The sequence below is a fragment of the Paraburkholderia sp. GW821-FHT02A12 genome (assembly GCF_059422005.1).
Genome location: NZ_JBWKWA010000002.1, coordinates 1,603,665 through 1,834,350, shown reverse-complemented (window position 1 = coordinate 1,834,350; position 230,686 = coordinate 1,603,665). Strand labels below are relative to the sequence as shown.

186 protein-coding genes, 1 tRNA gene, 20 pseudogenes and 1 riboswitch (1 of these 208 running past the window's edge) are annotated in these 230,686 nt (G+C 59.5%); of the genes and pseudogenes, 111 read left to right on the top strand and 96 right to left on the bottom strand.

What is annotated here, in order from left to right; all coding sequences use genetic code 11:
- Window positions 1-131: 131 nt before the first annotated feature.
- Together AC07WT_RS29660 and AC07WT_RS29655 are read left to right on the top strand one after the other, a co-directional pair.
- The gene (locus AC07WT_RS29660; protein WP_494949703.1) at window positions 132-1,196 is read left to right on the top strand and encodes a sigma-54 interaction domain-containing protein; all 1,065 of its coding nucleotides are present in this window, start codon (window positions 132-134) and stop codon (window positions 1,194-1,196) included.
- Between the two features lie 245 nt (window positions 1,197-1,441).
- Window positions 1,442-2,647 carry an MFS transporter gene (locus AC07WT_RS29655; protein ID WP_494949702.1) on the top strand — a complete coding sequence of 402 codons (1,206 nt, stop codon included), beginning with the start codon at window positions 1,442-1,444 and terminating at the stop codon, window positions 2,645-2,647.
- A gap of 117 nt (window positions 2,648-2,764) precedes the next feature.
- On the opposite strand, the gene AC07WT_RS29650 is transcribed toward AC07WT_RS29655, so the two are convergent.
- Entirely contained in the window at window positions 2,765-3,721 is a 957-nt protein-coding gene (locus AC07WT_RS29650) for a nucleotidyl transferase AbiEii/AbiGii toxin family protein (RefSeq protein ID WP_494949701.1), read from the bottom strand.
- Complete coding sequence (locus AC07WT_RS29645; RefSeq protein ID WP_494949700.1) at window positions 3,684-4,109, bottom strand: DUF6088 family protein; 426 nt, start codon at window positions 4,107-4,109, stop codon at window positions 3,684-3,686. Before AC07WT_RS29645 ends, AC07WT_RS29650 begins: the two co-directional genes overlap by 38 nt.
- A gap of 489 nt (window positions 4,110-4,598) precedes the next feature.
- Here AC07WT_RS29645 and AC07WT_RS29640 point away from each other — a divergent pair, with 489 nt between their 5' ends.
- Complete coding sequence (locus AC07WT_RS29640) at window positions 4,599-4,877, top strand: hypothetical protein (protein WP_494949699.1); 279 nt, start codon at window positions 4,599-4,601, stop codon at window positions 4,875-4,877.
- Window positions 4,878-5,090: 213 nt separating this feature from the next.
- Here the strand turns inward: AC07WT_RS29640 and AC07WT_RS29635 are convergent, their stop codons facing one another.
- Window positions 5,091-5,510, bottom strand: coding sequence for an ACT domain-containing protein (locus AC07WT_RS29635; protein ID WP_494951074.1), 420 nt, complete (start codon window positions 5,508-5,510; stop codon window positions 5,091-5,093).
- 188 nt (window positions 5,511-5,698) lie between these two features.
- Between AC07WT_RS29635 and AC07WT_RS29630 the strand changes: the two genes are divergently transcribed.
- From AC07WT_RS29630 to AC07WT_RS29580, 11 genes are all read left to right on the top strand, one after another.
- Window positions 5,699-5,923 carry a helix-turn-helix domain-containing protein gene (locus tag AC07WT_RS29630; protein WP_494949698.1) on the top strand — a complete coding sequence of 75 codons (225 nt, stop codon included), beginning with the start codon at window positions 5,699-5,701 and terminating at the stop codon, window positions 5,921-5,923.
- A 417-nt stretch (window positions 5,924-6,340) separates the two neighbouring features.
- Complete coding sequence (locus AC07WT_RS29625; RefSeq protein WP_494949697.1) at window positions 6,341-7,024, top strand: DUF3577 domain-containing protein; 684 nt, start codon at window positions 6,341-6,343, stop codon at window positions 7,022-7,024.
- A 496-nt stretch (window positions 7,025-7,520) separates the two neighbouring features.
- A complete protein-coding gene (locus AC07WT_RS29620) occupies window positions 7,521-7,940 on the top strand; it encodes an antirestriction protein (RefSeq protein ID WP_494949696.1) in 420 nt (139 codons plus the stop codon).
- A gap of 75 nt (window positions 7,941-8,015) precedes the next feature.
- Window positions 8,016-8,603, top strand: a complete 588-nt coding sequence (locus AC07WT_RS29615) for a hypothetical protein (protein WP_494949695.1) — start codon at window positions 8,016-8,018, stop codon at window positions 8,601-8,603.
- Window positions 8,604-8,725: 122 nt separating this feature from the next.
- On the top strand, window positions 8,726-9,262 hold the full coding sequence (locus tag AC07WT_RS29610) for a DUF6927 domain-containing protein (protein ID WP_494949694.1): 537 nt from the start codon (window positions 8,726-8,728) through the stop codon (window positions 9,260-9,262).
- Window positions 9,263-9,529: 267 nt separating this feature from the next.
- A complete protein-coding gene (locus AC07WT_RS29605; RefSeq protein ID WP_494949693.1) occupies window positions 9,530-10,090 on the top strand; it encodes a DUF3275 family protein in 561 nt (186 codons plus the stop codon).
- A gap of 18 nt (window positions 10,091-10,108) precedes the next feature.
- Window positions 10,109-11,263: a DUF6094 domain-containing protein gene (locus AC07WT_RS29600; RefSeq protein WP_494949692.1), complete on the top strand. Its 1,155-nt coding sequence runs from the start codon at window positions 10,109-10,111 to the stop codon at window positions 11,261-11,263.
- Between the two features lie 76 nt (window positions 11,264-11,339).
- Complete coding sequence (locus AC07WT_RS29595; RefSeq protein ID WP_494949691.1) at window positions 11,340-11,795, top strand: hypothetical protein; 456 nt, start codon at window positions 11,340-11,342, stop codon at window positions 11,793-11,795.
- A gap of 274 nt (window positions 11,796-12,069) precedes the next feature.
- Window positions 12,070-12,681: a hypothetical protein gene (locus AC07WT_RS29590; RefSeq protein WP_494949690.1), complete on the top strand. Its 612-nt coding sequence runs from the start codon at window positions 12,070-12,072 to the stop codon at window positions 12,679-12,681.
- A 123-nt stretch (window positions 12,682-12,804) separates the two neighbouring features.
- On the top strand, window positions 12,805-15,114 hold the full coding sequence (locus AC07WT_RS29585) for an SNF2-related protein (RefSeq protein ID WP_494949689.1): 2,310 nt from the start codon (window positions 12,805-12,807) through the stop codon (window positions 15,112-15,114).
- Between the two features lie 136 nt (window positions 15,115-15,250).
- The gene (locus AC07WT_RS29580) at window positions 15,251-15,604 is read left to right on the top strand and encodes a DUF3085 domain-containing protein (RefSeq protein ID WP_494949688.1); all 354 of its coding nucleotides are present in this window, start codon (window positions 15,251-15,253) and stop codon (window positions 15,602-15,604) included.
- 263 nt (window positions 15,605-15,867) lie between these two features.
- On the opposite strand, the gene AC07WT_RS29575 is transcribed toward AC07WT_RS29580, so the two are convergent.
- A complete protein-coding gene (locus tag AC07WT_RS29575) occupies window positions 15,868-17,124 on the bottom strand; it encodes a hypothetical protein (protein ID WP_494949687.1) in 1,257 nt (418 codons plus the stop codon).
- 179 nt (window positions 17,125-17,303) lie between these two features.
- On the opposite strand from AC07WT_RS29575, the gene AC07WT_RS29570 reads away from it, so the two are divergent.
- Window positions 17,304-18,587, top strand: coding sequence for a carbon-nitrogen hydrolase family protein (locus tag AC07WT_RS29570; RefSeq protein WP_494949686.1), 1,284 nt, complete (start codon window positions 17,304-17,306; stop codon window positions 18,585-18,587).
- Between the two features lie 9 nt (window positions 18,588-18,596).
- On the opposite strand, the gene AC07WT_RS29565 is transcribed toward AC07WT_RS29570, so the two are convergent.
- Window positions 18,597-18,881, bottom strand: a complete 285-nt coding sequence (locus AC07WT_RS29565; protein ID WP_494949685.1) for an HU family DNA-binding protein — start codon at window positions 18,879-18,881, stop codon at window positions 18,597-18,599.
- A 268-nt stretch (window positions 18,882-19,149) separates the two neighbouring features.
- Here AC07WT_RS29565 and AC07WT_RS29560 point away from each other — a divergent pair, with 268 nt between their 5' ends.
- The 16 genes from AC07WT_RS29560 (at window position 19,150) to AC07WT_RS29485 (ending at window position 34,990) form a co-directional block, all read left to right on the top strand.
- Window positions 19,150-19,341 carry a hypothetical protein gene (locus tag AC07WT_RS29560; RefSeq protein ID WP_494951073.1) on the top strand — a complete coding sequence of 64 codons (192 nt, stop codon included), beginning with the start codon at window positions 19,150-19,152 and terminating at the stop codon, window positions 19,339-19,341.
- Window positions 19,342-19,493: 152 nt separating this feature from the next.
- Window positions 19,494-19,916, top strand: a complete 423-nt coding sequence (locus AC07WT_RS29555; protein ID WP_494949684.1) for a hypothetical protein — start codon at window positions 19,494-19,496, stop codon at window positions 19,914-19,916.
- A 1,319-nt stretch (window positions 19,917-21,235) separates the two neighbouring features.
- A complete protein-coding gene (locus AC07WT_RS29550) occupies window positions 21,236-21,631 on the top strand; it encodes a Fur family transcriptional regulator (protein ID WP_494949683.1) in 396 nt (131 codons plus the stop codon).
- A gap of 37 nt (window positions 21,632-21,668) precedes the next feature.
- Window positions 21,669-22,880, top strand: a complete 1,212-nt coding sequence (gene zigA, locus AC07WT_RS29545; RefSeq protein WP_494949682.1) for a zinc metallochaperone GTPase ZigA — start codon at window positions 21,669-21,671, stop codon at window positions 22,878-22,880.
- 60 nt (window positions 22,881-22,940) lie between these two features.
- Window positions 22,941-23,855: a GTP cyclohydrolase FolE2 gene (folE2, locus tag AC07WT_RS29540; RefSeq protein ID WP_494949681.1), complete on the top strand. Its 915-nt coding sequence runs from the start codon at window positions 22,941-22,943 to the stop codon at window positions 23,853-23,855.
- Entirely contained in the window at window positions 23,852-25,018 is a 1,167-nt protein-coding gene (locus tag AC07WT_RS29535) for a CobW family GTP-binding protein (RefSeq protein WP_494949680.1), read from the top strand. The genes folE2 and AC07WT_RS29535 overlap by 4 nt, the downstream gene beginning before the upstream one ends.
- Complete coding sequence (gene cysS / locus AC07WT_RS29530) at window positions 25,015-26,424, top strand: cysteine--tRNA ligase (protein ID WP_494949679.1); 1,410 nt, start codon at window positions 25,015-25,017, stop codon at window positions 26,422-26,424. The genes AC07WT_RS29535 and cysS overlap by 4 nt, the downstream gene beginning before the upstream one ends.
- Window positions 26,421-26,675, top strand: coding sequence for a membrane protein insertion efficiency factor YidD (gene yidD / locus AC07WT_RS29525; RefSeq protein WP_494949678.1), 255 nt, complete (start codon window positions 26,421-26,423; stop codon window positions 26,673-26,675). Before cysS ends, yidD begins: the two co-directional genes overlap by 4 nt.
- A complete protein-coding gene (locus tag AC07WT_RS29520) occupies window positions 26,669-27,241 on the top strand; it encodes a 6-pyruvoyl trahydropterin synthase family protein (protein WP_494949677.1) in 573 nt (190 codons plus the stop codon). Before yidD ends, AC07WT_RS29520 begins: the two co-directional genes overlap by 7 nt.
- A gap of 9 nt (window positions 27,242-27,250) precedes the next feature.
- Window positions 27,251-27,811 carry a gamma carbonic anhydrase family protein gene (locus AC07WT_RS29515; protein ID WP_494949676.1) on the top strand — a complete coding sequence of 187 codons (561 nt, stop codon included), beginning with the start codon at window positions 27,251-27,253 and terminating at the stop codon, window positions 27,809-27,811.
- A gap of 3 nt (window positions 27,812-27,814) precedes the next feature.
- Entirely contained in the window at window positions 27,815-29,845 is a 2,031-nt protein-coding gene (thrS, locus tag AC07WT_RS29510; RefSeq protein ID WP_494949675.1) for a threonine--tRNA ligase, read from the top strand.
- On the top strand, window positions 29,845-31,242 hold the full coding sequence (locus AC07WT_RS29505) for a dihydroorotase (RefSeq protein ID WP_494949674.1): 1,398 nt from the start codon (window positions 29,845-29,847) through the stop codon (window positions 31,240-31,242). Before thrS ends, AC07WT_RS29505 begins: the two co-directional genes overlap by 1 nt.
- On the top strand, window positions 31,235-31,672 hold the full coding sequence (gene fur, locus AC07WT_RS29500) for a ferric iron uptake transcriptional regulator (protein ID WP_494949673.1): 438 nt from the start codon (window positions 31,235-31,237) through the stop codon (window positions 31,670-31,672). Before AC07WT_RS29505 ends, fur begins: the two co-directional genes overlap by 8 nt.
- A 27-nt stretch (window positions 31,673-31,699) precedes the next feature.
- Complete coding sequence (gene hisI / locus AC07WT_RS29495; RefSeq protein WP_494949672.1) at window positions 31,700-32,218, top strand: phosphoribosyl-AMP cyclohydrolase; 519 nt, start codon at window positions 31,700-31,702, stop codon at window positions 32,216-32,218.
- A gap of 43 nt (window positions 32,219-32,261) precedes the next feature.
- Window positions 32,262-33,086, top strand: coding sequence for a LysR family transcriptional regulator (locus AC07WT_RS29490; RefSeq protein ID WP_494951072.1), 825 nt, complete (start codon window positions 32,262-32,264; stop codon window positions 33,084-33,086).
- Between the two features lie 686 nt (window positions 33,087-33,772).
- Window positions 33,773-34,990, top strand: coding sequence for an ISL3 family transposase (locus AC07WT_RS29485; RefSeq protein WP_494949671.1), 1,218 nt, complete (start codon window positions 33,773-33,775; stop codon window positions 34,988-34,990).
- On the opposite strand, the gene AC07WT_RS29480 is transcribed toward AC07WT_RS29485, so the two are convergent.
- From AC07WT_RS29480 to AC07WT_RS29430, 11 genes are all read right to left on the bottom strand, one after another.
- Window positions 34,976-35,464, bottom strand: a complete 489-nt coding sequence (locus AC07WT_RS29480) for a hypothetical protein (protein ID WP_494949670.1) — start codon at window positions 35,462-35,464, stop codon at window positions 34,976-34,978. The genes AC07WT_RS29485 and AC07WT_RS29480 overlap by 15 nt on opposite strands.
- A gap of 260 nt (window positions 35,465-35,724) precedes the next feature.
- A complete protein-coding gene (locus AC07WT_RS29475) occupies window positions 35,725-36,174 on the bottom strand; it encodes a hypothetical protein (protein WP_494949669.1) in 450 nt (149 codons plus the stop codon).
- Window positions 36,171-36,782 carry a single-stranded DNA-binding protein gene (locus AC07WT_RS29470; protein ID WP_494949668.1) on the bottom strand — a complete coding sequence of 204 codons (612 nt, stop codon included), beginning with the start codon at window positions 36,780-36,782 and terminating at the stop codon, window positions 36,171-36,173. Before AC07WT_RS29470 ends, AC07WT_RS29475 begins: the two co-directional genes overlap by 4 nt.
- 123 nt (window positions 36,783-36,905) lie before the next feature.
- Window positions 36,906-37,304, bottom strand: coding sequence for a hypothetical protein (locus AC07WT_RS29465; RefSeq protein ID WP_494949667.1), 399 nt, complete (start codon window positions 37,302-37,304; stop codon window positions 36,906-36,908).
- A 106-nt stretch (window positions 37,305-37,410) separates the two neighbouring features.
- Window positions 37,411-38,505: a PFL_4669 family integrating conjugative element protein gene (locus AC07WT_RS29460; protein WP_494949666.1), complete on the bottom strand. Its 1,095-nt coding sequence runs from the start codon at window positions 38,503-38,505 to the stop codon at window positions 37,411-37,413.
- 158 nt (window positions 38,506-38,663) lie between these two features.
- A complete protein-coding gene (locus tag AC07WT_RS29455; RefSeq protein WP_494949665.1) occupies window positions 38,664-40,349 on the bottom strand; it encodes a hypothetical protein in 1,686 nt (561 codons plus the stop codon).
- Window positions 40,346-40,864, bottom strand: a complete 519-nt coding sequence (locus AC07WT_RS29450) for a hypothetical protein (RefSeq protein WP_494949664.1) — start codon at window positions 40,862-40,864, stop codon at window positions 40,346-40,348. The genes AC07WT_RS29455 and AC07WT_RS29450 overlap by 4 nt, the downstream gene beginning before the upstream one ends.
- On the bottom strand, window positions 40,845-41,318 hold the full coding sequence (locus tag AC07WT_RS29445; RefSeq protein WP_494949663.1) for a hypothetical protein: 474 nt from the start codon (window positions 41,316-41,318) through the stop codon (window positions 40,845-40,847). Before AC07WT_RS29445 ends, AC07WT_RS29450 begins: the two co-directional genes overlap by 20 nt.
- A 227-nt stretch (window positions 41,319-41,545) precedes the next feature.
- Window positions 41,546-43,348: a chromosome partitioning protein ParB gene (locus AC07WT_RS29440; protein WP_494949662.1), complete on the bottom strand. Its 1,803-nt coding sequence runs from the start codon at window positions 43,346-43,348 to the stop codon at window positions 41,546-41,548.
- Window positions 43,345-44,247: a ParA family protein gene (locus tag AC07WT_RS29435; RefSeq protein WP_494949661.1), complete on the bottom strand. Its 903-nt coding sequence runs from the start codon at window positions 44,245-44,247 to the stop codon at window positions 43,345-43,347. The genes AC07WT_RS29440 and AC07WT_RS29435 overlap by 4 nt, the downstream gene beginning before the upstream one ends.
- 91 nt (window positions 44,248-44,338) lie before the next feature.
- Complete coding sequence (locus AC07WT_RS29430; protein WP_494949660.1) at window positions 44,339-44,563, bottom strand: helix-turn-helix domain-containing protein; 225 nt, start codon at window positions 44,561-44,563, stop codon at window positions 44,339-44,341.
- Window positions 44,564-44,696: 133 nt separating this feature from the next.
- On the opposite strand from AC07WT_RS29430, the gene AC07WT_RS29425 reads away from it, so the two are divergent.
- Window positions 44,697-45,134 (top strand): helix-turn-helix domain-containing protein, encoded by a 438-nt coding sequence (locus AC07WT_RS29425; protein ID WP_494949659.1) that lies wholly within the window; start codon window positions 44,697-44,699, stop codon window positions 45,132-45,134.
- Window positions 45,135-45,247: 113 nt separating this feature from the next.
- Here AC07WT_RS29425 and AC07WT_RS29420 read toward each other — a convergent pair whose 3' ends face one another.
- Window positions 45,248-45,526 carry a hypothetical protein gene (locus AC07WT_RS29420; RefSeq protein ID WP_494949658.1) on the bottom strand — a complete coding sequence of 93 codons (279 nt, stop codon included), beginning with the start codon at window positions 45,524-45,526 and terminating at the stop codon, window positions 45,248-45,250.
- 592 nt (window positions 45,527-46,118) lie between these two features.
- Between AC07WT_RS29420 and AC07WT_RS29415 the strand changes: the two genes are divergently transcribed.
- The gene (locus AC07WT_RS29415; protein WP_494949657.1) at window positions 46,119-47,072 is read left to right on the top strand and encodes a fatty acid desaturase family protein; all 954 of its coding nucleotides are present in this window, start codon (window positions 46,119-46,121) and stop codon (window positions 47,070-47,072) included.
- Window positions 47,059-48,324, top strand: a complete 1,266-nt coding sequence (locus tag AC07WT_RS29410) for a sodium:solute symporter (RefSeq protein WP_494949656.1) — start codon at window positions 47,059-47,061, stop codon at window positions 48,322-48,324. Before AC07WT_RS29415 ends, AC07WT_RS29410 begins: the two co-directional genes overlap by 14 nt.
- A gap of 547 nt (window positions 48,325-48,871) precedes the next feature.
- On the opposite strand, the gene AC07WT_RS29405 is transcribed toward AC07WT_RS29410, so the two are convergent.
- The 9 genes and pseudogenes from AC07WT_RS29405 to AC07WT_RS29365 form a co-directional block, all read right to left on the bottom strand.
- Entirely contained in the window at window positions 48,872-50,794 is a 1,923-nt protein-coding gene (locus AC07WT_RS29405) for a putative bifunctional diguanylate cyclase/phosphodiesterase (protein ID WP_494949655.1), read from the bottom strand.
- 514 nt (window positions 50,795-51,308) lie between these two features.
- The gene (locus tag AC07WT_RS29400) at window positions 51,309-51,662 is read right to left on the bottom strand and encodes a hypothetical protein (protein WP_494949654.1); all 354 of its coding nucleotides are present in this window, start codon (window positions 51,660-51,662) and stop codon (window positions 51,309-51,311) included.
- Between the two features lie 246 nt (window positions 51,663-51,908).
- On the bottom strand, window positions 51,909-53,201 hold the full coding sequence (locus tag AC07WT_RS29395) for an EAL domain-containing protein (protein WP_494949653.1): 1,293 nt from the start codon (window positions 53,199-53,201) through the stop codon (window positions 51,909-51,911).
- Between the two features lie 1,111 nt (window positions 53,202-54,312).
- A complete protein-coding gene (locus AC07WT_RS29390; protein WP_494949652.1) occupies window positions 54,313-55,218 on the bottom strand; it encodes an HTH-type transcriptional regulator ArgP in 906 nt (301 codons plus the stop codon).
- A gap of 275 nt (window positions 55,219-55,493) precedes the next feature.
- On the bottom strand, window positions 55,494-55,730 hold the full coding sequence (locus AC07WT_RS29385) for an EAL domain-containing protein (RefSeq protein ID WP_494949651.1): 237 nt from the start codon (window positions 55,728-55,730) through the stop codon (window positions 55,494-55,496).
- A gap of 37 nt (window positions 55,731-55,767) precedes the next feature.
- Window positions 55,768-56,118, bottom strand: a pseudogene (locus tag AC07WT_RS29380) (EAL domain-containing protein); the annotation flags it as partial.
- A gap of 530 nt (window positions 56,119-56,648) precedes the next feature.
- On the bottom strand, window positions 56,649-56,882 hold the full coding sequence (locus tag AC07WT_RS29375) for a hypothetical protein (RefSeq protein ID WP_494949650.1): 234 nt from the start codon (window positions 56,880-56,882) through the stop codon (window positions 56,649-56,651).
- Between the two features lie 199 nt (window positions 56,883-57,081).
- Window positions 57,082-57,848: pseudogene (locus AC07WT_RS29370) on the bottom strand (HAMP domain-containing protein); the annotation flags it as partial.
- Window positions 57,805-58,032 carry a hypothetical protein gene (locus tag AC07WT_RS29365; RefSeq protein ID WP_494949649.1) on the bottom strand — a complete coding sequence of 76 codons (228 nt, stop codon included), beginning with the start codon at window positions 58,030-58,032 and terminating at the stop codon, window positions 57,805-57,807. The gene AC07WT_RS29365 and the pseudogene AC07WT_RS29370, both read right to left, overlap by 44 nt.
- A 690-nt stretch (window positions 58,033-58,722) precedes the next feature.
- Between AC07WT_RS29365 and AC07WT_RS29360 the strand changes: the two genes are divergently transcribed.
- Window positions 58,723-58,890: a hypothetical protein gene (locus AC07WT_RS29360; protein WP_494949648.1), complete on the top strand. Its 168-nt coding sequence runs from the start codon at window positions 58,723-58,725 to the stop codon at window positions 58,888-58,890.
- 204 nt (window positions 58,891-59,094) lie between these two features.
- On the opposite strand, the gene AC07WT_RS29355 is transcribed toward AC07WT_RS29360, so the two are convergent.
- The 3 genes from AC07WT_RS29355 to AC07WT_RS29345 are packed head-to-tail and all read right to left on the bottom strand — an operon-like array spanning window position 59,095 to window position 60,586.
- Window positions 59,095-59,463, bottom strand: a complete 369-nt coding sequence (locus AC07WT_RS29355; RefSeq protein ID WP_494951071.1) for a response regulator transcription factor — start codon at window positions 59,461-59,463, stop codon at window positions 59,095-59,097.
- A gap of 21 nt (window positions 59,464-59,484) precedes the next feature.
- Window positions 59,485-59,805: a response regulator gene (locus AC07WT_RS29350; protein ID WP_494949647.1), complete on the bottom strand. Its 321-nt coding sequence runs from the start codon at window positions 59,803-59,805 to the stop codon at window positions 59,485-59,487.
- Between the two features lies 1 nt (window position 59,806).
- Window positions 59,807-60,586, bottom strand: a complete 780-nt coding sequence (locus AC07WT_RS29345; RefSeq protein WP_494949646.1) for a sensor histidine kinase — start codon at window positions 60,584-60,586, stop codon at window positions 59,807-59,809.
- Between the two features lie 532 nt (window positions 60,587-61,118).
- On the opposite strand from AC07WT_RS29345, the gene AC07WT_RS29340 reads away from it, so the two are divergent.
- The 13 genes from AC07WT_RS29340 to AC07WT_RS29280 all read left to right on the top strand — a co-directional run bounded on the left by AC07WT_RS29340 (window position 61,119) and on the right by AC07WT_RS29280 (window position 79,108).
- Window positions 61,119-62,456 (top strand): EAL domain-containing protein, encoded by a 1,338-nt coding sequence (locus AC07WT_RS29340; RefSeq protein ID WP_494949645.1) that lies wholly within the window; start codon window positions 61,119-61,121, stop codon window positions 62,454-62,456.
- A gap of 6 nt (window positions 62,457-62,462) precedes the next feature.
- Complete coding sequence (locus AC07WT_RS29335; RefSeq protein WP_494949644.1) at window positions 62,463-63,848, top strand: undecaprenyl-phosphate glucose phosphotransferase; 1,386 nt, start codon at window positions 62,463-62,465, stop codon at window positions 63,846-63,848.
- Between the two features lie 76 nt (window positions 63,849-63,924).
- The gene (locus tag AC07WT_RS29330; protein ID WP_494949643.1) at window positions 63,925-65,091 is read left to right on the top strand and encodes a polysaccharide biosynthesis/export family protein; all 1,167 of its coding nucleotides are present in this window, start codon (window positions 63,925-63,927) and stop codon (window positions 65,089-65,091) included.
- Window positions 65,092-65,252: 161 nt separating this feature from the next.
- Window positions 65,253-66,797 carry a hypothetical protein gene (locus AC07WT_RS29325; protein ID WP_494949642.1) on the top strand — a complete coding sequence of 515 codons (1,545 nt, stop codon included), beginning with the start codon at window positions 65,253-65,255 and terminating at the stop codon, window positions 66,795-66,797.
- 67 nt (window positions 66,798-66,864) lie between these two features.
- Entirely contained in the window at window positions 66,865-69,141 is a 2,277-nt protein-coding gene (locus AC07WT_RS29320) for a polysaccharide biosynthesis tyrosine autokinase (protein WP_494949641.1), read from the top strand.
- Window positions 69,138-71,351, top strand: coding sequence for a glycosyltransferase (locus tag AC07WT_RS29315; RefSeq protein ID WP_494949640.1), 2,214 nt, complete (start codon window positions 69,138-69,140; stop codon window positions 71,349-71,351). The genes AC07WT_RS29320 and AC07WT_RS29315 overlap by 4 nt, the downstream gene beginning before the upstream one ends.
- 46 nt (window positions 71,352-71,397) lie before the next feature.
- Entirely contained in the window at window positions 71,398-72,438 is a 1,041-nt protein-coding gene (locus AC07WT_RS29310; protein WP_494949639.1) for an EpsG family protein, read from the top strand.
- Window positions 72,407-73,615, top strand: a complete 1,209-nt coding sequence (locus tag AC07WT_RS29305; RefSeq protein WP_494949638.1) for a glycosyltransferase — start codon at window positions 72,407-72,409, stop codon at window positions 73,613-73,615. The genes AC07WT_RS29310 and AC07WT_RS29305 overlap by 32 nt, the downstream gene beginning before the upstream one ends.
- An 84-nt stretch (window positions 73,616-73,699) precedes the next feature.
- Complete coding sequence (locus tag AC07WT_RS29300) at window positions 73,700-74,791, top strand: polysaccharide pyruvyl transferase family protein (protein WP_494949637.1); 1,092 nt, start codon at window positions 73,700-73,702, stop codon at window positions 74,789-74,791.
- Between the two features lie 54 nt (window positions 74,792-74,845).
- Complete coding sequence (gene galU / locus AC07WT_RS29295) at window positions 74,846-75,721, top strand: UTP--glucose-1-phosphate uridylyltransferase GalU (protein ID WP_494949636.1); 876 nt, start codon at window positions 74,846-74,848, stop codon at window positions 75,719-75,721.
- A 922-nt stretch (window positions 75,722-76,643) separates the two neighbouring features.
- Window positions 76,644-77,102 (top strand): hypothetical protein, encoded by a 459-nt coding sequence (locus AC07WT_RS29290; RefSeq protein WP_494949635.1) that lies wholly within the window; start codon window positions 76,644-76,646, stop codon window positions 77,100-77,102.
- Window positions 77,103-77,210: 108 nt separating this feature from the next.
- On the top strand, window positions 77,211-77,792 hold the full coding sequence (rfbC, locus tag AC07WT_RS29285) for a dTDP-4-dehydrorhamnose 3,5-epimerase (protein ID WP_494949634.1): 582 nt from the start codon (window positions 77,211-77,213) through the stop codon (window positions 77,790-77,792).
- A 101-nt stretch (window positions 77,793-77,893) separates the two neighbouring features.
- Entirely contained in the window at window positions 77,894-79,108 is a 1,215-nt protein-coding gene (locus AC07WT_RS29280) for a hypothetical protein (protein WP_494951070.1), read from the top strand.
- 275 nt (window positions 79,109-79,383) lie between these two features.
- Here the strand turns inward: AC07WT_RS29280 and AC07WT_RS29275 are convergent, their stop codons facing one another.
- Window positions 79,384-80,196: an H-NS family nucleoid-associated regulatory protein gene (locus tag AC07WT_RS29275; RefSeq protein ID WP_494949633.1), complete on the bottom strand. Its 813-nt coding sequence runs from the start codon at window positions 80,194-80,196 to the stop codon at window positions 79,384-79,386.
- Window positions 80,197-81,181: 985 nt separating this feature from the next.
- On the opposite strand from AC07WT_RS29275, the gene AC07WT_RS29270 reads away from it, so the two are divergent.
- Both AC07WT_RS29270 and AC07WT_RS29265 read left to right on the top strand, forming a co-directional pair.
- Window positions 81,182-81,313 carry a hypothetical protein gene (locus tag AC07WT_RS29270; protein ID WP_494949632.1) on the top strand — a complete coding sequence of 44 codons (132 nt, stop codon included), beginning with the start codon at window positions 81,182-81,184 and terminating at the stop codon, window positions 81,311-81,313.
- A gap of 113 nt (window positions 81,314-81,426) precedes the next feature.
- Window positions 81,427-81,753, top strand: coding sequence for a hypothetical protein (locus tag AC07WT_RS29265; RefSeq protein WP_494949631.1), 327 nt, complete (start codon window positions 81,427-81,429; stop codon window positions 81,751-81,753).
- Between the two features lie 47 nt (window positions 81,754-81,800).
- On the opposite strand, the gene AC07WT_RS29260 is transcribed toward AC07WT_RS29265, so the two are convergent.
- Window positions 81,801-81,878, bottom strand: a tRNA-Ile gene (locus AC07WT_RS29260).
- A 362-nt stretch (window positions 81,879-82,240) separates the two neighbouring features.
- Window positions 82,241-82,450: a hypothetical protein gene (locus tag AC07WT_RS29255; RefSeq protein WP_494949630.1), complete on the bottom strand. Its 210-nt coding sequence runs from the start codon at window positions 82,448-82,450 to the stop codon at window positions 82,241-82,243.
- Window positions 82,451-83,392: 942 nt separating this feature from the next.
- Between AC07WT_RS29255 and AC07WT_RS29250 the strand changes: the two genes are divergently transcribed.
- From AC07WT_RS29250 to AC07WT_RS29230, 5 genes and pseudogenes are all read left to right on the top strand, one after another.
- Window positions 83,393-83,836: an EAL domain-containing protein gene (locus AC07WT_RS29250; protein WP_494949629.1), complete on the top strand. Its 444-nt coding sequence runs from the start codon at window positions 83,393-83,395 to the stop codon at window positions 83,834-83,836.
- Window positions 83,733-84,247, top strand: a pseudogene (locus AC07WT_RS29245) (EAL domain-containing protein); the annotation flags it as partial. The gene AC07WT_RS29250 and the pseudogene AC07WT_RS29245, both read left to right, overlap by 104 nt.
- 22 nt (window positions 84,248-84,269) lie before the next feature.
- Window positions 84,270-84,587, top strand: coding sequence for a hypothetical protein (locus AC07WT_RS29240; protein WP_494949628.1), 318 nt, complete (start codon window positions 84,270-84,272; stop codon window positions 84,585-84,587).
- Between the two features lie 458 nt (window positions 84,588-85,045).
- Complete coding sequence (ald, locus tag AC07WT_RS29235; RefSeq protein WP_494951069.1) at window positions 85,046-86,164, top strand: alanine dehydrogenase; 1,119 nt, start codon at window positions 85,046-85,048, stop codon at window positions 86,162-86,164.
- A gap of 99 nt (window positions 86,165-86,263) precedes the next feature.
- Complete coding sequence (locus tag AC07WT_RS29230) at window positions 86,264-87,769, top strand: EAL domain-containing protein (RefSeq protein ID WP_494949627.1); 1,506 nt, start codon at window positions 86,264-86,266, stop codon at window positions 87,767-87,769.
- 207 nt (window positions 87,770-87,976) lie between these two features.
- On the opposite strand, the pseudogene AC07WT_RS29225 reads toward AC07WT_RS29230, so the two are convergent.
- Both AC07WT_RS29225 and AC07WT_RS29220 read right to left on the bottom strand, forming a co-directional pair.
- A pseudogene (locus tag AC07WT_RS29225) lies at window positions 87,977-88,060 on the bottom strand (HU family DNA-binding protein); the annotation flags it as partial.
- Window positions 88,061-88,093: 33 nt separating this feature from the next.
- A pseudogene (locus AC07WT_RS29220) lies at window positions 88,094-89,322 on the bottom strand (ISL3 family transposase).
- Between the two features lie 202 nt (window positions 89,323-89,524).
- On the opposite strand from AC07WT_RS29220, the gene AC07WT_RS29215 reads away from it, so the two are divergent.
- The 9 genes from AC07WT_RS29215 to AC07WT_RS29175 all read left to right on the top strand — a co-directional run bounded on the left by AC07WT_RS29215 (window position 89,525) and on the right by AC07WT_RS29175 (window position 99,070).
- Window positions 89,525-90,088, top strand: a complete 564-nt coding sequence (locus tag AC07WT_RS29215) for a recombinase family protein (protein ID WP_494949626.1) — start codon at window positions 89,525-89,527, stop codon at window positions 90,086-90,088.
- A 702-nt stretch (window positions 90,089-90,790) separates the two neighbouring features.
- The gene (locus tag AC07WT_RS29210; protein WP_494949625.1) at window positions 90,791-91,147 is read left to right on the top strand and encodes a Rid family hydrolase; all 357 of its coding nucleotides are present in this window, start codon (window positions 90,791-90,793) and stop codon (window positions 91,145-91,147) included.
- A 195-nt stretch (window positions 91,148-91,342) separates the two neighbouring features.
- Entirely contained in the window at window positions 91,343-92,215 is an 873-nt protein-coding gene (locus AC07WT_RS29205; RefSeq protein ID WP_494949624.1) for a phosphonopyruvate hydrolase, read from the top strand.
- A 49-nt stretch (window positions 92,216-92,264) separates the two neighbouring features.
- The gene (locus tag AC07WT_RS29200; RefSeq protein WP_494949623.1) at window positions 92,265-92,528 is read left to right on the top strand and encodes a hypothetical protein; all 264 of its coding nucleotides are present in this window, start codon (window positions 92,265-92,267) and stop codon (window positions 92,526-92,528) included.
- Window positions 92,529-93,562: 1,034 nt separating this feature from the next.
- Window positions 93,563-94,735, top strand: coding sequence for an ABC transporter ATP-binding protein (locus AC07WT_RS29195; RefSeq protein WP_494949622.1), 1,173 nt, complete (start codon window positions 93,563-93,565; stop codon window positions 94,733-94,735).
- Complete coding sequence (locus tag AC07WT_RS29190) at window positions 94,732-95,688, top strand: carbohydrate ABC transporter permease (RefSeq protein ID WP_494949621.1); 957 nt, start codon at window positions 94,732-94,734, stop codon at window positions 95,686-95,688. The genes AC07WT_RS29195 and AC07WT_RS29190 overlap by 4 nt, the downstream gene beginning before the upstream one ends.
- Window positions 95,685-96,521 carry a carbohydrate ABC transporter permease gene (locus AC07WT_RS29185; protein WP_494949620.1) on the top strand — a complete coding sequence of 279 codons (837 nt, stop codon included), beginning with the start codon at window positions 95,685-95,687 and terminating at the stop codon, window positions 96,519-96,521. The genes AC07WT_RS29190 and AC07WT_RS29185 overlap by 4 nt, the downstream gene beginning before the upstream one ends.
- 75 nt (window positions 96,522-96,596) lie before the next feature.
- Window positions 96,597-97,859, top strand: coding sequence for an ABC transporter substrate-binding protein (locus AC07WT_RS29180; protein WP_494949619.1), 1,263 nt, complete (start codon window positions 96,597-96,599; stop codon window positions 97,857-97,859).
- 101 nt (window positions 97,860-97,960) lie between these two features.
- A complete protein-coding gene (locus AC07WT_RS29175) occupies window positions 97,961-99,070 on the top strand; it encodes a hypothetical protein (RefSeq protein ID WP_494949618.1) in 1,110 nt (369 codons plus the stop codon).
- Between the two features lie 31 nt (window positions 99,071-99,101).
- On the opposite strand, the gene AC07WT_RS29170 is transcribed toward AC07WT_RS29175, so the two are convergent.
- The 5 genes from AC07WT_RS29170 to phnF form a co-directional block, all read right to left on the bottom strand.
- Window positions 99,102-100,031: an NAD(P)-dependent oxidoreductase gene (locus AC07WT_RS29170; protein WP_494949617.1), complete on the bottom strand. Its 930-nt coding sequence runs from the start codon at window positions 100,029-100,031 to the stop codon at window positions 99,102-99,104.
- 742 nt (window positions 100,032-100,773) lie between these two features.
- Complete coding sequence (locus AC07WT_RS29165) at window positions 100,774-101,847, bottom strand: succinylglutamate desuccinylase/aspartoacylase family protein (RefSeq protein ID WP_494949616.1); 1,074 nt, start codon at window positions 101,845-101,847, stop codon at window positions 100,774-100,776.
- A gap of 130 nt (window positions 101,848-101,977) precedes the next feature.
- Window positions 101,978-102,505: a ribonuclease E activity regulator RraA gene (rraA, locus tag AC07WT_RS29160; protein ID WP_494949615.1), complete on the bottom strand. Its 528-nt coding sequence runs from the start codon at window positions 102,503-102,505 to the stop codon at window positions 101,978-101,980.
- On the bottom strand, window positions 102,502-103,365 hold the full coding sequence (locus tag AC07WT_RS29155) for a TauD/TfdA dioxygenase family protein (RefSeq protein ID WP_494949614.1): 864 nt from the start codon (window positions 103,363-103,365) through the stop codon (window positions 102,502-102,504). Before AC07WT_RS29155 ends, rraA begins: the two co-directional genes overlap by 4 nt.
- A 95-nt stretch (window positions 103,366-103,460) precedes the next feature.
- Window positions 103,461-104,180 (bottom strand): phosphonate metabolism transcriptional regulator PhnF, encoded by a 720-nt coding sequence (phnF, locus tag AC07WT_RS29150; protein WP_494949613.1) that lies wholly within the window; start codon window positions 104,178-104,180, stop codon window positions 103,461-103,463.
- Between the two features lie 857 nt (window positions 104,181-105,037).
- On the opposite strand from phnF, the gene AC07WT_RS29145 reads away from it, so the two are divergent.
- Both AC07WT_RS29145 and AC07WT_RS29140 read left to right on the top strand, forming a co-directional pair.
- Window positions 105,038-106,549, top strand: coding sequence for a carbohydrate porin (locus AC07WT_RS29145; protein ID WP_494949612.1), 1,512 nt, complete (start codon window positions 105,038-105,040; stop codon window positions 106,547-106,549).
- Window positions 106,550-106,754: 205 nt separating this feature from the next.
- Entirely contained in the window at window positions 106,755-107,315 is a 561-nt protein-coding gene (locus AC07WT_RS29140; RefSeq protein ID WP_494949611.1) for a recombinase family protein, read from the top strand.
- 182 nt (window positions 107,316-107,497) lie between these two features.
- Here AC07WT_RS29140 and AC07WT_RS29135 read toward each other — a convergent pair whose 3' ends face one another.
- The 5 genes from AC07WT_RS29135 to AC07WT_RS29115 form a co-directional block, all read right to left on the bottom strand.
- The gene (locus tag AC07WT_RS29135; RefSeq protein ID WP_494949610.1) at window positions 107,498-108,013 is read right to left on the bottom strand and encodes a GNAT family N-acetyltransferase; all 516 of its coding nucleotides are present in this window, start codon (window positions 108,011-108,013) and stop codon (window positions 107,498-107,500) included.
- Between the two features lie 931 nt (window positions 108,014-108,944).
- Window positions 108,945-109,868 (bottom strand): NAD(P)/FAD-dependent oxidoreductase, encoded by a 924-nt coding sequence (locus tag AC07WT_RS29130; protein ID WP_494949609.1) that lies wholly within the window; start codon window positions 109,866-109,868, stop codon window positions 108,945-108,947.
- Window positions 109,859-110,224, bottom strand: coding sequence for an FAD-dependent oxidoreductase (locus AC07WT_RS29125; RefSeq protein WP_494949608.1), 366 nt, complete (start codon window positions 110,222-110,224; stop codon window positions 109,859-109,861). The genes AC07WT_RS29130 and AC07WT_RS29125 overlap by 10 nt, the downstream gene beginning before the upstream one ends.
- Window positions 110,225-110,734: 510 nt before the next feature.
- Window positions 110,735-112,018: a D-amino acid dehydrogenase gene (locus tag AC07WT_RS29120; RefSeq protein ID WP_494949607.1), complete on the bottom strand. Its 1,284-nt coding sequence runs from the start codon at window positions 112,016-112,018 to the stop codon at window positions 110,735-110,737.
- Between the two features lie 152 nt (window positions 112,019-112,170).
- Window positions 112,171-112,257, bottom strand: a riboswitch (glycine riboswitch).
- A gap of 1,194 nt (window positions 112,258-113,451) precedes the next feature.
- On the bottom strand, window positions 113,452-114,648 hold the full coding sequence (locus AC07WT_RS29115) for an IS4 family transposase (protein ID WP_494949606.1): 1,197 nt from the start codon (window positions 114,646-114,648) through the stop codon (window positions 113,452-113,454).
- An 820-nt stretch (window positions 114,649-115,468) separates the two neighbouring features.
- Between AC07WT_RS29115 and AC07WT_RS29110 the strand changes: the two genes are divergently transcribed.
- A complete protein-coding gene (locus AC07WT_RS29110) occupies window positions 115,469-115,960 on the top strand; it encodes an Lrp/AsnC family transcriptional regulator (protein WP_494949605.1) in 492 nt (163 codons plus the stop codon).
- A gap of 337 nt (window positions 115,961-116,297) precedes the next feature.
- On the opposite strand, the gene AC07WT_RS29105 is transcribed toward AC07WT_RS29110, so the two are convergent.
- On the bottom strand, window positions 116,298-117,506 hold the full coding sequence (locus tag AC07WT_RS29105) for a glycine C-acetyltransferase (protein WP_494949604.1): 1,209 nt from the start codon (window positions 117,504-117,506) through the stop codon (window positions 116,298-116,300).
- A 13-nt stretch (window positions 117,507-117,519) separates the two neighbouring features.
- Window positions 117,520-118,479 carry an aminotransferase class IV gene (locus AC07WT_RS29100; RefSeq protein WP_494949603.1) on the bottom strand — a complete coding sequence of 320 codons (960 nt, stop codon included), beginning with the start codon at window positions 118,477-118,479 and terminating at the stop codon, window positions 117,520-117,522.
- An 897-nt stretch (window positions 118,480-119,376) separates the two neighbouring features.
- Here AC07WT_RS29100 and AC07WT_RS29095 point away from each other — a divergent pair.
- Window positions 119,377-120,465, top strand: a complete 1,089-nt coding sequence (locus AC07WT_RS29095; RefSeq protein ID WP_494949602.1) for a DUF2817 domain-containing protein — start codon at window positions 119,377-119,379, stop codon at window positions 120,463-120,465.
- A 974-nt stretch (window positions 120,466-121,439) separates the two neighbouring features.
- On the opposite strand, the gene AC07WT_RS29090 is transcribed toward AC07WT_RS29095, so the two are convergent.
- The 5 genes from AC07WT_RS29090 to AC07WT_RS29070 form a co-directional block, all read right to left on the bottom strand.
- On the bottom strand, window positions 121,440-122,555 hold the full coding sequence (locus AC07WT_RS29090) for a DUF2817 domain-containing protein (protein ID WP_494949601.1): 1,116 nt from the start codon (window positions 122,553-122,555) through the stop codon (window positions 121,440-121,442).
- Window positions 122,556-122,716: 161 nt separating this feature from the next.
- Window positions 122,717-123,424 (bottom strand): aspartate/glutamate racemase family protein, encoded by a 708-nt coding sequence (locus AC07WT_RS29085; RefSeq protein ID WP_494949600.1) that lies wholly within the window; start codon window positions 123,422-123,424, stop codon window positions 122,717-122,719.
- Between the two features lie 606 nt (window positions 123,425-124,030).
- A complete protein-coding gene (locus AC07WT_RS29080; RefSeq protein ID WP_494949599.1) occupies window positions 124,031-124,858 on the bottom strand; it encodes an ABC transporter substrate-binding protein in 828 nt (275 codons plus the stop codon).
- A gap of 48 nt (window positions 124,859-124,906) precedes the next feature.
- Window positions 124,907-125,683 (bottom strand): amino acid ABC transporter ATP-binding protein, encoded by a 777-nt coding sequence (locus tag AC07WT_RS29075; protein ID WP_494949598.1) that lies wholly within the window; start codon window positions 125,681-125,683, stop codon window positions 124,907-124,909.
- A 10-nt stretch (window positions 125,684-125,693) separates the two neighbouring features.
- On the bottom strand, window positions 125,694-126,578 hold the full coding sequence (locus AC07WT_RS29070; RefSeq protein WP_494949597.1) for an amino acid ABC transporter permease: 885 nt from the start codon (window positions 126,576-126,578) through the stop codon (window positions 125,694-125,696).
- Between the two features lie 742 nt (window positions 126,579-127,320).
- Between AC07WT_RS29070 and AC07WT_RS29065 the strand changes: the two are divergent.
- Together AC07WT_RS29065 and AC07WT_RS29060 are read left to right on the top strand one after the other, a co-directional pair.
- Window positions 127,321-127,907 (top strand): annotated as a pseudogene (locus AC07WT_RS29065) (transposase); the annotation flags it as partial.
- 1,559 nt (window positions 127,908-129,466) lie between these two features.
- Window positions 129,467-130,618: a porin gene (locus tag AC07WT_RS29060; protein ID WP_494949596.1), complete on the top strand. Its 1,152-nt coding sequence runs from the start codon at window positions 129,467-129,469 to the stop codon at window positions 130,616-130,618.
- A gap of 438 nt (window positions 130,619-131,056) precedes the next feature.
- On the opposite strand, the pseudogene AC07WT_RS29055 reads toward AC07WT_RS29060, so the two are convergent.
- The 3 genes and pseudogenes from AC07WT_RS29055 to AC07WT_RS29045 all read right to left on the bottom strand — a co-directional run.
- Window positions 131,057-131,227, bottom strand: a pseudogene (locus AC07WT_RS29055) (IS30 family transposase); the annotation flags it as partial.
- A gap of 58 nt (window positions 131,228-131,285) precedes the next feature.
- A complete protein-coding gene (locus tag AC07WT_RS29050) occupies window positions 131,286-132,665 on the bottom strand; it encodes an IS4 family transposase (RefSeq protein WP_494949595.1) in 1,380 nt (459 codons plus the stop codon).
- Window positions 132,666-132,892: 227 nt separating this feature from the next.
- A pseudogene (locus tag AC07WT_RS29045) lies at window positions 132,893-133,657 on the bottom strand (IS5 family transposase); the annotation flags it as partial.
- Between the two features lie 76 nt (window positions 133,658-133,733).
- Here AC07WT_RS29045 and AC07WT_RS29040 point away from each other — a divergent pair.
- Window positions 133,734-134,762 carry an IS110 family RNA-guided transposase gene (locus AC07WT_RS29040; RefSeq protein WP_494949594.1) on the top strand — a complete coding sequence of 343 codons (1,029 nt, stop codon included), beginning with the start codon at window positions 133,734-133,736 and terminating at the stop codon, window positions 134,760-134,762.
- 274 nt (window positions 134,763-135,036) lie between these two features.
- On the opposite strand, the pseudogene AC07WT_RS29035 reads toward AC07WT_RS29040, so the two are convergent.
- Window positions 135,037-135,231: pseudogene (locus tag AC07WT_RS29035) on the bottom strand (transposase); the annotation flags it as partial.
- A gap of 144 nt (window positions 135,232-135,375) precedes the next feature.
- Between AC07WT_RS29035 and AC07WT_RS29030 the strand changes: the two are divergent.
- Window positions 135,376-135,657, top strand: a pseudogene (locus AC07WT_RS29030) (IS30 family transposase); the annotation flags it as partial.
- Between the two features lie 106 nt (window positions 135,658-135,763).
- Here AC07WT_RS29030 and AC07WT_RS29025 read toward each other — a convergent pair.
- The 8 genes and pseudogenes from AC07WT_RS29025 to AC07WT_RS28990 form a co-directional block, all read right to left on the bottom strand.
- Window positions 135,764-136,242 (bottom strand): annotated as a pseudogene (locus tag AC07WT_RS29025) (IS30 family transposase); the annotation flags it as partial.
- Between the two features lie 478 nt (window positions 136,243-136,720).
- Complete coding sequence (gene araD, locus AC07WT_RS29020) at window positions 136,721-138,445, bottom strand: L-arabinonate dehydratase (RefSeq protein WP_494949593.1); 1,725 nt, start codon at window positions 138,443-138,445, stop codon at window positions 136,721-136,723.
- Between the two features lie 303 nt (window positions 138,446-138,748).
- On the bottom strand, window positions 138,749-139,270 hold the full coding sequence (locus AC07WT_RS29015) for a gamma carbonic anhydrase family protein (protein WP_494949592.1): 522 nt from the start codon (window positions 139,268-139,270) through the stop codon (window positions 138,749-138,751).
- Window positions 139,271-139,561: 291 nt separating this feature from the next.
- On the bottom strand, window positions 139,562-140,446 hold the full coding sequence (locus tag AC07WT_RS29010) for a beta-keto acid cleavage family enzyme (protein WP_494951068.1): 885 nt from the start codon (window positions 140,444-140,446) through the stop codon (window positions 139,562-139,564).
- A 1,161-nt stretch (window positions 140,447-141,607) separates the two neighbouring features.
- Window positions 141,608-142,840 (bottom strand): NAD(P)/FAD-dependent oxidoreductase, encoded by a 1,233-nt coding sequence (locus AC07WT_RS29005; RefSeq protein WP_494949591.1) that lies wholly within the window; start codon window positions 142,838-142,840, stop codon window positions 141,608-141,610.
- Window positions 142,837-143,712 carry a sugar phosphate isomerase/epimerase family protein gene (locus tag AC07WT_RS29000; RefSeq protein ID WP_494949590.1) on the bottom strand — a complete coding sequence of 292 codons (876 nt, stop codon included), beginning with the start codon at window positions 143,710-143,712 and terminating at the stop codon, window positions 142,837-142,839. Before AC07WT_RS29000 ends, AC07WT_RS29005 begins: the two co-directional genes overlap by 4 nt.
- A gap of 24 nt (window positions 143,713-143,736) precedes the next feature.
- Window positions 143,737-144,057: a Rieske 2Fe-2S domain-containing protein gene (locus tag AC07WT_RS28995; RefSeq protein ID WP_494949589.1), complete on the bottom strand. Its 321-nt coding sequence runs from the start codon at window positions 144,055-144,057 to the stop codon at window positions 143,737-143,739.
- 102 nt (window positions 144,058-144,159) lie between these two features.
- On the bottom strand, window positions 144,160-145,164 hold the full coding sequence (locus AC07WT_RS28990; protein WP_494949588.1) for a sterol desaturase family protein: 1,005 nt from the start codon (window positions 145,162-145,164) through the stop codon (window positions 144,160-144,162).
- 263 nt (window positions 145,165-145,427) lie between these two features.
- On the opposite strand from AC07WT_RS28990, the pseudogene AC07WT_RS28985 reads away from it, so the two are divergent.
- From AC07WT_RS28985 to AC07WT_RS28975, 3 genes and pseudogenes are all read left to right on the top strand, one after another.
- Window positions 145,428-145,991, top strand: a pseudogene (locus AC07WT_RS28985) (IS30 family transposase); the annotation flags it as partial.
- Between the two features lie 831 nt (window positions 145,992-146,822).
- Window positions 146,823-147,956, top strand: a complete 1,134-nt coding sequence (locus tag AC07WT_RS28980) for an IS110 family RNA-guided transposase (RefSeq protein ID WP_494949587.1) — start codon at window positions 146,823-146,825, stop codon at window positions 147,954-147,956.
- 484 nt (window positions 147,957-148,440) lie between these two features.
- Window positions 148,441-148,569 (top strand): hypothetical protein, encoded by a 129-nt coding sequence (locus AC07WT_RS28975; RefSeq protein ID WP_494949586.1) that lies wholly within the window; start codon window positions 148,441-148,443, stop codon window positions 148,567-148,569.
- A gap of 113 nt (window positions 148,570-148,682) precedes the next feature.
- Here AC07WT_RS28975 and AC07WT_RS28970 read toward each other — a convergent pair whose 3' ends face one another.
- The 3 genes from AC07WT_RS28970 to AC07WT_RS28960 all read right to left on the bottom strand — a co-directional run bounded on the left by AC07WT_RS28970 (window position 148,683) and on the right by AC07WT_RS28960 (window position 151,904).
- The gene (locus tag AC07WT_RS28970) at window positions 148,683-149,714 is read right to left on the bottom strand and encodes a tyrosine-type recombinase/integrase (RefSeq protein ID WP_494949585.1); all 1,032 of its coding nucleotides are present in this window, start codon (window positions 149,712-149,714) and stop codon (window positions 148,683-148,685) included.
- The gene (locus tag AC07WT_RS28965; RefSeq protein ID WP_494951067.1) at window positions 149,711-150,334 is read right to left on the bottom strand and encodes a tyrosine-type recombinase/integrase; all 624 of its coding nucleotides are present in this window, start codon (window positions 150,332-150,334) and stop codon (window positions 149,711-149,713) included. Before AC07WT_RS28965 ends, AC07WT_RS28970 begins: the two co-directional genes overlap by 4 nt.
- A gap of 334 nt (window positions 150,335-150,668) precedes the next feature.
- A complete protein-coding gene (locus AC07WT_RS28960; RefSeq protein WP_494949584.1) occupies window positions 150,669-151,904 on the bottom strand; it encodes a tyrosine-type recombinase/integrase in 1,236 nt (411 codons plus the stop codon).
- A 59-nt stretch (window positions 151,905-151,963) separates the two neighbouring features.
- Here AC07WT_RS28960 and ltrA point away from each other — a divergent pair, with 59 nt between their 5' ends.
- Complete coding sequence (ltrA, locus tag AC07WT_RS28955) at window positions 151,964-153,436, top strand: group II intron reverse transcriptase/maturase (protein WP_494949583.1); 1,473 nt, start codon at window positions 151,964-151,966, stop codon at window positions 153,434-153,436.
- A gap of 73 nt (window positions 153,437-153,509) precedes the next feature.
- Window positions 153,510-153,968 (top strand): annotated as a pseudogene (locus AC07WT_RS28950) (IS30 family transposase); the annotation flags it as partial.
- 402 nt (window positions 153,969-154,370) lie between these two features.
- Here the strand turns inward: AC07WT_RS28950 and tnpC are convergent.
- From tnpC to AC07WT_RS28925, 5 genes are all read right to left on the bottom strand, one after another.
- Entirely contained in the window at window positions 154,371-155,951 is a 1,581-nt protein-coding gene (gene tnpC, locus AC07WT_RS28945; RefSeq protein WP_494949582.1) for an IS66 family transposase, read from the bottom strand.
- Window positions 155,952-156,040: 89 nt separating this feature from the next.
- Window positions 156,041-156,367 carry an IS66 family insertion sequence element accessory protein TnpB gene (gene tnpB, locus AC07WT_RS28940; protein ID WP_425182409.1) on the bottom strand — a complete coding sequence of 109 codons (327 nt, stop codon included), beginning with the start codon at window positions 156,365-156,367 and terminating at the stop codon, window positions 156,041-156,043.
- A 26-nt stretch (window positions 156,368-156,393) separates the two neighbouring features.
- Window positions 156,394-156,861, bottom strand: a complete 468-nt coding sequence (tnpA, locus tag AC07WT_RS28935) for an IS66-like element accessory protein TnpA (protein ID WP_011490266.1) — start codon at window positions 156,859-156,861, stop codon at window positions 156,394-156,396.
- A gap of 301 nt (window positions 156,862-157,162) precedes the next feature.
- Window positions 157,163-160,129 (bottom strand): FAD-binding and (Fe-S)-binding domain-containing protein, encoded by a 2,967-nt coding sequence (locus tag AC07WT_RS28930; protein ID WP_494949581.1) that lies wholly within the window; start codon window positions 160,127-160,129, stop codon window positions 157,163-157,165.
- Window position 160,130: 1 nt separating this feature from the next.
- Window positions 160,131-161,159 carry a DUF1338 domain-containing protein gene (locus AC07WT_RS28925; RefSeq protein ID WP_494949580.1) on the bottom strand — a complete coding sequence of 343 codons (1,029 nt, stop codon included), beginning with the start codon at window positions 161,157-161,159 and terminating at the stop codon, window positions 160,131-160,133.
- A 521-nt stretch (window positions 161,160-161,680) separates the two neighbouring features.
- Between AC07WT_RS28925 and AC07WT_RS28920 the strand changes: the two genes are divergently transcribed.
- Entirely contained in the window at window positions 161,681-162,835 is a 1,155-nt protein-coding gene (locus AC07WT_RS28920; RefSeq protein ID WP_494949579.1) for an aromatic ring-hydroxylating oxygenase subunit alpha, read from the top strand.
- 3 nt (window positions 162,836-162,838) lie between these two features.
- Window positions 162,839-163,795: a PDR/VanB family oxidoreductase gene (locus tag AC07WT_RS28915; RefSeq protein ID WP_494949578.1), complete on the top strand. Its 957-nt coding sequence runs from the start codon at window positions 162,839-162,841 to the stop codon at window positions 163,793-163,795.
- Window positions 163,796-164,111: 316 nt separating this feature from the next.
- Here the strand turns inward: AC07WT_RS28915 and AC07WT_RS28910 are convergent.
- Window positions 164,112-165,152: pseudogene (locus AC07WT_RS28910) on the bottom strand (IS5 family transposase); the annotation flags it as partial.
- Window positions 165,153-165,367: 215 nt separating this feature from the next.
- Here AC07WT_RS28910 and AC07WT_RS28905 point away from each other — a divergent pair.
- Entirely contained in the window at window positions 165,368-165,514 is a 147-nt protein-coding gene (locus tag AC07WT_RS28905) for a hypothetical protein (RefSeq protein ID WP_494949577.1), read from the top strand.
- A 330-nt stretch (window positions 165,515-165,844) separates the two neighbouring features.
- Here AC07WT_RS28905 and AC07WT_RS28900 read toward each other — a convergent pair whose 3' ends face one another.
- Together AC07WT_RS28900 and AC07WT_RS28895 are read right to left on the bottom strand one after the other, a co-directional pair.
- Complete coding sequence (locus AC07WT_RS28900) at window positions 165,845-166,714, bottom strand: CmcJ/NvfI family oxidoreductase (protein ID WP_494949576.1); 870 nt, start codon at window positions 166,712-166,714, stop codon at window positions 165,845-165,847.
- Between the two features lie 1,276 nt (window positions 166,715-167,990).
- Window positions 167,991-168,683, bottom strand: a complete 693-nt coding sequence (locus tag AC07WT_RS28895; RefSeq protein WP_494949575.1) for an SDR family NAD(P)-dependent oxidoreductase — start codon at window positions 168,681-168,683, stop codon at window positions 167,991-167,993.
- A 658-nt stretch (window positions 168,684-169,341) separates the two neighbouring features.
- On the opposite strand from AC07WT_RS28895, the pseudogene AC07WT_RS28890 reads away from it, so the two are divergent.
- From AC07WT_RS28890 to AC07WT_RS28870, 5 genes and pseudogenes are all read left to right on the top strand, one after another.
- A pseudogene (locus tag AC07WT_RS28890) lies at window positions 169,342-170,497 on the top strand (IS30 family transposase); the annotation flags it as partial.
- 328 nt (window positions 170,498-170,825) lie between these two features.
- On the top strand, window positions 170,826-171,158 hold the full coding sequence (locus tag AC07WT_RS28885; RefSeq protein ID WP_494949574.1) for a DUF4148 domain-containing protein: 333 nt from the start codon (window positions 170,826-170,828) through the stop codon (window positions 171,156-171,158).
- 400 nt (window positions 171,159-171,558) lie between these two features.
- Window positions 171,559-172,367 (top strand): IS5 family transposase gene (locus tag AC07WT_RS28880; RefSeq protein WP_494949573.1). Its coding sequence is split into 2 segments (ribosomal slippage): window positions 171,559-171,907 and window positions 171,907-172,367, totalling 810 coding nucleotides; the frame shifts between segments, so codons are not numbered across the junction.
- An 80-nt stretch (window positions 172,368-172,447) separates the two neighbouring features.
- The gene (locus AC07WT_RS28875; RefSeq protein WP_494949572.1) at window positions 172,448-173,581 is read left to right on the top strand and encodes an IS701 family transposase; all 1,134 of its coding nucleotides are present in this window, start codon (window positions 172,448-172,450) and stop codon (window positions 173,579-173,581) included.
- 344 nt (window positions 173,582-173,925) lie between these two features.
- Window positions 173,926-174,078, top strand: a pseudogene (locus AC07WT_RS28870) (alanyl-tRNA editing protein); the annotation flags it as partial.
- Between the two features lie 155 nt (window positions 174,079-174,233).
- Here AC07WT_RS28870 and AC07WT_RS28865 read toward each other — a convergent pair.
- On the bottom strand, window positions 174,234-175,091 hold the full coding sequence (locus tag AC07WT_RS28865) for a TauD/TfdA dioxygenase family protein (RefSeq protein WP_494949571.1): 858 nt from the start codon (window positions 175,089-175,091) through the stop codon (window positions 174,234-174,236).
- 1,077 nt (window positions 175,092-176,168) lie between these two features.
- Between AC07WT_RS28865 and AC07WT_RS28860 the strand changes: the two genes are divergently transcribed.
- The 4 genes and pseudogenes from AC07WT_RS28860 to AC07WT_RS28845 all read left to right on the top strand — a co-directional run bounded on the left by AC07WT_RS28860 (window position 176,169) and on the right by AC07WT_RS28845 (window position 179,284).
- Window positions 176,169-176,600, top strand: a complete 432-nt coding sequence (locus AC07WT_RS28860) for a hypothetical protein (RefSeq protein ID WP_494949570.1) — start codon at window positions 176,169-176,171, stop codon at window positions 176,598-176,600.
- A 32-nt stretch (window positions 176,601-176,632) separates the two neighbouring features.
- Window positions 176,633-176,960, top strand: a pseudogene (locus AC07WT_RS28855) (electron transfer flavoprotein subunit beta/FixA family protein); the annotation flags it as partial.
- Between the two features lie 522 nt (window positions 176,961-177,482).
- Window positions 177,483-178,643 (top strand): M24 family metallopeptidase, encoded by a 1,161-nt coding sequence (locus AC07WT_RS28850; protein WP_494949569.1) that lies wholly within the window; start codon window positions 177,483-177,485, stop codon window positions 178,641-178,643.
- Window positions 178,644-179,074: 431 nt separating this feature from the next.
- Window positions 179,075-179,284, top strand: a complete 210-nt coding sequence (locus tag AC07WT_RS28845; RefSeq protein WP_494949568.1) for a hypothetical protein — start codon at window positions 179,075-179,077, stop codon at window positions 179,282-179,284.
- Between the two features lie 202 nt (window positions 179,285-179,486).
- Here the strand turns inward: AC07WT_RS28845 and AC07WT_RS28840 are convergent, their stop codons facing one another.
- Window positions 179,487-180,197, bottom strand: coding sequence for a YecA/YgfB family protein (locus tag AC07WT_RS28840; RefSeq protein WP_494951066.1), 711 nt, complete (start codon window positions 180,195-180,197; stop codon window positions 179,487-179,489).
- A 191-nt stretch (window positions 180,198-180,388) separates the two neighbouring features.
- On the opposite strand from AC07WT_RS28840, the gene AC07WT_RS28835 reads away from it, so the two are divergent.
- The 4 genes from AC07WT_RS28835 to AC07WT_RS28820 all read left to right on the top strand — a co-directional run bounded on the left by AC07WT_RS28835 (window position 180,389) and on the right by AC07WT_RS28820 (window position 186,446).
- Window positions 180,389-181,363, top strand: coding sequence for an IS5 family transposase (locus AC07WT_RS28835; protein ID WP_494949567.1), 975 nt, complete (start codon window positions 180,389-180,391; stop codon window positions 181,361-181,363).
- 286 nt (window positions 181,364-181,649) lie between these two features.
- Window positions 181,650-182,600: a hypothetical protein gene (locus tag AC07WT_RS28830; RefSeq protein WP_494949566.1), complete on the top strand. Its 951-nt coding sequence runs from the start codon at window positions 181,650-181,652 to the stop codon at window positions 182,598-182,600.
- A gap of 437 nt (window positions 182,601-183,037) precedes the next feature.
- Complete coding sequence (locus AC07WT_RS28825; RefSeq protein WP_494949565.1) at window positions 183,038-184,774, top strand: MFS transporter; 1,737 nt, start codon at window positions 183,038-183,040, stop codon at window positions 184,772-184,774.
- A gap of 673 nt (window positions 184,775-185,447) precedes the next feature.
- Window positions 185,448-186,446, top strand: coding sequence for a GlxA family transcriptional regulator (locus tag AC07WT_RS28820; protein WP_494949564.1), 999 nt, complete (start codon window positions 185,448-185,450; stop codon window positions 186,444-186,446).
- 118 nt (window positions 186,447-186,564) lie between these two features.
- On the opposite strand, the gene AC07WT_RS28815 is transcribed toward AC07WT_RS28820, so the two are convergent.
- The 4 genes and pseudogenes from AC07WT_RS28815 to AC07WT_RS28800 form a co-directional block, all read right to left on the bottom strand.
- The gene (locus tag AC07WT_RS28815; protein WP_494949563.1) at window positions 186,565-186,999 is read right to left on the bottom strand and encodes a VOC family protein; all 435 of its coding nucleotides are present in this window, start codon (window positions 186,997-186,999) and stop codon (window positions 186,565-186,567) included.
- A gap of 50 nt (window positions 187,000-187,049) precedes the next feature.
- On the bottom strand, window positions 187,050-187,901 hold the full coding sequence (gene fghA, locus AC07WT_RS28810; RefSeq protein ID WP_494949562.1) for an S-formylglutathione hydrolase: 852 nt from the start codon (window positions 187,899-187,901) through the stop codon (window positions 187,050-187,052).
- 9 nt (window positions 187,902-187,910) lie between these two features.
- A complete protein-coding gene (locus AC07WT_RS28805) occupies window positions 187,911-189,017 on the bottom strand; it encodes an S-(hydroxymethyl)glutathione dehydrogenase/class III alcohol dehydrogenase (protein ID WP_494949561.1) in 1,107 nt (368 codons plus the stop codon).
- A 464-nt stretch (window positions 189,018-189,481) separates the two neighbouring features.
- Window positions 189,482-189,680, bottom strand: a pseudogene (locus tag AC07WT_RS28800) (zinc ribbon domain-containing protein); the annotation flags it as partial.
- Window positions 189,681-189,897: 217 nt separating this feature from the next.
- Here AC07WT_RS28800 and AC07WT_RS28795 point away from each other — a divergent pair.
- Both AC07WT_RS28795 and AC07WT_RS28790 read left to right on the top strand, forming a co-directional pair.
- Window positions 189,898-190,953, top strand: a complete 1,056-nt coding sequence (locus AC07WT_RS28795) for an MFS transporter (protein WP_494951065.1) — start codon at window positions 189,898-189,900, stop codon at window positions 190,951-190,953.
- 1,069 nt (window positions 190,954-192,022) lie between these two features.
- Window positions 192,023-192,505, top strand: a complete 483-nt coding sequence (locus AC07WT_RS28790; RefSeq protein WP_494949560.1) for a hypothetical protein — start codon at window positions 192,023-192,025, stop codon at window positions 192,503-192,505.
- Window positions 192,506-192,986: 481 nt separating this feature from the next.
- Here AC07WT_RS28790 and AC07WT_RS28785 read toward each other — a convergent pair.
- Window positions 192,987-194,292 (bottom strand): annotated as a pseudogene (locus AC07WT_RS28785) (tyrosine-type recombinase/integrase).
- 695 nt (window positions 194,293-194,987) lie between these two features.
- Between AC07WT_RS28785 and AC07WT_RS28780 the strand changes: the two are divergent.
- Entirely contained in the window at window positions 194,988-195,290 is a 303-nt protein-coding gene (locus tag AC07WT_RS28780; RefSeq protein ID WP_494949559.1) for a helix-turn-helix transcriptional regulator, read from the top strand.
- On the opposite strand, the gene AC07WT_RS28775 is transcribed toward AC07WT_RS28780, so the two are convergent.
- The gene (locus AC07WT_RS28775) at window positions 195,232-196,506 is read right to left on the bottom strand and encodes a tyrosine-type recombinase/integrase (protein ID WP_494949558.1); all 1,275 of its coding nucleotides are present in this window, start codon (window positions 196,504-196,506) and stop codon (window positions 195,232-195,234) included. The genes AC07WT_RS28780 and AC07WT_RS28775 overlap by 59 nt on opposite strands.
- Before the next feature lie 220 nt (window positions 196,507-196,726).
- A complete protein-coding gene (gene ribA / locus AC07WT_RS28770; RefSeq protein ID WP_492594350.1) occupies window positions 196,727-197,377 on the bottom strand; it encodes a GTP cyclohydrolase II in 651 nt (216 codons plus the stop codon).
- 268 nt (window positions 197,378-197,645) lie between these two features.
- Here ribA and AC07WT_RS28765 point away from each other — a divergent pair, with 268 nt between their 5' ends.
- The gene (locus tag AC07WT_RS28765) at window positions 197,646-198,104 is read left to right on the top strand and encodes a CBS domain-containing protein (protein WP_494951064.1); all 459 of its coding nucleotides are present in this window, start codon (window positions 197,646-197,648) and stop codon (window positions 198,102-198,104) included.
- Between the two features lie 360 nt (window positions 198,105-198,464).
- Here the strand turns inward: AC07WT_RS28765 and AC07WT_RS28760 are convergent, their stop codons facing one another.
- A complete protein-coding gene (locus AC07WT_RS28760) occupies window positions 198,465-198,809 on the bottom strand; it encodes a DUF4148 domain-containing protein (RefSeq protein WP_494949557.1) in 345 nt (114 codons plus the stop codon).
- Between the two features lie 273 nt (window positions 198,810-199,082).
- The gene (locus tag AC07WT_RS28755; RefSeq protein WP_494949556.1) at window positions 199,083-199,727 is read right to left on the bottom strand and encodes a DNA-3-methyladenine glycosylase; all 645 of its coding nucleotides are present in this window, start codon (window positions 199,725-199,727) and stop codon (window positions 199,083-199,085) included.
- Between the two features lie 322 nt (window positions 199,728-200,049).
- Between AC07WT_RS28755 and AC07WT_RS28750 the strand changes: the two genes are divergently transcribed.
- Window positions 200,050-200,412 carry a BON domain-containing protein gene (locus AC07WT_RS28750; protein WP_494949555.1) on the top strand — a complete coding sequence of 121 codons (363 nt, stop codon included), beginning with the start codon at window positions 200,050-200,052 and terminating at the stop codon, window positions 200,410-200,412.
- A gap of 407 nt (window positions 200,413-200,819) precedes the next feature.
- Window positions 200,820-201,902, top strand: a complete 1,083-nt coding sequence (locus AC07WT_RS28745) for a calcium:cation antiporter (RefSeq protein ID WP_494949554.1) — start codon at window positions 200,820-200,822, stop codon at window positions 201,900-201,902.
- Window positions 201,903-201,941: 39 nt separating this feature from the next.
- On the opposite strand, the gene AC07WT_RS28740 is transcribed toward AC07WT_RS28745, so the two are convergent.
- Window positions 201,942-202,835, bottom strand: a complete 894-nt coding sequence (locus tag AC07WT_RS28740) for a LysR substrate-binding domain-containing protein (RefSeq protein ID WP_494949553.1) — start codon at window positions 202,833-202,835, stop codon at window positions 201,942-201,944.
- A gap of 440 nt (window positions 202,836-203,275) precedes the next feature.
- Between AC07WT_RS28740 and AC07WT_RS28735 the strand changes: the two are divergent.
- The 4 genes and pseudogenes from AC07WT_RS28735 to AC07WT_RS28720 all read left to right on the top strand — a co-directional run.
- Window positions 203,276-203,482, top strand: a pseudogene (locus tag AC07WT_RS28735) (polyamine ABC transporter ATP-binding protein); the annotation flags it as partial.
- A 45-nt stretch (window positions 203,483-203,527) separates the two neighbouring features.
- Complete coding sequence (locus AC07WT_RS28730) at window positions 203,528-204,346, top strand: transporter substrate-binding domain-containing protein (RefSeq protein ID WP_494949552.1); 819 nt, start codon at window positions 203,528-203,530, stop codon at window positions 204,344-204,346.
- 93 nt (window positions 204,347-204,439) lie between these two features.
- A complete protein-coding gene (locus tag AC07WT_RS28725; RefSeq protein WP_492594315.1) occupies window positions 204,440-205,186 on the top strand; it encodes an amino acid ABC transporter permease in 747 nt (248 codons plus the stop codon).
- A 2-nt stretch (window positions 205,187-205,188) separates the two neighbouring features.
- Window positions 205,189-205,845 (top strand): amino acid ABC transporter permease, encoded by a 657-nt coding sequence (locus AC07WT_RS28720; protein WP_494949551.1) that lies wholly within the window; start codon window positions 205,189-205,191, stop codon window positions 205,843-205,845.
- A 71-nt stretch (window positions 205,846-205,916) separates the two neighbouring features.
- On the opposite strand, the gene AC07WT_RS28715 is transcribed toward AC07WT_RS28720, so the two are convergent.
- From AC07WT_RS28715 to AC07WT_RS28705, 3 genes are all read right to left on the bottom strand, one after another.
- Window positions 205,917-207,197, bottom strand: a complete 1,281-nt coding sequence (locus tag AC07WT_RS28715) for a c-type cytochrome (protein ID WP_494949550.1) — start codon at window positions 207,195-207,197, stop codon at window positions 205,917-205,919.
- Window positions 207,198-207,258: 61 nt separating this feature from the next.
- Window positions 207,259-209,505: a xanthine dehydrogenase family protein molybdopterin-binding subunit gene (locus tag AC07WT_RS28710; RefSeq protein WP_494949549.1), complete on the bottom strand. Its 2,247-nt coding sequence runs from the start codon at window positions 209,503-209,505 to the stop codon at window positions 207,259-207,261.
- Window position 209,506: 1 nt separating this feature from the next.
- A complete protein-coding gene (locus tag AC07WT_RS28705; RefSeq protein WP_494949548.1) occupies window positions 209,507-209,962 on the bottom strand; it encodes a (2Fe-2S)-binding protein in 456 nt (151 codons plus the stop codon).
- 454 nt (window positions 209,963-210,416) lie between these two features.
- On the opposite strand from AC07WT_RS28705, the gene AC07WT_RS28700 reads away from it, so the two are divergent.
- Window positions 210,417-210,815, top strand: a complete 399-nt coding sequence (locus AC07WT_RS28700; protein WP_492594320.1) for a hypothetical protein — start codon at window positions 210,417-210,419, stop codon at window positions 210,813-210,815.
- Between the two features lie 400 nt (window positions 210,816-211,215).
- Window positions 211,216-212,034 carry an alpha/beta fold hydrolase gene (locus AC07WT_RS28695; RefSeq protein WP_494949547.1) on the top strand — a complete coding sequence of 273 codons (819 nt, stop codon included), beginning with the start codon at window positions 211,216-211,218 and terminating at the stop codon, window positions 212,032-212,034.
- Window positions 212,035-212,044: 10 nt separating this feature from the next.
- Here the strand turns inward: AC07WT_RS28695 and AC07WT_RS28690 are convergent, their stop codons facing one another.
- Complete coding sequence (locus AC07WT_RS28690) at window positions 212,045-212,992, bottom strand: peptidoglycan DD-metalloendopeptidase family protein (protein ID WP_494949546.1); 948 nt, start codon at window positions 212,990-212,992, stop codon at window positions 212,045-212,047.
- 524 nt (window positions 212,993-213,516) lie between these two features.
- The gene (locus tag AC07WT_RS28685; RefSeq protein ID WP_494949545.1) at window positions 213,517-213,933 is read right to left on the bottom strand and encodes a hypothetical protein; all 417 of its coding nucleotides are present in this window, start codon (window positions 213,931-213,933) and stop codon (window positions 213,517-213,519) included.
- Window positions 213,934-214,109: 176 nt separating this feature from the next.
- Here AC07WT_RS28685 and AC07WT_RS28680 point away from each other — a divergent pair, with 176 nt between their 5' ends.
- Window positions 214,110-214,337 carry a hypothetical protein gene (locus tag AC07WT_RS28680; RefSeq protein ID WP_494949544.1) on the top strand — a complete coding sequence of 76 codons (228 nt, stop codon included), beginning with the start codon at window positions 214,110-214,112 and terminating at the stop codon, window positions 214,335-214,337.
- A 19-nt stretch (window positions 214,338-214,356) separates the two neighbouring features.
- Here AC07WT_RS28680 and AC07WT_RS28675 read toward each other — a convergent pair whose 3' ends face one another.
- The gene (locus AC07WT_RS28675) at window positions 214,357-215,517 is read right to left on the bottom strand and encodes a porin (protein ID WP_494949543.1); all 1,161 of its coding nucleotides are present in this window, start codon (window positions 215,515-215,517) and stop codon (window positions 214,357-214,359) included.
- 574 nt (window positions 215,518-216,091) lie between these two features.
- On the opposite strand from AC07WT_RS28675, the gene AC07WT_RS28670 reads away from it, so the two are divergent.
- Window positions 216,092-217,213, top strand: coding sequence for an OpgC domain-containing protein (locus tag AC07WT_RS28670; RefSeq protein ID WP_494949542.1), 1,122 nt, complete (start codon window positions 216,092-216,094; stop codon window positions 217,211-217,213).
- 109 nt (window positions 217,214-217,322) lie between these two features.
- Window positions 217,323-218,183, top strand: coding sequence for an alpha/beta hydrolase (locus AC07WT_RS28665; RefSeq protein WP_494949541.1), 861 nt, complete (start codon window positions 217,323-217,325; stop codon window positions 218,181-218,183).
- 49 nt (window positions 218,184-218,232) lie between these two features.
- Here AC07WT_RS28665 and AC07WT_RS28660 read toward each other — a convergent pair whose 3' ends face one another.
- Window positions 218,233-219,312, bottom strand: coding sequence for an AI-2E family transporter (locus AC07WT_RS28660; protein ID WP_494949540.1), 1,080 nt, complete (start codon window positions 219,310-219,312; stop codon window positions 218,233-218,235).
- 338 nt (window positions 219,313-219,650) lie between these two features.
- Between AC07WT_RS28660 and AC07WT_RS28655 the strand changes: the two genes are divergently transcribed.
- Complete coding sequence (locus AC07WT_RS28655; protein ID WP_494949539.1) at window positions 219,651-219,938, top strand: DUF3331 domain-containing protein; 288 nt, start codon at window positions 219,651-219,653, stop codon at window positions 219,936-219,938.
- A 59-nt stretch (window positions 219,939-219,997) separates the two neighbouring features.
- Here the strand turns inward: AC07WT_RS28655 and AC07WT_RS28650 are convergent, their stop codons facing one another.
- Window positions 219,998-220,270 (bottom strand): hypothetical protein, encoded by a 273-nt coding sequence (locus AC07WT_RS28650; protein ID WP_494949538.1) that lies wholly within the window; start codon window positions 220,268-220,270, stop codon window positions 219,998-220,000.
- A gap of 163 nt (window positions 220,271-220,433) precedes the next feature.
- Between AC07WT_RS28650 and AC07WT_RS28645 the strand changes: the two genes are divergently transcribed.
- Window positions 220,434-222,992, top strand: a complete 2,559-nt coding sequence (locus AC07WT_RS28645) for an adenosylcobalamin-dependent ribonucleoside-diphosphate reductase (protein WP_494949537.1) — start codon at window positions 220,434-220,436, stop codon at window positions 222,990-222,992.
- Between the two features lie 142 nt (window positions 222,993-223,134).
- Here the strand turns inward: AC07WT_RS28645 and AC07WT_RS28640 are convergent, their stop codons facing one another.
- Both AC07WT_RS28640 and AC07WT_RS28635 read right to left on the bottom strand, forming a co-directional pair.
- On the bottom strand, window positions 223,135-223,623 hold the full coding sequence (locus AC07WT_RS28640) for an OsmC family protein (protein ID WP_494949536.1): 489 nt from the start codon (window positions 223,621-223,623) through the stop codon (window positions 223,135-223,137).
- A gap of 54 nt (window positions 223,624-223,677) precedes the next feature.
- Window positions 223,678-224,610 (bottom strand): 2-hydroxyacid dehydrogenase, encoded by a 933-nt coding sequence (locus tag AC07WT_RS28635; protein ID WP_494949535.1) that lies wholly within the window; start codon window positions 224,608-224,610, stop codon window positions 223,678-223,680.
- Window positions 224,611-224,977: 367 nt separating this feature from the next.
- On the opposite strand from AC07WT_RS28635, the gene AC07WT_RS28630 reads away from it, so the two are divergent.
- On the top strand, window positions 224,978-230,686 hold the 5' portion of the coding sequence (locus AC07WT_RS28630) for a hemagglutinin repeat-containing protein (RefSeq protein ID WP_494949534.1). Its footprint extends 2,637 nt past the window's final position; 5,709 of the gene's 8,346 nt are visible here — the first part of the coding sequence; its start codon is at window positions 224,978-224,980; its stop codon lies beyond the right edge, outside the window.

Sequence of the window (230,686 nt, the reverse complement as noted above, 5' to 3'; positions counted from 1 at the left end):
TGAGCATGACCGAGTTCTGTATATCGTTATCCGATTATTTCACTTTGCACATCTGGTGTAGCGCTTGACAATGATTCTGCCGTCTCTCCCACACGATTATGAATAGTCCGAATCGATCCACCGAGCGAAGATTGCTGAAATTTCCCGTTGAGACGGAACATCCGCTCTCGATCCGCGCGAAGGCGATCGTGTTTGACGATCCTCTTTCTGCCGCCTTGCTGGGCGATGTTGAGCGAATCGCGTCGACTGATGCCACGGTGCTAATCGTGGGTGAGACCGGTACAGGAAAGGAACTGGTCGCGCGGCATATTCATGCGTGCAGCAAGCGCAGCGGACCGTTTGTCGCCATCAATTGCGGCGCATTCAGTGACACGTTGATCGATGCCGAGCTTTTCGGGCATGAAAGTGGAGCGTTCACAGGTGCAAGTCATGCGCGTGCGGGATGGTTCGAAACCGCAAATAGCGGTACTCTGTTCCTGGACGAAATCGGAGACATGCCGCTTGCACTTCAGGTCAAGCTGCTGCGCGTGCTGCAGGAGCGGCAGGTGGTACGCATCGGTGCTCGACGCCCGGTGCCCGTCGACGTCCGGCTAATTGCGGCCACTAATGTGGATTTGAGCAAGGCTGTGCAGGCAGGTCGTTTTCGCGCAGACCTGTATTACCGCATCAATGTCGCCCCGGTGCGTCTTCCCTCGCTGCGAGAAAGACCGGGTGACATCATGCCGCTCGTCTTGCATTTCGCGGAAGTTTATGGGACCCGTCTTGGACTGTCGAATGTGACCGTGACTCCTCAGGCCGAACTGCTCCTCACGTCGTACGGCTGGCCGGGGAACATCCGCGAACTCGAAAATGTCGTGCACTACGCACTCGTCGTAAGCCGCACTGGCGATATTGAAGCGACTGACCTTCGCCTCGCACCGCACGGGCCTGAACACGGATCCAATGCTTCGCTGCAAAGCGTCGGTCCGGCCGCGCTATATGAATCGATTCGCCATGCATTGCGTCAGTTGCTCGTGCATGAAACACCCGATGTGTACCTTTCGTTCGAGCGATTAATCGTCACGACAGCCTTCGACTATCACAAGGGCAATCAGGTGCGCGCCGCGCGAGCGCTGTCTATCTCGCGCAATGTGTTGCGCGCAAAGTTGCGTCAACTCGGGCTGCTCGGAGAGTCCTTTCAGATCTCGGTTGATTAAACCATCGCAGCACATCTGTCAGCCCGCCGCGCAACACCGGAAGCCCTACATGCACTGACTTCTAGTGTTCTCTCTTTCACTTTGGTAAAGCCGCGACTGCGGCGTGAATAGCGTGTCTGTCGCTGATCGAAACATGCGCAAAGACATCGTCACGTCTGCGGTGTCGCCGCCTGTTTTCTTCTCCGTCGAACCAAAACCGGATAACCTTGCGGTGGCCTGGGCAAGCTCAGCGCTTTCGCCATACGATGAAAGCGCCCTTCGTGGCCGACGCGACGAACGCATTTTTCATCGCCCTCTCCAGCGTCTCGTTTTTCATCGTCGGAGTCGGGATCGTTCTGCCGCCCTGGGTCGCATTTCATGTCGGTGGATCGAGCCTGCTGGGGCTCGTCCTCCTGAGTTCGAGTGTCGCTGGATTTGCCTTGGCCCCAGCCGCTGGGCATGTGGTCGACCATCGTGATCGTATGGCCGTTACCGCATCGGGCCAACTCATCAGAGCGCTGGGCCTGTTCGTTCTAGCTCTGGTGCAATGGGTGCCCGGTGAACTCGTGCCGACACTGCTGATCATGTCGGGCATTCTCGGCGCGTTCGGCTATGCGCTTCTGGCAGGCGCGCTGGGCGGTGTTCTTCAGTCGCTCGTGCCGGAAGGCGAGCGCATGGGTTTTAACATCCGCCTGTCCTTCTTTAACCAGGCAGGTATCGCGATGGGCACGGGCGCGGGAGGCTACGCGATCAACCGCTTTGGCAGCAGCACCGCGGCGGTCCTAGGCGCATTTATCGCAATGGCCGTTCTGCCTCTACTTCGCACTCTGGTGGGGACCGTGGGCACAAACGGGGCACGCAAGCACACCGGCCTGCTCGCCGCCTCGCTTGAAGCCTTCGCGTACCTCATGAAACAGCCGCGAAGCCTCGCCGCGGCAGTAACGGTAGGACTGGCCTTTGCTGTCATCCAGATCACGAACCTGCTGTTGCCGGGCTTCGTCATTCATCAGCTCAGGGGGGACAGCAAGCTCTTCGGAACCCTCGAGATGACGGCCGCAATTGCCGGGATGGCCGCACTTGCTGTAGCAGGACTACCGCCGGTCGCCAGAGCGATGCGCGGCGTCACGACCGCAGTTCTCGCTGGCGCCGGGGGCTCACTGATCCTGTTATCGCTGGCACGAGACGCGCCGGTCGCGATCGTGCTCTACTGTCTTGCCGGAATGCTGTGGAATCTCTCGCGCGCCGCGGCTAACGGGCACCTGCTAACCGTCGTAGACGGGGTCTTCATCGGGCGCGTACAGGCCTTCACCACGCTACTGACGGGAGCGTTCGGTGTGCTGATATTCCTGCTCCCAACGTTGCTCCCCACCACAACGGAAGCGCAGTTGTACGCGGCGTGCGGGACAACAATCGTCCTTGCTGCGGCCCTTGTCAGGCTGTACGTCGACCGAAACCGCGCCAGACGTGGCTGACGTTCGGCGTTGCAATACGGCAGGTCGCCGTGCATGGCAACGCGATCCCGGACTTACGCCGAAAGGCACAGGTGAGAGCACCGGGCTTCACTTTCCCGAGCGCTTCCCGGACTGGAACTAAAGCGTATCCAGAAGCGTTGTTGCCGCCGACTTGAACACGCTGAACGCTTCCTCGAAGGTCGGTCGGGTCGTACCATAAACCAGCGGCATCAGGACATTCTGGTATTCCTGTTGCGTCTGCGCCTCGGCTTCTGCAAACGTCAACGCGGCGATCATGCACTGTTTCGGGTCGTCGACGAACGCCTGATGAAGACGGAACTCCTGCCGGTCAAACTCGACGAGATCGCTGAAATGCCTCGCAGCCCGGCCCACTGCGTCCGGGCTTGACTGAACCATGCAGTAGGTGTCGTAGATATGGCGAACCAGGGCACTGTCCCAATTCTCGCGAACACCCGCCCGGTGCTCGGCATGCCGGCGCAGAAACGACAACACCTTCTCCGCGAGCGTTTCTTCGGCCGCAATGCAGGTCATCCCCACCGCTTGCCCTTCCCGCCCCGCAAGGCGATCGATCAGATAGCCGATCGGCCTCTGCCCGGTGTCAAAGCGTGGCGAACGCACTGTGAATTCGAGACTCAGGTGGGGACGCAGGCTGCCATGTGCGGCGTATCGTGTCTCATACAACCAGCCTGATGCGAAATAGCGATTGCCATTGCGGGCTTGTGTCTCTTCCTCGACGATGGCGAAGTCGAGCCCGGTCATCGTACCGACGATGGCGGCCTTCAGCGCGCCAAGATGTGCCCTCAGTCCACTCTTCGACAGGCCATGATCGTCATTGACCACCACCTTCAGGTCGATGTCCTCGGACATCCGCTCGATCAGGCCGTACGCCTTCGACAGGCTTGTTCCCCCGCAGAACACAAAATTTACATGCGGATGCTTCAGTGTGGCCAGCGCGCGCAACGCGTCGGTGACGTGGACATCCTTCTCAAGAACAGCCGCAGACAGGTTTCCGGCAAGCCCCTCTGCGACAAGAGCATCAATGAGCTCTTTCTGCTCGCTTGAGATTGTTTTCATATTGGACAGTCTTCTTTCCGAAACCCAGCTTCCGGCCGATACGGCGTCTGCCTGTGTTGATCACCACTCCGGCGGGCAACTGGGTCGTCGCGCCGGAGTTGTAGCGCTCCACCTGGCGCGACGGATAGATTTTCACGCCCAGCCTGGTCAGCGCCTGCTCGGCCAGAATTTCCACGGGTTGTACCGGAATGGGGGCACCCGACAACGCGCTACGCTTCGCCTTCGCGTACACGCCCACGCCAAGTTTGACGATCACGCCGCTTTCGACAAGTTTGCGCAACGCACGGCTCACCTGGGCTTCGCTGCCAAAACGTGCAAAGTCGGTCCGCAAAAACACGTCAGATGCCTGTTTGGCGATCGATATCTTCAGTCGGTCTTCCAGATACATGACAGCCTCCAATCGTCGTGTTCGCCAGATTTTCTGCCCAACCTATTGATTATTAATGATAAAATAAAACAAATCACGATCACCGACTAGTATAACATAGGGCACCTTCGTTTGACTCCCGGCGAGAACGCCGACGACGAATTGCCAATCAATGGAGCATGCCATAACGGTACGACTGGCCTTTGCCGTCGTACAGATCAAGAACCTGCTATTGCCGGACTTTTCATGCGCTCAAGGGCGACACTCATCTCTTCGGCATGCTCGATATAACGGCCGCGGACGCCGCAATGGCTGCGCTCGCTCTCGGAGGTTTTCCAGGGTTGTCAAAGAAATGCGCAGCACTGCGACCGCAGTTCCCGGCGATGCCGGGGCTCGCCGATCCTGCTATCGCTGGCGCATGACGCGCCAGCCGCAATCGCGCTCTACTGTCTCGCCGGAATGCTTTGCAGTCTCTCACGCGCCGCCGCCATCGGACTTCTCCTGACGGTCGTGAATGAAGCCATCGTCGGCCGCGTGCAGGCATTTACCACGCTCCTGACGGGCGAGCTCGGCTTGCTGCTCTTCTTCCTGCTAACCCTGTTTCCCGACGCAACGAAGGGCGCACCTGCGCTCGGCATGTGGATCCGCGATCGTGCTGGCCGCGACCCTCGTCGAACTATGGGCCGACCGCGCCAGAAGCGGCCCTGCGTGATGATCGCCATCGCGATGCTGCTACACCCGCGAACGCCCGTCGTCCAGCCCTGGTCGCGCGTCACAGGAGCCCGCTGATTTTACGCATCGGAAGCAGTGGCCATGTTCCCGCAGCCGCTTCCAGCAGAGGGACCTTGCGGCTTGTCGGCACAGCGAGTGCGCGGGACATCCTGCTAATCAGCGTTCCCGGGATTGAATCGCTGCCTGTCACGGGTAAAGCCGACATCCGCATCTCGACCGGAAGCTGAAGGTCTGAGCGTCACCCCAGATATCCCGGACAGAGTGCGACAGTCACCCCGCTGTGGTCCGCTCGGTCCTTTCCTGCAGTCCGGCCAGCTGTGCCAATGCATCGGCCGCACGCTCGACCGGCACGAAGAGGTGATCGTGAAATGCCGCAGCAACGACATTGCAACTGATGCCAGCCTTCGTCAATGCTTCTGCGACCGCCGCAGTCAGCCCGACGGCCGCCAGATCGGAATGCACGGTCAATGTGATCCAGGCAGCCCGGAAAAGCACCGGCAATCCTTCGCGCTGGGCCGTTAGCTCATCGGTGATGACGGTTAGCCCCTCGCGCTCACGAAACATCGCCAGCGGCGCGAACCGCGACACGTCTGTATCCGCCGGAACAGACGCAAAGACATAGGCACCTTCATTCAGCTCTGGCTGCATCGACGCCAGCAACTGGGCAAGATCCGAAACCGGTTGGCTCACTGGGTTTCCTGTCAGAAAGAGGTCAATCGGGCGGGACACCGTCAACAATGCGACCGGCGCCAGCGTCGCTTTCACAGCACTATTGTGACTGACGCGGAAAATTGTCACTCATAGTGCGTCCTATCATAGAGCGTGGCCTCAAACAGGTCAAATCCGTACGCTTCGATATCTTCCCGAACGAGATGTCGATGCAGTACGACCCCCTTGCCCTCTTTGGAAAGCGCCTGGTCGAGCTTCGCAAGGCGCGCGGCTGGTCACAGGAGCGCCTCGCGCTCGAAAGCGGCCTCGCCCGGTCGTACATCGGCGGCATCGAGCGGGGCCAGCGCAACATCGCCCTCTATAACATCTGCGTACTGGCCTTCACACTCGGGGTTTCACCCGCTTCAATGCTTGAATTTGATGAGCTTGCGTGACGGCTCACATTCTTTCGGGACTGTTCACGAAACCATCGTGGCCAATCGTGATGACCATGTATCGACCGTGAGGGCAATGTACAGATCGTGAGACATCGTGACGCGTCGTGAGCTCAACATTAACCCCGTTATACGACGTTATACGGGGCTCGCACGAAAGAAAATATGGCGCGGTTATCGACTTGATTTTTTGATTTCGCCGACTATGATTCGCGTTTGAAGTTGCCCGCTGGAGCCCATCCAGCATCCTTTGCAGCATCGTCGCTCTGCGACACCTTTCGCGGTCGTGCTTCGTCCCACTGTCTGGACCACCGCAAGGTCATCTGACCTGAAGCTTCCTTCCTTGCCTGTCTGGGGAATTACCATTCCCCGACACGGGCTGTGGCGATTCCCCATTTTTCGTTCTGGAGAATCGTCATGAATCAGTCAGTCGAACCTCGCAAGTATTTCGATCTTCATCTGCGCGGCCTCGGGTATCTGTCGCGCGTACGCGATGTGACCGCCAGGGGCAATGGCCGTAGCAAGGCCAGGCCTTTCCTCGCATGCGCCATTTCCGCATTCCATGGCGACCCGAATATCGAGAACGGCATCGCCTATCTCCCGCTCGATCTGATCGTCGCTGGCGAAAAAGCGAGAGACGCTGTCCGCTCCGTGATGGACGACGCGAACGATCCCGACGTGAAAGTCCTCGTTTCGTTCCGCGCGGGTGATCACTACATCCGCACATTCGAACGCACCGGCAACCGCGCTGGCGAAACCGGCGCTGTGCTCAAGGGTCGCCTGCTCAAGCTCTTCTGGATCAAGGTCGACGGCAAGGAGGTCTATCGCGATGAAAGCGAAGAACGCGACGACCCGGACGCCGCAAGCGATCAGGCGCCGGAGCGTGCCAACGCACAGGTGCCGTCGACAGACGGTCCTGATCAGCACGACACCGACGGCATCGATGAGCCCGACAGCGGTCGCAATGAACAGGAGCCACGCAATGCCACGGCTTTGACTGAACGCGCTGCCCCGCGTACCAACCGCTATCCCCCACTGCGCCGTCACGGCAACGCCAATATCCAGCGAGATATCCGTCGAGCCGCTACCAGCGCCGAGTGAATGGCGATCCCTCGTCCCCCGCCCCGCGCGGGGGTCTTCCCGCATGACCGGTGCGCCGGTTTTCCCGAGCGATGCATCACGAAACGCTCAGGAAAGCCGGCAAAGCCCCAATCCGCACTGGGTTCACGGTGGCCCAACGACGCCGTGCCGTTTGTGCCGGACCGATTGCTCTGGCCCAGACACACGCCTGGCAGATTTAACTGCCAGGCGTCATGCGTCATTCGCTTCTCATAGGCTGCCACGGCCAATACAGGCAAATGACGCGTGACGGTTTCACTGCTGGCCTGCCAGTTTGCAGGCCCGTCCGTCGCTACGCGAGGCGACACCTTTACAGCCCACTTCCGGTGCCACTGTCTGCACGGCTGTTCCCGCGTCACGTGACGCGCGGTTCGGAATTACCTCCTGTCACGCCTTCGGGCCTCACCTTGTCCAACCCTCGCGGGGATGCGCTTCCCCGCCCGGGGCAGCCGTTCGCCGCGCCTTTTCGGAGAACGTCATGACTCAAGCCAGCGAAACACGCGCCATCACGGCCACCATCGTGCCTGACGAGCGCCGCATGGAAATCCTGCCGCGCTATTTCGGCAAACACATGGTCCGCGCCGAAGTGGCGGTCTATACGGCCATGTCGTCACTGTGCGCGACATACCACGGCGGATTCTGGGATTACGTGGAGCTGTCCAATGGCGCCTTCTATATGGCACCGCGCCGCAGTGATCCGCTGCCCATCACCTGCGACGGCAACGGATATGACGGCGAGATGAGCAGCGATGCCGCAGGCATTGTTGCAACGCTGTTCGCCTTGAACGCCATGGCGCGGTCGACGGAAGAATCGTGCTTCACGGACCTGTATCACGGACTGCTGGCCTTCGTGCCGTCTCACCCGGAAGCCCGCGATATCTTCGCGGCGATCGACTGACGTCCTGCCTATCTATTACACCCTGCGGAACGCAGCCCGCATGGGCGCGTCTCCGCGGCGCTCACGGAGACAATCATGTCAAGCTGTCACTGTTTCGACGCCCGGCCACCCGTCAGAAAGCCTGGCGACATGGAAATGTTTTGCTGGCCGGATTTTCAAACGACACACCACGTGCGAATCCCAGAGGTGCTTGCGCACGCCGCGGACTGGACCGCCGATGAAGACGGTACTTCGCAGCAGCTTTTTCAGTGCCGTGACGGGCGCACATTGCCGCGCTTTATGAGCCAGAGCGCCGGTCTTCCAGACGGCCTCTATCTCGGACTCTTCAACGGGCGCGACGATCCACCTGGGTCCCCCCTCGTCACCGGGTTTGACGGACCGCTGATCGGCCGCTTGCGCTACTGCCACACCGTCAGGGCACGCGACCTCGAGCTGGAATTCCTCGATCCGTATGAGGGGCGGCACTTCTTCCCGGACATGGGCGTCGTCGTCGGACCGGATGGCGAAGTTCCAGTCGGGAAGATCACGATGCCGATCCAGCTCATGCTCAACTCAGGGGCCATCGTCTTCGATGGCCGGTACTTCGCCGACTGGACCGTATTCATCATCAGCTCTGTTCGTACCGCCATGGGTCGCGATCTTCATGCACAAAGGCGCGTGTAACTACGGCATCACGATTGCCGTTTTGACTTCCTTTCATCACTTGCACCGCATCAACGGTGCTTCCCCGCGGGGTATCGTCCCGACACGGGAACGATGCCTCGTCTCACCTTGCGAGGTACATCATGGGATGGCTGTTTGGTCATGGACAGACGCGCGCACAACTCGTCGCTCGCCTGACACGCGACGAGGAGCATGACGGCTTCACGCGTCGCTGCCTTCGTCACTGCACGAGTGGCAACGTCCTCTGGACTGTCTGGGAAATCGGTCGCGCAGGCGTTGCGCCCATGCGTTATATCGGCTGCGACCTGCTCGCATGGGACAAAACCTGTGCGGGCTGGGGATACAAGGATATGTGCGAGCAGATGGAACCGTTGTATTACTCCTGCCCGCTCGCCTATCTCGATATGGTCCCGCCCGCAGCGCCCGCATGGCGTCAGCAGGTACGCGCATGGCATGCGGCACGCTCACGCTCACTCGCGCCGGGCGATGTGTTGACACTCAACGGTCTGTCGATAAAGGAGGCTGTCGTCGTGAGGCGACACCATCGCACGTGGATCGTCGAAAGCGGGGGCCGGCTGTTCAGACTTCCCCCGCGCCTGTTCCGTCATATCGTCGATCAATGCAGCACAGACAAGTGCGGCCCGCAACACGCGGACTGATGCATCCATACCGTCCGTGACCGCTTCACGCTCCCTGGCCGACATGCCGGAGCTTCCGTCAATGAGCTTTCGGGAATGAGCGAGGGCTGTTGTCCAGTCGTATCGGTCGCGCATCGCAATATCAGCAAGATCTGCAATGTTCCCGTTCGGCGTGTCGGCTGTGCCCTGCGCTTTCCGCGCGGCGGCGGTCAATCCGCACGAACTTAACCAACCCGCGGGACACCCATGCCTGCCATGGAGGGTCCCGCCTCACTGCGTGGAGGCATCATGATTTCGCTTTCCGGCACGCTTGACGTGCGCACCATCAAGGGCAGCAACGGCCCGTTCCAGGTCGGAGAACTCACGACGTCCGTTGGCGAGTTCAAGGTCAAGGACAAGGTGCTCGAACAGTTCGAGCCCGGCGCCTACACCGGCACCTTCCTGATCGACAAAATCTATCCGCACAGCTACGTGTGGTACGGCAAGGTCACCGTCGAAATCCGCGCGAGACTGGCCGATGTGCAACTCGACAACGACGAACCGTTCAGCGAGACCGGGCGCGAGCCCACGTCGACGGAGCCGGACCCCGTCGACGAGGAGCGCACACCGGGTGACACAGCCGATGCGCATGCAGACGAAACTTCGGCGTCGGCGCTGACCAGCAACGCTTCCGGCGAGCTCTATCTGCCCGACCTGTTCGGCACCGAACTGGCCGATGCGATCGTCGCCGGCGAGCCAGTCAAGCTGGACCCAACCGTCGATCGCGGGGTGTTCCGTCAGCAGCGCGACCAGCTTCGCGCATTTGGCTACACCTTCCAGGCATCCAGCCAGACCTGGCGGAAGGCCTGATCCCTGTCCAACTTCGGCGTGCCGGGTCTTCCGGCCGCGGCACACCGTGACCCAAAGGAGAGTCGTATGGCCTTGATCTTTCCCCGCCTCGCCAGAAATTTCGTGAAAAACGGGTACTTTCCGACCGACGCCGTCACGCTCGCGCGCATCATGCCCGCGCTCGCACTGTCCGATCCCGATCGTCCCTCGCGGCTACTGGATCCCTGCTGTGGCGAAGGCGCCGCATTGCACGAGCTGAAGGCCTCGCTTGCTGCGCTGACCGCGACGCCCGATGCGGTACGCACATTTGGCGTCGAGTACAACCGCGAACGTGCCTGGCACGCGAAGGAAGTGCTTGATACGGTCGCGCACAGCGACGTCCACGACATGTTCATCACGGCCCGCAGCATGGGGCTGCTTTTCCTGAACCCGCCATACGGGGACGTCGTATCGGACAAGGCGCAGACAGGCGAGCGTCAGCCCGATCGTCTCGAGAAGATCTTCTACCTCAAGACGGTCCCCTGGCTCGCGTTCGGCGGTGTGCTGGTCCTGATCGTGCCGCACTACGTGATGGACCGCGAGTTCGCCACGATGATCGCCCGCAACTTCGCGCAGGTCCAGGTGTTCCTCGCGCCCGACCAGACGTTCAGGCAGCTCGTGCTTTTCGGCGTCAAGCGCCGTGCGGGCGGAGCCGATACCGCACTGGCCGCGCGCCTGGCGCGCATCCATGAAGGCGAGCTGCCGCCCAGTCTGCCGGAGAACTGGACCTCTGAGCCGTATCACATCCATTCGACGGCCGGCGAATGCGCCTTCATGTCGACACGGATCGATGCGCCGCAGCTCGAACACGAGCTGAAACGCCTGCAACACGCCACGCTGTGGCCGCAGTTCTCCACGATGTTCGCGACGAAGGCTGTCACGCCGCGGCGTCCGCTACGTGATCTTTCCGACTGGCATCTTGCGCTCGCGCTTGCAGCCGGACAGATCACGGGCGTCGTTACCGGCGCCGACGGCACACGCCTGCTGATCCGCGGCGACACCATCAAGCAGAAGGAGCAGGAAGTCCAGATCGAGGAAACCGAAAGGGGCGATATCCGGACCACGATCCTGATGCGGGACCGCTTCGTTCCGACGATCGCGGGCATCGACTTCACCCCCGGCCCGAACCTCGGCCGGATAGTCACGATCCGCTAGCCCGGATCACATTCAGCAACCCTGCGGGGCCACGCCCCGCACGGACGGGTTTCCGCACTTCCAGGACACCTACGTCATGAATAATGATACGAGCCTCACGGGGCGGGCACTGCCCGCCTTCATGGTCGGCTACAGCCTTGACCATACCCATCGCGTCGTCGTCGGCATTCGGGCCGCCAGCGCCGACGCAGCTTGCGCCATCGCCCGTGCGGCATTCGACGCCGGCACATTGTGGGATGACACGCCGGACATGCCGCTGCTTTACGACGATTACGAAGAGCTTGACGGACAGGCTCTCGACTTTGACGCCACGTCCATCGCAACATGGCCGGCCGCCGACGTCTCGGTACGTGCAGTGAAACTCCACGCCGCCGGGCACCGGCTGCTCGCATTCGCGCGGCTTGCAGACAGACGGTTGCCCGTCGCAGCTTCGATTGAAGCATGGCATCCGGATGCCATGGTGCCGATGACGGTGACCGCCCGCCAGGTACATGAACTTCGCTCACTGCTGGGCACGCTCGAAGGTTGCTGACTTGCGAGCCCATTTCCCGGCATCCATTTGCGCCCTTCGAGTGGGGCGCTTTCCCAGAATGTTCCATAAGGCGTGCTGGGAAAGCGTTTCCCGCTGATCTGCCGGCAGCAGGTCCGTCACCGCCCGTCACGCGGCACCTTTGCACCATCCGCAGCTTTCTTCCGGCGCTTCGTCTGCGCGGCTGCGGCTTCGTTCGCGAAGCCCCGGAATTTTCCTTAACTCAGCCGGGTCGGCACCCGGTGGGTGCGCCCGACATTCAGACTGGAGCACCCCCATGCTGTATCCCATCAAGGAACTGCAGGACATCTTTGTCGACGCCTGCGTGCGTGCACCCGATGGCGAACTCGTCTTCGTCTCCGTCTTCGGACGCGATGGCGCCGTTCAGCAACTGTATGCCTCTCTACACCTGGGCATTCAGGAAGGCGGCATCCGGCAGCTCACCCTGCTTGATCCCGACAGTAGCCAGCCCCTGGCGGCCGTCCCCGTCGGTGACCCTCGGCGGCTCGACAAGTACAGCGGTCGCCTGCCGAAAGACAATCTCTTCGGCAACCTCGTCCATACCTGGATTTACGACGAATCGCTCCTTACCCCATCGAAAGCCGCGGGCTCGGCATGGCTGCTGGTGGATCGCGAAACGCAGGTGCACGACGACGCGTCCCTGCAGGCCCGCGTCTGGTCGCTGATTGAACAGCTCAGTCCAATACCGCTGCTACCGCACTGGCGTACGCCGGTGCTCGACGCACTCGGCAGTCACCTCGTCGCCCATCTCGACGCCACGCCTTATGCGCCTGTCGGGCGCATTCGCGCTTCGCGCGTCACGCTCCCCGACGCGTTCGCGGAGGCGATTTCGGCATTCGTCACCAGTGCCACGCTCAAGCTCGACTGACGCGCAGTAGCCCTCATCCAGAAAGCACGAGCCGCACCATCGGCTCTCGACATTTCCCCCAACCTGCGGGACTCGCGCGTCCCGCCAGGGGAACGTGCGACCCGCGTCTTATGGAGACGTACCATGGAAGATCTGCAAACCGCTGTCATCGACAGCGACATCGACAGCAGCACCACCGGCGACGACCTGGTGAGGGGCGATCAGTCCCGTGACGTGATGGCCTTGCCGGATTTCATCTCGAACTTTGGTGCCGGACTGCTTGATGCCGTCCGCCAGCAAAACCCGTCAATCTATGATGGCCAGCGTCCACAACAATGGGACGCGCTACTGGATGCACTGTCGCGCCAGCCGTTTCCCGCGCAACGCGAGGTCATTCACGCAATCACGACGCTGCTCACCCGGTACGCTCCAGGCGGCGTCATCAATGCAGAAATGGGCTCGGGAAAGACCCTGATGGGTATCGGCGTCGCGGTACTGCTACATCACGCTGGCTATCCGCGTACGCTCGTCATCGCGCCACCCCATCTCGTCTACAAATGGCGACGTGAAATCAAAACGACGGTACCGGGCGCACGTGTCTGGATTCTCAACGGTCCGGACACGCTGCGCAAGCTGCTTCAGCTGCGTGTCATGCATTCGAGGCCGACGGTGCCGGAATTTTTCATTCTCGGTCGCGTGCGTATGCGCATGGGCTTCGACTGGAAGCCCGCCTTTGCGCGCCGCGTCGCGACGCTCGACATGGAGACCGATGCAGTCACGCGCGTCTTTGCCTGTTGCCCCTCGTGCGGCGAGTTCGTCTGCGATGAAGACGGCAACCCACTGACGCCCACCCTGGCCCGCCCTGCCCTCGACGAAAAGCGTCGGGCGTGCAGGTGTGGCGAGCGGCTGTGGACCCTGGCGCCCAAAGGCCAGGGCACACGAACGATGCGCGAATTGGTAAAGAGCGCCCTGTTGCAAATGCCGACCGTTGGCGAGAAGACCGCCGAACGGCTGCTCTCGCGCTTCGGCGAGACGATGCTGGCCGACATGCTGCAGGATAATCTGTATGAGTTCATCAATCTGATGGACGACAGCGGCGAGCTTGTATTCTCGGACCGGCAGGCGAAGCGCATGGAACGTGCGCTCGCGCACACCGAAATCTCCTTCGGGCAGGGTGGCTACCAGGCCTCGGAGTTCATAAAGCGATACCTTCCTCAGGGCTACTTCGGTCTTCTGATCGCTGACGAAGGCCATGAATACAAGAACGAAAACTCCGCCCAGGGCCAGGCCATGGGCGTGCTCGCCCGCAAGGCCTCCAAGACGCTGCTGCTGACCGGCACCCTGATGGGCGGCTACGCCGACGATTTGTACCACCTGCTCTATCGGCTGAATCCGTCCATGCTGATCGAGGACGGTTTCAACTACAACCGCAACGGCTCGATGGCGGCCGCGACGATGGCCTTCATGCGCGAGCATGGCGTGCTCATCGACATTCACAGACAGGTCGACGAAGGATCACATCGAACCGCGAAGGGCGATCGCAGGAGCGTCTCGACGGTAAAGGGTCCGGGCTTCGGCCCCAAGGGCATCATGCGGTACGTCGTGCCGTATACCGCCTTCCTGAAGCTCTCGCAGATCGGCCAGAACGTCCTGCCGCCGTACGACGAATCGCTGCTGCCGGTGGCCCTTACCGAAGAGATGGCCGCGGCCTATCGTGCGCTCGAATCAACGCTCACATCTGAGTTGCGCGCCGCACTGCGCTGCGGCGACAAGAGCCTGCTCGGCGTGGTGCTCAATGCATTGCTCGCATGGCCCGAATGCTGTTTCCGGCCGGAGATCGTTCGACATCCCCGCACGAAAAGGATTCTCGCCAGCGTACCGGCATTGCTTCGCGACGACCAGCCGGGTCCCAAGGAAGCGGCGCTCCTGCGGCTCGTGCGCGACGAACTGCTCAACCACCGCCGCACGCTGGTCTACACGACCTATACGGGTACGCGTGACACGTCAGTGCGCCTGAAGAACCTCCTCGATGCAGTGGGCGTCAGGGCGTCCGTGCTCCGTGCGAGTGTCCCAGCTGAAAAGCGGGAAGACTGGGTCGCAGACCAGCTCGAGCGCGGCGCCGACGTCATCATCACGAACCCCGAGCTCGTCAAGACCGGGCTCGACCTGCTCGAATTTCCGACGATTGCTTTTCTTCAGTCGGGCTTTAACACGTACACGTTGCAACAGGCTGCGCGTCGCAGCTGGCGGATCGGTCAGACGCACGACGTGACGGTGCGATTTCTTGCTTACGAGGCCACCACGCAGATGCGGTGTCTGAAGCTGATGGGACAAAAGATTGCGGTCTCGCAGTCCACCTCCGGCGACATGCCCGAGTCCGGTCTCGACATCCTGAACCAGGGTGGAGAAAGCATCGAAGTCGCGCTTGCGCGACAGCTCGTGAGCCAAGAGTAGCCCGGCATTTTTTCGTTTAGCGCCTCAACGCCTGTCCGAACCTTGTCCCTCGCAGCGAACGGCGAAGCGGTCATCCCCCTGCCCTCAGGGTTGGCGACCGTCTTCGCTTTTTTTCAACTTTTCTGGAGGTCCCATCATGATCCGGTTTCCCGCTTCCGATCTGCGCCCCGTACTCCTCGAGGCCCGCGCGCATGCCTGCCACCTCGTACTGGTCAAGGACCAGGGCGTCTACATGATGACCGACAAAAACACCACACCAGACGACGGCCTGCACCGACTGATCGCGTATGCGACTGGATGTAACCCCGGGACGGTGCCGTTCGACGACTGGTGGGAACGCGCCCGTGCCGAATTCGGTGGCGACGACTTCGTCGAATATCTGGACCCCGACGCCGCCGTTTTCGATCGCGTCATTGACGACGGATGGAATCTTGAGATCCGGGCCGATGCAAGCCACCTGTATCTGAACGCAGTGAAACCCGACGCGTGACGGACTGTATCCGTCGCTGTGAACCGACCTACGTCGCCATGCTCGGATGCCCCTGTTCTCGAGAGAACAGGGGCATCTTCCTGATTATTCCGCAAGCAAGCGTATGCGAAGCGCTGAATTCGACCTGAAAAGCATCACTCTCAACAAGGCGTGCACAAAGCCAGATCGAGATTACTTACGGTCAATTGATGCCCGAATGCGGACGCCCAAGTGACCGCCTCAGCGCCATATCCGCCACCGCTCCAGGCAATGGACTGGCCCCGTCACTGTGACGCATGCGGCACATCAAAGACCATCACGGTTACGGTCATCTCGCGGTTCGGGTCATCGCGATGGGCGAACCGGAATATCCAGCCTGTTTCCGAGCGTTGGCTGATGAACTTTCGGAAGTTCGGATGACGCTCGGTGTTCTCCTTCACCTTCGCCAGCACATCGGTGAAGTTGCGGTTTCTGTTGAAGACCAGGATGGCGGCCTTCGTATCCCGCCAGGTCAGGTAGCCCAGCAACTGGTCAATCGTTTCGAGATAGCCTTTCTCGCCCCGCCAGAACTTGCATTCCGCGACGAAGATGCTGCGTCCCCTGTCCTTCACGAGGATGTCCGTCTTGCCCTCATAGTTGAAGGTTTCGCCCGTCGCCTGCCCCTGATAGTGGCCATTCAGTTGCACAAGAAAGTGCGTCCTGATGGCTTCTTCGTCGCTATGCGCAAACGCCGAAGGACTGCACTCCATCACGCGAACCATGCTGGTCATGATGTCGAGGATGCTGTTGTAGTGATCATCGGGCAATGCCGGTTCAGGCGTGAAGCTCGCGGTACTCGCCGCCGGCTGGACCGGGGTGATTTTGCGGCGAACCTGCGGGCTGGCATAGGTGCCTGCTGCCCCTTCACGCCGTTTCATCGGGAAGCCGAGACTCGCCACCAGGTTTCGATCCTGCAGCAGCTTCTGTTTCCTGAAGGCAATCTTGCTCTGAATCTGGGACACGATCGAGCGGTTGAACTGTTCGGCTGCGGAACGCAGATGCTTCAGATTCGTCTCGATGTCCGCCACCGTGCTGTCAATATGCTGTTTCACCTGCGCCGGCTGCAGTGTCGTTCCCTGCACATGGATGAACAGGCTGCTTCCGCGAACCTCGCCGCGCGGCGGGTTGAGCGAAAACGTCGAAGGCTGCACACCGAAGAACTGTTCATCGCCCGAGAACGGAATCTCGACCTCGACCAGCGTCCCGGGAACATGGAACGGCCGGCTGCGGTCAGAAACGTAGCGCGAGGGGTCCTGACTTACATCAATCCGGGCTTCGCGCTGGTCGACGGATATCGCGTCGCGCTTGATCTGCGGCACGTCCATCCGGTATTTTTCCAGGAAGTAGTCAACCAGCGCATCTTCCGACGTGTTGAGGAGCTTGTCGGGGTGGTAAGCGTCAACCTCCTGATCAACCGCGCTGCGCTGATGTTGTTCAACACTGAACCAGTCGACCTTGCAAAACAGCAGATCCGTGTTACCGCGCGCCAACCCGAACGACATTTGCTCTCTCCTCTGTTCTGACCTGGGACATTGATGTCCGTGACGTAGATTGCAATTTTCATCAAACATCGAGGCTGGCGCAAATGACTTTGCAACCGGTCCGCCAGATCAGTAGCGCGACCCGATATCGCGGGCAATCCATGGGGTATTGAGGTACTGGACGCGAGCGCGTGCCGCCCATGATGCGAAATACCCGAATCACTCAATTCACCCGTTTCACGTTGACGCTACGCGCGCTGCCTGTCCGGTATGCCCGCACATCGAGTCAGCCAGACCTGCTGCTTGCCGCCGGCGTCGGCATTGCCGTCTCGATGATGGCGTGGTACCCGGGAAACAACCCGATCGCGCTGCTCGCCCTGCCGGCCGCATGGTCGAGGCTACGCAGCCGGACGGCTGCCTTCGTACTGTGGGCCGCTTACTATCTGTCCGGCGCACGCGACATTCCGGTCGTATGCGAGCGTTTCTTCGCCTGCTATCACGAGCTGGATCCGCCCGCGGCCGTCGCACTCGGGATGATCGTCTGGCTGCTTCAGGCCGTTGTGCTCGCACTGCCATGGACATTGCTCAAGCCAGGCCTGACGGCATCGGCCTGCGCGCATGTGTGGCGCGCGATGCTGGCAGCGCTGGTCGTGACGGTCCCGCCCCTCGGCATCATCGGATGGCTGTCGCCGCTGCACGTAGCGAGCACGCTGTATCCGGGCTGGAGACTCGCGGGCATGGGCCTTGGAATAGCCGCCCTTGGCGCGGCGACCATGCGGCGATGCACGCCTGAAAGGTGGTTCGTGTGCGTGGCGCTCGCGGGCCTCTCTGCCTGCGCGCACTGGCGGGAAGCGCCGCGCCCCCCGCCTGCAGGATGGCTCGCAGTCGACACGGCACTCGGCCGTTTCGACCAGTCGAACTACCCGTCGCTCTACAAGCGGACCACCCAGATCCAGTCGATCGCCCGACAGGCGTTCGCCAGCGGCGCGACCGTAGCGATCCTGCCCGAAGAGATAGCTGGTTTGTGGCGCCCCGCGGCAGCACTATGGTGGCATGCGGATGTCGAGAGAATGCGCAACGCCGGCCAGACCCTCGTGATCGGGATGGACCTTCCCTTGAAAATCGCACCGTTCCGTTACACCGACAGCATGGTCAGCCTTGGCGCAAGCCACGGTCGGCTCGATAGCCGGCAGCCCGTTCCCATCGCGCTCTGGCGACCGGGTGCACCGATCAGTGCCGTCAGGGGAAGCCTCGCGCAGCCGTATTCTTTCATCGCCGGCCGGCGCGCGGCGATCTCCCTGTGTTATGAGGATCTGCTATGGTGGCCGCACTGGCGCGCGATGCTGGAACAACCTGACGTGGTCGTGAGCCAGTCGAACGGCTGGTTCGATGCGGATCTTGCGCTGTCGCGAATACAGCGACAGGGTATCGCGTCCGTGGCGCGCCTGGCGGGGGCGCCCCTGCTACGCGCAACGAACCGGTAATGCGGCCGATTACTTGCGGATGCCGTTCACCGCGTCCTTGAACGACTTGCCAGCGGTGAACTTCACGGTTTTCGCCGCGGCAATGGCGATCTCTTCTCCCGTCGCCGGATTACGGCCTGTGCGGGCGGCGCGCCTGCCCTGGGTGAACGACCCAAAGCCAACCAGCTGCACCGTCTCGCCTTTGACGACCGCCGTGGTGATCGCACCGATAACAGCATCGATCGCCTCGCCCGCGACGGATTTGCTCGAACCGGTAGCCGATGCCACCGCATCAATGAGTTCCTGTTTGTTCATTCACTTCTTCCTCTGACGGTTAAAAGGATTGCGGACAGCTTCCCGAACAGCGATGTGGACCGATGCATTCGGCCAGCCCGCCTACCGTATCGCGAAGACCAACCATACGCAAGTCTCTCCCAGGCGGCGATTCCGTACGGGGCGCGCTGCCGGATCGTCCAGCATGGTCAAGGCTCGATTGCTCCGCAGGCAGGCATCACCCGGTATTGAAAACCGGCAAACGACCTCCATATGGCGATTTCATGACCTCTCGTTCGGCGGCATTTCTATGGATTACCGAGTCAGCTATGAGCACAGTCTGCAAAGCGAACCTGACGCATTCATCGTTCAGGTTCCGTCTCAACTTGTAGAAGGGATTCCCCTCAACATACCCCGTGCGCTGCTACCCGAGTACATCGCGGAGCGCATCCTCGAGCGTTCGCCGACCATCGGACACATTCGCAATCTTCGAATTCTTTGACAGCGAAGCGCATCTGTCCGGCACGTAAGGGAGCTCGGGAGCGAAGCTTGCACCCGCAGTTGCCGGCTGATAACGCCCACTGCGCCATATTCTGACGTATCACGATGAGTCGAAAGTCTTCCGCACGTTCTCGGCCGCCCCTGAGCAGGAGCATGCTGTTGCCGCTCCCGCTGCCCCGGATCCGGTCCATTTCACTTGAACACCATCTCGCACTGGAAGCCATCATCAGCGGCCACGGTAACCTTGATCTTCTGGTCTGCCTGCTTAAGGCGGTCTATACAGCCTGGGACCTTCGGGCGGAGACGCCCGCCGGTTTCGACGACCGGCCGTTCCAGCTCGCGGAAGCAGCCCTTGAACGATGCATCGCGAGGGCCGAGCGGTGCGAGGCCTGGGAGATGTTCGACGTGGACAGGAAAGCGATTGAAAAAATCCTGGCAATCTATGATCAACAGCTCGCGAGTGTGCCCGCGCATCGCTTTCTCGCGGCGCTCGACATGCTCAACCGCTTTGCCGTTGAAGGTTTAAAGTCGCCGATTCCACCGTTGACTGACGCGCACCCATGTCAGGCTGAATGAAAAACCGTGCCGCGCTTATCCGGAAATTTTCTGGGGGTTGCGCGTGCTCCGGTCTCTGTGACAAAGCCTTCATCCGTGCTCCTTCAATGAGCGAGGCACACTCGCATAAATCCCGCGTGTCGCGGCAGAATTTTTAATGATTGGCGCGGCGAGACTCAACTATGATTACCCGGTTCCGCTCCACGCAGGGAACGGTTTGCCTAACGTCTGGGGCACCGCGTCAGAGTCGCCTCTGTCGCGGCTTTTCTTGCCAGCACAACGAGAATCCGTGAAGCGATTCATATCTCCTTGGCCTGTACAGGAAGCTGAGACGCTATCGTTTTCTATCGAAAGGTCATCGCGCAGTTCGATAGTCGATCCTGATGATTCGATGCGCCCCCGAAGACCCGACGCAAGCGTCTGGCCTGCATGGCGAAGCTGATCCCAGGAGCGCGACTGGCCTTCAGTGAATTTGCGAGCGAGGAGTAAAACCGAAAGCACACAGAAGGAAATATTTGGACAGCGGATCATGTCGGCAATCGTGATCGCCACATTCGTGTTTAGATACAGCCACCAGCGTGCGGATACGGGGGCCTCTACGGCTTTACTCCTCGCGGAAGGAATCCTGCGAGCCAAACAGCGACGCGTGGGTATGGCCGGTCATCTGCTAGCGGGTGTAGCAGTGCGCTGCGCCGGATAGATCGGCTACACGCCTTCGTTGCTGCGTCGTTTGCGTTGCGCGCAGTGAGGAGGAAGACGGGTCCATTTCCTTTGAATTCGTCTGCGTGTTGCGCCCACGCGTCATAGTCAAATACTCAGGGATTGAGCTTGGCCAAATTGGTCGTGACATCGTACGTACGCTTGAGTCCTGGCATCCGTGTGGAGAAAATCCGGTAGAGCTGGGATTGGATCATCACGTCTCCCACCCATTGGCGCGAACGTGCGCGGTTGCGCGCACCAACATCGGGCGCATCCGCTCGCCACACGCCACACCGGCTCTCCACCTCCCTTTCGCCGCTCACTCATTCGAATCTGGTCGCGCGTTGCATACCTTAACATTCTGAACAGGCGCGTCGCAGGTTGCTGTCGTTAGCCTAGGGCGGTTTATATGGTCTTTGGTGCGTATTTCCGCCAAGTGCCAAAAGACCATCTATGCGCCTTCGGCACTATCGAATACCTGTACTTGCCGTAGCTGTATGTCACTTTTCAAAAAGGGGCCCTTTATCGACAGGGCCGAAGTCGAGGAGGTCAGCCGTGGTCATCTTCAAATGCGTCAACCAAACGCATTTGAAATCAACCAAGGTTATGTTATAACGTTACGTTGATTGTTTGGATGCCCCATGGAAATGACCGCAAATCAACAACGTGTGCTTTCGACACTGCAGCAGGCCAAGGCTCCTCTGAGCGCCTACATGCTGCTCGATGAACTGCGTGGACAAGGATTTAGTGCTCCCACCCAGGTGTACAGGGCACTGGAGCGTCTCGTTCATGAAGGGCTTGTCCATCGTCTGGAAAGCCTCAATGCCTACGTCTGTTGCACCTGTTCCGCAGAGTGCAAACAGGGTTTGCTGGCTTTCGCGATCTGCGAAAAATGTGGCCATGTTGATGAATTTGTCGATCGTTCACTGAGCCGGAGTCTTGGTGCATGGGTGCGCCAAAACGCCTTCTCTCTGCGCAGCTCCACCATCGAACTTCGCGGCCTGTGCACGGAATGCACGGCACAAAGCCAGCTGTGAGCTGGAAGTCATCTTTTCTTGGTGAATCTGAATCACGATGAATAGCGATATGCAACCCGCGTCCAGGAAACTGCCGGTCACCGTCCTCTCCGGCTTCCTCGGCGCGGGTAAGACCACGCTGCTCAACCACATCCTCAACAACCGCGAGGGCCGGCGTGTGGCGATCATCGTCAATGACATGAGCGAGGTCAATATCGACGCCGCGCTGGTGCGCGATGGCGGGGCCGAACTCTCACGTACCGACGAGAAGCTGGTGGAGATGAGCAACGGCTGTATCTGTTGCACGCTGCGAGAGGACTTGCTGGTGGAGGTGGATCGACTCGCCAAGGAAGGTCGATTCGACCAGCTCGTCATCGAATCCACCGGGATTTCCGAGCCGCTGCCCGTGGCCGAGACCTTCACCTTCGAGGGCGAAGACGGTCGCAGCCTGGGCGAAGTCGCCCGGCTCGACACGATGCTGACTGTGGTCGATGCCTACAACTTTCTGCGCGACTACAGCTCGCGCGACAGCATCCAGTCGCGCGGCGAGTCGCTGGGCGAGGAAGACCAGCGCACAGTCGTGGATTTGCTGATCCACCAGATCGAATTCTGCGATGTGATCGTGCTCAACAAGACCGATCTCATCAGCGATGAGGAACGTGAGCGGCTGATGGCGATCCTGCGCAGCCTCAACCCGCGCGCCCGCATCGAGGTGGCTGAGTTCGGGAAGGTGCCGCTCGACCGCGTGCTGGACACAGGGCTGTTCGATTTCGACGAAGCCTCCAGGGCGCCCGGCTGGCTGCAACAACTGCGCGGCACGCACACGCCCGAAACCGAGGAATACGGCATTCGCAACTTCGTGTATCGCGCGCGCCGACCGTTCCATCCGCAACGCTTCTTCGATTGGGTGGAAAACGAATGGCCGGGCGTGGTGCGCTCCAAAGGCTTCTTCTGGCTGGCCAGCCATCCGACGCTGGCGGGCAACTGGTCGCAGGCAGGCGCCGTGGCCCGACATGGCGTGGCGGGCTACTGGTGGGCAGCTGTGCCGCAGGAGCGCTGGCCGCAAGACCCGGAATCCGTCGCCCTGATCCACGACAAATGGGACGAGCGCGTGGGCGATGCCCGCCAGGAACTGGTGCTGATCGGCATGGAGATGGACGAAGCTGCGCTGCGTGCCCGCTTTGACGCGTGTTTGCTAACTGACGAGGAAATGGCCCAAGGCCCCAGGACGTGGACGACCTGGCACAACCCGTTCCCCGATTGGTCCTGACTTGACCGTGCTCCCCACGCTCTGAATCGGGTAGGGGGCACCCCCTACTGGATTTTGAGCATGAATGCAGCACTTCCCGACGTTTCACTGACCGACCTCGCCCCCAGCCTCAGTCCGTTGAAGTGGGTCGGTATGCAGGGGATCGACCTGCCCGTCACCATCGCCGAATCCGGCTACCGGCGCGAACTGCACGCGCGCGCCGACGTGCAAGTCGATTTACCCGCTCCGCATGTCAAGGGCATCCACATGTCCCGGCTGTATCGGCTGCTGGATGCGCTGGGCCAAGGCGAGGCACTTTCGCCCAGTGGCCTACGCCATCTACTCCAGGCCATGATTGACAGTCATCAGGACTGCGAGAGCCGCTGCGCACGGTTGCGGCTGAACCTGATGCTGCTGGTCCGGCGTCCGGCACTTGTTACACAGGATTTGTTGGGCTGGAAGAGCTATCCCGTTCGCATTGATGCATCCCTCGTCAATGGAAAGTTCACATGCCGTGTACGAGTGACAGTTAGTTACTCATCGACTTGCCCCTGCTCTGCTGCTCTTTCGCGCCAGTTCATTGCGCGCGCTGCTCAAGACGAGTTTTGCAATCTGACGATGGTGGAGCTTGCCAGGATGGTTGGCTGGCTGGAACGCCACGCAACGCTGGCGACACCGCACAGCCAGCGCAGCGAGGCCCAGGTCACGGTGGACGTCAAGTGCGACGACGACACGCTCGGGCTGCTGGCACTGATTGACCGCATCGAGCAGGCCGTGAGAACGCCGGTGCAAACGGCGGTCAAGCGTGCCGACGAACAGGCGTTCGCGATTCTCAATGGTCAGAACCTGATGTTCGTCGAGGACGCGGCACGCCGAATCGAGGCTGCCTTGAGCGGCTACGCCCACCCCAGTGTCCAAGTTCGTCACATGGAGAGCTTGCATCCGCACGACGCGGTGGCGTGGGCGGCTCCGATGCCCGAAGGAGTTTCCGCATGACCGCCGAGTCCCCATCCAGCCTGATCCCCGTAACCCTGCTGACAGGGTTCCTTGGCAGCGGCAAGACCACCTTGCTCAATCACCTGGTGCGCCAGCCAGAGTTGGCAGACGCGCTGGTCATCATCAACGAGTTCGGCGAAATGGCGCTCGATCACCTGCTGGTCGCCCACAGCACCGAGAACCTGGTGATGGAGATGAGCAGCGGTTGCCTGTGCTGCACCATTCGCGGTGATCTGGTGAAGACCCTGCGTGACATTACCTGGCGCTTCTCGCGCAACAGCCAGCGGCAGTTCCGGCGTGTACTGATTGAGACCACGGGCCTGGCCGACCCTGCACCGATCATCCACACGCTGATGACCCATCCGCAGATCGCGCCGAAATACCGGCTAGACGGCATCGTGGCGACCGTGGACATGGCCACCGGCATGCACACCCTCGATGAGCACCCCGAAGCGATCAAACAGGCGGCGGTGGCCGATGTCTTGTTGCTAACCAAGGCCGATCTGGTTTCCGGAGAGCAACGCCCTGCACTGCTGCACCGCCTGGACGGCATCAACCCAGCCGCCCCCCGCTGGGAGGTTCGCAACGGCGAGATTGCCCCTCAGAAGGTGCTGAATCTCGGACTGTTCTCAACGGACGGCAAGGCAGCCGACGTGGCGCGTTGGCTCAGAGAAGAAGCCTATGTGCCACCGTCGCCACTTGAACATGGGCACGATCACCATGAGCATGCTCACGGCAATGACGGTCACGATCATCCCTCGCATGAACCGCACGACCATGACCATGACCATGACCATGACCATGACCATGACCACCATGATGTGAATCGCCACGATGACCACATTCGTGCGTTCTGCTTTCATGTCGATGAGCCAATACCCGATGAAGTTCTGACGACCTGGCTCGAACTGCTGATTAGCTTCGTAGGCAGCAACATCCTTCGCGTCAAGGGCATCCTCAACGTGGAAGGAGACGAACATCCTATCGTCGTGCATGGTGTGCAGCACATCTTCCATCCACCTGTGCCATTGCCTGCCTGGCCGAGCGAAGACCGCCGCTCGCGCTTGGTTTTCATTACCCGGGACGTTGGTCGGGAAGTGATTGAGCGCACCTTCCAGGCGCTCCAGCAGGCCCTACCACAGGCCAGGGAGTCCGCCACGTGACTCCCCCGCCCATCCATCTCTACAACACGCTCGCGCGCAAGAAGGAACCCTTGCGCACCGGACAGCCGGACCGGGCGACGATGTATGTGTGTGGCCCTACGGTCTACAACTACGCCCACATCGGCAATGCGCGGCCCGCCGTAGTGTTCGATGTGTTAGCCAGATTGCTCAGACATGACTATCGGGAAGTGATTTATGCACGCAACTTCACCGATGTGGACGACAAGATCAACGCCGCTGCCGCTGCCGAAGGGGTGCCCATTGGCACCATCACCGCCCGCTACATCGACGCCTACCACGAGGACATGTTGGCGCTTGGCGTATTGACGCCCGACATCGAGCCTCGTGTCACCGAGCACATCCCTGCCATCGTCGAGCTGATCCAGGAATTGATCGAGCGAGGCCATGCCTACGTGGAACAGGAGCATGTGCTGTTTGATGTGCCATCCTATCCAGCGTATGGACAGCTTTCTGGGCGGCGCACGGAGGACATGCTGGCAGGCGCCCGTGTGGAAGTCGCGCCGTACAAGCGCGACCCGATGGATTTCGTGCTCTGGAAGCCGTCGACACCGGAGCTGCCGGGTTGGGAAAGCCCTTGGGGTCGAGGCCGTCCTGGCTGGCATGTTGAATGCTCGGCCATGATCGGTCGGCATCTGGGCAACACCATCGACATACATGGTGGTGGGCAGGATCTGATCTTCCCACACCACGAAAATGAGATTGCCCAAGGCACTTGCGCGCATGGCGCTCTCTACTGCCGCGCTTGGGTGCACAACAGCTTTGTCACGGTGGATGGGCAGAAAATGTCCAAGTCTCTGAGCAACGTGCTGCTGGTTCGCGATTTGCTGGCACGCGCACCGGGTGAAGCCATTCGCCTGGCGCTGTTGTCCACCCACTATCGCCGCCCGTTGGACTGGAATGTTCAACGACTGGCTGACGCACGGCAACTGCTGGCCCGCTTCTATGCCAGCCTGGCAAAAGTCGAGCACTTCGCCGTACTGCCGGACATTGCACCCGATTCAGAAGTGATGGACGCGCTGCGAAATGATCTCAATGTCCCCGGAGCGCTGACCCGCCTGCACTTATTGCGCACGCAACTTGACGAGTCGGCGACAGATGCGGCCCGGTCGCAAGCCAAGTCACGTCTGCTGGTGTCGGCGAATTTGCTCGGCTTGTTGCAGCAGGCTCCAACTGCGGCGATGGAAATACTCGCTCCATCCGCCCGGGCACTGTCGTTGAGCACGACTCGAGTTCGCGAACTGCTGGCCGCACGGGAGCGGGCGCGCCAGAACCGGGACTTTGCGCGAGCGGATGCGCTGCGCGATGAACTTGCAGCAGTTGGGTTCATCGTCGAGGACACCCTCAAGGGCATGGTGGTGCGCCCAGCCAGGAAGGAGCCGACATGACACGCTGGCCCATCCAGATGCCGGTGCTGCTGGTGCGCGGCTATCAGCTGTTCAGCAGTCCGATGCCTGGCCCACGCTGCAGGTTCTACCCAACCTGTTCGCAGTACGCCATCGAGGCGTTGCGAACGCATGGTTCACTCAAGGGCTCGTGGCTCACGCTGTCGCGCCTGGGTCGCTGCCATCCGCTGCACTCAGGCGGCTACGACCCCGTGCCGGCCACTCGCTTGCACAAAGGGGGCGACACATGTTGATTCGCAAGCTGTTCAAGTTTGAGAATGCCCACATCGTTCGTGGATGCAGCACCCGGCGGTGCTCCCACTCTATTCATGGCCATTCATACAAGGTCGAGTTGGTGTTGGAAGCTCATGCACTCGACAACGGCCAGATGGTCTATGACTTCGGTTTGCTCAAAGGCCATGTGCGCGAATTGATCGACGCCTTCGACCACGCCGTTACGCTCTGGTCAGGTGACGAACCGGACTATCTGTCAGCCATGCGGCGGCATTCCGAACGCTGGGTGCTGATTCCGGTGTCGCCAAGCGCGGAGCAGTTCTCGCGGCTGTTCTTCCGCCTTGTCGATAGCGCGCTGTCGCTAACTGATATGTGCAACGGCGAGGACGTCGTGCGTCTGCACTCGGTCATAGTCCATGAGACCGAGACTGGCTATGCGCAGTGCTTCCGCGAAGACGCCGACAACCCGCGCATGGGTCACATCGACCTTAATGCCATCGAGTTCGCTCCGGTCATCAAAGGACAGTGGCGCACCCCCGATCTATTTGAACGAATCAAACGCGGACAACGCCTGCCCCCCAATTAAGGAACCTGCATGATCCGCAAGAATCCGCGTGGCGATCTGCCGCAAATCCACCCCAGCGCCTTCGTCGATCCAACCGCCATCCTGTGCGGCCTCGTGGTCGTCGAGGAAAACGTGTTCATCGGCCCCTATGCAGTCATCCGCGCAGACGAGATGGATGCTGATGGACACATCGATCCCATCGTGATTGGCGCTCACTCCAACATCCAGGACGGTGTGGTGATCCATTCCAAGTCTGGCGCCAGTGTGCGGATAGGGCAGCGCACTTCCATTGCCCATCGTGCCATCGTGCATGGCCCGTGTGCCATCGGCAACGGCGTCTTCATCGGCTTCAACAGCGTATTGTTCAACTGCACGGTCGATGACGGTTGTGTGGTCCGCTACAACGCCGTGGTCGATGGTGTCCACCTGCCTGCAGGCTTCTACGTGCGCTCTACCGAGCGCATCGGCGCTGAAACAGATCTGAGCTCACTGCCGCAGGTGCCAACAGCAGCCAGCGAGTTCTCCGAAGACGTGGCACGTACCAACAACGAGCTGGTGCGGGGTTACAAAGCCATTCAAAACGAGTTCTGAATCATGGGCATTTCACTCCCCCAACAAGCCATCACGCTGACTTTGCCAGATGGTTCGCAGCGCTATTTCGACCGGGCTGTCACCGTTGCCGAGGTCGCCGCCATGATCGGCGCCGGACTGGCCAGGAATACCGTGGCAGGCAAGCTCGACGGTCGGCTCGTTGATGCGTGCGAACTCATCGACCGCGATGCCTCATTGCAGATCATCACCCCAAAGGACGAAGAAGGGCTGGAGATCATCCGACACTCCTGTGCGCACCTGATTGGTCACGCTGTCAAGCAGCTCTACCCAGACGCGAAGATGGTCATCGGCCCGATCATCGAAGACGGCTTTTACTACGACATCGCCTACGAGCGCCCGTTCACGCCCGACGACCTGGCCGCCATCGAGGCGCGCATGAAAGCGCTGATCGCGCAGGACTACGACGTCATCAAGCGCGTGCTGCCGCGCGATGAGGTGATCTGCATCTTCCAGCAGCGAGGTGAGGACTACAAGCTCCGCGTGATCGAAGACATGCCGGGCGAGCAGAGCATAGGCATGTATTTCCACGCGGAATACGTGGACATGTGCCGTGGGCCACACGTTCCCAATACGCGCTTTCTCAGGGCGTTCAAGCTCACCAGGCTGGCTGGTGCCTACTGGCGGGGCGATGCGAAGAACGAACAGCTCCAGCGCATCTACGGCACCGCGTGGGCTGACAGGAAGCAGCTCGACGCCTATATCCAGCGCATCGAGGAGGCCGGGAAGCGCGACCACCGCAAGCTGGGCCGCGAACTCGATCTGTTCCATTTCCAGGAGGACGCGCCCGGCGCCGTGTTCTGGCACCCGCGCGGCTGGGCGGTGTTTCAGGAGTTGATCGCCTACATGCGCCGCCGCCAGCAGGACGCTGGTTATGTAGAGGTGAATTCACCTGACGTGATGGATCGCAGTTTGTGGGAGATATCCGGCCATTGGCAGAACTACCGCGACCATATGTTCACGACAGAGACCGAGGACGGCCGGGCGCTCGCACTCAAGCCGATGAACTGTCCAGGCAGCGTGCTTCTGTACCGCCACGGTCTCAAAAGTTACCGGGATCTGCCAATCCGCATGGGCGAGTTCGGCAAGGTGCATCGCTACGAGCCTTCCGGTGCGCTGCACGGATTGCTTCGCGTGCGCCATTTCACCCAGGACGATGCCCACATCTACTGCACACCGCAGCAGATGGATGCTGAGTGCCGTGAGGTCGTAGCCCTGGTGCTCGACATCTACCGCCAGTTCGGCTTCGAGGATGTCCGCATCAAGCTCTCGACTCGGCCAGAGAATCGCATGGGCGACGAAGCGACCTGGGATCTGCTTGAAGGCGCCCTGGTTCGGGCCCTGGACGGCATGGGTCTGGCCTACCGCCTCAATCCAGGCGAAGGCGCCTTCTACGGCCCCAAGCTCGAATTCGTGCTGCGTGACGCCATCGGCCGCGACTGGCAGTGCGGCACTCTTCAAGTGGACATGAATCTGCCCGAGCGCTTCGGCATCGAATACGTCGATGAAGACGGAAAGCGCAAGCGCCCGGTCATGCTGCACCGTGCGTTATTTGGTTCATTGGAGCGTTTCATTGGCATTCTGATCGAACACCACGCTGGCAAGCTGCCGGCCTGGCTTGCACCAGTGCAGGCGATGGTGCTGTCGATCACCGAGGAGCATGCTGCCTATGCGCTGGATGTTGCGCAGCTTCTGCGTGGTGCCGGGATACGTTGTGAAGCCGACGTGCGTAACGAGAAGATCGGCTACAAGATCCGCGAACAGACGCTTCAGCGCATCCCTTTTCTGCTGGTCGCTGGCGCCAGGGAACGTGAAACGGCGTCCATCGCGATTCGCAGCCGTGAGGGGCAAGACCTTAGTGTACTGCCATTGACCCAAGCCGTGGCACGGCTGCTGCGGGAGGTACAAGCACCCGATGCCGTCGCCCGTAAAGAGGCGCAGCGTCACCTGTGCGTTCGCCTGAGTAGTCATCATGCGCCGGGGGAAACTATGGCTGACGCACCGGAGTTGTTCTAATGAGTGCCGCCGGGAACGCAACGCGGCCATCGCTGGGTCGACATGCCGATCTTCTGGTGCACGGCGCAACCATTATGACGCCGAGTGGCGCCGAGCGCATCGACGTGGCCTGCGCGCAAGGCCGCATCGTCGCGCTTGGGGAACTTCACGGCACCTGGAGCGCCGACACCAGGCTGGATGCCACAGGCCTGCATGTGCTGCCCGGCGTCATCGACAGCCAGGTGCATTTCCGCGAACCGGGCCTGACGCACAAGGAGACCCTGGAGGCTGGCACGCGTGGAGCGGTGCTGGGCGGCGTCACTGCCGTTTTCGAGATGCCTAACACAAACCCGCTGACGCTGGAGGCGATCGACCTACAAGCAAAGCTCGATGCCGCACGGGGCCGTGCCTGGTGCGACCATGCGTTCTACATCGGCGGGTCGGGCGTGAACGCCGAGCGATCGGCCGCGCTGGAGAACTTGCCGGGCTGCGCAGGTATCAAGGTCTTCATGGGCAGTTCCTTCGGGGATTTGCTGACCGATGAGGACGACGTGATGCGCCGCATCCTGCGGCATGGGCACAGACGCATGGCGGTACATGCCGAGGACGAAGCGCGGCTGCGCGAACGTAAGGCGCTGGTGGAAGCCAACAACGACGTGTGCCAGCACCCGCAATGGCGCGATGTGGACAGCGCGCTGCTGGCGACGCGACGCATCGTGCGACTGGCCGAGGAAACTGGCCGACGCCTGCACATCCTGCACGTCTCCACGGCCGAAGAGATTGCGTTCCTCGCTACACGCAAGCACCGCGTTACCGTTGAAGTGACGCCTCACCACCTGAGCCTGCATGCACCTGAGTGCTACGAGCGGTTGGGCAGCTTGGCACAGATGAACCCTCCAGTGCGTGAAATCCGCCATCAGGAGGCGCTGTGGCAGGCGATCCGGGACGGCGTGATCGATGTCCTGGGAAGCGATCACGCACCGCATACGTTGCAAGAGAAAGCCAGGCCGTATCCGCATTCGCCGAGTGGCATGACAGGCGTGCAGACGCTACTGCCGGTCATGCTTGACCATGTGCATGCCGGCCGGTTGAGCCTGCAACGGCTTGTCGATCTCACCAGCGCCGGACCGGCCCGCGTTTTCGGCATTGAGGGCAAGGGGCGTATTGCACTGGGCTACGACGCCGACCTGAGCATTGTCGATTTGCGAGCACGTCGCGTGATCCACAACGACTGGATCGCCAGCGTCAGTGGCTGGACGCCTTATGACGGCCTGGAGGTCATGGGCTGGCCTATCCACACGGTTGTTCGAGGGCACTGCGTGGTTCGAGATGAAGCCCTCGCCGAGCTGCCTCGTGGCGCTGCGATTCGGTTCCTGGAATCGTGGACCAAAGACACAACGGGGGATTTTGATGCCTGATATTTGTGAACTTAGAAGCCGTGGTTTGAAGGCCACGCTGCCCCGCCTGCAAATCCTGGAGGTCTTCCAGAAGACAAAGGAAGCTCATCTGACAGCCGAAGAGGTATATCGCCGACTACTCGCGCAGGGTAGCGAGGTCGGGCTGGCTACCGTGTACCGAGTGCTAACGCAATTGCAGCACGCTGGCCTTCTCAAGCAGGCGAACATCGAGTCAAGTCGGACCGTCTACGAACGCGATGACGGAATGCACCATGACCACTTGGTGTGCTCTACCTGCGGTCACGTGCAGGAGTTCCATGATGAGGCCATTGAACAACAGCAACGATTGATCGGAGAGGCTCATCAATTTGAGGTCATCGACCACTCTCACATTCTCTATGGTCGATGCACCAAAACACCATGCGAGCGCCAAGGCGAACCCCGAAACTGAGCTGTTTGAGACATGATGAGGAAACACATGAACTCCAATCCTGAAGCACCCCGTTCCGTCAGCGCCCCTGCGCCGGTGGTCTTTCATCCCAGGACATCCATTGAACAGGTCGAAGAAAGCCGGGAACTGGCCCCCAGATTCGACCAGGATGGCTTGCTCGTTTGCGTCACAACCGAGGCGGACAGCGGCGAAGTGCTGATGCTCGGCTACATGAACCGTGAAGCCTTGGAGAAAACCATCCAAACCGGCGAAGCGCACTACTGGAGCCGGTCGCGGCAGGCGCTGTGGCACAAGGGGGCGACCAGCGGCCTGGTCCAGACCGTGGAAGAGGTGCGCATAGACGACGACCAGGACGCGGTGTGGCTGCGCGTGCGCGTCGCTGGCTCGGGAGCAAGCTGCCATGTGGGTTATCGCTCGTGCTTCTACCGGCGCGTTCCGCTCGGCGCTCAACGTGCAATGGGAACCGACCTGGCTTTCACTGAGTCGGGCAAGACCTTTGATCCCAAGCTCGTTTACGGCGATGCACCGAACCCGACGCTCCTGTAGGCGGGCCGTCTAACCTAACGAAGCAGAGGAAGCAACTTGGAACCTGGAAATCCGTCATCTTCGTTGCTTTCTCGCAGTGGCTGAAGAACTCCACTTCGCCGGCGCCGCGGAGCGGCTGCATATCGACCAGTCGCCGCTGTCGCGCACCATCAAGGAACTGGAGGAAGAACTCGGTGCTCATCTTTTCTTACGCTCGACTCGCAGCACGCAATTGACACGCGCGGGACGGTTGTTCCTGGAGCATGTTCCGCGAGTCTTTTCAGCAGCAGATCAAGCCCACGATAGCGTCAAGTCTGTGACCAACGGCTTTCACGGCCAGCTGCGCATTGCATTGTCTGACGGCATCACTCCATCGCGCCTCCCAGCATTGCTAGCACGTAGCGACCTTCGACGTGGTGATGACCTTGGTTTCCGCCGGCATCGCTTTGGGTTTGGCAGGTGCGGCGCATATTTTTTCCAGTCGCGAGCCTGGCGTCGTACCTCGGCGCATAGCTGGCACGCCAACCATGCTCAGAAAGCGATTGCCACGTACCAGGATGACGACACGGTCTCGCAACTACTCTCACAACCTCTGACCCAGGTCACCAGCATGACAAAAACGGATCCTTCCGAAGTGCTTGAAGAACTCAAGCTTGTGCGGGAACGGGGCTATGCAACGTGTTTGGATGAGATCGATGAGGGACTCGCCGCCGTTGGCGTTCCATTGATGCTGGGCAGAGGCGACGTCATTTTCAGCCCTGGCATCACCGGCCCATACGCGCGAGTTGTGCAGCAAGGGATAGAGAAAATCGCTTCCGTCATGGCCCGATATGCCGTGGACATGGCGGCGGCGATTGCAATCGGGTTCGAAAAACAGCGCGGAGCCTGACTGGCGGTTCGGCCAGAGGCCGTGAGATCGTCGCCAGGCATTGCTGATCCGCAACGCTCAAACGTCAAACTGGCGACGGCCATCTCTCTCGCATGCTACCCGCGTTTTCTCGAGAAAAAGGATCGAATGCGATGTACGAACGGGTAAAGAGCCATGCGCAGGCGCGCGATTCTCATGGACCAGATCATCTGATGGTAGCCCCCCATTGCTTCGGTCAGCGCCTGGTCTGATTTCCGGAATTTCTCCTGGAACTCGATATGGAGTTCTGCGCATTTTGCAAATACCAGAGCTTCGTGATCACTGCGCAGGCCGTGCACCGTCAACGTATGGTAGAGCCATGAAAGGGGGTCTATCCGGATCTGCCAAAGGGAATTTGGGGCCGTTCGGGGCGCGATCAAGGGGCGTTATTTTGCCGTCGTGAGACCGGGTCAAGGCTGGCCGAAGGCCACCCGAAGGGCATGGCCTTGACGCGGGCGCACGTCGTGCCCACGCTAGCCGAAGGCTTGTCGGCCAGGCTCTTGGGCCGGCAAGCCTGACCGCCGAGGGCGACTCGCATTCTTCCCGTCGGCGGGAAGGGGGGACCGAGCTCGCTTGAATTCGTTGGGTTGGCACCCACCTCGTGTGGTTTTCCCAAACCACAGATGGAGCACGTCAGACCTGTGACTAACTCGAAGCTATTGAGCAGAATGCTGCGCCTGAAGGCGTTGAAGATTAGCGACTTTGAATTCAGGAATCGCGACAAGGAGTTACATCTCGCGGTCAAACCATACAAGAACGGATGCCGGTGCCCGCACTGCGAGCGACGCGGGCGCATCGTCCAGCCTGGCAGAGACGTGCGTCGATGGGAAGACGCAACGATCCTGGGGATTCGAATCATCTTCCACTACGCCCCCAAGGAGATCGAGTGTCCAACGCATGGCAGGGTCCAGGAAGAGATCCCATGGGCAGCGGCCTACTCCCGGGTCACCTATCGGCTCGAATATCGCATCTGCGCGCTGTGTCAAATCATGACGCAGAAGGCCGCCGCCGAAATTCTCAAGATGCCCACCTCGACGTTGTCGGACCTGCTGCACCGGGTCATCAACCGGGCGCGCGACGGGCACAGAATAGGCGGCCTGACCACCGTCGGGATCGATGAGATCTCGTACTGCAAAGGCCGGAAGTTCGCCACGATCGTCTACGACCTGGATCGCGCCTGCGTCCTGTGGGTGGGCAAAGGTAAAGGCCGGGAGACGATCGATCGCTTCTTTCAGGAAGCGCTCAGCGAGGAACAGCGAAAACGCGTCCTTTGGGCCAGTTGCGATATGAGCGACGCCTATATCAACGCAATCAGGCACCACTTGCCGAATGTCAGCCTCGTCATCGATCGCTTTCATCTCGTCAAGGCACTCAACAGCGCCGTCGACGAGGTCCGCAAAGAAGAGTGGCGCCAACTCGACGTCAAGGGACGCAAGGCAATCAAAGGACTTCGTTGGCTGCTATCGCTGCACTCCAGAAACCGCACCAGGGCCCACACCCGATTCCTGAATCGGCTGCGTCAGTCCAATCGTCGCATTCACCGCGCCTGGGTACTCAAAGACGAGTTCGAGCACTTCTGGAACTACCGCTCCGAAACCGTCGCCAGGCGCTTCCTGAAACGGTGGATGACCGCCGCACTCAGAAGCCGCATCCCTTCGCTGCGAGTCTTCGTCACCACACTGCGCAAGCACTTCGACAACGTCGTCACGTTCATCAACAGACCTCTGACCAATGCGGTAGGCGAAGGCCTCAACCGGATCATCAAGATCGTGAAGAACCGCGCCTCCGGATTCCGGACGCTGGACAGCTTCGCTGACCTGATCTTCCTGACCGTTGGCGATCTCGATATCCTTGCTCAAATTCCCAGTGAACTACGCACACTCTGAAACGCCCGCTAAGCTCGATGACAGCTCGTCGTTATTCCATTTATGGGTTGGCAGATCCGGATATAGCCATGAAAGGTAGCGGTTCCGGGCAAAGTAGACCGAAGGTGCGAAGACAATGGCAATGCCTACGAAGGCCAAAAGCTGGCTGGTCGCGATGCTCCGGTCTGGTGCAATCGCAGACAGGCATAACCAGTACAGCGAAAGCGCACACATCAGGAGCGAAAGAACGGTTACAAACTGGTTGACCCTGCTTGCGTGACGCAACCCGGCCGAAGATCTGAATGCAAAGTCGACGAAGTCCGGCCGGCTGTGTTCCCGGATGGTCAGATCGGGTCGCAGTTCCTTGAGCCTTCTGAGCACCATTTCCACCGCCTCTTCTTTCCGGTTACGAAAATCCGACAGGAGGGCCGGCATAACCGCATTCGCGCCCAGCGCGAACTGAAAGAGGCTGGATGATGCTGTGAGAGTAGGCATGGTTATGATGCAGGGACCGGTCACGAAGTTTTGTCGTCCGCCATAATAACCGAAGGACTGCGGGCGCCTCTGCCTGCGATGAAGGCTAACGAAGTGCCGCCCCCAACTACGGGCGACCCCATCCGGATCCCGCCAGGGGGTTAATCGCGGCGGCGATGAACACAAGTGCTATTGAATGGCCGACATCTGTTGCCGCCTCTGAAACCGGGCAATCGACATCATCGCCTGTCCGACAGCGGAAGAGTGGCGCCTCACAGGTATCAGGTCCCATCGCGCCACAACAGTCTGCTCCGCTGCCGGATCTGTTCAACCGCATAGCGCGTGTGGAATGGACAGGCACTGATTCGTCCATCGTCCTCCGGTCGTCGCGCCGCGACCTCGTCCGTACGCTCGACGGCAAACAGGGCCGGTGCGTCCAGCAGCTCACCGTGGCGGCCACGAATCTCCACCCGGATGGGGATTGTGAAGCGTGCGCCGGCGCGACCTTCCCGCGAGACGCGGATGCACCATCGACGAAAACAGGCAATGAAGGGGCCGCGATGTGCAAGCGCTGCGCCCTCAAACACCAGAGCCCGCAACATCCGCTCCTCCTCGACATCCGGCAGGACCGGACATCCGCCGAAAATATCCACCACGCCTTCGGCCGGAATGTCGCCGTGATTTGGGGCATGGGAACACGGATCACGGCGGCGACAATCCATGCGACTCATTGTGCCTGCGCCCGCACCGTGCGTCGCGAACGCCGGCTCGCAGGCGGCGATGAAGTTGCGTCATGCCCGGGGTCCTCCGGAGATGGCTCATCTTCTGCGGTCGATCCAGCCTTCAGCGTTTCGCCCTGGTCGGGACCATCGTGGTCGTTGGCCCCGTCGTGCTCGCAGGCAGGTTCGTGCTCGCGCGCGCCCTCGTCCTGAGCGGGACCACCCGAACCCTCATCTTCGCGCGGCGGGCGCGGCCGGTAGACGACCTGATCGATGCGCACGAGATTCAGCGAAAGCGACTCTGCGTCGATATGGGCGCCGGCGTCGGCCTCATTGTCGCGAGTGATCCAGGGACTGACATGGAAGTCGCCGCGCACGACGACACTGGCACCCGTGCGGATGTGCTGCAGCACGCGCTCGGTGAGCCGCTCGTTCCAGATCGTCACGTCGACGGGGAAGGTCCGCTCTTCGCGCTGCTCCAGCGTGCCGTCCTCGAGCCGCCGGTAGCTGGCCGACATGACGCGCAGCTCGACGATGCGGCGCGTGCCACTTGCTGTAGTAACCTGTTTCATCGTCGGCGATGCTAGGACGTTGCCGACCAGTTCTGCGTAGATGCCCATTGCGGACTCCGTTCATCAAGGTTTGCCCCTTATATCGAACGCGCTGCCTACAACCTGTCTAGCGGCTGCTCTGCGTCAGCCTGATGTCCGCCAGTCAAAGCCTGACGAAGCTGCGCAACTGTCTCAGGTATCGTCTGGCCGCCGCAGCTTCACGGTGCCGCGTTCCAGGTACATCGCGAGCTGACTCGCCGCATACCGGAAAACCGACTCAAGTGCGTTGAGTTCCTTTGCGCGGGCCTCGCACTGCTGCAGATACACGCGTAGCGGCGCCGGAACGCGATTGAAACAGGTCTTCACACGCGGCCATGTGACCGCGTGCGGCTCACCACGCACGAACCAGTCCAGTCGATGACGCGTCGCGCCGCTCGCCAGTGCAATACGGACGCAGCGCAGCGAGACGTCGAGGTTCGCCGTCGCAGTTTCCAGCGCCAGCGTCTGCATTTCAGTCACGGTCTGATCGAGCCAGTGTTTGTACGAACGCTGCAGCACGCGAAACCCCACCTGTCCCGCGATCCGTGACACCGGCAGTGCCGTTGCGGGTTCATGAGCACCTGGCCCCTTACCCTTAAAGGCCTTTGAACGTCGATCCAGATCCGAAGCCCGGTCAGTCATTGCCGCAGTCCTCCCGTCATTGCACCAGCCCCTCTGCCGCAGCTTCCAGGACCCCATCGTCCCCGGACAGCGGCACAGTGTCGAGCAGCCGCAGTTCGGCATCCGACAGACGGTTCACGCGCCGCCGGCTGTGACGTGGTTCGCGCTCGCCCGTAAAGACATCGCGCGGCAAGACACCGAGCAATGCGCGCGCCGCCTCGACGCGTTGCCCTGCGGCAGCATCCGCGCCCGGCAGAAAGTCGACGCGCGACAGCGGCAGCAGCTCGGGGCGCGTGAGGACACGCTGGCAGTGCACCGCGAAATGGAACACGGACAGGCACCGGTGCTTCGCTGCGCCGATGCGCCGGAAACCTTCGGTCGACGACATCAGGTCGCGCAGCACGGCGGAGCGCACAAGGCGCACCAGGTAGTCGAGCTCCGCCAGCAGCATGACGATCATGTAGCCGTAGGGCGAGCCGAAGCCCAGCGAGACCTGTGCGGGTTCGCGCGACTGAAGCACCGGATAGTCGAGGCCCTTTTCGCGTGCGGCATCGAGCAGCTCGCGCGCGTGCTGCTGCTCCAGATCGTTGGCACGCCGGATACCCGCGATGCGCTCCGCGATCTCGATGAGTTTCCAGTCCGCGTACGGATTGTCGTTGCCCGACAGGGACCACAAGGCACGCAGGGCGGCCGCGACGCGCCGCCCGCCCGCCATGGGGTGCCGTTGAGTGCCCCCTTCGCCAGGCGCGACTGAGCGCCCCAGGAACAGCCGCATCGCGTCGCGCGTGTGCAGACGCATCCGGTCAGCGCCGTCGCTGCCCAGTTGCCCAATGCGGCTGATCTGCTGCGCCTCGTGCGGGCGCACCAGCGGATCACTGCCCTGTCGCAGCGCATGCGTCTCGCGCATGCGACTGAGCGCCTCCTCGCGTTCGAGAAAAAGCTGATAGCGGCCGAACAGCGGATCGGCCGGATCGGGATCCTCCCCGGCAATCAGGTGCGCGAGAACGGTGCGCTCGGCATCGAGGTCATAGCCGTCGGCAAAGGGCGACGACGCACAGCGTGCGAAGGCGTCGACAGATGGGTCGACAGATGGGTCAATGGGGGTGGAGATCGCGGCAGATGATGGATCCATGACAGGCTCCCTTGTATGGGGTTTCGGTGAACAGGGACGGCCGGCGCAGCCGTGTTACCCGGGGTAACACGGCCGACGGTCGCGATGTCTGGGCGATGGCTGTTACCCCGGGTAACAGCAGCGCGTTGGCGCATGCGCCGTAGCGCGCGAAGATCCGCTCACGCATGACGGTGCCCCTGACACGCAGGTTGATGCGCCGGTTCATACGCCGACCCATGCGTCGACCGGTGTGCGGCCCGGGCACGTAGCGCGTCGCGGATGGCCGCCAGATGCGAGCGTGCGGCTTCGCGCGTCGAGACGGGCGAGTCGCTCCCGCCAGGCTGGCGCCGGGACACCGCAACCGCACCCGGGGCACGCGATGTCCGCTCGCGTGCAACGCGTTCGAGATGCGCCCTCGTCGGCACGAACTCGCCGGCCACATAGCGACGCACGAGACCCGCGATGTAGGCCACGGGCAGCTGCACAGGCTGGTGGCGATGCCCTGCTGACATCTCGTCGAGCAACACCTGCCGGTGGGCAAGCGGAATGCGCGCGAGATGGCCGGCGATGAGTGAGCGCTCATCTGCGCCCAGCATGGCCGGCCAGACGATCGGACCAGGGTCGTCCATGGCGCCCGACTGCATCGGCGAAACGTTGATGCCCAACACCCACTGCGGCCTGTCGGGTGCCGCGACCGGCATGAGCGACCTCATCGGCATGAGCGCCAGGCCGGTGGTTGTCGTAGTCCAATATGTAGTCCTTCCGTATACGCGCGCGTCTGGAACGCACGTTTGTCGCCAGCGGTAATGGACGCAACCCGCCAACTGCATCCTCGCTGCAGCAGCGTCTGTGTCCTGGTTCGCATCCAGTGGGGGACTTGCGGTTGGCGACTTTTCCGGCGCGCTCCGGCCCGTACAGATGAACGGCAGATGGATGGCCCCGGAAAACCGCGCGCGGCTATCCGGGTGGTGATGTCCGCTGTTATCCAGGGCGTTATCCAGGCTGTTACCCGGGGTAACAGCCGTCGACCATGCCGCGGCAACACAGTTGTCTTCTTCGCTCAGGCTCTTCGCGAGCAGGTGCCTGCGCGTCGCGAGCCGCTCGCGCATATCTCCGCGCGACACGAGCCGCTCCAGCTGCAGCTTCAGCTCATCGGCATTGACCTGCGTGAACACGCGCCGGCCGGTGCACTGACGCGTGAGTTCGCGAATCAGCCCCTGCCGCACGAGCCGCGCTCGCGCGTTCTCGAGCTGTCGCCGGTTCAGACCCAGCGTGCGCTGCCACTCGCCGGCGGTGAGCGTGAACCACGTGCATTGCCGGTCGGCCTCGCGGCGCTGCAACTGGACCATGCGTGAGAGCAGCAATGCGGCGTTCACGTTGCCGACCAGGTCGACGAAAATACGCCGGTACGCAACCGTTGGCCCGAGCAGCACCTCAGCTGCGAACGCATCGGCGCGCATCGCTTCGATCGACGAGGGCAATTCGCTGACCATCGGGCAGGCTGCCCGTATCGCGTAGGAGATGGCGTCCACTTCCAGCCGGTAGTGCATGCGCGCCGGTTGACCGCCCCGCCACTCGGTCACAAGATCCGCGTTCCTCAGGCGCCGCCGCGCGTTCTCCTGCTCTTCGCGCGACAGTCCCGTTTCGAGCAGCCAGTGTTCACGGGTCTTGTGAACCCACCCGCCGTTGGCTTCCACATCGCGCCCGCGCCGTGTCCAGTACACCAGTTGCGAGAGCAGCAGCGCGGCCTTCGGATGGCCCGTGATGCGGGCAAGCCGTGTTCCGAAGGCAATGGGCCGATGGGCTCTGAGCATGGACCACAGCGTGTCGAACGCGGTGATATAGGGATGACATCCGGGCATCATGATTCTGCCTCCACTGGCTGCACCGACTGTACCGGCTGCTCCGGCCGGGCCGAATCGTCACGGCGCACGGGCGGCCACACGATATGTGCTGTACGTTCCTGCGCCTTCTGCTGCAGCAGCGCGAGAACCGCCGACCAGAGAATGCGGCACTCCTCCTGTGCGGGCGTCTGCGCGCTCTTTCTGCGGCGATACGCGATCAGCCCTTTCGAGCGAAGCACGCGCCGCGCGGCACGCAGCTGCGCCGGCGTGAGCGCCAGTCGCCGCTCGAACTCGTCGCTCGCAACCTGAAGCCATGCATGCTGGCGCCCGCTCTCGCTCTCGAGCGTTGACAGCTCGGTGAGCATCGCCGCCGCAGCGAGGTCGCCGCAGATCTCGACGAAACACCGGTCGATCGTGACCGGCGCATCGAGCATGGAGAGAACCATTTCGGTCTCGGCCGGTGGTAGTCCGGGCGAATCGTTCCAGGTCCTGCCGGGCAGCAGGTTGCCCTCGGGATCAAGTCGCATGTCGTACATGGTGAGGCTCCTCACAGGAAGAAGATGAATGACGGTCGCGGGTGTCCGGGTCGAGTGCCGCGAAAAGCGTGGCGAGCGACCATTGACCCTGACACCGCGCATGCAGCGCCAGGTAGCGTTCGCGCAGGTCGCCGATATCGTTCAGCCGGGCCCACGCATCGAACAACGTGTCCATCTCGCACGGCGGCAGCGCGCGCGGTTTGGTCGGTCGGGCCACGCCGAGCCCGGCCCGTAACTGCGCGATCGTGGTGCGCGTGGCCGTGCGGAAGAACCTGCGGATCATCGGAATGCTGGCCTGCCTTTCGACAAACGCGCGCAACAGGTCCTGGTCGCGCCATTGCCGTTCGATCAGCTCGCAGCGACGCTGCAAACTGCCCGCATCCACATGGAGGCGTAACGCGCCGGACGCGAGCAGATCACGAACGAGCGTTGATGCGCGCGCATCACCCAGCACGCGTCGGACTGTCGCGGGAAGCGCATCGGGCGCCTGCGTTGCCAGCTCTGTCAGTTGCGTCAACTGTGTCGGCGACGTCCGGTTGGTCGCGCCTGTTTCACATGAAACTTTGCATTCCTCAGTGATGGGACCGGTATGCCGGGTCGCCGTTGTGCAGCAGGCAATTAGCTCGAGCAGCGCGAAGTGTTCGAGCGACGCACTCCTGATGCACAGGAAGCCCTCTTCCATCACAGGCCTCCGCGCCGCAGCCGCTCGTCGGCACCCGGCTCGGGCCAGCGGGCGGGCGTAAAGCGTTCGTGATGGGCCACCCGAAAAGCACGCGCGAGGCGGATGAGCTCAGCCCACCACAGTCCGATCGGGTGATCCGGGTTGAGCATCACGTCGAACATCACGTCCATGCGGTCGCCGAGCAACGGCTCACCGACACGCGCGTCACACGCGCGGTTCCACGAATCGTCGTCGCGCGCCATCTGCGCAAAGAGCGTGTCGCGTGGGATACGGGCGATGCCCGTTGCAGTGTTTTGCCGGGACAGACCGACGAGCCACCACCATCCGAGGTAGCGGTTCAACGCCGCCTTGTCGCGCCCCGCCTCGGGCGAGAGCCGCGGTTGACCCGGCGGTGGCGGCTCGATCATGAAGCCGTATGGCAGCGCAGGCGCATCGCGCACACTGCCATCGAGACCGCAGTTGCGCGCGAAAGCCACCACCGCCTCCCGGAGGAGCTCACCTTCGCCCGACACGGAAGCCGCATGTTCTTCGCCAGGCCGGTTCAGATCGGCCGCCACCGGTGCGGATCCTTCAACGGGTGTGCGCTGTGGGCCCGGCGGTGCAGTGCCGGATTCGACTGTCCGTTTGCCGGAAGCCGTCAGGTCCGGCCCCGCGGCATCTTGCTCGCGCCCGGTATTATCCACCTCGTCCGCGTCGGGCGCCCCGGGCGCAAGGGGCCGCGCCGCGTCCAGCATGGCCGGCCCATCGTCGGGTTCATGAGATGGCACGGCCTGGGAAGCGTCGGGCCGCTGCACCTGCATGCCGCCCGCTTCGCGCAGATCGTCGCTGGCGGCATCCGGTGTGCGCTCAAGCAGGTGGCACATCCGCTCAAATGCATCCCGCGACACGCCCAGCTCGCTCGCCATGCGTTGACGCAATCCATCGACCAGGTGGGCCGCATCGAACGGGGCACGCTCTTCACGCGCTCGCGGATCCTGGGCGCGGTGATCCTGGGGGCGGTGATCCGGGGCCCGGCGCGCCGGCAACCCGGCATCGTCGGGCTCGCCGATGGCGGCGATGCCCGTCAGTTGCGGATCGATCACGCGCGCCTGCACCCATTGATCATCAAAGCCCAGGCGCCTGGCCAGCCGTAGCAGCATACCGATGCCAGGCTGGATGACATCGACGAGCGCGCGTCGGCTGAGGTACACCGTGGCCGGTCCGAGCGCCGACAGCCGGTCGACCGCAAACTGGAATAACGCGAGCAGCACATGGCTCACCGGTGCCCCTTCCTGTTCGAGCAGCCGCGAAAGCTCCCGCAGCGATAGCGGTGCGCCCCGCTCGGCTTCCAGATCAGCCTTCAGCGCGAGATAACCGTTCGCCTTGTCCCAGAAACAGAGATCGGCGCGCTGTTCGTTTTCACGCAGGTGCGCAGCCAGCAGCCGGGCTTCGCCCGGATACGGCACATAGACAAAGTCGTAGTAGAGAAAACGCGCATCACCCGTTTCGTCGTAGAGGGCCGTCGCCGCGGTCACGCGCGAATTGCCGCCCTTCGCGACCACGTAGCGCGTCTCGCCTGGACGACGTGTCACCGTCACGATCTGCTCGATTCCGTTGGCACGGATCGACTCCTTGAGCTCCACGATGCGTTCATGCGATGCGCGCCGGGGATTGCGCTCGTAGACCATCACGTCGGTGATGCTCAGGCGGATCACCGAGGTGAGCTGCGGTTCGGGCGTGTGCGCCGCCGGCGGCGGCACGGCAAGGCGCTGTGCGGCGAGTTCTTCGCGCGCTACGCCGGGCGACTTTCCTGACGGGTTCATGCGACCGCCCCCTGCCCGTCATGCCCGTCATCACCGCTCGCCCGGTCGCCCGTTACAGCATCAGCCGCGGCGCGCCGTGATGACCCGGCATAGACATTCGCCAGTGACGGGAACAGCTCCCACGCAAGCCGGTGCATGACGTTCCATGCGGAGTTGTCGAAGCGTCTGCGACGATCGAAGTCATGCACGGGAATGCGTGCCGTCGCTGCTGCCGCATAGGCCGCAGCCGAAGGAATGACCGTGTCGAGCACCCTGACTTTCGGGTAATGCGCGAACCGCTGCCGCAGCACGGCCGCGAGTGCGCGCGCGTTGGTGGTGCGCTCATGCGCATTGATCAGCGCGAGCAGCTCGCCCGAGCGGAACGACTCACCAAAATCAGAAAGCCGGTTCAGCTCGTCGAGCATCGCAATCGTCCCTGTAGCGAACTCGCTCGCGCTCAGTGCGTCGGGCTTCACCGGCGAGACCATGAAGTCCGCAGCCATCGCCGCGGACTTCTGCAGCTCACCGACGGCACCCTGCGTATCGATCAGCACGACGTCATACGGCTCCATCAACGCACTACGCATCGCCCGGCGCAGGATCATGAGACGGTCCTCGCGACGGTTGAGCCACGCCTGCAGTCCCGCATCGGGCGTATCGGAATAGATGAGATCGAGGTTTGAGAAGATCGTCCGGCTGATGCAGTCCGCCGACGGATTGCCGCCTGAGGTCACGACCGCGCTCAAGCCCGACGGTGAACGGTAATGGACGGGAAAGAACCTGCTTAGACTGGGCTGGACATCTGCATCGATCGCGAGCACCTTCAGGCCGAAGGCCGCGAGCAGGCCGCCCAGATTGGCGGCGACGGTCGTCTTACCGACGCCGCCTTTGGTGGAGACGAAGGAGATAACAAGCGGCACGATGGGATATCCGGTACAGCGTCATTGCCTGATTGGAAATTCGGAGGTTGAAACAGAAAAAACCGGACTGCGTCACAGTGACAGGCAGCCGTTACTCTCCACGGTCCACGTCATCGACGGCATCGTTGCCGTCGGAGCGCGTGAGTTGCGACGCAATCCACTTTTCATACTCGTCCACCGGAAACAGCCGCCGGCGACCCACGCGCAGCGACGGCGGCATCGGCAGCCCGAGCGTGAGGCGGTTGCGCGCAGTGGCAGGCGCGATATGCAGCTCCCGCGCGATCTCCTCCAGCGTGTAGAAACGCCTGCCCATCACGCGGCCTCCATGAACGCGGCAGGCCCCAGCGGTCCAGGGTCTTCCGTTTCTGTCCAGGTACGTCCAGTCTTGTCCATTACTCAAATGTTCCTATAATTGAGGCACGAAATCACTTTAGGAATGTGAGACGGGCATGTCAAGCATCAACGATCACGGCGACTATCACCAGCGCGTTGCACAGGTGCGTGAGCATCTCGAACTGTCGCAGGAAAAAATGGCCCGGCAACTGGCGCTCTCCCTGCGTGCGTATGCGAACTATGAGCGTGGCGAACGTGCGGTCCCTGTCGAACTGGTGCGCGCACTGTACGAGCAGTTTTCAGTCGATCCCGTGTGGCTGCTCACGGGTACGGGCGCGATGATCCTCGATCACGATGTGCGATACCGGCTCGACCAGAAGACGCTCGACAGCGTGCTGGTCGCCGTCGCGCGCATCGAACAGCGCCTTGAAGTCCCGCTCGACGCGAAAAAGAAGGCGAGACTGATCGGTCTGCTCTACGAGCAGTGCCAGCTGTTGGGCGAGAGTGCGGAGCAAATCCTGAAGGACTCGCGCATCAGTCGCCTCGCACGTTGATTGCGCTCACGGCAACGACAGGAACAATTGCGCAAACGATGTCCGTCAATCATCTGTTCCATTAATCTGCCGACGTAGCGTTTTAAGCAGGTTCGGAATTGCCTGCGATATCGTCACTGTTCGTGGAGAAAGCAATGGGACGCCGGGAAGAAATCAGCAAGGAACTGGATCAACTGGCCAGCGAGATCGAAAAGGACGCGCTGCTCGCCCGGGGCGAGCATGCCGCGAAACCCGTACTGGCGCATATTACGCATATCCGCCTCGAACTCGCCATTACACAGCACGCGCCCGCCGGACTGCAGATCCGTATTTCGACGGAACCCGTCGACGGTGGCGAACCAGCGTAGCCGGCGCGCGTCCTGCACCAGGCGGCCGCCGACACGCTGACTCATCAAACACCCGTGACCGGCAGTGCGGTTGCCGCACGAAATACAGCAATTGTCGCGGCACAACGCCTGTTTCCGACGGGGATGCGAAAAGCATGTTCACGCCCCTGCGTTGGTTGCCGGTCCAGCATCGCAACACCTATGACGATCGTCTTCGCAAAGCACCGCGTCACCCGGGGATCCATAAACGGCTCGTAACCGAACCGACACGCCAGGTGATTGATGTCGCATCGCACATGACCATTATGATTAGCACTACTTACATGATTGCATCGTGACATTGCGTGATGTCGCTGTGCAGGCCGCCCGGCGTTTTACTGCGCGTCGCCATACTCCAGGTCCGACGACGTGTAGATTCTCCGCCCTTCACTCCGGCAATCTTCATCGGCGCTGAGTTCAATCAGCGTACACAAAAAACGTCGTACGCCGGTTGCCTCAAATGCAACTGCATCAATATTTTCGCAATCGATGATCGACCGCCCGGTCCTTTCGTAAGATCAAAACTCACCCGTCGTTAGCTTTGTCATGCGATGCGCTTTCGCGTTCGCTGCGGGCGACGTATTTGTCTTCGTTGTGAGGTAATCCATGCGAGGTATCCATGAATAATCGCGCTGTCATTCACGACCAGGATGTGATCCGCGCTGCCTTTCCCGATTGGGAAACCCTTCACCGTGAGATGTCGTCACCCGATCTGCTCCATGTCGTCATCGATATCGTGTTCGACTGGCTGAGCATCACCGTCGCCGTGCTGGCGCTGCTTCGTATCGGATGGTGGACAGCACCTGTGGCTGTTGCATGGGTCGGTAACCGGCAGCGCGCGCTCGGCAATTTGCTGCACGACGCCGGGCATCGTAATCTCGCAGGCAACGGCCGGTTCAACGACGCGCTCGCGCGCTTTTTCGTTGCGCCCGCACTCTTTAACAGCCTCGTCCTTTATCGCGAACTTCACGCCCGCCACCATGCGTGGCTCGGCGACCTCGGTCGCGACCCCGACTACATCGCCGTCCAACCTGGACGCGAGGGCAGCTGGTGGCAACCGTTTTTCAGGGTGCTGCTGACGCGGACCGCCTGGATGGGTTCGATATTCGGTCACCTGCATCTGCCAGGGCTGCGCTGGACACAGCGCGTCGGCATCATCGGATGGTGGGTCGTGGTATTGAGTGCCGTGTCTCTGGTATGGGGCGTTCATGCTGCCGCGTCTTTCTTCGGCACCTGGATGATCGCGAGAACCACCGTCTTTCACGCGATCACCACGTTTCGGGAGCTGTGCGATCACTTCGGTCTGGCACAAGGCGGCATTTTCAGTTACACGCGTGACGTCTCGTCCCGCAACCTCTGGCGCTGGGTAATTCACCCGCGAAACAACGGTTATCACCTCACGCATCACCTGATGCCGTCGGTACCCTATCACCGCCTGCCGTGCGCACAGCGCAAGCTGCTGGCGTTGCCTGCCTTCGCCAGTGCGGCGCGGGTCTGCCACGCGTATTTTCATGGGCCCGATGCGGTCGTGCGTGAATGGGAAATCCGTGGAGGCGAAAATGTTGCAGCGTAATCTCGGTACGATTCGTGTGGCCGCGCTGCTCATCTCGGCGAGCTATGGTGTTGCATTCCTGCTGGGCTCCGGCGAAATGGCCCTCCACGCCGGCATGGCGGGCAGTCTGTATGCAATCGTCACCGCGCTGGGGATGCTCGGGCTCGCGTTGGCTGCGCCGACGCTCTGGCGCGCACGCGTACTTATCTGGGATGCGTTTGGCGAGCGTTACGGTCCGGTGGTGCGCAAGCTCGTCGCACTCCTCTCGCTCATCTGGATGTCCGGCGTACTTGCGGCCCAGATCCACGGCGGGATCGCCGTGCTCGTCGCGGCGGGGCTGCCCGCAACGCACGCACTCGGTCTGATCGCTGCGGCGCTACTGGTCATGTCCTGCATCGATCTCGGCATCGCTGCGATGCTCTTTGCGTGCTGCCTGCTGGCGACGAACATCGCGCTTGTGCATGCGCTCGTCGCATCAAACGGGCTACCCGTGTATCTGCATGCGTGGCCGTCCTTCATTGGGGAGATACGCGCTGCGCCACGAGCAGAGACGCTGGTCACTGTCGCAGCGGTCGGCTTTCTTGTCATCACGGGATCGGACTATCAACAGTTCGCCATCGCTGCACGCCGACCGCGAGATGCCTGGCTCGGCTGCGTGCTCGCGAGCCTTTTCCTGATGGTCACGGGATTTCTTCCCGCCGCAACGGTCGTCGCAGCGCTGCAATCCGGCAAGCTGTTCGGCCTGACGGAGACCGCGAGCGCCATCCCATGGATCATGCTACAGACCAGTGGGGCGATGGGGATGGTTTGCATCGGCGTCATCCTGCTCGCCGCGCTCGGATCCGGTACTGCCATTACGCGAGCGATGTCATCGGCCCTCGATGGCCTGCATTCGGGTGACGGTCGCCACGCGTCCGCGTCGCGCGTGCTGATCGTTGCCACTGGATGCGCAATCGCGACGGACGGTCAGGCGATCGTCTCAACCATCGTTTCGCTGAACGTCGTGTATGTCGCGGCCGTCGGGTTGCTGTTTCTCATTCACGAGACAGGACGACGCGTTGCACGGCGCTGCGCATCATGGATGCTGACGTCCGGGGCCGGGGCCTCCCTGTTCGCATCAGTGATGAACTGGACGGGTACCGGCAATTTGCCCGGCTGGCTGCCGCTGCCAGTCGGCCTGCTCGCGTCCACCTGCGTGCTCGCGGCATGGCAGCTTGCCCCGTCTGTGGGTCGCGCCCTCTATAGGCGTTCGCTGCCAGACCGGTTAAATTGACGCCCGGAAGGCGTCATATGAACGGGTCCGGACGGTTGGCCGTATTCATTGCGGATCCTGGCCGAGCGCAGCAGCGTGCCGGAACGAAGCGTCACTGGAAATCATGGGCGCGTCGACAGCTGCATTGCTCCGGGCCGCCCGCCTCGTCATCAAGGCAGAATCAGCCACCACGGCTGGCGGTCGGGTGGCGTGCGGCGCGTGCACTATCGGTTTCGCGCAATGTACAGCGCCCAACCCAAGCATGGTTTGCCCGGTGATTCCTTCAACGTTTTGGCGACTCCGGATCAGGCGTCTTCTCCATCACATGGCGGTTTCGCGACGGTCCGAAGCGCGTGCTACCGGCGAATCGCGTCGTGCTCCCTGTCCGCGATGGCGCACGCACATCCCAGGTTTTCCGGCGACGCGCCGACGGGAACTCTCAAAGGCTTACGCGCGAACTGCGTGGCTAACACGGCGATCTCGTGACCGCCGTCGTGTCGGGGCGCGGCATAAGCGACGCTGTATCCGATGCGACACCGTCATTGTCCCTTGCGCAGGAGTGCGTAAGCTATCTCGCGTCGTGCCTGGTGCCCGCGATGCGCGTGATTGACTCGGCGCGCACCGGTCGCCCGAGCAGAAATCCTTGCGCATAGGTGCAACCGCACGCGCGCAGAAACTCCAGCTGCTCTTCAGTCTCGACGCCCTCCGCAGTGGTCGGGATCCCGATTTCACGCGCCAACGCAGCTATGCCACGAACGACCGCGGCCGATTTCACGCCCTGCAAGGCCTCGCGGACAAAGGAACCATCGATCTTCAGCGCATCGAATGAGAAGCGTACCAGTGTCGACATCGTCGAAAAACCGGCGCCAAAGTCGTCGAGTATCAGACGAATTCCCATCTCCCGCAGTTTCCTGAGGTTCTGACGCGTCGTGATGTCGTCAGCGAGAAAGACGGTCTCCGTGACCTCGATCTGCAGGCGGTGCGCTGGCAGCTTCGTCGCATCGAGAACCGAAAACACGATCGACGCAAAGGAATGCTCGCGCAGTTGCACAGGCGAGACATTGACCGATAGCACCGCGACGTCACGCCAGGTCGCGGCATCCGCGCATGACTGTCGCAGCACCCACTCACCCAATGCAACGATAAGGCCGGTGCGCTCCGCTATCGGGATGAAGGCAGCCGGCGAGAGTTCGCCACGGGACGGGTGCCGCCAGCGCAAAAGGGCTTCCCGTCCAGCAATCAAGCTGCCCTGGATCTCGACGATTGGCTGATACTCGATTCGTAGCCCGTTAAAAGACTGCAAGGCACCCTCAAGGTCGCTTCGCAGCAAGCTCAGATCGTCGTCGAACGCATGCGTGTCCGGGTCAAAAACCGCAAACGCGCTTTTGCCGCTCCGCTTGACGGCATGCAGCGCGCGATCGGCGCACACCATTAACTCCGGGCCCGTGCGCCCATGCGCGGGATGTAATGCAATTCCGACGCTGGCTCCAATGTGTACTGTGGCCTCAGGCAATACAAACGGACGCGCCATCAACTTGACGATTCTGTCCGCAAGTGAGCCGGCGTCGCTGTTCGAAGCGCAACTCCCGCAAAGAACGACAAACTCGTCGCTAGCCAGTCGCCCAATCAGTTCCCGATCAGGAGAGATCCCCGCAAGACGGGTCGCCGCCTGCAAAAGAATCTGGTCTCCCGCGGCGTGGCCAAGGCTGTCATTTATCGCCTTGAAGCCATCGAGGTCGACTAGCAGCAACGCAAAGGCTCGGCAGTCGTGCGACGAGCCGCCTTCTGTTCGCTCGAACAGCAGTTCATTGATTCGCGCGCGGTTGGGCAGCCCGGTAAGGCTGTCGTGATGAGCGAGATAGTCGCTGCGTTCCCGTGCTATCAGCAGGCCTACCGTGTCCCGGTTGCTGCGAATTGAAACCGAGAAAAAGCCCGCGGCGCAAAACGGCGCCTGAAGCAGCAATACGAGCTTGCCCGAACCTGGCGACGTGGCAGCCCCCAACCCTAACAGGCCGAGGATCAGTGTAATCTGGATCATGGCCAGTCGCGGCGTGCCGGCATTGCGTCCCGCAAGACCGCCGATGACCCCGACCGCGCACACGTTGCCGATGAGAAAGAGAGTCGAATCCCCGCTGGTGTTGCAGAGAAATACGCCGAAGCCAAACAGCGCACCCCAGAGAATGCTTGCGAAAAGGAAATGCGACGTGAACGTTGGGTGTCCAAGCGCCACCCGCCGGCAGCTCAGGTATATCAATGTCAGTCGCACTGCCAGTAATATCGCGACAGCGCCGATCCAGTACGCGTAAAGCCTTGTTGGATGCCGGAAAAACGCAGTAGCCGCGACACTGATTTCGCAAACTGACGCGAAGACGATTTCCGGCGTGCGCGTGAAGAGATTGGCCAGCAGTACCTGCCGGTTATCGGCACTCAGACCTGGCTCTGAGGAGATCACCCACCTGAAGAATGCAGTTCCTGGTTCGCTGAAAGGCATATCCAACCCGCATTGACAATTCCGTATTAGGAATTCGGATTATGCCTAGATTCGCGGCGTTTTTCGCATTCATTGCAAGCAGAGAAACCGCTTACTACAGAAAACATCTGGCATCCTAAGATACAGAACGCTTACTGGAGTCAGTTATACGTATCAACAGTTTCGCACATGAATGCGCAGAGAATCCGTAGCATCGATTGCTCTCGTCCATCGACAACCAAAGGCGTTTTCTGCAATTGCCTGTCATGTTCTTCACAACCGGCGTCCGGCGCGCGATGGTATACGGCGCTTAATTCCAGTCGCCCATTCCGTTGCCGTGCTTATACGCCAGCGTGAGCTGGCGATCGGCCACTCAACTGATGGCCGCTTAAAGAACGCGCAGCAAAAAGTCAGCTGCTTTCCCGGGCCATCCGGCTTCAAGCGCTGACCGATATATCGACACCGCACCAGCCTATCGACCTGATTGCGCCGCATTGGCAGGATGCAGCATCGCGGCATTTTGCCGTGCTGACATTCAGCTATCGAGCTCCGCCATTCCGCAAACATCACCCGCCCGCTCTACTACCCCGAGCCACTTTTGCAGCTTCTCGCCGCTCCCGTCGAGCAGTCTGCCGGCCAGCGCGGGATCGTTCGCCGAGCTCAGCATATTGTAGAGACCGAGGTATGCTGCAAGGAGGTAATGCATGGTTACGCTCAGTTCGTTGCGTTTGCCTGCACCGCGTTGGGCGTTTCGGTGCATATCTTCAATAGCGCATCGAAGCATTTCGCCAACATAAGGCAACGGGATGCCATTACGGTATTGCCGCGAGGTGAAGGCCTGCCCGTTCGCATTGAGCGGAAGACGCCCCTCGTAAAGTCGCTTTGCCACTACAGTTCCATACTTTGAAATGCCACAACAGGCTGTAAATCACACAGTCTGCAACGGCCTGCCGGCGGATCTCTCGCCGTCGGCCCGGTCAACCTGGCAATAAACGATTGCGCCTGACACTGATTGCGAGTCTTACGGACCGCGGACGGTTGCGGTACGATTCACGCAGATCTGAACATGTTGCACGTCTCGCCCACGCTCGCCTCATACATGCTTTACCTCACGACGAGTCCCCCGATGCGCGGATCAATCGCTTGCATGATCCGGGGCGACCCGCGGAAATCCACTAGCGAAGACCGGTTCAAAGGCGTATCCCTGGACCCAGTGCGCGCCACAAGCCACGCAGAGCGCCAGGTCGTCTTCATTTTCGACATTTTCCACTACGACATGTGAAGCACAGGCGCCCGCCAGCCGGATCAATGCACCCAGCCGCAACCTTGCGTCCGCGCTCGAGTGCGCAACGTGCAGGTCTCCACGATCTACCTTTGCGATGTCGACGCCCAGTTCTACGAGACTTCTCACGGAACTGAGGCCGACACCAATATCATCGAGCGCAACGCGGCACCCAAGCTGCTGTAGTGCCCTGGCGAACTCCCTCACCCGATCGATATCGGTCAGTGGCGCGCTTCCCGTCAGTTCGATCACGAGTCTCGCGGCCACTGCCGGCTCCGAGGCAAGCGTTTCCATAATCGCACACCACCAACCATCGAGCTTCGCACTCTGGCTCGACACGTTGCAGCCAAGCGAGATCCCCGGGTACTCCCGGAGGGTATCGATAGTGGACAGTACGACCCATCTGTCAAGGCGCCCCACCAGACCGAGGCGCTCGAGCACAGGAACCCGCCTGCCGACGCTGACGGGCACGCCCTTTCGCGTCCTGCACAGCAGCGCTTCGTAATAAGTGACTGTGTCTGTGTCCATTGCATGGCAGACTTTCTCGTAGCGGAAGCACAGTTCACAGGCTTCCAGTGCGCCCAGAAGGTCGTCAGCGATCTGCATGTCGAGCGAGTAACGCGTGCGCCACGCTTGCGTGCCCATACGCGCCTCGCCGGGATCCGCCGTATCGACGTCGAACGGTTTGTCATTGGATGCGGGAATCGTCGCGCAGATGGCGGCGCGAATCGACCCCGTTGACGCGAGAACCGGCGCATCACCGAGTGCGGCTATGATCGCCTCGACGAAACCCGCGTCGCTACGAGCTGCAAAAGCGCTCTCCTGCTCTTCCGGCATACGACGGTCAATCAGAAACACAATGTGTTCTCCGCTGCGCGTCACGATGCCCGACTCTTTCATGCAGAAATCGCGTGCGCGCTCAAAGACGATGTGCCTGACGGCCAGTGCCGTTGGGGTGCCATAGGCGCTCTCAATCTGACTGAGATTACGGATGGATGCCACGATGCATAGCGTCTCTGTGCGTGTCGCGCTCCCCGACATCGAGCCTTCATTCGGTGCGTCACTTCTGCTGGCGCCGCGATCACCCCGCGCTGAAAGTGATGTCGATTCTGTCGGTGGTCGAACCAGATAAATGGGGCTGCTCATTGCGTCACCCCGTAGCCCACTTCTTCACGGAAATGGATCTCGCATAATGCGAGCAACGGATACCAGCGGCCATCCGACATCGTTTCTCTATCGACCAGCATAACGCAGGCTCGGTGCCTGAACGTTGGCAAAGACGGATCGCGCAACGTCATGGCACACCCGCGCCGAAGACGCTCAAGGTTCCGGTAGTCGAAGCTGCTGCCTGCTCCGGGGATACTAGGTTCGTCGACTCAGCGAGGCCGCGCAGCATGCCGTGAAATGCGGATCGAGTCCGCCGCAAGTCAGGAGCGGAAAAGAAAGTGAAACAAGTCAAAACAGGACGCCCTCAATATCAGTTAGCCATCGCACTCTCATAGCGCGGCAGCGATGATGTGCCCGCGCAATGCGGGGCGCACAGCTACGCAAACTCCTTTGCGGTTCAGTCCTCGCGCTCCGTTATAAATTCCGCGAACCGCATAACAGGCCTTTCCGGCTCGGGCGGATAGATGCACCATGTGCCGTCCCTGTGACGATAGAAGAACATTGCCCTGGATTCCACTCCGTTGTCCGCCACGACGCAAACATAGCGTCCAAGAGCGGACCGTCCCACATGACTGACCCTGAACCCTCTTGTCGGGTCTGGAGCGAGCCAGTTGTTAACCATGGTTCTCAACGACCTTCCCGCGCTTGCCATCACTTTCTCCGTCCCGTCTCCACGTGCGTTTACCGGTGAACGTGGTTTCCTACTGGTTCTGCCAACGGACAATTAATGCCGACCTTCGACGGATGTCCTGCATACCTGGAACACCCGACCGAAGGGAGGCTGGCGAAAAAATGCCAGCCGGAAAACGGACGGCATGTGCGTTGGCAATGCGGTGCATTCGATATCTGCCGGGCGATCCCGACGACCGATTGCCGATCACAACGACGTCTGCTGCGCCCGCGCTACAGAAACTGTTGGCAGGACCGACGCCGCTCTCCCGCATGGCGGCGCAGATCAACGAATCCAGACCCAAAGTTGGAGGTTCGGATAAGATGCCAACACCCGCCCTCTGTGCCTCGATGCGCAGCTGGACAAGGCCGGCCAGAAGTGGCACCGGGGCGCGACGCAGCAGCATGCGACAATCATTCATCAACCGGCCTTCTCACCCTTTATGGCCGGCTGGACCAGGCTCCGCCGCGCCGCATCGATCACCACTGCCCTCATCTTCGCGAGCGATTCGGGCTCATCCTCCCAGTGATGCCAGTACAGATCGATCATCACGCCATGATCGGGAGCAAGCGCAACCAGCTGGCCGCCAGTAACAAGCGGCTCGGCCTGCAGCGCGGGTACGAGGCCGTACCCGAGGCCGTCAACAATCGCATTGAGCAACGCCGACGGCGAAGGCAGATAGTGCCTGACGTACCTGCCGACCGTCGTGCCGAAGTACGACTTCAGAAATGCGTCGTGCAACCTGTCCTTGCGGTTAAACAGGATGGCCGGTGCCTTCAGTGCGCCGGGCAGGACCAGGCCGTCCGCGAAATATTCGCGGGCGAATCCGGGGGAAGCGACACACTCATAGCGCATCTGTCCGACCGGCTCGGCTGCGAAACGCTCACCAACCGGCTCTGCCTGCGTCGATAGAAAGCCCTTGACGTCTCCGCGCGCCAGCGCATCGAGCGTATGATCCTGGTCGTCCACGAGAATCTCAAGCTCCACATGATGCCGCACCAGTTCGCGGATAACCGGCTCGAACCAGGTTGCAAGCGAATCGGCATTGATCGAAAGCGCCAGCGCAGTCGTCCCGGCTCTGCCGGGGTGGATTTCCCGTAGCAGGTCGTCCTCGCGAAGCCGGATCGACATGAAATGACGGTAGACTTTTTCCCCGGCCTGCGTCGGCATCACCGTCGGTTCACGGATCAGCAGTAGTGCCCCTGTTGACTGTTCAAGTCGCTTGACCCGGCGTGTCGCTGCGGCAGAAGAGATGCTCAGCGCAGCGGCCGCCTGTAAAAAACTGCCGTATTCGACCACTGCGGCAAACGTCTCCAGTTCGGTCATGTTCAACGTCGTGCCCTCTTCCTGAACCACGCTCAGGTGTCGATAAACAATCTGCTTCGCATGCGGCGGCGCCGGACTCGCCGCCGCTCGAGGCCTGGACGTCGACGGCTTCCTTCGCCAGGTGCCGGGGCGGCCATCGAATTCCTGCAGACACGCGCTCCCCTGAAAGTCGACGCCGATTCCAGAGGTTGATACGCGCGTGTAACAGGCCGCGCATGCATTGCATCTTCGACATCGTTGTCGCCCTTGTCCCGCTGGAGCTTCCACCTCGAGCATCAGCTCAGGTGCGGCTCAGACGCGGATTTCACCAGACCGGCTGCGAAGACGGGATCGAAAAGATATCCCTGAACCCGATGCGTACCGCAGGCCAGGGATAGCTGCAGGTCTTTCTCGTCCTCGACCCATTCGACCACGACACGCCGGGCGCATGCACGTGCGAGATGGATCAAGGCCCCGAGGCGCATTTTTGTGGAGTCGTTCGAGCGGACCTGATTCAGATATCCGCCATCCACTTTTGCAATATCGACGCCCGATGTCGGTTAGCGGCACGCTTTCCGTTATTTCGATGACGATTCGCGCAGCGACCTGCGGCTCCGTGGCAAGCACTTCGATAAGCGTCACCCACCAGCCGCCGAGCTCCGCACTCTGGATGGACACGTTACAGCCCAGCGAGATGCCCGGGTGCGCGCGGAGCGTCTCCATCACCGACGTGACGACCCATCCATCGAGACGACCCACCAGGTCGAGCCGTTCAAGCGCGGGAATCCGCTTGCCGATACTGACCGGGACACCATTTGAGGTCCTGCATAACAGCGCCTCGTAGTAGGTGACGATTCCCTTGCCGGTCGCGCTGCGAACTTTCTCATAGCGAAAACACAACTCGTCACGTTCGAGCGCACCAAGCAGTTCATCAGCAACTTGCATGTCCAACGCATACCGTGTCCGCCATTTCCTGGTGCCCGTCCGCGTCTCCGCGGATGCTTCTTTTTCGAGGTCCAACGGTGCGCCATCACAGGTGGGAATCGATGCGCCAATGGCCGCGCGAATTGGCCCCATCGAAGTGAGCACCGGCGTGTCGCCCAGCGCCGCAACGAGTGCTTCGAGGATGCGGTGGTCGCTGCAAGCCCAGTGAACCTCCGCCACATCTTCAGGAACGGCGCGATCAATCAGAAAAACGATATGGTCCCCGCTGCGCGTCACAATGCCCGACGCGCGCGTGCAGAAATCGCGTGCGCGCTCGCACACGATATGCCTGACTGTCAGCGCGGTTGCGGTGCCGTAGGCGCTTTCTATCTGCGGAAGGTTACGGATCGACGACACAATGCATAGTGACCTCGTACACGTAGTCCACCCGGACATCGAACGTTCATTTGCTGCTTCGGCCTCGTCCATGCCCCAATCTGAGTCGGCGTGCGACTGGCATGTCATCGTCAGATTCCCATCATCAGGGTCTGGCCAGATGCTGGCGGGAACACTCGCCAGGCACCATCGTGATGGCGGAAAAAAGCAATGTTGAGGGGCTTGGCCATGCGTAGTACTTCGAGTGACACATAGCGAACACCATCGGCGGTGCGGCCGAATTCCGTGACCCGCGAAGGTCTTTCCTGAGTTGGCCCAAGCCACTTGTCGACCAACGAGCGCAACGATGTTCTTTCGGTTTCCATGTCCGGCACCTGCACCGCGCACATACGCGAAGTTCATGACATGAATGTTAGCGGTCCTCCGATGAGGATCGCAGCGAAATTGGGCGGCGCCGGTCTGCTTATCAGCGTTGATCAGCACGCTCGCGCACATTTCGAGCAATGCATTCAAATCTAGCGCGCGGAAGCCCTGCAGGCAGGATGGCACGATGTATGGACTGTTTGTGACTTGGTCCATTTTCGTCACGGACAGACTGACCTGCTCAATCCCGCCGCGTTGTTCATCCGAGTCTGCCGAAATCTCGCCAACGACCTGCGTCACGCGCTGCACCGAATCGACGATGTCCGCTATGATCGCTCCTGCACCATGGACTAGAGCCGAACCGCTTTGAACACGCCCGGAGCAGCTTTTGATAAGCTCCTTGATCTCCCTAGCCGCGGCCGCGCTACGTTGTACAAGCGAGCGAACTGCGGCGGCGGCGACACAAAAACCGCGTCCGTCTTCGCCGGCCCGCGCCGCCTCAACCGTAGCGTTCAGCGCAAGGCGGCATTGCGGCGCACCCCTCCGACTACATGTGCCAAACTTGCCTGCATATACTTGAGCGCCGTGAGCAGCTCGGCGATTTCGTCCTTTCCGTGAGTCTCGAATTCGAGTGAAAGATCACCGTTTGCAACAGCCCGTGCACAGCCCAATGCACCAACGAGTGGAATGGAAACGGTTCGACCGAAGATGTAGCCACCTATCAGAGTGAGCATGAGCACGGCGAACATGAAGGAGAAGCTTGCAACGGATGCGCGCCCTGCGTCGCTGTCAGCCTATGCTGAAACTCGCGCACTGTCGGCAGCGATTTTTGACGCCGCCTGTTCGAGCAACGCGGCCGGCTCCCGGTCGACGCCTGCGACGGCGCTATCCCCCGCTGAAGCTTCGAAACGTGCCGCCTTGAAATCAGCGAATTCGCGCCGGTAGCCTACGCCCATCGCCGCATGGGCCGGCAAATGCAAGGGGAATTTCGAGGCTGCGCTTCATGGAGAGAAAAAAACGCAGCGAGCGTGACGGATCGCAGGGTATCGGCAGCCCCAACGCGAACTCAAGGGCAGAAGGCTTAAAAAAATGAAAATCACTAAAAAAAGCAGCACCGTATTTTGCGATACGGCGCTGCATTAAAAACGACATTGCGCACTGCTTCAGGAACCCCCAGCAGCAATTCGGGAACCCCCAGCAGCAAAACAGCCGCACCGAAGTCCCCTTCGGCGCCGCATCCCAGGAGGACAACAACATCGGTTCCATGCGTGGAGTGGAACACCGACAAGTCTACGCGATTCCCTGCTCTGGTTATCGTTGAAAATATAGCGACCGATGCAGGATTACGGCGACAGCGCATCGCTATAAGCGCGAATTATGATCGCGTCGAAACTTGACGCTACCTGGTAACGTTTTTTTGGCGCGCAACAAGACTATGCAGAAAGCCGTCGAAATAGCGTAGACAGAAGCGGAAATTGTTCGCTCATCGGTAGATATTCGCAGCACGCCGCAGCCGATAACAGAGAAAATTCCCTCCTTGGATTGAACACGGAATGCGGCCTGTCGCACAGACGGCAGCGTGCTGGCCAACGCGATGGCCAGCGATTCCAAATTGGACGACGACCAACGTATCGTTGACCGCGCAGCAGAACACGGAGGCATACAATGCCCCACCAACCGGATGACGCCTGCCTTCCGCTAAACGCGAACGGCCGCGCATACACTTGCTCTCAGTACCGTCATGGCATACCCCTGCCTTACGTAGGCCAAAAGCTTCGGTGCGCCATCGAGGATCTGCATCGACACGCACAGAGCTGTCAGAGCAAACGCAATGAACTCGGCATGACCATGCACTACCTGCTCGCTGGGTATTTGGGCTTGCATAACATGCTGGCCAAGGCCAATGATCCTACCCTGGTTGATCGACTTCTTGATGGTAGCCGAGAGACGCTGCAAAAGTGGCTAAACGTGGTGGAGCGAGAAGGCGACGTTTACGGGGTCGCTGCATAGGCCTAGCTGATAGGTCGCAACAAAAAAGCATCTATTCAAACGGTCCTATCGCCACCTTTGCCGATTCCGCGCAGCAGGTCGGTGGCCTGACGTTGACCTCTCGCGCGACGGGACGTGAAGCGCTGGTCGGAACAGGCCGACCATTGCGACGATCGCCGCGTCCACAGTTCTATGCGCGTGCGCCAAAATGCACATTGATGGCTGTCAAATTGAAACGAGGCCCGTGCGCGCCGCATAGAGTGTGAGTCCGGCGATATCGCGAATGCCCAGGCGCTGCATGACCTGTGCCTTGTAAGTCTCCACTGTTTTGACGCTGATCTGAAGATCGAATGCGATCTCTTTGGTCGACATGCCATGTGCAATCGACTTCAAGACCTGGCTCTGCCTCGGAGTAAGGACAGTCCGCGGTACGCCTGCTGTCGTGTGAAAGGCAGATTTGTCCTGGCATAAAGCGAGGTTTTTCGGCTTGCACGCGCCTGCTGAGAGCAATTCCGCTACGACCGGACCGCAAATTCCGGGGCTCAGATAGACGTCGCCGTCTCGAACCGCGAGTAGCGCAAGCTCGAGCTCCACAGTAGTGGCATCTTTCACGAGCTAACCGGATGCACCGGCACAAAGAGCGCTCAATACGTGGTCGATCGTGGCGTGCATGGATAAGACGAGTACCTTCGTACGACATGCGCTACCTCTGATCCGTTCGAGAAGGCCGATTCCGGTTTCGACGGGCATCGATATATCTGTGACCACGATATCAGGCCGAAGGTGCTCGATAAGGTCGTAAGCAGATGCCACGTCGCTCGATTCAGCAATCACGGAAAAACCGTCGATATCATCGACGAGCGCATGAACCCCTGCTCGAACCAACTGGTGGTCGTCGACAAGCAGGACCGACGTCTGGTTGGACTCGGTCGACATCTCAAACGGCGAGCGGCAGTTGTGCGGTCACTCGTGTGCCAGTTCCCGTGCCTGACGTGATGTCGAACATACCACCGAGGAGCGTTACTCGCTCGCGCATGCCGGCGATTCCCACGCCGTCCATGTCACCGATTGAGTCGACATCGAACCCCCTCCCATCGTCGTCGATGCGCACGACGAGCGTATCCTGGGCGCTCTTGAGTTGTACAACCGCATGTTGCGCGGCGGCATGACGTGTCACGTTTGTAAGGCTCTCCTGAACGATTCGATAAGCTGCCAACTGGACGGGATGAGAAGCCGGCACTATATATCCATCGGTGCAAAGCGTGATCAGGAGGCTCCCTTCCCGCAATGTGTCGATCTGCCAGCGCAGCGCACCGACCAGCCCAAGTTTATCGAGCTGCGGTGGGCGCAACATGAGTGAAAGGTTCCTGACTACATGCAGCGCGCGCTCCGTGGCATCGATGAGCATTTCACACTTCTGCTTTCCCGCTGGGTCGCTGAACCTTTTGCGAAGCCATTCCGCGTGCATTCTCGCCGCGGACAATAACTGTCCGATCTCGTCGTGGAGGTCACGAGCGAGCCTCCGCTTTTCAGACTCCTGCACGCGAACCAGCCTCCCGACCGTTTCCCGCAGGAATGCATTTATCTCATCCGTTGAGCAAAATAATTCGGACGCCAGGACCGGGTCCTCCGACCTTATCCCCGCGTAAATGTCTTGACCCGGTTGCACATCGCATCTTTCGCGAAGCAACGAGTCCAACCCCGTTCCTGCAGACATGATTGATTGTGTCCTTTGTCCGAGGATGGTTCTTGCGACCACCTTTCCTCGGCCCCGCAAAGAATCGACTTCCCCATCCTGATCCATAGGATTCAAGCGGGGGAGCGATACAGAAAAAGCGCGCTCACTGCGGTCATCCGACATCCCGCAGCGCGAGTGTAAGTGAATGTAACGACACGAACAACCGATGTTCAGGCCGAAATGCCTGGAGTCCAATCAGTCGTTTCCTGTCGGGACACGCCCTACCAGATATGGCTCGTTGTTCGACAGCACGATGGAAGCACTTCGTGTCTGGATAGATCTGCATTGCTTCCAGTGACGTAAACGTTTTCTGGATCGCTGAGGAGCGCACCTGTGCGGCCCGCTCTCATCCATGCCCCCACAGGGACATCCTGATTACAGATCCTTCGCGCAGACCCTATCGTTGCGGCTGTCTGTTCGCAAGCCCACGTTCGGCGACTGGCCGACCGAGCCCTCTCAGCCACAAATGGCTGATTCATTAGAGAAAGATCGATTCACATACGGACACTGTATGGAACCCTTCGACTGCGCCGCTCGTGACATGCTGACGTCCCTGCTAACCCGCCTGCATGCGGGCGGGCACCCGTCTGCTGAGCTTGACTCGCTCGATGTTCGCGTTAAGGCGGAAACTCCTGGCGTTATTCGAACCTCCAGCCCGTCGCAAGCGCTAATGAGCGCAGTGCCGGATGCGTCCACTTCATCGTCCACAAGGGAACTGTGCATCGTCGCGACAATCGTGAATCTGCATGAGATCGGGCACGCGTACGGCGAGACGGTCGCGCACAGCGTGCGCCACATCGTGTACGAGCAGGCACGCGAATTCGCGCAATCGAAGAACGCCATCGTTGCGATGTCTGACGCCCATATCCTTTTTTTCTTCGAGGCATCGACGGTTGCTGCACGCGCGGAACAAACACTGGATACGCTCGACCTCGCACCGATCCTGCCTGCGCTTGTAAGTGCACTCGGAAGCCGGCTGGTGCAGGTCGACGATGCCATCGTGGCGCCCAGTGTGCGCGCGACGATTTTGCGCTCGGAGCGTGAGAGATTCCTTGATGTCGTGGAGAGCGCTAACGCAACCGCCTTCGGACCCGGCTGGCGCGCGCAGTACAAGCGCGACATGGCCGTTGCCTGCGCGCTTTTCGTCGCGCTGGATGAAGGAAGGCTCGATTTTGACCTGGAGCCCATTTGCGTCGCAGGCGATGCGCAAAACGTCCAATACCACGAAGCTTTGCTTTGCGAGAAGACGAATGGTCAACGGCTGCGCGTCGGCAGTCATGTCGCCGCCGTTGAACGTCTCGGGCTGGTCAGAAAACTGGATGACTGGGTTGTCAATTCAACAATCACCGCATTGCGGCGTGATCCCGCGCTTCGCCTAGGCTGCAACGTTTCCGCGCAAAGCGCCACGCCAGACGAAAGCTGGTCGTCCATTCTTTCGCAGCTGCGCGAGGATCAAAACCTCGCCTCAAGGCTGACGATAGAAATCACCGAAAGCGCTTCCTTTTCCTCGATAACGGAGACCCGGCACTTTATCAAAGCGCTTCAGGCACTTGGGTGTCGCGTTGGGCTCGACGATGTGGGCGACAGCGGTATCAGCCTGAATGCATTGATCGCGCTCGATGTCGACTTTGTCAAGATTGATCTTCGGCACTTGCACCTGGCGGAAGGTTCCTCCCGACAAAGCCCGCGCCTGGCTCAACTTATCGAGTTCGCCAAAACCTTTGCGCCGGGCGTCGTCGTCGAAGGTATCGAAACCCAAGAAAGTGCGCGACGTGCCCTTGCGAGCGGAGCGACATGTCTGCAGGGTCATCTCTACTCCCGGCCTCATGCGCCTGGTAGCCGGGAGTAAGCGTAAATGATGCATTCGGTGGTCCAGTTTCTGAATACCGCTTTCGTCGGTCTCGCAGCACATGTTGCCTTCCCATTGCCTTCCGTTCCGTGTGAAACGGTGTTTCTCATGGCCGCGGGCGGCGCAGTCCTCACGGGGCTCATTCCCTCACCTTGTGGGAATGCAAGCGCTCGTGAGTCGGGCGGTCGGGGAGCGTTTCGGTTGCTCGCTATTGCCGTGGCGTGGGGAGCGCTCATCCAGCTGCTTGCATGGAACGTCCTGCGGCTCGCGCAGCCTGGCTCAGGACTGCGGGAAACCTCGATCTCGATCGGTATCTGGGCAGCCCTCGCGACTCTGTTAGTTGTTGTGGCTCGCACATGTGTGAGCTCGACATTGCGTGCGCTCGGGATGGATTGCCCTGAAGACCGTGCCATCGCCATTGTTGGCCATGGCGCGTATTTCGACCGACTCAGCTCTATTTCCGCCTCGAACGACGACCAAACCGGTATCCGCATCGTTGAGACGATCCCGTTGCCAAGGGGCAACGATAAGACGGGTCAAGGAACGGTTCGGGCCGACACACCTGAACTGGAGCGACTCGCGCGATTAACCGGGTCTGGCGACGTGAGCGAGGTCTGGATTGTACTGCCGCTGTCAGAGGAGCCCATGCTGGTGCACTGCTGCGAGGTTCTGAAGGACACTTATGTCACCGTGCGCTTCCTTCCTGACATCGGAGAGATGGGGGCCGATGAGACGTACCACCCGAGGGACCTCGCCGCGTTGCCGTCGATTGAACTGGGTACGCAGCCACCGTTACAGAGAGCGTCCATTGAGAAAGAAATATTTGACCGAGCCTTCGCGACCGCCGCTCTGGTCGCTTTGTTTCCGCTCCTCGTCGCGATAGCAGCCTCAGTAAAACTGAGCTCATCAGGACCGGTCTTTTTTAAACAAAGGCGCAAGGGACTGAACGGCCGCCCGTTCACGATCTACAAGTTCAGAACGATGCGTGTCCATGCGCAAACGGAAGGGGTATTGCGCCAGGCAACCCGGAATGACGCGCGTATTACCCGCGTTGGACGATTCCTTCGCCGTACGAGTCTCGACGAGCTTCCCCAATTCATCAACGTCTTTCGCGGCGAGATGTCGGTGGTTGGCCCGCGTCCTCACGCGCTTGAACACGATGCGCTATATGGACCGCTCATCGGAGGCTATTCAAGTCGCTATCGCATCAAGCCCGGTATCACCGGATGGGCTCAGATCAACGGGTTCCGGGGCGAAACGGACAAGCTCGAAAAGATGGCGGCTCGAATTGCCTACGATTTGCACTACCTGAAGCACCGCTCATTCTGGCTCGACATCAAAATCGTACTCGAGACAATCCGGCGAGGATTCATTCATCGCCATGCCTACTAATCCTCACTGCCCATCCGGCGTCTCACGTAGGACCCGTCACTTCATGCTTGCAGATAAGAAAAAGGTCACCCAGTCAATGTTTGCCGCTCGACCCGGCGGCCAGACGCACACCGTCCTGCGCTGGGCCCGTCCGATTACAGTTACTGCGATCGCATTGCTTCTGTCGGCGTGTGCACTGTCGCCGGGCATGAAGATGAGCACACCTCCTGCCTTGCCAGTCTCAGGACAGGACGGACGCGACACGCATCCGCAGGAAACGGTCACGATACCGACGACGGAAGTCACGATGTCGCTCATTGAAAAAATGAGGAAGGATTCGGCCCGCGAGGACGACACGCGCATCCGCACACTCTTTCATCCGCGCCACGCATACACGGTCGGAGCGGGTGATGTCCTTCAGATTACTGTGTGGGATCACCCAGAGCTGGCGGCAGCGCTTGGCAGTCAACCGGCCGCTGACGCTCGGGCCTCGGATCCACCCCCGGGCTTCGTCGTTGACGACAACGGTTATCTCCGGTTTCCATACGCGGGCAGATTGTGCGTCGCCGGTCTGACGGTCGACGAGATCCAGCGCCAGCTCGCCGACGCCCTTGGCAAATCATTGCACCATCCTCAGGTGACAGTGCGCATCGCCGCATTTCGCTCAGAGCAGATTTATGTCGATGGAGAGGTGCATACGCCGGGCGTGCAGATGCTCAACGATGTGCCAACGACGATATACGGCGCGATCAGTCATGCGGGCGGCTTCAACACAACGGCAGACGAGAGCCGCGTGACGCTCGTTCGGGGCGGGAAATCGTATGGCATCGACTTCACGGGCATGCTCGAGCACGGCCTCGATCCGTCAAAAATCCGTTTGCAGGCAGGCGATGTAGTTCGTGTGGCCGCGCGAGAAGATCACGGCGTTTTCGTCATGGGTGAAGTCGGCAAACCTTTGACTGCGTTGCCCCTGCGTAGCGGGAAGCTCACGCTTAGCGACGCGCTGTCGCAGGCTGGCAGCATCAATCCGAACACCGCGGATGCCGCGCAGCTATTTGTCATTCGCGGAACCGGCAAGGATGTCGAGGTGTTTCATCTCAACGCCGCATCGCCGGTTTCAATGATCCTCGCCAACGGCTTTGAATTGCGGCCGAAGGACATCGTCTACGTCGACAACAGCAGCCTCGTGCGTTTCAGTCGCGTGCTCGATCTGCTCACGCCCGCGATCAATGCCGGTCTCACTGCAGGGCTGGTGGCCAAGTGAGCGCCCGCGAGCCAGCTTCCTCGCCAGGAAGGAGCAATGCGGGCCGCCCGGTCATGAACAGACGCGCGATGCTTTCGTTATCCACCGTATCCCTGCTTACGGCGAGCGTTGCACGGGCAGAGGCGTCTGGCTCCTCGTCAGACGGCATGTCTTCGAGGGGATTGCTGTGGCTGGACGCATTTGAGTCTGGCGCGCGCGGCACCAGCGACGACACGGGGACCTTCGAGCGCGCCATCGATCACGTCCGAAGTATCGCATTCCGGTCCGGGGATACGTCGCAACTGCCCTGCCTGCTCATTCCAGCAGGCCGCTACGTGCTTACCAAAACCATTGAGACGGCGCCGTGGATCAAGCTGCGTTCAGTGGGCAGTATCCTGCTGGACTGCACGCGACTTCCGGCAGGCAATGACGGCATCCTCTGCCACAACGAAACAGGGTTGGCCGTAACGGACCTGCGCTTTCCAGGCGACCGCTCGCCGTTTCTCGACGGTTCGGGGGGCACTATCTCCGTCCTCGGGCCTGGCACATCGCGATCCGACGGATGCGGCATAGCACTTGGGAATCGGCAGCGGGGCTTCACAGGCGTAGTCCGCGAAGCCGGTGGCCGTAACGTGGTTGTGACAGGCTGGAGAACCGGCCTTCGTATCAACCCGATCGACACCTACCTCACCTCGTGGGCCTCTTCCCGCTTCGAACAGAACAGGGAGCACAGTGTCCATGTCCCGTCTGTTGGCACATCCAGCTTCAATAGCGGCGAGCGGATGACATTCTTTGATTGCACGTTCGCGGGCTCTGCCGCCGCCGTGCGCATCGATTCGGACAGTATGGACTTCATGTTCGACAGTTGCTCTTTCGATTTCAATGGCGACGTTTTGCGATATGGCCGTACCGCTAACCACGGGACCGTGGCGTTCAATCATTGCCATATCGAAGGCATCGACGGGCTGGTCGTCAACGCCATTGGTGCCGGCGCCGATCTGCGCACGGTGATCCGCGATTCGATCGTCCTGCCGCGCCCGTGGAAACGCATCGGCCTTGCCAATTCACCGCGCGGCCTGATTGCGGGAGCGGCCAGATTCTGCGCATCCGGTGTGGAATGGCGTTTTGAAGAGCCGGGTCAGAACCCGCTCCATGCGCTGATTGCCGACGACGTGCCCGTCGAATCGCTGTCGGCCTCAAGCTTCCAACGTATCGTCGCGCTCGAATGGCGCCGCTCGATCCTGAATGCGGACAGCGGATTCGGATACGACCCGGCAGGCACCAGCGCGGGCTCGCTCTCTCACTGGTTGGTGTCGCCAGATGTGGACGGAGTCATCGTTGAGCCGGCCGAACGTGATGAAGCGAGCCTCGCCCCTGGGAGTCAACGAAGCCCGGTTTTATTGGTGAAAGCGCCCAATGGAGTTCCCTCGTCTTTCTCCATATCAACTAAAGCGCCGTTCGTCGTGCGGCCAGGAGAGACGATTGCGGTTGCCTGTGCCGCCTCCGCCAGCACGGGTCTGTGCCGGATCGTATTGAACCTCGAATTTCGTAGCGCTTCGGGCGCTTTGCTGGCAGCGAACGATACACGCAACGTATCCGGCCGGGGAATACCGCCCACCCAGTCACGGGTGCCGGCTGGAGCTGCCCAGGCAACCTTGAAGGCGATGTTCTCGGGATGGTCTGGTCGACTTGTCGTCGACGAGCTGGCGGCATGGCGCGTGGCCTAAGGGCCACGAAAAGTAATCAAACTTCAGCTGTCGACCGAGTGAATGCTTCCCATTGTGAAAGGTCAAGATGAGTACCAATACAACTACCCCTTCGATAGAACCGCACGACATTGCCGCAAATACGCAGGAATTCGGCTTTCTGGCCATGCTTGATGCGCTCGTGCTGCACCGGCGGATGATCGCGTGGATCTTCGGAGCAGTTGCGGTTCTCGGCCTCGCGGCGGTCTTTCTCGCGAACCCCGAATACGAAGCCAGCGTTCTGACGCAGGTCGATGAGAGTCGGGCTGCGGCCATCAGTTCATCGCCGCTGGGAGAGGACCTGCTTTCGATGTTCGACGTGAAATCGTCGGTGAACACGGAGACGCAGGTACTGCAGTCCCGGCTTGTGCTGGGAGCAGCAGTGGACGACCTGCGGCTATTTATCGAGGCCGAGCCCTCGCGCGTTCCGCTCATTGGAGATGCCATCGCGCGGTCGAGCAAAGGCCTGTCGCGGCCGGGGCTCTTCGGCATGGGTGGTTTCACATGGGGCGAAGAGTCTATCGCGGTAAGCCGGTTCGATGTGCCCGACGCACTCGAAGGTGAGCGGTATCGCCTGACATTGGCCGGTGCGGGCCGCTACACCCTGACCGGCCCGGATCTTCCGGATGGCGCGACCGGCATCATAGGACGCAGCGAGACCTTCTCGTCGACCGAAGGGCCCATCACACTGAAGGTCGATGCCATCCATGCCATTGACGGCGCGAGCTTTTCGCTGACCCGCCAATCGCGGCTCGAAACAATCAACGCACTGCAATGGCGCCTGTCAATTCGCGAGCTCGGCAAGGAGTCTAACGTCGTGCAGGTGCGTCTGCGCGGCACCGATCCGGGACGCATTACAGCGACATTGAACCAGATCGCACGCCACTACGTCGATCACAATGACGCGCTGAAATCAGACCAGGCCGCGCGCTCACTAGCGTTCTTACAATCGCAGATTCCCGAATTCAGGCAGAAGGTTGACGCAGCAGACGCACGATACGCAGCGGTAAGGAGCAGGTTAGGCTCTGTCGATGTCGAGGGCGAAGCGAAAACGCTGCTTCAGCAGTCAGCGGAAAACGAGACCCAGATGGCCGGGCTCATGCAAAGGCGTGCCGACGCATTGACCCGGTTCGAGCAAGGGCATCCCTCGGTCGTCGGACTGGATGAGCAGATCGCTGTCTTGCGGGCGCAATCCTCGACACTCAATGCGCGCATCGATCAGCTTCCCGAGACCGAACGGGACATTGTCAAGGCACAACGTGACGCTAAAGTCAGCAACGACATGTACGTTGGTCTGCTCAACAACATCGAGGAATTGCAGATGTTGCGCGCCGGGAAAATCGGCAATGTACGCGTGCTTGATAGGGCCGACCGGCCGGACCAGTCGATGCGACTATGGCGCCCGGTCCTGTCTGGCGTCGTTGTCCTCATCGCTGCATTTGGCGCGCTCGCTGCCGCGTTCATCCGGGACCGGCTATTTGGCGGGGTGACCGTCTCGCGTGACGTCGAGCATGAAACGGGACTTGTGGTCTACGCCAGCGTACCGAACGGGCGCCGCCGCTCCCGCTGGCTGCCGCGCCGCCGCAGGGATCCGGCTGCCGGGCGCCCGCTGGCGCTGGCGGATCCGGCAGACCCTTCCATCGAGGGTGCGCGTTGCCTGCGGGCCGCACTGAAAGACTCGCTGAATAAACGTGACGGCAACGTCGTCCTGTTCACGGGTGCGTCGCAGTCAGTGGGAAAGTCGTTCATCTCTTCAAATTTCGCGGCGCTGCTCGCCAGCTCTGGTCAGCGTGTGCTTCTCATCGATGCCGATCTGCGTCAGTCGTCATTGAGCCCCAACCATGCTGTTGAGCCTGCGTTGGGCCTCTCAGACATAGTCGCTGGCAACATTGCGCTCGACGATGCAATCCGGCGGGTCAGTGGAACGAGCCTCGACTTTCTGCCATGCGGCACGATTCCGTTCAACGCGGCCGATCATTTCAATAATGCATCGTTGCGCGAATTCTTTCGCCTGGTCGCCGAGCGTTACGACCTCGTAGTCGTCGATACGTCTGCGTTGCTCGTCGTTCCCGATGCCGCGATTCTCGCCCCGTATGTCAATGGCGCTGTAATCCTGGTCGCCCGTGCCGGGACGACGAAGGCGTCTGAACTGCAAGAATGCGTACGCCGGCTCAGACAGGTCGGCGTCACGGTAAAGGGCGTGGTGCTCAACGGTGTCGATCCGGTAGCCGGGTACTTCCGATACGGCGCTCGATATGGTGCGTACCGCTATGCACGTGGGGACCGGCAACGCGCTGGCCTTGCACTCGAGGGAGAGGCTCGATGAATCTCGCGCGCCGTGATGCGTGGGCAATGTGGTTACTCTCTGCGAGCGCCATCGGTTCGGCAGCAGTCGCGTTCGGCGTGCAGACGGCGCTGGCGCGCGCGCTCGACGCGGAAAGCTTCGGCCGCTTTGCCGCGGCGCTCGCAGCGATCAACATTATCGCGCCGGCGGTCGGCTTTGGCCTGCCCTCTCTCTGGTTGCAAGCATTCGGAACTGAAGGTTGGGGCGGTCTCAGATGGATGGAGCCATCGATCCGGTTGGTCCGACGCAGCGCGCTTATAAGTCTGGCGGCCGCTGCCGTGTGGGCGCTCACAGGTCCTCGCGACGAAGCCACCGGTCGCCTCATCATCTGGATGTTGCCAGTCGTGCTCACACAAGGGGCAATTGAACTGGCGACGGCCAAACTCCAGCTGGAGGAGAAGTTTGGCTTCGTCGCGGCGTGGCAGGGCATTCAGCACCTGTTGCGCCTCGTATTTGTACTGGTTTGCTGGCGGATCAAAGTCGCAAACGACGTTTTCGCGATGGGTTTTGGCTGCATCGGTGCTTTTGTCTCGCTTGGCGCCTGGCGCTCGGTCGCGGCGCTACGTACCGGAAGGATCGCGCTCGTCGGCCATGGAGCGAGGCCCGCAGCAAGTGACGAACATGACCCCGGATATGAATCTGTCGGACAGCCCCGCGTCGCCGAGGTATGGAAGCGTGCTGCTCCGTTCGGTATCGCAACCCTGCTCTTCTTTGCGTACGGCCAAAGCGGGTTAATCATCGTCGCGCATTTTACGAACCCCGGGGATGCGGGTGCGTATGGCGTTGCGATGACGTTGCTACAAGCCTTATATCTGCTGCCCAGCGTGCTATTTCAAAAGCTTCTGATGCCGCGTTTTCACCGCTGGGCCGCAACCGGCGACGCGCGCCTTGCCATGGCGTACAGGACGGGCAACCGATGGATGCTCGTCTCGGGTATCGGTGTCGCGATTGTCGCTTCGCTGGTCGCGCCCATTGCCATTCCGCTCGTTTTTGGCTCGCAGTACACGGCAGCAGTGCGCACTGTTGTTCTCATGACCGCGTGCGTTCCCCTCCGGTTCCTTGCCGTAAGCGCCTCTTCAGTAATGACCGCCGGCCGCTTCGTCCAGGTTCGAAACGGATGTGCAGCGACCGCTCTGGCCGTCAGCGTCATTGCGGGGTGCCTCCTCGTTCCTTCCCAGGGTCTCACCGGTGCCGCAATCGCGGCGATCGCCGGCGAGGCCACATGGGCTGTATTGTCAGTCGCCTGCGCGCGCCGGTTCCTGTTCGGCTCGCGAGCGTCCGCTCGCTTCCGTAACGGTGGCAGTCGAACCGCCATAGCTAGCAGCGCCGCGCAAACGGAGCACCTTACTCACGCCGGGCTTATCGAAGGTAACGGAACAACCGGCAGTGCGCCCGTCAGCGCAATCATCCCTTGCTTCAATTGCAGCGCGTCGATCTCGAGGGCCGTCGAGTCTGTCTTCAATCAGACGTTGCGCCCCATGGAGCTCATCCTGGTCGACGACAGCAGCACTGATGACACATTGCAACAGATGCTGCAGCTGTCGCTGCGCTACCCGGCTGGCTGGGTTCGGGTAATCGCGCAATCGCGCAATAGCGGTCCTGGGGCTGCCCGCAATACAGCCTGGGCGCAGGCGACGCAGCCGTATCTGGCATTTCTCGATGCCGATGACAGCTGGCACCCGCGGAAAATCGAAATCCAGTACGGGTGGATGCATGCCCATGCCGACGCTGTTATTACGGGGCACCCCGTCGCGCAATGGAAAGCCTGCGACGATCGGGCCGCCAACGCATTCGATGAGGCATCGCGCCAGCCGAAGCGGGTCCCCCGCTGGCGCGTGCTGTTCTCGAATCGGTTCACGCCTTCGAGCGTCGTCGTACGCGCCGAGGCCAAGGCGCGTTTCGACGAGAGAAAGCACTATGCCGAAGACTACTTCATGCTGCTCGATCTGGTCCTCGTTCATCGCGGGCATGCCTATCTGTTTCCGATGTCACTGTCATACATCTACAAGGCCCAGTTCGGAGCCAGAACGGGCCTGAGCGCGCAACTCTGGAAAATCCAGTGCGGAGAGCAGGATAACTATCGCCATTTCAGGAAACGCGGGGCCATCAGCTGCGCCGAATGGATGTGCTTCTCCGCCTTGAGCGCACTCAAATACGTACGTCGATGCCTTGTGTCCGGAAGGTTCGCATGAACACGTCACTCCATAAGGGCTATCGAACTCGCAAGACCGGATCATCATGACCTCCTACCTCGCCCCACTCTTCGTCTTTTACCTCGGGATCGCGCTTTGCATTGCGTATCGCGGCACCAACCTGCCAGTTCTGTCGGCAAGTGCAATTCCAATGATATTACTGGTGGCGCTACGTGGCGATAGCGGCACAGATACCGCGTCGTACTACGACGCGTTCCGGGGCCTCGGCTCGGGCGGCGGATACGGCGGTGAGCCATTGTTCAACGCCTACGCACGCTTGCTGTGGCATATCGATCCTGATCCGCGCTTCGTCGTCAATGCCATCTCGCTGACGATTGCATGTCTGCTGGTCTGGGCAATCGGGCGCAGTCGTTACGGCATATGGTTCGGCGGCCTTGTGCTCGTCCCGGCGATGTTTTACGAGCTGACTATGAACGTCATGCGATTTGGCCTCGCGTCGACGATATTTCTGGTGGCGACACGCGTGTCGCCGCAGGAAAAACCCCTGCGCTATCTCGCTTTTGCGTTAGTCGGCACATGCATCCATTTTTCATCAGTGGCGCTGTTCCTGCTCTATCCGGCGGTGACCCGGCGCCCTCATGCCGTCGTCATCGTGTGCAGCACCATGGCCGTCATAGTGGGCGGTCTCCTGATACCTGGCTACCTGGAGAGTAAATCGAGCCTATACGGCGACATGTCCGCGCCGAACGCGTCGTCCGGATTGCTTTTTCTGGCGATCCAGGCACTGATGCTCTGCATCATGGTGCGTTTTCGACGTGATTTCGATATCGGCCCGGTCGGCTGGGTTATGTGTGCAGCTTTGGGGCTCGCCCTCTATGGACTCACACAGTTCACCTATGCCGGAATTCGCTTCCAGCTGATTCTGCTCGATCTGATGATCGTCATGCTCTGGCGGCAGTACGCGCCAGCGACCGGGCGGATGAGCACGCAGCTCGCTGTTTGGTTGTTCGTTGTTGGCGTCATCGCGCTGGCCGGCAGAGCGCACAACATGCTGGACGAAGAGGGGCGCGGGCAGTCCCCATTCCTGCCTTATCGTGCCGCGCCATGGCTTGAGCAGCTTTCGTGAGGTGACCATGCAGCAAAAGATCATGCACGTGACGGAGGCACTTGGAGGCGGTGTGCTCCATTGCATCGCCCTTCTCGCTAACCGGCAGGTCCAGGCAGGGGACGACGTCGTCGTCGTGCACTCTGTCCGGCCCGATACGCCGCCGCCCGAGCGGCTTGAATCGCTGTTCGATCGCCGGGTACGTCGATGCATAGTGGAGATGAAAACACCCATTGGCCGACATGACATCAATTCCACATTTCGCCTCGCGTTGACGTTTGTGCGTGAACGTCCAGACATACTCCACCTGCATTCATCAAAAGCGGGCGCATTGGGCAGGATTGCCGCGTGCTTCGTTGGCATGCGTAGCCGAACCGTCACGTCTCCGCATGGATTTGCGTTTCTGAAGCAGGACATCGGATCCCATAAGGCGAAACTGTACCTCTGGGCGGAAAGCATCCTGCATGCATTGGGTGGTCAGCTCGTCGCCTGTTCAAAGAGCGAGTTTCAATACGCACGCATGCTCTTCTCGAAGAAGACGCGGACCAGCTTTATCGAGAATGCCGTCGATCTAACGGCGTTCGGGCAACGCCCGAGTTCTGACGAGGACAGGCAGCTTGTCGTTTGTACGGCTGCGCGCGTGACTTATCAGAAAGCGCCGTGGCGATTCACCGCACTCGCGACGGCGCTTGCGGGCGAGAGCAATGTCAGGTTCGTCTGGCTTGGCGACGGGGAGAAAGAAGCGTGCAGCAAGTGGATTGACCCCGGCCGCATTGACGTCTCCGGGTGGATTGAGGCTACGGAGTTACGGGAACGGCTGCGGGCAAGCGACATTTTCGTATTGCCGTCCTTATGGGAAGGCATGCCAATCGCGCTCATAGAAGCTCAGGCCGCAGGGTTGCCCGCCGTGGCCACACGTATTGTCGGCAATCGTGACGTCATCTTGCATGGCGTCACGGGCTTTCTCGCGAACAACGACGATGAACTCGCTCAATACACGCGGCGCCTGATTCACGATGCTCCACTGCGCCGGCGCATGGGCGCGCTAGCGCGTGAATATGCGTTCGCACGGTTCGGCGGCGAACGGCTATTTCGCTCACATGTCGCCATGTACCGTCGAGTAATCAACGCTAACAACCCGCTTCGGCCGGCCACAGCTCCAGTCGCCCTGCACCGTTTGTCTCCTAACAACCCATAACCAGAATAATTTATGTCTCTACATTCGCGCCGTACGGCGATTGATGGGTCCCACGCTTCAAAGGGGATGGATCGGCCTGCGTGTGTGACGGATATCGTCGGTCCGCGCAAGACGCGAACAATCGCATTTTTCGGATACTACGGCCGCCAGAACTTCGGCGATGACCTGTTCGGTTACCTGCTCGAGGCTATGTGCGCGCGCGTCCCTGGCGTTGACCCGCTGATTGTCGGGGCGTCAGAGCAGGTCGGACTGGCGCGTGCGTTCCATCTTTCCTTTGCGCGCAAGCTATGGAATCGCCCGGGAGTGATGGGCACGACGGCGCGCTTCGTCACGTACGTCGTCGCGCTGCTCAAAGCAGACGCTGCTATATTCGGAGGCGGTTCCCTGTTCGGCAGTGACGCGTCGGTGAAGTTTGCAAACCTTATTGCAAGCCTGGGCAGCAGGCTTGGCAAGCCGGTTGCAGCTGTCGGTGTGTCGGTCGGGCCATTCTCCAGCAGCGACCGACAATCCGCGTTTGCACAGATCCTTCGCAAGATCGGGCAGATCGCCGTACGCGACGAGTCATCAGTAATGACGGTGAAAGCCATGACCGGAGGTTGCTCTCCGAATTTGGGTGATCTGGCCTTTGCCCTGCCGGCGATATATCGACCCTCCTGCCGCGACCGGAAAAAGCGCACCCTGGTTGTCGCCGTGCATCTGGATGTCTATACGGAAGCGACACTCCAGATTCTGCAAGTCGCCGATCGTGCGCGCCTTGTGGATGAGGTGCACTTTCTCTCGCTTGACGGACCGAGCGCCGGGGTAACAGGTGACATCGCACGGATGTTCGTCCCCAAAAACGTAGCCGTTACACGCAGTCAATACGCCGGCCGTATCACCGCAGTGGTGGATGTCCTTGCATTGGCCTCCTGTGTCGTAACGTCCAAGCTCCACGGAGCAGTCACGGGTTTCGTGTATGGCGTACCTGCGTTGCTCTACTGCTACGAGCGCAAGTGCTCCCAGTTTCTCGCAGAAAACGGGTTACCCGGGCCTAAGGAACAATTCCCGGACGCAAGCGAATGCGTCGACACGGTCAGGCAACTGCTTGAAGACGGTGACGCGCCGAGGCGAATTCCGCACGGTCGCGCCCACTTGAACGCTTTCACAAACTTTCTTCAGGATGTGGCTGAACGCTAGCCGAGCTTTGTCCCGTCCGGTAACGATTGAGATATCAACCTGGAGCAGCACAGAATGAAAGTAACGAAAGCCGTCTTTCCGGTTGCCGGTCTCGGCACACGCTTTCTTCCCGCCACCAAGGCAAGCCCGAAAGAGATGCTGCCAATCGTCGACAAGCCGCTTATCCAGTACGCGGTTGAGGAGGCGATGTCGGCTGGCATCACCGAGATGATCTTTGTGACCGGCCGTAGCAAGCGCGCCATCGAGGATCATTTTGACAAGTCTTATGAGATCGAGGGCGAGCTTGAGGCGCGAGGCAAGGAGAAACTCCTTGAGCTCGTTCGCGGGATCAAGCCTAGTCACGTTGACTGCTTCTACGTTCGGCAGCCTGAAGCGCTTGGTCTCGGTCACGCTGTACTCTGCGCGGAAAAGCTCGTCGGTAACCATCCGTTTGCTGTCGTCCTCGCGGACGACCTGCTCTACGGCGTGCCGAGCGTCATGAAGCAGATGGTCGAAGTGTTCGACCACTATTACAGCTCTGTCATCGGTGTCGAAGAGATCCCACCGCAAGATACAAAATCGTACGGTATCGTTGACGGCAGGAAATGGGAGGAATCGATCATCAAGCTCTCGGGAATCGTTGAAAAACCCGCCCCCGACGTCGCGCCATCAAACCTCGGCGTAGTCGGCCGGTACGTGCTCAAGCCCCGCATCTTCAAGCACCTGCGCTCGATCAAGCCAGGTGCGGGTGGGGAACTGCAGCTGACTGACGCCATCCAGTCGCTCCTGTCGGATGAACAGGTGCTCGCATACCGCTACCACGGCGCACGATTCGATTGTGGCAGCAAGCTCGGTTACCTGAAAGGGACCGTCGATTTTGCCCTGCGTCACCCAGAGCTGGGAGAGCCCTTCGCAGAATATTTGAGCCAGAAATCACCCACTCCAGCCTGACTTGTGCCCATCAATTCGTGGCCCGGTGTAATGGCCGGCCCGCGATCTCGCGCCGGCAGCCGGGACGAAGCGAGCTACCGTCTCGCTCATCATACTCATGCGGGAGTCGATTGGGCGGCCGCGCCGTTTGCAAGTACAGGCGCGTGCCCCGGCCCCGCTCCTGCCGCGAAGATTGCGCCATAGTTGTTGACCTGCTCGGTGCTAAGTTTGTGTAGAACGTCTTTGCGCCGGTTGGCCGCCTGGCGGTCAGGAATCGTCGCTCCCTTTAAGGCGAGAGGCAGTCAAGGCCGCGACCTTATGCCCTAGCCTCGCGGGCCGACCCAAGCACTCCAGCGGGCTCCCCCCGAAGAGCATTCTCGAGGAAAACAGGCGAAACTCACGATCTCGACGCAGGAAAACACCCAAATATATCTCAATTCTCCCGCGCTTCGCTTTCGGAAAACAGCAAGAATACTTGGTCGAGCGGGTTCGTTCGACAAGCATGACGCTTGCGCTCCATGGAGGATGACGACGTAGCGAAGACCGGGGACGCATCATTCAAGACGGCTCAAATCTAACAATTCAGAATGTCAGAAGAACCAGACGACGCAGGCTTGCCGCTCAATGCAAACGCCGGCGCCTACACGTCTCGGCAAAGCCGTGATGGCGTCCCGCTATCGTACGTTGCAAAAAAGCTCAAGTGCGCCATTGAAGACTTGTACCTGCACGGCCGGCGGTGTTATGACGCGCGAAATGAATTGCGCAGGTGCATGTACTACCTTCTCGTAGCGCACCTGGCGTTGCATAACATGCTGGCAACTGCGAACGATCTGAGTCTGGTCGACAGGTTATTGGACGGTAGCAGCGAGAACCTTAACAGATGGTTACGCCTGGTTGAGCGTGAGGGTGACGTGCAGGGAATCGCAGATCTGGAAAACTGAGGATGTCAAGAAAGAACAAAGTGTTTAAGACAGCGCGCCCGGCACGGCGTCAAGACACGCGGCTGCTTTTGCCGATGCCTCGCTCTGAAGCCGATGAGCTGGTGTTGATGTACAGGGCAGCACTTGAGGCAGCGAAGATGGGGTATGCAGACGCACCGCTTGCGCGGCGACTCTACACGGGCATCCTGCTCACCCGCTTCCTCACAGATGCCGGACATGGGCTATTGGATGCCGACATGCTTGAGAACGCGGATAAGCAGCTCACAGCCATCTACGACCGCGGCAATGAAACCGGCGATTGGCAAATTCCGCCGGGGACCATTGCGCTTCTCACACAGGCTCTCAACGAACACGACAGACAACTTCGGGATACGCCGTTGCTTTTCCTCCTTGAGGCCAGCGATCGCCTGGACAAGATTATCGAGAAATCGGCTTCACCCGCAATTGAGTTGGTTAATTGACTAATCTGGTTTTCGAGCCGCTTTCGCGCTGAGACACTCCACCGGATTTATTTTCGCTTCTGGCTGAGTCTCGCGTCACGCACCGCACACTCCGTCCTTGGACAAGGAATGAGCACCTCCCCCTCTTTCGCTACCGAATCAATGCGTTGCCGCATACGCCATACCAACATCCGCGACGTGAAGATCGTCGAACCGCACCTCGGTCACGACGCCCGTGGGCTATCTTTTTATAGCTTCGACCAGGAGTGGTTTGAAGAGAATGTTGCCCGCGGGTACACCTTCGTCCAAGATCAGCATATGGTCTTTTCCCGCAACGTGTTGACCGGACTTCACTATCAGATACAGCAACCTTGTGGCCTGCTGCTGCGAGTGGTCAACGGCGACGTATTCGCTGTTGCACTGGATCTTAGACGATGGTCGGTCACGTTTGAGCGTTGGGTTGGTGAGCGTATTTCTGCGGCAAACAGCTGGCAGATGTGGATTCCCCCGGGGTTCGCCTATGGATTTCATGTGCGATCAGAGGTTGCCGAGGTACTCATCAGAACGACGTCGAAGCGTAACGAAACCTTTGAGCGGACAGTGTGCTGGAACGATCCCGAGGTCAATATCGCGTGGGGCGTGAAGTCGGAGCCTTTTGTGGCAGAGGCATCTTCAAGCTGCATCGGCTTTCCCGCTATCGAAGTCTTCTGAGGTGCGGCGCCGGAGCGTGCGGCACGACTGGTGCAGCCTGCGCAATCCTCATGCGCCACTCTACAACCTCTACATGCAGACTCGCTAAGGCCGAGGAGCTCATGCCAGACACGACCCCTCATCGATGGACTTTCGTGGCCCGCTTCCGGCGTGGTGGCTTTGGCTGGAAGTCGGCCCTGCCCATTCAGCGCTTAAAGGAAGCCGTCGGTGAAATTCGGCAGGTCGCCCGCTCGAGTCCCGTGCTTGCGGCCGAGGGCGCAGTGCTGCTGATCGAGAGACTTTCGCCTGCCTTGGAGCAAGTCGACAGTTCTTCAGGCGCCATCGGAACCGCCGTTAATCGCGCCATCGAAGCGCTTGTACCGGTCATTGCCAGTGCGCAGGTCGAGGAGTCCGTCAGACAGCGCTGGCTGGAGCGCCTCTTCGACGCGCTTCAGCAAGATCGGATGCCATACATCGAAGGCCTCGCGGATTTATGGGGCGAACTATGCGCGACGCCGGTTGTTGCGTCTGCATGGGCGGACCGACTCCTGCACGTCACGGCGCACGTAATCGGCCCCAACGGCGAGGGTGAATCGTTCGTGGGCGCGACCGCATGCATGAGCGCGCTGTATGGCGCACAACGATTCGACGAGCTGCTGGCGCTCGTCGAATCCGCACGCATGAAGTGGTGGCCATACCGCCAGTGGGGCCTGAAGGCGCTGGTCGCGCTCGGCAAGCCGGCCGAAGCGCTGCGTTATGCCGAGCAGTCGCGAGATAGTCATACGTCGGAAAGTGCAATTGCTATCGAATGCGAGTCGATTCTGCTGGCGTCCGGCATGAAAGACGAGGCCTACCGCCGCTATGCAATCGCCGCTAACCGGTCCGGAACATACCTGGCGACCTTTCGCGCGATTGCGAAGAAGTACTCCGAGCGCCCGCAATCCGTAATCCTGCAGGATCTCATTGCCAGCGAGCCTGGGTCGGAAGGCAAGTGGTTCGCTGCCGCGAAAGATGCGGGACTTCTCGATCTGGCGGCGTCCCTCGTCCGAACCAGCCCGACTGATCCGCGCACCCTCATAAGGGCAGCGCGCGAATTCGCATGGCAGCAACCTGGCTTTGCTATAGCTTGTGGGAAGGCGGCGTTGCATTGGATCGATGCTGGGGCGGGTTTCGACATGACAGACGCTGATGTGCTCGACGCCCTCGCCGCGCTTATCGATGCCGCGTCAGCGAACGGCGTGGAGCGGGACGCACTCAATGCGCAACTGCGCAACGAGATCGGGCAGAACACCACATCGTCATTCGTCGCAAGAGTCCTCGAACCCCATATCTGCTGACGATCTCTGAAGGCCGGGCTTTCCGCGGCGTCTTGGCAACACTGCCTCAGCATCGAAAGCGAAGTAGCCAAACGCATCGTGGTTTGTCACCTGCTTCGTCAGCCGCTGCGGAAACCAGGGCCGGCCGATGGGCAAATATAGAGAGCGATCTGCTTGGGATTAAGCCGTCGCTCCACTGTGAAGAACTCGTGTTTACTTTCGCGGGATGAAGCAGCACGCGAACTCACGGTGGCGAGAGGCATTCCATTTCAGTGAAGCGTCGCCCGCCGCCGAAATCACGCGGTCGTTTCACCTTCTCCACCGCTTGTCGACGCCGAGGATTGTGCGGGAGCTTCCACGACGGCGGTCGGCTGCTTGGCGGCGGCCTTCTTCGCCGGCGCTTTCTTCCCCGCAGCTTTCTTCGCCGGCGACTTTTTCGAGGCTACGGCAGCTTTCTTTGCAGCCGTTTTCTTCGTCGCAGCAACCTTGGTTGCAGCGCCCTTCTTAGCAACGGCCTTTTTCGCAACCGCCTTCCTAGCTGCGACCTTCTTGGTCGCGACGGTCTTGGCGGTGCCCTTCTTTGCTGCGACCGCCTTCGTCGCCCCGTCGCCTTCGCCAGCGCCGTCGATCAGGAACGCCGCACGGTCCTTTGCATCCGCTAGCCATGCTGGCGCTCGCCCGCGCCCGCTCCATGTCAATCCGCTTTGAGGATCACGATATTTCGGGGCCTGAGTTCCGCGAACATAGTTTCCGGGCTTCGCTGGCTTCTCCGCGATGCCGGTACTTTCCGCCGCGCCGTCAATCAAAAACTTGTTTCGGTCCTTTGCATCGGCGATCCATGCCGGAGCGCGGCCTCGGCCCGTCCATGTTGCACCGCTCTTGGGATCGCGGTACTTGGCTGCGACCTTTGTCGTCGCGACTCTATCGGCGGCCGGGCTATGTCCGCGCTTGCCCCTGGTGTGCGCTTCGATGTCCGCAATCGACACGCCGTGTCTGTCCATTAAATCGCGAATCTCAGCAATGACTTTCGACGACTGTTCCTTTGCCATTGCTTCTGCTTGCGCTTGAAGTTTTGCGATTTTCGCCTGAATACTATCGAGCGTGGTCATGGTTTCTCCCCTTTGGTTATTCATCGCCGCACTATGCCATATTCCGCCAAGAACTGTCAGTTTTGGGAAACTTTCGCTTTAGACGGCAAAACGGCGCGGGAGAAATAAGTCTTGAATGACAAACTTCGGTCGTTGCGCAGAATTTCCCACAATGTAGGCTCGCCCCTTGATGGTGAGCATGTGCTGTCCTCGGCCTCATCGCTTGAACTAGGAATGTCCAAGATCCGTCCCCTGCGAAACCAAAATGCGCAACAGACCGGCGGTCATTTCATACACGCACCGGTTTCCTCGCACTGACCAGTCTGTTGAATAGCGACTGAGTTTCGGAGCTCACTTAAAAGGAGACGGGTCATTTCGATTGAAACGTAGCCGCGAGACACGCAGTGCGTCTCATGTTCTGAACACCGCATATTGCTTATAATTTCTTTCTTTTTCGTTCGCCGAGGCGGCGCATGCGTCAAGAATGGCTCGATTTCATCCAGCGAATTAACTTGAACACTCCGATTTTGATGGCGCTGACCTCCGGCGCCATCGGCTCTGTCGTTAGTCTCGGGTGGATCACTGCATGGAAGGCCAGGGAACGCAAGCGGGGTCGCAGCAACATGGCGCTCGGAACTCGCATTGTCACTCGAAAGGTACGCCCGCACCTGCCGCACAACGATGCACAGGGCGGCATGGGCGGTCGCCGAATCCAGCAGCGGCGAAGCCAGCAAAGGCGTGTCCATTCCGCCGTTCGCCTATGCAGACGTTAATTGGGACGTCCTGGGTCGCAAAGTGATATCTGAGTTGCGCGAATATCCGGCTACTGTGCACAGCGTTCGCGAGTACGTGGAAGCTATCCGCGAGTTCGGTGTGCCGATAGACGTCTGCGCGCACGTCGAACTTGAATGCGCAAAGGGCCGCGGTATCCGCACTCGCGCTTGCTCGCACCACCCGCCGCCGACACGGCGTCGCAGCATGGAAGCCGGGCGCCAAAGATTCGGCGTTGGAGCGCGAACTCACCGACTTCATCAAAACGGCGGAAGAGAAGCGCAAAACGTCGCTAAAAGGACGGACTGATTTCCTGATTGATCGGTGTGCTTTTGCGCATCCGCGCGAAGAGCCGTCGGTCGGCTAATACCGAGCGTTTTAACCCCGACGCCCCAGACATGACTGCATGCGAATCCTTTCAGCCCCGCATTTTCCGCCTTCCGTTACGGCCCTGGCTTCGGCTTCGGCTCCGGACGACAGATGAAAGCAATAGCCACCGCAACCGAAATCCGCGATGTAATCTTCGAGCACTTCGAGCATGAAACGTTCAATGCTGGGAATACCAACTCGTGGTATGCGTTGGAGGCCTTCCGCGACATCGAAGCACGCTGGAGTTTTGCGCAAAGAACCGCGTGCGTCTTATCAAGCAACGAAGAACATCGTCATGAGGATTTACTCAACCGTGCCACGCGTACGGGCCTGCAATACGACCCGTCATCATCGAGCTTCGCGGCCGGACATCGCCGTTTTGCAGAAGGAATCGTTGCCCTCCAGGACGACGAGGGTGTCAAGAGTCGGTGGCTCTAACGTGCGCAGCAGCAGTCACTACTCGCCTCTGGCGACACAGCATTTGGTGGTGGGCCCGGCCGGACTTGAACCGGCGACCGATCGGTTATGAGCCGACTGCTACTGACCAACTGAGCTACAGGCCCTACAACCTGGAGCGGGTGAAGGGAATCGAACCCTCGTCTTAAGCTTGGAAGACTTCGGCTCTACCATTGAGCTACACCCATGACGGCCATGCATTCTGCCACAAATCCCGCGGCGGTTTGCTTCGTGAACATTCGACGCCGCTCAATTGGAGTCCTCCCCGCCCTGAAGGACGGGGTATCTCGGCGGGACCGGATGAAACGAACCTCAAGGATCGCCATCGCCGCAATCCCGCGATTCGCACAACCCGCGCGCAGCAGCACCTCCCCGCAACCGCAAGTTTTCCTGGCCAGGAGCGAACGGAACGACGGCACCGCCAGCGCCGCCCCGCTTAAAGTTCGCCATTTCGTTCTTCCGGCGTGAGTTAATGGACCATTCCAAAGCATGCATCTGCTGCTTCGGCCGGCGTTAATCCGGCGCGAAAGTAGCCACGGATCCGCTCTATGATCGTTGCATCAGGATGGTACGGCGGACGCACGTGATTCGCTGCGACAGCTTCATCAAACCAAGCGCACGTCCAAGCCTCCAGTTCGCGAAAGTATTCGGACGTGATCGGTTCTGATTCTTCAAGCATCACACAACTCCACTCATTCCTGGACGCGACCAGCAAGAGACCGCGCCGCAAATGCCTCAATTGCGCTGCACACGAAGTGAGCATTCATCGCCGGCGTACACCCTAAGCTGTCGGATAGCCTGATCGCACCAACGCATCGCGTTCGCCAGAACTAACAAGCTTTCATAGATCATGGCTCGCTAAGCGCCCGCTTCCGATTGGACAAGCACATCATGACCGCGCGAAGTGAGCTCGCGCACGTTCGCGGGCGTGACCCACGCGGTATTCATGCACCTTGACTTCTTTGGGTACGCCGATGCGCATTGTTGTCTCCTTTGCCTTTATCTTTAGCCGTTCAACCAGCAGCTGCAGTGCTTATCTCTGATCGGATGTCGAGCAGAATGCCTCAACACGCCGCTGGATCTCATATCGCCATCATCAAGGGGCGACTGGGGGCTGGCGGAAATACGCGCCAGGCGCCATCGTCATGGCGGAAGAATGCAATGTTGAGCGGTCCGGCCATGCGTAAAACTTCAAGAGTAACGTAGCGCGCACCGGTAGCAGTGCGCCCAAATTCTGTGACGCGCAACGGTCTCTCGTGCGTCGGAGCAACCCACTTATCGACCAGGGAGCGCAACGACGTTCTTTCAGTTTCCATGTCCGGCACCTTCACCGCGCACATACGCGAAGTCCTTGCCATGAATTGTCATGCGTCCGTCATCGAGGATTGCAGCGAAGTTGCCAAGCGGTGATCTGATTTCCCGCGTTAGATCGCGGAGTCGCGCAACTTTTACGCGGCGAATTTAAGTAAGGCGCGGATACAACGAAGGACACGCGAGTGTTCGCCAAGAAGCCGTTTCCAATGCACGGCGAATTCCAGGTGCACGCGACCTCTGATATCGGTATGGCGCTAAAGCCGTGCCATAATCCGAGTTCTAATATGAAACCCACCGCGCATTGGATATGCCACTCAGCGAACCAAGCTCTGCGTTGTTCAGGTGGGTGCCCTCTTCCGCGCCGGATCTGAGCGCGCACAATCGTCAAATTCTGCTTACCGGCCTGCGAATGGAGCATCAGCCCATCATCAAGATCGCCGATGGCTCGGTCTCGGGCCGCGAAGCGCTCGTCCGTTGGAGGCACACGACCCGTGGCGAGCTACCGCCTGCCGCTTTCATTCCCATCGCCGAGCGTACTGGATTGATTGTTGGCGCTGGGCGAGTGGGTGCTGCGACAGTCATGCGCGGATGCGGTGACCTGGCGCGATGCGGCGACCGTAGCCGTCAATGTGTCGCCTGTTCAACTACGCGAGGAGTCGTTCGCGTCAAGTGTGTCCGCCATTCTCCGGGCGACGAATCTGCCACCGCATCGATTGAACATCGAGGTGACGGAATCCGTAATTCTCAATGACGATGCCATTACCCGCCACAATCTCGCACAACTTCCGGATATGGAAATCAGCCTCGTGCTCGACGATTTGGAAAGGGCTTTTCGACGATGTCGACACTCGTTCGCTTTTCCTTCGACAAGCTCAAGATCGATGGATCGTTTGTGAAAGAGGCCTTGCACGAAAGCAAATCTACGGCGGTGATTCGGAGAATCATAGCGCTGGCGCGCGAAATTGGCATGCCGACCACAGCGGAAGGCGTGGAAACTAAGGAGCAACTGGAGTTTCTGCGCGCGTGCGGATGCACTCACGCCCAGGGGTTTCTGCTCGGGCGGCCGGTGCGCGGCGAATCCATCGCGCGCATTGGCGGCGCTATCGCGACGCATTGTCGAGGCAAGGAACAAGAATGCGAGCCCGGCCAAAGACCCGAATAGCAATCGGGACACGCGACAGGGTTTGTCTCTGAAAGCGTCGACGGATCCACCGGGAACGATGCTACATCAGCGCATAAAATCAATCACATTCGCCTGCATTTCTCCCGCCTGGCTCGCACAAATCCTGCGTCTGTCCGCTACCTTCGCTGAATTTTTTCAACTAACTCCCTGCATACTCGTCCTCGTTCCACTCCACGTTGGGGAACAGTTGGATTTTGTCGTTGTCGACACCGCACTGGTCTCCTCCGGTGCGGTTTTTTTTCAGGATCGTGAAGCAGCAGTGGGGTTTCTTCAGGCAGCGCTGCACCCAGGGATGGCGGCGTCGCCTTTTTTTCGTTGAACGATCGCCCTCCCGATCGCTACCGTAGCGACGGCACCCGGTGACCAATCGCAATAGATAGGCGTGCTCGCCGCCCTCAACCGGAGTTCTTCCTTCCCTGAGCGGACGAACTCCTGGACGCGCCAGGCGGCAACCTGTCAGCCTCGCATTGATGTGAGAAGTTTCAATCCAGCGCTCACGCCCGTCCGACCACGCCCTTCTTGCGTCGCCTCTCTTCGATGCGCTCCCGCAGTCGGACAGAGAGTCCTGGCAGCTCCATCGCGCCTCGCATGCGGCCGTTGGGTTACACCGCGCTCGCGCTCAAGGACGTTCGACTGCCACTGGTCGGTCTCGCCGATAAGCTGCACATTTCTCAAATCAACGCTGCGAAGCCGATCTGCACAGTGGAACTTTGCTCCAGGTCGCTGCTCGAGCTCGGCAACAATCGAAAAAGAGCACAAACTGCACAGGAGAACATAATGCGTGTCGGCGTACCGAAAGAGATAAAGAACCATGAATACCGCGTCGGCCTCACGCCGGCGAGCGTGCGGGAACTTACCGCCCGCGGCCACAATGTGGTGGTGCAGGCAAGCGCTGGCGAAGCTATTGGTCTCTCCGACGACCAATACCGATCCGTCGGCGCAGAGATCGTTGCGCAAGCTGTGGAGGTTTTCGCGCGCGCCGACATGATCGTCAAGGTCAAGGAGCCGCAGCCGGCCGAATGTCAAATGTTGCGGCCTGGCCAGATTCTTTACACATACCTCCATCTCGCGCCCGACCCTGAACAGACGAAGGCCCTGGCGGAATCGGGCGCCGTCTGTATCGCCTACGAGACCATCACCGGCCCCCACGGCGGCCTGCCGCTACTCGCTCCGATGAGCGAGGTTGCAGGACGCATGGCGGTGCAGGCAGGCGCCCACTACCTTGAGATTGCGCACGGCGGTCGGGGCCTCCTGCTCGGCGGCGTACCCGGTGTGGCGCCGGGGCATGTCGTCGTGGTGGGTGCCGGCGTGGTGGGCACAAATGCACTACAGATGGCTCTTGGACTCGGCGCACGTGTCACCGTGCTCGACAAGAGCGTTGATCGTCTACGTCAGCTCGATCTTGTGTTCGGTAACCGGATTAGCACCGTCTACTCGAATGCGCAGAGCATTGATGATGCAGTGCTCGATGCGGACGTTGTGATCGGCGGAGTCCTGATCCCCGGTGCAGCGGCACCTAAACTGGTGACGCGTCAGCACGTGGCCAGCATGAAAAAGGGAGCGGTGATGGTCGACGTAGCAATCGACCAGGGCGGCTGTTTCGAGACCTCACGCGTCACCACGCACGCCGAACCGGTCTATGTTGTCGAGAATGTCGTGCACTACTGTGTCGCAAACATGCCGGGCGCGGTAGCACGCACTTCAACGTTCGCGCTGAACAACGCCACAATCGGGCATGCGATCGCACTTGCTGACAAAGGCTGGAAGCGTGCGATGAAGGACGACATACATCTTCGCCGAGGGCTTAACGTCTGCCACGGACATGTCACGTACGAAGCGGTAGCCCGTGACTTGGGCTATCAGTATGTCGCGCCCGAAGCGCTATTGGAACAATAAGACGACCCTCTTCCCGCCCGCTGCCGGCAATTGCCAGACCGAAGTTTGAAAACGGCCATTGACCCATTCCGGTTGTTGGATAGCAAGCAAGCGCTCGCGATGGCATTGCTGCTCGTGATATCGGTGCCGTTGGCCCAAGCAGCGCCGACGCAGCAATTTGCTCGCACCCCAGCGCGAGGTGCAATCTCGATGCTTGGAGCGCCACCAGTCGAGTCGGTTTCCCCAAAAACCGCGGCGGCCATTCTTTTTGGGACGATCTGCCCGCTTCCCGCTGCCCTGCTGATGCCCGCAACGCTGGGTGGGGCGAATGTGGCTCTCATCGAGCCGGCGGGCGCGCCGCCGCTGCATTGCATCTCGTTGCACGACGGACCGGACATTGGACACACCAGCAACGTCTCCCGGCTCGAAGCCCGTGTGCCAAGTCATTCCCCGTCGCCCGTCACGGGCGCGGCAGCCGTTAGCCTGACTAGCGCGGCGTCCGGCATCGACATCGATGCCCGCGATTCAGTCACCTCCTTAGGTGTTACTTTTCGCGTGCAGGGATTTGCCGATGCGTCGGCCACCTCGCTTCTGCCGACCGGCTGCGGATCGAATGATTCGTGTGACCGTCTCGCACAGCCTGCCGAGCCTGCACGGCCTGACGGGGCGGCTGGTGCGGATCGATCGGCGCGCGAGCCGGGCGCCGCCGGACCACATGAGCCTGCAAGGATACCAATCAAACCTCACCGGCTGTCATGGCTGGGCTTCTGGCTGGCGTCGTGGCTGATGCTCCTGGGCCTGTCTGCGCTGGCGTGGATTTCGTTCAAACGCCAATTCGGTCCCGATGCAAGGCTGATGCGCGCTGCCCGGATGGGACTAAGAAAAGGGGAGTTCCGTCTGGAATACCAGCCAGTGTTCAGCCTACGCGAAGGCCGGTGCGTAGGAGTCGAGGCTCTTATCCGCTGGACAAATACGGAGTACGGCTCGCTTGGACCAGCGCATTACATGAGCCGTCTCGAGCAGACGACGCTAATCGGCCCGCTAACCCGGTTCGTGCTCTCAACCGCGGCCCGTGAACTTGGACCGCTGGTGGCCGACAGTTCCCTGTACGTGGGCGTCAATGTATCCAGATCACACATGCAGAGTGCAACGTTTGTGTCGGATGTGGGCAGGGCGGCCAAAGGAATCCTTTCCCAACTGGTTCTTCACATGCCAGAAAGCCATTGTGCAAGGCCGACGGCGAAAGTCCTCAATGCCCTTGCGGTATTGAGAGCAAAAAAGGTGCGGTTTGCGCTCTCTGCCGTGGGTACGACAGCGGTGCATCCGGACCTGCTGAAAGTGTTTGCCTTCGAGATGATCAAGATCGACCGGCAGGTACTGGCTCTTGATGCGGAGGAGCGCGGGCGACGCCTGACAGCGGTGGTCGATGCCGCTCGCCCGTTCGGCGCAACCGTTGTTGCTGAGGGCGTGGAAAGCGCCACCCATCACACGGTGGTCAGCCGGTCAGGAGCCGATTTCGGGCAGGGCTTCTTCTATGGTCGAACCATGGTCATCAGTCTGCTGCTGACGTTTCTCGAGGCCGGTGGAACTTCACTGCGGATGCAGAAGACAGGACCACGGCGATGACGAACAAGCAGGCGGCCCGTGAAGCGCTACAACTCCTCACACGCGAGCTTGCCAGCGCCGAGGCGCTTATGGCACTCGGTGCACTCGTAAGTGCGCTTCAGGACCTCTGTGGGCATCTCGGTCGTCCGGAAGGTGCTCGCACGGTTCATCCGGTAGTGGCACCGCAGTGCAAGCGCCAAAACGATGACCGGCTATATGCCCAGCGATCTATCGCTTGCCGGCGTTGACCGCTTCCTTGAACGCCTTGCCCGCCGTAAAATTCACGGTCTTCGCGGCAGCAATCTGGATTTCTGGCTATTTCAAAAGTGGAGTGGCTAATGCGGCTCACGAGGCATGTGGATTGAAGGCCGAGAAGTCGAGCTTGCCTGCGATCAGGAACAGCACGGTTCGCATGGTTTTGAAGCTGGCGTATCCGCGCGCCTTGCGCCTGGCAGCCTGAAACAGGCCGTTGATGCTTCAATGAAGCCATTGGTCTGGCGCGTCTGGGCCCAGGCGACGATGCCGTCGAAATGACGAAGGATCATGCGTGCGACGTCCTTCATGGGCTCGACCTTGGAACGCATGACGCCGTTGCGCCACCGGCGCAACATCCTGGAGACGACGTGGATCTGCTTGCGATCGAGAATCTCGCGCAGTTGCTCGCGGTACATCCAGGCACGGCCGGTTCGGTTGGTGGTGTACTGGCTGATCAGCGCCTCGAGATCGGTCAGTTGCGCGAGGTTCAGCTTGTCAGCATCCTTAAGCAGCGGCCAGCGCATGCCCTTCAGTGCAGGATCGGTCTTCTGCTGCTCGCGGCGCACACCATCGAGAGCTTTGGAGGCGTGCGCGATTACGTGAAACTTGTCGAACGTCACGCGCGCATCGGGCAGATGCTCGTCCACGCCCTTGATGAAGGCGGGCGACATGTCGATGCTGACCGATCTGATCTGCGCAGGTGTTGCGTTGTGTTCCTCCAGGTGACTGGCAAAGCGTTCGACAACGCCTGCATCCTTGCCTGGCGTGACGAAGACCACGCGCCGCTCGTCCATGTCGGCGACCAGCGAGACATAGTCGTGGCCCCGCCGGCACGAGGTTTCGTCAATGGCCACCGTGCTGAGTCCGGACAGGTCAGTTGCGGCCACGGCCAGGTCCACGTAACGGTCACAGATGGCCTTCACGCGATACCACGACAGGTTCACCAGACGGGCCACGGCGGCAAATGTCATCTCCCGGCACAGCGCCAGCACGAACGCTTCAAACAGCAGCGTAAAGCCATCCAGCTTGCCTATCCAGTCAGGTTGCACGAGCCGCACCGAGCCGTCGGGCAGGCGTACCCGCGGCACGCGCACCTCCAGAAAGCATTCGTGCTGGAAAAAGTTGAGGTGCCGCAGTCGCTTGATCTGCGTGTCATGGACCGGGTGCTCGCCCCCGACGCTGGGGTAGGAAAATCGCGTACCCGCGACAAAGTCCACGGCAATGGTCAGTTCACGCCGCGCGGCGTCGAAATCGACACCTTGCACGTACCACGGCGCCGTGATTCCAAGGGCTGCTTCAAAGAGTTGGATCTGGTTCATCAGTGTTCGCGTTGTCTTGCAGGACTGGTTGCCGCATTCTGCCGCAACCAGCCATGTCCCAGCTTACTTTTTCCACACGCGTCAAGTGTTCGCTTCGCCGGGCTGAAGCCCGCACTTGACCCGCCAAGCCACCCATTCGAGATTTGAAAGAAGCCGAAACCTCAACTAGCATTAGAAGCCACGTCGCGAATGTCAGTCCACCATGAGAATTGGATATGCACGTGTATCAACGGACGAGCAGAACCTCGATCTTCAGCTCTCGGCACTGCACGCTGCCGGGTGCGACTCTGTATTTCACGACCAGGGCGTTTCAGGCGCGAACTTTTCCCGGCCCGGTCTCGAGGCTGCGTTGCAACAGGCAACCGAAGGCGATACGTTGGTCGTGTGGCGTCTCGACCGCCTAGGCCGTTCGCTTGCCAAACTTATCGATCTGGTCGAACGGCTCAACGCGAACCGAATCCAGTTTCACTCCTTAACCGAGTCGATCAGTACCGAGACGTCCGGAGGCACGTTCATATTCCACATGATGGCCGCGCTGGCTCAATTCGAGCGTTCGCTAATTAGCGAGCGGACAAAAGCTGGAATGGCAGCCGCCCGCAAGCGAGGCCAGCATACCGGAAGGCCACCCTCGTTGTCGCCGGCCGAACGGCAAGAATTGCAAAGTATGCTGCCGGACACATCGTCGTCAGAACTCGCTCGACGATTCGGCGTGCATCGTCGCACTGTGGAACGAATCCGCAAGCAAGCCGTGGACGCAACAAGATAGCTCGCTCGCGCCTTTCCTGGAAACGCCCCATGCCGGCCCTCACAATTTTGCCGCGACAAAAGGGAACCTATCAAGATCGCTAAATCCCCGGAAATGGCCGCGCACAGCAACGAGTCAGGGGACGTCCGTGTGTGTGTTCATGTAATGTGCGCTTGTTGGCCCCACGCCCAGCAGACACCTGTTCTGCAATCTGTATAAGACTTGCCCTACTGTCGTCCAATTGGCTGCGAAACACATGCGATTTCCGTTCCGAACTCACGCCATGACCATACCTGACACAGCCAAATCCCTCATTCGCGATTTGGCAATCGTCGGAATCGGCAACTGTCATCTTATCGTCACACGCCACGAATAGCATAGATGTCTATGTTTGAAGTTTTGCTGGCGCGGCCGGCTGCCTTGAGTTCGCTGCCCCGCGGGTGAGCATGTCCAATGGGTGTCCAAAACTGCGGCTTGGCACGTGCGGATCGATACAACTTAATCGACCTCGCGTGGAGTTCATTCGCTCTGCTTTTGTGAAAAATTCAACACCAAGCTTTTGTACAGACGTCGTGCCCTAGCCGATGCCACAGGCGAATCATGGAGCGCGCACATTTGCTGCCTCGTTTTAAGCCCATAGCATTTTCGCACCGGCAAACGCCATGGACATGATCCAGACTTCACGCAGCCCATCGTTACTATCAATAGATGAAGGAGAATTGGATGGACATTGAACGTTTGCCTGGGACCGCGCCAGGGCGCACGCATGCCGCAGCATTTGGGCCTCTCGTTTTCGCGGTCGCAACGTCAAAAAACAAGGATGCCGATCTCGGAACTCAAGCGCACGACTGTTTTTCCTACCTTGACTCCCTGTTCGAACGGCTTGGCGCAGCAAAAGGTCGAGTCCTGTCAGTCACGGTTTACCTCGCCAACCTCGAGCATAAGGCGATACTCGACAAGGCTTGGTGGGCGTGGGTTGGAGACAATCCCGACCATTGGCCGCAACGATGCTGCATCGGTGCCACCTTGTCGCCCGGCTACCTTGTGGAAATGACTGCCATTGCAGCACGCGGCGATTAGAAGGGTGAGGATCCATACGTCGGCATCGTTGTGTCGCTGTCTCATTTTCGCGGTTCACTGGTCCGACGACTTATACGATGACCGCCCCCGGCAAATTGCCTAAACCTAGCGTCGAACTCCCCGTCACCATCAGACGGAGACGTTGGCGACACGCCGCCCCTCACCAGCGGCACACGTTGATGAATAGGAATCCTCATGAGCAAGGCAAAACAGCTTCGAAATAGCATGGCCGCACGCGGCCTCGTACATATCATGGCCGCCCACAGCCCACTCTCCGCCATGCTGGCCGAGGAAGCTGGATTCGATGGGCTCTGGGCCTCGGGCTTCGAGCTCTCCGCACTCTATGGCCTCCCGGATATGAGCCTGATCTCCATGACGCAGCACCTTGATATGCTGCGTGCAATTGCCGGACGCTCTTCACTCCCGATCGTAGCCGACATTGACACAGGCTATGGCAATGCGATTAACGTCATCCACGCCATTACTGAATATGAGCGAGCAGGCGCATCTGCCGTCGTCATCGAGGACAAGACCTTCCCCAAAGTCACCAGTCTCGCTGCGGACGGTCGGCAGGAACTTCTGCGAATTGAAGAGTTTGAAGGAAAAATCAGCGCGGCGGTCAGCTCACGGATTGATCCGGACTTTCTGGTCATCGCCCGTACCGAGGCGCTGATCGCAGGGCTCGGCGAAGATGAAGCTCTGAAGCGTGCGAAAGCATATGCCCGCGCTGGCGCAGACATGATCCTCATCCACTCAAAGAAGAAAGATCCTGCCGAAATCGAAAGCTTTGCGCGCGCCTGGAATGCGGACGTTCCGCTCGTCCTCGTACCGAATGCCTATCCGGAACTCGACGCGAACCGCATCAAAGCGCTCGGCAACGTCCGGATGGTGATCTATGGAAATTACGGCATCCGCGCCGCAACGACTGCCATGCAGGACGCATTCCGACGCATTGTCGACGATGGAGGTGTGCAGAATGTCCACAAGGACATCGTACCCGTCGAAGAGATCTTCCGTCTCCAGGGCATGGATATCGTCAAAGATCAAGAAGCTCGCTTCTTGCGCTGATGGCGCTCGCCAGTCAACTCAACACCGTCGACTCCTTGCGATCATCAGTATGGAACGGGACTATTTGTACGAAGGCTACAACATTCACATAGCGTTGCAGGCGTTCGCGTCCACTTCCTGGAGCAGTTTCAAGATGCCCGACGTCGGCTTCACTGCCGTTGTCACCATCACAAAGCCTGGTGCGCGAATGCCCATATTGCCTGCACTTCATTTGGGGGACGAGAACGGCAAACGATTCTCAACCGAGGTCGAAACCTTGCTGGCGGCCGGCGAGGCCGGCAGGCTTGCCATTGAGGATTTACTACGTTCCTGAGAGGCAGCAAAGTCCGAGGTACGACTCGACGCGTCAAGGGCAAACCGGTGCCCCTGCTTCCAGGGGCGGCACGTTCGCCAGTTGGGCACCTTTCGCACTCCGGCGCAGCAAGCCGGCGCCCGGGGTGTCGAGCTATCGCTCATGCACTAAAACGTTGTACGTGCAGTCTGAACGGAGCGCCAGGCAGCCAAACGCGATTCTCCGCATTTCCTTTCAGGTAGCTCGCCTCGCGTGGTGACCGCCACGCAACGACACACGGGCCGGCGTGTCGCATACGCCCATTCAAATTCTGTCCGTTAGGGCGATGACTCTGCAGCAGCTTGCAAAGTCCAGCCGCGCCGCGATGCGTATTTCGCCGCACCGATGGTCAGCGTCGAGACCGGATCGATCAGGATCAGTTCGACGCCAGTCCGGAAGCACTTCGCTCCGAGCAGTTGCCGATATTTCGCCTAACGCAGTCCCGAGCGCATGGGAGCGCCCTTCGGGCTGAGCTGCGCAGCGCCACCGCTTTATCTTCGCCGCAAAGTCCAAATCTTCTGCAATAGATGGCCTGCGGGCCGCCTTTGCCCACGCCAGCGCATCCGTCAGCAGTCAGCTCGCTCGAAAGCACGTCTGTGCGTTGGCCCGAGGACGCATTCTCGCGCACCAGCGGAACCAGCTTCGTGGGCAACGTGTTACCAAAGGTGTCCGGCTTGGTCACGGCTAAATGTTCCACGTCGCCGATAGCGCCGTCCTCCGCGTGGTCATATCCAACGACCCGCTGGCGTCGCAGGCGGTTTTGCCACTGGCTGTCGCGAAGGATCTTTCGATAGTTTTTGATTATGCGCCGCCTCGTCATCTGTTTGTCACGTATTGCCCTTATAACGTCTAGTCTATTTGTCTAGGTTTGCTTTTGACGTTGACCGGGATCGCGTGTCGTTCCCCTCCTGCACTGACCGGCGCCACGGCACGAACGTGTTGGACAAGCGCTCTGCGAGCCCGGTTAGCACGCAACAGTCCGTTCAGACGCTCTCACATTCTCGTTAGGAAACTCGATGGCAGCAGTCACGCTCACAGGAATCTCCAAGCACTACGGCACGACGACCGTGTTGCGCGACGTCTCACTCGAGATTGGGGAAGGTGAATTCGTCACACTTCTCGGGCCCTCAGGATGCGGCAAGTCGACCCTTTTACGTATCCTTGCCGGGCTAGAAGTGCACGATGCGGGCGCGGTGTCGATCTCCGGACGGGTTGTTGACCACCTCCGACCCAAGCAACGTGATGTCGCCATGGTGTTTCAGTCGTACGCGCTCTATCCGCATCTGACCGTCGCCGCCAACATGGCGCTACCGATGCGCATGCGGCGGCTGTCGTCCTGGCAACGCCTACCGTTCGTGGGCCGCTTCGTTCCGGGCGCTACGACAGCGGTTGCGGAAATCGAGAAGGAAGTGATGCGCACTGCGAAAGCACTCGGCATCGGCCATTTGCTCTCCCGCAAGCCGGGCCAGCTCTCCGGTGGCCAACGCCAGCGCGTCGCCGTCGGCCGCGCGATGGTGCGCCACCCTGCCATCTTCCTGATGGACGAACCGTTGTCCAACCTCGATGCCGACATGCGTGCGCAGATGCGTGCCGAGATTCACGAACTGCACCAGCGCCTCGACGCCACGTTCGTCTACGTCACTCACGACCAGGTCGAGGCAATGACGCTGTCTGACCGCGTCGCCGTCATGCTCGACGGCGAACTCCTGCAGGTCTCCCCGCCCGAGGTGATCTACAACGATCCCGACAACCGCCGCGTGGCTGAGTTCATCGGCTCGCCGAAAATCAATATGCTGGATGGCCTGGTGAATAGTCCGAGTCTCGTTAACGTCGCCGGCTCGCAGCTCGCGATCCACGCCGACGCCCTTCCTGGTGCAACCCTCACACTCGGTATCCGCCCGGAGGCCTTTCATGTGGCCGACCGTTCCGGTCCTGGAATATTGACGGGAACCGTGCGCATGATCGAGCACATGGGCTCCGACCTCTTTGTTCATGTGGACCTGGCCGGCTCCTACCGACCGCTTGTCGCACGGCTGTCCGCAGAACGCGCGCCGCATATTACCACTGGCCAGACTGTCCATCTCGGTGTGCCCCCCGAACGGGTGCTTGTATTCACCAGCGAAGGCAAGCGGCTGCGCTCACCGCAGGCTGCTGCCAGTGTTACGCCGATCCGTGGAGCCGCCCAATGACCGGCCCCACTATGGACACGTGCAACGCTGCTGAAGACGGCACTCTGAAACAGGCGGCAAATGCCGCCGAGCGCAGCCGAACTTTCGCGGAAGCGCTAAGCGCCATGGGGCTGGTCGGACCGGCGTTGCTGCTACTCCTTATTCTGGTTTTTCTTCCGGCTCTCGCGGTGTTCATCATCGCCCTGACTGACTGGCAGTTTGGCGCCAGAACGTTGGCGTGGGTGGGACTCGCGAACTTCCACCAGGTTTTTGCGGACGCGGAGTTCCGCACCTCGCTCAGCAACACGGTGATCTATGTGCTGATAGTAGTACCAGGGACCGTCATCCTCGCGCTTGCCATCGCGTTGCTGATCGAAAGCGGAAAGAGCCTGCGGGCTTTCTACCGGGCGATCCACTTTGTGCCCTTCATGGCAACACTCACCGCGATGGCGATCGCATGGGAGGCCTTGCTACACCCCACAATAGGGCTCGTCAACGAAACACTTTCCAGCCTTGGCTTGCCCACCGCCAACTGGTTGCGCGACGAGCGCACCGTGCTCCCGGTGCTCGCCGTCATCGGTATCTGGCAGAACCTGGGCTTTGCCATGGTGCTCTTCCTCGCAGGCTTGAAGTCGATCCCGCAGGACCTTTACGACGCCGCCAGCATCGACGGAGCAGACGGCTGGCTCGATCGCCTGCGCACGGTCACGCTACCCATGCTCGGCCCCGTCACGATGTTCGTGGTCATCGTCGTGGCACTCAAGGCTTTCGAGACTTTCGACACCGTGCAGGTCCTGACACAGGGTGGACCGGGCTATAGCTCAACCATGCTGCTCTTCACGCTTTACCGCCAAAGTTTTCAATACCTCCAGGCAGGGTACGGCGCCGCAGTCTCTGTCGTCTTTCTTTTGATCGTCCTTGCACTCGCGTTGATCCAGGCCCGCGTGATGGACAAAAGCGTTCACTATCAATGAATATGGTCAAGCTTCCGCGACCCGCGGCTATTCTGCGACATGCCACGCTCCTGGTCACAGGTGCGCTGATCCTCGTGCCATTCGTGTGGATGGTCAGTCTTTCCATCAAGCCGCCGGGTGAAATCTTCAGTGCGCATTTCGCGTTGTTCCCAGAACACTGGTATGCGGCAGAGAACTACACGAAGGCACTGACTAGCGTGCCGCTGCCGTCCTACATGCTCAACGGTGTCATTGTGTGTGCGGTGATCCTCGCGCTGCAGATCGCGGTTTGCGCGCCTGCAGCCTATGCGCTAGCGAAGTTACACTTTCGCGGCCGCGACCTGATCTTTTCGCTCGTACTGGGCGGTCTGCTCCTGCCTAACCAGGTTCTGGCTCTGCCGCTTTTTATCCTGAGCTACAAGCTAGGCTTGCTTAACTCATACGCAGCACTCATCTTCCCATACATCGTCTCGCCGTTCGGAATCTTCCTGTTTCGTCAGTTCTTCAAGACCATCCCCGACGATGTGGTTCATGCTGCTCGCCTTGATGGCCTATCAGAGTTTGCAATCGTTTGGAAGATCATGATCCCAATGGCGCTACCCGCCATCATAGCTTTCTCAATTTTCTCGGTGGTTTCCCACTGGAACGACCTCTTCTGGCCGTTGATCGCCGTACGCGACCAGAAATTTATGCCGCCGCCGCTCGGTATCATGGCCTTCGCGAACGAGGAGGCCGGTAACGACTATGGTCCACTCATGGCAGCATCCGTGCTTGTCGTCCTCCCGCTCATTGTCGCTTTCCTTGCTGCCCAAAGATGGTTCGTAGAAGGCTTGACCGGGGGAGCGATCAAGTGAGGCGACTCAACTATCAGGCAAGAGCCAGGAGAGTTGAATGCTGCAATTTCCTACATGAGTCATGAGATAACAGGAATGAAAATCAAGAGATTGAGTAAGACTGTCGCAGGCCTTTGCGTGGCACTGGCCGTCACGACAAACGCGGCTTTCGCGGAGGCAACAATTCGGGTTTCCTACGCGCCCGCGGCATTCAAGAGCCTCTACGAGGCATTGGCACACCGCTTCATGGACGCTCACCCGGGCATCAAGGTCGTTCTAGATACTCCGGCGATCGACTACGACAGCCTAATGCAGCAGACCTTGAGGCAAAGCCTTACCAATCAACTGCCCGATGTTTCTCACCAGGGCCTGAACCAGATAGAAACACTCGTCGATCGAAATATTGCAGTGCCCCTTGATGGTTTTATCGCAAAAGATCCGGCCTGGAAGAATATCGGTGTTCCGGATAGCGTAGCGTCTTACGCGTCCTTCAACGGAAAGACATATGGTTTGCCATTCGCGATTTCCGTTCCGGTGCTCTTCTACAACGCCGATCTCGTGAAGAAAGCCGGCGGGGACCCAGACCATCTGCCCGCGGACTGGGATGGCGTCATCGATCTTGGCAAGAAGATTAATGCGCTGGGATCCGGAACCAAGGGTCTATACGTCGAGTACGTCAATCAGTCGTGGTCCTTTCAGACGCTCGTAGGGAGTTTCGGGGGGCGGATGATGAGTGAAGACAAGCGAAAAATTGAGTTCGACGGTTCCGCCGGTCTTCAAACCATGAAACTCTTGCGACGCCTCACCGAAGAAGGCCAACCCCCTTTCGATACGTCCCAGGCCAGACAGGCATTTCGGTCTGGTACGCTGGGCATCATCTTCACGTCGAGTAGCGGACTCAATACGTTTCAACAGTCAGCCGCGGGCAAGTTCAAAGTAATAGTGGGGCCGAGCCCGGTTTCTTCACCTGAAGACAGGCTCCCCGCTGGCGGTAATGGAATTGTCATGCTGACTCGTGACCCGGAGAAACAGAAAGCGGCATGGGAATACACGAAATTTGCACTTGGCGGCATCAGTCAGTCCTTGATGGTCCAGGCCACGGGGTATGTACCGGTCAACACGGCGGCGATGAAAGACATGAACGGACTTGGGAAATTCTTCAAGGAGCATCCTCAATACTCGGTTGCAGCGGCGCGTCTCCCGATGATGAGCGGATGGTTTTCGTTTCCAGGCAGTAACAATTCGAAGATCATCAAGCTCATAGGAGACTACTGTAATGCGGTGGTTACGTTGAAACAGAAACCAGAAGAAGCGTTGTCGAACCTCAAGAAAGATGTCGAGGCGCTCCTCCCGCGTTAAGAACATCCCCGCCCAGAATGACCAGGATGCCGGCAACGGAAAAAATCTTCAATCGTTCCATACAGGCCAGTTTAGGCACGTACGACTACGCAAGGTGTTCTATGTCAAAAAGCGATACGCGAGCGGCACTATTCTCCCGAGAAGAGCGGATAGAACACGACGCAATTGCAGGACTGCGCTTTCTACGTCAAGGAGATAGCGAGCAACCGCTTGTCATATTTCTCTCCGGCGGCGCCCATCTAGCCCGAATCGCGTACGGCGATCCGTCGTCAGAGCATAGGGATTTTCTCGACTATTGGCTGGCGCAACGAGGGTTTGGGCTCCTTGCCCTATCCTACCCAACCGATCATCCTGCGATCGGCGCGCCGTTGCCCGGTCTAAGCATCAAGGCTTGGTCTGCCTGGGTCGCCGACGTCACTTCCGACGTACTGCGCGACACCCCGACGCGTCCCGTTGTGGTCGCCATGTGGAGTATGGCGGGCGCCTCAGCTGCCGCCATGAACGCTGCACTTGCAAGCCGTGGCTTAGAATCGGTTTGCTTTATCTCCCTTTCCGCCACTCCGCCGCTTCCTGGACTGATTCGAGTCAAAACGGGCGGTGAGCCGCTGACCTCCGACGGACTATGGGCGCTAACTGCCTCATCGGCACCCGACGGTATTCGCAATGACCGGATCCAGGCCTTTCTCTCCTCCATCAAGGCGCAACGTCGACAGGATGGACGCAACGTCATCGATGACAATGCTTATCTGCAATACTACGTCTGCAATACGCCAATCATGCTCCGCGGCACGGGGCAACGCTATTCGGACTCAGGTGTTGCCTGGGATCTCGAACAGGCCGTGGATGACACGTGCGCCGTTCGCTTCCCGGACTTTCCTTTAACCGCGATGATAGTTCCAACGGACCGGGAGGACGAAGCGCATGCGCTCGGTGATCGCGTGAACTGGCATTTTTTCAACGTCCAGAAGATTCGTGCCGAGGCCCAGGGAGTCGATATGAGTATGGATCGATGGGAGCGACTGCGCAGTTCGGTTACATCTCTTCCATCACGGCTTCATCGCGAGATTCCTGGAGGACATTTTTTCTTTGTCGGTGCGAAAGGGGCCGAACATACAGTTGCACACATTGCAGATCTGATAGCGGAAGCGCGGAGCGTCCGTGCTGAGATCAATGCCATCCTCAGGTGTCAGGAAGCGAGCTCAGTGGAGTAACAACAACATGCCTCCCCGGCCACCGCGCGCGCTATCCCCTCTTACGCGGCGTCTGCAACACGTCGACGAATCCAGACAAATCACTATCCGCAAGTCCCATGGCTACACCAAGGCGCAGCACTTGCTGCACCGTGCCCGAAACCGGCATAGGGGTGCCGGTTTCGCATGCCGCGGCTGCGATTGTATCCACATCTTTTTGAAAGGTACTCAATGCGCCGATGGGCGGTTGCCCAGCCTGCGTCATGCGCGGCACGAACGTCTGGAGCAGCACCGAATCGGCCCACCCGCCCGCGAGCGCCTGTGTGAGGCGTGCGCCGTCGATCCCGCTACGATGCGCGAGGCTGATGGCCTCGGCGATGGCGGCAACCGTCGACGTGACGATCGCCTGATTGCACAGCTTGGTGGTTTGCCCAGCACCTGCCGCACCCATATGGGTGACGCGAGCCGCATAGGTCTCGATGACGGGCGTCACGGCCGCGACGTCGGCAACGTCCCCGCCCGCCATAACGGCGAGTGATCCCGCAATCGCGCCCGCCACGCCGCCCGAGACGGGAGCATCTATCCAGCCGATAGCCGCCTTCGCGGCCCGTCGGGAAAACGCCCGCGTCCCCGACGGCGAGATACTGCCATGATCGACAATCCAGCGTACGTGGCTGTCGCCGCTCGCCTGGATTACGGCAGGCACGATCCCGTCGGCGCCAAACGCGACCTGTTCAACGGCCGCCGCGTCGTGCAAGCAAAGGAAAATTACTTCCGCCTGTCCAGCAAGTTCAGCAGGCGTCGATGCGACTGTCGCGCCGTCCGGCTCGAGCGCTTCTGCTTTCGCGCGTGTGCGGTTCCACACCTGCACCGTATGACCTGCACCCAACAGGTGTCGAATCATTGGCGCGCCCATCAGGCCCGACCCACAAAAACCGATCTGCACTTCTTTCTGCTCCCTTTTATGTGTAACATCATCCATCGGGTGATTTTGTCGTGGTAGACCGATTCGCCGGCCAAGTCAACATATGATGAGGATTGCTTATGCAGCGAATGGACAGAACTGCTGCGCAGGAGTTTGACTGATTTCGCCGTACTCCAACTCCCCCTGACCATCAGGTGCATCAATGCGATACCCGCCCAGTGGGATACAAGCGCACCGAAATTTCTTGGACCCGCGCATCGGGCGGGTCCGACGCCTGATCCCCGGAGCGGAATCATTCGTGGCGTCGGTGCCGGAGTCATCCGGGCACCAATGCATTTTCGGGTCGCATTCTACGCGTTCCGTAATGCGACACAATCCATTCGGCCGTTTCGTAATTGTCCATGGCCGACGAACCCAATTCGTAAGTTCGACGCCGGCCCGAGGTCCGCAATACTGGTAATCACGTGACGAGTACAGCGATCTCACCCGTGAAGCGTGTACCCCTCGCAAGCATCGAAGTGGCTGTCCCGTCAGCTTCGTCGTTTCGGTGTTAGCAGGAAATTGTCTCAACCTTTCGGACGCGGCAGCGAACCTCCAGGAACGACCGACCTCGTACGTGAAACGCCCCCACCGCCGCTCAGACGTTCTGAAGGCGCGGCGATGCCACGGTCCTCTTGGGCTTTGCTTTAGACCCCGCGCCCAGCGGTACCGTGGGCATTCATACGTCACCTCGCCAGCGCCACTATTTCGGGACTGTCGCCTACTCGTTCTCTCTGCCACGCAAAGCGTCCGCGCAGATTCATTGCGAATCCCAAGGAGCACCCAGAATATAGAGAAAGTCGCCGATTAACGTTTGTGCAAGCGACCTGACGCAAAGGATAGTACCGCCCTCCGTAAAGTGCACAACCTGGGGCGGTTGCCATGGGGTTTCTGGAAAGTGTATTGCCCCTGCGGCGTCTCCTGCGGACACCTTCGCACCGACATCGACATATGGTTCGAATAGCCCGTTGGCCATCGCGTACACATATTTCTTGGTCGGCAATCGGGTCATGAGACGGGTCTGTGGAACAGGCACACTGGTTAGTGGTCGGCGAATTGCACCGACTTCGTACAGGACGCGCAACAAACCCTCTTCGGCGCGCTTCAGCGCAACGATGCTAATCCGGTTTGCCCCACCCAATTCTGTTGACATGTGAGGTATTCCAGCTCGCTCACACGCGCCAAAGAGCTTTTGGTCATTGCCCATGAGTCCCTTCACTACGATGCTCGTGGGCATCCCGAAAACTTTCAGGAGATGTAGCTGCTGCTCGAAACGCTCTTTATCAGGCGTGTAGAAAATGTGTGCGGACGGAACGAACTCCGCAGAACTGCCGCCGGAGTGGAAGTCGAATACACGGTCCACCTTGGGAAGCAGCACGCTTTCGATCAAATGGGCGATCATCTCAGTGGGCGTTCCATTTGGATCGCCTGGAAATAAGCGATTGAGATTTCCATCGTCCAGGGGCGATACACGGCGACCGGCGTATGCGGCGGGAGCGTTTGCCGCAGACAGTACAACGATATGCCCGCACACATCCTGGGCTTCAATCATCCTCATGAATTTCATCAAAAGGACCTGGCCTTCGTACTCATCCCCGTGGCTTCCTGCCATCAGGAGAATGCGTGGCCCCACGCCATTTTTAATCTTCGCTACGGGAATTGGAATCCACCTGCCCCCGTGGTCGTGTGTTGACACCGGAAGACGAAAGTATCCGAACGATTTGCCTTCGGCATCAAGATCAATGTCACACCAGATTCTCGAAGCGCCGCGAGGATACTCGTCAGAAGGCTCAGCCGAGGCACCCGCCTCTTGAGTTCGGGCTTTATCAGTCATCTATTTCTCCGTCTAGGATGGTCGGTAGGAGGCGCTGGTGCCTGCAAAACCGTGAGCGCCGATTCCCTACCGCGATCCGCACCTTAACAGCAGGTTCGGTATCAAGGTCGTACATGGGTGCCGCGTGCTTTTACGTTGCCGCCACCCACTGGTTGATCTCGGCCGCCCTGACCACGACGACGCCATCAGCATCAGCCGTTATCCAGTCGCCGGGAGCGACGCTGACGCCGCCGATCTCAAGATGTGTATTCACTGCTCCCGCCCCCTGCTTGCGCGGCTTGCGAGGACAGGTCCCTAGCGCAAAGACTCCTATATCGAGAGCGCCGAGGCCTCCTGTATCGCGAACGGCGCCGTTGATTACGACTCCGGCCCAGCCATTTTCCACGACCAGGGCACCAAACCGATCGCCAAACACCGCATGCTGTCTGGAACCACGGTTGTCGATTACAAGGACACGGCCTTCTCCCTTCTCTTCCAGCATCTGCCGGATGAGGACAGTGTCGTCCAAAGCCGCGAATGTCGCCGCCGGCCCACAGAAGGCAGCTTTCCTGCCAATTCGCCACCACGGCAGATCCATGATCATGGCCCGGTCACCAAGGAGATCGCACAAATCCGCACTTGCAACGGGGACTGGCCTCAGCACAGGCTCCGGCGTCATTGCGGCCGCTCCCCGTCGGTCGTCACATGCCACAGGACACGATCTTGCGTCGCGTCAAATGGTTCACGCCGATGGAGCGTAAACCGATTATCGAAAATCATGAGATCGTCGGGTTCGATGCTGGCGCCCCAGACCTCTTCCCATCGCTCGATGACACTCCAAAGTACATTGGAGAGCTTTTCAGATTCACTGGCCGACAGTCCTTCGACAAGGCACTCGCGCTGCCGTGGAGGAAGCAGCGACAGCCGGCCGGTTGCCATCTCGCGCCTCACCAACGGATGCCGAGGGCCAATATGGCGCCGGTCGCCCCCCTCGGGAAGGGCCTCAATCTCCCGGGAGTACTCAGGCGCATAGGCGAATTTCGAGTAATGGATTGCCTTGAGTGGCCTGATGTATTCCGCCAGCACATGCGGCAGGCCGTCATAAACAGCCCGCAAATCCATGAAAAAAGTCTTGGGCGGCTTATGACTGGGAGCCACGCGGCCATACAGGAACGTCAGCGCCGTGGGGGCGTCGAGATAGCTGCCATCGGTATGCCACGCATTTTCCGATGCCCCTCCATCCCCCAGATATGCCCCAGAAACAGAGACGTTCGAGACGACTTTTATTTCAGGATGTTCAGGGAGATGGACAGCCGCTCCCGATGCCCGTCGGAGCGCTCTAACAGGTCCAAAGCGCTTCGCGAGCTCAATGAGCTCGCCGGGGCCCAGATGCTGCCCACGGAAACGCAACACCTTGTAGTTTGATAGCAAGTCCTCGATCTTCGCGGTCTCCTCTTCAGGAGCGCTCAGGAAGTCGCGCAGGTCCACACCGGTGACATCTGCGCCAAGCGCGGGCGAAAGCGGATCCGCCTTCAGCATGGTTCTCTCCATTGGATGTTGTTATGCCATTCAAACATAGACAACTAGGAATGTAAACACCAATGAAGCGCCTGCGAACCGACGCCGAGTGCCGATCAGTAGTCCAGGATGAATTCGATACGACTGCCGCAGTAGGTCGTGACCGCGTAGAAGACCGGCACGCTATGTTCGTCGACATTGACGATGTCGAGTTCGAAAACGGGGTCCTGTACCGACATCTTGAGCTGGCGCGCTTCTTCCAGTTCCGGCAATCGGCACTTGATGCGCGCCGTTTTGCGGTGAAAGCTCTTTACGCCCAAGCGACCGACAAGGTCGGACAGGGATATCTGCGAGCTCTCGCCACGAGGCAGTTCTGAAAACACCTCCTCAACCATGGGAAAACGCTCGACGGGGAAATGCAAGCGAACAAGGTGTACGGGCGTACCATCGGCTTCGCCCAACATGATCGCAGTCAGCATCGGAGTCCCCGACCTGATTTGCAGCCGCTTCGCCACGTCATCCGGAGCGCCATAGACGACGGTCGACAGGACCTGCCGGCTAGGAGTGCGCATGTTGTCGAAGAGGTTTTGCTCAAAGCGGGTCTGTGCGCCGAAAAGAAAGCTGATGGCATCCTCGACGACGACAGTACCTCGCCCTCGCTCGGCCCGCACCAGGCCGCGAGTTTGAAGGTGGGACAACGCCCGCCTAACGGTATGGCGGTTGACGCCGAACCGAATCGCAAGCTCGGCGTCACCGGGCAAACGTCCTCCCGGCGCCAGCACGCCCTTCTCAATTTCCTCGACCAGTGTCTCACTTATTTTTTGCCATATCGCCATATCGGTCCCTCGATCCCTTCAACCATAACGCGATCAGCACCCTCGCCGAATCGCAATGCCGGTTCCCATCACACGAATGTCATAAAACAGCATTATAACGTCTACCCTAGTTGTCTAGGATTGAAACTTCATCAGCGCTTGCATAGTCTGGCGAACCGATTCACAACCACCGAACAGGATCGTTGTGTTAACAAGACGAAACAACCTACCCATCGACGTGCCCGGCTTAGACTTGTCAATCGCCTGCGCTCGCAGGGTCCGACTGCCCCACCTCGACTGTACGGGGCGCTGCGGCTTTCAACAAACCTAGACATTGTAACCTACGCGTGCAATTCATCAGCAGTACGCCCGACGGTTGTCAATGTGGGCCGGCTAGCATCCGAAGCCATCTCAACTCTCAAGCCGCGGTAGCACTCTACGGCTTCCGCGTTCCTGAGAACGATTTGAGGACCCTTGAGTCCGTGAAGACGGTTTGGCCGAGTTTTTCAAATAACGGGCCTTTCGGTAACCCATTTGCGGCTTTCCCCGTCGTCTATCGCTGTCGGCCCACTTCAAGCGATGTCGCTTTAAACACAAGGCCCCACCGACAGATATGCGTGCAGGCGAATAGCCCCATGACTGTCGTCGATGACGTCGACTGAACGATTCACGTTCCGCCCGTTATTTCCCAAAACGAGGCATGAAGGTGGCGAAGCTACATAGTCGCGGTCAAAGCTATATGCCTTAACTGCTGACGGACACTGGCGATGGCCTAGTTTCGCGTAACCCGGAGGTACTCGGCGCTGGCATGGACAGTCAACACGCTCCTGTTAATAGCTTCAATTGCTTTATTAGTATTACTACATTCTGGAAATCAAATGAAATTGCATATTCATTCCGCGCTTCCGCGGACACAATATTACGTCTTCGACTCCTACCAGGGACAAAACGAAATTGCACCGGATATCAGACCCCGCCGTGCTGCGTCCCATCCTGAGTTTCCCTCTCGCGTTGTCGCCCGCATCGTCGGGGCCGCGGGCGTTTGTTTGTCCATTACTGCGGTGCAGGCGTGGGGCGACGAGCCGGTGAAGATAACGAACGTCGACGCGGGGAGCCTCCCAACGTCAGTCCCACCGACAACGAGCCCGGTCGCTGCTCCTTCGTTGTACGCGAACCTCAAACCGAAGGGATTTAACATCGGACTGCCGGGCCCGGAGGACACCGTCGACCCGAAGATGTTCGGGCTGCGCGACCGGCTGGCGGATCTCGGCATCGGCTTTCTCGGCATTGATCTGGCTAGCGCGACGCAGAACGTCCTGTCCGGCGTGTCCCGTGGCAACGCGGGCACGCAACAATACAGCGGACAACGCTTCACGTACACCAACAACGCAATTGCGGGCATCACTTACGACCTGTCCCGCTTCGGCATTCCAGATGGGCAACTGTATGTTGCCGGCTATTGGAAGTGGGTATCGTGGGCTCCGTTGGGCCCAACAAACCTCGGCCTCTCCTCGGCCACCTACTACCAGACGATGTTTCACCGGCAGGCCGAACTCAAGATCGGCTACACAAGCAATACTTGGGAATTCCTGAACTACAACCTCGGCGGCAATCTCGCATCGAGCGTGTTCGGTCCGTCGGGCAGCATCCCGTTGCAGGGCGGGCTGTCGAGCAATGTCACGCCGAGGCCTGGCGTCAACCTGACTTGGCACCTGACACCCACACTGTATCTAAAAGGAGGCGCGCAGCGCGCGGTCAATCCAGACGGCACGGCGACCGAGATCAACGATAACCCGACCGGTTTCAAGTGGGGTACGCCCAACTCGGGTACGTTGTACATCGGCGAGGCGGGCTACCAGCGGACAGCTGCAGAAGGTGTGCCATTCACTTGGGTACGGGGTGGCGGCGCCTACAACACGAGCAACAGCAAAAGCCTTGAGCATCCGGGAACCCGTGTTGGTCATAACAGTTGGTATTACCTGGTTGCCGACCAACAGCTGTGGCAAACGCATCCCGCGGGCTCGCCGGGTCGAGGCGTCTATTTCGGTGCGTCCGCGATGTATGCGCCACCCGAAACCAACACGGTCAGCCAATATTACGAATTCCGGCTCTACGGCAAGGGCCTGATTGAAAACCGACCGTACGACCTCGCATCACTTGTGATGACCGACACGATTTGGAGCAGCTACGCGATAGAACAATCCGCGAGTAAAGGCAACATGGTGCATCGCGACAGCAAGGCAATCACACTGTCCTACAGCGCGAGATTGACCCCGGGCGTATATGCGGGGCTTGGTGTCAGCTACGTGAATCACCCGACCAGTATCGCTTACCAGGCCAATACCGGCTCCGCACTCAACGTTCTCGCGAATCTGAGTATCTTCTTCTGAAGGGCGGTGCCCTATTCCGATGGGATGTCAGCGAACCCGAGCAGTAGCCTTCTAGATCAAGGGCATGCTGCTCGGGCCCTATGGTGCCCCCGGCGAGAACAGGGCGCAGAGATTGAAGCTCGCACCTGTCAAATATGCGCCTGCGCTTCGATCGACTTCAATCGCGCAACGGTCCAGTAAGAGCGCTACCTTCTCAGATAGCATCATGAAAATTGGATATGCACGCGTGTCAACCGACGAGCAGAATCTCGACCTGCAACTGTCGGCACTGAAGGCGGCCGGATGCGATGCCGTGTTTCATGACCACGGCGTATCGGGTGCACAGTTCTCGCGTCCGGGTCTTGAAGCTGCGTTGCGCCATGCGAATGACGGTGATACCTTCGTGGTGTGGCGTCTCGACCGCCTGGGCCGATCTGTTGGCAAACTGATACAGGTCATTGAGCGGCTTAACGCAGGTGGCGTTGATTTCCAGTCGCTAACTGAGGCGATCAGTACCAAGTCGTCCACTGGCAAGTTTATATTTCACATGATGGCCGCGATGGCGGAATTCGAAAGGTCACTCATCGGCGAACGCACACAGGCGGGAATGAAAGCGGCACGCGAACGAGGGAAACATATCGGCCGACCACGGTCACTGACGCCGTCCGAGCGCGAGGAGGTACTACGTCTGCCGCCGGAGGTCTCGTCAGCAGGCATTGCTCTCCGATTCCACGTTCATCGTCGTACCGTGGAGCGAATTCGCAAGCAAGCCAAAGACGGCAAGTAAGGAACCACCCCAAAACGTTTACACCCATAGACGCTGCGCGCAAACCGAACCCTTCTGTCGTAGTTCTCGTTATCGCGGAGCGCTCTCGTGAGCCGCACCGGTGTGGGGTCGGTTGCTTGCAGATAGAAGCGTGCTACTGCCGCCGCCAATTGCGTCAAACTCGCAAACTCGCGAAAGTGAGCTCAAGAAAGCGAACGCTCCAATGACAGCTCCTTGGAGAATCTTTCCCCCTCTCGAGAGAAGCCATTCGACTCGTAAAATCGGCCGACGCGTGACCGCTGACCGCCGCCGGTGATCTCCGCCTTCACACAACCCACCGTTTTGAACCAACTCTCGGCTCCGGCGACGAGGGCGCTTCCGATACCGCGTGCACGGTGACCCTCATCAACGACGAGGCTGGTGACCCGCCCGACATAGCCATCGGCATGGAACAACGGTACCGCATGTAAGCTTACGCAGCCGACGACTACTTTGTCCACAGTAGCCACGAGAACCTTGTCCGTTTGACTGTGACGCATGGTTTCAATCTTTTCGAGAACCAGGACAGGAGTCAACTCATAGCCCAGTTGACGCAGCAGCGATGCGATCACTGTGTAATCCGATGGCTGCGATTCGCGAACATCGAGGTTCGATGGCATCCTCACGGGGAATATCCTAGGCACAGCCATTGGTTCTTTCTCAGGTTTTTTACGCAGCATTGCTCTCCCCGAGCGTTACCCCGCCAGACTAGCACCGATCTCGATGCCCGTTTCTGCTATGGCGGAAACTCATTCGCTGGAAAATCGCGTCTTGCGACTGCCATTCTCTGATTTTCCGCCACCGCGTATCTCTACAATTGTTCTCGCTTCGATTCACCAAAGGCCCCCGGTCGGCCTCGCTTCCAGCGGACTGCATGATGCTCGGGCGTCGCCTCTGACAGGGATCGGCGCAACTCTCAGGTGGTTTGGCGGCGCTTCGCCCGACAACACGGGCGCCGCCTCTTTTTTCTCACGGTATCGCGGGTAGCTTCTTAAACAACGAGAACCACCTTCGCCCCCGGTGCTCATGTGCTTCCGTCGCGAACAGGAGAGATGAAGCGCCGCAAATTCCGAGACCCTGCTGCGAAGATGGACTAGTGACCACACGCCGTTAGCTGATCTCGGACTAGCCATTGCCTGCTCCATCGGAAGCTTTGACCTCAGCTTGAGCGTTCCATTAGGTCCTGCAATCCGCATAGCGGCTCCTTCACGTTCTTGTGGGAGGATGCACCGCGACGCAAACATAGCGCCCATGCTTGGACCGTCTGTGGTGGCTGACTCTGAACCCTTTCTTAGGATCGGGCGCCAGCCAATCTTGGACCATTGTTCCCAAAGACAGCCCCACACTTTTCATGAACTTCTCCATCCTCTTAAACGTCGCAAGTGAAGCAATTGCATGAACTGAAAACGTGCGTGTCGTTTTCTGTCGGACATTGTTCGACTGTCTTGCAGCACCCAGCGTCGGGCGTTAAGAATCGACTAAGAAATGCCGAACTCCCGCTGTAAACCTGCTGAACTTGATCGCGGTATCACTGCGCAACCATCGTGCTGCTATCTCTCTGCATTGGGGGTCGTGGCGCGAGTATCCTAGAGGTTGGTTGTCGCCTACCGTCTATGCCGCTTGCAGAACCGAGTGGCGCTTCGCGGTTCTGCGGAATCTTCGCGAGCTTAGTTCGCTTGCATATCTGGACGAGCCGTCAGTCACCAAGTCCGCCAGAATCCCTGACGAGACAGCGGCCAACGTAAGTCCGAGATGTCCGTGCCCCGTGGACACAAAAATGGATGGATGGCCGGGTACCTGCTCGATGACCGGCAAGGAGTCTGGCGTAGCTGGACGTTCACCGCTGCGCACATCGAATCCAGGGCGAGCTCTAAGCGTAGGTAGACGTTCGCGCACGCGATCCAGCGCAGACAACAGCAAGCTCGGGCGACCGCGAAAACCTGGCGCACCGAAGTGACTGATTCCCGAGATCCGGGCCCCGTGTTCGCTCGGCGCCAGAACAACTCCTAGACTCGGCATCGAAACAGGTCGAGTAATGAAACCAGGATCGACGTCTAACTCAAGGTGATATCCCGTCTCAGCAACAAGCGGAATGCGATGACCGCAGTCTGCCAGGAGACGGTTAGAGTGCGCGCCAGTCGCGAGAACAGCCGTTCGGGTTGAGTAGTCCGCTCGAGCACATCTTACGGTGGCCTTTCCACCCGGTGCGCTTTCGACGCTCTGCGCCCTGTCAACGCAATTGAGGCCTCCACGTTGCACAAATACATCCACGAGACTGGCCACAAATGCGGCGGTATCTACGACGTGAGCTGATCCTTCAAGGAAACTCGCATCGGCCGCATTTGGCCCAATTGCGAGACCGCAAATGGCGGGCTCTAGCGCCGCCAACTCTGCGCCCGACACCATCCGTGCAGCCGCGCCGAGCGAGGTGCGAATCGAGTTCAAGCAGACGGCTCGGTCTGCTTCGGGGGAGGAGAGATGAACGGCCAAGTAGCCGCTTCTAGCGATCGGCGGCAGGTCGGCGCCTAAGAGCAACCATAAGACCGAAGTGAGTGCCGGCAAAGATCATGTAGTAGGTCTGTGCCATGCCAGACCATGCCCGAGGTCGATGACTTCGCGTATTTGATCGCCCACGGAAGGAGCCTGGCAGCCGAGCGCCAATCGAGCGCGGTAGAAGAACTTGACTTGAAGAAGGCGGTCGGCAGGTCCGGAATGCGATAGTGGGTGCTGAAAGGAAATGCGCCCGGATAGATTACGCCCGCACTGACGGAACTACAGTTTTGCGCAACGGACTGCTGTTCCAGCAGCATGACCTTCATCCCGCGCCGTTGAAGCGCCAGTGCGGCAGAGATGCCTACGATACCCCCTCCAACAACGATTGCATCCAACATATTCCTTGCCTGTCGTAAGAAAAGACGACGGTATCAGCTTGCTTGTTTTCTCTTCACTGGCGCGGCTTGAGCCCGCTCAACGAACGGGTTTTGGCCAACGAAGACCGGTTCAAGGCTGAGCTGCTGCAACTGGCTTAATTTTCCTTAGCCCACGCGTACTACGCCGCCGAAGCGGACTTTCCCCAATCAATTCGATCGACCGGCGCAATTTCCGCTTATTTTGAATCGACAACGGCATTCAAGCGCGGTCCTTGGACTTCGAAGAACGTGGACCCGCGCCGTCTTTGTTTACGAGCAACGCAATAAGTTTCGGGATGGAAGCGTACATTGGCGTGGACGCAGAGTCGGGCCTGATCCACACCGTCATTGGCACGGCGGCCAGCCGCGCGTGATTTCAAGACAAATCTTTAAGTAGATGACGCATGGGAATTTGGGGCCGGGAAGCTTGCACCCTTAAATGCACCAATTTCCCGGCTCTCAGGCTGCGTGAGCGGAATTGACGGACCAAGATCAAGCCACGTCCACTTCATGGACTTTGGCATTCGATGGGGGGACAATTCGTTCCGTATCGCTACTTTCGGCATCGCCAACAACCTCAGCCAGAGCTTCGGCAGTCGCTGCCGAAAGTGTCCAGCCCAGATGGCCGTGGCCGGTGTTGTAGTAGATGTTGCGCCTACGACCCGCGCCTACTTTTGGCACCATTCCAGGCAACATGGGGCGCAGGCCAGCCCATGGGATGACACGGGAGGTCGCAACGTTAGGGAAGTGCTCGCGTGTCCAGTCAATGAGGGGCTGGATGCGGTCGGCGCGGATGTCCCGATTGATGCCGTTGAGCTCGGCGGTTCCCGCAACGCGAAACCGGTCCTTCCCAAGCCGGCTGGTGACAATCTTTGCCTTGTCGTCAAGCAGACTCACCCAGGGCGCCGCCTGTTGACTAGTGCTATCGTCAAGCATCACGCTAATCGAATAGCCCTTTACAGGGTAGATATTGACGTGATCGCCGACGTATGAAGCCAACGCGCGACTCCCAACACCAGCACAGATGACCGCGCTTCCGAACTGTGCTATCTCAGCTTGGCCGTCACGGCGCGTTGAAATCGCGAGCCCGTGATTGTGTACTTCATCGATCGACAAAACCGTGGTGTCATATTGGAAAACGACGCCGAGCTTCACACAAGCCTCAGCAAGACCGCGCGTGAACTTGTGGATGTCCCCCGTCGAGTCCGATTCAGTGAAGAAGCCGCCATAGAACTCGCCATGCAATGCGGGCTCAATCGTGCGTATTTCTTCCGGAGTGATGGGTCTTCGATCTAAGCCACCCTCTCGAAGCAGACCGTTCACTTTCAGAGCCGTCTCGAATTCTTTGCGTGTCGCGTAAAAATGCAAGATGCCGCGTTTTTCATGGTCGAATTCAATGGCTTCTTTCTCCGCTATCGAGAACAGGTGTTCACGTGCCGCGATGGCGAGACGGACGGTGTCAATCGTGTTCGCGCGATAATTCCGGATTTGACGCAGAAACTCACCGATCCAACTGTACTTGTGCCAGCTGGGACGCGGGTTCATGAGAAGGGGCGCATCCTTCATGAACATCCAGCGCAATCCTTTCCAGATCGTCGCGCGGCTGTTCCAGACCTCAGCGTTACTGGCAGAAAGTTGTCCGCCATTCGCGAAGGAAGTTTCCATCGCCGCATAACGGTGGCGCTCGATCACGGTAACGCGGTGACCGCGGCGGGCAAGGGCGTATGCGGTCGTAACACCGGTGATCCCAGCCCCAATAACTGCAATGTGTGACATGACATGGCTCAGAGATTTATTGGTCATCGCCGGCCGATGATGAACCGGCACCGATGCCCCATCTGTCCATGTACCTGAGAGTTTCGCCTGTCCGACGTGTGCGGTGACAAGCTCCCCTTCGGTGGGCGCGTAAAACGCCGCTCTCCAGATGTTCCTGCAGCACGGTCCTTTTGCCTGAGAGTTTCCGGGGCGGTTGCTCCGTCGGCGTCGCTTTGAGCGATCTCTCCCGCACTGCAAATGCAGAACAGCGCAAAGCCTACTCGTTAAATCTGCGCGGAGCAAGCATTTGGCTAGCCGTATTAATCCCCTTGTGCTGAAATCCTTTGCCCATTGGCACAGGCGTAGCGCGATCACAACTGGCGGCTACATGGGCATCTGCTAAGCCTCTGCGTGAGCGACGACACCACGGCCGCATGATCCGCGTTCTGCGGCACGGTCGCGGTGATTTCCTCCGTGCTGTGCGCCGTCTCTTTCAGCTACGCGGCCTGCTCTTCCGTGCTCGACGCAGGCCACAATTTCGGTCCGTTATGTTCGCCGACACCTTTGATGAACGCGGGCGACATGTCGATGTTCACGGAGGTCACTTGCTCCGGCGTGCTACATGGGCGTCCGTACGCGCGACGCTTCCCCGTCTGGCTCCCCGTTCCGTCGCGCACTGCTCAAGACAACATACCTCTCGTCGGGAGCGCGACGAACTTCATCGTCTCACCTCGAATAGCACGCGACGCCGAACCTATTCCAACGCGCGCCATAACACCATGAGCGAATAGCCGATCACTTTGCACTGCCAGCGGTGATGTGAAGCGGGTTGGACCTGCGCGAGGCATACCTGATATGGCTACAGGGATTTCATTCCCGGTCAGCGGACGAGGCCCTTGCGCGCGCGTCTTTCATCAGTGTCCGGGCCGTCAGCCCGACATGACCGGTTGTAGTACAGCAGCCCTTCACCTTCTCATCTACGTCGGCAAGGCAACATTACAACAACAGAAAACCCCATTTGTGCTTGCGCTCAGCCCCTTGTAGTAGTTGCCTTAGGACTTCACCGGCACGTGGGCCTTCGAGGTCGACCTCCTCGATAGTCAACGGTGCGCCGGCCTTTCATAGCGATTGCCGCTTCGATTTCATCGTTTCTCGCTAGGTATGTTACGACTGTTGGCAATCTTCGTCGATGTTTGCGCCCACGCGTTCTCGCGGCCCTTGAACTGACGAAAATGCAGTGCAGATTGACCAAATTTCAGTGGCCTAGCCCCAGTACTGTTCACTTGATGATCACTTTCGGTGAAATTCGCTGATTCAGCGGCTCCGATCGTCGGCGTATCCGGAAATTCGACATCTTTCGCTTCACGCCGCGGGGATTACGTTTACCGCGGCTTTGCACCGCACGCCCGCTGGCGAGTTCGCGCAGCAGACTCTGTTTCCAGCTTTGCCATTGCTCAGGGGGGAATTGCCGCCGCCTCGGGCAGGCGTCGGTTCAGCACACGCACGGCATGGACAAAGGACAGGTCTTCAGGTCGCTGCCCGCTGTCCTGGGCAGCCTCGTACATCAGGCGGCGGATCGCCGCGTGCGTGAGCATTAACGCATAGAACTCCTGACGTACCAGATCAGGCGTCTTGCTGCGCAGCACCTTCTTCCTATCACACAGATGCGTCTTGATCTCATCGAACATCTCTTCTATTTTCCAGCGCCGATGATACAGCGCCGCCAGCTCGACGGCAGGTGCTACTACCGGGTCCAGCAAATTGGTGATCAGGCGATACTGCGGCTCGGCGTCAGGCACGCCTTCCAGGCGGTACTCGATGACCCGTACCTGCATGCCGTTGCGCTGGTGTCGCCGGTCGGTGTCGCTGGCATATACGGTACTCAGGTACGAACCGTCTGCCAGCGGCACCTCGCACGGCAGTCGCACATTCGACTTCACGCGCCACAGCAGCTTCGCTCCGGTGGCCACCGCGTCGCGCCACATGTCATACCCATAGAACAGGCGGTCGGCCAGCACCAGCATCTCGCTCGAGAACGCCGGAAACAGCTGCCGCGTGAGCGCCTGTTCGCTGTCCTCGCGCACCCCGCCCATCTGGACCTCACACAGCGCGTGCGTCGCACATTCGGCCAGCGCCACAAAGCGGATCTGTGGATACGCGCCTTCACCACGCCCGCCCTTTGCATACCCGAACGCCTGCGCATTGACCTGCTCATCAGGCATATCCAGCGTCGAGCCATCCACGCTCATGACCCGATAGCCCGCATAATCCCCAACTGCAGCCCGCGGGCGTCGCGCTGCCTGTCGGGCGAACAGCTCGCGCATCACCTGCCAGCCCAGCCGTGCTCGCCCCTGCGAGATCGCCGCCTTGCTGACCTGCGCGTCGCGCACCTGGTCGCCGTAGATGCGCCGCAGTCCCTCGATCACCAGACGAAACACTTCCTCATAGGCCACGCGCGGATACAGGCACATCGCCATCACGAAATACACCAGCACTTCACGCGGCATGTCGCGCCGCACACGCGTCTGCACGCCGCATGTCGCGAGCGCCTCCTTGACCTGTCCCAGCGAACAGTTCAGCGCCAGATACCCCACCGTCAGATAGTCCGCCAGCCGCGCCCCGCCGGGCAGCGTTGCTTCCGTTCTTGCCATCCTTCAAGCTCTTCTTGTTGTTGCAGAGACTTGAAAGTTAACAGAAATTCGATCTTGTTAACGGTATTGGGCCTAGCCCGTTCAATACAACCCGATCGCCGTCATTGGGCACCTCGGCTGCCGAAACTGGGGCTGCTCACACGCGAGGCGCAAACCACGTCGAAAGAGATGGACGTCCGACCGCGGCCCTTGGCGAATTGCCGTCACGTGAATTTGGCGATCGCTTTTTTGCTGGGGAAACGAAAAACCGCATTTCGTCGTGAAGGATTTCGCCTATGGGATTACCGTCTTGGCTAGGCCCAAGGAGGAGAACCAGGGACCGTGACTCGACATATATAGAAATCGTCTCGTGGGGAGCCACGGGGCCGCTTCTGTTTGAGGAATCAGATACCAACGTGCAGGATTGCCGACGCTTAAGCAACGATCTCTTGCACTGTCGGCGGCGCATCAGTGGGTTCTTTTCGAAGCCTGCACCGCGCGCAAGTGAAGCATTTCCTTACTTCGCCAAGAGCGAGACCGGATTGGTGCTTGTGAAGCGGTATTTCGAGCGAAGCGTTACAAGTGCCGAGTCAAAAGGTCGGGATGACTCTCGTGCGTGCACCGAATTCGCTGGCCAGAAGGCCCATGAACCTGAACTGCAAGGCGATGTGGATCCGAACGGTGCGGGTTATCAGCGTCATGCAGTTCGACCGGGGCGGCTGGGCGAGAAAAAACGGCGTCTCGCACCTAGGAAAACACGAATTGACCGTGCAACCGGCCCGAGCTATGCTTAAATAAAGCGGCCTACTGTCAAATCGTGCAGGAAAAAAGCATGTCGTGTATGGATAAAATCGATGCGGCGATCCTCGAGAGGATTCAGAGAAACAACCGCCTCACATCGGATGAACTCGGCAATGCCGTCAACTTGTCATCGTCGGCATGTCAGCGACGGTTAAAGAGACTGCGTTCTGAGGGAATCATTGAGGCGGAGGTGGCCATCGTCTCGCCGAAAGCCCTTGGTCGTGCGGTTACCATGATCGTGCTGGTGTCGCTCGAAAGAGAGAGAGCGGATATCGTAGATCGCTTCAAGAGCGCGATTCGAGCCACTCGCGAAGTCATGATGGGTTTCTACGCTACCGGCGATGCAGACTTCGTGCTTGTCATCACAGCAAAGGACATGGACGACTACGAGCAATTCACTCGTCGGTTCTTCCGCGAAAATCCGGATATCAAGAGTTTCAAGACCATGGTTGTAATGGACCGGGTTAAAGCCAGCTTTGAATTCCCGATAGACGCCGACGATCCAATATTCGGTGGTCCTTCCGATCGGTAGCAGACGAGCCAACGCCAGAGCGCGGGTTGGCAAGCTTTCCAGCCACGCCAACAGCGGAGCTAGACTCTGTCTGTGGGGCAACTGTTCTGAGATTGCGGCGCCGAGGGGGCGCTGCTTTTCCTTGCCGGCCAAGTTGTTTCCGTCACCCTCCTGAAGTGATGGCAAGGTGTCCGGCCGGCCGATTTTACAAGGTTCACACGGCCGGGCAGAATGAAGGCTGCTTTTCGGACCAAGAAAAGCGGGGCGCAACGGACCTACAACGTTGCATCCGCTTCCCGTCGCGAATGAGAGCTGAGACTGCCATTGGGCCTTCCTTCGCCCACCTTTGCGAGCAAAATTAGAGGGCTTGAGCCCGGGCCCCCTCAACGACGTTCCGGGCCGACTCGAATGCCGCGATTACCTTTCTCATGTCTTCCGCTGTATGCGCCGCGCTCACTTGCATGCGGATCCGCGCCATGCCCTCCGGCACCACGGGATATGAAAAAGGTACAACCAGAATATCTAGCGACAATAAATAGTCTGCAATCTGAACTGCAACCGCGGCCTCGCCCGTTATTACGGGCACAATAGGGTGATCTATACCGGAGACCCGGTACCCGAGAGCACTCAAACCTCGGCGCAACTGTGAGGTGCAAGCGGCCAGATTTTCCCTCAGGCTGTCCGCCTGTTCGGCCACTTCAATTGCCGTCAACGACGCCTCGCAGAGTGCCGGCATCAGCGAGTTCGAAAAGAGGTAGGGTCGCGCACGCTGTCGCAGCCATGCAATGATTTCACCACGGCCGGAGACATATCCACCGGACGCGCCGCCCAGTGCTTTACCAAGTGTACCGGTGACAATGTCGACTTGTGCCTCCAGCCCGTGCAAAGCCGGCGTTCCACGACCCTGCGGACCGATGAACCCCACTGCGTGAGAGTCGTCAACCATAACCAGGGCGCCGTGACGCTTCGCGAGCTGGCAGATTCCAGGCAGATTGGCGGCGATGCCGTCCATCGAAAAAACGCCATCGGTGACGACAAGCACCGTTCTGCTGTCACGTGCGTCATGCAAAGCACGCTCAAGTTCGCCTAAATCGTTATTTCCATAGCGGAAGCGCTTTGCTTTACAAAGTCGAATGCCGTCAATGATGCTAGCGTGATTCAAGCTATCACTGATTACCGCGTCCTCCGGACCGAGTAATGCTTCAAAGAGACCGGCGTTCGCATCGAAGCAGGAGCCGAACAGGATTGTGTCCTCGGTCCGCAGGTAGTCACTAAGCCTCGTTTCGAGCGCGCGATGAACCGAATGCGTCCCACAAATGAAACGCACCGACGACATCCCAAAGCCATGTCGGTCAAGACCGGCGTGTGCAGCTTCCACCAACGACGGATTGTTAGCCAAGCCGAGGTAGTTGTTTGCGCACATGTTCAGCACCTCTCGGTCCTTCGTCGTGCCAAGGCGGACGTGGGCGGATTGAGGTGATGCCAGTTCCTGCTCGATCTTCAATAGCTTGCGCGACGATAATTCCTGTAGATCGTCGCGAAGCCGTTTGTCAAGTTGCTGTCTCATAGCACACATCCGGTCACTGGTAGATGACCGCAGTCGTCCACGCCGGATCTTCGTGCTTTTGCCAATAGAGGTCCATGAGCTTGCGGGTACTGGATCCCACCTTTCCGTTCCCGATCGCAACGTCATCGACTCGAGTCACGGGCATGATGCCGCCAGCTGTCGAAGTAATAAACACCTCGTCAGCCGTTTTGATTTCTTCGCGCGTAATGTGGCTAGCTGTAGCCGCGAAGCCGATTTCCGAGCAGAGATCGAAGACGGTTCGGCGCGTGATGCCAGGCAATACACCGAAAGCGGGCGTCTTTAACGCCCCATTTTTTACAAGAAATACATTGAAGCCCGGACCCTCTGCGATATGGCCATTCGTATCCACGACCAGCGCCGTCTCCGCGCCCTTGTCATAGGCGTCGTAAAGACCTTTTACAAGGTCGAGCCAATGATAGTTCTTGATTGCAGGATCGACGGATTTTGGCGGAATGCGAACCGTGTCACTAATGGCAAGGTACAGCCCTCTTTCCAACTGCTCCTTGTTCGCCACTGAACCAAACGGAACCGCAAACGCGATAAAACGATTCTCCGCTTGACGAGGATCCCGGCTGAAGGTCGGCGACGTGCCGCGAGTGCAAATCACTTCGACATATGCAGATTTATGACCCGACAAAGCGACGCAATTTTTCAGGATGGTCGTGATCTCTTCCCGATCATAAGGCAGCGTCATTCGCAATCTCTCCACACCGCCAAAAAAGCGGTCGAGATGCAAATCCAGTCGGAAGAATTTTCCGTTCCAGACGTGGACAGTATCGTACGTCGCATCAGAATGCAGGAAACCCCAATCGAGCACTGATACCTTTGCTTCTGACATCGGAAGGTATTGCCCATCCAGATAGGCGACGCCATGTGGATAGCGGCGTCTATCGACGTGACGTGCCTCGACGTTGGGAAACTCGGGTGAGAGCTGTGTTGTTGCGAAAGTCATCGCCTATTCTTCCAATGCGGTTGCTGGGTCTGTGGACGGCCTACGTGAGCTTATTCATCACTTTTGGCCGCGTCGTAAAAACCTGTAACCTTGCCTCACGCCGACTGGAACATTCAAAAGTGCCCTAGAGCGTCGTTGAGCAATTGACGGTGTGTTGGGGATTGCCTGAAATAGGACGCGAGTAGCGATACCGTGACATGTCTGTTACGGTCAGTTTGAGCCCCAACGGCAATTTTCGGTAACTAATGAACGTCCGATTAACGCTGGTCAACGCCCCACTTCCTTTGTATCAGGTGCCTAAAGATTGTAGCGCCGTCTAATGCGGGATTTCCTCAATGTGGGGGTTGCTTCGGCCGAATTCCCGCGTTGTCCGTAACAGGTCCGAGCCTTTAATGACGGAGAGAACGCAAAGTCGCCATCTGAGAGACGACGAGTTGTGCGCACGTAACGTCCATCGTTGAGCTTGCGCGCCAGAAGGGATCGGGGACTCAAGTCCGCGCCGATGAACACCACAGTTGCCTCGAACGCAGTCGCCAACCGCTACCTCCGGCGTTATTCGTGAGCGCCGGGGGGACAACGCACCGACAAGCGAGCAACAGGACAGGGCCGCATCCCAAACAATACACGCGAGAATTGCTCGCTGTTTGTCGGCAAAGCGCCGAATTGCGACCGCCCAAGGATAAAACTTCGGAAAAGCCCGCGTCGGGAGCATAGTAATATTAATGTGGACGTCGTGCGTGGCGCTGACTCGCCTACTAAAAGCAAGAGCTGCAAAATGTGGTCGTCGCACTCTACCTGTAGGCGTGGGAAATAACCGCTTCGCTCTTGGTTCGCGAGGCGAACTGCCACGATTGGCTCTGCTATGTACGCAAGCAAGGGACGGGGAGGTTCCATACAATGAACTTTGACGGTGCGAAAGATGCCGCTGCTATTGTTTTTTCTGATACATACCTTGGCGCGCGAAACCGGTTTCTAAAGGCGGCACCTACGTCGAACGCTTACCCCCACGTCGCAAAGGGACCGCTGGGTGAAGAGCTTTTCACAGATGTAGCGTATTTTGGGCGGCGGGATGCCAAGAACCTTCTAATCCTTGTGTCCGGCACCCACGGTCCGGAGGGGTATTGCGGCTCTGCAGCCCAACTTTTGTTCCTGCAAGCGGGATTTCACAATAGGCTTCCTCCGTCGACGGCCGTCCTCTTGGTCCATGCGCTAAATTGCTACGGGTTTGCTTGGGACCTTCGTTCGACTGCGGAGGGATGCGACCTCGACCGCAATTTCGTTGACTTCGACAAGCCGCTTCCTCCGAATCCCGAATATGAGGAACTAGTCGATTATCTCGTGCCTGCAGACATTACGCCGAATGGAATCCGTCGTGCTGACGAGGCGATCGCCGCATACCGTTCACGTCACGGTGAACAGAAATTTTGGGAAGCGCGAGTGTCTGGCCAGTACACTAGGCCCGGCGGCATGTTCTACGGCGGGAAAGCGTCGACAGAAGCTCGCCGCACCCTTGAACAGATTACGGTGGACTTTGACGTCGCGAGCCGCGATAGCGTCCTCATCATAAGTTACCAAACGGGTGAAGGAAAATACGGCTATGGCGAGTTGACGTGCGGACAACGTTCCGGACGGACCGGCTACAAGCGCGCAATAAAGATCTTCGGCCGGTCCGCGGCTTCAATCGATCTGGGAACACCTTGGTCCGTGGCCTTGCATGGGTCGCAAGATGCGTTTTGGCAATCTATTCTGAATGAGCGGCAAACCTATGTTGAACTTCGATTCGGAACGTACCATGACCCAGCGATAGTGCGCAATGAACACTGGCTACTGATGCATCGACCGGAAGCGGTCGACTGGGAAGTGGGTCGCCATATAAGACACGCGACAAGAGCCCATTTCTACCCGCAGCGCTGCGATTGGAAGGAAATGGTAGTTTGGCGATCCCACATTGTGCACCGACAAGCGCTCGAGGCACTCGTCGAATAGGGAGCCCCTTGCCACTATGGATCTGTTTCATGCGCGCTTAGTGAGAAAGAGATCGGGCGAGTGCCGCTGATCGCGATTAGTAACCTGATTCGCGAAAGCAAGCGCCTCCAATTCGTGCTGCGAAGCGTAACTGACCGTCTGCTCTACTATCGTCCCGAAGCTTCGTTAACCTGATCGAAGCGGATTTGTACCTGGGCTCTGGCCTCGCCTCCGGAAAATGTACTTCTCGCCGGAAGCGTGTAAAACTCAGTGAAGATGCCAGATATGATGCGTAACCGTAAGCGCGATACACCTGACACTGATGATGGAAGCCGTCCGCATCGTGGAGAACGGCCAGGGTTATCCGCCCCGGCGAAGATTTTACGCATCGGGGGAAACAGGTGACACCCGATCAGATGGAACTAGCCTGGCTGCGCCCTCAAGTGGCCCTTGTGAAGATGGGCGCGATAAAGCGCTCGTGCAGGACTTCGAATTACAGACTACCGAAATCGGCCAGTGTCGGCTGTGTCGAGCGCGGCAGGTAACCCTTGAGGGATGCTGTTGGAGAACCGCGCACCACGTGTCCGAGAAAGCGGCTGACCTGTAGTATGTCGCTGAAGTCGAGATGCCTGCCCCCCGAAAAGGTGAAGACTTCCCCATGGTGTAGTGGTCGTCGAGCCAGAACTTGACATCCCACCAAAGGAAGCTTTGCGCATAAACCGGTCCGCGACCTGGGTTCGGCGCGCATCGCTCGAGCGATGCGGCGGATCGACGACGTCGCGTTTGCGAACGGGTTGCGCTGCAGCAACAAACCCGACGTCGTTACAGCGCTTGATATTGCGCTCTAGGCATATGTAGGACACTTACGCGTAATAGATCTTCCGGGGCCGCTTTTCCCAGACCGAACGCGCCCAGTGAATCTATACGGCGGGACACTGCAGTCCCCCGCCGTATCTGCGGCGGTAGTACTGGAAATCACCGGCCTCGTCCGCAAATCACTTTTCCTCTCGGTCACTACGCAGCGTCTTTGACAAGTGAGCAAGAGCTTGACGATGCACTTGGTGGGAACGCCAGACGACCATCTCTCGCCACTCATCTTCTTTCGGGTAGAAATATCGTTTCGTAGCGTCGCGGATCTCTCGACCGCACGCCGACCCAATCACCTCCTCGCTCTGAGCGAAAAGCCAGTGTTCATCGCGCAAGATGGTCGAACTACTATAGGTACCGAACTCGAGCGCGACATACGTGTGTCGCGCACCGAGAAGTCCTTCCCAATATTCGTCTTGAGTTCCATAAAGCGCGACCGATGAAGAAGTCCCGAGATCTGGAGAGGTAACAGACGGTCCAAAGATGTTCAACGCGCGACGATACCCGGCGAGCCCTGATGGCTGTTCACACATCAGTTCGCCATATCCGTAACGACCTTGTCCCGTGTGATAATCTACGATGATTACATTCCGCCGTTCCGGAACGGAAAAATCGCCCACAATGCGTTCGAGGATATTACGAGCTTCGGTGGGTGCTGTTCCGCCATAGAAGAGCCCGCCAGGTGTAGTGTACTGGCCAGACATCCTAGCCTCCCAGTATCGTTTTTCACCGTGGGTCTCACGGAACTCGTCAAGAGCAGCCAGTGCGGCTTCGGCTAGTGGACCGGAGACTTCAGTAGGAACGAAGTGCTGGGATAGCGCTTCATAGTCGTGATTCTTCGGGAGCGGCTTCGAAAAGTCCACGAAGTTGCGATTGAGGTCAATGCCTTCGGCCGTGGATCGACGGTCCCATGCAAATCCATAGGAATTCAATGCGTGAATGAGGAGCACTGCTGTCGACGGTACTAAGGAGTGACCCAGCTCGGTCTGCAGAAACACCGACTGTAAGGCCGACCCGCAGTAACCCTCCGGGCCATGTGTTCCCGATATCAAGATCAGAAGATTTTCCGCGTCCGGGCGGCCAAGATACGTCGCATCGGTGAATAATTGCTCCCCGTTCGGACCTTTGAAGCGTGAGACATACTCACGGTGAGACGGCACCGTAGACAGGAATGCAGTTCTCGCCTCCGCGTACGACTCGTGGAAAACAGAAGCCGCCAGTTCTTTGGCGCTATCAAGGTTCATCTTATGCACCTATTTATCAGACAAGGTTGACGTCCAGCAAAATTTAAATTGATCCCACTGAAAGTAGGGGGCGCTTTAGGCTGCTCGGAAGGACCAGTCGAAGGTGCGGACGTAAAAGAGGATCTGGCCAGTCGTTTTATATTGCCGAACTAGCGAAAAATCTAGAAGACGGATTCAAACATCATTCGGCAGAGCGTGGTGATATCATAGATCGGCAACTTCGTTAGTTTTCGAATCGCGTGTGTGACCAGCGGGAAGGCTGTGCATTCAAACAGTACGGCAGCAACCTCCGGGTTCTCGGTGCGGATTCGCGCGATGCAGTCCGCAACTTCAGCCTCGATAGACGCTACCTCGGTCAGCGGCGGCGGCCGCTTCATCTCGTTCTGCCACAATTGACCACCTTCAATGCCACCGATCACGACTCGCTCGCGCTCGGCTGGATTGTCGACCCCTAGCAGTTCCTCCTTCAGGTGTACGGAGTCCGCAGTGATGACGGCGATTTTTGCAGGATGAGGCACTTGAAGCAGCAACATCGGCAGTAACAGCAGACTTGACATTGCAACCGGGACGTTGACCGACGACGCAACGGCCGCCTGATGCCGGACTGAAAAGCCGCAGTTCGAGCTAATTGCGATTGCGCCTCGATCGACTAGCCGCCGGGCGGCTGCGATGTAGGCTGGCTCAAGTGTTGGGTCGCCCCGAATGACACTTTCCGCCCAAGCTCCCTCAACCGTTTCGAATATCACGGGAAAGCCAAACGTATCGGGATTCAAAAACGAGCGGGGCCTCGGGTTAGGGGGAGACTCGCCGGGCTGCAGTCCACGTTCAAGGTTGAGTATTCCAAGCGCGCGAGTCGACAGTGATGTCATAAAAAGAACTCCAATGGTTCGGCCATAGTGACACGGTCAACAGATCCTACCCCCAAGGCTCTCAATTTCCGCAAATCCGACCTAGCTAACACTGAAAGCATGCGCGTACAAATCGGCGGCTGCACTTTTGCTGGCGATCGACCACACGATGCCCTCGGAAGTTTCACGGAATTGTGCCGCCGTGAGTCCCAAGTGGCGGCTCCTCCGGTGCGTGCGCAAGTACTCGGGGTGCCCCTTCGCAGACTTGTCACGAGCATCCTTCGTTATTTTCCACCGACGTCCCGGGAGCGTCGCGACACGACTGACGCACAACTTTGAAAATATTGCTGCTTCCAACACTCTGTAATGCCGCAACCGCCCGATGCTCACTAGTGGAGCGACCTGTCGATGCGAGAGCATGCGTTTTGCTCCACGTTGCTCTATGTACCTCCCTAAGTACTCTGACGTTCCCGTTTGAGGAGCGCGTACGATCAGGGCGGCCGAAGCCGCCCGTCGGATCTTCGTCAAGATCGAAGGCTCGAGAGCCATGCGGGCCGGCATGTCGGTGTTGTAGCCATGGTACGCTCTTCGCGTCTACGCACTGTCTTGCGTCCGTCGCAAATCGTTTCAGGGCTGATCATTAATCGAAGGCTGCTGACTAGCTGATTCCGGGAGCCCCCACTTGTGCAGTAACTTCTGGTAGGTGCCATCTGCCATGACTTCAACTAGCGCTTTTTTGATCGACTGACCAAGCTGAGGGTCATCCTTCGAGAAAGCAATCCCCATCCTTTGGAAGGCGAACGGCTTTCCGACTACCTGATAAGTGTTTTCCTCAAGCGAATTTTGATATGAGAACCCACTGCCAACCTGCACAGCTGCATCGACACGGCCCTGCTTGAGTTGTAGCCGCGCATCGCTGCTACTGTCAGCGGCTACGAGTACGATGCCTGGTTTGCCGACCTTCTTGCAATGTTCATCGCTCCATTGCGTAAGTGGAATGGTCCACTGGCTGGTGCGTCGGTTGGCGACACGCGCCCCACATAGCGCGCTCATGTCGGGGAGGCGTGCAGCGTTGCCACGTAGCGTCACAAACAGTGCCCCGTCATTCAAATAATCCACAAAGCTAGCAACATCGCGCCGCTCAGGTACGTCGGTTATTCCGGCCACGATAACGTCCGCACGCTTCGTCTTGAGTGAGGGAAATAGCTGCTCCCAGCCCGTTTCAATCCAGTTCACCCTCGCTCCCATCTTGGCGGCGACTGCATTGAACAAGTCAATATCAAAGCCCACCAGCTGGTTGGAGGCCGTGTCCTTATATTCGAGTGGCGGATACGCCGGGTTCGTCGCGGCGTTGATGACAGACTTTGTGCTCTGAGCATTGGTAGCGCCGGTGGTGACGCCCAGCACGATGGCAAGCGTCACAAGTACAAACCGCGATCGGATTCCTGCGAACATGTCAGCTTTTCCTTATGGATGACTTGAAAATTGCGGCGCGCGGCGCCATCACTTCAGTACGGCAGAAATAAAATTGCGCGTACGCGCTTGGGCCGGGTGGCCAAGTACTTGCTCCGGAGGTCCCGCTTCGACCACCTGACCTTGGTCCATGAAGATCACACGGCTCGCCACTTCGCGCGCAAAGCCCAGTTCATGCGTGACCACCACCATTGTCATACCGGTGAGCGCAAGGTCGCGCATGACGGCCAACACCTCGCCGACCAGTTCGGGATCGAGCGCAGACGTCGGCTCGTCGAACAGCATCAACGCGGGCTTCATCGCAAGCGCGCGGGCTATTGCCACGCGCTGCTGCTGACCGCCCGACAACTCGACCGGGTAAGCGTCGCATTTGTGCGAAAGCCCGACGCGGCCGAGCAGTTCACGGGCATGAGCCTCGGCCTGTTTGCGCTCTTGTCTGAGCACCTGCACCGGCCCTTCAATAACGTTCCCTAGGGCCGTCTTATGCGGAAACAAATTGAAGCGCTGAAACACCATGCCGGTCGCAAGTCGCTGCCGTGCGATCTCTCGCTGTGACAATTCATACAGTTTGTGCCCCCTGCGTCGGAAGCCAACTAGGTCGCCATTCACCCACAAGGCACCGCTGTCAACTACCTCAAGCTGGTTGATGCATCGTAGAAGTGTGCTCTTGCCCGACCCTGATGGCCCGATCACGCACAGTACTTCGCCCCGCTCAACCTCTAGATCGATGCCCTTGAGCGCCTCGAATGTACCGTACGACTTTTGCAGGCCAACGGCCCTGACAATAGGACTCGTATTAGGACTCATATCTCCACCCTTACCGTGATTTGGCCAGCCGCCCGGCGCCGCGTGCGAAATGCCGCTCCAATCTGGTTTGCAGCGCCGATAGCACCGTAACCGCGACCAGATACCAGATACCTGCGACGATCAGCAATTCGACCACGTGATTGTTCGCGAAATAAATATTCTGAGCGTTATAAATAATTTCGGAATACTGGATCACGCTCGCGATTGATGTCGCCTTCAGCATGCCGATAAGCTCGTTCCCGATCGGAGGCAAGATTACGCGCATTGCCTGCGGCAAGATGATCCGGCGCAGCGCCTGCAGGCCGGTCATGCCGATCGACTTGGCAGCCTCGTACTGCCCTTGGTCCACCGAAAGCAGGCCGGCTCTTACCACTTCGGACGTGTAGGCTCCCTGATTGATGCCAAGCCCGAGCAATGCCGCCAAAAATGGCGTCATTATGTCAATGGTGCGGAACGTGAAGAGTCCTGGAATGCCGATTACCGGAAAAACGAGCGCCAAGTTGAACCAAAGTAGCAGTTGCAAGAGCACCGGTGTCCCGCGGAAAAACCACACGTAGCCAGCCGCCGGCCAGTTGAGGACAGGATTGGCAGAAAGTCGCATGATCGCAACTGACACCCCTACAGCAATGCCGAGCATCATTGCTAGCACGGTCATCAATACCGTATTACCAAGTCCCGCAACGATACTATGCACAGTAAAAAAGCGCCCGACGACCGCCCATTCGATCTGACCTCGGGCAAACGCTATGGCGATCCAGCCGATGATAGCGATGATCGCGGCAGCGCTGACAAAGCGCCCCGCATGGTTCCGCGGTACATGCTCGAACCGCGATAAGTCTTCCGCTTGACCGGTTTGATCACTCACCTGTGGGGTTCTACTCAAGATACTTGACATACGATTGTCTCCTTTAGCTCGGGCGACTTTCAGCGGGTCTCGGACCGCAACGCAGATGCCAAGATGATCTCGCCCAAGACTTTGTGCGCGTTGCTAAGAACGGGTATGAACCGGTTCTTGCTACGTTGTTTAGGGTGCCCCGCGACGCGAATCTTAGTGCATCGTAATTGGGCCGCGTCGCTTGACTTTACCCTTATCTCATTTTGTCGGCGCGACAAAATCGCATTGACGCCAGAAAGGCTCAAATGAATATGCCGAATCAGCTTTTGACTGCATCCTCCTGACCGCCCGAACAGTCAATTAACGAAAACACCCCCTTTGTGAAGAGTTACTCCGATGTCCTTTCAGCCGCCTCGGAACCGTCCGCGACACTGGGTTCGAGACCGCGCGAAACAGCCGAGGACCATTAGAAGCTCGGATGACAATATAGTGGCACCGCTCTAAGTTTGGGAACGAGCGTTACGAGCGGAGAAATCGCACAAAATCCGCTTTTTGGCCGTAATTGTGTTTTTTTTCGTCATCATCGGCGAGCCCACCCGAAAGCAGTCAGCAGCAATGGTCAAGGATAGGGTCGCGCGAACCCGTAGGGAAACAGAAGCGAGAATGCGTCCTGGCCAGCTTCATAGCACACGACGATCCGCACGCCGGCTGCCAGGGACCACTTGTCCCTGTGCTCGTCGACCAGGGCCAGCCTGCGCTGCCGGCACGTGAACCACGTGCATGCGGTCGGCTCGCCGCGCAGCCATGCGCGCAGGATGAAGCGTCGCGGCACCTGATGCGCGAACGCGGGGAGTTGCAGAAGGAAGTGCTGCAGCGCCTCGACCGCATGCGCAAGCTGCTGGCCACGCTCGGCTGCTAGGAAGACGTCGCACATCGCGCCTTTGCCGAGAGGCTCGCACGCGACGAGGTTCGGTGTCACGATGGCACGCCCTTGCCGCCGGAACTACGTGAGCGGCTGCTGCGCAAGTGCGAACGGCGCGCATTCGCGGCGCAGCAGCTCGCCGTACTCGAGAAGACCCGCCAGGCCAGCGTGCCGGCGCCCTCTCGCGCGCGCAGCGACGCCCCTGACGCGCCTGAAGGGCATTGGCGAAGTCAGCGCCTCACGCCTCGCGCTCGAATTCTACTGGCGCGATTTCCACAATCGACGCCAGGTGGGCGCGTGTGTCGGACTGGTGCCCCAACCATGCGACAGCGGCGAGAGCCAGCTCGACCAGGGCATCAGCAAGCAAGGCAACCGGCGCGTACGCGCGCTGCTGGTCAAGACGGCGTGGACCTGGCTGCGCTATCAACCCGCGCGGCGCACTCACCCAATGGTTCAACCGGCGCACCTAGGGCACCGGCCCCAACCGTCGTGCCCGACGCATTGCCATCGTCGCGCTCGCGACCCGCCGGCCGGCCCGTGGATAACTCCTGCACAGCAGGTGTTCACCGCGCGTGCCTTGCCTCGCAGGCGGCGCTGTCCCTCAGGCCCAGCTACGACTACCGTACGCAGGGACGGGGGCAGTGTTGCCTACGATTCGCCAGCCACACGGTAACCCTTGACAAATTGATGCTCATAGAACGGAGGTACAGTCAGGTTCCGCGCTTCCGTTGTATATCGGCGTCGCGAGAAGCAACCATGCTGCCCTAAACCGTCCTTGTGACCGCGAAGGTCCCGACGAAGAGAGGAAGATCCTACCCCTTTGCCACGGCGAGACGTGGCCTTCCGACAGCATCAGAGCCAGCTGCGCCGCAACACGAGACAGTCCTATAAAGGACATGGGAGAATTGTGGCACGTGGGGTCGCGATGCAAGCTACGCAAGCCGAAGATACTGGCGCGATACAATCCGCATTTTTCGTTTAGTGCATATAAGAAAGAGCAGCGTGGCATTTCGCGAAGCGATTGATTCATGCGAAGTCGTATGACAGAGAAGCCCGCCGGCGCGGCAAATATTATGTCGAAGACGTCCGCCCGTTCCCATAATCATAGGCCTTGAAGAAAGCGGTGCAGAGCATCTAGCGGTCGATAGCCGTTTGCGTCCGTATCGCGGCGACTCCCGCATTGGTCACTGTCTCTCCCTTCATCGTCAGCTGCGCCGTCACATAGATGTGCGTTGTCGCCGAGCTCTGTGACAGAGCCACAACGCGGTCAACGCCAACTTAAGCAAGTGCATCGCCGTGGCAGGTCCAGCTGGAGATTTATCGCTCGCGCCATTCCATCCCGCGCGGCCACGTGAAGACGCTGAGCCGCGGTTCGCGAATCATGCGCCATCCGTCGCGAGCGGTAACCGGTGCATCGACGCTGGATTCGCCGTCCTTCGCTGCAAGTCCCGCACCTCCGGACCGGTCGTCGTCCCTAGGGGCCGATCGCTGCTTTCGGCGCTCGTCGTATAGTACACGACCCTAAACCAATACCATTACCATCTCACCAGCACGCCTGTCGATCATCTCCGACAAGCGCACCCTCGCGTTGTGCGACATGGCAAGGAACGGCCCTCACGGTGCCCAACCATGAAGACGCACGCTCGTTGATGGGCGGCGTCAGTCCGGAATGTCACACATCGGCGCGCAGTTGCCGAGCCCTTGTTCAGAATGACGAACTCGGCGATCAGACGTATCCAGCGGCAGCGTCGGACGCGGGCTTACTTTCAATGGAGCACGAACGTGGGCATCTGCCCCACGCGCATGTTTCCGGCAATAACAGACAAAACTTGCACTTAACCGGCAATCTTCAGCGCAGATCGCTCAAACCGAGAAAATTTGGCCACGTACAGTAGTTCGGTTCGTTTCGATTCGCCAAGGGCTCGCCGAGACACCCGGCCAACGAGAGAATGCGAACTCTTAAATAAAGATCTTTCTTAACCGATTAGCTAGGATAACGTCCGAGCGCCTCAAGGGGTACATGTATATGAAAAAACGCCTGATCGCGGCCACCACGGTCAGCTTGATTTTGTTCCAGCCGTGTGCGAATGCGCAGAGCACTGTCACACTTTATGGGGCGATCGACGATGGTTTGGACTACATATCTAACGTCGGCGGGAAGCCATTGATTTCGATGGTCAGTGGTGAACTCGTGGGTACCCGTTGGGGCATGAAAGGAATTGAAGATCTCGGAGGTGGCTTCAAGGCAATATTTGTATTGGAGAACGGGTTCAACGTCAACAATGGCAAATTGGGAAGCGGAGGACTTGAGTTTGGGCGGCTCGCATATGTTGGATTGGATCACCAGGACTACGGTACATTAAACTTTGGACGCGCAGCAGACGCAAGTCACGACGTGTGGAACCCTTATACCGCCGCAGGCAGCGCGATCGGTGACGCGGCGGCGCACCCGCTTGATAACGACAACTCCGACACGTTTTTTCGCGTAAACAACGTAGCAAAGTATGTGTCCCCGCTTCTGCACGGCTTTCAATTTGTAGGGTCGTACGCGATGAGCAATTCGACCAATTTTGCCGACAATCGCGAGTACAGCGTTGCCGGTAGCTACAATTATGGACAGCTCTCGGGAGCAGCCTCTTTCACGCGGGCTAGTAATCCTAGTTCTGCTACGAATCCAAACGGAGCAATATCCCCAACATACGCGTTCGGATTCTTAGGATCGGCGTATCAAAACATCAACGCCGGGGTTCGCTGGACATTCTCCGGATCGAACAACGTCGCTTTGGCATACTCGCATGTCGATGTCTACGCAACACCTGATGGTACGATAAAAAACTTTGGCTTTGGTGTCACGGCCAGCGGGCAAGATTCCTGGAAGTTTGACAACTTCGAACTTAACGGACAGTACTTCTTTACACCTGCTCTGTCGATTGCCGCGGCATACACGTTCACTCACGCTGGCATCCATGCTGCCCAGTATGCTTCTGCGACTTGGCATCAAGGGTCCGCGTTGTTGAACTATTCATTGAGCAAACGGACGTCCGTCTACTTCATGGGCGGATACCAACACGCGAACGATGTGGCAGCCGCTCAACTCGGGACGAATATCGCAGGACTTGGTCGGTCCAGTAGTCAGAACCAGGCATTGGGGCGGTTCGGACTGGTCCATAAGTTCTAGTTCTCAATTGAACACTGGCGCCGCTGCGGCTAGTGAAAATTCGCCTCGTCGATGGTTCAAAGTGTTTAACGTTTAATACCATCACACCCAGCTTCGATCCGACAGCGTTCTTCTGCCAGTCGACCGCGTAGTGGGTTCGTAAGCATCTTCCGATGGCCTTCTATTCATAGCGACCGCGGTTCCGAATTCTGATTCCCACTACCGCTATTGGGAATCAGAATAATGGAACCAAGTTCGCCAGGCCGGCAAGGGTGCACTACCGTTTTGCTCGGGCACTTCCACGAACCGCGGGAAACGGTCCCTCGGCTGCGTCTGACGCCAACACCGTACGTCGGCGCCACTCGCTAGGCTGCTAGGTCGAACAGGTATCAGCGGGGAAGGACACAAGGGACGCCAGTCGCTGATGGACGAGACCGAGGAGCCGCATTGTGCTGGCGGACCGGTGGATGCAATAGTTTGCTCAAACCGTTCGGCTGGCGTTTCGTAATTGAGTGTCTTCCTTGGACGTTCATTGAGGCGTCTCGCCACGGCATTGAGTATTGCCTGTGAATACACCGTCCGGTCGGTCGCTTTGGGGAAGTACTGCCTCAATAGCCCATTTTTATTTTCGAAGTCGAGGACCGCGCGATACCCGAACATTGGGCTCAGTTTTACCCACAAGTTTGAATCATTCGTTTCCCCGGAAAATGCGGTACATCTCGGTAATCTCGTGAAGAGCGAGAAACCCGCGCCACATGACCGTTGGTCCGGGAGGCGGATCGTGCTTTCGATTTAGATAGCCGCCGGGGCCGGCGATCCAGAGCACGGCTTGCTCCAACGAGGGTACCGTGTTGGGGGAGTTGGCGGTGCGATGCACGCGGCAATACAATGCCTGCCATTCGACAGGTTCAAGCACAACTTCGCAGGGCAAGTCTCCATCAAGCCTGGCCAGCAGGGTGGTGTATAAAACACGCCAGGCGATGACGGCGAACAGGGCCGTAGCTCTTACGAACCGCTCAAGGGTGCCGAACTGGCGCGCTTCAATCCGACAGCCACTCTTGAGAACACGATGCCACGATTCGATCGTCCATCGTCGCGCGTACCACGCCAGGCGCTCCAGCGCTTGCTCGTATGTGTGCGTAGGCATCGAACACAGCAGCAGCCACTCGAGTGGATCAACGTTGTCGTTTATATCAACTTCGAGAACATGGATAGCGAAGACCTCGGCGAGCGGAAGCTTCTCGCATTGTCGATTGGCGGGGGCGCGCAGCGTCACCGGTGTGCATCGAACTTCGAGTCGAGCAGTGCGCGGCGGCTTGTCAGCCCCGGCCGGGATCTGCAATTCGGTCTGGCCCAACACCGGCGACGCCAGAACAGTTGGCCACAGATATTGTTCGGGATGTTCTACCCGTCGGTTCCACGACGCACGGATCAGCCAATCGACACCTATCGGACGCTCCGCGATGAATGCATCGTAGACGTCGCCCTCGCGATCGCTGATGCCAACGACGTGCGTGTCGGAGCAATACGACTTGAGCGTGGCGAGATGTTCAATACCTTCAAGCCACTTGACGCTCTCCTTCGTGCCGATCGCCTTGCTTTTGCACAGGCGCTTCTTGCCAAGCTGTTCGATCGGCCTGACCCATGTCTTCATGCCCAGCACGCCGAGCGGCAAACCTTCGGGAGTTACGGCCAGCAGGCTATGCATCAGGAAGCCACGAAGGTACTCATGCGCGATATATCCCAGACCCTCCGTCGAGCGAAGATGAGTGAGATTGAATTCTGTGGTGTCCTGGATCGCAAGGACCAACGGGACTTGCTCCATTCGCGTCAATGTCTGCGCGACGTGCGGCGCAAGCACTCCCTCCGGGTCGACTTTGGCATTATCGAAAAAGCGATACGCACCCTTCAATTGGGCGGCATCAAGCGACTGTGGAAACGAAGTTTGTGGACATCTGGATAACTGACGAGCAAGCGACACGAGGCGGGAGGTCAGCCGGGCGTCGCCCAACATTGCCGCCCCGAACTCGTCGTTCGCCCAGTCCTCAATGTCTCCCGCCCGTGCCAAGGCCAAATGTCCCAATCAACACGTTGCGGAAAAGTTAAGGAAGCTCTGCACAACTCGTTTTGAAAAGCCTGCGTCCAATACAGACGATGGCAGGACGCGAACAGATGCCGGGGCTGACGTTTTGTCGCGACATGTCGGCCTGCCAATGTCGGTGAGAGAGTCGCTAGGGCCCACGTTTTGTTAAATGGAGCGAGAGCCGGAGGCCGAGTTCGTTGTGCGCGGCATCTCTACGCTTTCTGCAGCGCCTTGCGCATCATCCATAAATTGCCCAGCGCAAGTAACGTGGTGATCTGAGCGGTGTTCTTCGCCAGTCCCCGGTATCGCGTCTTCATGTAGCCAAACTGGCGCTTCAGGATTCGGAAAGGATGCTCGACCTTCGCACGAATGCCGGCTTTCAGCCGTTCGATTTTGTCGTATATCGCATCGACCCGGTTCTTCAAGTTCAACTGTCTTCGCTTGCTTGGTCGCATCGCAACATGCCATCGAGCCGAGCCCGTTTGCTGCCGTTTTTCGATGCCCTGATATCCGGCGTCAGCATAGACATCTGTTTCTTCGCCGTGCAGCAACGACGATGCTGCATTGATGTCGTGTACGTTAGCCGCCGTGCCGATGACCGTGTGGACCAGGCCTGACTCCGCGTCAACGCCGATGTGCGCTTTCATGCCGAAGTACCAGTTGCGGCCTTTCTGAGTCGACTGCATCTCTGGGTCGCGTGAACCTGAGCCGTTCTTTGTCGAGCTTGGCGCTGCAATCAAATTGGCGTCGACAGCCGAACCCGCCTTGAGCATCAATCCCTTCTCGCTCAATACCTCGTTGACCACCGCGAGGATCTTCGCGGCGATACCATGCGTTTCAAGCAGATTCCGGAATCGCAAGATGGTCGTTTCGTCTGAGAGACGGGCCATCGCATCATCGAGGCCCGCGAACTCGCGATACAGCGGGACATCGTAGAGTGCTTCTTCCATCGCCGGATCCGACAAACCGAACCACTGCTACTGAGATGGACCCGACGCACCTTCCGGAGGAAACTGGGCGTCTCGTTCTTGCCAACCAGTGTGGAGGTACATCGTGGAAATTGATATTCTCGGCATCGACCTCGCAAAGCGTGTCTTTCAACTCCATGGCGCGGACATGCGCGGCCGGGCGGTGTATCGCAATAAGGTTTCACGACCGGCCCTGATCGAAACAGTGCTGGCCTTGCGTCCCCGGGCGATCGCGATGGAAGCTTGTGGCTCTGCCCATCACTGGGCGCGGCGGTTCCAGGAAGCAGGCATCGAGGTGCGCCTTATCAGCCCCCACTACGTTACGCCCTTCGTTAAAACGAACAAGAATGATCGCAACGACGCTGAAGCTATCGTCGAGGCGGCATCCCGGCCGTCCATGAACTTCGTCGCCGTGAAGTCGGTTGAACAACAGGACATGCAGGCAGCGCATCGCGTGCGCGAACTTCTTGTCCAGCAACGAACGGCGATTATCAACCAGGCAAGAGGTCTTCTGGGCGAGCGCGGCATCGTGATAGCCCAGTCTCCGGCAGCCTTCAGGAAAGCGATACCTGAGATTCTCGTACGGACTGAAGGGGAGCTCACCAGCTTCTGCCAGTCCCTGATCATGGCGCTTGTCCAGCATTTGCGCGCTTTGGAAGAGGAAATAGCCGTGGCAGAAGGCTGGATTTGCTCGTTCATGAACCGCTCGGCTCTGTGTCAGAAGATCGCTGCCGTGCCGGGAGTCGGCCCAATTACAGCGACGGCAATTGTCGCTGCCGTCGGTCGCGCTGATGGTTTCAGAAATGGCCGTCATCTCGCGGCGTGGCTTGGCCTGGTACCCAGGCAGCACTCGTCTGGTGGGAAGTCGCAACTCTACGGCATCAGTAAAAGAGGAGACAAGTATCTACGGACGCTGTTAATTCACGGAGCGAGATCTGTCCTGATCCGCGTGTCCGGCAAGCTCGATGCCCGAAGCCGCTGGCTGCAGGAGCTGATTGCGCGTCGAGGCTATAACAGGGCATGCGTTGCGCTCGCCAACAAGAACGCACGCATCATTCAGGTACTTCTGAGCACCGAAGCGACATACAAACCTCTTGCACTGGCCGATTCATGAAGGCACTGAAGCTATGAAGGGCTCATCTTAGTCATAGCCACATAACCATCACTGGTTTGCGAAGCTTCCCCATTGTGATGACAAAACCGGTTAGACCAGCGTCCCAAGATCCTGTACTTTCTGCCGGCCGATAAAAAAGGCCGAACTGCTGCCAAGGACGGGGCGCGCGGATCTCATCAAGGCTGCGGGCATGCAGGCAAGCCCAACAAGCAAGCCGGATACATGTTTGCAGACCGTTTTACATCACGAAAGAAGCTTGCAAAACGCGTCGGGTCCATACATGCATGAAGTGAATCTGCAACATCGTCGCAACCGGAAATGGCGGACGCCCAGTCTTCCCCTTTGAATAATCCGGCTCGATCAACGCAATCAGCCTTGACCAAGGCACGACGCGTCTCATCTCGTCGAGGAAGTCGCGCTTGCGCGTGCGCTTGGTTGACAGGTTCAAGCCGAGATGAAGTTGCGTCATCGTGACGTTCCGAGGTCGTTTCTTCATGAGATAGTACTACTTATAGTTTCGACTCACACGGGGTTTTGCAGAGGTTCCTTAACATTGTCGGCGCGTTTACAAGCGGAAGACATCGCGGTCGGGACTTGTGGGTAAAACTGAGAACATTGGGAAGGCGATCCTCTATGCGGCAGTGGTAGCAGCCAGATCGCGACGCTCATCGAGCGCCAGACCCGCTATGTCATGCTCCTTAAGATTGCCAGAAAGGACAGTGAGACGGTCGTAAATGCGCTCATCAAACATGCCTGCAATTGCCCCATGAACTCTACAAGTCGCTCACTTGGGACCGTGGAACGGAGATGGCTAGCCACAAAATTTTTACTGTTGCGAGTGACATTGCCGTCTGGGTCTGCGACCCGCAACATCCCTGGCAGCGCGGTTCTAACTCGGCCATGCGGCGATCGCGCCAGCACATCCAGAGAAGAATGAGGATCACGTCAGGATTTCAAGATTCGCGACACGGTTGTGGCCTGGCGTTCACTGATCCACACGGGCTACGCCGGAAGTGTTTCAGCAATTCCTTCTTCAAGGCACTGCGGGCTTGAATGAAGGCACTGCGATAGATGGTCTCGTGTGACACGTGATATTCCTCGTTGTCCAGGTACACGCGTGCGCGGCGTCAGTGCTTTAAGCCATCCGGCGATCTGCTGGGGTAACCACCGCAGTTGGTTTGTCTGCAGATGGTGGAGGGAGACCGAGAAAGGCGGCCAGCTATTGACTGGATCGAGTCGTCAGCAAAGATCCCTCTGGATACCTCCTCGCGCTCGTACAAGTTACCGCCAGACGCGAGCGACGTCGCCGCGCCAGCTGGTTCCATCTGTTTCGGCCAGAATCCGTTGCACGGACCAATGGTTCCGATCAAACAGCTGGCGAATATGCTGCAGGGATTCACCCTTCTGCCAGCGTTCCCACATCAGCGCTTTCTGCTTCTCGGTAGTAAATCCGGCGTCGCTGTTCCCACCGGTTAGGCAGCTTCTCATGTGTTGCATCCACAGGTTGAATCCGCCGCTTCCAACCTGACAGTCAGATTTTCCACGGATTCAACGAGCGCTTCACCGGCACCGCCAAGCCGCCGCGACGCATCATTATTGTTGCCGCTCGCACGGCTCTCGCGAGCGCGCTGTGGTGTCATTTCTAACACGACGACGCCCGACACCTACTCAAACGGGACTTCAATGTGGCGAACGCGTCGCTCACATCAGGCGCAGCGTTCAATGCGCCCCTCGAAACATCCGGGCTACCCGCGCGGGTAGCCCTTCTCCTACCAAAATGACGCGGGTTCGTAACAGTGTCAGCCAGGGGTTTGCGGATGCGATATGATGCGCCAGCCCCACGCCAACGAGGAGCATGCCACCAGCTCAGGCAAACAAATTTCCCCCGGATAATAGAAACGATTCCCGCGTGCGACCTAGAATGACCGGCAAGAGTCGCTTACGGGCCGATCATCTCATTACTCACCGACCTTTGGCATGACTTCGCGTTGCAGGAATCCAAAGTCGCAGCCTTTGTCCGCCTGCAGCACATGAGTCTGATGCAACGCGCCATACCCGCGCGAGAACTTCGGCTCCGGCGCAACCCATTCGGCCTTCCGCCGCGCGAGTTCTTCATCCGACACCAGCACGTTCAGCTTCCGCTGCGGCACATCGAGTTCAATTATGTCGCCGTCACGCACCAGTGCAAACGGCCCGCCGACGAATGATTCCGGCGCCACGTGCAGCACGCACGCGCCGTAACTGGTGCCGCTCATGCGCGCATCGGAGATGCGCACCATGTCCCGCACACCCTTTTGCAGCACCTTCTTCGGAATCGGCAACTGGCCCCACTCGGGCATGCCCGGCGCGCCCACCGGCCCCGCATGCTGTAACACGATCACACAGGTCTCATCTATCTCGAGCGAGTCGTCGTCGATCCGAGCGGTCATATCGTTATAGTCCTTGAACACGACCGCACGCCCCGCGTGCACTAGCAGATGCTGCTCGGCCGCGCCCGGCTTGATCACCGCGCCGTCGGGCGCGATGTTGCCGCGCAGGACCGCAAGGCCGTTATCGGCCATTAGCGGATTGTTCCGGCGGCGGATCACGTCGTCGTTGAAAATCCGCGCCCCTTCGAGGTTCTCTCCGAGCGTCCTGCCGTTGACCGTCTGCTGCGAGCGGTCGATCAGTTCGCCCAGTTCGGCGAGCATCGCCTGCAGGCCGCCCGCGTAATAGAAGTCTTCCATCAGATAGGCGCCGGTCGGCCGGATGTTGGCCAGCACCGGCGTGCGACGCGAGATGTCGTCGTAGCGATCGAGCGTCAGATGAATGCCCGCGCGACGCGCTAGCGCGATCATGTGCACGATCGCGTTGGTCGAGCCTGACAGCGCGAGGCAGGTCGTCACCGCATTGTCGATCGACTTTTCGGTGACGATGTCGGATGGCTTCAGGTCTTCCCACACCATCTCTACGATGCGCATCCCCGTCTTCGCGGCCATCTGCGCGTGACGCGAGTCGGGCGCCGGGATCGAAGCGAAGCCCGGCAACGTGAAGCCGAGCGCTTCCGCGGCGCTCGTCATCGTCGACGCCGTGCCCATGGTCATGCAATGGCCCGGGGAGCGCGCAATGCCGCCTTCGACGCCCCGCCAGTCATCTTCCGTGATCTTTCCCGCCCGCAGATCGGCCCAGTATTTCCAAGTGTCCGAGCCGGAGCCTAGCGTCGCGCCGTTCCAGTTGCCTCGCAGCATCGGGCCCGCGGGCAGGAAGATAGTTGGGAGGTCCATCGAGATCGCACCCATCAGCAGCGCGGGCGTGGTCTTGTCACAGCCGCCCATCAGCACTACGCCGTCGGCGGGATAAGAGCGCAGCGTTTCTTCCGCTTCCATCGCCAAAAAGTTGCGGTAGAGCATCGTCGTGGGCTTCTGAAACGGCTCGGACAGCGTCTGCACCGGCAGTTCGACCGGGAAACCGCCGGCCTGCCAGATGCCGCGCTTCACTTCCTCGACTCGCTGCTTGAAATGCGCGTGGCAGGGATTGATCTCGCTCCATGTATTGAGAATCGCGATCACAGGCTTCCCTGCGTATTCCTCGCGGCTGTAGCCCATCTGCGCGGTACGCGATCGATGTCCGAAGGCGCGCAGATCGTTCACACCATACCAGCGATGGCTGCGTAGATCTTTAGGATTCTTCCTCTTAGTATTCAATCTCACACTCCAGTACTTTCGCTTTATGCCGCCGTCCAAGCGGGCCAAGCGCAGGCCTCCCGCAGCCGGCGCATAGATTTAAATAGTTGTCCGCATTGAGAACCGAACGCTTCATGTCGTCGGTCCCGTAAGCCAAAGATGCTAACTTGCGCCGGATCTCACTAAATGTCAGGTACCTATCGCAGAATGATTGGGAAACGTGAAATAACGCCAATCAACGCCGTGGCATGCTTATCTCATTACGATTTACAGTGACCATGGGCATGCACATCGGTCTAGAACGAATCCAGCATTCAAACACAGCTATGAATCTGATTTCTGCGCCTGTTCATAAAAAGTCTTAGTTACGACATATCGTGAAGCCGTCTCAGCTAGTCCTTTTCGTTCATCATCGCGGAGAGGTCTCTTTATAGCCACAGGATTTCCAATATACAAGTACCCAGACGAAAGCACTTTTCCAGGCGGAACCAGAGAGCCGGCTCCCACGACCACTTCAGATTCGATAACCACACCATCCAAAACCGTGCTGCCCATGCCGATCAGTACACGGTCCTCTATCGTGCAGGCGTGCAAGATGCATGCGTGCCCGACGGTCACATCGTCGCCAATCGTGAGAGCGCCAGACGGGGAAACGTGTAAAACACTTGCATCCTGGATATTCGAGCGAGCTCCAATGCTAACCTTAGCCAAGTCTGCTCTTATGACAACCAGCGGCCAGATAGATGAATCATCCCCCAAGACGACGTCGCCGATTAAAAGCGCTGCAGGATCGACGTATGCAGACGCGGCGATCTCCGGCGATTGCGCTCTAAAAGATCTAAACAAAGCGTTTCCTTCAATTCTGTTACTTGATAACCGCCATATAACATAGCGATGCTCACATCGGTAGAATGCGCATTCATTGAGTCAGAAGCTAGTCTAGACCGCCTCTTCATGCCGGGCGCGTCGTCCGCAACGTTCAGTAGTCTGAAAACGAACGAAAACGTGAGAGGTCCGACCGGCACTATTTGTTCGACGCCGTCCTGCATCAATTCCGACTCTTGCCACTTACTGTCTCCCGATTGCTACTGCGAGCAAAAACTCCTTCAGCGCGACATGGACGAACCGTTGGCCTCCCTATCTGACCGGCAACCCGAGAAGGTCGCGGGCCTCAGCAGCTGTCGCAACTTGCCCACCGAGCATCTCAACTATCTGTACTGCCCGTTCAACCAATTGAGCGTTATCCTTAGCCAAGACTCCGCGCTTCATGTAGATGTTGTCTTCAAGACCAACTCGCACATTACCGCCAAGTAGAAAGGCTTGTGCGAGGACCGGGAATTCGAACCGTCCCAACCCAAAGGCCCCCCAATTGCTTTCCCCAGGCAATAGCGATGCCGCGTAGTTGAGAGTAGCAGGCTTACTGTCGAAGCCAAAGCTGACACCCGTCGCGATCTGGAAGAGCGGCGGTCCGTCGATGAGACCGTCGTCCATCAACTTCCGCCCGAGGTGAATGTCCCCCGAATCAAAAACCTCCAGTTCGGGCTTTACTCCTGCCTCACGAATTGCACCCGCCATGTAGGCCACATGCTTGGGCGTATTGACGACGACTGACGTCCCGTAATTCATAGTGTTCAGATCCAGGGAGCAGATATCGGGTCGCAGTGCGAGCACATGCTCGATACGTTTATCTGGAGTTGTCAACGTTGATCCTGGTCCAGCGACCATAGGATCACTATCACCCGGTATAAACCGACCACCGGGACCAGTCGTCAAATTGATAAGCACTTCCGACCCACTCGCTCGGATGCGTTCCACGACTTCTCGATAGTATTTCAGTTCCATGCTCGGAGCGCCGGTCTCCGGGTCTCGCACGTGAATGTGTGCAATCGCAGCACCTGCCTTTCCCGCTGCAATACATTCGTTTGCAATTTGCTCTGGTGTAATCGGCAAGGCTGGCGTTTGGTCCGCCCGCGTAATGCTGCCTGTTACAGCACATGAGATGATAGTCTTGCGCGCCACGATCCCTCCTTAACAAGGCAATTTATTCATTAAATCGGTAGCCGGCCATCTGCCGACCTTCAAGGGCGGCGCCAGACTACCTTTCCATATCAGGCACAAACGATAAACATACTTTACCGAAGGAGCGGCCACGACTGAGGCGTTGTTCCCCATACTAACGCTCTTCTTCCGCGACATTCCTCGCTCTGACGCATCAATTAGGAGCGTCTACGGACGTCCGAAAGTTAGGAAAATATGGGCAAGACCGCGTCGCTCGGATACGCCAAGTCCGATCAACGCGTTGAGCGGCGGTCTGTTGCACGGAGGCTCAGCGAGAGCGACCTATTGAACCTGTGGCCAACCGACTCCAGTCAGACGTCCAGTCTGTTTTTCTTCTAGGTTTTTTTTGGGACACTGAATGATTCGATATACATTGATACTTGGGTACTTCATGGCGCCAGGTTTGCTCCGAATCCGGCCCGACTAGCGCTCGGCTGCGCTGTTTCGGTGTTCATAGCGTTGATTGTCCACGTGAATGCCCAGGGGGCATCAGATCGTCGTAGCTAGGCATCAAATCCTATACGCGAGGGGTCGACGAACTGATACGTACGATACCAGCGGTGTCGAGTACTGTTCGAAGAAAGGCATCATGCGCACGCGTCCGACGTTCACCCGACCGATGTGGAGGAACCTGTTCTGACAATGGCACTTGAGCTCGCTGTCACGACGTGGAAGGCCGCGCTGCACGACGGCCGGCGCGAGCAGCTTGCCGTGCACACGGTCGTGGAGCCACGGGCCGCGCCCGCCTGCTAGCTGTGGTGGAACTGATAAGCGGCACAGGACATAGGGTCGCTGCCGCCGGGTGCGCATCGTCGTCTGCTACCAGCCCAACGAGGACGCGTTCTGGATCGGTGTCGCGAGATCGCGTGCAACGTCGTCGATCCGGCGAGCCTTCCGGTTGCCGTCAGCGCCCGCGCGACGACTGACTGGCTGGGACACTCAAGCAGTGGTCGACTTTTGCGTACCTGCGCGGTGAGCGCGACCGCATGCCTGCTTCCGCTGACCCCGCCGTCTGCGGCCAGCTCAGCGCATCAACTTACTACTCACGTGACGCACGCTGCATACAGCACGTCCTGATTTCCCGTTGAATGTCGATGCCTCACTTCATCAAGCAGAGACTCATTTTTAAATTAATAACGATTTGAGGCTTACCGCCGGGTCTTCGAGCGCCGCAGCTGCTGGAGCTAGCCGCTTGCCAATTATTCCTTGGGCGACACGTATCTCCTTGGCGATCGCGCCCAAGGTTCCAAAACCGCATGCAGCAACAAGCCGTCCATCGGCGTCCAGGTAGAAAAAGAACTGGCCTTTCGTGCCAAGATTTCTAGCGACTGGGACGTACCTGTCACGAACGAGACCGGCCACTTGAAGGGTCTCGTCGTATTGGTCCGACCAGAACCATGGGACTTCAACATAGGCGCGGCTCGCTCCAAGCATGTTCGCTGCGGCCGCCGCACCTTGGCGTTGTGCATTGCGCCAAGCCTCAAGCCTGATTCGCTCGCCATATAACGGATGCCGGAAGGAGCAGCAATCTCCCGCCGCGAAAATGTGCGGATCTGAACTAGTCAGCTTTTCGTCTAACACAATACCGTTGTCTACGTCTATCTGCGCCGTCTTAGCGACTTCGACGTTCGGCTCAGCACCAACACCCACAACCACTAGATCAGCCGCGCGGGCGGAGCCATCTGCCAGTACGACCATTGAACGTCCCGCATTTGTTTCAATACGCTCCACCGTGGCACTAGTTTCGATTCGAACACCAGCACGTTCATGCTTCAGCCTAATCAGTTCGGCTATGGGAGCGGGAACCGCGCGGGTTAGAAGGCGTGGGGCGGCCTCGAGTACAGTCACCGATGCACCTCTCATCGTTGCACTAGCGGCAACCTCGAGCCCGATGAAACCACCCCCGATGACCACCACCTCGCGGCCTCGCCCGATCAAACGGCGGATGTTCAATGCGTCGAGATACGTGCGTAGAGTCGCCACCGTACTTCCCGTGCTAACTGGAACATTCAAGGCACGGGGACGCGCACCGGTGGCAAGCAGCAGACGTTCGTACCCTATCAAAGTGCCGTCTGATAGTTTCACCGTGTGCTTTATGGAGTCTATCGACTCAACGGTACGTCCTTGCATATATTGAATTCCTAGCGCCCCAAGCCGTTCGGACGTAACAAGTAACCTGGGTGCGGCGTCCTGCTCTGTGAGAATTGCTTTGGACAGAGGCGGCCGCTCATACGGGAGCATGTTTTCATTGCCAATTAGTACGACCGAGCCGTTCCATCCGCCCTCCCGCAGAGACGCAGCGGCCGCGGTGCCGGCCTCGCCGGCTCCAATGATTACCATGGCGGGTTCAAAACTCACGTGACTGACCTACCTTCTAAAGATACCTGCATGTCGCCTTCTGTATGCTCAAATAGCTCGCGCACCATCGACTTGATCAACAGGGCTTCCTCCCAGCGATCTGTGGTGTCATTACCTTCGCGATCGGTGATGGCATACGGCCGCGGACCCAGTTCGCAGGTGAACGCCAGGACTGCGTCGTCATCAGCTCGCTTTCGCCAGCTTCTGAAGCCGTACTCCCACCAGCGCATAAAAAGATCGAGCCAAATCTTGTGCTGTGGGAACGTGATCTCTACCTGAATCTGCTCGCGAGACGCTACGCGACCATGAAAAGCCCACGTTCGGTCGAGCACCTCTCTGACTAGCGCCTCGTCTTCTTCAGAAATCGGGTACCAGAACTCCCGACCGAGCAGCACGTGCGAGAGATCTGCTAACATTCGCATCTCCGGCACTGCATCAATTAGATCGAGGGTGAAGAGGAGGTCTGTCGTCATCCTATTGCGATGTGTCTCGAAATAGATCGGCATACCGGCGTCCTGCGCCGCTTTCATCCATCCTTTCAGTAGCGGGACGCATTCCTTGACTCGGCGTAACCGCACGTTAGGCTGAACGTTTAGGTGCAAAGCACCGAGTCGCTGTGCTAGCTCAATCGCTGTTCTTAGGTCACCTATTGTTTTTGGGAAACACATACCTTCGACCGCGAGTCCGGTCCCGTGCAATGCGTTCTCCAGCTCAGCGACCGCTACGGGATCAACGCACGGCGCGCTGATACCGTCGAAACCTCCTCCCTTTATCATGCTCACGACGTCCTGGACGGAAGGCTCTATGCCATCCGGATGCCGTCGCTCCATCGCCCATAGTGACTGGAGTACGATCAGATTTTGTTTGGCCATTACATACTCTCAGTATGGCGCCAGTCAGATCTTGATGAAGATAAAATCACCTTCGACCTTAACTTCGTAGTTGCGTAGGTCCACGCAAGCAGGAAGTGCCCGCGCCTCGCCGGTCCGATAATCGAACGTCCCGAAGTGTTTAGGGCATTCGACGATACGGCCATCGACGACACCGTCCGCTAAGTGGACCTTCTCGTGAGAACAATTTCCATCGAGAGCAAAATAGTCGCCCTCCGGCGAGCGAACAATTACAAAAGTGCGTCCGTCGTGGTCAAAACGGAGCGCCTCTTCGGGTTCTAATGCATCGCGGGCGCAAGCCGGCACCCACTCTCGTGCGGTGATCAAGGTATTTTTCCCTCTGTCTCTGGTGTAATGGCTTCGATAATCGCCGGAGCGGCACTCCTTTTACGTGTGTTAAACATCTCCCCGCCCGGCGTCATAGGCTAATCAAGATACATCGCGAACGTATTTCTTAGCTTTAATGCGCTTGTACATCATTTCGTCAGCCTCGGGCGAGCCGTCATGGGCCGTACCGAACCACTCGTCGAAAGGAATGGTTCGTCCGCCATAATTTACCTCAAAATATTTGTGATGCAGGTAGTGATCATAGTCCGCGGTAGAGATACATTTCTCATCTCCGATCACGATCCGGTCAAATCCGGTGTGGCCCTGCGCTGCCGACAGGCCAGCGTGCATGAGATGAAACATTGCATGCAGTGGATGCGAGGGCACGACAAAATGTATTAGCACTCCCGAAAAGTACACAATGTGCTCGATCGGATGCATCGACAGTCCAGACCATGGACCTGGATTGATGTTGTTGTGATGCACCTTGTGGATGCTGTGGTAGAGCGGTCCGATGTGGAGCGCGCGGTGGACCCAATAAAAATGGAATCCACGCCACACAGGCACGAGCAACATCAGCCCAATAAAATAGATCGGATGCTGTCGGAAATCGACGTAGGGAATGTAGCCATTGGCGAACATCCACCAAGTAAATACTTCAGATGCGGTCCACACGGGCACGGCACTGCACATCGTCCAAAACACATTCTCGGCGTTCTGGCTTCCAAAGAGGAAGTTCGAATTTCGCGTTTCTGGCCACTTCGCATTGTACTTGAAGTCAGTCCGTTGGCGACGCTGGATGTATAGCACGGCGTGGAACCCGCCATAGACCAGCAGTGTCAGCACCGCATTCCGCAAGAGAATGAGCCATATCCAAGGTCCAAAATCCCGCATCGTCGCCAGGGGAGGCGTCAGGTAGACCCAGGTAACGATCCCGATGGCGAGATACAGCGCATTCCAGGGTAAGAAATATCCCGGATAACCGAACAGCCAGACCAAAAACCTCTTTGGATCGGGCGGCCAGATGAAGACGGGAGCGCGCTTCGCCAGCGAATTGGGTTTCCAGTTCCCCCGCTTGTCGCGGGTGCCGTGCAGAGTGTCGTCCATGAATTGCTCCGTTTTCTTGCGTTGTCGTTGGCGAGACAAAATTGCTTTACTCCGGCGGAGTGCCTCGTCCGATCTTGAACCTATTTTGACGACTTTTTCGATTTAAATTGTGCAATTGGCGCCGCCTCGCCGAAGAGATTCCGCGCAAGGACCGTTTGACATGCATCTTTTGGGTGTGAAGCCGCTCGGCAGCGCTAGCAGCGGGCTTTGGGAGGTCGGCCTCAAATCTGAAGTGCAACACCGTTTTCGTATAAGGTGTTGCGATGCACGAAAGAACCCAGTACCGGCAACTTCAACCTGAAGAGCGCCTGACCATTGCCAGCCTGCATCTGCAGGGTTCGAGTATCCGGGCCATGGCCCGGATACTCGGGCGCTCGCCGGCCACCGTGAGCCGTGAACTGACGCGAAACAGCTCTCCCGCAGGCTACGCATCGGTACCAGCTGAAGCGCTCAGCGCCGCACGCCGCAGCGCGGGCCGCCGCCCCACAAAGCTCGGCCTGCAAAGCGTCGGCTGGCGTATCGTTCTCACCCTGCTCGAGTGGAAATGGTCACCCCAGCAGATATCGGGCACACTGAAGCGTATGTATCCGACTGACCCGACCCAGCAGGTTTCGCACGAAACCATCTACACGGCCATCTATGCCCAGCCGCGCGGCGAACTGCGCCGCCAGCTCATTGCCTGCCTGCGCCATGGTCACAGCACGCGCATGCCGCGTACACGCGGCACAGACCGACGCGGACAGATTCCCGACATGGTCAGTATTCATGTGCGGCCGCCCGAAATCGAGGACCGACTGCTGCCCGGACACTGGGAAGGCGACTTCATCGTGCGACCTGCAAGTCGCATGTTTCTCTGTTTCACGGGGGTAGGCATGACCTGATGAAACCGGCTGTTCCATCAGCTGTTCCCTACCCGGGCATGCAGAACCGGTAACAGTGCTGTGTGAAGCCTCGGGGACAACGTAGCCGCCGGATAACCGGTACGCCGAGCCGCGAGGCAAGGCGGAATCTGCCAGCACGAAGGCGGAGAGGCGCAAGGGATGGATGGGTACGACCAACACATGTGAACGTCTGAAACGCGCCGTTACGCCTAACAAGCCAAACGTGCTGACAGGCTTGGACCAGTGCGACATGAAGTCGCGTATGCAATTGTTTTACCCAGCCGAAAGGCTGGTCAGGAAACCGGTCGTTCCGTCGACCGTAGCCTACCGGTGCATGCGTTGTTGGCAACGACGACGTGTGAAGCCACCGGGACAACGTGGCTGGCCTCTGGCCTAGCTGGCTCCGTGAGGAGAGGTAACGCCTGCGAGCGTTGATGTGGGTGAGCTGCAAGGCTGGATAGTATGGTCAACATAAGTGAACTGCCACAGACATCGTTAGCCTGAACAAGCCCAAAGCGCTGGTGGCTTGAACCAAAATGGTACGCGGTCGGATGTTTCCCCTGGTTCAGGAAACACACGGACAAGCAGACCGCCGGTGGATAGGCAGGACCTACCCTATTCGTGTTGCATACGTGGAACATGGTAAGTCAGAATGATTTTCCGTGAGGCCGGAGGCTGGCCTGCCGCTGGGGAATCAACGCGGGTTAGCATGACTGCCAGAGCCGCACGGGCGCGGACTGGGCCGCGCCCCGGCGATCTTGCCCAACGGAGGCCAGCATGAGCAACGATAGCACGATCTACATTGGACTCGACGTTCACAAGGATTCAATCACAGCGGCGTACGCGATTGATTCGGGCGAGGTCGAGCTGTTCGGCAAAACCGGTACGACAGGGACTGACATCGATCGCCTGTGCCGCCGCCTGCAGTCCAAGGCGCGCCACGTATGCGTCGTCTACGAAGCTGGCCCGTGCGGCTACGGTCTCTACCGGCAGCTTATCCAGAAGGGTTTCGACTGCATGGTCTGCGCACCATCACTGATTCCCCGCAAACCCGGCGAGCGGGTCAAAACCGATCGGCGCGATGCCGTCAAGCTGGTCCGCTCCCTGCGCGCGGGTGACCTGACCGCCGTCCACGTACCCGGCATCGACGACGAGGCATTCCGCGATCTTGCCCGCGCGTGGGGCGCTGCCCGCGAAGATCTGCGTCAGGCCCGTCAGCGGCTCAAATCCTTTCTGCTCACGCATGGCGTTCGCTATACCGGTGCCGCCAACTGGGGCGAGCCTCATCTGCGCTGGCTCGCACGCTGCTCCTTTCCCAGCGCCTGGCAGCAGCTTGCCTTCGAGGAGCATCGGCGCACCATCGAAGACCGGCTTGCACAGTGCAAACGTCTCGAAACCGCCCTGCGTGACGCAGTCACCACCTGGCGATTCTATCCCGTGGTACTGGGGCTGCAGGCCATGCGCGGCATCCAGTTCGTTACGGCCATCGGGATGGTCTCGGAGGTGGGTGACCTGTCGCGCTTCGGACACCCGCGCCAACTGATGGCATGGCTTGGTGTGACGCCGTCAGAGAATTCATCAGGAGGCAAACGCCGGCAGGGCAGCATCACCAAGACCGGTAACTGCTACGCCAGGAAGCTGCTGGTGGAGGCAGCGTGGAGCTACCGCCATTGCGCGCGGCTGAGCAGGGAAATCCAGGCACGTCTTGAAGGATTGCCCAAGCCCATCATCGACCGAGCCTGGGACGCCCAGGTGCGCCTGTGCCGGCGCTATCGGAAGCTCGTCGCGCGCGGCAAGCAGAAGAACATTGCAGTCATTGCCATCGCCCGCGAACTGGCTGGCTTCATCTGGGACATCGGTCGGCTTGCGATGTCACTGGCCCTTCCACGCACAACCCAACCGGAGGCATGACGGCGGCACCAAACCTCCCCCCAACTTCACGGAAGAAGTTTCCTGAAGACGGCGCAGCCCGGCATCCGAGCAACCCGCGTTCGGACTTCGCAACGGCCATTGGCCGACTTGCGCGGTAAGGTAGCGGCAGGCTCATGAGGCGGTCCACTGTAATGCGGTACCCAACCCGCGTATATCAGCCTGATCCACCGTCGAATGTTACTGCTGCGCCGCCTTCAGGAAACTGGATTCGCCTATGCAAGAACTGAAAACCACTACCGCTTGACACGGAAAATCATATCAGCCCGACGTGCCGCCAGGAATGGCAGGCGAACCGCAAGGAACGCTGTTGGCGCTGCGGGTAAAGGAATGCGGAAAAAGCGAAGGCCAGTCTGTAATGGACGGGATACGGACTGAGACATCGTCCGACGCGAAAGCGGGCTGACTTCCGCGCGGTCATTCATGGCGAGAAAAACTTGACGAATCGTTGTACGAGGGAAAGCAGATGACGGCGAACGATGCGCAAGTATCGGGCGCTGGTGCGTCCTCGCGCGCCGCCCAGATGTGGGACCAGGCGAACTGGACAAACATCGAGGCAAAGGTGAAACGACTTCAGTTGCGTATCGCCAAGTGACGTTATGTGCAACGTTACTTCGCTAATGTGGAGCTAGCCGAAATGTGGAGTTCTAGTCGAAACGTTGACCGTGCTAGGCATGCTTCTAATTTGAACTCCACATAATTTAATGCCTAAATTCGACGCAACCAGTCGATGGTATCGAATTGTTTGGATTTCTTCCGAAGTGCCGGGACCTCTTCACTCAGGATGTCGGGGAAAACCTGTGCGAGTGCCTGCCGCTTTATATCCAGGTCTGCTCTTGCGTAAATCATGGTTGTATTCAATGTGCTATGCCCGAGCCATTGACTAATGGTTGAAAAGTCGAAGCCGGACTTGAGCAACGCAACGGCAGTTCCATGACGTAGCGAGTGAGGATGGATTCGCTTCGTTCGAAGCGATGCGACATCGTCGGCGGCGGCAAGAACGTACTTGCGAAGAAGGTATCTCACGCCGAAGCGAGTAAGCTGTCCACCACGACTGTTGCGGAACAGGAAATCATCTTTTCCCTCAACAACGTTACTGTGAGTCGTCGGTAAGTCTCGCAGTAAGCCTGCAGTACGCGCCCAGATTGGACAGAACCGTACCTTTGCTCCCTTACCCTTCAGCCTGACCAGGCAGGGCGACTCGAAGCGTACATCGCAACGGCGCAGGTCGAGGATCTCCTGCACGCGGGCGCCCGTGTTGAACAACACGGCGAATAGTGCATAGTCACGTTGACCAGCTTCAGTGGAGCGGTCGATTTTGTCGAGGACCGCCTTGGCCTCAAACGCGTCGAGGTATTCAATGGGCGCGTGCCTTGCTCCGCGCTTGAACGGTATCGCCAATATGCGTTGCCATTCGACCATGTGCTCCGGATGACGCTCAGACAGGAATCGCGAGAAAGTATGAAGTGCGGCCAGACGAACGTTGCGCGTGCTGACGCTGTTGCTGCGCGTTTCCTCGATGAACGTCAGGAATCGACTAACAGCTTCGGGCGTGATATCACAAAGGTCAAGTTTGTCAACGGGTCGGGAAGAGTCCTCGGATAGATAACGCAGAAACAACACAATGGCATCACGGTAGCCACGAATCGTGTGTTCGCTCATGCCACGCATTGTCGGAAGATATTCCTGGAAGAAGCTGACCAGCGACTTTCCAAGTGCGTTTGGACGACCGGTATTCATGGCGTACCTCCGTCAATCACATGGCCAAAATTTGCTTCGAAGCGTTGACTCGCAACTTCAGCAAGTGCCGGAATCCACTTCAGATAGTAGGCGGTCGACACGATCGAAACGTGGCCCATATACAGTGCAAGCTTGGGTAACTGTGCCTGCACATCGAGGCCGTCCCGGTACCATCTCAAGAGGGCCTGAAGCGCGAAGACATGCCTCATATCATGAACACGGGGGATATGCCCGTCGCTGCCAAACACCTTGGCGATCCGAAACACGTTCTGAATCGCTTCCCGGAGACCACCAGTCGAATACCCGCGAAATCCATTCGAACAGCTACAAAGTAAGGCAGAATTCGAGTCGGTGTATGTGGGTAACGACAACCGAGGACCTAGGTACTTCTGTAGTTCCCGTTGCGCGTCGCGCGAGAGTGGGACAAATCTTGATCTGTGAAATTTGGATTCTCGAATATGCAATACGCCACGCTCAATGTCAACGTCACCGATCATTAGCCTGGTCAGTTCCCCTATACGAATACCTGACGTATAAAGGAGGACCACAGCGATCCGGACGACGGCCGGTCGAAGAGGTCCTTGGGGTGTCGCAGCCAATTGATCGGCCACAGCAAGCATGCGTGCGACCTCCTGTTCCCCGAAGATAGACGGCGGACGACAGGCGACCAGGCGAGCAAAGCCATTGATGTCCGGGACGAAACATGAAGGCTCTGTCCGTTGTCGGTAGAGACAAAACTTCCGAACAATCAACTGTCGTTTCCGACGGTGATTGGTGCAGATTCCAGACAGTGAGTTACACCAGGCATGAAACTGGGCAGAGTCTAGATCTGTTGCGCGCTGTTTCAATAGGAACCGCCCCATCGAGACCAAGGTCATCTGCTCATAACGGTAATTCCGGCCGAGTGCACGGCGTGTGGATACATATCGTTCGACGAGCGGACCTAGCGGGAAATCATACGGTTTCATGCTGCCCTCCCTCTGCTTCGGCAGATCTTGGCAATGACAAACCGACTTCACGCAGGCTCTCGATCTGCAGACGCAGATAGACGGACGTGCTCTCTACGGTTCGATGACCAAGCAGATCCCCGATAGCCTTGATACCGACTCCGTGCCCCAGCAAATGCATCGCAAACCCATGGCGCAAGCTGTACGACGAAGTCCCTTCAAGAGGTAGTCCGCTTTGGCGTGCCCGCCTTCGATAGATGGATCGTATTGAAGTACTCGACAGTGCTTGAGCAGGTGCACGGAGGCCTAGAAATAGCGAAGAAAGGGGGCTGGCCGCGCGGGAGTCACAAATGTAACGTTGAAGTAGAGTGAGTGCGGATGCTGGCAGAGGTAGGACTAACCTTGAGCGCGTCTTGCATTGCTCCACCTCAAGTGTCCCGGAAGACCAGTTGATCGAGTCCAGATCCAGCAACGCGACTTCCGAAGGGCGCAAACCGAGATAGGCCATCAGGTAGAGAATGGCGTGATCCCGACAGCCACCTGCTTCAGATTTGTCGATTGTGTCGAGAAACGCGAGGGTGAGCTTCCACGGGAGCGCCTTGGGTGGCAATTCGCCTTGATACACTCTGGGTGTATCGATGCCATCGAGCCGCACGGGGATATACCCTCGCTCATAGCAAAATCGTAGAAAGCAGCGCAACTGACCCACCGGCTGTTGCAGCGTGGTACGCTTCATGCGTTGTCCGGCGGAAGTAACAAAGGATTCGACAGCGAGCGCGGATATCGAGCTCACCGGACGATTAGGCTTAACGGCCTGACAGAGCAAGGCGTACGCCGTAGCCAGGTGGTGCCTGGCAGTCCCGACCGCGAAGCCGCGTACGTCCAGTAGATACTCCCTATATGCAACCAGGATGTCCGTAAAGCGGCCGAACTCCGGTTCTGACAGAAGGCACCCTTGACCGGTAGAGATCAGGAACCGTTTGAAATTGTGTCCTGTAGCCCGGTATTGCGCCGGGCACGTTGGAAACACGAATAGCTCGTTGAGTTGACGGGCAGTCAATCCATGATGGGGAGGAAACCCTCCAGCGCGTTCGAGCGCTTGACGAAGCCTCAGAACGTGCCACCTGATTGCCTTGCGCGAATATCGACGATTCGTCAGCCATTCGGCGAATTTGCGTAGCCACGGCGCCACTGGTGATCCGTCGTAGCGTCCGTGTGCTTTGGGAAATAGATCCGTGAGCATGTTGCCTCCGTGAGATTGCCCAGAGGAAATGTCACCATACGCCGAACGTTCAAGGTTATGTGAAGAAAGGATTGCTCGCAGGCCGAACCAGCACGACTGAAACCGTGCAGCTTCACATTACCGAACACTACACATTAGCCAAGGCAGTTCGGGAAGGCCGATGGGGCAAGGTGAAGGTCTTGCAACGTCTGCTGACCCGCTCGTATCACGGCAAGATGCTGGCCGTGAAGCGGGTGACGGAAAATCGAGGCAAGAGAACGCCGGGGGTGGACGGGAAGATCTGGTCATCACCGGCGGCCAGATGGAACGGAATGCTGTCGCTGCGTCATCGTGGCTATCGCGCGACGCCGCTGCGACGTGTCTACATTCCCAAGAGTAATGGAAAGAAGCGTCCGTTAGGAATTCCGTGTATGCGGTGTCGGGCGATGCAGGCTTTATGGAAGCTCGCTCTGGAACCCATTGCGGAGACCCTGGCGGACCTGAATTCCTACGGCTTTCGGCCCGAACGCTCGACTGCCGACGCCATCGAACAGTGCTTCATCACTCTGGCAAGGCGTGCATCGCCAGAGTGGGTTCTGGAAGGTGACATACGGGGCTGTTTCGATAACTTCAGTCATCTCTGGCTCCTGGAGCACATACCGATGGAAAAGACGGTCCTGCGCAAATGGCTTGAGGCTGGCTATATTGATGAGGGAACCCTGTTCCAATCGCGGGCGGGCACGCCCCAGGGCGGTATCATCTCGCCCGTGATCGCGAATATGGCGCTGGATGGACTTGAGGCAGCAGTACACGCGAGTATCGGTGCCTCGAAACTCGCGCGCCGCACGGCCAAGCTCAACGTTATCCGGTATGCCGATGATTTCGTGGTGACCGGTGCTTCGAAAGAAGTACTGGAATCCGTGGTTCTTCCTGCGATCCGTCGCTTCATGGCGGTTCGTGGTCTGGAACTGTCGGAGGAGAAAACCCGGATTACACGCATAACGGAGGGTTTCGATTTCCTGGGCCAGAACGTACGCAAGTACGGCGGCAAACTGCTGATCAAGCCAGCGAGGAAAAGCGTCAACTCGCTGCTTGAGAAGGTCAGGGGAATCATCAAGAGTAACGCAAGCGTCACGCAGCGCGCGCTGATACAGCAACTCAACCCGGTCCTCCGGGGATGGGCCATGTATCACCGGCACATCGTGGCGAAGGCTACCTTCTCATCGATAGACTCGCACATCTGGCAACTGCTCTGGAAGTGGTCATTGCGCAGGCATCCCACCAAAGGAGCAAGATGGGTCAGGAGGCGATACTTCCGGACCGACGGACAAAGGTCGTGGGACTTTGCGACGGAGGCAGTTCGGGCTGACGGCAGTATCGGTAGCCTGCGGCTCTTCCGCGCAACGACGGTCGCGATTACGCGTCACGTTAAGGTTCGTGGACCGGCCCATCCGTTTGATCCGGCATGGACGCCCTACTTTGCCCGTCGTCGCGCCGCGAAACATCCGTTCGGTCTGTCCGGTGCCACCCCATGGTGCCGAAGAATGGCTTGAGCCGGATGCGGGGTGACTCGCCCGTCCGGTTCTTAGGGGAGAACGTGCCGGTAACGGCACGTTCTTACCCGACAAGGGCGCGGGCAACCAGTCCTCGGTCGGCGTTCTGGTTGAACGGACCAGCCGCCTGGTGCTGCTCGCCAAGATGGAAGACGCCACCGCAGCTTCGGCGCTGGCGGGCTTCTCCGCCAAACTCAACTCGATTGTCGCGCCACTGCGGCAGAGCTTCACTTATGACCAGGGCAAAGAAATGTCGTGCCACAAAGACCTCACGGCCGCAACCGGCGTGAACGTGTACTTTTGCGACCCGCACAGTCCCTGGCAGCGCGGCACCTGCGAAAACACCAACGGGCTGCTGCGACAGTATCTGCCCAAAGGCACCGACCTTTCGTTCTACAGTCAGGACGAACTCGACGCCATCGCCGACAGTCTGAATAGCCGGCCTCGTGCAACTCACAACTTCCATTCACCATTCGAGGTCTTCGCCGCGACCCTCGCATCAGCAAGTCAACCTCAAAGCTCTAAACATTAATCCCACTGTTGCGCTTCACTCTTGAAACCGCCCAGTCAATCCCATTGAGAGCAATCGTGGCAGCAAGTCGAACTGGTCATTTTCGACAATCGTTGCGTCGCTCGAACGCGCAGAAAGCTCGGCTATAAGAAAGTGAAATAACGTCTACGAATCATCTTTCGGCTTCCCGGGATTCCGTCCGCAGTCTTCAGGTCGATGAGATGGCCTCGATTACCTGCTCCGGCCCACATGCGTTGGGCCGCGAACCGCGGCATCCTCGGCGTAACGTGCGAAGTGACAATGCAGACAAATCGTAAGCGCGCGATCTAGCACACCGAGTTCATAGGGGTGCACGGAGGTTGACGTGCCAGGCGGCGGCGCATCGATCGGCAAGGCGCTTCGAATGCATCGACCAAATCAAGCTTAGCGAGCGGCGGTGGTCAGTTTTGCGAGATTGAACGGCAAGAGGTCGGTCACGTCAGCATCCGGTTCTCGCTTCGGTAGTTCGGTGAGTACGTGCACGAGGTAGGCGTAGGGTTCGACGTTGGAAGCCCTGCAGGTCAGCATAAGACTGTAGATCATGGCGCTTGCCTTCGCGCCGGCAACCGTGTCACTGAACAGCCATGAATTTCTGCCGGTACAGAATGGACGGATGTCTCGCTCGATGACGTTATTGTCGATGGGGGCCAGCCCGTCGCTCACGTAGCGACACAGATACGTCCACTGGTTTCGCGTGTATGAGATTGCCTTGCCCAGCAGACTTTCTGGCAGGACTTGCGGCGCCTGGTCGTCCAGCCACTTTCTGAATGCCTCGAGTAGTGGCACGCTGTGTTGCTGACGCAGGCGGTATGTGTAGTCAGCGCGCGTCTCGCCTTCGGGCAGATCGGCTTTGGTGAGCGTTTCGACCTGATACAGCGCCTTGAAGTATTCCAGCGCCTGCGCGGCACGGCCACCGGGTTTCTTCATGCCCTTGAGCGCTTCAACGAAGGCGCGACGGGCGTGAGCCAGGCAGCCGAAGTGCGTGGGACCTTCGAGTGTGCGCCAGGCGGCATAGCCATCCGTCATCAGCAGGCCTTGATAGCCCGCGAGGAACGCTTGAGGATATTCCTGCCCGCGCCCCGGCTGGTAGTCGAACAGCACAACCGGCTGCGTGCTGCCGTCGGCACTGCGATACGTCCACATATACGAGGTGCTCTGCGCAGCACGGCCGGGTTCCTTGAGTACCTGCACCGTTGTCTCGTCACCGTGAATCAGCGGCTGCGACAGCAGTGTCCTGTGTAGAGCCTCATAGAGCCGGCTATAGTGCAGCTCGGCGGGCCGGATGATCCAGTTGGCCAGTGTGCCGCGTCCAACTTCAATGTCGGCGCGCCCCAATGCGTTGGCCATCCGGTATAGCGGTGTTCCGTCGACATACTTGCCGGCAGTCACGGTGGCGATCATCGCCGCACTCGCGTTGCTGCCCGGCAATGGCTGCGCCGGCATCGGTGAGGTGATCACCGGCGTGCGTTCGGCGTGGCGCTCGCAGTGCCGGCACGCGTACTTGAAACGTACATGCTGCAGCACCGAGGCCTTCGCCTCGATATGCAGCTGTTCGCTGATCTCTTCACCCATACGGTGAAGCTCGTGTGCGCAGCACGGACATATCTTCTGGTCATCAGGCAGGTCGTATTCGATGCGCTGACGTGGCAGATGGGCCGGTAGCGGTTTGCGCCCAGGACTGCGCCGTGGCGGTTGCGGCGCATCGGGCAGGCCAGTATCGGGCAGTGTGAAGGTGTCGGCAGCGACGTCCGCGTCATGCGCTTCGGTCGCAGCGATCTGCTCTGCCTCGTCGAACACACGATCGCGTAGCTTCTCACTGCTCGGGGCGAAGCGTTGGCTCTGCGCCAGGCGGAACTGCTCCTCTAGTTGGGCAATACGTTCGCCCAGCTGCCGGTTGCGTGACTCCAGTTCACGGATATAGGCCTGGGCGGCGGGCGGCAATCGGGAGAAGTCGTCTTCATTCATGCTCCCAGGATAGTCGAATGCCGCGCGCTACAGGTTTACGGAGATTTGTAACAGTCACTCGCGCGCGTTGCTGGCCGGCAAACCGGTCATTAGCTGGCGTGGCGATACCGCCGCGCCGGATGACGGCGCATTGCATCGATGTCTATACCCTCGAGCAGCCAGCGTAGCTGCTCGGTCGTCAGTTCGATCACCGCCTGTTGCCGGCGCGGCCAGATGAAGTGATCTTCTTCCAGACGCCGCACCATCAGCCAGAAACCGTTGCGCTCGTAAAGTAGCAGCTTGATCCGGTTGCGTCTGCGGTTGTGGAAGGCGTACACGGCACGCGCAAACGGGTCCAGTTGCATGGATTGCTCGACCAGCATCACCAGGCTGTTGATGCCTGCCCGGAAGTCGATCGGCTCGCGGTGCAGGAACACCTTCAAATCAGCTTCGAAGCGAAACATCAGCGCCGTCCCAGTGCCGCGATCATGGCGCTCACGAGCGCGGCGTCGCGTTCCGAGCATTCGAGCTCCAGCTTCACGCCATTGGGCAACTGGGCCGACAGCCATGCTGACGCTGGTGAGCGCGAAGACAGATGCGATGACCGCTGTTCTGGCTGCATGCGCACAGAATGCATCGACGCAGGCGCCGGCGCCGTATCGGCGATGGCGACGACCGGCACGAACGCCGACGGTGAAGCGGCCATGCCGTCGTTGCTCATGCGCGTTTGCGCCTGCCGATGCAGCCGAACCCATTTACGCAGTTGATTGGCGTTCACCCCGGCCTTCAACGCCAGACCGGACAATGACGCACCGGGCTGCTCGCAGGCCTCGACCAGCCGCCGCTTGCCTAGAGGATCGAAGCTGCGCTTGCCACCCACGCCAACGCGGGTCACCCGCAGGGGCAAAAATGAAAGGTCATCCTGGGTCATAAATTGCGTCCGCAAGTTGTGAGTTGCGGACGCAATCGTGAATCTTGCTGGACTCAAAAGCTAGGTGGGGGAAATCGAGCGCTTACGACAAATCCGCTTGATCCAGCTGCCGAACGTATGATGCACAGGCGATAACTAATAGGGATTTGTCGCTCCGCCTTGTGGAGCGACGCGCATGCAGAACACACCTGCCGGTCCGTTGTCTCAAACGGCGCAATCAGCCACCGCCCGATTACAGCAAGATCCGGTCTCCACCGATGTGGTTTTCTCCGCCTGCGAAACGACGCTTGCGCAGCTGCGCCTAAACATTGAGCACACCAATAGGGGACTGCCGCGCGCGATCGCGCGTCGGCTGCTGCAGCACTCGTTGTAGCAATTGCGCGACGTGGAGCGGGGTCTGCTGCGTCCCATTCTCAATCTGTTCGCGGCAACTGAAGCCGTTTGTGACGATGAGTGCTTCCGGCGCGGAGGCGCGTAAGAGCGGCAGTAGCTTCTGCTCGGCAATCTTCATCGATAGTTCGTAATGGTCGGCGTTGAAGCCGAACGAACCGGCCATACCGCAGCATCCTGTATCGAGCAGCTTCCAGTTCACCCCAAGCTTCTCCAGCAGCAGAGTCTCGCCCTTCATACCGAATATCGACTTCTGATGGCAATGACCATGCACAACCACCTGAGCGTCGAGCTGTGGCCAATCGAAGTCTGCACGCGCGACGAAGTCCGAGAAGAGGAATGTCTGGTCGGATAGTTTCTTCGCCGTTAGGTCATCGGGCAACTGCTTCAACAATTCATCCTTGAAGACGGACAAGCAACCCGGTTCGAGCCCGACGACGGGTACGCCTGTCCGGACGTCGCCGGCCAGTTCGTCGACGGCGCTGCGAAGCAAGGCTTTCGCTTCATCAAGGAGACCATAGTCGTAAAGCGGTCGTCCACAGCAAAGCCGCTTGCGGGGCAGCACAACCTGATAACCGATTCTCGTCAGTACATCGAATGCGGCCGTTGCAATTTCCGGCGAAAAATGTTCGTTGAACGTGTCAACCCACAGGATGACTTTCTTCGCCTGCTTTGAGGCAAGTTGACTGTTCGCCATGCCACGCGACTTCGCCAGCGCCGTGAATGTCTTTGGTGCGAAGGCGGGCAGATTGCGCTGCGGCGCGACCCCCGCTAGCCATTTGCTGATACGAGCCAAGGGCGGGGTTGACACCAAAAAGTTCGTAAGCCAGGGAATACGACTCGCCAAGGGCGCCCATTGTCCAATTCTCCCCATGAACATCGCTTGACGGGGACGGCGATGGTTTTCGTAGTAGTGTGAAAGAAACTCCGCCTTATACGACGCCATGTCGGTGTGCGTCGGGCAATCCGACTTGCAACCCTTGCAGGCAAGACAGGCGTCGAGCGCCTCCTTCACTTCATGGCTGTCCCATCCGTCCGTGACGACCTCGCCTTGGAGCATTTCCCAGAACAGATGCGCGCGCCCACGGGTCGAGTACTTCTCTTCTCTGGTGGCACGAAAGCTTGGACACATCGTTCCGCCGTCAAGCGACCGGCACTTGCCCATCCCGATGCAGCGCTCGACGGCGCGCTGCAGGCCGTCGCCTTCGGGGCTCGCGAAAGTTAGTCGAGTCTGGAGCTTGACCGGCTTGTATGACGGGCCCATACGCAGATTTTCATCCGCACGATAGGCGTTCACGACCTTGCCGGGATTCAATCGGTTTGCAGGGTCCCAAATCGCCTTGAACTCTTTCATGGCCCGAATAATTTCCGGGCCATACATGATAGGAAGAAACTCTGCCTTCGCCTGACCATCACCGTGTTCACCCGAGAGCGACCCGCCGAAATCGACAACTAACTGCGCCGCCTCGCGCAGAAAGCCACGCCATTCCAGCACGCCTTCAGCGGTACGGACGTCGAACGTGATACGGGCGTGAACGCAGCCGTCACCAAAGTGACCGTAGAGACAGGTTTCGTATCCATAGCGGTTGACGAGTGCCTGGAATTGCCGCAGATAGTCACCGAGACGCAGCGGATCAACAGCCGCGTCTTCCCAGCCGACCATAGGGTCAGGCTTTGAAGGATCGATTGATAGCGATACGGCGGAGGCGCCCGTCTCCCGGATCGACCATATCTTCTGCTGCTTCGTTTTATCGTCGACGATGAACCCGGTTACACCGGCACCGCCGTCGCCCGCCTCAAAATAGGCGCGCGCATCGTTGGCCTGCTGGATTGCCCCGGCAAGGGTGTCGGCGCCAAATTCCAGCACGACCCACGCGTCGCCAGCGGGTAGCAACGCGATCTCCTCGGCCTTCAACCCGCGGGCCTGCAACCCCCGGATGATGCCGCGATCCAGACCCTCGATCGCAATGGGCGAAAAGCGATTGAAATGAGGAACCGCATCGGCTGCCGTATAGATGTCGCAAAAGCCGAGGACGAGCAGTACACGGCATGACGGGCTGTGAACGAGCCGTACCTTCGCCTGAAGAGTGACGGCACAAGTTCCTTCCGTGCCAACCAGCGCACGTGCGACGTTGAACCCGTTCTCCGGCAACAACTGGTCCAGGTTGAAGCCAGACACGCGCCGCCTGATTTGCGGGAACTCGTCTCGAATGCGGTCCGCGTAGCGGTCCCGAAGATCGCGCAGCCTGCGGTAGATCTCGCCGCGGCGGCCCCCCTGCGCGATAATATCTTCGAGCTCGGCATCGGTGGTCGGCCCGACCCAGAACCGCGCGCCATCGTACGTTACGACTTCGAGCGCTTCCACGTTTTCGACGGTTTTGCCCGCCATTACGCTATGCGCGCCGCACGAGTTATTGGCTATCATCCCACCAAGCGTGCAACGACTGTGAGTCGCCGGGTCCGGCGCAAACGTGAGACCGTGCATCTCTGCAGCGTCGCGCAACGTATCGCATACGACGCCTGGCTCAACGATTGCCGTCCTGCTTTTTGGATCGACTGAAACGACCCTGTTCACATACTTGCTTGCATCAGCCACCACCGCGACGTTGACGCACTGCCCGTTTTGCGACGTGCCGCCGCCGCGGGTTAGAAACGGAACATCCTGCCGACGGCACACGTCCAGTGCCGCAACGAGGTCATTAACATCGGCGGGCACGACAACGCCAAGCGGAATCTGCCGATAGTTCGACGCGTCGGAAGCATAGAGAGCCTTCGAGCTGGAATCGAAACGGACTTCACCTCGAATCGATGCCCGAAGCGTGGCTTCGACTCCCTGAAGCAAATCCTTGCTTGCCTTAAACGGTGTAACTGTTTTCACGTTACTTGGCTGCATTGGCGGTCATCTTGAAGATACCGGTCGCGTTGCCGGCGTCGAAGCGGAGGTCGGTCTGCCAGCGGCGCTCCTTCGGGTCGAACGCGCGCTTGCGCGTAATGAACTCATAGAACGATCCCGGCACTTCACGCGTCACGGTGGTGCCGTTAGCGGATCTGAACTCACGCTTGACAGTATCCGCGCGATAGGCCGTCTGGAAAACGCGGCCCGAACGCGAGCGCTCGACTTCCGGCTTCATGGGCCGACCTTTCGCCTTCTCAGCGTCTGACAATGCAAATACATCGTCCACGCGGTCCGTTGCGTGGTTGAAGGCATTGCCTTCAGTCGAAATCCACGCCATCTCAGCGGACTCCCGCAACAGCGTTTCGTAATCATCTTCGCTGGGAACGTCATGCTGACGCGCAAATGCGCCGACGATGACGGGAAGCAATTCTTGAGCTGCCTCAAATGGCAGCGAGCCATCGCGCTCGAGATCGGAGAGATGCGAAACCGCAAGCGGCGTCAGCGGGTCCTTCGATGATTTCAGAACATTGGTCACTGCGAGCTGAAACTCCGCCGAAAAACGCTCTGGGTGCAGTTCGCTGAGGAAGAACTGCGCGATTTCGTCTGGCGCGTCCGCGTGTGCATAGGCGCGGCCGGTCATCCCGAGCGTGTCCAACGGGTATCGGCCATTGAGCCTGAAACCCAGCGGACGCAGGATTCGGGTGAAAGCCCCCTCTCCCGGAGGCAGCGCTCCGTTATGGGGCCAACGGACCGTACGCAACGCCCCGTGGTCGAAGTACACCGAGCCACCGTTCGCGACGGACTCGCTCGTGTACGTGCGTGCGTTCGGCGATCGTTCTAGCAGGTCCTCGAAAAGCGCCATGTTCATGGCTTGGGCCAGTTCAGCACGCGTGACGGTACCGTCTTCCCAGTCATGCAAGACAGCCGGGACATTCAACGTCGAGAACAAAGATTGGGTTTTATAAAGGCCGAGCAGCTTCGTCAACAGACGTTCTATGTTCGAATTGCGCATCGCTTATCTCTAAGTGCAAGCCGCCGTAAAGACGGAAAATGAATAATCAATCAATCTTGAAAAGTTACCACGTCGCAAACGCGGTTTTTTGGTGTTCGACGGGTAAAATAAGCACAAAACCGGCGTTCCTCATCTGAGGTGTACGGATAACCGGATTCGCGCCATCGCAATGTGACGAACTTGCGTTTCAAATGAACAGCATGCCTGAGATCGTGAGGTGAGCTGGACGTTGAAGAGTTGAAGAATGGTTGATGAACGAATCGGAGACATGGAAGAGCCAACGGCACGTCACAACGCAAGTGGCTCTGCGTGGACCGACCAAGGGGACCAGTGAGGTGTTCTTTTCGAATACCCGCGCGCCGCAACAAAATATGCGGCGCAGGAAGGGCACGACCGCTTGGACTCAACAAGTTCTGCGTAGGTAAAGCGATTTTTGCAGAATTTACGCATTGTCCTCGCCTTATGATCGGACTGTTGATGGACTCATCGACCGCCCTGCTCGCCACCATCGAGGCTAATTGATGTCCCAAAAATCCGTCCCCCCCCCTGCCGATTCGTTGTCACAAAGCGAGCGCCTGCTGCTCGATACTCTCTCGACGCTCGCTCACACTCAAGCGCGAGCAACCCATGCCATGCCAGGAGCGTTCTATACGTCCGAGCGCTTTACAGAATTAGAACGTGAGCGAATCTTCCGCCGGAGCTGGGCCTGCATCGGTCATGTCGGTGAAGTGCCTGCCAACGGCGATTACTTCACTACAGAACTGGTCGGTGAACCGCTACTGGTACAACGTGATGCGCAAGGCGCACTTCGCGTATTCGCAAACGTCTGCCGTCACCGAGGCAACCAGGTCGCTACAGGCCGCGGGAACGCTCGCGTTCATGTCTGTGGCTATCACGCATGGAGTTACGATCTCAACGGCAAGTTAAAGCGCGCGCCGCTCATGCAAGACTGCAACGAGCTGGATGCGACACGGTGTGCATTGCCCGAAATTCCCACAGCAATATGGCAGAACTTCATATTCGTAAATCTTGATGCTACGGCCGCCCCATTCGGGGACAAACTTGCGCCATTGGAGTCGTACATCCGCGATTATCGCAACGGTGAGCGCGAACGCTACTATAGTAAAGAAGAGGTGTGGGCTACTAACTGGAAATGCTTGGCTGAAAACTTCCTAGAAGGCTACCACTTGAACGCCACGCACCCGCAAACCATACGGCCTCGTTCACCGTCAGAGAACTCCGAATACGTTCCGGGAAATGGCCATTTCTGTGCCTATCGCCTGCATTACAAGGCTGGCTCAACCCAAGCTACCCCGGGCGACCTTAAGGTGGCGAACAGGGAGGGGCAATTTAGTTTCGTATTCAACCTCTTCCCTAACCTCATCGTCTCCTGTAATTCTCACCAGACGGTGTATATGTGCTTGAGGCCCTTGTCGTCCGACCGCGTTGCATTGCGCTATGGTGTCACCGGTCCTGCAGCGATGCCTGATCCTGAAAGCCTTGCGACGTACGTACAAAGGTTCGATAAAATCAATGCTGAGGACCGTGAAAAGCTCGAAACGCTGCAGATTAGTCTCCGATCGAGCTTTTACACGCCCGGGCCACTCGCACCTGATAACTACGAAGGGACCTTGCGCGATCTCTATAGCTACATTGCTCGCCGCATTTGTGCTTGACCAATGGCCCCCCCCACTCTCACCGCAATAGTCCACAGTATCCGCGCCGAAGCCACCGATACAATTCGCGTCGAGTTGCGGCCGGCCGATGTGGACCGTTTCCCGAGCTTCGAGGCTGGTGCGCACATCGGCCTGCATCTGAGCAACGGTCTCTTACGCAACTATTCGCTCGTTAATCCGCCCAGCATGTGTGAGCGTTATGTGCTCGGTATACTGCGCGCGAGCCCAAGCGGCGGCGGCTCGACATTCATTCATGATCAATTGCGCGAGGGCGATTGTCTTACCATCTCCGAACCGCGCAACAATTTTCCTCTGGACGAAGCTGGCGAGCGGTTCGTGCTCATCGCCGGTGGCATCGGCGTGACACCGATTTATTGCATGGCTCAGCGGCTCGTTTCAATCGGGAAGCATGTCGAGATGCTGTACTGCGCTCGTTCGCGGGCGCACGCAGCATTTCTGAGCCCGATTCGAGCACTTGGCATCCCGCTTACAGTACATTTCGATTCAGAACATGGCGCCCCCCCGAACCTCGACGCGTTCATCGCCGGCCGCGGTCCAGACACCCGCTACTACTGCTGCGGCCCGTCCCCGATGCTAAGGGCTTTTGAGGACGCATGCGCGCGGTACGGCTATTTGCACGCCCATGTGGAACGGTTCGCAGCAAATCCATTCAGCGCCGCGCACGATGACAGCCTCGGCTACGAGGTTCACCTTGCGCGCAGCGGTAAGCTCTTGCGCATCGCGCCCGGCACGAGCCTCCTCGACGCCTTACTCGCAGCCGGGATCGACGTGCCATTCAGCTGCGAGCAGGGCATCTGCGGCAGCTGTGAAATGACCGTTCTGGAAGGCGAAATCGATCATCGGGACAGTGTCTTGAGCGATGGTGAACGCGCAGGCGGCAAATCGATGATGGTCTGCGTGTCCGGTTGCCGCGGAGGCCGCCTTGTACTCGATTGCTAAGTTTTGCGCTTGGTATAAGACTTCATAACACCGCGATTGATCCTGATGATCCATGGCGCCCCAAGAGGAGTGAGCCTGATCGGCGTGTTAAGCGGAGGGCGCAGGCGGCGGATATTGTTGACTTAGGGCAAGGCCGGTATCGTCGAGTAAAACTCGAGCCGGCCAGAGTCCGTGTGCAAGCCACCCGCTTGCTCCGGTCGGTGAAAATTACTGGAAGGGATGACATCGGCAGGTCGTTGCAGATGAAGGGATGAAGGTGAATTACCGATCGCTGGTGGTGGCACGCTGCCCTGATGACGGGTGTGGCTCGCGCCCTTCATAAGTAGTCGACCCTGAACAATTCGTGTTTTCGGTCGATCAACTTACGCTGTTGATACCGGGAACGGCAGGGTTGGACAAAGCGAGGAAAACGAGGCGCGTAAAAAAGCCTCAGCTTCCTGGGAATCATCCGCAGGTTGTGACCTACGCCGCACAGCACGGCGTGGATCGCATCGCCTGGCGCGCCTCTGGCCCAGTTCCAATCCAGCCTTCCGTCTGTCTTAATGTAGCCAATGGCTGGTTCGATCGCGCTGTGGCGTCTGATCATCGGCCGGTAGCCCGCGCGTGATACCTCGCCGCAAACCCGGGTGGTAAATCTTCACACCGTTGACGGCGGCACCCTTGTATCCAAGGTCGACCATGGCGCCTTCCGGCGTGGTGTCGCACAGCGTTGCCGCCCGTTCCAGCGCTTCAGCCAGCGTAGGACCATCGTACGGATTTCCCGGCATCGAGCGCATACCAGCCACGAGCCCTTCTTTGTGTGTCGTTGTGGTCGACACTTTCACGCCAAACTCTTAACGGATACGTACCTTGCCATTGTCCGGACACTCGACTTCCGGTCCGTACAGCGCATAGAGCTTGTTTTTGTCCTTCGGTTTTTGCGACAGGACGCGCTTCGCGCGAGCAACCAGTTCCAGCAGCGGCGCACGGCCGCTTTCGCCCAACTGGCCGCCCTGTCGTTCCACATCACGCATGACGCGACCAACCCGGGAGCGCAGCGTGCGCAGGGCTTTTCTCATTCGCTTGAACTGCTTTGCGTGCGCGTAGCGGCCAATCTGCAATGCGATGAGGGTGACCCGTTCTGCCTGAGTCCGTGCCGTGCTAGGGCCTTCACCGGCTGTTCAAGACACCGCTCAAGCAATCGTGAATCGGTTGGATGTTCAACCGCTTTCCCCATGACTGTGGTGTCAACGATCACCCGCTTCGCGCTCGACACCTTGATCACGCCGGCACGTTTGGCCGCGTCGATCGTATTACCCAGCAACTCTTCAATGCCGGCTTCGCCCAGCCGGTTCCTCCAGCGCGTCAGGCTCGATGGGTGATCCTAATGCGTTGCTAGCTGATGCGGGTTACATCAGTTGGACTAACGACCCGTTTGTTAGGCGACTGATACCGCTGATGGCAATCCGGCGCGACGCGCATCACTTGCCGTTGATCGAACGCTTCTACGACGGTCCGCTGTCGCCGGCGAGGTAGGGTCCAGTTGTTAGGGGACTAATCCCTCAAGAGCATCACTTTACGGACTACCAAACCATGGTCGAACCCGTGTTCGACATCATCAACCGCGTGTTGAATTTGCAACAATTCTCGCTGCCGAGGATGACCAGCGTCGCTGCGGACCGGTCATTGGTCGCGCTCGCCTGGAACATAGACAGGATCAACCTTTGTCAAGCCGCGTAGGAACCGTCGGGAGCGAATGAGTGGGCGATCGGCGCGATTGCCGTCGCGATCTTTAGAGCGACTTTTCGATAAATGTTTTCGATGGACGTGAACTGCAGACTGACTAGAACTCGCCGAGCTTGAACCTCAACCTTTGAGTTAGGCGCCACCTTCAACTCCGAAACCTTGGTTTCATCTGGTACAAATGCTACCCGCTGGCGACGCGCTCGCGCGGCCATCGCCTCGCGCGCGCGTACCAATTTAGCGCGGGTTCATGTGAATAACTGTGCAGAAAGATTGCCAGTCATTCGTTGAAAACATCTGGCGCGCGTAAGCCCAGATGCATCTCGCTCATTCATAATAAAGCATAAAGCGACTTTCAATGCTCTCCCGCGGTACGGCATTCGGAAAGGCGCGGCGGTTGTCGAACGCAGCATGAGGAGCGACCATCCTGTAATGGTCATCGGAATCATACCCCTTCCACATAAGAAATTCATCCGGTGACATGTCTTGGAAGTAATACCATTGTTGCGCAGGGTTGTACCTCATCGTACAGGCCTTGTGCGAAATGCCAGATGACGTGTAATTATGGAGAAACATGTCAGATTCGGATACAGTGGTCGCGTCGCAAAGTGCCAACGGGAAATCCTGCGGGGACGGCGACAGCGGATGCCAAGCCTGGATAATCAACAAGCGTGAGTACGGCCGAACCGGTAAGCCTTGCAATTGGTTCACAGCTGCGGCAATCACAGGCGCCGCAACCGGGGCGTAATCAATATGGGCCACCCCCGCCGGTGCTCTGACTCTTCGCTCATCCGTAGTCCCGGTGGGAGGCGGCGCGGAGACTGATCTCTCATCAGCACGTCGAATAATGACACTCGCTCTGCGAGGAACCACCCAAGAGGCGTTGAACCGCTTCTGGATGAACGGAACCATTTCCTCTAGGTATTTGTCGACGAGCACTTCCGGGTCTTTCTCGTCAACGCACGCAATCCTATGAGGAACCAGGGTGAACCCCTCCCGATCAAGCGATAGCTCACCGACAATCGGACGCGCATTCCGAATCGTCAGGTCATAACTGACCATAGGTAGGTCTGTGTATCGCGGCACAGTGGTGGCGCGAGCATCCTCATCCGCTGTGCGGCGGACGAAGGCAACTTCCCCACGAACAACCTCCAAATGATCACGCCCAGTATGCCCAGTTGACGTTGAATCTTTCATCGCGTTTCCTTTCTCCTCTTTGCTCTCAAACATGACAATAAACAGTTTAAGGCGTTGTCTCCGCACAAACGCTGCGAAAAGACTCAGAGGTCGGCGGAATTTATGCAGCGGGCGTCTCAAGATCTGCCAGTCCGCGCAAGTTCAGCCCTATCCGCGTTTCTTGCGCTTGACATCGACGCCGGGCTATTTCGCGCATTACTTCGCTTGTTCCGCCGGACCCCCGGCTCACTCTAAAAAGTACTCAGGCGATCAGTTGACTGCTGCGGGCCAGATCAACTCGATGCGGATCAGTAGCGCGACTGCGGTGATCGATGAGCGGGGCCGCCGGCTGAGCCGTCTCGCTGCAGCCGCGAATGCGTCGGCCGAGGCGCTTGTATCGGTGGAAACTCGACGCGCACCGAGGGTGCGACCATCACAGTGCGCTGGCCCTTTCCGGTGGGCCGGATCTCGTCGCCAGCAGGGCAGCTACAATGTGCATCCCAACGCGACGCATTGGGATGCATCGCAGCAAGACCGGTTCCCGTGAACTCCTTGATTTGGCTACGGCGGGGCGGCGCCCGACGTATTGGTGACAGCAACAGCCGCCGACGCACAGCAACTGGTCCGAAAAGCGCTTAGAAGCGACCGCTAAGTTGCGGACCGGCTCGGCCCAAAATCAAAAAAAGAGGTCGGTAGCGGCGGCAGGATCGTTGCTGCGGGTGTAGGCAAGCAGGCGCAACCTTGAGCAGCTATGTAGCATTCGCTGCGCTATAGCGAGGAACGGCACGCCACAAAGTTTCGTTGGCGTGATGCCATGACAGGATTGGAACAGGACACGCAAAAGCCCGAGTTACATAGAAAGCGCTGAGCTAAGCGCGGAATGATGCCTGAGTCAGCGGATTTCGTCCGGACCAGCCGCGAAATAGGCAGCAAGAATGCGGAACAACCCAAGCTGTCGCTGGGCGGAGCGCGGAAGCCCTCGGGACCGGGACGTTCATGTAGATTTCTGTAATGCGCTAACCAACGCTCGGACATGCAGCAGACAACACGGTGCTGCCGCCGGCAGCACAGGGAACGGCCGACCTAAGCCTACACATCTGCGAGCGCCGGCGATAGCGTCGGCCACGGCACTGGTGATAACGCCCTTCCATTGCATAACATTGGATTAAAATAAGCGCGTCACGTATTGCTATGCCACACCGTTCGGATAAGTATTTTTTTGGAAGTAACAGTGTCCTTACTAAACGTTTCTGGCCGCACGGTTCCGGTTTATCCCCCGAACCATTGACTGACAACACTAGAACGCCGGCTCGTAACGGCAGTTGATCAGCAACTCCGCAATGGATGCATTGTTTGGCAGGAGAATGAGAGTCTCGACTAGCACGGCAAGGTCCTCCGGCTGGGTCATTTCGTGAGCCTCGATGTCCGTCTTGCCGATCGTCATCTGAGTAGCCACGGAGCCTGGACAGATGATCGTTGCGCGGATGCCCGCATCGTTTCCTTCACGACGAATGGCATGTGTCAAGGAAACCAGTGCGGCTTTTGTCATTGCATATCCCGCGTTCGAAAGGACGCGCTTGCCGGAGAGCGATCCCAGATTCACAACCCGGCCCTGCCCTGTAGCAGCCAGATACGGGTAGGCCGCCCGCACGACGCGCAAAGGCCCTTTAACGTTAACGCGCCACATGCGGTCAAGGTCATCTTCACCTTGGTCAAAGACGCGCACCGCCGGGTCAATTCCTGCCACGTTAATCACAGCATCAACTCGTCCAAAGCGCTTAACGGTCGTCTCGACCCACGCCTCAGCAGAGCCTTCATTCTCCGCCTCGTAACAGCAGGATAAGGCCTGCCGACTTTCGGTGAAGCCAGAGGAACTGCGCACACCACTTGAAACGCGAAATCCCGATGAAAGCAATCGGTCTACAATCGCCCGGCCGATTCCTCGCCCCCCTCCGGAAACCATTACGACCCTGTCCTGAGTTGAAAGCATTTCGACTTCTCCTATGATTTTCTCTAGCGGCCAAGAAAGCGACTGCATATTTCTATCGACATTTCTATTGACATCGATGGATCGCTCCGCTCACGCAACTCGGCGGAGCCAACGTTCTTCCGCGAGTTACACACAGGAGACGATTGAGTTGGAACACTGGGAATGTACGCGCGAAAGAATTGCGAAGCGCCGCGTTTTCCATCACCGACAAGAACCAAATCGTTCAAACCACGCTGTCGCATGCAGGAAAAAAGCGTGTGATACGAATATCAGACCTGCTGTCGGGTGGTAAGCCTGTTCGATGACGTTGAATTGAGTGGGCGGTCTATCGATCCGGACGTAGTGATCTCCATCGGATGGGTTGGCAAATACAGAGGCACACGTGCGCAGCTCTCGCGGCTGACGCCCCATAACCGCGACTGCGATATGGTTCGTTGCCAGCAACATGCTATTGATTGCATTGCCACAGTGAAGCTGTAGGTTTGCAGCCAAGCATGAGTTCCCAAACTGAACCGGCAACGGTGCAATCATGAGCGGATTCAACCGGTCGTCGCAACGCCTTTGATCGAGGAGGTGTTGCATAGGACAAAGTGCAAAGCAGGTATATCGGTTGACTGGGCGAGGACCGATAAATTCGCCGGGCGCGCCATCACTTGACATGAGGTGGAGCGTCGGTTTTGGCAACAGATCGCGACTGGCATTAAAGCGAGAAAGGAGCGGAGGCGGTAGGTCCATATTAAGCGGTAGGCTCGCGCTGGTTCCTCGATCGTGGCGGCATGCCCTATTTATATCCAAACCTATTGCTGGTCGATACTTGTCATTCGTTGAACGAGAAGAGATAGCATTGCTTTCCGTCCGAGGCCTCAGGGCGCGCGAAATCGCTCGGCGCTTCGGATGCAGTCCACCATCAACCGTTTCGCGAGCACTTGCGCGCAATGCTGCAACACTCACTGGGCTCCTCGAGTATCGTGCTTCGCTAGCGCAGTGGAAGGCGGATCGATTCGCCAAACGACCGAAGCCAGTATAGCTGGCGACAAATGCACGGCTGCGTCAATATGTACAGGAGCGCCTTATAAGGGCAAAGTTCATGACGCTGGTAGTCGTGCGATTGCCGGGCCCAGGCGGGCGCCGTTCAATGGGCGAACTAAACCACATCGCGGTGACCGAAAGTGGGTCAACGGCTGGTCACCTGAACAAATTGCCAATCGATTGCAGGTGGATTTCCCGGACGATGTGCCTATGCGCATCTATCACGAAGCCATTTATCAAGCGCTCTATATTCAAGGGCGCGGTGCGCTCAAGCGCGAGCTGACGGGCTGTCTGCGCACCGGGCGCGCGTTGCGCGTTCCCCGAGCGAGAGCGCGTGCTAAGGCGTAGACGCACTTCAGCGAGGAGATGATGATTTCCAGTCGGCCTGCAGAGGCGAAAAATCGTGCTGTGCCGGGCCGTTGGGAAGGCGACCTGATCATTGGCCTGAACCGATCCGCCATTGGGACGCTGGTGGAAGGATCAAGCCGTTTCACGATGCTCGTACACTTACCTCGGGAAAAAGGCTATGGACTGACTCCGCGCACAAAAAACGGACCTGCGCTGGCCGGCTACGCAGTTGTCACGATGGCCAACGCGCTCAAGAAAACCGTGGCGGACCTGCCTGCCCAGTTGTGGCGACCATTAACCTGGGATCGTGGCTAGGAGCTGTCCGATCACGCCCGCTTCACTATCGAGTCCGCGTGGAGGTATTCTTCTCCGACCCGCACAGCCCATGGCAGCGTGGTAGGAACGAAAACACCAATGGCCTTCTACGACAATATTTCTTGGACGAGCACCTAAAATCCGTTCAACAATTCCCCTTCCCCTCGCGAAAATACTGCGCAAGTACGTCTTTGTTTGCCGGATTTCCTCCCAAGAACCTGTTTAATGAATCCGATCGCGCCGATCTTAACGTTATCATATCAATATGGACCTACGCATCGTGCTTGCGGCACGAAAAATCGGTCGCTGTTAAACGAGCGAAAGACCTGCGAGAAGAAAAGATCTCCACCCGTGCCTTCGCGCCTAAGTGGGATGCAAAGCGTGAGGCTTCGTCTCTCTCGCCACGCAAGCGAGAACGAGCAAGTTTGACAAACAACCTAAGAGGTGATTATGCGTTCATTTGCAAGAACGGTATCTGCACTCGCTTCCGCCGCCCTCCTGCTCTGCGCGGCAACGCCGGCGTCCGCGCAACCGGAGGCGAGCGGCACAGACGCCACTTTGCAGTCTGCAGTTGCTAGTCAACCAACGACGAAGGCAGAGCAGAAGAGGCAGGCCAAAGCCCAGCGAAAGGCAGAACGTAAGGCTGCGCGCGCGAAGAACGCGGCTGAACTAAAACAGTTGGAAAGCAAGGGATACAATCCGGCGGTGAACGATCAGAACTACCCCGAAAACCTTCAAAACGCACAGAAAAAGGCGGCCGGTTCGGCAGGCGCCAGTCAGTAAGTCAACGAGGGGAGAGGTCGGTCGGCGTGTCGGTGATTTCACGCCTAGCCTCCACCTCTTCCTCCTTTGGGCGAACACGTTGCCCTAGCCGATGCATATCCTTCGCCCTATAGTGCGACGACGTAACCTAGACGATTAGCCCGCTGCCGGCAAAAGAGCTGACCAAATCGATGTCCGCACGAAATCTGCGCGCGCAGTTTGTAGACGTTGCAAAGCCGACCGCTCAAAAGTTCCTAACCGCGCTTCGTGTTTCGCCGATTGCAAGCGAGCCTCTGCCGGCTTAGACGAGAGTCGGCGCGAGGATTACCTACTAAGAGGTGGTTTCAAAAAGACAACAAAGGGGCTGTTAACTTCATGGGCATGCTGTTAACCTCGGCCATCGTGACGATGAGATCGAGGGATGGACAAGCCAATCATTGACGACGAATTGTGGAAGAGAATCGAACATCTATTGCCCCAGCCGAAGGCTCGACGCGAAAGGTATCCCGGTCGCAAGCCGGTACCCGATCGCGCGGCGTTGAGCGGCATTGTGTTTGTGTTGCGTACGGGGTTGCGTTGGCGCGATCTACCCGCCGAGATGGGTTGCGGCTCCGGCGTGACCTGTTGGCGCCGGTTACGCGACTGGCAACAAGCAGGCGTTTGGGATCGCCTGCACGAACTGCTTCTTGCCGAGCTACGTGCAGTTGGCCAAATCGACCTTTCACGCGTGATTCTCGATTCGTCTTCCGTGCGCGCTATCGGGGCGGGCCAAAAACCGGGCCAAACCCCGTAGATCGCGCGCGACCGGGGTCCAAGCACCATGTCGCGACCGACGCAAACGGTGTGCCGCTTGCGATCATCCTGACCGGTGCAAATCGCCATGATGTTACACAATTGTTGCCGCTCATTGACGCGATTCCAGCCATCCGTGGCATTCGCGGTAGGCCTTCGCAAAAGCCTCGAGCCGTCTATGCTGATCGCGGATACGACTCCGAAGCACACCGCCGGAAAATGCGCGATCGGGGTATTAAACCCGTTCTGGCAAAGCGGCGTACCGAGCATGGCAGCGGCCTTGGAAAGTACCGATGGGTCGTCGAACGTACTCATGCCTGGTTTCATAATTTCCATCGTCTTCGAATCCGCTACGAGCAACTGGCCGACATCCATGAAGCCTTCTTAAAATTGGCTGCTTGCATCATCTGCTGGAATACTCTTCAACGATCTATCTAGGCTTTTTGAAACCACCTCTAACACTACAGCCGTAGTTATTTTTCCTATACTAGGTTAGTACTACTACTTTGTATAGAGCCATGAAAGAAATCGCTAAAGCATGGGAACGTGAACTGGATGAATTGCATGAAAGACTGGCCGGTCTGTTCAGACGTGCTGAACCGAGACAGCGTTCGCGAGCCTATCTAAAGGGTTTGCTCGGTACGGTCGAACGCAAGAACGGCTGGCAGCTTGCCGAATGGATCGGCGAAGCCACGCCCGATGGTGTGCAGCACCTTCTTGAGCGAGCAACGTGGGATGCCGATGCGGCGCGCGACGTACTGCGCGAATACGTCGTTGAGCAACTCGGCGAGCGTGAGGCGGCGCTTATTGTGGATGAGACGGGGTTCCTCAAGAAGGGTGAACACTCTGCCGGCGTGCAACGCCAATACAGTGGTACAGCAGGTCGCATCGAGAATAGCCAGATCGGTGTGTTTCTCTGCTATGCGGGCAATGGAGCGAGCGCATTTATTGACCGAGAGCTGTATATGCCCCAGTCATGGATCGACGATCGTCCTCGCTGCGAGGTTGCGGGCGTCCCTGATACGATGGGATTTGCAACCAAGCCGCAGCTCGCGCGCCAGATGCTTGAACGGGCGCTCGATGCGGGAGTACCTTGCGGCTGGGTCACCGGCGATGAGGTGTATGGCGGTGACCGTCCTTTGCGGCTGTGGCTCGAGTCGCGCGCGCAGCCATTCGTGCTGGCGGTGAAGAAGAACGAACCACTATGGTGGCAGGGCCCGACCACTATGCGCGCCGACAAGATTGCACAAGCCTTGCCACCGCAGGCTTGGCGCCGCCTCTCGGCCGGAATCGGCGCAAAAGGCGCGCGTCTGTATGACTGGGCACTTACGCCGTTGTGGCGCCTGCAGTTGAGCGCCGCAGAGCGTCGCTTTGGTCATTATCTGCTGGTACGCCGCAGTCTTGACGAGAATCGCGAGCACGCGTATTTCGTGGTCTACGCGCCCCGCAGCAAGGTTACCCGTCAAACTCTCGTCAACGTCGCTGGCAGGCGATGGGAGATCGAAGTCGGTTTTGAGGCCGCCAAGGGTGAATGCGGCCTAGACCAATATGAGGTGCGCCGCTGGCAGGGCTGGTACCGCCACGTCACTCTGGCGTTGTTGGCGCACGCGGTACTTGCTGGCCTAAGGGCGCAGGCCAAAAAAAACAGCTGAAGGCTCACTGCCATTCAGCATCCAAGAGATCCGCCGGCTATTGTGTCGCCTGATATGGCGAACGCTACACTCCGTCGAGCATGTGATGTCGTGGTCAATATGGCGACGCCAACATCAGTACCGAGCCCAGCAGTGTCATTATCGACGACGCGCTGGTGTGCCCCCAGCGTATCTACGGCTGTAGTACTAAATATCGATTTCGCACAGCGACAGGTATTCCGAATCCCAACAGTCGGATCAGCTTGATCTCGGTGGATATCACAAGGCACGACTGCTCTTGGATCGGCGAGTTTCTCCGACAGATTCCTCGATACGAATCGAACACGATTGAAACCGTACGGCGTGCTATTCCGCGCGCGAGCTATGCGGACGACCGCAGCCGCATTATCAATGTGCCGGCCCTCGACGCACAACTGCTGTGTGCCGGCGACCGCGTCACTGTCACCATCGATTGGGTTCGCCGCCATAAGTTGATGCGGTCGCATACTTGCCTGCATAATGTCGCCGGTTGAGTCGGACTCGGTGTAGAAACCGCCGTAGAAGTCGCCTTGGAGTGCGGGCTCAATTGAGCGAATCTCACCAGGTGTCACCGAGCGGCGGTCGAGGCTGCCGGCCTGCCCGCCGCCGCGTGGCGCGGACTTCAATTGACTTTCTAAACTGGGCGGCTGCCTTCGATAGTCACTCGGTTTAACACCCGTGGGGCGTTTGACACGATTCTACCGCGGCTGTGTAAGAGGCAGCGATTGTCCCAAATTACCAAGTCGCCCTCCTGCCAGACATGCTCCCACACGAACTGAGGTCTATCAATATGTGCCCAGAGTCGCCCAAGCAGTGCATCACTTTCCTTGGCGTCGAGACCGAGAATGCCACCACCACTCCCCTGATATCCGAGAAAAAGTGCTTTGCGCCCTGTTTCATCATGGGTGCGCACTATTGGATGATCGGCTTGAGGCGCATGGTCGCCCATTGACATAGATCTGTGCATTGATCGAAGCCCAACCAGCTTTTTTTTCACTTCTTCCGTAAGAGCCTCGTACGCCGCATACATATCTATAAATCGGGTATTCGTGCTGTCTTTTGGAATTTTCGCTCCGTAGTTGATGGTCGCTGATGCAGGGTGCTCAAGATACGACATATCAGTGTGCCAAGCCAAGTCGGCGTTGCCACCGGAGCCTTTTGCTTGTCCATCTACAACTACGTTTGAAATTACCTCTAGTTCGGGAAGCTTAACGTCTGATCGATCGAAAGTGTTGAACACAGCGTAATCGTGCGGCTTTCCAATACGGCGGGCAAATCTAACGATCTGTTCATGATTCAAATGTTGGCCTCGAAACCATAGAAATTGGTGCTCGAGCCAAGCCTCGTGGATCTGGCGGATCACAGCGGCATCGATTGTTGCTGAAAGATCCACACCGCGCACTTCAGCACCAAGAGCACCTCCACTTGGAACCACGCAAAACCCTGCGTTCGATGACGAGCCCTCCGACAATCGCACACTCCCTATGCTCATAGTCCCTTCCTCCCGTTCATCCATAGAGTTGCCGACACACTGCTCAAAACATCGAAAAGTATTCTACGCGTGACCGGCCGCAATATTTCTCCGTTTGCAACTGCACCGCCGCAGAAATTCAGCGCCACCATCGTCCGGCAGCAACTTACGGCATTGGAGAGGCAGGTAACCGCAAGGGACCGGGGTGGGGTCGGGAATTCGGACGGTTCGTTCCGAGCCGCTTCATGCGCAGCGCGTCTGTGGCAGCCGAGCGCCAGCTCGATACCATCACCGACAGCACCCGCCAGCGATAGCATCTAAGGTCCACGCGCTGCGTGAGCGCGTCGTGCCCAGTAGAGGCACAGCAGTCGCACATCGCGGCAAGTCCGAAATTTCACCATCGCGCGCCCTGTTGAGTCTCTCGGCATGCTAGCGCACAGAGCGGCAACGAGTTCGTCGCGCGGCGCGCGGAACATACGGAGGTCACTTCGAGACGCTCTGCGTCAGATTCGCACCGCGCTGATGTCCGGGTACACTCACCAGGCTTAAGGTCTGTGCATCGTGCACAACGCATGAACCGCACACTCACCGCGCCGGTTTTGCGACTACTGCGCACTATCCTCGCCTGCTTTCTGCGAATGGGGTTGATCAGTTTCCGATTTGTTCGCCGCTTATGCCTAACCATAACAAGTCCAATCTCCAAGCCCATCATAAAGAGCGACAAGTGGAACCGTGGGGGATAGTTCCGATGGCGGCCTATGTTCGCATGAACCATCGTCTTCTTGGCAAGATCGAGAGCTTGACGAGAATTTTCTCGAACTGCAAGAAGATGGGCATTTTATTCGATGAAATTCTCAGACGAGCACCCGTCCAGTACGCGTCCAACGCCCGAACCGTCTTCGATTTTCGTCCCGCGCGCCGGCTTTGTCACCGGCTGACCTATTGGCCTATCCGATAAGAAGACAAATACAGGGAAGGAAATTCGGGCGCGGGCATTTTACGGTGCTACCGCGACCTCATATTTTCTCCATGGCGTCGTCCGGCGACTGAGCAGTCCGCGACGATATTCAGGCATTCAATGAATTAAGGAGGCACACAATGGCAATCGACGCAATCGTAGCGAACATGGACAACGTCTGGATCCGCGTCGCGGACGACGAAATTCCAGCAACAAAACATGAGCGGAGCGTCGCGTTGAAACGCTTCCTGCAAGAAGTGCAGGACGAAGGATATCCACTCCTACTGGTGAGCGAACTTAATGCTGCGAGTCTTAACGATGCCATCAGCGAGACGCTCGGCGAAGACGGGGTCACCTACTTTTCTTCGATCCTGTCATCGAGCGCATGCGGCTCGCGCTACGCAGTGGCGCTCCATACGCTCGCGACGCCGGCGCATCGCATCGTCGCAGTGGGGACGGATGAGCATGGGATTGAAGAGGCCCGCAGCTACGGTATCACGCGGTTCATCCCCTTGACGGATGTTTTGCGCAGTGAGGCCGCGCGGTTCGGTCATGCCTTCGCATCTGATTGATGAACTCCTTCCGCAGAACGATGATGCCGAATGAGATGCCAGCAGCACTGACAGGGCCTGCTGCAAACTACGACGGCAAAGCCACGGTTTCGATGAAGTCGATGGCCGCGCGGAACCGCTGTCCTTGAAGCTGGCCGCGTTCGTGACGCGGTCCTGCGCCTGAACGAGCCGCGGTACGTGACGCTGCCGAACATCACCAATGCGAAGAAGAAGCCGCTGAACACGGCGAATCCCTCTGATGCCGGGCGTCGACGTCGCATCGCGCCTGAAGACGCTAAAAGTCATAGGGACGCCGAAGGGCAGCGCAGCGCAGGCATCATGGTGCCGGACGAACTTCTCGGAAGGTGCTCGAGCCGCTAGCACAGACTGTGTACGCGCCTCGGCGTATCGCGGCGGTGGTCGAAGCGCCCTTCGTGGCGAACGACCACCAGTTCGCCCGACCGGCAAGGTCATCGTCGCAATAAACACGGACGAAGAGGAGATATTCTGGGCGGAGACAGGACTTTAGATCAACCTGCACGTAGCAACCCGCGGCCCTGAGCTTAAGTCTGTCCTTCACCACCCCTCGTTTCTTTTTGTACCGCTCAATCGTCTCAAAGGGCTTTGCCACTACGAGTGATGGGGCGGTAACGCTCATCATAGGCCTCTAAGGATCTGTCGAACCACGAAGAAGGTCGTGCGCGGGAGACGCTTCTTGAGAGACAGCGCACAGCGTCCAGCCGCAGGCTCGCGGCCCGTCGCGCGGCAATCCTGAGCAGTGGCCTATTTTATTGCGGATTTCCTTCGCTTCGCAACCAACTGCGCGGCCAAGTCCCAGCGGTCCACAGCTACACTTCTCCTCGTCGCAAGGTCTAATGTACTAACCAAGAATGGAGGTCGCGTATGGATGAAGCACTCCCACCGGTTCCGCTGAGCGGAGTCCCGTTTCCAAAAGCGGAGTACCGGCGAAGACAACAAAAGGTCCTGCAGGCGATGGCGGACGCGGGGCTGGACGCGCTCGTGGTAACCGCGCTGGGCCACGCGCGATACTTGTCGGGCTTTCACGGGATCGGAACCTACTTCGCCCCCTTCCCACTGATCCTAGCGCCCGGAGCGGAGCCGACCTATGTGGTGCGCGAGTACGAACTGGAGTCGGTGCGCGCGTATAGTTGCATCAGCGAAATCGTCACCTACGTGCAAGAGCGAGACTTCGCCAAAGCGTGTGCTGACGTGCTTCGGCGCAATGGAGTGCAGAACAAGCGCGTCGGGTTCGAACTTCGCTGCTGGAATCTCACCCCGTACGACGTTCACACGCTGCAGGCGGAGCTGCCGGCGATGACCGTGGTTGATGCGACGGAACTTGTGCCCGATGTCGCAGCGGTCAAGAGCGAACTCGAACTCGATGCGATGCGCGATGCCATCGGGCAGACCGAAGTGGCCATACGTGCGTTCCAAGACTCGCTGCGCGAAGGCATCACAGAAACGGAAGTTGCCGAAGCGATGCACGGGGCCGTGAAGAAGGCCGGCGGCGAGGAACTCCGGTTGGTCTCCCTGGTATTCGGCGAGCGCACGAGGCTTGGGCACGGGCAACCCGCGCCCAACCCGCTGAGAACGAACGAGCCCGCCGTCACAGAGGCCGGCGGAGCCAAGTTTGGTTATGCGAGCGGGCTGGTGCGCACAGCCGTCCTGGGTCGCAATCCTGAAGTCGAAGCTTTGCACGCCATTTCCGTCGAGGTTCTGGATACCGCAATGGACGTGATCAAGCCGGGCGTTGCCGCAGAAACAGTCGATGCTGTCGTGCGAAAGGTAGTCGAGCGATCGGGGCACCCGCGCGCGTTTAGGAACAAAGCCGGATATCAGACTGGCGTTCCTTGGTCGGAGCGCGGCAACCTGGACATGGTGCCGGGCGCCACACGGCTCCTGCAGGCAGGCATGACTCTGCACATCCCGATCATGCTGTTCGGCAAAGGTGGGCACATCATCGGGTGCAGCGATCATGTCTTGGTCACAGAGCAGGGCGCGAAGAGCCTCACTGGATTGCCGCGGGTACTACACCGCGTATGAGCCCCGACCGGCTGCGGAAAATCAGCAGAAGTACTTGGCAATCGGGTTCCGCAGCCCGGTTTTCACCGCATGTAGGGTTCCGACATGCAGGCGCTTGAAGCGCTTTAGACGCGCGAGCACCACGGCCGCTCCGTCGGCGCCGCAGGTTGCAGCGGCGTGGGAACTGTGCAGTCCTGCTGCACCCTGCGGGACATAAATCCCCGCGCCAGCAGGCAGTACGTCGGGACGGACGATGTCGTGCTCGTGGAGACGGGGTCATCCCGCTGCGCCCCGTCTACATTCACATGGGGACCCATCTAGGAACACGGGCGTGTCACCGCCGTGGACCCTTGGCGGCTTCAGTAGGTGCCCTCGCACCGCATCCGCCAGCGGCGCGACCAGCCGCTCGGCGGCCGTGTGCCAGTCAAACCGGGCCAACAAGAGCCACGAGTGTGACTCGAACTCCTGTGGTGTCGGCAAGTTGGCCCCCGGCGGACCAGGTCGCGGGCTCATCGATGGACGGAGAAAGGAAGATCGGGAATCCGACCTTCTCGCTGCTGTTCTTCAAGGCCTCCGGCCGCGTATCGTCCGGGCGGCGCGGACTCAGCCACGGGGTGTACATGCGTGGCGGAGCCCTTCTGAAGATGTCGCGGCGCATGTGAGAGCAGGCGATGGGCTATGTCTGCAGGACCCAGGGAATTCCTTGGAAGACATGACGACGACGGATGAGGAGTCGCGCGGCACCCGTTATCGGGCTGTTGCGTGCGATAGACCTTAGCACGCGATTGACGGACGACAGCACTTCTCGGGACAGGTTCACGTCATGGCGTCGCTGCGGCGTTACATATGTACTGCGCTGATTGCTTAATGAAGCGTCAGCGGCTTATCCAGGCAGCAATGCTTGTACTTGCGCCCACTGCCGCAAGGGCAAAATTCGTTGCGTCCGATTTTCGGCTCGGCACGGTGCATCGGTAGCCCCATCACCATCTTTGCCGGCCCCCGCCGGTGCGGCTCGAAGTATCGATAGATGTGCGTCAGCCCAGTGATCATCCTCTTGAGCACGCGTTCGCGCTTTTCAGGGGTGATTTCAGGAGACCGCATGTCCGGATCGGGTTCGTGCTCATGGTGCAGCATCATGATAGGAATCATCGACCCGCCGTTCTCCTCGTCATCGATTAGCTCCTTCCAGCTGTCCCACCGCATGTGCACGGCCTGCATGAAGCCGTGTGCCCAGTCGTTTGCCGGAGCGACTCCATCCTCCCGTTCCAGCAATATCGGGAGGTAGACGTCCGGTTCATGGAGCGTGCGCTGCAATTCTGAACTAACCGTGCTCCAGTGACGCGTTAGAAGCCCGATGATTTCCGCAGCTTGCTCGTCGCTCTCGAACGAAACGCCCTCGCCCCACATCTTTGGGAGATATTCGCTCGGAAGCACCATGTGCGGTCCGCAAATTAATGCTGCGAAAAAGCCGTCGAGCGTCTCGATGTTCATCGCCGGATTGCCGATGGAGTCTAGAAACTGGGAAAGGCGGTCGAGTTCGCTGTCCGTAAGCGGCTGATGAGAAATCGGGTTCATCAAGGCAGGCTCTCTCCTCGCGATTGCAGGTATCGTCGTATAGCGAGAATTATACCGTGCCGAGTTCGTCGACCACCTATCAGTTGCTTGGCTGGCTTCGAGGCAGCAGGCTAAGGCAATGCTGATCAAGTCCACCGCACACGACTGTCATGCGTTATAGCGCGAGCATGTAACGGCGAAAGCGTAAAACGATGAAACAACTGACACCGGCGATGGCGATCGATCAATGCGCGGGATTCGGTGCGCAGCGCAAACCTACGCGACGCGAAGCGTTTCTCGACGAGATGAACACGATTGTGCCGTGGGCGCAGCTGTGCGCAGTGGTGAAACCGTTTTATCCGAAACGCGGCAATGGTCGCCCGCCGATTACGCTGGAGCGCATGTTGCGAATTCATTTTGTGCAGCACTGGTTCAATCTTGCCGACCTTGCATGCGAAGAGGCGCTGTACGACAGCCTCAGCCTGCGCCGTTTCGTTGGCATTGACCTTGGCAGCGAAACGGTTCCGGACGCCACCACGCTGCTCAAATTCCGGCATCTGCTGGAAGAGCACAAGCTGGGCGAGCGACTCTTCGCGGAAGTGGGCGTGGTGTTGCAGGCGCGGGGAGCAACGCTCAAGAGCGGCACGATTGTCGACGCCACACTGATCGGCGCACCGTCGTCGACGAAGAACAAGGAGAAGGCGCGTGACCCCGAAATGCATCAGACGCGCAAAGGCCAGCAGTGGTATTTCGGCATGAAGCTGCATATCGGTGTGGACAGTCAGAGCGGGCTGGCCCATAGCGCGGTCGTGACGGCCGCCAACGTACACGACAAGCATCCGCTGCCACAGTTGCTGCACGGTGAGGAGCAACGCGTCTACGGTGACAGCGCATACGCGAGCCAGAAAGCGCTGATCCACAGCAAGGCCCCGAAGGCACGTGACTTCACCAACAAGCGCACACGCCGCAAGGACATCGTCGACGAGGTGGCGCGCCGCAAGAACCGTAACAAGTCGAAGATCCGCGCCCGGGTCGAGCACGTGTTCGCGGTCGTGAAGCGGCTGTGGGGCTTCACGAAGGTTCGTTATCGCGGGCTGGCGAAAAACGCAAATCGCGCCTTCGTTGCGCTCGCGCTGGCCAATCTTTACATGTGGCGAGGTCGCTCGACGGCACAGGTGCGCCCGTAGAGGGCCAAAGACGGGCGAACAGCCCGTACAGAGCCCCTCAAGGGGCCCAAAATGAGCTGCAATGCCCGCTTTTATCGCTGTTATTCGCGATCTCAAAAGATTACACATGCCTTGGTCGCAACCAGTCGTGTTTGCCGGGCTTGATCAGCGCTGCCCTTACAGGCAATGAGTCCGGGTGCTGTCTTTCCATCGTGCGACGGACAATTCGATGCAAGAAGACAGGGCCGTCACGGCTACAGGTCTCGGACCTTGACGACGCCTTTTGATGCACGCCGCGCGGAGCCACTTGGAGTTCCTTGCATTCCGCGGTATCTTCGGCTTCATCCCTGCAAACATCAGTCGTCTTCACGATATGGATGCGCCATTGGACCTTGCAGAGCGTGATCATGAGCAGCCAAAAATCGGCATAGAGCGGTGGCTCGATGCCGAGGTACAGCGCTACCTCTCGTGCGGTGATTACGACAGCAGCTTTGCGGGCTGGCCCGGCGATAACTTCGTCGATGTCGCGCAAAAGGCGAGTCAGCGACTCCGTGCTGCGCTGATTGAGGAGACGCTTCGGCGAGCATCCGGCTTCCGCAACCAGGTGACTGTGCCGCAAGACTTGTATGCGTGGTCTCGTAGGAAGCTTTCGCCGATGGTATCCGGGCTCTTCCCCGCCGCCGAACGGCCCGTAGTCTTGGACATGCTTGCTCGCAGCGTGAATTTCCTCACGCCGCAGAACATCGGCGCAGTCCTCATGGAGCACACCTGGCTGTCGACAGCTTGGGACCTGGCGAACATTTACCTGGGCAGCGTCGGAGCCCCTGCTCTCTCGCAACAGGCACTTCACATCGTCGGGCTGAGCGAGGAAACGACGTGCTATGTCTCGTTGTCGTACTTCAATGAGACCGACCCTTTCGCAGATTTCGTCGTCCACGAGGCGGCACATATTTTCCACAACTGCAAACGAGCCACCGTCGGCCTAAACGAGAGCCGTCGCAAGGAATACCTGCTCGACATCGAATATGCTAAACGCGAGACTTTTGCCTACGCGTGTGAGGCGTACAGCCGGATTATCTCGCTGGCTGCAGGCGAAGGACCACGGCAAGCGGAGCTCGAACGGCACGCCGAGGCCTCATTGCCGGCGGATGATCGCGTTGATCACCATGAGTATCTCGACATTCTTGACGAAGCCGTGAGGGCGCGCAACGGGTGGCAATGCATCCTCAAGCGATGCGCCCCGGCTAAGGCTCGCTGACGCCCCCTTCCCCGAGGAAAGTCATCGTTTTTGCGAGCGGGCTTCTTCATTGCCGGTATGGCCACGCTCCGCTGCACAGCGAGTCACACCTATTCGATCGCAGGGCTGCTCGATGACGGGCCCGGTGCCAGGATGTATATGACTCCCGCGACCAGATGAGAACGCCTAACGTGCCGCGCCTGTTTTGCGCATAATGTGTCCGCACTTCGCATAATTCGTGCAAACGTGGCCCGTTGATTTCCGCCGCCCTGCCCGTTTTGCCCATTAGAATATCGGTTGCGCTTCCAAACCGAACGTAAGAGCAAGGCTTGAAAAAGGCAGATATTGCGTCGAGTGCATCCGAATGAGTGCACAGCGGCCGCCATCTTTTACGGGACCGCACCTTGCGGAACTTCCTGAGCAAAGGGTCAAGCCCTTCTCGGCACTAGCGAGAGGCGATGACTCCTGGTAAAGCAAATGCGGATCGCTCAGCGCCCACCGCAGTCTCCCAAACGCTGTTTGCTCCTCTCAGAAACGTGACCTTTCGCCGAATCTGGCTCGCAACTCAGATGTCGAGCCTCGGCTCTCTGATGCAGACCGTGGCGATTGGTTGGTTGATGACGACGATCTCGCGTTCCGACCTATTGGTCGCGCTAGTGCAGGCTTCGTCAACACTGCCAGTCTTCGTGCTATCAATCTTCGCTGGGCCCATCGCGGACAATTACGACCGTCGCTTGGTGATGCTGACATCGCTATGTGTGATGGCGCTCTCAACCGCAATGATAACGGCGCTTATCGCACTGGGGTTCGCTAATCCCTGGCTCGTTCTCGGCTTCAGTTTTCTGGTCGGGTGCGGCTCCGCTCTCTACAACCCTGCATGGCAGGCCTCGGTCGGAGATATTGTCGAGAAGCCAGACCTGGCAGCGGCAATTACCCTCGGATCCGTCGGCTTCAACACCATACGGAGCATAGGCCCGGCGCTGGGCGGTATCGTCGTTGCCACGGTCGGTCCCCTGGCGGCTTTCGTTCTGAATACGGTGGCCTACATGGTACCGTTGCACGCCACGCGGCGCTGCAGATGGAACGTGCGCCGATCACCTCTGCCGCGGGAATCGATGGCTACGTCAATCTACGACGGTTTGCGCTTCACGGCGATGTCGGCTGAGATCAAAGCGGCGATTGCACGAGGAACTCTTTTTGGCTGGGCGAGTATTTCGATACTTGCGCTGCTACCTTTGGTTGTTCGCGACCGCTTGGCCCAGGGACCGATCGCCTACGGCGTCTTAATGGGCGGCTTCGGTGCAGGTGCCTTTCTGGCCGGTATTTCCAGTAGCTTCTTGCGGCGCGTACTGTCTCAGGAGCGCCTCGCCACACTGGCATGCGTAGCCTGCTCTGCCTGCTGTATTTTGCTTGCTATCGGTCCTACCCTACACGTCGCGGCAATCGGCCTCGCCCTAGGCGGGGCCGGTTGGGTCATCGCGTGGTCGGGATTTGGGGTGATCGTGCAGCTAGCAAGCCCGCGCTGGATTGTTGGTCGCACGCTATCAATCTACTACGCATTAACCTACGGCGGCATTGCGGCGGGAAGTTGGGTATGGGGCGTGGTGGCGGAAAGGTATTCGCTAACGGCGTCGCTTGCAGCCTCTGCGGTTGCACTCTTGCTCGTCGCGTTTGCCGGAATCGTGTTCCCTATCCGCGAACATCGGGAGGCGGACCATGAAGAGCATGGGGAACTCAACGCCCCGGCTGTCAATGCAAATTTGAAACCACACAGCGGCCCCATTGTCGTCAAGACCGAATATCTAGTACCGGACGAAAATGTCAACGCTTTCCTGACTTTAATGCATGAACGACGACAGATGCGGAGCCGCGTCGGTGCCCGGTACTGGACTCTTACGCGTGATCTTCACCAGCCTGCACGATGGACAGAATCCTTCCGCACACCAACTTGGGCGGGCTACCTCCGCCTGCATCATCGTCTTCCTCGTGAAGACAAGGAACTTGACGAGCGCTTGCAGAAGTTACATAGGGGCGAGCATGCCCTTGAGATGAGATTCTCGATCGAGCAGCCGACGAGCGCGACGCTTGCGACGGAGCAGTCGGCGGTTTTCACCCCGCCCGCGGACTTGGTGACGGGGTCGTCTATGCGTGTGTCCGACGGGAAGTCCAAGACAGACAGGGGAGAAGGCCTCTGATTGAAATTGCACGGGTGCGCGGACGGTTTGTCGCACAGAGCATTGCCCGAAACCTGCGTACTGCCTCTCTTTTTTGCAGGTTTCTATCGGCGGGCCCTCCTTCTTTGCCGCGTTGCATTTGGAACACGACTTTAGAATGCTGCCAGCCAAGACACCGCTGAGGCAGGATGACAAGATTTCAAGCGCTACACCGCCTCTGAGCAATCGTTCAACCGCGCCGCACGGTTTCATGGAAGTGACCAGCGAAGTCCCTGCGTCAGCTATGCTCGCCACCTTCGTCGAAAGAGAATCGAAGGCACGTGGCTATGCGGGGATTAGCTCAGGCCCGTAGTGATCCGGATTTTTCAGCAGATGCCGAGAGATTGAGACGTACCCACCGAACCCGGCACAGAGGCACTCTGCCTAGAATGTCGGATGCACTCAATCAAAACGTCCACCGCTCGGAAACATCGCACATGAGTCGCTCTGCGCGTGAAATCGACAAATCGACATGCCGACCGCTACCAGATGGCGATACGATCAGGCCATCCGGATTATTCAGCCGCGCATCCGCCGACCTGAGACGAATCCTAGAGCATGTGACATCCGGAAGCGCGCAGAAGATCTGGCTGATCCGCCTGCGTCGTAAAGGCGCGAGTCTTATGGCGTAACAGAGAACATGAAGGATGTAGGAATGGTTGTGACGGTCGATATCGTCATTTACGACGATTTTAAAGCAATCGAGGCAATTGGCTCCCTGAGCGTTTTTACCTATGCGAATATCCATCTGGAGCGTCGCGGCTTGTCAGGGCGCTATGACGTCAAGCTCGCTTCGGTACGTCGCGGTGACGTTCGGTCGGACACCGGTGTTTCGCTTGCGTCCGCGAAGAGCCTCAACATATTGTCATTGCCTCACACCGCGATCATCGTCGGCGCTTGGAAAATCGACGAGGCGGTCGGAAACGCGCCTGAAATCGTGCACTGGATCGAAGCCGCAGCGGACCGGATGGTGCGGACAGCCGCGCTGTGTTCGGGAGCATTCTTTCTGGCCGCCGCGGGACTCCTAAACGGCAACCGCGCAACGACGCATTGGGCCGTAGCGGATGCACTGCGAGAGAAATACCCCGAAGTGCGGGTCGATTCTGACTGTATCTTCATTCGTGAAGGCCACGTATGGACTTCCGCGGGCGTGACAGCCGGTATCGACCTCGCGCTTGCGCTCGTTGAGGAAGATTTTGGTCTGGATGTTGCACTCGACGTTGCCCGAGACCTAGTCGTCTACCTCAAGCGGCCTGGCGGTCAATCACAGTTCAGCGCGCATCTTGTCAGCCAAGCAACACACCACCCGGGTATAAGGGACGTCCAGGCCTGGATCCTCGCCAACAGCAAAAAGGAGCTTTCGCCTTCCAAGATGGCGGAACGCCTGTCAATGAGTGTGCGCAGCTTCAATCGCTGTTTCAAACGCGAGACGGGCATGACGCCGTCGACTTTCCTGACGCGCGCTCGTGTTGAAACCGCTCGACGGATGCTGGAAGAAGGTAGTGCGTCTGCGAAGGCTATCGCCGCACAAAGCGGCTTTAAGACATATGAAGCAATGAGAAAGGCATTCCAGCAAGCGCTAGGCATCACTCCACTCGCCTACCGTGACCGCTTCGGTGTCGCTCCTGGCCGCGACCTGGCAGGAAATACCTGAAATACGTTTTATCGAGGGCGGCTCATTGCAAGCTCCGCCCTACGCAAAGCGGACGAAGACAGACACCCCGTCATCCGCAGTGCGATGAATGAGGCGTGTCTTCTTGCGGCTCAGCACGTCATTCTGGTTTAAAGCAGTAGACGGCCAACTTGTTGCCATCCAAGTCCCGGACATAGGCCGCGTAAGCATTCGGTGCCCAGCCGCGCGGACCTGCCGCTCCCTCATCCTTTGCGCCCTCAGCGAGTGCCGAGTCGTGAAAGGCGTGGATCGAAGTGCGGTCCGGGGCTTCGAACGACACAGTGACGCCATTACCTACCGTTGCGGGCTGGCCATTTGCGGGCTTCAGCACGAAGAACGACGGCGAGTCCTTTCCCCAGATTGACCCGTTGTCTCCAAGATCCGCAAGCCGTTTCAGGCCAATCTTGCCCAGAATGTTGTCATAAAACGCACGGGCCTTGGCGAGATCATTGGTGCCTACGGTGACGTGAGTGAAAGCTGTCATGTTGCCTCCTTTAAAAAAGGTTTCAGGTCCCGCGTGGATGGCGGCTGCCATTCCGCACGTCCATGCGGTTGCCAGGTGCTGCCAATTCGTGCCCTGCGGCGTCAACCAGCGAAGTTAAGAATTTGTGCATGATGCCGAATATGGTCTTCGATGAAGGTCGATACGAAGAAATAGCCGTGGTCATAACCTTCGTGCCGGCGCAGAGTGAGCGGCTGACCGGCAACCTCGCACGCCGCTTCGAAGAGATCCGGGTTCAGCTGGTCTGTTAGAAACTGATCAGCCATCCCCTGGTCAACCAAGATTCCTTCCGTGAACTTGTGCGCCGCCTTGCCGACGAGCTCGCTCGCGTCGTACTCCTTCCACGCTTCACGATCATCGTCGAGGTAAATGCTGAAGGCCTTCTCGCCCCATGGGCAGCGCGCCGGCGCGGCAATCGGAGCGAACGCGGACACCGACCGATAGATGTCCGGATTGCGTAATGCGAGCATCAACGCGCCGTGGCCGCCCATCGAGTGACCGAAGATGCCGAGCCTCTCGCCTTCGACCGGCAAGGCGTTGATCACCAACTCGCGCAATTCATCCCGAACGTACGAATACATCCGGTAGTGGTTCGACCATGGAGCCTGTGTGGCGTCGACATAGAACCCAGCGCCGACGCCGAAGTCCCACGCATCGGCCTCCCCAGGAATCTCAGCGCCGCGCGGACTTGTATCCGGCGAGATCAGCGCGATGCCGTGCTGTGCAGCGAAGCGCTGCGCGCCTGCCTTGATCGGGAACGTCTCCTCGGTGCAGGTCAACCCGGCGAGATAGAAGAGCGCCGGCACTTTCCTATGCGACGCCTCTTTTGGCATGAAGACAGAAAAGCGCATCGGCAGGCCAACAGCCTTCGACTCATGCTTATACATACGCTGCGTGCCGCCGAACGAGGCGTGCGATTCGATCAGGTCGAGCATCGTACGCCCCTAGTAGATGACAACCGAGCGGATCGACTCGCCCTTCTTCATCAGGTCAAAACCGTCGTTGATCTGCTCCAGCTTGAGATGATGCGTAATCAGATCGTCGATATTGATCTTCCCTTCCATGTACCAGTCGACGATCTTCGGCACGTCGGTGCGACCGCGCGCGCCGCCGAACGCCGAGCCCTTCCACTCGCGGCCGGTGACGAGCTGAAACGGTCGCGAGCTGATCTGCTCGCCCGCCGCCGCCACGCCGATGATGAACGACTGGCCCCAGCCCTTGTGCGTGCATTCGAGCGCCTCACGCATCAGCTTCACATTGCCGACGCATTCGAACGAATAGTCCGCGCCGCCATCGGTCAACTGCACGATGTGATCGACGACGTTCTCCACTTCCTTCGGGTTGATGAAGTGCGTCATGCCGAACTTCTTCGCAAGTTCAATGCGCCCCGGATTGATATCGACGCCGATGATCTTGTCCGCGCCGACCATCTTCGCGCCTTGAATCACGTTCAGGCCGATACCGCCGAGACCGAACACGACAACATTCGCGCCCGCTTCCACTTTCGCCGAATACACGACCGCGCCGACGCCCGTCGTTACGCCGCAGCCGATGTAGCAGATCTTGTCGAACGGCGCGTCTTCACGCACTTTCGCGATCGCGATTTCCGGCACGACGATGTAGTTCGAAAACGTCGACGTCCCCATGTAATGGAACAAAGGCTTGCCGTCGAGCGAAAAACGCGAAGTCGCATCCGGCATGAGGCCTTTGCCTTGCGTCGAGCGAATCGCCTGACAGAGATTGGTCTTGCGCGACAGACAGAACTTGCACTGGCGACATTCCGGCGTGTAGAGCGGAATGACGTGATCGCCCTTCCTCAACGTGCCGACGCCCGGCCCGACATCCACGACGACGCCCGCGCCTTCATGCCCGAGAATCGCCGGAAAAATGCCTTCGGGATCCGCGCCCGAAAGCGTGTAGTAATCGGTGTGGCAGATGCCCGTCGCTTTCACTTCGATCAGGACCTCACCGGCGCGTGGGCCTTCAAGGTCGACCTCTTCGATAGTCAACGGTGCGCCAGCCTTCCATGCGATTGCCGCTTTCGATTTCATCTTTTCTCGCTAAGTATGTTACTCGTCGGAATCATCCTCCTTGTTCGCGCGTGACATGTTCCGCGTCCCTCAAATTGACCAAAATGCAGTGAACATTGACGAGAAATCAGTGCCTCAACGTTTCAGTACCGCCCGATCGCCGCCATCTGGGAACCTCGGCTGCCTCTAACGCGCTGCTCAAGCATGAGGCACAACCCACGCCGGAAGGGGATGGATCCGACGGCGGCCCGCGGCGAACTGCCGTCGGAGCTGATGGGGCGGCGCGCAACCGAAGCACGCCGGTGACTGTCGCTTCTCGTGCTCGTCGCGTTTGTGGGAATCGTCCTCTCTATTCGGGAACTTTCGGGGACCGGCAGTGAAGAGCAGGAACAGCTCAACGCATCGACAATCAGCTTGACATCCACCTCCCCCTCTCGCTGACGCTCGCCGGCCGAAGGCCGGGAAGGGGGAGAATTCCTGCTGCGCTACGTGATGCTCAACGTAGTCGCTTCGGCGGGTTCCTGCCACGACGCCCTTACCTCAGGCGAAGAATTTGCACAGGCTAACAAGCGCTGTCCGAGCTCTGCAATATTGATTGCAAATATTGATTGCACCGACGACGTCGGCGTGATTCTCATATCCACACGACACACACGCGAACCGGGCTTGAGTCTTCCGGTTATCCTCAGTGAACGGGGGGACGAGATCTAAGAAATGGAGCCTACGAAACAATGCGAGATTCCGCAGGTATATGCGGAACTTCCTTGCACGCGCGACAAATTATGGCGTTACGAGCGCAGCTTCGTTACGAACCGCGTAGCATGTTGCGACGAGCGAGTAGACCGGTCGCGCGTAAATAGCAACGAAGACCTGAGGGCAGACAAGGACGTCAGCACGCTTGGTGCGGAGGGTCCTTCTGGCATCGCTCTGGTTGTCCAAAATTATCGCGGATGCAAATGGTTTGTGGTCGGGTGCGGCCCCGCTCTCTACAATCCGGCATGGCAGGCCTCGGTCGGAGATATCGTCGAGAAGCCAGACTTATGGCGTCCTCATGGGCGGCTTCGGTACAGGTGCATTTCTGGGTGAAGTCTCCAGCGGTGTCTTGCGGCGCCTACTGTCTCAGGAGCGCCTTGTCACACTGGCATGCCTGGCATGCGCCGCCTGCTGCATTTTACTTGCTGTCGGTCCTGTCCTACGAGTCGCGGCCGTCGGCCTCGCCCTAGGCGGGGCCGGTTGGGTCATCGCCTGGTCAGGGTTTGGGGTGATCGTGCAGCTAGCAAGCCCGCGCTGGATTGTTGGTCGCACGCTGTCGATTTATTACGCCCTCACTTATGGCGGCATTGCGGCGGGAAGTTGGGTCTGGGGCGCGGCGGCGGAAAGCCATTCGCTAACGGCGTCGCTTGTAGGCTCTGCTGTTGCACTCTTGCTCGTTGCATTTACCGGGGTCGTGTTCCCTATCCGCGAACATCGGGAGTCAGACCATGAAGAGCACGAAGAACTCAACGCCCCGGCTATCAATGTGAATTTGAAATCACACAGCGGTCCCATAGTTGTCAAGACGGAATATCTAGTACCGGAGGAAAATGTCAACGCTTTCCTCGCTCTTTTGCATGAACGACGACAGATGCGGAGCCGCGTCGGTGCCCGGTACTGGACTCTTACGCGCGATCTTCATCAGCCTGCACGATGGACGGAATCCTTCCGCACACCAACTTGGGCGGGCTACCTCCGCCTGCACCATCGTCCTCGTGAAGACAAGGAACTTGACGAGCGCTTGCAGAAGTTACATAGGGGCGAGCATGCCCTTGAGATGAGATTCTCGATCGAGCAGCCGACGAGCGCGACGCTTGCGACGGAGCAGTCGGCGGTTTTCACCCCGCCCGCGGACTTGGTGACGGGGTCGTCTATGCGTGTGTCCGACGGGAAGACCAAGACAGACAGGCGAGAAGGCCTCTGATTGAAATTGCACGGGTGCGCGGACGGTTTGTCGCACAGAGCATTGCCCGAAACCTGCGTACTGCCTCTCTTTTTTGCAGGTTTCTATCGGCGGGCCCTCCTTCTTTGCCGCGTTGCATTTGGAACACGACTTTAGAATGCTGCCAGCCAAGACACCGTTGAGGCAGCATGACAAGATTTCAAGCGCTACACCGCCTATGAGCACCGAGGCCGGCTTGTGCAGAAAAGCCCTCGCCCACATCGGCCAATAACAAAAAGCGCGGAATAGTGCGTCGAGACTTTTCCGCTGGAGACTCTCTAGGAACAAGCGATCGCGTTGTCGCGACCGTCCGCATTTTCAATGCTATTAGCTAGCCGGCCGATTCAATTTGCAAGTGCAAGCGGCATTCATTGCGTTGGCAGAAGATGCTGAAATAACCGACACAGCGGTCGTAAACCATAATATGAACCAAAACCGCATTTCTGCACACGGCATTCCAAGCGGAAGCTCAATCGATTGCCGTCACAGTCTCAGCAATTCGCAAAGCACGGCGCAAAGGCGTACCTTCAGATTTCGTTGTTGATACGCCTAAGTGGTGCGCAGCGGCCGAAGAATTCGCCGTCGATGTGCTTGCATACATAGACGGCGCTCAGAGCAAGCCGGGAAGCTTCGGACTTCACGAATTCAAAGATGACGAGAATGACGACGCATTCGGCATCGGTGCGGCGGGATGAGTTGGGAATTCAAAGACCTCGCGCCGTTTGTGATTGTAGCCCTCGCTCTGTACCTCGCAAACACTTGGTCGTCCCAAACTGTCGGCCAAGGAGATATGGTTCTCCGCGAACCGCAAGCGATGAAGCGCGAGCTGCAATTTCGGAGGTATTCGGATCATCGTGCGCAAAAATGGCTCGTACGGAAGGTACTACCTCCCTGTTACGCATCTGGGGCTGCACAACATGCTGACCAAGGCCAACGACCCTTCGTGGTTGATCGGCTGCTCGACGGCAGCAGCGATAACCCTAACAGATGGCTGCGTCTGGTTGAGCGCGAGGGTGACGTGCGCGGAATCGCAGACATGGAAACCTGACCGATGTCAAGAAAGAACCAAGTTTCGAAAACAAGGCAATCCGCACGACGCAAAAACGCGCTGTTTTTTGCGATGCCCCGCTCGGAAGTTGATGAGCTAGTGCCGATGTACCATGCGGCACTTGAGGCAGCAAAGCTGGGATATACGGACGCACCGCTAATACGGCGACTATACACGGCCATGCTACTCACGCGTTTCCTCACAGATGCCGGGCATGGGCTATTGGATCTGCGCACGCTCGAACAGGCGGACAGGCAGCTCACGAGCATTTTTGAACGTGTTAATGAAACCGGCGACTGGAACTATCCGCGGGAAATCATCGCACTTCTTACGCAGGTTCTCAACGAGCACGACAGGCAACGGCACATCCCTTGCCGAAAACAGGATGGCGCCGCGGACTGTTGGATAGGATATCGTCCAGCGCCCCTGTTGCCTCGCTGCCGCACCAGTTTCCTACATTACGCCAGAGGGCGTCTCCCGGTTTAATACTTCCGACACGAGGTGCATCCTGATGAGCAGCATACAGGGCAGCCACTTCTCGCATGCGGACCTGAAACGACTGATCCGCTGTCGCATTGGCACAACAAGTCGCAAGTTCGTTTGAGCGAGCAGCCAATGAGTACACTGGCGAGTACACTGAACCGCCAGACACAGTCAAATACCTATTTGAGTCAGTTACTTAGAGTATAAATAATAGTCCTCTCCTGGGCATCGAACTGTTGTCCATGGATGTATATAGGACTCCGATTGATTGACCGAGGAGCTCAATGTGCAGTGGCTTTTAGTCCGGTATGGTCCACCCTGTAACGAAGCAATCCATGTGCAGACGAGTACGTTTTCGAGTACATCGGAAGTTCGAGTTCGAGAAATGTACTCGCCTGCACTCTTGCCTGTGCTTCGCCGACCCACAATCTGTCTCCGCTCGGTTCTGACGGATACGCCGTCCCCAGCCTGAACACTCGATTGCTTACGCGGTCAGAATCATGCCGCTCTCCGCCGGCTGAACCTGACCAGCGCCATGCACCGCAGGGTCTTTTGCAATCCAGCCGTCAAGCATATCCGCCCACGCCTGCAGCATTGTTCTCCGCTGCTCGGCATATTCTGCTTTGTTGTACACCGCTCTCACCCCACGCTGCTCGCGGGCCAGACATTTTTCTATCCAGTCGCTGTTGAACCCGGCCTCGTGCAACTGCGTGCTCGCCGTTCTTCGGAGGTCATGCACCGAGAAAGATTCGAAGTCCTCCCTTCCGTTCTCGCGAACGAGCTTGACGGCGCTGTCGATCACGCGGTTCAGGGTAGCAGCACTTATCGGCAATTCCGTCTCGTAACGGCCAGGGTGGAGGTACGAGCTCGCGCCGAAGCAAGTTTTGAAGGTGACCAGGATATCGAGGGCTTGCTGGCTCAAATAGACATTGTGCGCGCGCCCCGCCTTCATCCGGTCTTTCGGAACCGTCCAGACCGCCTCATTGAAGTCCACCTCATCCCACGTGGCCAGGATGAATTCCGACTTGCGCACCATTGTCAGCAGCATGAACCTGACGGCCAGACGCAGCGTCGGCAGCGTGGGCGTGCGCTCCAGGGCCTTGAAAAACACGTGGATTTCCGCAGGCGTCAGTGCCCGGTCGCGCGGTTTGAAGGTGGCGATAGCGGAAGGCCGGATGTCTTCTGCCGGATTGGCGACTTTCACCCCCCTCGCCTGCACGAAACGGTAGACCTGCAGCACGATCTCGCGCGCCTGAACAGCGGGAGCGGCGGCTCCCCGTTCCTTGATCTTTTCGCACCTGGCCATGAGGCGTACCGGAGTAATCTCCTCGAGCTTCAGCCTCCCGAATTCCGCCGCGAGGTTCCCGGTCGTAGACGGACCGCCGCATTGCGCGGGTCGACTCCGCGAGGCTCGCTTCGGCAAAGTACTTTTCGGCCCATTTGCCGAACGTTAGCGCCTCTGCCGCTTCCACGCGCTTTTCGACCTTGGCCCGCGACGGGCTGATGCCCTGCTCGACCTCGCGGCGGGCCCGTTCGAGAAGGAGCCTCGCTTCCGCGAGGCTGACTACCATACCGAAGTTCAACTCGTGCGCCTCGCGCGCACCCCGGGCAGGAAGCCGGGGATCGTAGCGACCAATGACCGGCGTCTCGCGCCGGCCGTTCAGGCGATAGTCGAAGCGAAAACTGACCACGCCCGACAGCGTTACCGCGACATACAGGCCGCGCTGGTCGGCCACCTTGTAGATCCTGCCGGCTGGCTTGAGCGCCCGCAATTCCAGATCGGTGAGCATGCAATACTCCGTGAACTGATACCGTCGTCTGATACCGTCACGCGTCGTGACGGTACCGCGTTGGATCGTCCGCAGAGCAAGATGCTATACCGTCAGCTATGCCGTCGCTACCGCTCAGCTGTAGTCAGACCCCGCTGGATCAAATTAGGCAATAAACCCTTGATTCGATAGGGAAAAGACCGGGAACTTAGATGTCTGCAGACTGCTGCAGAGCATTCTGAATTACTCCCACTCAATAATGCAGATCTTGCGAGGGTTGGACTTGAAACCTGGATACCGTCGCAAAAGCCGCTATCAGGAGCGGCCTGTTAGATGTTAGAGAAACGCGCATTGCATCATTTATCAAATATACGCCAGCATCCTCGTTGATCAACCGACTCCAAACATCTCACTGTTCGTTCGTAAAGTATCGTGACATCCCGCGAAGTCCCGCCACCCCCTCGAATATCATTAGTTATCCAAACTGATATACGAGGCCTTTACTTTGCCTTTTCGGGTCAACTACTATGATATGAAAGCGCAGTCGCTCGGGCACCCAGCTTGCATCGCAAAGACTCGCGTAATTCAGACAAAGAGACGAGGCGCGATTGCAAATTTGCCGCCAAAGCGCAATTCGACGGCTAATTTGAGACTTACGTTGGCTGCCGCCCCTTGGAACGTCCGTCAGCGCTACCTTCAAACCAGAGGATCGCAGCATGCCCGCACCGACGAGTATGAAACCGCTCTACCTTGATCTTGCGACCGTCGCGGTAACCGTCTCCCTCTCCGAGGCGAGCGTCCAGAAGCTCGTTCGCGAGCATCAGTTTCCTAAGCCACGGATGCTGTCCGGCCGCCGCGTCGCATGGCTCACGCGCGAGGTCGAGGACTGGGCTGAGAAGCGCCCCATATCCCATCTCCTCCCACCGCCGAACACAGGGCACAACAATCGGCGTCGCCGGCCTACTTCTTCGCAGGATACGTCGCAGCAATCTCCTCAAGGCGATGTGACAGCTTCGTGAGCCACTCGCGCCGTTCCCTGTCGTACGTGTGACGGTTATAGATGCCGACAATCCCAGGTTGTACATGGCCGAGGACTGCCTCGGCAATTTCATTGGGACATCCCAGCGTTGCCAGCAGCGTCCGGGTCGTGCGCCTAAGATCGTGCGCCGACCAGTGTGTGACCGGCAATCGCGGGCGCTCATGCTTCGGCGCGATCTTGCAGTACGGCTGATGATAGTAGACACCATGCTGTATCACGGTCTGGTCCATCGCCATTCCGCGCGACGACGGAAACAGGAATGTTCCCTTTGCCTGATCGAGGCGTCGTCGAACAACGACCTCGGCTCGGCCTATGAGTGGCACGCGCAGATCTGTCGCCCTCTCGTTATGAAGCCCCTTGGTCTTTTGTTTTGGAATCGTCCACCAGAGGCCATCGGCTTCCTCCGCAATCTCGGTGTTCTCCATTGCGACGATCTCGCCACCCCTCGTGCCGGTCCAGAGGTAGAGTGTCAATGCATCAGCAACAGTCAAGCTGAAGTTCGGCGACCATCGGATCAATGTGCCGAGTTCCTCTACCGAGAGGACGCGCTTCTGTGTCCCGGTATATTTCCCCTCCACCTTGCGCCCTTTGCTTTTCAGGCGTCCCCGCAGAACTTCCCTCCACCAGTTGGCAGTCTGTTCCGGCAGGCGACCGGCATCAAGCGCGTAATGCCATGCACTACCGAGCTCCATGCGGAGCCGCGCCGCCAACATAGGAGTCGCCCGATATGATTCGAGGAAGTCGAACGCCTGGGCACGTGTGATCGTCGCCGCCGGCACATCGGCAATGGGCTCCAGCATCGCCTTGAATATACGCCTGACTTCCACCGCGCCCTTCGTCTTCCGGCTGACCTCCACGTAACCCTCGAGGTAGTCGCGACAGAGCTGCCTAACGGTGTAATCGGAAGGTGATGGGCGGGCCGCTGGCTGGTCCTTTTTTCGGCGCAGTGCGGAGGGTTCGGCGCCGGAATCCCGCGAGACGCGATGCCTTTCCCATGCAGCAATCGCGGCCGGAAAGGCCATCGCCGGCCACTCCCCGAGTTTTACCTGCCGCATGCGGCCGTCGACGGGCGACTTGTAGCGATATGTCCAGGACTTGCGGCTTACCGAAGCCTGCAGGCGCAGTCCCGGAAACCCCTCAAAGGTCATGTGCTCGCCGCTCGGCAGCATACCGGCGACACGTGCATTAAAGCGCATTCTTCCCTCGGCGTAGGTTTTTCCGAGAGAACAATACACGGCGTAGGTTTTCAGCACAACGCCGCAAAAACCTACGCCTGGGCAGCAAGTTCAGGCAAGTGTAGAAAAGCGCAGATTGGCAAAACGAGGCGCCAACGTAGTGAAATATTACTTAAAATTCAGTGACTTACCGACACTACTGGACTACTTCGGACGACTCCAGCGCTGTCTGGAAATACCACTATTCATTTTCGTCGAAGTAATGTCCAAACTTCAGCTGCTTGGTGCGGATATAGCGCTCGTTTTCCTCGCGCATCGGGATCGCCAGCGCGACCCGCTCGCACACCGGAATGCCGTGCTTCGACAGCGTGTCGAATTTCTCCGGATTGTTGCTCATCAAGCGCACTGATGTGACCTTCAAGGTGCGCAAAATGCCTGCCGCCGAATCATATTCGCGCGAGTCGTCGGGCAAGCCGAGATCGAGATTGGCCTCCACGGTATCGCGCCCCTGCTCCTGCAGCGCGTACGCGCGAATCTTGTTCGACAGGCCGATGCCGCGCCCTTCGTGGCCGCGCAAATACAGCAGTACGCCGCAACCTTCGGCCGCGATATAGCGCAGCGCCAGATCGAGCTGTTCGCCGCAGTCGCAGCGATACGAGCCGAGCACGTCGCCCGTCAGGCATTCGGAATGCAGGCGCGTCAACACCGACGACTGGTTGGCGACATCGCCCATCACGAGCGCGAGATGTTCGGCGCCGCTTTCGACCACGCGAAACACGTAGGAGGTGAACGTGCCGTAGCGCGTGGGGAGCGTGGCGGTGGCGTCGAGGACGACGCACTCGCCGCTGATTTCGCCGTCTGTTGCTTGCGACGGATCGTGAGACGTGAGCATGGCGTTGGACAGTGGTGCTGACATGAACCCGATCAAACCGGGGATAAGGTATGGACTGGGAGTTTACCGCTAATCGGCTCGCTGCACCTGTATGTCCATGCACCGCGCACGGAACCGGTGCGCGCCGCGTGGATACCTCAGATTGACGCGCCGCGCGCCACAGGTATTCCCGATGTACCCGATTGCAGGTCAAGCCTATACTGGAAACGCCTGTCCCTCACGACAGCGCGCCGCGCCGGCGTGCTGCATTGCGAAACGGAGCCGCTCCATGACAAGCGTTGCACAACTTCTTAAAACGAAACCGAACAACACCATCGTCTATACGATCGGGGCCGGGGATTCCGTCTACGAGGCGATCAAGCTGATGGCCGAAAAAGGCATCGGCGCGCTGGTCGTGACGGACGGCGACAGCATCGCCGGCATCGTCACGGAACGCGACTATGCGCGCAAAATCGTCCTGATGGACCGGTCGTCGAAGGACACCCCAGTGCGCGACATCATGAGCAAAGCCGTGCGCTTCGTCCGCCCCGACCAGTCCACCGAAGACTGCATGGCGCTGATGACCGAACGCCGCATGCGCCACTTGCCGGTGATCGACAACGACAGACTGGTCGGTATGGTGTCGATCGGCGACCTGGTGAAGAACATCATCGCTGAACAGCAATTCACCATTCAGCAGCTCGAGTTCTATATCCACGGCGAACGTCTCCACGGCGAACGGCCCTGACGTTCCCGCGCGCCGCAAGACACGACACACAGAAAGGCGCAAAAAAAGCCCAATCCTTGAAAAAGGTTGGGCGAAGCTACCTTGCGGCAGCGGAGGTTCCTTGAACGGCGGACCGCGACGTGCGCGGCGCGGCCGGTTGAACCGGCAAGCGGAACATGCCGCTGCACGCGCCGCCTGGTGTCAGGACCGCAATGTGTTGTCGTGCGTGCTCTCTATGCGGCTATGCGGCACGCATGTTTCTCACCACTTCAAACTGCTGACTGCATGTTGGCCGCCGCGGCGCGCGCCCGGCTCGCTGACCCACGCACGCGCCCCGCCATTAGTTTGCTGCTGGCTCGCCAGCCGGCTTGGCGACCCGGATCAGTTGCCGAAATAAACCGACTTCGGATCAGTCGACGGCCGGAGCACCGCGCCCGACTGCGACGAACCGCTCATCGGCGCACCGTAACCGCTGGTGTCGGCGACCGGTTGCTGAGTTTGCGCGACTGCCGGGTTTTGTGCCTGGACACGACGCTCAGCGGCCTGGACATCGGCCGGATAGGTCGGGTCATTAGTGACGGCGGGGTTGTAGCCAGCTTGTTCCAGCTGGATCAATTCGTTGCGCACTTGCGCGCGGGTCGCGGGCTCCTGGCTCGATTGAGCGAACGAAGCGACCGGTGCTGCAAGAACGACTGCAATGGCGACTGCCTTGATGAGCGACTTCATGATCATTGACCTCCAGACTTGATTTTTTGCTTCACTTGACACGCCCTGTGAGAAGCGAGTGATTGGAGTCTAGTCATCAGATCGCCGAGGGAAAACCCTTAATTTCGAGATACATAATTGTTCGAATCGAAAGAATGCGCAGAAACTTCCGGTTGGCTACGGCCGGAGCTGTAGCGTTACATAATAATTGTCGGCATCGTAACCCTTTGCGTCTGACGTTTCGAAAACATGCCCGCACGGAGTATGTTTTGCCGCGGTGCGGGCCATCCGCGGTCAAATTTGCGTGTCCGTCGAATCGGCGGAGCGCGGCATCAACAGCTTTCTCGGCCCGCTGACGAACGCGCTGCCCGGCTCGAAAAACCGCAATGGCCGATGCATCTCGCGTGACAAGCCGATGCGCGTCGTCACCCCAACCCGCATCTGTTCCGTTTCGATCACACCGATCCACAGGCCGCGCCCGGTGCAAAGATCGCGGCCGTCGAATGCCTGGCCGATGCCGAGCGCCGTGGTCATCCGTCCCGGGCCGCGCGCCAGGTCGCGCAGCGGCACGCCGGGCCGCCGCGCCTCCATCAGGGGCAGCCCTTCGAGCGGTTCGATCGCGCGAAACAGAATCCCCGCGCCCACCTCCTCCGCTTCTGCGGACATGTTGAGCATGTACGAAAGTCCATAGGTCAGGCGCACATAGGCGTGCCCGCGCGCGCGAAACATCGAGCCGTTATGCGAACGGCGGCCGGGAAACGCGTGACTGGTCGAATCGCCGACCGGATACGCCTCGGTCTCGACAATCCGCCCGCTAATGCGCCCTTCCGGCAGATCGTGCACGAGGTATTTGCCGATCATGAAGCGCGCCAGTTCGACCGTATCGAGCGGCAAATCGTCACGAAGCAATGGGATGATGGGAAGCGGCTGATTCGGCATTCAGTTCGACCTTGTTCGAAGCGCACCCAGCGATACAGCGCCATCAGCCTGCTTTCATCGGCCGATTCGTTGCACCAAAGCCTCACTTCGGCGCACCGGCGCAATCACCATGGCACTAATTGGAGTATCGTGTGTTTCCGGCCTGCAGCACAGCCTTTGCCGGCACGCGTGAGCCTCGGCCCGCCTGATCAGCAGACAGATTGCAAGAAATCGCACGACCCGCAGCACGGTTCCATTCAGTTCCGATCCCGAAGTACCCGTTGGTGCAGTACACCGGCTCCATCCAGGGGCCGTTGTATTCATGACAAAAGGAGAAAGTTGAATGAAAGCATTCCCCGCAATCAAGATGATCGGCGGCGCGCTGATCGTTCTGGCGTCCCTCAATGCGTACGCACAAAGCAGCGATGCCGCGGCGCCTACCGCTGCATCACCGGCAACCGCCAAGCCGAGCAAGGCCGACAAGGCGGCCAATCGCGCACTGGGACGCAAGGTGCGCAGCGCGCTGTCGAAGGCAAAGGGTCTGAGCGTGGCCAACATCACGGTGCGCGCACGCGGCGGCGCGGTGACGCTGGAAGGCACCGTGCCCGAGCAGCAGCAAGTCGATCTGGCGACTCAGACCGCGCAAGGCGTAGCCGGCGTGACGTCGGTGAAGAATGCGCTGACGACCCGTCCGATCGGCCAGTAAACCCCAGTCAGCCTGCCGTAGCGCTATACCCGGGCGCAAAGCTTCCTCGTGAAGCGTTGCGTCCGGTTCGATTCAACCGGTTGCTTCCCCAGCCGCAGGCATCCCCGCCGTTCAGCGCCGCCAGCGTTTCGGCACGAGAAACTGCACGGCATTTTCCGCGCGATTTTGCGGACCCCATCCATGAATGCAGCACGATTGCCGGCCGCCACGAAGCGGACGAATCTGTGTCATCGCCAGATATCGCCTGGACCGGCAAACACGCGACAAGAAAAAATCCTTTATGATTTAATATGTTAGATCGCATTGTTGAGACGATAGGTTAGCATTTTCGCTCGCTGAAGCGGCAGATGCCGCTCGCTGGCGCCTGCCGCGCCCGTTAAATATAAGCATTAGAAAGGAAGTCCTGAATGACCACGCCCGCGACCGCTTTGCCCCGCTGGACCATCGCCGCGCCGTTCGTCGCGTGGATCGTGCTGGGCGTGGCATACGCCATGCCGGGCCATGCGCTGCTGCTCGCGCTGGTCGGAGCAGCGCTGTGCGGCGCGGTCTTCACGGCGGTTCATCATGCGGAAGTCGTCGCGCATCGGGTCGGCGAGCCGTTCGGCACGCTGGTGCTGGCGGTGGCCGTCACCGTGATCGAGGTCGCACTGATCGTTTCGGTGATGCTGAGCGCCGGCCCGGAAAAAGCCGGCCTCGCGCGCGACACGGTGTTCGCGGCGGTGATGATCGTCTGCAATGGGATCGTGGGCATCTGTTTGCTGGTGGGCGGCATCCGGCACCGCGAGCAGGACTTTCAGATTCGTGGCGCAAGCGCGGCGCTGGCAGTGCTCGCGTCGTTGTCGGTGCTGACCATGGTGATGCCCAATTACACGACCACCAGCGTCGGTCCGGTGCTGTCGCCGTCGCAACTGGCGTTCGCGGGGATCTCGTCACTGGTGCTGTACGGCGTGTTCGTGTTCGTGCAAACCGTGCGCCACCGCGACTATTTTCTCGCCGACGTGCCCGATGAAAACGTCCACGCGGCGCCGCCGAGCGTCGGCGCCGCGCTGGCGAGCGGCGGCTTGCTGATGGTGTGCCTGGTTGCCGTCGTGTTGCTGGCGAAGGTGTTGTCGCCGGTGGTCGAAAGCGCGGTGAAGGACGCGGGCGCGCCGCCGGCGGTGGTCGGCATCGTGATCGCGGCGCTGGTGCTGCTGCCTGAAGGTCTCGCTGCGGTGCGCGCGGCGCGTGCCGACCGCTTGCAGAACAGCCTGAATCTCGCGCTCGGATCGGCGCTCGCCAGTATCGGCTTGACCATTCCGACCGTCGCCGTGGTGTTTTTGTGGAGCGGTCAGCCGCTCGTGCTGGGCATCGACGGCAAGGAAACCGTGCTGCTGGTTCTCACGCTGCTGGTCGGCACGCTCACGCTCAGCACCGGCCGCACCACGATTCTGCAAGGCGCGGTGCATCTGTCGCTGTTCGCGGCCTATCTGTTTATGTCGTTCGCGCCCTGACGGCGCGGCGTCGCAGAACGAAGGTCCGGGCGAGCAAACCTACTCGTCCCAATGCGCCGCGATCCAGTCGCGAAACAGATTCAGCTTCTGCTGATGCGCGACTGAGTCGGGATAAACGAAGTAATAGCGCCACCCGGTCTTGAGCACGGTCTCGAACGGCCGCACCAAACGCTTGGCCGCGACATCCTCGTCGATCAGCGCAAGATCGCTGATGGCCACGCCAAAGCCCTGCAACGCGGCGTTGGTCGCCATATCGAGCGTATCGAAGCTCGGGCCGTGTTCGGCGTCGATACCCTGCGTGTTCGCGGCATCCAGTTCGGTCACCTTGGCGAGCCACATTTTCCAGTCGCGATGATCGCGCGTGGGATGCAACAGCGTGTGGCGCGCCAGATCGGCGACCTGCGCCAGCGGCTTGTCCTTCAGCAGATCGGGCGCGCACACCGGCGTCAAACGCTCCTCGAACAACGGCACCGTCTGCACGTCCACGCCCGGCGACGATCCATAGATGATCGCCGCGTCGAACGGCTCGAGCTGGAAATCGACGTCATGCTGCCAGGTGGTGGTGATCTGCACATGCAGATCGGGATACTCGGACTGGAAGCGCATGATCTTCGGCAGCATCCAGCGCATCACGCAGGTCGGCACTTTCAGCGCGAGATCGGTGCGCTGGCGCGTGAGGCGCAGCGAAATCTCCTCGATGCGCGCGAAGCTCTCTTTCACTGCCGGCAGCAGCAATTCGCCTTCGGCGGTGAGCGTTAAACCCTTCGCATGACGCTTGAAGAGCGGGAACTTGTAGTAGTCCTCGAGCGCGATGATTTGCCGGCTGACCGCGCCTTGCGTCAGACACAGATGATCGGCGGCGCGCGTAAAGCTGCGGTGCCGCGCAACGGTTTCGAAAATCTGCAGCGCATTGAGCGGCGGAAGACGTCGCATTGAAATAGTCCAGGATCAGGAAAAATCATTGCGGGGACGAATGGCACTGGATGCCGCCACGCCCGCTGAGCCCACAGCATACGCGAATCGAAATTGCCACACGAGCCGGCACAGGTCCGCGGCCATGCACTCTGCTCATGTCACAACCCCGGTTCGAGGTCCGGCGCGGCGTCCTGCACCGACGCTGGGCAAAGGTCCCCGCCTGCCGCACCAGAACCGAGCTTTCCTCATACCTCCGCAGACGCCCACCCACGTAAAAATCATGGACGATAACCCGCATGCGCCACTGCATCGGCGCTCCCGCTGCGTCAAACGAACCCGCCACGAGCATCGCGCAACGGCTCGCGCATGAGATTACGTCATGGACTCCATGCGCATATTTCGTTTGTTGGAGGATTTTGGCAAACCTAGAGTGCATCCACACGCAACACTCTGGCAACGATGCCGGGCCGAATCGCCTCGCGGGCACGGTGACGTTTATCCGCGGCGTCGGCACCTCGCTCGAAGCAACGCTCGATTGCACCGGCTTCACGCTGACAGCCGCGACGACGCCGCGCGAAACGCCGGGGCTCGCGCTCGGCATGCCGGTGCATGCGGAATTGCCACCGCATGCGTGCAAACTGATCGCCGCCCGCGCGGCCCATTGAAATCCGCTTATTAAAACCACCGACGTTTAAGACAGAGGAACGACCATGAACCAGACTGCCAAATCAACCACTCGCCGCGTGTTCGCCACGCTCGCCGCGACCCTGGCCTTCACGGGCCTCGGCGCGCTGTGCGCTTTTCCGTCGGCCGCCCATGCCGATGCGCTCGACACGATCGCCAGGTCCGGCACGGTGCGCATCGGCGTATTCGAAGACTACCCGCCGTTCGGTTCGATCGGCCCGGACATGAAGCCGATGGGCTACGACATCGACGTCGCCAACCTGATCGGCCGTGCGCTCAACGCGAAGGTCGAACTCGTCCAGGTGACGGGCGACAACCGCATGGCCTACCTTGCCGATCACAAGGCGGACATGCTGCTGTCGGTCGGCCAGACGCCGGAACGTGAAAAGGTGATCGACTTCTCGCAGCCGTACGCCCCCTACTACCTCGCCGTCTTCGGCTCGAAAACCCTGACCGTGAAAAACGCCGCCGACCTCGCCGGCAAGTCGATTTCGGTCGCGCGCGGCACGCTGGAGGACCTGAGCGTCAGCAAGATCGCGCCGCCCAGCGCGAACATCAAACGTTTCGACGATCCGAATGGCGCAATTTCGGCATTTATTTCTGGTCAGGTACAGTTGATGGTGGTCGGCAACGACGTCGGTGCGACGATCCTCGCGCGTCATCCGGCGAACGATCCGGAGCAGAAGTTTTCGCTGTTCAGCTCCCCGGATCACGTCGGTTTGAACAAGAACGAGCCGCGTCTGAAGCAGAAAATCGACGAGACGATTGCCAGGGCCCGCAAGGACGGCACGATGAACGCGATTTCGCAGAAATGGCTGCGCGCCCCGCTGCCGGCCGACCTCTAAACCTTTTTTGCGCGGACTGGCCTGCCGGTCCCCCAAGGGGACTTCCTTCGGGGCGTCCGCGCTGGAGTTTGACCTCACGATGAGCGCCACGCCATGACCTATGCGTTCGATTTCAGCGGCTTCGGCCTCTATGCGGGGATGCTTGCGCGCGGCGTAGCCGTGACCTTGGGGCTCACGGCCGTGTCCACCCTGCTCGGCGGGCTGGTCGGCATTGCCGGCGCGAGCGTCGCGGTGGCTGGGCCGAAGTGGGCGCGCTGGGTGGTCGCGAGCTATGTCGAGCTGATCCGCAACACGCCTTTCATCGTGCAGTTGTTCTTTGTCTTCTTCGGCTTGCCGAGCCTCGGCATTCATATCGACGAAATCCAGGCCGCGATTCTGGCGATGACCGTCAATCTCGGCGCCTACGCGATCGAGATCGTGCGCGCCGGCATCGATTCGATTTCGCGCGGCCAGGTGCAGGCGGCGCAGGCACTTGGCCTGCATGGCCGCCAGGTGTTTCGCTATGTCGTGCTGCCGCAGGCGGTCGCCAATGTGTTTCCGGCGCTGCTGAGCCAGGTGCTGATCGTGATGCTCGGCTCGGCTGTCGTGTCGCAGATCTCGGTGCCCGATCTGACCTACGCGGCCAACTTCATCCAGTCGCGCAACTTCCGCTCGTTCGAAAGCTACGTGATCATCACCGCCACTTACCTGCTGCTGTCGATCCTGTTGCGGCAATTATTGAACCGATTTGGACGCGGACTGTTCGCCGGCCGCGCAGCGCGAGGCGCCGGCAGCGCGCCGCGCAACTGGCGCACGCGCTTTGCCTGGCGCGGCGCACGCGCTCTGCCGACGGAGCGTTGATCATGGTCGAATTCACGCTGTGGGACATCGCCCGCAATCTGCTGCTTGCCGCCCGCTGGACAGTGTTGCTGTCGTTGATCGCGTTTGTCGGCGGCGGCATCGTCGGGCTGCTGTTGTTGGCGATGCGCGTTTCGCCGTTGCCTTGGCTGCGCCGCATCGTCGTGGTGTACGTCGAAGTGTTTCAGGGCACGCCGCTCCTGATGCAGCTGTTTCTCGCGTTCTTCGGGCTGCCGTTGCTGGGCGTCGACGTGTCGCCCTGGGTCGCGGCGGCCGTCACGCTGACGCTTTATACGAGCGCGTATCTGGTCGATATCTGGCGCGGCTGTGTCGAAGCGGTGCCGCGTGGCCAGTGGGCAGCCGGCGCCAGTCTCGGCATGACGTTCAGTCAGCAACTGCGCTATATCGTGTGGCCGCAGGCGCTGAAAATCGCGGTTGCGCCGACAGTCGGCTTTCTCGTGCAAGTGGTGAAAAGCACCGCGCTTGCGTCGATCATCGGCTTCACCGAGTTGACCAAGACCGGCACGATGATCACCAATGCCGCGTTCCGGCCGTTCCCGATCTACGGCATGGTCGCGATGATTTACTTCGCGATGTGCTTCCCGTTGACGTGGTATGCGCGAGTGCTGGAGAAGCGGCAGAAGATCGGGCAGCATCGGTGATCGATTTGCGGCTATGAAAAAAACGGCAACCGTTCTACACGGTTGCCGCTTTTTTTGCCTATTTGGCGTGATTACCGCGCTGCTTGCGTCGACTTCCGCAGCTTCGCCACGTCTTCTGCGCTCACCGCCGGCGCACCGTTGTTCCACCCGGTGCGCACGAACGTCAGCACGTCGACGATCTGCCGATCGTTGAGCACCGGCGCGTACTTCGGCATCGGGTACGGCGCGGGAATACCGCCGATCACCAGATCGCCCGTGCCGTTCAGCGTCACGTTGATCAGCGACGACGGGTCCTTCTCCAGCACGTTCGGATTACCGGCCAAAGGCGCCAGCATCGGCGCGAAGCCTCGTCCATCGACGCCGTGACAGTGCATGCAATACGCCGTGTAGACGCGCGCGCCGGCATCGTTCGCGGGGCGGTTCAACGACACCTTCGTGGCCCGCGGATCGTAGGTGTAAGGCGCCGCGCTCGTGCCGCCCGCCGGCGGCAACGACTTCAGATACGTCGTCATCGCGGCGATGTCGGTGTCGTTCATGGCCTGCGTGCTGTTGTTGATCACGCTGGTCATCGAGCCGAACGCCGACGCATGGCGATTCGCGCCGGTCTTCAGGAACGCCGTCAGATCCTGCTCGTTCCAGCGGCCGAGCCCGACGTTGTGTTCGCCGGTCAGGTTCGCCGCGAACCAGCCGTCGAGCAGGCCGCCGGTCAGGAAGGCGCTGCCGGATTCATCCAGCGCCTTCTCCTGGAACGCGGTGCCGCGCGGCGTGTGACACGAGCCGCAGTGCCCCAGGCCCTGAATCAGGTACGCGCCGCGATTCCACGCGACATCCTTGCCGGGCTTGTTCTGGTAGACGCCCTTGTCAAGAAACACCATGTTCCATATCTTCAACGGCCAGCGCATGTTCAACGGCCATTTGATGTCCGGCTCGCGATTCGCCTGCTGCACCGGTGCGACGCCGTTCATGAAAAACGCGTAGAGCGCCTTCATGTCGTCGTCGTTGACCTTGGCGTAGGACGGATACGGCATCGCCGGATACAGGTTGTGGCCGTCTTTCGCGACGCCTGCGCGCATCGCCCTCGCGAAGTCCTCCTCGGTGTAACTGCCGATGCCGGTGGCCGGATCGGGCGTGATGTTGGTCGTGTAGATCTGGCCCATCGGCGTGGTCATCGGCAGGCCGCCCGCGAACGGCTTGCGCTTCGGCGCCGAATGACAGGCCACGCAATCGCCGACTTTCGCGAGATACGCGCCGCGTTGCACCAACTCCTGGTCGGCGGCGCGCGCCGGGGCTTGGGTCAGGAACGGCAGCGCCACGCACAGCGCCGCGCCGAAACCCTTGAGTGTGTTTTTCATGTCAGGCTCCTGTCGATCGGAGTTAGCGCTTTAGCGCTTACTCCGATCCCATGCAAAGCTGTTAGGCGGCGTGCAGTTGGCTGCCGACCGGCAATTGCCGCAGCCGCTTGCCGGTGGCCGCATAGATCGCGTTCGCGAGAGCGGGCGCGAGCGCCGCCGTGCCCGGCTCGCCGATGCCGCCGGGCGCCTCGCTGCTCTTCACGATATGCACCTCGATGGCCGGCGTCTGATCGATGCGCAGCATCCGGTAGTCGGTGAAATTGCTCTGCTCGACGCGGCCGTCCTTGATCGTGATCTCGCTATAAAGCGCCGCCGTGATGCCGAAGATGATGCCGCCCTGCACCTGCGCTTCCACCGTGTTCGGATTGACCACCATGCCGCAATCGACCGCGCACACCACGCGCTTCACCGTCACCTCGCCCTTATCGACCGTGACATCGGCGACCATCGAGAAGAAGCTGCCGAACGCGTGCATCACCGAGACGCCGCGCCCTTGCCCCTTCGGCACCGCCTTGCCCCAGTTCGCGGCCTGTGTCGCGGTGTTGAGCACGTTCAGCGCGCGCGGCGTCTTGCCGAGCAGGTCCTGACGATATTTGACCGGATCGATCTTCGCCTGCGCGGCCAGTTCGTCGATGAAACTCTCGACCACAAAGGTGCCGCGTGTCGGGCCCACGCCGCGCCAGAAGGCAGTCGGTACCGTATGCGGCTCCTGACGCACGTAGTCGACCAGCTGATTCGGCAAGTCGTATGGCAGGTCCGCGGCGACTTCGACGGCATCCGGATCGAGTCCGTTCCTGAACGCGGGCGGCGCGAAGCGCGCCAGAATCGACGAGCCCACAATCCGGTGCTGCCATGCGATCGGCTTGCCGTTCGCGTCGAGCCCGGCGGAAATCCTGTCGTAGTAGTAAGGCCGGTACATATCGTGCTGGATGTCCTCTTCGCGCGTCCAGACGACCTTCACCGGCGTCGACACCTGTTTGGCGACCTTCACTGCCTGCGTCACCATATCGAACTCGAGCCGCCGGCCAAAGCCGCCGCCGATCAGATGGTTGTGCACGACGATCTTCCCGGCCGGCAAACCGGTCACGGCGACAGCGGCATCCACCACCCGCGTCGGCACTTGCGAGCCGAGCCAGATATCGCAGCCGTCCGGCCGCACGTGGACCGTGCAATTGATCGGCTCCATCGTGGCGTGGGCGAGGAATGGCTGTTGATAGACCGCATCGACGCGTGTCTTCGCGTTCGAAAACGCGTTGCCGACGTCGCCATCTTTACGCGCCACCGCGCCGCTGCGCTGCGACGCATCGGCGAGATCGTCGACGATCTGCTTCATCGAGAGATTCGCGCCCGCGCCTTCGTTCCACTTGATATCGAGCGCCTGCACGCCGCGTTTGGCCGCCCACGTGTGGTCGCCGATCACGGCCACGGCGTTGTCGATCCTGACGACCTGGCGCACGCCGGGAATCTTCTTCGCGTTGGTGTCGTCGACGCTCGCGAGCGTGCCGCCGAACACCGGGCAGTTCGCGATCGCCGCATAGACCATGTCCGGCACGCGTACGTCGAGGCCGAACATGGCGGTGCCGTCGACCTTCTCCGGCGAGTCGAGCCGCTTGACCGGCGTGCCGATCAGCTTGAAATCTTTCGGGTCCTTGAGCTTGACGTTTTGCGGCGCGGGCAGTTTCGCGGCGGCCCCGGCCAATTGCCCGTAGCCGATGCGGCGATTGCTGGCCGCGTGAATCACCTGGCCTGCCTGCGCATGGCAGCTGGCCGGATCCACCTGCCACTGCTGCGCTGCGGCGCTGATCAAGACGGTGCGCGCGGCCGCGCCGGCGCGGCGCATCGGCTCCCACGCATAACGGATCGACGTCGAGCCGCCGGTGAGCTGGCCGCCGAGCAGCGGGTCCATGAAGAGCTTTTCGTTCGGCGGCGCATGGTCGAGCGTGACCGAGTCGAGCGGCACTTCGAGTTCTTCGGCGATCAGCATCGGGATCGACGTATAGACGCCCTGGCCCATCTCGACCTTCGGAATCACCAGTGTGACCTTGCCCGCCGTGTCGATCTGGATGAACGCGTTCGGCGCGAACACGCCGTTTTGCGGCGCTTCATTGCCGTTGCCGCCGATCACCGATTTGCCGGCTTTCTGGTCCTGGCTGACCGCCGGCATGCTGAAGCCGAGCAGCAAGCCGCCGCCCGTCGCCGCGCCCACCGTCACGCCGAATTTCAGGAACGTGCGGCGCGTGATGCCACCACTCTGGCCGCCCTTCGACGGCTGCGCGCCGTTTTGTGCATCGAGCAATCCCTGGGACATGTCAGGCCCCCTTCGCGGCTTGCTTGATCGCCGCGCGAATGCGGTTGTAGGTCCCACAGCGGCAGATGTTGCCGGCCATGGCGGCGTCGATGTCCGCGTCGGTGGGATTCGGGTTGCTTGCCAGCAGCGATGCCGCCGACATCACCTGCCCCGACTGACAGTATCCGCATTGCACGACATCCAGTTGACGCCATGCCTGCTGGACCTTCTGCCCGGCCGGCGTGTTGCCGACCGCTTCGATAGTGGTGATCTTCCTGTCGCCGACCGCAGACGCCGGCAGCACGCACGAGCGCACCGCGACGCCGTCGAGATGCACGGTGCACGCGCCGCATTGAGCGATGCCGCAACCGAACTTGGTGCCGGTCAAGCCAACGATGTCGCGCAAGACCCACAGCAAGGGCATGTCGGGCGGTGCGTCGACGGTATGGGTCTGGCCGTTGATGTTAAGCGCTGTCATGGGCGGCTCCGAGGGGGATTTATTGTTTATCAGGCTGTTTAGACGGGGACGTTGAACCAAAACGCAAAGACGTGCCGTATTTATTCGGCAAGCCGTACTAATACGCGATGGGGCTGGCGTGCGATTGAAGCGGAAGAACTGCGCAGCGCGATGGCGCCGTGCGAGACGGGGAAATTGTAGCCGCCGCGAAAGAAGTTCGCCGCGAGGCTGCACATGCTGGTGCGCGGACAAGTGCCCTGCCTCATCGCGAGCCGAAGCTGAAAAGGGGGTTCAAATCAATGCGTTACCGTCGGCTCAACGGCTCGCGCCCACGCAGTGCAGGCGATTGCTGAATTGTTCCTGATTCATTGTTGAGCGATTTTGTTAGCATGGGTATGGCTTGACCCGATCAGCCGGTTTGATCCGGTCTGACTGTCTGACAGAAGCGCGACGGAAACGCGAAAGGAGCAGCACGATGAACGACCAGCAAAACATTCAATTCCTCTCGGAGATTCGCCGACCGCTATTGACGCTGCATAAGGCGATTCTCGATCACGAACGCGCCTCGTATGAAAAGGAATTCGGTCCGGTAACGCCCGCGGCATTCCTGCAAGTGCTCATCAACGGTTCGGCGTTTCGCTGGCTCACGCCGCTATCCACCGTCATTGCAAACGTCGACGAGATTCTCGACGATAAAGAGGCCGACTCGGCCGACCGGCTCGCCGCGGTCGAAGCGGTCACGGGGCTCTTTTCTCCTAATCAGCCCAACAATGCTTTTCTGCCGCGCTATCTGCCGCTGTTGCAGGCCGATCCGGCGATCCTGCATCACCACGGCGAGGTTTCGCAACTGCTGCGCGGCACTGAAACGAAGTAGCCGGCTGCGCTACTCATCCGCTTCGTCGAGATGGGCCGAAGACGCCTTCGGCTCCCGAATTCCCTCACCATTGCAGAACGCGCGTTCTGGCCGATCAAGCGTCGTCCACGGCAACACGGAATCGGCCTGCCCCGCGTGATTACCAGGATTTCCGGCACCGGCCGACACAACAACACCTTATTTCAAGGCAATTTGTGCCCGATTCGTAATAGTTCGCTGTACCGACGCTGCCCGCAAGTCGATCGGCCAGCGCGATGCATGACAATCCCTGGCTTTGCTGAATAAATTAAAGGTGAGGTTTTGCGGGAGGCATGCAGCGAATGCGCGACGACGCAAGCCGATCGACACGCGTTGCATGGGCCTGTTAAGGTAAGCGGACTTTTTCGCGATACTCCCTGCTATGAAAAACTGGCCGCTCACCGAAAGCTATACGTTCCGTGCTCAAACCGTGCGCTTTCATGTAACCGGCAACGGTCCGCCGCTGGTGCTGATTCATGGCACACCGTTTTCTTCGTACGTGTGGCATCGCATCGCCCCGCATCTCGCGCAGATTCGCACCGTCTATTACTACGACCTGCTCGGCTACGGCCAATCGCAACAGTGCGACGGTCAGGACGTGTCGCTCGGCGTGCAGAATGTTCTGCTGGCGGAATTGCTCGCGCATTGGCAACTGAAGAGCCCGGACGTCATTGCCCATGACTTCGGCGGCGCGACTTCGTTGCGCGCGCATCTGATCGACGGCTGCGACTATCGCAGCCTTACGCTGATCGATCCGGTCGCTGTCGCGCCGTGGGGTTCGCCGTTCGTTCGGCACGTGCGCGAGCACGGCGACGCGTTCGCCGGACTGCCGCCTTATATCCACGAAGCGGTGGTGAAAGCGTATCTGCGTGGCGCCATCGCACGCGATATTCCGGACGAAGAACTCGCACCTTACGTGACGCCGTGGCTCGGCGAAACCGGACAAGCCGCGTTCTACCGGCAGATCGCGCAAATGGACCAGCGCTACACCGACGAAGTCGAAGCGCGCTATCCGCAGGTGCGCTGTCCGACGCAAATCCTGTGGGGCGAAGAGGACCAATGGATTCCGCTGGAGCGCGGCCGCCAACTAGCCGGCGCGATACCGGAGGCGCGTTTTCAGGCGGTGCCGAAAGCAGGTCATCTGATGCAGGAAGATGCGCCCGAAGCGATTGTCGCGGCGGCGCTGCGCTGGTTGGATTAAATACCCAGGCTTAGCCGCGCCCTTGAGGCAAATAGGGCATCGGATCGATCGGCTTGCCGTCGCGGCGCAACTCGAAGCCCACGGAAACGCGCGAGTTCTTTTCGTCGCCCATCTCGGCGATCTGCTGCCCCTGCACCACGATGTCGCCGGTCTTGACCAGCAGCTTGCGGTTATGCGAGTAGGCGGTCAGAAAGTCCTTGTTGTGCTGGACGATGATCAGACTGCCGTAACCGTTCAGACCCGTGCCGGCATACATCACCTTGCCGTCGGCCGCAGCCCGCACCGGATCGCCCGCCTTGCCGCCGATCTCGATGCCGCGCGTTTCGCCAGGCTGGAAGCTCTCGACGACCTTGCCGCCCGCCGGCCATGCCAGCGAGACGCCTTTCGCGTGCCGCTGGGTCTGCTGCGCGACTTCGCGCGCATCGGCCGCGCCAGGCGCGGCCGTCTGAGCGGCGGCCGCCGACGCCGGGGCCGATGACGACTGAGCCGCAAGCGACGCAGCCGGCGCGGACGCAGCCTCAGCCTTGGCAGCAGCCGCCGCCGCGTTGGCCGCCCGCACGGTTTCCGGCGCTGCGAGGTGCAGCACCTGCCCCCTCTTCAGCCGCGAGGACGGCTTCAGGCCGTTCCATGCCTGCAACTGTCTGACACTGCAATTGTTACTCTGCGCGATGCGCGCCAACGTGTCGCCGCGCTTGACGCGATACATCAGCTGCGACGCCTTCTTGAGCGCCGCGTCATAATTGGCCTTTGCCTGCGCCGCGGCACCCGCATCGGACGCTGGCGTCGCCGAAGCCACGGGTGCACCCGAAGCTGCCGCGCCGGACGCAGCCGCTGCACTGGATGCCGTTTCCGTCTGCGCGCCCTGCTGCTCCACATTCGCACAACCGCTGACCGCCAGCGCAACCCATACGCCGGCCAAACTGGCCATCATTGTTCTGTCGAAACGCTTTCCCAACATGTTCGACTCCTGCCTTATTCATTGGCGAGCCGGGGTGCCGCGAGCGATGCGCGCGTTCGTACGACGCGCTGCGATCCCTGCGACACGGCGAGGCCGCCTCGTGCGGCGCCCACCCAGGCCCTACCGTTTATTCAAATCCTGTTACCCCTGTGGGGTGCCCTAAAACCGGCGATCTTCCATGAAAAGGGCCAGATTGCCGATTAAAATCCAAGCGGAATTGTAAAATGCATTTTGCAAAAAACGCGCCGCGCCAAACACTCTGATACAAACCTTACGCACGGTATTGCGGCGGGCCGCTCTCTTGCGGCGTGGCACACGGCGCCGCGAGGCGCCGTCGAAAGAGCCGGCAACGGCTCCGCCTCGACGACCGGACGATAACGTTTTCTTTAACGGCAAAGCGCCGCCAAAACTTGAATCGCCGGCCGCAGGCGAAGGCACGAGCGGACGAACAGCGCGAGGACGGCGGCGTGCGCCGATTGAGCGGAATTCAGCCAGAGGGGCTAGCGGCGAGGCTAGCTACGAGGCTAGCTATAGTACTGCCCCTGATAAAGCACATAGCCGACCGGATGATGCGTGAAGTGCAGCACCGGCAGCACGGGATTCTCGTTGTCGGCGGTCGGATAGGCGCTGGCGTCCGGAATGTATTCGCCTTGCGCCTCGATAGGCTGCCCGGCCTGCAAGCCCGGAATCTCCTGTGCCAGCCCCTCGTTGTCGCCGAAACGCACGGCGACGAATACTTCGGTGCCCACCAGATTCTGCGTACCGCCTTCGAACTTCACGACCTTGTCGATCTTGATGACGAAGTGCTGGTGATTCGCGCCGTGGTGGTTGTCCGGACTGGCGAACACCTTGGTGATCGTGCCTTGCACGCAAGCCAGCGGCGCGCCCAGCGAATGAACGTAACGATGATGAGGAAGGATCTGCGTCGCGCGATTGCTCATGAAGTCTCCAGGAAGGGAATCAGGTTTTCTGCGGCGAAACGTGGCGCCGTTGAACGCGCCATTACACGCGCGGTGACATGCACCTGCAAAAGCTGCCTTCGGCGCGATACCATTTGAGCGGCCCATCGCATGCGAGTTCATCGCGCGCACTCACAGGAAACAACGCAGGAGACGATATGACACGGCCCGTGGAATCGAAAATCATCAGCACTCGCATTGCCCGCGATTGGCGCGACGTCTACGCATTCGCGTCGCCACCCGAGGCATTCCCGAAATGGGCGTCCGGACTCGGCGAACCGCTGCGTCATGAAGGGGCGGTCTGGGTGTTCGAAGGCGATGAAGGTCTGGTGTCGGTGCGCTTCTCGGACACCCACCAGAGCGCGGCCGATGAACCCGGCCGATGAACGCGCCAGGTGCCCGCCGCTAGAACTTATGCCGTATCGCCGCCCGCACCACGACCTGCCTCGACGTCGATGAAGGCCCCTGGGTGCCGGGCGTAAAGGCTTCATCGAGTATCGAATACGTCGGGTCGCCGGTAACCTGCTGATACTCTCCCTGAATGTACAGGTCGGTGCGCTTGGACAAGTTGTAATCCGCCATCAGGCCGAACGAGTGGATTCTCGGCTTCACGCCGCCGCTCGACGCGTCGTAGGTTTCCATCGTGTACACATACTGGGCGCCGACGAACAGCATCGGCGAGATCTGATACTTGCCGTTCAACTCGAAGTTCTGGTATTTGAGCGAGTTCAGCAACACGCCGGGCGGCACCAGCGGGGTCACGCCGAGGTAGCCGTTGCCGGTCGGATCCAGGTAGTTCGAGTTGCTGTACGAGAAGCCCGCAGTGGCCGGGCCGAAGGTGTAGGTGATGCCGCCGCCGAACACACGCATGCGGGCGGCGATAAAGCTGGCGTCGTTCGCGGTGATTGCGCCGTTTGCGCCGTTGCCTGGGTTGTTGGCCTGCAGATACGCGGCGGCCACCAGCAGGCCGCCGTAGGCGTACTGGCCGCCGAAGCTGTACGCGCGATTATTCGCGAAGTTCGTATCGTTGCTGAAGCTGTAGGTGCCGCCGAACTGGAAGCCGGAAATCTGCGGGCTGGTGTACTTGACTGTGTTGTCGAGGCGAAACGAGTTGTCGGTGTTGTCGTTATCGTAGGGATGCGAGAACAGCGCGCCGGCCCAGTTGCCATTGGCCGTGGTCTGCGCCAGATAGTCGACCACCGAGTCGTACTGACGGCCGAACGTCAATCCGCCGTACCGCTCCGCGCTCAGGCCGACAAAGGCCTGGCGGCCGAACATCCGGCCGCCCTGGCCGAGCCTGCCGGAATTGACGTCGAAACCGTTTTCCAACTGGAAGATCGCTTTCAGGCCGCCGCCCAACTCCTCCGCGCCTCTCAGGCCCCAACGGCTGCCTTGCGCATAGCCGCTCGCCAGTTCATAGACATGGCCGCGGCCGACATTGTTGGTGTAGTTGATGCCTTCGTCGAGGACGCCGTACAAGGTCACGCTGGTCTGCGCGAACCCGGGCACGGCAAATGTGGCGGACATAGCGGCGGAGACAGCCAGCGCGAACACTTGCTTGTTCATGAAGATCTCCCTGCACTCGAGCAACGGGACTCGACCCGACCACTTTCTTATGACGCTCTGACAACGCCTTGATCAACCCCGACCTACTTTCAGGAAATCCTCACACGCCGATAGCTCGCCGTCCATCGGGTGTCGCTGCCTTATCTCAAAATGTTGCGAAATCTCCACGAGCACGCCTTGACGACTGTTGCAGCGACGCATATTCAGGTAAACGGCGCCGCGCCGACCGGAGTTAAGCCCGCCCTCCGACGCGGGACATAGGCCGGCGCCGCATGGCTGCAAGCAGCCTTGTCACACAAAGAAATATAATCGAAAGTTTTTGCGGCGCTGCAGCGGAACTCCCCGCATTCAAACGAGTCATTTTTACTGCCCCTGCAGCCGCACCACGTGTGCCGGCCCGAAAGCGGCGATGCGGATGGCCGCCCCGCGGATCGCGTATCCGCCGGGCGGCCATCCGCGGGGCGGCCGTCCGCCGTAGCACCCAATCCAATTCAAAAGCCTTGTGAGACGCCCGCCACGCTGGACTAGCGCGCCGTCGCATGAGGCTGCCTGTTGCATGACCTCGCGCCACACAATGCAAAAGTCGCAATCCCGTCTCATCGAGCTCGATTTTTTTCGCGGGCTGGTTCTACTGATCATCGTCGTCGACCACATCGGCGGCAGCATTCTGTCGCGTGTCACGCCGCATGCGTACGCGTTATGCGATGCCGCCGAGGTGTTCGTGTTCCTTGGCGGCTTCGCTACCGCGACCGCCTATGCCGCGCTGGCCGAACGACGTACCGAGGCGATCGCGCGCAGCCGCTTCCTGCGGCGCTCGCTGGAGATCTATCGCGCGTTCCTTGTCACGGCCGGCTTGATGCTGCTGGTCAGCGCGGTGCTCACCGCGTTCAGCATCGACGGACCCAATCTCGCTACCACCGATCTCGACGATCTGATCGACGCGCCCGTGGACGCCTTGCGCGACATCCTGCTGTTTCGCCGTCAGCCGTATCTCGCTTCGGTGCTGCCGATGTACGCATTCTTCGCCCTGCTGGTGCCGATGATTCTGCCGCTCGCGCGCAGCAAGCCGTGGCTGTTGCTGGCGGGCAGCGTCGCGCTGTGGGCCGGCGCCCCGGCAATCGACGCCTATTTGCCGGCCGCGCCAGACATGCATTGGGACTTCAATCCGTTCGCCTGGCAGCTCCTGTTCGTGCTCGGCGTGCTGGCGCGTTGCCAGCCGGTCTATCAGCGGATCAGCGCGCACCGTCTGGGCTGGCTCGTCAGCCTGCTGGCGCTCGCGGTGGTGGCCGCCGCGGCTTACTACAAGCTCTTCATTGAACGCGAACCGCTCGACGGAAGCCTCAAGCAAAACCTCTCATATCTGCGCGCGGTGAATTTCCTCGCCATTGCGTGGCTGGTCGCGAACCTGATCGAGCTTGGCTGGGCGAAGAAGCTCGCTCAATGGTTGCCGTGGGTCGGCATGATCGGCCGCAAGGGGTTGCTGTGTTTTATCGCCGGCGCGGTGATTTCACTGGTCGTCGATTCGGTGCTGTATGCAGCCACCGACGGCTATCTGAACTATCCGCTCGGCCTCGTCGCGGACGCGTTCGCGGTCGGCGCGTTGTTCGCTGTCGCAAAAGCGTCCGAGCCGCTCACGCGCTTCTGCACCCGGCTTTTAAACCGGCTCGCTACCCTGCGCCTCGGCACCTCGCCCTGAGGACTACGCCGCTCGCGCCCGCGATCCTTCGCCGCGTTGCCGGCGCCCGCTTCCGATGCTGATAGCATGATGGCCGCGCGCGTCCTGCGCGGTCGTCTCCTACCCTGACATGCGTCTATTCCTACCCACTACGCTGCTTGTGCTGAGCGCTGCCGTCGGCACGCCGGCTAGCGCCAGCACGGTCGTCAGCCGGACCTTCCATTCCGACGCGCTCGATCGCGACTGGGCCTACACGATCTATCTGCCGACCGGCTACCGCCAAGACACCGCCCGCATTCCGGTGCTGTATCTCCTGCACGGCAATAACGGCAACGCCGGCGACTGGCTCATGCGAGGTCATCTGCAAGCCACCGCCGACACGCTGATCGAACGCAAGGAGATGCCGCCGGTCGCGATCGTGATGCCGCAAGGCGGCACGGATTGGTACGTCGATCGCAAGGAGAAGATGGAGACGGCTTTCTTCGACGATCTGCTGCCCGAGATCGAAGCCCACTATGCAGTCGCGACGCAGCGCGGCGGCCGGATGATCGGCGGGGTGTCGATGGGCGGCTTCGGGGCACTGCGCTATGCGATGACGCAACCCGAGCGCTTTTGCGGCGCGCTGCTGTTGAGCCCCGCGATCTATGCGAACGAGCCGCCGCTTGCTTCGGCTGCACGCCGTGTCGGCGTATTCGGAGACCGGCAATTCGATCCGCGGGTCTGGCATGCGCTCAACTATCCGGCGCAATGGGAACGCTATATGAGCCGGCCGTACCGCCTGCCCATGTTCATCGCCGCCGGCGACGACGACCTCGCGATCGAGGCCGACGCGTCGTCGCTCTATACGCATCTTCGGCTGGCGGGCAATCCGGCGGCGCTGCGCATCATCGACGGCGGCCACACGTGGGACGTATGGAGCGCGTTGCTGCCGGCCGCGCTGAAATACACACTCGGCTGCGTGAAGCCGGCTTCACACGATCGGGGTAAGTGACCTCGCGAGTCAGGTCTTCTTTCTGAATGCAAGAACGGCTCGCGTGCAACTATTGCACGAGATCGCTCCACAGCACCATCAGCACGGTCATGAGCGCGGGCCCGATGAACAGACCCAGCAGCCCGAACGTCTCCGCGCCGCCGAGAATGCCGAACAGCACCAGCAGGAACGGCAAACGCGTCGAGTTGCCGATCAGCACCGGCCGCACGAAATGCTCGGCGATGAACACCACGACAGAACCGAATACTGCAAGCCCGATGGCCGCGGTCACCGAGCCTTGCGCGAACAGCCACAAGGCCGCCAGGCCAAACGTGATCGGCGCGCAGAACGGCAGCATCGCGGCGATCGCCGTGACGAGTCCGAGCAACGCGGCATGCGGCAAGCCCGTGACGAAGTAAGCGATGCCGAGCAGCACGCCCTCGCCGACTCCAACCACGACCAGCCCTGACACCGTGCCGCGCACCGCCGCAGCCATGCGCTCGACGAGGCGCGCGCCGTCGTCGCCGAAGCCGCGCCGCACGCCTTTGAGAATCGAGCCGGACAGACGCGGCCCCGCCTGAAAAATCACGAACAGTGTGACCAGCATGAACGCGAACACCATCACGCCGTGCGCCACGCGCGCGCCGAAGTGCCGGCCGAGCGTCATCACCGTAGTGCTGTGCAGGCCGTTCATCGCCGGCGATTCGCGTAATGGCGGAGCGAGATTGGCCTGCCACCAGGTTGAAATCTGTTGCGCGCCGATGGGCAAGCGCTCAATCAGGCCCGGCATCGCAATGCCGTTTTCCTGCGCGCTTCTGAACCAGTCCGACAGGTCGCGGGCCTCGCGTAACGCTTGCGCGATGCCGACGCCGACCGGCAGCACCGCCAGCAAGGCAATCGCCAGCGTCAATAGCGCGGCGATCAGCGTGGTACGGCCGGTGAACCCGCGGCTTCCCTCCACCCTGCGCAACAACGGCCACAGAGCGATCGCGATGACGCTCGCCCAGGCCGCGACCGCAATGAAGTCCCGCACGACCCACAATGCCAGCAGCACCAGTGCCACGTACAACACGAGCGAAGCCGCTTTCTGCTTTTTCAGGCTGCCGGGTGTCGGCGATTCGGACGAAGCCGCCGGGGGGCGTGAAATCATGTGACCTCTTGTCGATAGGTGCGCGAGCCGACCTGAAAAATGCAAACCCGCTACACTTGCATCGCACGGTCGCTCAACAATTTCCACATCTTAAAGGAAGCGCCGGCGCCCTCTACAGACGGCTCCTCTCGTCGCGTTGCGGACAACACTGCGTTGCAAAAATCCGCGCTACAGAAAGATCTGACTCGATCACGCCCGTAAAGCCCCGTGATTCCGGGTAAGTACGAATGTCAAGTTTCATTGTTGCTAATTGGAGAACAGTGTTTCAACCGCGGCACAATGGCTATCCGACGCGCACGAGACTACATTCGGCACACCACAACACGGAGCCGACCACGATGACCATAGAGTCCATCCCCCTTGACGGTGCCAATGGCGCACGCATCGAGATTCTCGAGCGCTCCGACACGACGCTGGTGATCCGTTGGGTCGAGCCGGGGCGCTGCCACTACGGTGAGCAGCGGTGGCGCCGGCGGTCGGCGCATACTTCCGGCACCTGCGCTGTGTCGCGGCGGAAAATTCGTCGCGGCGACGCTGTTTTTAAACCGGCTGAGCGGCCGGCGCCTTCCAATGCTTCCGCAATGATTTCAGCCGAGGTGTTGTGCGCTCTCGCTGATGAGGTCTGACGTTTTCTCTTTTCTGTTTTTCTGATCTGTTTTACTGGTGGTTCTCTGCGCGCGGCGCTTTATGTCTGCGCGCCTGCGGCGTTGCCTTTCCTTTCCCAGCCTTGCCTTGAGAGCAAAAGGAAGTCCTCTTGGGGCACAAAGAAAAGTTGATGCCGTCCGCACAGGGGCAACGCCAATAAACCAATATAAAAAAGAACGGCTAACGCCGAAAAAGCACAAAAGCATGCCACCGCCGCAAGCATACAAACAACCAGCGCCGCGAAGGCAAAAAACCCGAGCAAAGCCCGACACCGCCGGCACATAAACAAACCCGCCGGGAGGGTAAACAGCACAAGGCAGCGCCATCCAATTGCGCCCTTGCGCCGCGCATGCCGCCTGCGTTAATGTGGGCCACATTGCGTCATGTCACTGTGGCAGTCCCAAGCGTCACGCTATAGTAGTCCGCTCTCCCACCCACCGCGCCGCCCGCTTCGCGGCGCCGTTAGAGGCCACACCATGGCAGAAGACACCCCGGAAACTCGCGTGGCAGCGGCTCCCGCCGCACAGCTGGTTGCACCGCAACAATTCTCCCTCGACGTTCTGCTCGAGAAATACGCGAAAGGCGACGAACAATCGGCTGACGACGTGTTCAAACGCGTTGCCCGCGGCGTCGCTCAGGCCGAACCGGAAGCGCTGCGCGAATCGGTGGAAGCACGCTTCGTCGACAATCTGCGTCACGGCGCGCTCGGCGCCGGCCGCATCATGAGCGCGGCGGGAACCGGCATCGCCGCCACCCTCATCAATTGTTTCGTGCAGCCGGTCGGCGACTCGATTCAAGGTGTCGACGAACAAGGTCTTCCCGGCATCTATGTCGCATTGCTGCAGGCCGCTGAAACGATGCGCCGCGGCGGCGGCGTCGGTTATAACTTCTCCGCGATCCGGCCCAAAGGCGCGCGCGTTCACACCACCAGTTCGTCGGCGTCAGGTCCGTGCAGCTATATCGACGTGTTCGATGCGTCGTGCCGCACCGTTGAAAGCGCCGGCTCGCGGCGCGGCGCCCAGATGGCGGTGCTGGACTGCAATCACCCCGACCTGCTCGAATTCATCGAAGCCAAACATTCGAAAGGCCGCTGGAACAACTTCAATGTGTCGGTCGCGGTCACCGACGAATTCATGCGCGCAGTCGAAGAAGATCAACCCTGGCAACTCGTCCATCGCGCCGATCCGTCACCCGCGCTGCGGGCCGCCGGCGACGTGCGGCAACGCGGCGACGGCCTGTGGGTCTACAGCGAAAAACCCGCCCGCGAAATCTGGGATCGCATCATGCGTTCCACCTACGATATTGCGGAGCCGGGCATCGTATTCATGTCGCGCATGAACGAGGACAACAATCTACGCGCGCTCGAAACCATCCGCGCCACCAATCCGTGCGGCGAACAGCCGCTGCCGGCATACGGCTGCTGCAATCTGGGGCCGTTGAATCTCACGCGCTTCGTGATCGATCCGTTCGCGCAAATGAAAGGCCGCAAGCCTTCCTTCGATTGGGACGGGCTCGCCCAGATCACGCGCACGCAAGTGCGCTTTCTCGACAACGTGCTCGACGTCACGCTGTGGCCGCTGCCGCAGCAATACGACGAGTCGCGCGCCAAGCGGCGCATCGGCGTGGGCTTCACCGGACTCGGCGATACGCTGGTGATGCTCGGCCTGCGCTACAACTCGCAGGAAGGACGCGATTTCGCAGTGCGCATCGCGCGGCTGATGCGCGACGAGGCCTATCAGGCGTCGGTGGAACTCGCGCGCGAACGCGGCGCGTTTCCGCTATTCGACGCCGAGCGCTATCTGGAAGCTGGCACGTTCGCGTCGCGCTTGCCCGACGACATCCAGGAAGCCATCCGCCGCGACGGCATCCGCAACAGCCATCTGCTGTCGATCGCGCCCACCGGCACGGTCAGTCTCGCGTTCGCGGACAACGCGTCGAACGGCATCGAGCCGGCCTTCTCGTGGACCTACACGCGCATGAAGGTGATGGCCGACGGCGGCCGCGAATCGTTCGACGTCGAAGACTACGCGTACCGGCTCTATCGCGAACTCGGCGGCGATGTCAATGCGTTGCCGGACTACTTTGTCAGTGCGCTCGAAATGTCGGCGCACGATCATCTCGACATGATGGCAGCCGTGCAGCCCTACGTGGATACGTCGATCTCGAAGACCGTGAACGTGCCGGCGGACTATCCGTTCGAAGCGTTCGAAAGCCTTTATTTCGACGCGTGGAAAGGCGGACTCAAGGGCCTCGCCACTTACCGGCCCAACGAAACGCTCGGTGCGGTGCTCAGCGTGAGCCCGCAGCAAGTGGACGACACGCTTGCCGAGACCGATCTCGATCCGCTGCGCATCGCAATCGATCATCGGCCCAAGGGCGAGTTGCCGGCGATCATCGAAAAAGTCGAGTATCTGACGCAGGCCGGCAAAAAGTCGCTGTACGTGGCGGTATCGTTCATCGAAGTGACCGGGCGGCTCGGCGGCGAAGACGTCACGATCGAACGCCCTATCGAGTTCTTCATTCCGACCGGTCAGCGCGACGAGTCGCAGCAATGGATCACCGCGACGATGCGCTCGCTGTCGCTCGCGGCGCGTGGCGGTTTTGTCGCGCGTAACTTGCAGGACATGCGCAAGGTCTCGTGGGATCGCGGGCAGGTGCGGCTCGGCGAGGTGCAACGGCTCGACGGTCATCGCACGCCGCGTTGGCACGATTCGGAAGTCGCGGCGCTCGCCTTTGCGATCCAGCAGATCCTGCACCGGCGCGGGTTCCTCGACGCCGAAGGCAATCAAGTGCCGTCGCGGATGCTCGCACGCCTGCCGCGCGGGCAGATGAAGGCCGAAATCGCGCTGGCGGCGGATTTCGGCCTACGTCCTCATCCAGGCGAGGCTGAAGGAGCCTCCACGGAATCCGCCGGCTCGCCGGCGCTGCACACCATGCTCGGACGCAAATGCGGTTCGTGCGGTGCGAATGCCGTGATTCGCAAGGACGGTTGCGATTTTTGCACCGCCTGCGGCGAAATCGGCGCGTGCGGATAAGCGCGCAGGTAGGTGCGTGGGTACGGGGGTGGGTACGGGGGTGGGTACGGGGGTGGGTACGTGCGTCGGTACGTGCGTCGGTACGTGCGCCGGTACCTGCGCACGTACCGGCGTGGGTACGTGTGGGCGCGCGCCTGGGCAGTTAGCTGACAGCAGCAGCCGGGTGCGTCCCACCGCTCTCGACTTCGACAACCGTCTTCACCGAGTTCGCCAGATAACACGACTCGTGTGCGGCATGGTGCAGATGTTCGAGTTGCGCAGCGGTAGGCTGTCTGTCGCCGCCAAACACGATTTGCGGCCGAAGCACGACACGCGTCATCACTTCCTTGCCGGCGTCGTTCTTCGCCAGCGTGCCGACGGCTTCGTCGCGATACGCCGCGACGACATAGCCCTCGCCCGCCGCGATCGACAAAAACCACAGCATGTGACAGCTCGACAGCGCCGCAACATAAGCCTCCTCGGGATCGACGGCGGCCGGGTCGGAAAACGGCACGCGCACCACATGCGGCGAACTCGATGCGGGCACCACCGCCCCGCCATCGAACTGCCATTGATGCGCGCGGCTATAACGGTTGTCTGTGAACTTGCTGCCGTTGCTGTGCCATTCGATAGTGGCGGTATGCGTTGCCATGCGAGTCGATCCTCTTGATGAAAAACCTGTGTATGCGAAGCGCTGGGCGCGGCGTCAGATCGGCGTCAATACCGCTTCGCCCGCAAAATGCCGTTTCGCGTTGGCCAGAAAATTGTCTACCGAGGCGGTGATCGCCTCCGGCGAGCGACCGCCCACATGCGGCGTCAACACCACATTGCGCAGTGCCAGCAACGCCTCGGGCGGATGCGGTTCGCCCTCGTAGACATCGAGCGCCGCGCCGGCAATCGTCCCTACGGTCAGCGCCTCGGCTAATGCGGCCGTGTCCACCACGCTGCCGCGCGATACGTTGACCACGAAGCCGTTGGCCCCAAGCGCCTGCAGCACCGTCTTGCCGATCAGATGATGCGTACCTGCGCCGCCGGGCGTCGCCACCACCAGAAAATCGCACCACTGCGCGAGACTCTCAACGCTGTCGAAATAGTTCAGCGGCGCGCCTTTGCGCGGCTTGCGGTTGTGATAGCCGATTTCCATGTCGAAACCGGCGCCGCGCCGCGCGACCTTCTCGCCGATGTTGCCGAGCCCGACGATGCCGAGCCGCTTGCCGGAGACATTCGGATGCATCGGCAACGCGTCGCGCCAGATGCCATCGCGAGTGGCCCGATCGAGTTGCGGCACGTCGCGCACCACCGCCAGCAGCAAGGCGAAGGCGTGATCGGCCACGCAATGATCGTTGGTGCCGGCGCCATTGACGAGCACGATATCGCGCGAGCGGGCGTGGTCGATAGCGAGATTTTCGAAGCCGGCGCCAAGCGCGCTGACAAATTCGAGTTGCGGCATCTGATCGATTTCAGCCGCCGTCAGACCGGTCGTCCCATTGGTGAGCACGGCGCGGACCATGTCGCCGCGCTGGGCGATCGCGACGGCGCGCTGGGTGGAATCGGGAGCGTAGATGACATCGAAGGCGGCCTCGACACTGGCGCGGCTCGCTTCGTTCAAAGGAATCAGAACCAGCAGGGATGGCTTCATGACCTGGACGCGTTTTTTGACGGGAGGTTAGGTTTAGTGCGAAGGAGCGACGCCATAGACGTCGGGGACGCTACCTCGTAATTCTGTCAGAAATTTTGAGATGGTGATTGAGGTACCATTCGCCGAATTGCAGCAAACAATACTGTCGATATTTGCAGCGTGCGAAATACGTTGCTTCGCCCAAGAAATCGGGATGGCCTGGCCATGGTGTCGGTAGGAGTGCGATGCAATTGAACTGTCCCGGCCGTCCGCGCCGCGGCAACGATTGACACTCTTTGACGCTGCCTTTCGACGTTTCGTTTCGATTTAATGCGATGTTCGAGGCCGTGAGAGCGGATCGAACGAAAATCGCGAGTAGAACAAGATCATGAATAAAAACCAATACCGGCTGGTATTCAGCCGCGTGCGCGGTATGCTGGTTGCGGTGGAAGAAACAGCCAGCGCAGCGGGGAAAGCAAGCACGAGCGAAACGCGGCGTACCGTCAATCGCGGCGGTTGGCATATGGTAACGCAGTTCGCTTTGCGTCTCGTCGCATTCGGCGCATTGATTGCCGCTGGCGCCATGCCGATGTGGGCGCGTGCGCAGATCGTGGGAGCGGGGCCGAACGCCCCCTCGGTGGTTCAGACACCTAACGGCTTGCCACAAGTGAACATCAACAAGCCGGGCGGCGCGGGCGTTTCGCTGAACACCTACAACCAGTTCGACGTTCAGAAGAACGGCGCGATCCTCAACAACTCGCCGACGATCGTCAATACGCAGCAAGCGGGTTATATCAACGGCAACCCGAATCTGAGTGCGGGGCAGGCGGCGCGCATCATTGTCAACCAGGTCAACAGTACGGCGGCCAGCCAGATCAAGGGGTATGTCGAGATCGCGGGAAGCCGCGCGGAGATCGTGCTGGCCAATCCCGCCGGTATCGTCGTGGATGGTGGCGGGTTCATCAATACCTCACGCGCAGTCCTTACAACGGGCGTGCCGCAGTTTGGCGCGGACGGCTCGCTGACGGGCTTCAATGTGAATCGCGGCCTCGTGACCGTGCAAGGTGCGGGCCTCGATACGTCAAACGTCGACCAGACGGATATTATTGCGCGCGCTGTGCAGGCCAATGCCGCAATCTACGCAAAGAACCTGAACGTGATCGCCGGCGCGAATCAGGTCAATCACGACACGCTGGCCGCGACGCCGATTCAGGGGGATGGCGCTTCACCGGCAGTTGCGATCGACGTGGCGCAATTGGGCGGCATGTACGCGAACCGGGTGTTTCTGGTCGGCAACTCCGCAGGCGTCGGTGTGGCGAATGCCGGCACGATCGCGGCACAGGCGGGCGACCTGACGTTGCAGTCGGATGGTCGTCTGGTGCTCACAGGCAAGACCACGGCAAGCGGCAACCTGGCGCTGTCGGCTGCGGGCGGCATCCAGAATAGCGGCACGACGTACGCCCAGCAATCGGCGTCGGTGAACACGGCCGCCGATCTCACGAACAGCGGTACGCTGGCCGCGCAGCAGAATACGACGGTGAACGCCGACAGCGTCAACTCGACCGGCACGCTCGGCGCGGGCGTGAACAACGACGGTTCCGTCGCGCGCAGCGGCGATCTGAACGTGACGTCAGCGGGCCAACTGACCGCGGCCGGTCAGAATGTCGCAGGCGGCAACGCGTCGCTGGCAGGTGGAAGTGTGAATCTCGCCGGCAGTCAGACCGCGGCGAACGGTAATCTTTCGCTCAATGCGACGTCCGGCGACGTGAATCTCGCAAATGCGACGACGAGCGCCCAGGGTGCCGTCTCTGCGAACGCAGTGGGCACGGTGGTCAACGATCACGGCAGCCTGGCGAGCGGCGGCAGCACGACGCTTTCTGCCGGTAGCGTTTCGAACCAGGGCGGCAAGGTGTCGTCGCAGGGGCCATTGTCGGTGACGGCCGCCAACCAGATCGCAAACCAGTCCGGCGTGCTCGTGTCGGAGAGCACGATGGCACTGCGTGGCGGTACCGTCGCGAACAATCAAGGCACGATCCAGAGTGCCGGACACGCGACGGTCGACGGGGGCGCGATCGACAACACGGCAGGCCGCATCACGTCGCTCAATGGCGATGGCCTGTCGGTAACGACGAGCGGTCAATTGACCAACGCGGCGGGCACGACGTCGGATGGCGCGCAAGGCGGCATGATCGGCGGCAATGGCGACGTGACCGTGCAAGGCGGACATATCGCCAACCACGGCACGATCACGTCCAGCACGAATCTTCACGTTGCCGGTCAGTCGGTCGGCAACAACGGCGGCGCGCTGAGGGCCGCTCAGGCCGTGACGGTCGATGCCGGCGCGCACCTGACGAACAGCACCGGCACGATCGCCGGCCAGACGGCAACGGTCAGCGCAACGACGCTCGACAACAGTGCCGGCACCGTGCAGGCCGAACAGGTCTCGTTGACCGCTACCGACCTCGCGAATCATGGCGGCGCGATTACGCAGACCGGCACCGGCGCGATGGGCGTCAACGTGTCGGGCACGCTCGACAATTCCAGCGGCGGCACGCTGCAGTCCAACAGCACTGACCTGGCACTCGCTCCCGCTTCGCTGGTTAATGACGGCGGCACGATCACGCATGCCGGCACTGGCACGCTGACGCTGGGCAGCGGCACGGGTTCGGTGTCGAACGTGGGTGGTGCGATCGCGAGCAACGGGCGCATCGTGGCGCAGACTGGCACGCTGAACAACACGTCGGGCTCGATCAATGGTCAAACCGGGCTGACGGCCATGGTCGGCGGCGCAGTGAACAATGCGAACGGCAAGCTGCTGTCCAATACGGACCTTGGCATTACCAGCGGCACGTTGACGAATGACGGTGGCCAGATCGGCGCGGGCACGAACGCGACAATCCACACAGGCGCGATGACGAATCAGGGCGGCTCGATTGTCGCGCCGAACCTGTCGGTCACCGCCGACTCGACGCTGGATAACAGCGGGGGCAAGCTCGAAACCAATCAACTGGCGTTGACGGCCACGAACCTCGTGAACCGCGGCGGAACGATCACGCAGTATGGGGCGTCGGCGATGGGCGTGAACGTGAGCGGCACGCTCGACAACTCGGCCGCCGGCGTGATTCAGACCAACAGCACGGACCTGACGCTCAAACCCGCTGCGTTGAACAATGCGGGCGGCACCGTTACGCATGCCGGCACCGGTACGCTGACGATTGCACCGAGCAATGGCGCAAGTGCGCTGAACAACGCATCGGGCACCATCGTGACGAAGGGACAAGCGGTCGTCGATGCGAGCAGTTGGAACAACGCGAGCGGTATTCTCGCCGCGCAGCGCGGCATCAACGCAACGATTTCGGGCGACGTGAACAACGCACAGGGCCTGCTGCGTTCGGAGGCGTCGCTGTCGTTGACGAACGGCGGCGCTCTGTCGAACCGAGGCGGCCACGTCCAGGCCGGACAATCGACCGCGGGCGACACTAGCACGCTCGATATTCAGTCGGCCTCGATCGATAACGCGGACGGCGCCATGGTCGACCTCGGCGCGGGCAAGATGACGGTGCAAGGCGGCAGCCAGATCGCCAACAGCCATGTCGGCGGCGTAGCGGGCATGGGCGCCATCACCGGCAACGGCGATGTAACGATCAGCGCGGCATCGATCAGCAACACGCAAGGCGGTCAGCTCAGTGGGGCATCGCTGCACGTCCAGGGGAATACGCTCGACAACAGCGGCGGCACGATCGGCAATGTTACGAATTCGAATGGCGACGTCGACGTGACCACGGCTGGTGCGATCACGAACACGAACGGTCAGATCAGTTCGACGCACGACCTGACGGTCTCGGCAGCCACGCTGCAAGGCGGCGGTACGTATAGCGCAACGCACGACGCGAACGTGAACCTGCGCCCCGGAGGAAGTCCCCTTGGGGGACAGGGCAACTACACGTCGTCGCCCGACACGCAGTTCAACGTCGGTCACGATCTCGCGTTCACGCTGCCCGGCACCTTCACGAACAACACGAACCTGCAATCGGTCAACAACCTGAGCGTCGATGCGGGCAGCATCGTCAACGCGGGCGCATTGACGGCCGGCGGCCTGCTGCACACGCAATCGACCAATCTGACCAATACCGGCGCGCTCGTCGGCGCCAGCGCGTCGCTCAATGCAACGAACACGATCTCGAACGTCGGCCCGACCGCGCTGATCGGCGGTTCCGACGGCAACGGTACACTCGAGATTCTCGCGCACGACATCGAAAACCGCGACGACACCACGTCCACCGATACGATGGCGCAAACGGCCATCTTCGGGATGGGCAAGGTCGTGCTGGCAGGCGGCAAGGATGCGGGCGGAAATTACACGAATGCGGCGGTGGTCAACAACGCGTCAGCGCTGATCCAGTCGGGCGGCAACATGGAACTGCACGCCGACAAGGTGACGAACACGCGCCGCGTGATGACGACCTCGACCAGTTCGATCGATCCGGCACTGCTCGCGCAGTTCGGCATTCCGATCAGCGGCCGCACGGGCCAGGTCGGCGTGAAGGATCCGGACAGCATCGGCGGCGTCTATACCGATCCGCCTCATGGTGGTCAGTGGAACAGCACGTATCAGTACACGACCTACTATGCGGACAGCGCGACGGCGACGACCGTGGCAGGCATTAGTCCGGCAGGCCAGATCGTGTCGGGCGGGAACATCGACGCGTCGTCGGCCGGCAATCTGCAAAATTACTGGAGCAACATCGCCGCGGTCGGTGACATCAAGATGCCGTTGCACTACGACGCTGACGGCTGGGCGGCGTCCGGCCAGAAACTGCCGGGCGTGGCAGTCTCGTATTCCGGGCAATATCACTACAACAACTACGACAACAGCGAATACAACTGGCAGTTGCCGTTCGGCAACGCGCCGTTCGTGACGGGACGTCCCGGTGGCTATACGCAGGCGGCGCCGGCCGACATCAAGGATTACAAGCTGCCGGGCTACGATTCGACGCTGGGTTCGAACGGCACGATTTCGGGTACCGGCGTCAGCGTCAATAACACCGCGGGCAACGCGTCGATTCCGTCGCTCGGCCTGCTGCCCGGACAAGCCGTTCCGGGCCTGACAATCGGCGGCCTCAGTGGCAACGCGAGCGGTGCGAAATCGGGGGCGTCGTCCGTGCACGGCGGCACGCCAGCGCCGGTGGACCCGATCATTGCGAGTGCGACGGCGCTGAACGTGCTGAACAATCTCACCATTCCGCAAGGCGGGTTGTTCAAACCGACCACTGCGCCGAACGCGAGCTACGTGATCGAGACGAATCCGGCGTTCACGAACCAGAAGAATTTCATTTCGAGCGACTATTTCTTCGGTCAGCTCGGCGTCGACCTCACGCATATTCCGAAGCGGCTCGGCGATGGCTTCTATGAGCAGCAGCTTGTGCGCAACGAAGTCACGGCGCTGACCGGTAAGGCGGTGCTTGGCCCATACGCGGACCTGCAGACCATGTATCAGTCGCTGATGGCGGCCGGTGCGGATCTGTCGAAATCGCTCGATTTGCCGATCGGGGCAAGTCTGTCGGCCGATCAGGTATCGAAGCTGACGAGCAACGTAATCCTGATGGAAACGCGGATGGTCGAAGGCCAGTCGGTGCTGGTACCGGTCGTCTATCTCGCGAAGGCCAGCCAGCAGAACATCGACGGGCCACTGATCAGCGCGACGAACATCGACTTCCAGAACGCACAGTCGTTCACGAACAGCGGCACGATCAAGGCAGATAACACGCTGGCGATTCAGGGCAAGCAGATCGACAACGCGTTCGGCGCGCTGCAAAGCGGCGGGCTGATGTCGCTCAAGGCCGGGAACAATATCGATCTGACGTCGGCCAATGTGAAGGCCGGCAGCCTGCAACTGGACGCCGGAAAAGACCTGATTCTCGATACGGCGACGAAGACGAACACGCGGGTGAGTCGCGATGGTGCGACGAGCGTGGTGACGACGCTCGGGCCGACCGCGAAACTGGACGTCGCGGGCGACGCGTCGATCACCACGGGCGGCAACTTCCAGCAAAACGCGGGCAACCTGTCGGTCGGGGGCAACCTCGGCATGAATGTC

Coding starts and splice junctions, on each gene's coding strand:
- AC07WT_RS29655 (WP_494949702.1), top strand. CDS start 1,442: ATGAAAGCGCCCTTCGTGGCCGACGCGACGAACGCATTTTTCATCGCC.
- AC07WT_RS29650 (WP_494949701.1), bottom strand. CDS start 3,721: ATGAAAACAATCTCAAGCGAGCAGAAAGAGCTCATTGATGCTCTTGTC.
- AC07WT_RS29645 (WP_494949700.1), bottom strand. CDS start 4,109: ATGTATCTGGAAGACCGACTGAAGATATCGATCGCCAAACAGGCATCT.
- AC07WT_RS29630 (WP_494949698.1), top strand. CDS start 5,699: ATGCAGTACGACCCCCTTGCCCTCTTTGGAAAGCGCCTGGTCGAGCTT.
- AC07WT_RS29625 (WP_494949697.1), top strand. CDS start 6,341: ATGAATCAGTCAGTCGAACCTCGCAAGTATTTCGATCTTCATCTGCGC.
- AC07WT_RS29620 (WP_494949696.1), top strand. CDS start 7,521: ATGACTCAAGCCAGCGAAACACGCGCCATCACGGCCACCATCGTGCCT.
- AC07WT_RS29615 (WP_494949695.1), top strand. CDS start 8,016: ATGTCAAGCTGTCACTGTTTCGACGCCCGGCCACCCGTCAGAAAGCCT.
- AC07WT_RS29610 (WP_494949694.1), top strand. CDS start 8,726: ATGGGATGGCTGTTTGGTCATGGACAGACGCGCGCACAACTCGTCGCT.
- AC07WT_RS29605 (WP_494949693.1), top strand. CDS start 9,530: ATGATTTCGCTTTCCGGCACGCTTGACGTGCGCACCATCAAGGGCAGC.
- AC07WT_RS29595 (WP_494949691.1), top strand. CDS start 11,340: ATGAATAATGATACGAGCCTCACGGGGCGGGCACTGCCCGCCTTCATG.
- AC07WT_RS29590 (WP_494949690.1), top strand. CDS start 12,070: ATGCTGTATCCCATCAAGGAACTGCAGGACATCTTTGTCGACGCCTGC.
- AC07WT_RS29585 (WP_494949689.1), top strand. CDS start 12,805: ATGGAAGATCTGCAAACCGCTGTCATCGACAGCGACATCGACAGCAGC.
- AC07WT_RS29580 (WP_494949688.1), top strand. CDS start 15,251: ATGATCCGGTTTCCCGCTTCCGATCTGCGCCCCGTACTCCTCGAGGCC.
- AC07WT_RS29575 (WP_494949687.1), bottom strand. CDS start 17,124: ATGTCGTTCGGGTTGGCGCGCGGTAACACGGATCTGCTGTTTTGCAAG.
- AC07WT_RS29570 (WP_494949686.1), top strand. CDS start 17,304: ATGATGCGAAATACCCGAATCACTCAATTCACCCGTTTCACGTTGACG.
- AC07WT_RS29565 (WP_494949685.1), bottom strand. CDS start 18,881: ATGAACAAACAGGAACTCATTGATGCGGTGGCATCGGCTACCGGTTCG.
- AC07WT_RS29560 (WP_494951073.1), top strand. CDS start 19,150: ATGGATTACCGAGTCAGCTATGAGCACAGTCTGCAAAGCGAACCTGAC.
- AC07WT_RS29555 (WP_494949684.1), top strand. CDS start 19,494: ATGCTGTTGCCGCTCCCGCTGCCCCGGATCCGGTCCATTTCACTTGAA.
- AC07WT_RS29550 (WP_494949683.1), top strand. CDS start 21,236: ATGGAAATGACCGCAAATCAACAACGTGTGCTTTCGACACTGCAGCAG.
- zigA (WP_494949682.1), top strand. CDS start 21,669: ATGAATAGCGATATGCAACCCGCGTCCAGGAAACTGCCGGTCACCGTC.
- folE2 (WP_494949681.1), top strand. CDS start 22,941: ATGAATGCAGCACTTCCCGACGTTTCACTGACCGACCTCGCCCCCAGC.
- AC07WT_RS29535 (WP_494949680.1), top strand. CDS start 23,852: ATGACCGCCGAGTCCCCATCCAGCCTGATCCCCGTAACCCTGCTGACA.
- yidD (WP_494949678.1), top strand. CDS start 26,421: ATGACACGCTGGCCCATCCAGATGCCGGTGCTGCTGGTGCGCGGCTAT.
- AC07WT_RS29520 (WP_494949677.1), top strand. CDS start 26,669: ATGTTGATTCGCAAGCTGTTCAAGTTTGAGAATGCCCACATCGTTCGT.
- AC07WT_RS29515 (WP_494949676.1), top strand. CDS start 27,251: ATGATCCGCAAGAATCCGCGTGGCGATCTGCCGCAAATCCACCCCAGC.
- thrS (WP_494949675.1), top strand. CDS start 27,815: ATGGGCATTTCACTCCCCCAACAAGCCATCACGCTGACTTTGCCAGAT.
- AC07WT_RS29505 (WP_494949674.1), top strand. CDS start 29,845: ATGAGTGCCGCCGGGAACGCAACGCGGCCATCGCTGGGTCGACATGCC.
- fur (WP_494949673.1), top strand. CDS start 31,235: ATGCCTGATATTTGTGAACTTAGAAGCCGTGGTTTGAAGGCCACGCTG.
- hisI (WP_494949672.1), top strand. CDS start 31,700: ATGAACTCCAATCCTGAAGCACCCCGTTCCGTCAGCGCCCCTGCGCCG.
- AC07WT_RS29485 (WP_494949671.1), top strand. CDS start 33,773: ATGCTGCGCCTGAAGGCGTTGAAGATTAGCGACTTTGAATTCAGGAAT.
- AC07WT_RS29480 (WP_494949670.1), bottom strand. CDS start 35,464: ATGCCTACTCTCACAGCATCATCCAGCCTCTTTCAGTTCGCGCTGGGC.
- AC07WT_RS29475 (WP_494949669.1), bottom strand. CDS start 36,174: ATGAGTCGCATGGATTGTCGCCGCCGTGATCCGTGTTCCCATGCCCCA.
- AC07WT_RS29470 (WP_494949668.1), bottom strand. CDS start 36,782: ATGGGCATCTACGCAGAACTGGTCGGCAACGTCCTAGCATCGCCGACG.
- AC07WT_RS29460 (WP_494949666.1), bottom strand. CDS start 38,505: ATGGATCCATCATCTGCCGCGATCTCCACCCCCATTGACCCATCTGTC.
- AC07WT_RS29455 (WP_494949665.1), bottom strand. CDS start 40,349: ATGATGCCCGGATGTCATCCCTATATCACCGCGTTCGACACGCTGTGG.
- AC07WT_RS29450 (WP_494949664.1), bottom strand. CDS start 40,864: ATGTACGACATGCGACTTGATCCCGAGGGCAACCTGCTGCCCGGCAGG.
- AC07WT_RS29440 (WP_494949662.1), bottom strand. CDS start 43,348: ATGAACCCGTCAGGAAAGTCGCCCGGCGTAGCGCGCGAAGAACTCGCC.
- AC07WT_RS29425 (WP_494949659.1), top strand. CDS start 44,697: ATGTCAAGCATCAACGATCACGGCGACTATCACCAGCGCGTTGCACAG.
- AC07WT_RS29420 (WP_494949658.1), bottom strand. CDS start 45,526: ATGAGTCAGCGTGTCGGCGGCCGCCTGGTGCAGGACGCGCGCCGGCTA.
- AC07WT_RS29415 (WP_494949657.1), top strand. CDS start 46,119: ATGAATAATCGCGCTGTCATTCACGACCAGGATGTGATCCGCGCTGCC.
- AC07WT_RS29410 (WP_494949656.1), top strand. CDS start 47,059: ATGTTGCAGCGTAATCTCGGTACGATTCGTGTGGCCGCGCTGCTCATC.
- AC07WT_RS29405 (WP_494949655.1), bottom strand. CDS start 50,794: ATGCCTTTCAGCGAACCAGGAACTGCATTCTTCAGGTGGGTGATCTCC.
- AC07WT_RS29395 (WP_494949653.1), bottom strand. CDS start 53,201: ATGAGCAGCCCCATTTATCTGGTTCGACCACCGACAGAATCGACATCA.
- AC07WT_RS29390 (WP_494949652.1), bottom strand. CDS start 55,218: ATGACCGAACTGGAGACGTTTGCCGCAGTGGTCGAATACGGCAGTTTT.
- AC07WT_RS29375 (WP_494949650.1), bottom strand. CDS start 56,882: ATGGAAACCGAAAGAACATCGTTGCGCTCGTTGGTCGACAAGTGGCTT.
- AC07WT_RS29365 (WP_494949649.1), bottom strand. CDS start 58,032: ATGTCGTTTTTAATGCAGCGCCGTATCGCAAAATACGGTGCTGCTTTT.
- AC07WT_RS29360 (WP_494949648.1), top strand. CDS start 58,723: ATGACCATGCACTACCTGCTCGCTGGGTATTTGGGCTTGCATAACATG.
- AC07WT_RS29350 (WP_494949647.1), bottom strand. CDS start 59,805: ATGTCGACCGAGTCCAACCAGACGTCGGTCCTGCTTGTCGACGACCAC.
- AC07WT_RS29345 (WP_494949646.1), bottom strand. CDS start 60,586: ATGTCTGCAGGAACGGGGTTGGACTCGTTGCTTCGCGAAAGATGCGAT.
- AC07WT_RS29340 (WP_494949645.1), top strand. CDS start 61,119: ATGGAACCCTTCGACTGCGCCGCTCGTGACATGCTGACGTCCCTGCTA.
- AC07WT_RS29335 (WP_494949644.1), top strand. CDS start 62,463: ATGATGCATTCGGTGGTCCAGTTTCTGAATACCGCTTTCGTCGGTCTC.
- AC07WT_RS29330 (WP_494949643.1), top strand. CDS start 63,925: ATGTTTGCCGCTCGACCCGGCGGCCAGACGCACACCGTCCTGCGCTGG.
- AC07WT_RS29320 (WP_494949641.1), top strand. CDS start 66,865: ATGAGTACCAATACAACTACCCCTTCGATAGAACCGCACGACATTGCC.
- AC07WT_RS29315 (WP_494949640.1), top strand. CDS start 69,138: ATGAATCTCGCGCGCCGTGATGCGTGGGCAATGTGGTTACTCTCTGCG.
- AC07WT_RS29310 (WP_494949639.1), top strand. CDS start 71,398: ATGACCTCCTACCTCGCCCCACTCTTCGTCTTTTACCTCGGGATCGCG.
- galU (WP_494949636.1), top strand. CDS start 74,846: ATGAAAGTAACGAAAGCCGTCTTTCCGGTTGCCGGTCTCGGCACACGC.
- AC07WT_RS29290 (WP_494949635.1), top strand. CDS start 76,644: ATGTCAAGAAAGAACAAAGTGTTTAAGACAGCGCGCCCGGCACGGCGT.
- rfbC (WP_494949634.1), top strand. CDS start 77,211: ATGAGCACCTCCCCCTCTTTCGCTACCGAATCAATGCGTTGCCGCATA.
- AC07WT_RS29280 (WP_494951070.1), top strand. CDS start 77,894: ATGCCAGACACGACCCCTCATCGATGGACTTTCGTGGCCCGCTTCCGG.
- AC07WT_RS29275 (WP_494949633.1), bottom strand. CDS start 80,196: ATGACCACGCTCGATAGTATTCAGGCGAAAATCGCAAAACTTCAAGCG.
- AC07WT_RS29265 (WP_494949631.1), top strand. CDS start 81,427: ATGAAAGCAATAGCCACCGCAACCGAAATCCGCGATGTAATCTTCGAG.
- AC07WT_RS29255 (WP_494949630.1), bottom strand. CDS start 82,450: ATGCTTGAAGAATCAGAACCGATCACGTCCGAATACTTTCGCGAACTG.
- AC07WT_RS29250 (WP_494949629.1), top strand. CDS start 83,393: ATGCCACTCAGCGAACCAAGCTCTGCGTTGTTCAGGTGGGTGCCCTCT.
- ald (WP_494951069.1), top strand. CDS start 85,046: ATGCGTGTCGGCGTACCGAAAGAGATAAAGAACCATGAATACCGCGTC.
- AC07WT_RS29230 (WP_494949627.1), top strand. CDS start 86,264: ATGGCATTGCTGCTCGTGATATCGGTGCCGTTGGCCCAAGCAGCGCCG.
- AC07WT_RS29215 (WP_494949626.1), top strand. CDS start 89,525: ATGAGAATTGGATATGCACGTGTATCAACGGACGAGCAGAACCTCGAT.
- AC07WT_RS29210 (WP_494949625.1), top strand. CDS start 90,791: ATGGACATTGAACGTTTGCCTGGGACCGCGCCAGGGCGCACGCATGCC.
- AC07WT_RS29205 (WP_494949624.1), top strand. CDS start 91,343: ATGAGCAAGGCAAAACAGCTTCGAAATAGCATGGCCGCACGCGGCCTC.
- AC07WT_RS29200 (WP_494949623.1), top strand. CDS start 92,265: ATGGAACGGGACTATTTGTACGAAGGCTACAACATTCACATAGCGTTG.
- AC07WT_RS29195 (WP_494949622.1), top strand. CDS start 93,563: ATGGCAGCAGTCACGCTCACAGGAATCTCCAAGCACTACGGCACGACG.
- AC07WT_RS29190 (WP_494949621.1), top strand. CDS start 94,732: ATGACCGGCCCCACTATGGACACGTGCAACGCTGCTGAAGACGGCACT.
- AC07WT_RS29185 (WP_494949620.1), top strand. CDS start 95,685: ATGAATATGGTCAAGCTTCCGCGACCCGCGGCTATTCTGCGACATGCC.
- AC07WT_RS29180 (WP_494949619.1), top strand. CDS start 96,597: ATGAAAATCAAGAGATTGAGTAAGACTGTCGCAGGCCTTTGCGTGGCA.
- AC07WT_RS29175 (WP_494949618.1), top strand. CDS start 97,961: ATGTCAAAAAGCGATACGCGAGCGGCACTATTCTCCCGAGAAGAGCGG.
- AC07WT_RS29170 (WP_494949617.1), bottom strand. CDS start 100,031: ATGGATGATGTTACACATAAAAGGGAGCAGAAAGAAGTGCAGATCGGT.
- AC07WT_RS29165 (WP_494949616.1), bottom strand. CDS start 101,847: ATGACTGATAAAGCCCGAACTCAAGAGGCGGGTGCCTCGGCTGAGCCT.
- rraA (WP_494949615.1), bottom strand. CDS start 102,505: ATGACGCCGGAGCCTGTGCTGAGGCCAGTCCCCGTTGCAAGTGCGGAT.
- AC07WT_RS29155 (WP_494949614.1), bottom strand. CDS start 103,365: ATGCTGAAGGCGGATCCGCTTTCGCCCGCGCTTGGCGCAGATGTCACC.
- phnF (WP_494949613.1), bottom strand. CDS start 104,180: ATGGCGATATGGCAAAAAATAAGTGAGACACTGGTCGAGGAAATTGAG.
- AC07WT_RS29145 (WP_494949612.1), top strand. CDS start 105,038: ATGAAATTGCATATTCATTCCGCGCTTCCGCGGACACAATATTACGTC.
- AC07WT_RS29140 (WP_494949611.1), top strand. CDS start 106,755: ATGAAAATTGGATATGCACGCGTGTCAACCGACGAGCAGAATCTCGAC.
- AC07WT_RS29135 (WP_494949610.1), bottom strand. CDS start 108,013: ATGCTGCGTAAAAAACCTGAGAAAGAACCAATGGCTGTGCCTAGGATA.
- AC07WT_RS29125 (WP_494949608.1), bottom strand. CDS start 110,224: ATGTTGGATGCAATCGTTGTTGGAGGGGGTATCGTAGGCATCTCTGCC.
- AC07WT_RS29120 (WP_494949607.1), bottom strand. CDS start 112,018: ATGTCACACATTGCAGTTATTGGGGCTGGGATCACCGGTGTTACGACC.
- AC07WT_RS29115 (WP_494949606.1), bottom strand. CDS start 114,648: ATGGCAAGAACGGAAGCAACGCTGCCCGGCGGGGCGCGGCTGGCGGAC.
- AC07WT_RS29110 (WP_494949605.1), top strand. CDS start 115,469: ATGGATAAAATCGATGCGGCGATCCTCGAGAGGATTCAGAGAAACAAC.
- AC07WT_RS29105 (WP_494949604.1), bottom strand. CDS start 117,506: ATGAGACAGCAACTTGACAAACGGCTTCGCGACGATCTACAGGAATTA.
- AC07WT_RS29100 (WP_494949603.1), bottom strand. CDS start 118,479: ATGACTTTCGCAACAACACAGCTCTCACCCGAGTTTCCCAACGTCGAG.
- AC07WT_RS29095 (WP_494949602.1), top strand. CDS start 119,377: ATGAACTTTGACGGTGCGAAAGATGCCGCTGCTATTGTTTTTTCTGAT.
- AC07WT_RS29090 (WP_494949601.1), bottom strand. CDS start 122,555: ATGAACCTTGATAGCGCCAAAGAACTGGCGGCTTCTGTTTTCCACGAG.
- AC07WT_RS29085 (WP_494949600.1), bottom strand. CDS start 123,424: ATGACATCACTGTCGACTCGCGCGCTTGGAATACTCAACCTTGAACGT.
- AC07WT_RS29080 (WP_494949599.1), bottom strand. CDS start 124,858: ATGTTCGCAGGAATCCGATCGCGGTTTGTACTTGTGACGCTTGCCATC.
- AC07WT_RS29075 (WP_494949598.1), bottom strand. CDS start 125,683: ATGAGTCCTAATACGAGTCCTATTGTCAGGGCCGTTGGCCTGCAAAAG.
- AC07WT_RS29070 (WP_494949597.1), bottom strand. CDS start 126,578: ATGTCAAGTATCTTGAGTAGAACCCCACAGGTGAGTGATCAAACCGGT.
- AC07WT_RS29060 (WP_494949596.1), top strand. CDS start 129,467: ATGAAAAAACGCCTGATCGCGGCCACCACGGTCAGCTTGATTTTGTTC.
- AC07WT_RS29000 (WP_494949590.1), bottom strand. CDS start 143,712: ATGGCCAAACAAAATCTGATCGTACTCCAGTCACTATGGGCGATGGAG.
- AC07WT_RS28990 (WP_494949588.1), bottom strand. CDS start 145,164: ATGGACGACACTCTGCACGGCACCCGCGACAAGCGGGGGAACTGGAAA.
- AC07WT_RS28980 (WP_494949587.1), top strand. CDS start 146,823: ATGAGCAACGATAGCACGATCTACATTGGACTCGACGTTCACAAGGAT.
- AC07WT_RS28975 (WP_494949586.1), top strand. CDS start 148,441: ATGACGGCGAACGATGCGCAAGTATCGGGCGCTGGTGCGTCCTCGCGC.
- AC07WT_RS28970 (WP_494949585.1), bottom strand. CDS start 149,714: ATGAATACCGGTCGTCCAAACGCACTTGGAAAGTCGCTGGTCAGCTTC.
- AC07WT_RS28965 (WP_494951067.1), bottom strand. CDS start 150,334: ATGCTTGCTGTGGCCGATCAATTGGCTGCGACACCCCAAGGACCTCTT.
- AC07WT_RS28960 (WP_494949584.1), bottom strand. CDS start 151,904: ATGCTCACGGATCTATTTCCCAAAGCACACGGACGCTACGACGGATCA.
- tnpC (WP_494949582.1), bottom strand. CDS start 155,951: ATGAATGAAGACGACTTCTCCCGATTGCCGCCCGCCGCCCAGGCCTAT.
- tnpA (WP_011490266.1), bottom strand. CDS start 156,861: ATGACCCAGGATGACCTTTCATTTTTGCCCCTGCGGGTGACCCGCGTT.
- AC07WT_RS28925 (WP_494949580.1), bottom strand. CDS start 161,159: ATGCGCAATTCGAACATAGAACGTCTGTTGACGAAGCTGCTCGGCCTT.
- AC07WT_RS28920 (WP_494949579.1), top strand. CDS start 161,681: ATGTCCCAAAAATCCGTCCCCCCCCCTGCCGATTCGTTGTCACAAAGC.
- AC07WT_RS28915 (WP_494949578.1), top strand. CDS start 162,839: ATGGCCCCCCCCACTCTCACCGCAATAGTCCACAGTATCCGCGCCGAA.
- AC07WT_RS28905 (WP_494949577.1), top strand. CDS start 165,368: ATGGTCGAACCCGTGTTCGACATCATCAACCGCGTGTTGAATTTGCAA.
- AC07WT_RS28900 (WP_494949576.1), bottom strand. CDS start 166,714: ATGAAAGATTCAACGTCAACTGGGCATACTGGGCGTGATCATTTGGAG.
- AC07WT_RS28895 (WP_494949575.1), bottom strand. CDS start 168,683: ATGCTTTCAACTCAGGACAGGGTCGTAATGGTTTCCGGAGGGGGGCGA.
- AC07WT_RS28885 (WP_494949574.1), top strand. CDS start 170,826: ATGCGTTCATTTGCAAGAACGGTATCTGCACTCGCTTCCGCCGCCCTC.
- AC07WT_RS28875 (WP_494949572.1), top strand. CDS start 172,448: ATGAAAGAAATCGCTAAAGCATGGGAACGTGAACTGGATGAATTGCAT.
- AC07WT_RS28865 (WP_494949571.1), bottom strand. CDS start 175,091: ATGAGCATAGGGAGTGTGCGATTGTCGGAGGGCTCGTCATCGAACGCA.
- AC07WT_RS28860 (WP_494949570.1), top strand. CDS start 176,169: ATGGCAATCGACGCAATCGTAGCGAACATGGACAACGTCTGGATCCGC.
- AC07WT_RS28850 (WP_494949569.1), top strand. CDS start 177,483: ATGGATGAAGCACTCCCACCGGTTCCGCTGAGCGGAGTCCCGTTTCCA.
- AC07WT_RS28840 (WP_494951066.1), bottom strand. CDS start 180,197: ATGAACCCGATTTCTCATCAGCCGCTTACGGACAGCGAACTCGACCGC.
- AC07WT_RS28835 (WP_494949567.1), top strand. CDS start 180,389: ATGAAACAACTGACACCGGCGATGGCGATCGATCAATGCGCGGGATTC.
- AC07WT_RS28825 (WP_494949565.1), top strand. CDS start 183,038: ATGACTCCTGGTAAAGCAAATGCGGATCGCTCAGCGCCCACCGCAGTC.
- AC07WT_RS28820 (WP_494949564.1), top strand. CDS start 185,448: ATGGTTGTGACGGTCGATATCGTCATTTACGACGATTTTAAAGCAATC.
- AC07WT_RS28815 (WP_494949563.1), bottom strand. CDS start 186,999: ATGGCAGCCGCCATCCACGCGGGACCTGAAACCTTTTTTAAAGGAGGC.
- fghA (WP_494949562.1), bottom strand. CDS start 187,901: ATGCTCGACCTGATCGAATCGCACGCCTCGTTCGGCGGCACGCAGCGT.
- AC07WT_RS28805 (WP_494949561.1), bottom strand. CDS start 189,017: ATGAAATCGAAAGCGGCAATCGCATGGAAGGCTGGCGCACCGTTGACT.
- AC07WT_RS28790 (WP_494949560.1), top strand. CDS start 192,023: ATGTCAAGAAAGAACCAAGTTTCGAAAACAAGGCAATCCGCACGACGC.
- AC07WT_RS28780 (WP_494949559.1), top strand. CDS start 194,988: ATGCCCGCACCGACGAGTATGAAACCGCTCTACCTTGATCTTGCGACC.
- AC07WT_RS28775 (WP_494949558.1), bottom strand. CDS start 196,506: ATGCGCTTTAATGCACGTGTCGCCGGTATGCTGCCGAGCGGCGAGCAC.
- ribA (WP_492594350.1), bottom strand. CDS start 197,377: ATGCTCACGTCTCACGATCCGTCGCAAGCAACAGACGGCGAAATCAGC.
- AC07WT_RS28765 (WP_494951064.1), top strand. CDS start 197,646: ATGACAAGCGTTGCACAACTTCTTAAAACGAAACCGAACAACACCATC.
- AC07WT_RS28760 (WP_494949557.1), bottom strand. CDS start 198,809: ATGAAGTCGCTCATCAAGGCAGTCGCCATTGCAGTCGTTCTTGCAGCA.
- AC07WT_RS28755 (WP_494949556.1), bottom strand. CDS start 199,727: ATGCCGAATCAGCCGCTTCCCATCATCCCATTGCTTCGTGACGATTTG.
- AC07WT_RS28750 (WP_494949555.1), top strand. CDS start 200,050: ATGAAAGCATTCCCCGCAATCAAGATGATCGGCGGCGCGCTGATCGTT.
- AC07WT_RS28745 (WP_494949554.1), top strand. CDS start 200,820: ATGACCACGCCCGCGACCGCTTTGCCCCGCTGGACCATCGCCGCGCCG.
- AC07WT_RS28740 (WP_494949553.1), bottom strand. CDS start 202,835: ATGCGACGTCTTCCGCCGCTCAATGCGCTGCAGATTTTCGAAACCGTT.
- AC07WT_RS28730 (WP_494949552.1), top strand. CDS start 203,528: ATGAACCAGACTGCCAAATCAACCACTCGCCGCGTGTTCGCCACGCTC.
- AC07WT_RS28725 (WP_492594315.1), top strand. CDS start 204,440: ATGACCTATGCGTTCGATTTCAGCGGCTTCGGCCTCTATGCGGGGATG.
- AC07WT_RS28720 (WP_494949551.1), top strand. CDS start 205,189: ATGGTCGAATTCACGCTGTGGGACATCGCCCGCAATCTGCTGCTTGCC.
- AC07WT_RS28715 (WP_494949550.1), bottom strand. CDS start 207,197: ATGAAAAACACACTCAAGGGTTTCGGCGCGGCGCTGTGCGTGGCGCTG.
- AC07WT_RS28710 (WP_494949549.1), bottom strand. CDS start 209,505: ATGTCCCAGGGATTGCTCGATGCACAAAACGGCGCGCAGCCGTCGAAG.
- AC07WT_RS28705 (WP_494949548.1), bottom strand. CDS start 209,962: ATGACAGCGCTTAACATCAACGGCCAGACCCATACCGTCGACGCACCG.
- AC07WT_RS28700 (WP_492594320.1), top strand. CDS start 210,417: ATGAACGACCAGCAAAACATTCAATTCCTCTCGGAGATTCGCCGACCG.
- AC07WT_RS28695 (WP_494949547.1), top strand. CDS start 211,216: ATGAAAAACTGGCCGCTCACCGAAAGCTATACGTTCCGTGCTCAAACC.
- AC07WT_RS28690 (WP_494949546.1), bottom strand. CDS start 212,992: ATGTTGGGAAAGCGTTTCGACAGAACAATGATGGCCAGTTTGGCCGGC.
- AC07WT_RS28685 (WP_494949545.1), bottom strand. CDS start 213,933: ATGAGCAATCGCGCGACGCAGATCCTTCCTCATCATCGTTACGTTCAT.
- AC07WT_RS28680 (WP_494949544.1), top strand. CDS start 214,110: ATGACACGGCCCGTGGAATCGAAAATCATCAGCACTCGCATTGCCCGC.
- AC07WT_RS28675 (WP_494949543.1), bottom strand. CDS start 215,517: ATGAACAAGCAAGTGTTCGCGCTGGCTGTCTCCGCCGCTATGTCCGCC.
- AC07WT_RS28670 (WP_494949542.1), top strand. CDS start 216,092: ATGCAAAAGTCGCAATCCCGTCTCATCGAGCTCGATTTTTTTCGCGGG.
- AC07WT_RS28665 (WP_494949541.1), top strand. CDS start 217,323: ATGCGTCTATTCCTACCCACTACGCTGCTTGTGCTGAGCGCTGCCGTC.
- AC07WT_RS28660 (WP_494949540.1), bottom strand. CDS start 219,312: ATGATTTCACGCCCCCCGGCGGCTTCGTCCGAATCGCCGACACCCGGC.
- AC07WT_RS28655 (WP_494949539.1), top strand. CDS start 219,651: ATGACCATAGAGTCCATCCCCCTTGACGGTGCCAATGGCGCACGCATC.
- AC07WT_RS28645 (WP_494949537.1), top strand. CDS start 220,434: ATGGCAGAAGACACCCCGGAAACTCGCGTGGCAGCGGCTCCCGCCGCA.
- AC07WT_RS28640 (WP_494949536.1), bottom strand. CDS start 223,623: ATGGCAACGCATACCGCCACTATCGAATGGCACAGCAACGGCAGCAAG.
- AC07WT_RS28635 (WP_494949535.1), bottom strand. CDS start 224,610: ATGAAGCCATCCCTGCTGGTTCTGATTCCTTTGAACGAAGCGAGCCGC.